Raw genomic sequence first — 196,713 nt, 5'->3', positions numbered from 1 at the left:
GCCCACTGGTCAGCGCGATACGCACCGCATCCTGGCGGAATTCGTCCGTCCGTTTCAATCCCATAGTCAGTCTCCTTTGTTGCAGTAAATGCTATCAAAGGAGCGGCATCAAACCGCGACAGGTCCAATCAGTTCATTTCCCGATTGGATTTTTGCGCCGTCCTGCTTTGGCCAAGTCGTAACGCCCCGTAATCTCGATGGCGCGCTTGCGGGCTTCTTTGAATGCGTGGTCGGACAAACGCGGGAACCGATTCTTGGCATCATGCTTCAATGCTTCAAACGGAGGTATCGCTCTTTGTGGGGCCGAGAAGATCTCAACCAGCCAATCAAGGCACTGGTTCTTCGCTAACTGTGTTGGGGACGTCGGCTGAATTTCCTTGCCGCGAACCCATCGCCGCAATTGTTCGATGTGAATGCTACAACGGACAGGTTCGTTCATTCCGTGGTGAAAAATGAGGTCATCACGCAGGATAAACCGGAAAAACTCTTGGTCTGCATCCTGTGGTCGTAGGTCGCCGCTGTGCTTGAAATCGAGAGTGTGCCAATGGGCGCTAACGTCGCCGGACCGCAGAGCGTTTCGCAGGATTAGAAGAACCTCGCGATGCTCGGCACCCTTCGGGTCTTCGATGTATTCAGCACGCCACGCCTCATGAAAAACTTCGCGTCCAACGACTTCGAACGCATGTCTTGGGCCTTCAAATGGATTGGCGTTTGCGAGGTGCGATTTCGTCATCCTGTTTTCGGGCCAATTTCATCACGTGTTGCGACCATGCGCCGAGGGCTTCGCGCTTCTCGTCCGCGTATGAATAGACATTATAGATAGCGGCAACACCTGAGACCACACCCGTCTTGTGGTTGAGCAACGCTTCGGTGACGGGCTGCGGCACACCCAGCATCGCCATGTTGGTGGACATCGTGCGGCGCAGGTCGTGAATGATCCACGCCTCCGTGCCCTCGGGCAGCGCCTTATCAAGCCTGCCTTTTAGTCTACCGAACCCTGACACGGGCGTCTTACCCGTGGTGGTGAACACGTAGTCGGAATTGAAGAACCTCGCCGTCTTGCCAAGCACCTCAAGCATCGCTTCCGTTATCGGCACTGTGTGCTGCTTGCCGTTTTTTGCCCGCGATGAAGGCAGCGTCCAAAGGCGTTTTTCGAGGTCGAGTTCCGACCAGCGCATTTCAGCGACCTCGGCGCGTCTCTGGCCGCTTAGGATCAACAGCTTCATGCAATCCCCGAAAGGATAGCCTTCGGCGTCACAGGCTGCCCACAGCACGCCTAGTTCAACGTCGGTCAGGACACGCTCGCGCGACCGTTCCTTGGACAGCGGTTTCATCCCGGCGATGGGGGAGGCATCGATCATGCCGCGCTCGACGCACCAACCCATCAGGTGCTTGAGGTGGGCCAATGCGCGGTTCGCGCTGACCGGCGCGGATTTGTGGATCACGTCGCAGGCTTTCACGACATCGGCGCGCGTGATCTCGTCGATCCGTTTTCCGTAGAGGCCAGAGAACTTTCCAAGCAGGCGCGCCTTGTTTTTCCAATCGCGGTTGTGAACCTTGGCGTGTTTTTCAATGTAATCGGGGATCACCTCACCCAGCGTCGGTTTTGCTTCGGTCTCAATGCCGGTGTTGGCCTCGAACCGGCCCGTTTCTACCTCATAGAGAATTTGTCGTGCCCGCTCCCGTGCTTGCGTCAACGTGAACGTTCCGAACCGCCCAATGGTGAGGCGCTTCATCTTTCCGCCAATACGCTTGTGAAAGCTGAACGTTTTGGTGCCTGATGTACTAACACGCAGCACGAGACCCGGCACAATCGTATCGCGAAAATCGATCCGCTTTTCGGGATCGGGCTTGCGGGTTTCGATGAACTTGGTTGTGAGTTTTTGTTTCATAAGCCCATGTTAAGATGGGCAGATGAGCCGCGTCAGGGACAACCCTAGAAGGTTTGCAGGGATTGGGATCGCGCTGTGCTGAACTGAGATACCCGTGTGGTCATCGGTGCCCTCGGGTTTCACTCGGGTAGCAATAGCAGCTTGCTTAAATGAAGCGGCGTGAGATGGGCCGAAGCGACCTGCCAAGCAAAAAAATATAACTATTTCAGTTGCTAATGTGCCGAAATGAGCGGCCCTGAAATCAGATGTATGGATTGTAAGGCAAAATCATAATCCGCGTGTCGGGGGTTCAAGTCCCTCCTCCGCTACCAAATCCCCCTCTTTGTGTGTCTTGATGTGGACGCCGGGTCCTGAACCCGACGTTATTTCAGGCGTGCACCCGAGCCCTCGTAGACCCAAGGGCAGGCCCGCGCGCGAGTCGTTTCGATCCCCAGTCACGCGGCGCAGCGGGAAATGGTTCTCTGCTTCATCTTCAGTTCAAGGTGCATGCGCGTTCTGCGAATGTGTTGCCTAGGGTGAAAGCAAAGCGCCGTGCCGGGTGTGAGTTGGATGCCCCTGATGTAGCATTGCCGCACAAAATGCGCCTATTTTTACTTGTTTCCTTTGAATTTAACCGAAAATTAGGGAACTTTAACCATGGTCAGTCTTCAGTGTAGTGCAATGGGGTATGGTGTCTCTTGATCATGTTGGATCGGGTATTTCGATGGCTTGGAGCCATCTCGGACCGGCAGTCACTGCGCGGTGGCGGCTCGCAAACGCATCGCAGTCCCGATTTTCTACCTCTGCTACGCCATCATCAACTCAAGACGATTTTTTGGCTGACCCCGGTGATGATGGTCGCGAATATGATCAATGTCACGGCGTTTACTGTTCTTGAGGTGCACTTGGGCCGAATGTCGATTTCCGACTGGGTTTGGGTGTCGATCATGGCGGTACTTGCGACCACAGAATTCGTGCGCACCAAGCGCACCAAGGCTCGAAACAAACACAATCGCGCCAGTGCGCGAGGCGTTGGCAAAGTGGTGGTGACCTCGATCACATTGGGGCTGTTGTGGTGTTATCCACTGAATGTCATTGCCTTTGGCGGCACCACGGAAGAGATCGCTTTTGTCAGCGCTCTGACCGCAGGGATGCTGGCGGGCGGGGCGATTGCGCTCTATCCGGTGCCCTTGGCAGCATTGTCCTATGTCGGGGTGTTGACGATCGCGATGCCGCCGGCGCTTTTTCTGGGCATGCCGTCGATGGCTTTGCCGTTTTCTGCTGTGACGATCATGTTCTTTGCCGTCATCATCGTGTCGGTGCACCGTCATCATAGATCCTTTGTGCGAGAGTTTTCACGGCGTTTGAAAGCCGAATTCCAAAAAGAATTGCTGGATTTGTTGATTGGCAATGATCAGGCGCGGTTTGATAATTGCATCTGGCAATCGGACGAGGTTTTGACCTTGATCACTTCGGCTGAACCCATTCATCGTATCCTCGGGTTGCCCGGGTCCGATGGCAATGATTTGCCTGCGCTGATTGCCGCCTCTGGTCACAGGGCAACCTCGCGGCACGACCGCGAAATGCTTGACCGGCTTTTGGGGTTGAACGGGCCGTATCCCGACGAGTTTTGCGTCCGCGTGAGCCGTACCGAGCCGGGCGAAGGTCCGCGCACATTGGAAATCGCCGGGCGGCGCGCTGATTTGGATCAAAGCGGTGGCGCCTATTATAACGGCTACGTCAAAGATGTTTCAGAAGAGGTGATGGCGCTGGCCGAGGCGCACCGTCTGGCGACCCACGACAATATGACCAGCCTGCCCAATCACCGCGAATTTTTGCGCCAAGCCGAGGCGATAACCGCCGAACGGCTTGAATGGCAATCTTCGTTTCACGTGGGGGTTTGTTTTGTCGATGCGGACAATCTCAAACGCACCAACGACAGCTTTGGTCACCGTGCCGGGGATGCGCTTTTGGTTGCCATTTCTGAACGCTTGCTGCAACTGGAACTGGCCTGCAAAGTCTTATGTCGCAAGGGTGGCGATGAATATCTGATCTTTTATACCTGCGATACAGCGGACGAATTTGCGGCCGCGACACAGCGTTTGCACGCGAGGCTGAATGGCAGTTTCGAGTTCGAAGGCCGTGTCATGCCGTTACAATGCACGATCGGCGCGTCCTCTTGCACGGTGGGCGAAAAGAATATCCAGCAGTTGGAATTCGAAGCCGATGTCGCTTTGAAAAACCAAAAGAAAATACGCAAATCGTCGATCGGGTTCTATGAGGAAACCGTTGGTGCGGCGCATCGGCGGGATGCGATTGTGGCGCGTGATTTGCGCGGGGCGATCCGGTCGGATGCACTGCGTCTCGACTATCAACCGATCGTCAACGCCGACGGAACCCGGATTTGGGCGGTGGAGGCATTGCTGCGCTGGGATCATCCCGAACTTGGCCAGATCAATCCGCAAAAAATTGTTGAAATGGCGGCCTACGCCGGGTGCAGTGGAGATCTCACTGAATGGGTTTTGCAGCGGGCGCTGCGTGAGGGGCAGGCATGGCCGCGTGACATTGAAATTTCGATCAATGTCTCGGCCAGCGAATTTGACCGTCCCGATTTGACCGCTTTGGTGGCGCGGGTCTTGAACGCGGAAAACACCGCGCCAGAGCGGTTGTGGCTTGAGATCACCGAGGATCAGTTCCTGCCACGGAGCACCCGCGTAGCGGAGAACATCAAAGGGTTGCGATCCTTGGGCGTGAAGTTGGCCATCGACGATTTTGGCAGCGGCTATTCCTGTCTCAGCAGCCTGGATGATATTGAGTGTGACGTGATCAAGATCGACCGGTCGCTGGTGCAAAACTGTCACCTGCGCCCCACCAGCTTGACTTTGATCGTGTCACTTTGCGCGATTGCACGGGCAAACGAACGTGTGGTTGTTGTCGAAGGCGTAGAGGTCGCAGAAGAGGCCGATGCCTTGGGGCTGGCGCGTGTTGATCACTTCCAGGGCTTCTTGTTCCACCGGCCGATGCCTGCGGATAAGTTGACCGACTTGGTTGCTACGAAAAGCAAAAAGAACTCGGACGCGGCCTAATAAGCTTCACTTGTGTGTTCGGCGCAGGGCCATGACGGCCGCGCGCGCGGGGTATTGATGCGCTATGTGCGGTGTCGAAAATTGCTTATACGTGCGGCCCATGAGCGCCTTCTCGCATCACCGGGAATGCCTAAGCCTTCATCAGGAGGCCGTCCCGTCGGGGGGCATTTTTTGCGGCGTCCCCCGCCACCAACGCGCCGGCTCGCTTGGACCTTTGGTGTATTGGGGCGGTTGCCTTTGTGAGCGCGTTGTCACGGATATAATTTTAAGCGCCGCCTTTTGGGGCCAAAAGCCAAAATAGCGGGCTGGACTACACTCCGAGCCAGCGTGGCAGGCGTTCAAAACCGGACCGGACAAAAGGCGCGCAGAGTAGGGCGCAGTCCTGCGGCAGGGCGAAAACCCGCGAGAAAATGAGAAAACCCCCGATCTGCCCTTTCGTCTTCTCGCCCGACAGGTCAAACATGCGTGGAGCAACGTGGATGCGAGATCAGGAGTGACGGATATGGCGACAGTATTGGACCAACTCAGAGAGATGACCGTAGTGGTCGCGGACACTGGTGATGTGGCTGCGGTCAAGACGTATGAACCCGTCGACTGCACCACCAATCCCTCGTTGGTTTTAGGCACGTTGCAAGATGCGGCCTCGGAGGCGCTGGTGGCGCGCGAGATCGAGGCAGGCCGTAAGGCCGGGCTGACGGCGCGGCAGGTGTGTGATGCATTGACCGTGGCGGTGGGCGCTGAGCTGGCCGCATTGGTTCCCGGGCGGGTATCGACCGAGGTCGATGCTTGCCTGTCCTTCGACACTGAGGCGTCGGTTGATCGTGCCCGTGCGATTATCGCGGATTATGCGGCGCGCGGCATCGACAAAAGTCGCATCCTGATCAAGATCGCCGCAACATGGGAAGGCATCCGCGCGGCGGAAGTTCTTCAGGGCGAAGGGATCGATTGCAATTTGACGCTGCTGTTTTCGCTGGCGCAAGCGGTGGCCAGCGCCGATGCCAAGGCGTTTTTGATTTCGCCTTTCGTCGGGCGGATCACCGATTGGTATAAAAAATCCGAAGGGCGCGAGAGCTATGCGCCGGACGAAGATCCCGGTGTGCTGTCGGTCAAGGGCATTTATGAATATTACAAATCCAATGGTATCGACACGGTAGTGATGGGGGCATCGTTCCGTAGCACGGCGCAAATCAAGGCTTTGGCGGGATGTGACCGCTTGACCATCGCGCCGAAATTGCTGGATGAAATGGGCCGTGAAGAGGCGGTGCTGCCGCGTGCGCTCAGCCCTGATCAAGCCGGTGACATCGCCCCGATCCCGATGGACGAACGGGCTTTCCGTTGGGCGATGAATGCGGATGCGATGGCGACGGAAAAGTTGGCCGAGGGTATTCGGAATTTTGACGCCGACCATCAGAAATTAATCAAAATGGTTGGTGAACGGATGGGCTAACCGCCCGGTTCAGGGTTCAAGTTGAAGGTGCGCAATAGCACGTGCAACGCGCCTTTCGCCCCCTCCGCTCAAGGGGCGGGCGATGGCTTTTTGTAGAACTGCGAACCCTACCGGAAGCCAAGGATGCCCGCCCCGACAGCGTTCGCGCCTGCGCCGCGTTTTCAGCGCTGGGCCGTTGCAAACGCCCCAATATGTCGGGATCGTTGCTATTTTTCGCGTACGGAACTGTTCGAAGTGACCGATCGACGCAGGCGCCGCATGTGCGGCATTGCTTCGGTGCTGCTTTAGCAGCCGTCGGGCGCCCGGTCTTCGGAGCCGGACGCGGGCCTTCGCAGTTGCGCCATTGCGGTGCATACCAAAGGATCAAGCCCCGCACCGCCCTGTGCCAGATAATCATGCAGGGCACGGCGCATGCGCGGATCCCAGAAATCTGACAGGTGGTTGGCAATTTGCACGGCTTTGTCCTCCTCGCTGATCGGCTGCGTCGCGAAGAAACCGGCGATTTGATTGGCCATGTGAATGAGCTTTTCAATCTTCATCGGGGGCCTTTGTGATGATGCGGCGGGCGCAGGAGAAGACGTCGAGACGGTTTTTTTCCGGCCCGGCAAGGCAGGCCAAGGTGATCCCGGCGCGTGCGGCTTGCTCAACGGCAAGCGCCGTGGGTGCGGAGACCGCGCAAAGAACCGGCGTGCCCGCCATGGCGGTTTTTTGTATCATATCAACCGAAAGGCGGCTGGTCATCATGATCGCGCCGTTGGCCGGATCTGTGCCGGCGTCCAGCAAAGCCCCGATGAGTTTGTCGAGCGCGTTGTGGCGGCCTACGTCTTCGCGCAGGCACAGGATTTGACCCTCCGGCGCGATGAAAGCCGCAGCATGAACCGCGCGGGTGGCGTCTTGCAATGGTTGCATGCCGCGCAGTGCAAGAGCGGCCCGCAACAGAGCGCGGTCGCTCACCATGAAGGCGGTGGCACTGCGGTTGGGCAAGGGGCGCAAGGCGGCGTCCAGGCTGTCGATTCCGCACAACCCGCATCCCACCGGTCCGATCATCTTACGGCGGCGCGCTGCCATTGCCGCAGCGCGCGGCGCGGTAAGCCAGAGGCGGGCCTCGATGCCATGCGGATGCGGTAGGATTTCGAGGCTTTCGATGTCGGTGGTCTTTGTGATGAACCCTTCGCTTAGGCTGAAGCCGATTGCAAACTCCTCTAAATCGGTCGGGCTGGCCATCATCACGGCGTGGGTGCTGCCTTGATAGGTCAGCGCTACAGCTATTTCTTCGGCCAGGGTGCGCCTGCCGTTTGATGTGGCCACATCGCGAGCCGGAGAGGGAGGCGTGACATCGCGCATCTTCATATTCTTGCTCATTCCGCCGCCGGTGTGATGCGGCGCGATCGGGCGGCTTGCGCGGCATAGTTTTCTTGCCATTCCGTCGGCCCGTTTGACAGGCTGACCTGCACCGCCGTGACCTTGTATTCGGGGCAATTTGTGGCCCAGTCGGAATAGTCGGTGGTGATGACATTGGCCTGGGTGTCGGGGTGGTGAAAGGTGGTGTAAACGATGCCGGTCGATACCCGATCGGTCAGCGTTGCCCGCAGCGCCGTTTCACCAGAGCGCGAGGCAAGGCGCACGAAATCCCCCTCTTTGATCCCGCGCACTTCGGCGTCATGGGGATGGATTTCCAATACATCCTCATCATGCCAAACGGTATTCGCCGTGCGCCGCGTTTGTGCGCCGACGTTGTATTGCGACAATATCCGCCCGGTGGTCAGCAAGAGCGGAAAGCGCGGGCCGGTTTTCTCATCCGTGGCGATATATTCTGTATGGATGAAACGCCCCTTGCCGCGCACGAACCCATCGACATGCATCAATGGGGTGCCATCCGGATGGTCCGCGTTACACGGCCATTGCACCGATCCTTTTTCCTCCAGAACCGCGTATGTGACGCCGGCAAAACTGGGTGTGGTGCTGGCGATTTCTTCCATGATCTGCGCGGGTTGCGTATAGCACCAATTCGCCCCCATGGCATTTGCGAGCAACTGCGTGACCTCCCAATCGGCATATCCGTTTTTGGGCGCCATCACTTTGCGCACGCGGTTGAGGCGCCGTTCGGCATTGGTGAAGGTGCCGTCCTTTTCCAAGAAGGACGAGCCGGGCAAAAACACATGGGCGTAATTGGCGGTCTCGTTGAGGAAAAGGTCATGCACGATGACACATTCCATCGCCGCCAGACCCGCCGCCACATGTTTGGTATCGGGGTCCGATTGCAAGATATCCTCACCTTGGCAGTAAAGACCCTTGAACGATCCATCCACGGCGGCATCCAACATATTGGGAATGCGCAGCCCTGGTTCGGGGTCAATCGGCACGCCCCACGCGCTCTCGAATGTCGCGCGGACATCGGCGTTTTTGACATGGCGATACCCGGGCAGTTCATGCGGAAAGCTCCCCATATCGCAGGAGCCTTGAACATTGTTCTGCCCGCGCAGCGGGTTCACGCCAACGCCGGGGCGGCCAATGTTTCCCGTCATCATGGCGAGGTTTGCAATGCCGATCACGGTGGTCGATCCTTGGCTGTGTTCGGTGACGCCAAGGCCATAGTAAATCGCGCCATTGCCCCCCGTGGCAAACAACCGCGCGGCGGCGCGTAGATCATTCGCCGGAACGCCCGTAAGCTTTTCGGTGGTTTCGGGGCTGTGGCGTGGATCGGCGGCGAACTCGGCGTATTCGGTATACTCCTCCCAATCGCAGCGGTCCTTGATAAAGGTTTCATCTGCCAAACCTTCGGTGACGATCACATGCGCCATCGCCGTGACCACGGCGACGTTCGTGCCGGGGCGCAGGGCGAGGTGATGCGCTGCCTCAATATGGGCCGAGCGCACGATATCGGTGCGGCGCGGGTCGATGACGATCAATTTCGCCCCCGCGCGCAGGCGCTTTTTGAGGCGGCTGGCAAAGACCGGATGCCCGTCCGTCGGGTTCGCCCCGATGATGATGGCAATGTCGGTATGTTCGACGCTGTCGAAATCTTGGGTACCGGCCGAGGTGCCGAATGTCTGTCCCAAGCCATAGCCCGTGGGCGAATGGCACACCCGTGCGCAGGTGTCGGTATTGTTGTTGCCGAACACTGCACGGGCGAGTTTTTGCACCAGATAGGTTTCTTCATTGGTGCAGCGGCTAGAGGTGATGACGCCGATGCTCTTTTGGCCGAAGGTCTCTTGGATGCCGCGCATCCGTTTGGCGGCAAATGTCAGCGCCTCGTCCCAGGACACTTCGCGCCACGGTTCGGAGATTTTGTCACGGATCATCGGGTTCAAAATGCGGTCGCTGTGTTCCGCATAGCCATAGGCAAACCGACCTTTGACGCAAGAATGGCCGCGATTGGCTTTGCCATTTTTGTAGGGCGTCATGCGGACCAATTGATCGCCGTTCAATTCGGCCTTGAACGAACATCCGACCCCGCAATAGGCACAGGTGGTGATGACCGAGCGTTGCGGCGTGCCCATCTCGATTACCGATTTTTCCTGCAATGTCGCGGTCGGGCAGGCGGCCACACAGGCCCCGCAGGACACGCAATCGGAGGCGAGGAAATCCTGCTCTGGCGTGCCCGCAGACACGCGGCTGTTGAACCCGCTGCCCTCAATTGTCAGAGCAAATGTTCCTTGCACCTCTTCGCAGGCCCGTACGCAGCGCGAACAGACGATGCATTTGGCCGGATCATATGTGAAATAGGGGTTGCTGTCGTCTTGCGGGATGTAGGCGGGATTTGCCTCGCCGTTCTGACGGGGCGCGAAATGGTTTTGTCCCGCCGTGTAACGCACGTCGCGCAGGCCGACGGCCCCTGCCATATCTTGCAATTCGCAAGCACCGTTGGCCGCGCAGGTCAGGCAATCGAGCGGATGATCGGAAATATAAAGTTCCATCACGCCGCGGCGCAGTTTCTGGATTTTCGGGGTTTGGGTGCGCACGTGCATCCCTTCTGCCACGGGGGTGGTGCAAGAGGCAGGCGTGCCGCGCTGCCCTTCGATTTCCACCACACACAGGCGGCATGATCCGAAAGCCTCCACACTGTCGGTAGCACAAAGTTTCGGGATGCTGAGCCCCGCCAAAGCTGCCGCGCGCATGACCGATGTGCCGCCCGGCACGGTGATCTCTTGTCCGTCGATGGTCAATGTCACAGGCATGCCATCACGGGCAGGCGTGCCCAGATCCCGGTCGTCGCTCCACGGAATGATGAGGTCTTTCATATCGGCATTCCTGCGGCGGTGGTGCGCATATATGTGGCACAGTGCAAGGTCTGCAACGGGGGCGTTGCGGCCGCCGCTGCGCGTGATCGGGTGTTGTGCGCCACGGAAATTGGATACATCTGCTTTATCATTCTATCACCTCCGTTTTGGCGTGGAAATCTTCGGGGAATTGCTCAAGTGCCGACATAACCGGATAGGGGGTGAACCCGCCCAGCGCGCAAAGCGATCCGTCGCGCATGGTTTCGCATAGGTCTGTGAGGATCTCCGTGGCTGCCGTGTCCCCTGCCGCAATCCGGTCGATGGTTTCGATTCCGCGCACCGCGCCGATCCGGCAGGGTGTGCATTTGCCGCAACTTTCCACCGCGCAAAACTCCATGGCGAAACGGGCCATTTGGCGCATATCCGCCGCCGAGTCGAACACCACGATGCCGGCGTGGCCAATCAATCCGCCCGCGCCATCGAATTCCTCATATCCAAAGGGCACATTGAATTTATCCGGTGCAAAATACGCCCCCAATGGGCCGCCGACCTGCACGGCTTTGACCTTGCCGCCGGTGGCCGTGCCGCCGGCGATGTCTTCGACGATCTGGCCAAGCGTCATGCCAAAGGCGGCTTCAAACAGCCCGCCATATTTGGCGTTCCCTGCAATTTGCAGGGGGATCGTGCCGCGCGATTTGCCGATGCCATGGGCGGCGTATTCCGCCGCGCCGCGTTCGAAAATCACCGGAATAGTGGCAAGGCTGATGACGTTATTGACCACCGTGGGCCTGCCCAGAAACCCTTCAAGCGCGGGCAGCGGTGGTTTGGCACGCACCACGCCGCGTTTGCCTTCGAGAGAGTTGAGAAGCGACGTTTCCTCGCCGCAGACATAGGCCCCGGCGCCAACGCGCAGTTCCATGTGGAACGCGGGCCCGTGGCCCATGATGGACGCGCCCAGAATGTCGGCTTGCTGCGCGGCTGCGATTGCCCTGCGCATCACGCGGATCGCATCGGGATATTCGCTGCGCAGGTAGACATACCCGCGCGTGGCCCCCACGGCGAGGCCGGCAATGATCATACCTTCGATCACTGAAAACGGATCGCCTTCGATGATCATCCGGTCGGCAAAGGTGCCGCTGTCGCCTTCATCGGCATTGCAGACGATGTATTTTTGCGCGGCTTCTGTCTGGCGAACGGTGTCCCATTTGATGCCCGTGGGAAACCCCGCGCCGCCGCGTCCGCGCAGGCCGCTGTCGGTGACTTCCTTGGTGATGTCGGCGCTGCTCATGCCAAGCGCGCGGCGCAATCCGGCCCATCCGCCGTGCGCCTCATATGCAGCCAGATCCAAGGGGTCGATCACGCCGCAGCGGGCAAAAGTCCGGCGGGTTTGCAGCGCGAAATATGGGATATCTTCGGTGGCTCCGTGGCTGGCCAATGTGCCACCCAACAGGTCGGATACATCGTCGGGGGTTACCGGCCCAAAGGCCATTCGTGTGCCTTCTACCTCCATCTCGATCAAGGGTTCGAGCCAGATCATCCCGCGCGTGCCGGTGCGGATCAATGTGATGTCCTCGCCGCGCGCCTTGGCCTGTGTTAAAATCGCATCGGCAACCGCATCGGCACCAAGGGCTCTGGCGGCGCTGTCGGCGGAAAGGTAAATCTTGCGGCTCATGATTGCACCTGTGCCTTGATCTGTTGTAAGGCGGCGGCATCTACCCGCCCGACCGGTGTGTTGTCCAGCATCGCGGCGGGCCCGCAGGCGCAAAGCCCGAGGCAATAAACAGGCTCTAGCGTCAATGCGCCATCGTCGGTGGTGCCGTGCCAGGCCACGCCGAATATCTCTTGCGCCATGGTTTCGATGGCCCGCCCGCCAACGGCCTGACAGGCCTCTGCGCGGCAGATTTTGAGGCGATGTTGCCCGGCAGGCGCGGTGTGAAAATCAGGATAAAACGAGGCCACCCCATGCACTTCGGCCGCAGAGATATTCAACGCCTCGGCCACGATTGGGAACACCGCGTTCGGGAGGCAACCCAGCCGGGCTTGAACCTCGTGCAAGATCGGCAAGAGCGGGCCTTCGGCATCGGCATGTGCGGCGAGCGCGGCGCTGCAGGCGTCGGTTATGCTTTGCGGCGATGGCAGGCGCTGGTGCGCGGGGGCGGTGATGGTCATGGGGCTCCTCCGTTCCAATCAGCTAGACGGGTTTTGCGGATGAAATCAATAACAGTGATCCGTGAGTGACAGGATTTGCCTATTCTTGCTATGGGCATCGGGATGGACATGGCGGCCAGAGGGCCAAAGCGGCTTGGCATTGCCTCCGGCGTGGTAAGAGCAGATAGTGCGGGGCATCCAACGGAGGTTTTGCCATCATGTTGTCCGCTCTTGCCCGTGCGGCCCGCCGGTCTGTCGCCGCGCTGGCCTTGGTTCTGGTCTCACCTGTCGCGGCGCAGCAAGCTGCGGATGCGGTGGCGCCGGAGGCGCGCTCAACAGTGCCGGATACGGGTATGGGGGGGCTGGCGGATCGGCTCGCACCCGCGACCTTGGCCGCCATGGCGGCGAAAGACGCCGGTCAGCCGGTTGCGGCACAGGACTGGATGATCGCCGTGGCGCATCCTTTGGCCGCCGAAGCGGGGGCGGAGATTTTACGCGCGGGTGGCACGGCGGTGGATGCGATGGTGGCCGCGCAGGCGGTTTTAGGCTTGGTTGAACCGCAATCCTCGGGTCTTGGCGGTGGGGCGTTTCTGGTGTGGTATGATGCGAAAAGCGGTGCCTTGACGACACTCGACGGGCGCGAAACCGCACCTTTGTCCGCCACGCCTGACTTGTTCTTGGATGATGCCGGGGCACCGTTGAAATTCTTCGATGCGGTGGTGGGCGGTTTGTCTGTCGGCACGCCGGGCACGCCGGCCTTGATGCAGGCCGCGCATGAGCGGTGGGGCAAGACCGCGTGGACCACCCTGTTTGATCAGGCGATTGCATTGGCGGATAACGGGTTCGCGGTGTCGCCGCGTTTGGCTGATTTGATTGCCCGTGACGCGGAACGTTTGGCGCGCGATCCGCGCGCGGCGGCGTATTTTTTACCCAAAGGTGCGCCTTTGGCGGTGGGGGATATACGCGACAATTCGGAATATGGCGAGACGCTGCGGGCGTTGGCCACGCGCGGCGCCGCAGCATTTTATAGCGGCAAGGTGGCACAAGATATCATTGAGACGGTTCAAAATGCGCCGCGCGCGGGACGGCTCGCGTCGCTTGATCTGGCAATTTACCGCGTCAAGGAACGCCCGCCGGTTTGCGCGCCTTACCGCGTCTATGAGGTCTGTGGCATGGGACCGCCGTCATCGGGGGGCCTCACCGTGGGGCAGATTTTGGGTATGCTGAACGCCTATGATCTGGCGGCGTTGGGGCCAGAAAATGCGCATAGCTGGCGATTGATCGGTGATGCTTCGCGTCTCGCTTTTGCCGATCGCGGGCGCTATATGGCCGACAGTGATTTCGTGCCGATGCCGACCAAAGGGCTGACTGAGGCAGGGTATCTGGCGACGCGCAGCGCTTTGATGGCGGAGGGGCGACGGATCGAGACGGCCCCAGCGGGCCATCCCAAATGGGATCACGCGCAGATATGGGCCGATGACGAGGCGATCGAATTGCCTTCGACCACGCATATGTCGATCGTAGATCGTTATGGCAACGCGTTGTCGATGACCAGCACGGTGGAGAACGCCTTTGGCAGCCGCTTGATGACGGCGGGGGGATTTTTGCTCAATAACGAGATGACGGATTTTTCCTTTCGCAGTCACAACGATGGTGTGCCCATCGCCAACCGCGTCGAGCCGGGTAAGCGTCCGCGCTCCTCGATGGCGCCGACGATTGTGATGAAGGATGGCGTGCCGGTTCTTGTGATCGGTAGCCCCGGCGGCAGCCGCATCATCGGCTATGTGGCGCAGGCAATTATTGCTTGGGCCGATTGGGGGATGGATGTGCAATCCGCACTGGCGATGCCGCATTTAGTGAACCGTTTTGGCATCTATGATGTCGAGGAAGGCACTGCCGCCGAAGCGCAACGCGCCGCGCTGCAAGAGATGGGATATGAGGTCACGACGCGCGATCTGAACTCAGGGCTACATGCGATTGAGATGCGTGGCGGGCGGTTGTCCGGTGGGGCCGATCCACGCCGCGAAGGCGTGGCTTTGGGCGAATAGGTCAGACCATTTCCTCGGGCACGGCCGGCACCGGCGCGCCGAAATTTTCGGCGGCGCGGCGATCATAGGGAACGATGAACCCCTCGCGGCGTTCCGGAGGACGGGTGACATTTTCCTGCGCGGTGTCGGCCCAAGCGGCTTGCGCTGTTGCGGGATCGAAATGGGCTGCTGTTCCGTCGTCGGTCAGCCAATGGGAAAAAACCCGTTGGCGCAGGTGGGTGATTTGCTCGGGATCGGTGATCCGCAAACCGGCCTCGGTGTCCCACCGCAATGACCGACCGTTGAGATTGGCTGAGGACACGATGGCGCTTTGATCGTCGAAAATCGACACCTTGGCATGCACATAGATCAGCGGAGCGCGGTGCAGTGCGGCGCGATTTTGGTCTGCGTCTTCGTCGGCATCTGTGTCGGGGGCGGTGACGGGGCGCACCGGTGCGCCCACAAAGAGGCGGGCACCAAAGGCGCGGCGCATATGGCGCAGATTGCGGGCCTGTAGATATTCGCCGAAACGTGCATCAGGCCCGGTGTTGTTTTCAAATGCGACATCTTCGGGTGCGGCGGGCAGGATTATAATCGCGCGCAGTTCTGGGCGCGCCTTGGCTGCGGCGCAGAGGGCTTTGGATATCCTTCGATCACGCAGGAACTGTGTCTCGATATAAATAAGCCTGCGCGCCGCCTTGATCCCCTGCAAATGTGCCTCGAGCAAGGAGGCAGAGATGTTATGCGGGGCAATTGCGGTGGGGCCGAAACCGCGAGCTTGTGAGAGCGTGGTTAGAAAATCCGGCGAGGCCGGGGGCTTTGGCGCCGCCGCGCCGGCCTGGGTCGCGGCGTGAAAACCGCGCAAATGTGTTTCGGCATCGGCAACCACGGGGCCGGTGACAATCAATTGCACATCATGCCATGTCGCCCCTGCGGCGCGCTTGTGATCTTTGGTATCGAATCGTCGCTCGTCCAAATCCAGCCCGCCGATATAGAGTGTCTCGCTGTCGAAACAGGCAAGCTTTTGGTGGTGCGTGACCGGGTAGAGATGCGGCGGCGGCGTAAATCGAGCGCGCGGTTGATCGTGCGCCTCTGTGAAGGGTTTTAAGTTGGCGCGCAGGTTCGGCATGTCGCGCAACCGTGTGTGGCGGACGGCTGGCGACAGCTGGGCGAGATCGCGGCAATGGTGGCGCAGTTTTTGTGCCGCCATCGGCCAAAAGATCATCTGCGGCATCACCCCGACGCGGGCGGGATGGCGCGCCGCCTTGACCGACAATCGGGCGGTATCGCCCGCGATGGCTCCGGCGGCGGTGAATTGCCGGACGCTGCGCCATGTGCTTCGGTGCAGATCGGCGGCAGCAATCGGATCGAAATCCGCGATCACGATGTTGATCTCGACACCGCGTGACAAGGTGTGCGCGACAAGATCCAACCAGGTATCGCCAATGGTGCGCGCCTCTGTGCTGCGCAGCTTGGTGGCAAGGTCGAACACGCGAAAGCTGGCACGAATATGGTGGCGCGCGGTCAAAAAAAGCCGCTCCAGTTCAGGGAAGGCTTCTTCGGCGGTGATCAGCACTTTGAGCGTTTGGATCGGGGCATCCGCCGTATCGGGACGCGGCGCAGCGGCCGCGATAGACGGATCCGGCGCGGCAGAGATTGCATAGGCCATTGGTCTAGGTCTCCGGTTGGGTGGAAAATCCGTCTTGTGCGTCGTCTTCCTCCGGTGTGTCTTCGGCCAAGGTCAGCAGCAGATGAAGCCGGTAGACCCCCGCTGTATCCGATATATCGAGCGTTGCACCGATTTGCATAGCAAAGGCTTTGATCAATTGACCGCCAAGGCCGGTGCTGGTGCCGATATGGGGCATTTCATCCACATGGGTGCCTGTGGTGTTGCTGATCACCACGTCGATCTGACCATCGGGTAGCTGCTTGAACTGAACCGAAATGGCGGGCGGGCGGTCTTTGGAGGGGCGGCCAAGGTATTTCACTGCGTTGGTCAGCGCTTCGGTGGTCAAAAGCGACAGCGGCACGGCCTGATCCGGGAGCAGAGAGAAATCATCGATATCCACATCGACCGACACGCCGGAGGGCGGTAGCGACGATTTGAGCGTTTGGTTGATCACCTCGGTCAGCAGAGTGCGGGCATGCACAGACGCCAGACGCGAGGTTTTGTACAGGTTGCCATGCACGGTGGCGAGACCCAAAACGCGGTCTTGCACACGGCGAAGAGCGGCGCGGGTTTCGTCGCTCTGGGTTTTGCGGGTCTCCATGCTGATGATCGAGGCAATGAGTTGCAGGTTGTTTTTGACGCGGTGGTGGACCTCTTTAAGCAGGACATTTTTTTCACGCAGACCGTCTTCCAGCTCGGCTTCGTCCAGTGAAATGGTGTGGGCCATTTGGTTGAACGTCTCTTCCATTTGGCGCAATTCGGTGGGTGCAGGGCGCACATCGTCCGGCGAAAAGCTGCGGCTGCCGGCGGCGAACCGGCGCATTTTAAAGCGTAGGGCGCGCACATGACGGATCACCAAGCGGTGCACTGCGACATAAGCCACCAGCAGGCTGAGCAGCCACATGATCAGCGGGAACAGGAAGGCCGCGCGGTCAATCAGATTGCGATCGCCAAGGAAATCCGCAGTTTTCCAGACGCTAAAGCTATAGGCTACGCCGGGGATGACCGGTACGACAGAGTAAATTCGTGCCGCCCCTTCTTGGTTAAACGCCGAAAAAGTTTGCGCCCGCTGCAGCGCAATTGAGGTTAGAGCATATCCCTTCGGCAATTCGGTATCTGCGGCCTCGCGGTCGCTGAGAGTGAGTAAAAGATCGCCGTCCTGATTGAAGCTGATCAGTTGCACCGGCTTGCTGCCGGTTGGCAGATCTTGCAAACCCGGACGGTGATCGTCGTGGCGCAGCGCGTTTTGACCCGGCACATCGTGTGGTACGTCCTCATAGGGGAGGGACAGTGACAAAAACCCGATGTAGGCGCCTTCGACAGTGATCGGCTGGACAATCACGATCACAGGGCGTTGCGAAACGCGGCCCATTTGGAGGTTCATCACCCGCGGGCGCGGGTTTTCGATCATTCGGCGCGTGACTTCGCTTTGACGAACATCAGCGGGGCGGGCGTTGGAATTGCAGGTTGAAACGCCATCCAGCGGCACAAACATCGCCAGCACATATTCGGGATGCGAGCGCAGGAAATTTTGCGTGGTACGGGTGCAGGTTGCGCGGTCGTCCAGCGTTTCCTTGATTTCCTCGCCCAGAACCCGTGCCGCAGCAAAGCCGCGATAAAGCAAGGTGCGCTGCGGCTCGACGGCGATCAAAGTCCGGCCAAGCACGGCGGCACGGCTCAGCTCTTCGGCCTGCCGTGCGACGTTTTGGGTTTGAAAAAAGGCGATCAACCCCACCGGAAGCAAAGCCACCGACAACATCATGATTAGCCTAAAGGCAAGCCTATCAGTAGTTTTAACGCGCATCTATTCGCCGTCAGCCGGTCGGATTGGCATTGGCGGAGATCACGGCCATGGTCGATTCGTCAGTGAGTTCGAGTTTGTCCTCATCGTCCAGCTTCAACAATTCAACCAGACGCGCGCGCCCGCGATTGGCGCGGCTTTTGACCGTGCCTACGGCACAGCCGCATGTCTCGGCGGCCTCCTCGTAGGTAAAACCCGAGGCTCCGACGAGGATCAATGCTTCACGTTGCTCATCCGGCAATTGGACAAAGGCGCGCTGAAAATCTTGCAGAGCCAGCCGTCCGTCATGTTCGGGTTTCGAGGCCAGATTGTTGGAATAGGCGCCATCGACATCGGCCACCTCGCGTTTGGATTTGCGGCGACCCGAATAAAACGTGTTGCGCAAGATTGTGAAAAGCCATGCGCGCAGATTGGTGCCGGGCTTAAAGCTGGCAAATTTGCTCCACGCCTTGACGATGGTATCTTGCACAAGATCATCGGCGGCCGATCCGTTACGGGTCAGGCTGAGCGCGAAGGCGCGCAGGGCGGGCAGATGCTCGATGATGGCATCGCGCGGATCGACTTTGGCGATGGGTTGGGCAGCGCTGGATTTGTCTACCACGGGGGAGGGGGCGCTCATTTTACGCGCTCGCTCTGGTTCTCTTGTTCTCGAAGCTGAGCCAAAAGTTGCGTAAACTGGTCCGGCAAAGCCTCTTCCTCGGTGGCCTGAAACACCCGCCGCAGGTTTTCATCAATTTGCCTTTGCACATTGCTGTCTGGTTTTTTGTTCGACATGCTGACCTTCTACGATATTTTCTGGTTCTGAAGAGATTTCTTGGAACTTAACGCAGATTGCGGCGTTTGGTTCCTGAAAAACGAAAAAAAGGGTGTTTTCTACAATGACGATTTCCGCTGCGAATGAGAACGAAGCCACTGCGGGACAAACCGGTGGTGATTTCGTAACCCAGATCGGCCAAAACCTGCCCTACTTGCGTCGTTACGCGCGGGCGCTGACCGGATCGCAAACATCGGGCGATACCTATGCTGCGGCCACGCTTGAGGCGATGCTTGAAACGCCTGATATCATCGATAAAGAACTGGATGCCAAAGTTGCGCTGTTTCGTGCCTTCCATGCGATTTGGGCCAGCTCCGGCGCGCCGGTTGAAACCGGTAAAGACGGAGCCTTTGCCAAAGCGCAGGCGCATTTGTCGAAACTGACCCGCAACACCCGCGAGGCGCTTTTGCTTCATACGGTGGAGGAGTTCCGTTTTGGTCAGGTCGCGCAGATCATGGATGTCTCCGACGCCGAAGCAGAAGAATTGATCGCCATCGCACAGCGCGAGATCGCCGATAGCATTTTGGGCAAGGTCATGATCATCGAGGACGAAGCGATTATCGCGATGGATTTGCAAAGCATCGTCTCCCACATGGGCCATGCGATCACCGGCGTTGCGCGCACCCGCACCGAGGCCGTGGCATTGGGCAAGGCCGAGCGGCCTGATTTGATCCTCGCCGATATCCAATTGGCAGATAATTCGTCAGGGATTGACGCGGTCAATGATCTTCTCAAGGCGCTGGGCGATATTCCGGTGATTTTCATCACGGCTTTCCCTGAACGTTTGCTCACGGGTGAAAAACCCGAACCGGCGTTTTTAATCACCAAACCCTATAGCGAGGAACAGGTGCGGCTTGCTGCCAGCCAGGCGATGTTCTTTTCGTCGACGGAAACCTTGTTGGTCTGAGTGGCGGCGCCCGGGTGTCGCGAGGCGTTGCGGCGCGGATGATCGGGCAAAACCGGCGATAGATAAAAGAGCAATAGAAAGGGCCGCGCGGTATAAACCGTGCGGCCTTTTTCCTGTCTTCTGCTCTGCCTTGCGAGGCAGACACGGCACGGGCCTGTGGTGCCCGCGCCGCAAGTCACATTCAGGGCGTGCGGCCTTTGAGCGCCCGCACCACCATTGCAATAATGAACAGCACAAAGAAGATCACAAAGAGAAGTTGAGCGATGCCAGCGGAGGCGCTGGCGATGCCACCGAAGCCGAACACGCCGGCGATAATAGCGACAACGAAGAAAATTACAGCCCAATATAGCATGGCCTTGATCCTTTCCGGTTGAGAAGGCGCAGGATGCGCGTTGTGGATAAATAACGCGCCGCCGCACCGTTCGGTTCCCGTATTTTATGGATCATTTTCTTGCACGCGGATGGAACCATATGCCCTGAAGGTGCGTTATACCTGCAATAACGGCCCGCAGTATCGCGCACCGCGCGCTGCCGGTTTCATATATACTCAGGAGAGACATCATGGCGACTGCAACCAAATTGAAATCCGCTGAAACCACCACCGAAGATCTGGCTGCGCAGGTTGATGCGCTCAAAGCTGATCTGGCCGCCTTGACCGGCACATTGGCAGAGTACGGCAAGACCCAAGGCGAGCATCTGAAAGAGGGTGCCAAGGCGCGCGCCGCATCGGCCCGTGCCACCGGCGAGGCACAGGTGGCGCAGTTGCGCGAGCAGTCTGCCGAATTGAGCAAACAGGCCGAAGAGTTTGTGCAGGAAAAACCCGCGCTTTCGGTGGGTGTTGCCGCAGGTATCGGTTTCATTGCCGGTTTGTTTCTGGCGCGTAAATAAGAGTGCGCCAATGCTCACCTCTTTGAAATTCAAAGCCGGAAGGATGGCGCGCCAAGCCGCGCTATCCTTTGTGGCACTTATCGCGCTGCTGGTCGGGGCGGGTTTTTTGACCGTCGCGGCATGGCTGTTTTTACAGGTGCATTACGCGCCTCAAGGTGCGGCATTGATCATCGCCTTGGTGTATTTCGGGTTGGCGGCGGTGTTGTTTGCTATCGCGGCGTCAAAGCCCGAGCGGATCAGTACCCCCGCCGCGCCCCCGCGCGCAGAGGCCCCCAAGCAAGGCTCTAATCTGGCGCAGGCCTTTGCCTTCGGGCTTGAAGCGGGGTCTGCGATGCAACGCGCGCGCAGATAAGTCGTCCGCGATCCAGCACCGCGAAGCCAAGATAATCCAGCGTTCGCCCCATGATTTTTAGGGGTGGACGCTGGATTTTTGCTTGCCAGCTTACCTGTTTGCGCCTAATGAGGCGCTTCCATCGCGCGACCGGCCCGAAGTGGCATGCCGAGTCGCGTTTGACACCGACCCAAAATCAGGAGACGGAAATGCCCAAGATGAAGACCAAATCGAGCTGCAAAAAGCGGTTCAAAGTGACGGCCAGCGGCCGTGTGAAAGCCGCGCAAGCGGGCAAGCAGCACGGCATGATCAAACGCACCAATAAATTCCTCCGCAATGCACGCGGAACAACCACGCTGTCGGCGCCTGACGAGAAAATCGTCAAGTCGATGATGCCGTATTCGCGTTAAGGAGGGTTTGATATGTCTCGTACCAAAGGCGGAACCGTCGCGCACGCGCGTCACAAGAAAATCATCAAAGCCGCGAAAGGTTATTACGGTCGCCGTAAGAATACTTTCCGCGTCGCCACGCAGGCCGTGGACAAGGCCAACCAATATGCCACACGCGACCGTAAGGCGCGCAAGCGCAGCTTCCGCGCGCTGTGGATCCAACGGATCAACGCCGCCGTGCGTAGCCACGACGAAGCGCTGACATACTCGCGCTTCATCAACGGCCTGTCCTTGGCCGGTATTGAAGTGGACCGTAAGGTTCTGGCCGATCTGGCCGTGCATGAGCCCGAAGCATTTGGCGCGATCGTTGATCAAGCCAAGGCGGCGCTCGCGTAACCCATCCCGTTCAGGGATTAGACATTTGAGAAGCCGCGGGCCTTTATGGGCCGCGGCTTCTTGCGTTTGCGCGCCCCGCTGGGTAGCAACGGCCCAAACCCCGCCCGCATCCGCGTGTCGATGGGACCAAGGACGAACAGGAGGATCGGATGGACGATCTGAGAGACAAGTATATCGCTGCAATTGCAGCGGCCTCTGACGAGGCGGCGCTGGAAGAGATCCGCATCGCTGCTGTGGGTAAAAAAGGCGAGGTCGCGCTCAAGATGCGCGAGCTTGGCAAAATGACCCCCGAAGAGCGCCAAAGTGTCGGGCCGAAATTGAACGCCCTCAAGGACGAGATCAACACGGCGCTGACGGCGAAGAAGTCGGCCTTGTCCGATGCGGCTTTGGATGCGCGTTTGGCGACGGAATGGCTCGACGTGACCCTGCCGTCGCGCGGACGCCCCCAAGGCACCGTGCATCCGGTCAGCCAAGTCACCGAAGAGATCAGCGCGATTTTTGCCAACCTCGGGTTCGCCGTTGCCGAAGGGCCGCAGATCGAGAATGATTTCTACAACTTCGATGCGCTCAACATCCCGCCGCATCACCCCGCGCGGCAAGAATTCGACACCTTCTATATGCACCGTGCGGAAGGCGACGACCGCCCGCCGCATGTCTTGCGCACCCATACCTCGCCGGTGCAAATCCGCGCGATGGAGAAAAGCGGCGCGCCGATCCGCGTGATTGCGCCGGGGCGGGTGTATCGGTCGGATTATGACCAAACCCACACCCCGATGTTCCATCAGGTCGAGGGGCTCGCCATCGGCAAGGATATCTCTATGGCGAACCTCAAATGGGTTCTGGAAGAGTTCTTTGCCGCCTTTTTCGAAATCGACGGCATCAAAACCCGTTTCCGCGCCTCGCATTTCCCCTTTACCGAACCTTCGGCGGAAGTGGATATTCAATGTTCTTGGGTGGATGGCCAATTGCGCATCGGCGAAGGCGACGGATGGATGGAAGTCCTTGGCTCCGGCATGGTGCACCCCAAGGTTTTGCAAGCGGCGGGCGTTGATCCCGACACGTGGCAAGGTTTTGCCTTTGGCATGGGCATCGACCGTTTGGCGATGCTGAAATACGGCATCCCCGACCTGCGCGCGTTTTTCGACAGCGACCTGCGCTGGCTGCGCCATTACGGGTTCTCGTGTTTGAACCAACCGACATTGCACGGAGGGCTCAGCCGTTGATTAGGCAGCTTAAAGCTTCGGTTTCTGAAAAGCTTTTCAAATTGGCGGGATACACACGTGATACCAAGACAGGCCAATGGAGTGCGGGGGTAGCCTCCGGTGTTGGCGCTCTGGCTCTTGGCGCGAAATCACTACTCGCAGTATTGGGGATTTCTGCCGTGACTCACAGTTCGGGCGCGGCGATTATTACCGCAGGAAGCGGATATGTTGCCGGAACAATGGGTATTGGCGCGTCGATCATTGCGATCTTTAGTTGGTTTTTCGTCGTGCCCCTATTTCTGATTTGCTCAGGGATAGGGCTATTCGTGCTGCTGACTAAGTCTAAGGAAACGGACACATGAAATTCACACTCTCTTGGCTCAAAGAGCATCTGGATACGACCGCGACGCTGGACGAGATCCTTTATGCACTGACCGACCTCGGGCTTGAGGTCGAAGAGGTCAGTGATCCGGCGGCCAAGCTGTCAGGCTTTACCCTTGCCAAAGTCACCCATGCGGAAAAGCATCCCGATGCGGATAAATTGCGCGTCTGCACCGTGCAAACCGACGAGGGCGAGAAGCAAATCGTTTGCGGCGCACCCAATGCGCGCGAAGGCATCACTGTGGTTCTGTGTAAACCGGGCGATTATGTGCCCGGCATCGATGTGACGCTTTCGGTGGGCAATATTCGCGGCGTGGAAAGCCACGGCATGATGGCCTCTGAACGCGAATTGGAACTCTCCGAAGAGCATGACGGCATCATCGAATTGCCTTCGGGTGAGGTCGGGCAGGAATTCACCGATTGGCTGACTGAGCATGATCCGGCCAAGGTCGATCCGGTGATCGACATTGCCATCACGCCGAACCGCCCCGATGCGCTTGGCGTGCGCGGCATTGCGTTGGATTTGTCGGCGCGCGGGCTTGGCACGATGAAGCCCGCCAAAACGGCCAAGGTTGCGGGCGCATTTGCTTCGTCCATCGGCGTGCGCATCGACACGGACGCCCGCGATGGCGGCTGCGCGGTTTTCGCCGGACGGCTGATCCGCGGCGTGAAAAACGGACCGTCGCCGGAATGGCTGCAAACCCGTTTGCGCGCCATCGGCTTGCGCCCGATTTCGGCTTTGGTCGATATCACCAATTTCTTCACCTATGACCGCAACCGGCCGCTGCATGTCTTTGATGCCGACAAGGTTAAGGGCGATCTTCGCATTCATCGCGCCAAAGGCGGCGAAGTGATGACCGCGCTTGACGACAAGGACTATACGCTGGCCGAGGGCATGGTGGTGATTTCCGATGACACGGGCGTCGAGAGCATCGCAGGTATCATGGGCGGCGCGGCGACGGGCTGCACCGAAGAGACGGTAAACGTCTTTCTCGAAGCGGCGCTTTGGGACACGATCCAGATCGCTAAAACCGGCCGCGCGCTCAAGATCAATTCGGACGCGCGCTATCGCAACGAGCGTGGCATCGATCCGGCATATAACATGCAGGCCATCGAGGATGCCGCGCAGATGATCCTTGATCTTTGCGGCGGTGAGGCCTCCGAAGTCGTTGTCGCGGGCGAGGTGCCCGATGTGGCGCGGGCCTACAAGCTTGATACCGACCGCGTGCAAAGCCTCGTCGGCATGGACATTCCCGCCGACGAGCAACGCCGCACGTTGACGGCGTTGGGTTTTGTGATCGAAGGCGATATGGCGCATGTGCCGTCATGGCGCGGCGATGTGCAAGGCTCTGCCGATCTGGTCGAAGAGGTGGCGCGTGTGGCGTCCTTGACCAAGCTCGAAGGGCGGCCCTTGGCGCGCGGAACGGACGGCATTCCCGCCCCGATCCTCAGCCGGGCGCAGGTGCGCGAAAGCGCGGCGCGGCGGATGGCGGCGAGCTTGGGCTACAATGAATGTGTGACCTATAGCTTCATCGATCAGGCCTCTGCGGCGCTGTTCGGCGGCGGCACCGATGCAACGATGCTTGAAAACCCGATTTCCAGCGAAATGAGCCATATGCGCCCGTCGGTGTTGGCCGGTTTGCTGCAAGCGGCGGCGCGCAACCAATCGCGCGGCTTTCATGATCTGGCGCTGTTCGAGGTTGGCCCCGCATTTAGCGGCGGTGAGCCGGACGATCAACAGGTGCAGATCAGCGGCATTCTTGTGGGCCGCACCGGTCCGCGCGATGTGCATGGTGAGATGCGCAGCGTTGATCTTTACGATGCCAAGGCCGATGCCGAAGCGGTTTTGTCCGCCATTGGTGCCCCCGCCAAGGTGCAAATCCTGCGCGGTGCCGACGCGTGGTGGCATCCGGGGCGTCACGGTAAACTCTGCCTTGGGCCGAAAAAGGTTTTGGGTGTCTTTGGGGAATTGCACCCCAAGGTTCTGGCCGAAATGGGCGTCAAAGGGCCGGTGGTTGGCTTCACGATCTATCCCGCCGAGGTGCCATTGCCGAAGAAGAAATCCGCGACGCGGCCTGCTTTGGCGATCCGCGATCTGCAAGCGGTTGAACGCGATTTTGCCTTTGTGGTCGACACGGATGTTGAAGCGCTGACATTGGTCAATGCGGCGGCAGGTGTGGATAAGGTTTTGATCGAGAACGTGCATGTGTTCGATGAATTCACCGGCGAGACGGCCGAAGCACAGATGGGCGCGGGGAAGAAATCCATCGCCGTGACGGTGCGGTTGCAACCGGTCGATAAGACGCTGAAAGAAGCGGATATCGAGGCGGTCAGCGCCAAGATTGTCGAAAAGGTTGCCAAGGCGACAGGCGGCACGCTGCGCGGTTGAAGCCGCTGCAGATCGCAAACATGAAGCCGCCCCGGAAATGGGGCGGCTTTTTTGTTAGCATCCGGCGCGGGCGGTTTGATTCTTTGTTACATCTGAGGGGTGCCATGGGGCGCTTTTGTGCGATTTTTGATCTATGATGGCGTATTTTAATTGTTCTACTTCAAGTAATTAGGTGTATTTTTCGGGGTTTCATAAATCTGTTACAAAACCATTACATAAGCGACATGCCGAGGTTTTAGGTCACCCTAAGGCCGAAGATGAAGTCGGCCGCGAGATATAACCCTGTAGGAGCTATCATGTCCCTTATCAAACTGTCCGCCTCCGCTCTGGCGATCGCTGCCGTTTCCGCCACTGCGGCTTCGGCGCGTGACCAAGTTCAAGTTGCCGGTTCTTCGACCGTCCTGCCCTATGCGGCCATCGTTGCCGAAGCGTTTGGCGAAAACTTTGACTTCCCGACACCGGTTGTGGAATCGGGCGGCTCGTCCGCCGGTCTCAAGAGATTCTGCGAAGGTGTCGGCGAAAGCACCATCGATGTGGCAAATGCTTCGCGCAAAATCAAAGACTCCGAAATCAAGGCCTGCGCCGAGAATGGTGTGACCGATATCATGGAAGTCCGCATCGGTTATGACGGCATCGTCTTTGCCTCGGACATCAACGGCAACGGTTTCGAATACACGCCGTCCGATTGGTTTTTGGCGCTGTCCGACAAGATCGTCGTAGATGGTCAGATCGTCGCCAACCCGAACAAAACATGGGCCGATGTGAACCCGGACCTTCCGGCGCAAAATATCCAAGCCTTTGTCCCCGGCACCAAGCACGGCACGCGCGAAGTGTTTGAAGACAAAGTGATCCTTAAAGGATGTGAAGATACCGGCGCCTTTGAAGCGTTCCTCGCAGTGGCGCAAGGCGACAGCGACAAGGCCAAAAAGAAAGCTGCCGAGAAGGCTTGTATCTCGCTGCGCACCGATGGCACTTCGGTCGATATTGACGGCGATTACACCGAAACACTTGCCCGTATCGAAAGCAACAAAGACGGCATCGGTGTCTTCGGTCTGGCCTTCTACGAAAACAACACCGACAAGTTGCAGGTCGCAACCATGTCCGGCGTTGCGCCTTCGACCGAAAGCATTGCTTCCGGTGAATATCCCGTGTCGCGTCCGCTCTATTTCTACGTCAAGAGTGCGCATTTGGGCGAGGTCCCCGGCTTGCAAGAATATGCCGAGTTCTTCGTTTCTGACGACATGGCTGGCCCCGATGGCCCGCTCGCCGAATATGGCCTCGTGTCTGATCCCGAGCTTGAGCAAACCCAGGCGGCTGTCGAAGGTGGCAACGCCATGTAAGCCCAGGGCTTATGCACTCTCGGTGGTGGCCTGATTGCAGGCCGCCACTCTTCTACCCAAAGCAAAAGCGAATTCTGCATGTCCTTGGCTCTTTCCTTTATCTGCGTCCTCGTGATTTCCGTCGTGGGGTATTTTTTTGGGCGCCTGCGGATCGCTGCGACGGATGGGTCGGTGCGCCGCCATTCGCGCGCAGTTTACCACGGGCTCAACACGGCGCTGACGGCTTTTGTGCCTGCGACGGCTCTGTTCCTGGCCTATATGATGGTGCGGCAGGTCGCGTTGAAATCCGACGGATTCACCCTGCCAGAGGGCATGGACGTCGGGGTGCCATGGGTGGTTCTGGCGCTGTCTCTCGCGGGGGCGATTTTGGCGTTGGCCAGAATTTCGCCGGAGTATCGCGCGCGCAATGCAGCCGAGAGATGGATCTTGGTGCTGTTGATTTTTTCTGCCTCCATCGCGATTTTCACCACCGTCGGCATTGTGATGTCAATGTTGTTGGAAACCGGGAATTTCTTTTCGCAATATTCGTGGAAAGAGTTCTTTTTCGGGGTGACCTGGGCACCGGATTTTCGCGGCGATAGCGAGCTCGGGATTTTGCCACTGCTTTGGGGCACGCTTTACATCAGCCTGATCGCGCTTGTGGTTGCGGTGCCGATCGGGTTGTTTGCGGCGATCTATTTGTCGGAATACGCCGGGCCGAAAATCCGCGCAGTGGCCAAGCCGTTGATCGAGGTTCTCGCAGGTATTCCGACCATCGTTTACGGTCTCTTCGCGTTGATCACCGTCGGACCAATGTTGCGCGACTACTTTGCACAGCCGATGGGGTTGGGCGAAAGCGGATCATCGGTGATGACGGCGGGGTTGGTGATGGGCGTCATGTTGATCCCCTTCGTGTCTTCCTTGTCCGACGATATTATCAATGCGGTGCCACAGGCGATGCGCGATGGCTCTTTGGGGCTTGGCGCGACAAAATCTGAGACCATCAAACAGGTGGTCGTGCCTGCGGCGCTTCCGGGTATTGTCGGCGCGATCCTTTTGGCGGCGAGCCGCGCGATTGGCGAAACGATGATTGTGGTGTTGGGTGCGGGCGCCGCAGCGGCACAGTTCAAATCAGGCGTTGGCGCGGTGGTAAATCCCTTTGAGGCGATGACCACCATCACAGTTAAAATTGTCAGCCAGTTGACCGGCGATACGGATTTTGCCGCGCCGGAAACTTTGGTGGCCTTTGCCTTGGGGTTGACGCTGTTTGTGTTCACACTCGGCCTCAATGTGCTGGCGCTCTACGTCGTGCGCAAATATCGGGAGCAATACGAATGACCGACGCGAATATGTCAAAGAGCGGCGCCGTGCCGGTCCCGCGTAAATCGCTATTGCAACCGGACGCACGGACCAAGCGCCGCAATTCCGCCGAGGCCCGCTTTCGCGCCTATGGCCTTGCAGCGGTCGGGATCGGGGTTCTGGCTCTGGTGATGTTGTTGGTGTCGATCGTCGGAACCGGATCGGGCGCCTTTAAACAGACCTATTTGACCATCCCCGTGCATCTCAACGAGGCCAAGCTTGATAAAAAAGGCGACCGGGAGCTGGCGAACCTGAAGAAGGTGACAACCATCGGCTATGCCGGAGTATTGAAGACCTCTTTGAACGATTTTCTCGCCCAGGAAGGGATCGAGATTGACGGGCTGAGCGACAAGGATGCGGGGAAGATCATCTCGAAAGAGGCGGCCGCAACCGTGCGCAATGCGGTTTTGGCCGATCCTGATTTGATCGGAACAACGCAGGACTTCACCTTACTGGCCAACGGACGGATCGACGGGTATTACAAGGGCCGCGTCACGATGGACAGCGCCGAGTTGGACGGCAATGTGACGCCCGAGCAATTGATGTTGGCTGATGCGCTCAAAGAGCGCGGCTTGCTCAAGACCAAATTCAACTGGGCGTTCTTGATTGCACCGGATGCCTCGGATCAACGTCCCGAAGCGGCAGGGTTGGGAGTGGCGATCCTCGGATCGATCTACATGATGCTGACGGTTCTGATACTGGCACCGGTGATCGGCGTTGCGGCGTCGATCTATCTCGAAGAATTTGCGCCCAAGAACCGTTGGACCGACATTATTGAGGTGAATATTTCGAACCTTGCGGCGGTTCCGTCGATTGTGTTCGGTATTCTTGGTCTGGCAATTTTCATCAACTTCGCCGGTATGCGAGCGTCTGCGCCGATTGTTGGCGGGCTGGTTCTGACCTTGATGACATTGCCGACGATCATCATCGCCACACGCGCCGCGCTTAAGGCGGTCCCGCCGTCGATCCGCGACGCGGGGCTGGGGTTGGGCGCCTCGAAAATGCAATCGGTGATGCACCATGTCCTGCCGTTGGCGGCACCGGGCATTTTGACCGGCACAATCATCGGATTGGCGCAGGCCTTGGGCGAAACCGCGCCTTTGCTCTTGATCGGGATGGTGGCTTTTGTGCGCGAATATCCCGCTGCGTGGAGCCCCGAGAGCGGCCTTTTTGGCGAACCGTCCACGGCGCTTCCGGTGCAGGTCTTTAACTGGACCCAACGCGCTGATCCGGCCTTTGTTGAGCGTGCTTCGGGTGCGATCATCGTATTGTTGATTTTCCTTGTGGCGATGAATGCCGTAGCGGTGATGCTGCGCCGCCGTTTTGAACGCCGCTGGTAGGGGCAAGTGACATGAATGATATGCGAATAATGGAGAGAGACGTGGACGTGAATGAAATCAAGATCGCGGCCCGGGGTTGTCAGGTTTACTACGCCGACACCCATGCGATCAAAGACGTCGATGTCGATATCGAAGACAAGACCGTGACGGCATTTATCGGGCCGTCGGGTTGCGGCAAATCCACCTTTTTGCGTTGCCTTAACCGGATGAATGACACGATTGATATTTGCCGCGTCGAAGGCGAGATTCGCCTTGATGGCGAAGACATCTACGACCCCAAAGTCGATCCGGTGCAATTGCGCGCCAAGGTCGGGATGGTGTTTCAAAAACCCAATCCGTTCCCGAAATCGATTTATGACAATATCGCTTACGGCCCGCGCATTCACGGCATGGCCAAGACCAAAGCCGATCTCGATATCATCGTCGAAAAGAGCCTGCGTCGTGGTGCCATTTGGGACGAGGTCAAAGACCGCCTCGACGCGCCCGGCACCGGATTGTCCGGCGGGCAGCAGCAGCGGTTGTGCATCGCGCGGGCAGTGGCGACCGAACCCGAAGTGCTGTTGATGGACGAGCCATGTTCGGCGCTTGACCCGATTGCGACGGCGCAGGTCGAAGAATTGATCGATGAATTGCGCTCGCAATATAGCGTCGTCATCGTGACGCATTCGATGCAACAAGCCGCGCGCGTCAGTCAGAAAACCGCGTTCTTCCACCTTGGCAATCTGGTAGAGTTTGGCGAAACGGGGCAGATTTTCACCAACCCCGTCGACCCGCGCACCGAGAGCTATATCACCGGACGGATTGGATAATCAGATGGTAAACGATCAACATATCGCCAGCGTTTTCGACCGCGACCTTGAGGCCATTCAGGCGCTGATCATGAAAATGGGTGGCCTTGTCGAAGCCAATATCGCCGATGCCGCGCGCTCGCTTGAAGAACGCGACGATGAACTGGCGGAAAAGGTGCGCGCGCTCGACAAGGTGATTGATGGCCTTGAGGAGCAGGTCAACGACGAGGCCGCGCGGGTGATTGCCTTGCGGGCGCCGCAGGCCACCGATTTGCGGACGGTTCTGACGGTGATGAAGATCGCATCATCCTTGGAGCGTTGCGGAGATTATGCCAAAAACCTTGCCAAGCGCACGGGCGTTCTGGTGCAAATGCAACCCGTTGGCGGCGCGTCCAAATCTATCCGCCGGATGGCGCGCGAAGTCGAGCAGATGCTGAAAATGTCGCTGGATGCCTATATCCAACGCGATGTGGATATGGCCGAGGCGGTGCGCGAGCGCGATCGCGAAGTCGACCAGATGTATAATGCGCTGTTCCGTGAATTTTTGACTTATATGATGGAAGACCCGCGCAACATCACCGCCTGTATGCACTTGCACTTCATCGCCAAGAACATCGAGCGGATGGGCGATCACGCGACGTCGATCGCCGAGCAGGTGATCTATCTGGTCACGGGCGAGATGCCGGAAGAGGCGCGCACCAAAGCGGATGTGACATCAACCGTGGCCATCGAGGTGGAGGGCTAACTCATGGCGGCAGATCACTTGCGGGTTTTGTTGGTAGAAGATGAACCGGCGCAGCGCGAGATCTTGGCCTATAACCTCGAAGCGGAAGGCTTTGAGGTCAGCCGTGCGGTCAATGGCGACGAAGCCCTGATGTTGGTGGACGAGGTGGTGCCGGATTTGATTGTGCTCGACTGGATGTTGCCCGGCGTGTCGGGGATCGAGATCTGCCGACGCCTCAAGACCCGTCCGGCAACGCGGAATGTGCCGATTATCATGTTGTCGGCGCGCTCTGAAGAGGCCGACCGCGTGCGCGGGCTTGAGACAGGCGCGGACGATTATGTGGTGAAACCCTATTCCGTGGTCGAATTGATGGCGCGTGTGCGCACACAATTGCGCCGCACCCGTCCGGCGGCGGTGGGGCAGAAGTTGAATTTTGACGGGATCGTATTGGATGCGGAAACCCATAAGGTCACACGCGACGAGCAACCGTTGAAATTGGGACCGACCGAGTTCCGGTTGCTGTCGACCTTTATGGAAAAGCCGGGACGGGTGTGGAGCCGCGAGCAATTGCTTGATCGGGTCTGGGGCCGCGATATCTATGTGGATACGCGGACCGTGGATGTGCACATCGGCCGGCTGCGCAAGGCGCTTTGCGTATATGGCGGCGATGATCCCCTGCGCACGGTGCGCGGCGCGGGATATGCGTTGGGGTAACTGGCCGGCTGAGATTTCTCAGATGCACTAGAACCAAAGGCCGTTCCAAGCTGGTGGATCCGGTGTGGTTTGCAACAGGTGTCGCAGGCGCGGGGCGTTAGCGGCCTAGCTCCCTCGATAGGTCGAATAGCTGAACGGTGAGAGCAACAGCGGCACGTGGTAATGCGCCTCTGCGTCGGAAATCCCAAACCGGATCGGGATGATGTTCAAAAATCGCGGTGCCTCCGGCGGTGTATCGCAAGCGTCCAAATAGGCTCCGGCTGCAAAAACCAATTCGTATTCCCCGACGGCGAACGCCTCTTTTGGCAGGATTGGCGCATCGGTGCGTCCGTCATCATTTGTCGCCATCGTGGCCAAATGGCTGCGGCTTTCGCCTTCGATCCGGTAGAGATCAATACGCAATCCGGCGGCGGGGCAGCCTTGGGCGGTGTCGAGAACATGGGTGGTCAGATAGCCGTCGGCCATGCGATGCTCCTTTGATGTGCAGCTTTGTATATGCTTGCCTGATTGATACGCGTATCTTGTCTGGCAAAGCACCCCTGAAAGTGTTTCTTGAAAAAATTGATAATGCCTTTGGGTGGGATCGCATAGAAATTTGGCAAAGGGGATCCGTTTGATGCAGCGCTATGATCGCAATATGCTTGGCTATGGCAAAGAGGCACCGGATGCGGCGTGGCCGGACGGCGCGCGCGTCGCGGTGCAATTTGTACTGAACTATGAAGAGGGCGGCGAGAATTGCATCTTGCATGGGGATGCGGCCTCCGAAGCGTTTTTGTCCGATGTCGCCGGGGCCGCCCCATGGCAAGGGCAACGCCATTGGAACATGGAATCGATCTATGAATACGGTGCGCGCGCGGGGTTTTGGCGGCTGCACCGTCTGTTCACCGGCGCGAAGATCCCTGTGACGATTTACGGCGTGGCCACGGCCTTGGCGCGTAGTCCGGCGCAGGTGGAAGCCATGCAAGAGGCCGGATGGGAGATTGCCAGCCACGGCCACAAATGGGTTGAACACAAAGACATGCCCGAGGCCGAAGAACGCGCCGCGATTGCCGAAGCCGTGCGGTTGCACACCGAAGTCACCGGCACGCGCCCGCGCGGTTGGTATACCGGACGGTGCAGCGCAAACACCGTGCGTCTGGTCACCGAAGAGGGTGGGTTTGATTATATCTCCGACACCTATGACGATGACCTGCCCTATTGGATCGACGCAGACGGGCGCGATCAATTGATCATCCCCTATACGCTTGAAGCCAACGACATGCGCTTTGCCACCGCGCCGGGATATATCACCGGAGAGCAGTTTTTCACCTATCTCAAGGATGCCTTTGACGTGCTTTACGCCGAAGGCGAGGCTGGCGCGGCGAAGATGATGTCTGTGGGGTTGCATTGCCGTCTTATCGGCCGGCCGGGGAAATTGGCGGGGCTGAAACGCTTCATCGACTATATCCAAGGGTTCGAAGACGTATGGTGCCCGCGCCGGATTGATGTGGCCGAGCATTGGGCCAAGGCGCATCCGCCCAAGCGGATCGAGCGCCCCAGCCGGATGAGTGTCGCGCGATTTGTCGAAGCCTATGGCGGCGTGTTTGAGCACAGCCCGTGGATTGCCGAGCGCGCCCATGGGTTGGAGCTTGGCCCCGCCCATGATTGCGCGGCGGGGGTGCATAACGCCTTGGCGCGGGTATTCCGCAGTGCGCCGGAGGAGGAGCGTTTGGGCGTGCTCAACGCGCATCCCGATTTGGCCGGAAAACTGGCGGCGGCAAAACGTTTAACCGCCGAAAGCACCGCCGAGCAGGCCGGCGCGGGGTTGGATGCGTTGACCGATGCCGAGCGCGCCCAGTTCACCCAATTGAACGACGCCTATGTGCGCAAACACGGGTTTCCCTTTATCATTGCCGTGCGCGACCATGACAAAGCCAGCATTCTCGCCGCTTTCGAGCGCCGGATTGGCCATGACCGCGACATTGAATTTTCTGAGGCCTGCCGTCAGGTCGAGCGCATTGCGCGGCTGCGGTTGGAGGATATGTTTTGAGCTATGCCTTCCCCATGGGCGGTTTGCCCGCGCAAGACGTGAACCCCGAAGGCGCGGCGGTGTTCAAAACTGCCTATGCCTTTATCCCCGCGATCACGATGCGCGATATCGTGACCTCGAACTTGCCGCATTGGAGCGGCACGCGGGCGTGGATATTGGCGCGGCCCCTCAGCGGTTTTGCCGAGACTTTCGCGCAATATGCGGTCGAGGTCACCAAAGGCGGCGGCAGCGATAGACCCGAACCCGATAAGGGCGCGGAGGGCGTCGTGTTCGTGGCCTCGGGCGAGATGCAATTGACCATCGACGGCGATGCGCATGTTTTGGGGGCGGGCGGCTATGCCTATTTGCCTGCGGGCTGCGGGTGGAGGGTGAAGAACACCGGCGATGCGCCGTTGCAATTTCATTGGGTTCGCAAGCGGTACGAGCCGGTGCCGGGGATTGATAGGCCAACGGCCTTTGTCACCCATGAACGCGACGTGGCCTTTAACACCATGCCCAACACCGACAATTGGACGACGCAACGCTTTGTTGATCCCTCCGACATGCGCCATGACATGCACGTCAATATCGTCACCTTTCAACCCGGCGGCGTGATTCCCTTTGCCGAAACCCATGTGATGGAACACGGGCTTTATGTGTTGCAGGGCACGGCGCGTTACTTGCTCAATGACGATTGGGTTGATGTCGGGCCCGGAGATTTCATGTGGCTGCGCGCGTTTTGCCCGCAGGCCTGTATTGCGACCGGGAACACGCCCTTCCGCTATCTGCTTTATAAGGACGTGAACCGGCATGTCGGGTTGACGCTTTGACTGCGCGGATCGTCACCGAACCCCTGACGGCAGAGGCTTTTGCGCCTTTTGGCGATGTGCTTGAGGCCGCAGGCGATCCCGACAAAATCATCAACCAAGGCTTTTGCGGGCGCTATCACGACCGCGCGCGATTGGATTTTTCGGACGGACGCGCAGGCGTCAGCATCTTTAAGGCCGATCCGCGCGCCTTGCCCTATACGCTCGACCTTATGGAGCGTCACCCCGATGGCAGTCAGGCCTTTGTGCCGATGAGCATGGATGAATGGTTGGTGATCGTCGCCCCCGACGCGGACGGCAAACCGGCCATGCCGCGCGCCTTTATCGCCGCACCCGGCCAAGCGATCAATTTTCTACGCGGCACATGGCACGGGGTTTTGACCCCGCTTGCCGCGCCGGGCCTGTTTGCCGTGATCGACCGGATCGGCGCGGGCGCGAACCTTGAAGAATATCCCCTTGATCCGCCGATTTTGATCGAGAGGGGCAGATTAACCGCCAAAAAGAGCGGGCATTCCAACCGGAAGGACTGATGGGAGAACATCAATGAGTAACGCATCACTCGGGACGCCAGATCAGCTGCGCGACCCCAATTACACGCCGCCAATGGCACAGGCTGTGCCTTTGGGCATTCAACACGTCTTGGCCATGTTCGCCAGCAACGTCACCCCTGCGATTATCGTTGCGGGCGCGGCGGGATTTGGGTTCGGGTCAAATTCGCCGGAGTTTCCAAACCTGATTTACATGATCCAGATGTCGATGCTCTTTGCCGGGATCGCGACCTTGTTCCAAACCCTTGGCATGGGGCCTGTGGGCGCACGTTTGCCGATTGTTCAGGGGACAAGTTTTGCCTTTTTGCCGGTGATGATACCGGCGGTGGCGGGCCAAGGCACTGCCGGGCTCTCGGGTTTGATGACCGGAATTGTGATTGGCGGAATATTCCACTTCCTGCTCGGCACGGTGATTGGCCGCATCCGTTTTGCATTGCCGCCCTTGGTGACCGGGTTGATCGTTTTGATGATCGGTTTGGCGCTGCTCAAGGTCGGCATTCAATACGCGGCGGGCGGTGTGCCTTTGATTGGCAAACCCGAATTCGGGTCGCTGGCGATGTGGATTCCGGCCTTAGTTGTGATCGCCGTTTCTTTGTTACTTAGCTTTTTCACCAAAGGGCTTTGGTCCGTGGCCTCGGTCCTTTTGGGGCTGATTGCGGGGTATATCGTGGCCTATTTGATGGGGCAGGTGAATTTCGCCAACGTGGGACGCGCGGCGATGTTTGCGCCTCCCGTTCCCTTCAAATGGGGGATCGAATTCAACGTGGCGACCATCGTTGGCATGTGCTTCATGGCGGTAATTTCGGCGATTGAAACGGTCGGTGATGTGTCGGGTATCACCAAGGGCGGCGCAGGCCGCGAAGCCACGGACAAAGAGATTGCCGGCGCCACTTTTGCCGATGGTTTGGGCACCGCGATTGCCGGTGTCTTTGGCGGATTGCCAAACACTTCGTTCAGCCAGAACGTCGGTTTGATTTCGATGACCGGCGTGATGAGCCGAAATGTGGTCACCATTGGCGCGGTGTTCTTGATCCTATGCGGTTTGATCCCGAAATTCGGTGCAATCGTTTCGACTGTGCCGATCAACGTGTTGGGCGGCGGGGTGATTGTGATGTTCGGCATGGTGGCCGCAGCCGGCATTAACATGTTGTCAGATGTGGTCTGGAGCCGCCGCAATATGGTGATCTTCGCGATTTCATTGTCGGTCGGATTCGGTTTGCAATTGGTGCCCGAAGCCTTGCAGCACACCTCTAAGCCGATACAAATTCTGCTGACATCGGGTTTGCTGCCAGCGGCGACGTTGTCGATCATCCTCAATCTTGTTTTGCCGCAAGATCTGGACTGACCTACCGTTGATAAAGAGCAGCGCCCCGCAAGCAGGGGCGCTGCGTCTGCATGTGTGCTGCTCGCCTTGGCTTTCGCCATGCGCCACCCTACATAAGCCGGACAGGATAGACAGCGCCGCATCGGGCAGATAGATACCACCTCCATGGCCAAACCAAAGACAGACCCCAATTACAAAGTCATCGCCGAAAACCGGCGTGCGCGGTACGACTATGCGATCGAGGACGATCTCGAATGCGGGATCATCCTGGAAGGGTCCGAGGTTAAATCCCTGCGGATGGGAGGATCGAACATCGCCGAAAGCTATGCGACCGTGGACGATGGCGAATTGTGGTTGGTGAACGGATACATCGCACCCTACAAACAGGCGAAGTCGTTCAAACACGAAGAACGCCGCCGCCGCAAGCTGTTGGTGTCGCGTAAGGAACTGGCACGGCTATGGAATGCCACGAACCGCAAGGGCATGACGTTGGTGCCGTTGGTGATGTATTTCAATCATCGTGGCATGGTGAAGATCAAAATCGGCATCGCCAAAGGCAAAAAGAACCATGACAAGCGCGCCACAGAAGCCAAGCGCGATTGGGGCCGGCAAAAAGCGCGGTTGTTGCGGCACGGCGAATAGTCCGGAGTTTTGCTCTGCGCCCCTTGTTTTTGCCGCCGCCGTCCTTGTGTGGTGCTTGCACGATCCGGCCAAGCCGCGTAGCAAGGGCAAGACCATTTTTGAACTGAATTTCTGATCTTGGGGGCCGACGATGGCAAGCGATGATCCACGAATGGCAAGCGATGACCCTCGCGTGCTGGTGTCCACTGACTGGCTGGCACAGCATTTGAAAGATCCTGACATCAGGGTGCTTGATGCGAGTTACTTTCTTCCCGGTGTCGACCGTGACGCGCGGGCGGAATATGAGGCCGCTCACATCCCCGGTGCGCGGTTTTTTGATATCGACGAAATTTCCGATCTGCGTTCGGACTTGCCGCATATGGTGCCGCCGGTCGAAAAATTCATGTCGCGGATGCGCGCGATGGGCGTCGGCGACGGGCATCAGGTTGTGGTCTATGACAGTCAGGGCCTGTTCTCGGCCGCGCGGGTGTGGTGGCTGTTCAAACTGATGGGGCAGAACGATGTTGCGGTGCTCGACGGTGGGTTGCCGAAATGGCAATCCGAAGGCAGGCCGCTCGAAGATATGCCGCCAGTGATACGCGATCGCCACATGACGGTGCGGCGGCAAAATCACTTGGTCAAAGACGTCACACAGGTCTCTGCGGCTGCCAAATTGGGCGATTATCATATCGTCGATGCGCGCAGCCCCGAGCGGTTTCGCGGCGAGGTGGACGAACCGCGTCCGGGTTTGCGCCGTGGTCGAATTCCGGGATCGAAGAATGTGCCGTTCACCGAGTTGCTGCTCGCGGATGGCACGTTAAAAGGGCCGGCAGGATTAAAGTTGGCGTTTGATGCTGCGGGGGTGGATTTGAAAAAGCCGGTGATCACCACCTGTGGATCGGGCGCGACAGCCGCTATTTTGTGCCTCGCGATGGAGCGGTTGGGCAAATCGGATTATTCCCTTTATGACGGGTCTTGGGCGGAATGGGGCATGTTCCCGACGCTTCCCGTCGCCACAGGAGAGGCATGATGTTTTCAAACCTGAAAGAGCAACCGGCGGATAAAATCCTGGCCTTGATGCAGATGTATAAGGATGATCCGCGCGAGACGAAAATCGATCTCGGCGTCGGGGTCTACAAGGATGCCTCGGGCAATACGCCGGTGATGCGCGCCGTCAAAGCCGCCGAGCGGCGTTTGGTGGAAGAGCAAGAGAGCAAGGCCTATGTCGGGCTGCTTGGCGATCCGGCGTTTTCGGATGGGATGATTGATCTGATTTTGGGCGATGCGGTGGGGCGCGCCAATATCGCCGCCGCCGCCACACCCGGCGGCACCGGTGCCGTGCGTCAGGCCTTTGAGATGATCCGCCTGGCCAACCCCGATGCGCGGGTGTTCGTGTCCGATCCGACATGGCCGAACCATTTGAGCATTCTCAAATATCTCGGCATGGAAGCGGTGCCATATCGTTACTTTGATGGTGAAACGCGTGGCGTGAATTTCGGCGGTATGATCGAAGACCTCGGCGGGCTGCGCGCCGGTGATGTGGTGTTGTTGCACGGTTGCTGCCACAATCCGACAGGCGCGAATTTGAACCTGACGCAGTGGCAAGAGGTCATTGATGTGCTCAATGCCAAGGGCGCCATCCCGATGATCGACATCGCCTATCAAGGCTTTGGCGACGGGTTGCAAGCCGATGCGGCGGCGACACGTCTGGTTGCGGGGTCGGTGCCCGAATGCTTGATCGCTGCGAGCTGTTCGAAGAATTTCGGGGTTTACCGCGAACGCACCGGTTTGCTTATGGCCATCGGCCAGGACAGTGGATTGCGCGCGGTCACACAAGGAACGCTGGCGTTTTTGAACCGGCAAAATTACTCCTTCCCGCCGGACCATGGCGCGCGGGTGGTGACGATGATTTTGCAAGATGAGGCCTTGCGCGCCGATTGGGCCGCCGAATTGGAAGATGTGCGCAATTCGATGCTTGGTCTGCGGTCCGATTTGGCAGGCGAATTGCAACGGTTGTCTGGCTCGGACCGGTTCGGGTTCCTCGCGCAGCACCGCGGCATGTTCTCGCGTTTGGGCGCGGCGCCGGAATTGGTCGAAAAATTGCGGGTCGAGCATGGGATTTACATGGTTGGCGACAGCCGTTTGAACATCGCCGGATTGAACGCAAAGACGATCCCTATTCTGGCCAAAGCTATCATCGACGTCGGCATCTAGGCCGATCGTGACAGACAAAGAAAAAGCCCCGCTGGATCACTCTGGCGGGGCTTTTCTATGTCTGGGGGGCTGGCGCTTAGAGCAGGCCGGCGTGTTGCAATGCGTCTTTGATCATCGCTTTGGTGCTGTCCAAAAGGCCGGTTAGCGGCAGGCGCACTTCGTCTCCGCACAGACCCATCAGGGACATTGCGTATTTTACCCCGACGACGCCCGGCTCGGTAAAGATCGCTTTGTGCAGCGGCATCAATTTGTCCTGGATTTCCAAGGCCTTTGCGTAATCTCCCGCAAGGCAGGCATTTTGTAGATCGGCGCTCAGGCGCGGTGCGACATTGGCCGTCACCGAAATGCATCCGGTGCCGCCTTGGGCGTTGAACCCGTGGGCGGTGGGGTCTTCACCTGACAGTTGGATGAAATCCGTGCCGCAGGTTATGCGCTGCATGCAGACACGCGCCAGATCGCCGGTGGCGTCCTTGACGCCGATGATGCGCGGCAGTTTGGCCAATTCGCCCATGGTGTCCGGCATCATGTCGACCACCGAGCGGCCGGGAATGTTGTAAATCACGATTGGCAGGGTGCAGCAGTCGTGCACCGCCGTGAAATGCGCGATCAACCCGCGTTGCGTCGGTTTGTTGTAATAGGGCGTGACGACCAAAGCCGCATCCGCGCCGACCTTTTCCGCATGTTGGATCAAGCGGATCGATTCGAGCGTATTGTTGCTGCCGGCACCTGCGATCACGGGCACGCGGCCTGCGGCGGCGCGCACGACTTCCTCGACCACGGTTTCATGTTCGCGGTGGGTGAGCGTCGGGCTTTCGCCGGTTGTGCCGACGGGGACAAGGCCATGTGTGCCTTCGCCGATGTGCCATTCGACCAGCTTTTTAAGCGTCTCCAGATCCAGCTCGCCGTTTTTGAACGGCGTGACCAGTGCGGGCATTGACCCTTTCAACATGTGACGCTCCTTTTCCAAAATGACGGGCGATGGGCCCGCAGGGGTGATGTGGCGCGGACTTTAGCCGTCCCATGGCGCACTGCCAAGTTTGTGAATGGACGGATGCGGGGCGCACCTTTAGATTGACGCTGTCTATCCTTTGCCTTGGCAGGAATTGCAAGAGATGTTGCGTAACCTATGGATCATAGCGCTTGGCCTGTGTCTGCCCGATGGGGTGGCGGCGCAAGCCGTGTCGTCATCTCTGCGCCCGATGGTGCGTCCGATGGTGCAGGCGGGTTTACAGGGGGCTGCGGTGCCCGCGCCTGCAGAAGCAGAGACCCCCGTTGCGGCCGCCGAAGCGCCGCCGCAGGGGGCCGTATTGCCGAATACAGGGGCCACTGCGGCGTCCGAAGTCACGCCCTTGCCGCCTTCGCGCCTTGCGCCGCGTCCTTTGGCGAGCGCGCTGCGGTTGGCCGAGGCGGGGCGTTGGAATGAGGCGATGGAACTGGCGGTGCGGGTCGATCCTCTTGGGGCGGATCTGATCGAATGGGTGCGATTGCGGGCGGGACAGGGCACGCCGGAGCAGGTGCAGAACTTCTTGGCCACGCATGGGGATTGGCCGGGGCTCGAATATCTGCGTAGGCAATCCGAAGCAGGTTTCGACACCGCCACAGATGCACAGGTTCTGGCATTTTATGACGGGCACGCGCCGCAAACCGGTGGCGGTGTGTTGCGCTATGCCGCCGCATTGGAGGCGGCGGGAAAACCATCCTTGGCCGAGGCTTTGGTGGTGCAGGCATGGCGCAACTTCGAGCTGGGCACAGAGCTGTCCGAGGCGTTTCTCGACCGCTACGCAAAGTTGCTGAAGGCGCATCACCGGGCGCGGCTTGATATGGCGCTTTGGCGTGGGCGCGATGCAGATGTGGCGCTGATGCAGCCTTTGGTTGGTGAACAGGATTGGGCTTTGGCACAGGCGCGCCAAGCGGTGCAAAACGGGCATCGCGGCGCGGCGTCGATGATTGCATCCCTGCCCACCGCACAACGCGACGATGCGGGGCTTGCCTACGACCGGTTCCGACGGATCATGAAAAGCGGCACCGCCGAGGAGGCTGCGGCGTTAATGTTGGCGCGCTCCGAAATCGTCGGGGGCCTTGGTATGCCCGAGCGCTGGGCCAGCGAGCGGCGCGCGTTGGCGCGGCAGTTGATGCGGGCGGGCGAGGCGCAATTGGCCTATCAACTGGCGTCGCTGCATCAATTGGAATCGGGGTCGAATTTTGCCGATCTGGAATGGCTGTCGGGGTATCTGGCGCTGCGCTATCTGGATGACCCGATGTTGGCATTGCAGCATTTCGAGCGGTTTCGAGACGCGGTGGAAACGCCAATTTCGATTGGGCGTGCGGGCTATTGGATTGGACGTGCTGCCGAGGCGATTGGCGACGCGGATGCTGCGGCGCGGGGATATGTTTTGGGCGCGCAGTATCAAACCAGCTTTTATGGGCTTTTGGCCGCCGAACGGGCGGGCTTGCCGGTGGATGATGATCTTGCCGGGGATGAGGTGTTTGATGATTGGCGCACGGCGGCGTTTTTGCAACGTCCGGTAGCACGGGTGGCGCGTGCGCTTTTGCAGGCGGGGGAGGTCGGCTTGGCCGAGCGGTTTTATACCCATCTGGCGGAAAGTCTGGAGCGCACCGAGATTGGGCAAATGGGCGCGATGCTGGAGGCGATGAATCGTCCGCATTTGCAGGTTATGGTCGGCAAGCGGTCGGCGCGGGCGGGGCATACCTTGCCGGGGCCGTATTATGCGTTGCATGAGATGCGCTTTATGGATCTGCCGATTGCCAGAGAGATGGCCTTGGCGATTGCGCGCCGCGAGAGCGAATTTGACCCGCGCGTGCGCAGCGGCGTGGGCGCGCAGGGGCTTATGCAATTGATGCCAGCCACCGCCAAAGAGGTCGCCGCCGGTTTGGGTTTGCCATATGACGCGCGGCGTTTGGGTGAGGATTGGCGGTATAATGCCACCTTGGGCAGCGCCTATCTGGCCCATGTGGCCGAACAGTTCGAGGGCAATGTGATTATGGTCGCGGCGGCCTATAATGCTGGTCCGTCGCGGCCTTTGCGGTGGATGGAGGAATTTGGAAATCCATTGGCGGGGGAGGTCGATATGGTGGATTGGATCGAACATATCCCGTTCCGCGAGACCCGCAATTATGTGATGCGGGTGGCCGAAAGCTTGCCGGTTTATCGGGCGCGTTTGGGCGGTGATCCCTTGCCCATCCCGTTCAGCGCCGAATTGTCGGGCCATACGTTGCAGGTGCCGGTTCGTTAGCGCCAAATGGTCGGTTGACCGGGGCCGATGCGGCGGTTGTGGCGAGAAGGCCACTTTGCAGCGGCGCGGCGCTCATGATTGCACAGGCTGTCAATTGCGCCGTTCCCGCCAGAGGGTGAAAAGTCCGGCACACACAATGATCCCCGCGCCGATGGCAACATGATGGGGCACCACCTCGGCAAAGAACATCACGCCGATGCCCGAGGCAAAGACCAATTGTAGATAGGCAAAGGGTTGAACAGCGCTGGCTTCGGCCACTTCATAGCAGCGGATCAACAGATAATGCCCGAGCGCGCCGGTGAGACATAGCATCCCCATCCATCGCCAATCGGGACCACTCATCGGCTCCCAACTGCCGATACCTGCGATGCTCAGAACCACGGCGCCGGTGACGCCGGTCCAGAAGAAGCTGGTGGCGGAACTGTCGCGGCGGGCCGCATAGCGGGTCAGCAATCCATAAATCGCAAACATCAGCGCGGCGATCAGCGGGATGATCGCTGCGGGGCGAAAGACCTCGACCCCGGGTTGTAAGACGATGATGACGCCGGTGAATCCGATGCCAATAGCCGCCCATCTGCGCCATCCGACCTGTTCGCCCAAAATGCGCCCCGACAAAGCGGCAACAAGCAGCGGATAGCAGGTGAACACCGCATGGCTTTCCACAAGGCCGAGCAGTTTGAAGCTGAAGACCATGACGCAAATTTCCGCCGCCAGAAGCGTCCCGCGCAGGATTTGGACCAACGGTTGCGGCGTGAGCGCGGCAGCGCGCAAACCGCCGGCTTGGGCCGTGGCCACGGTGATGACGAAGAGCGCGAAAAACCAGTAGCGGATCATCACCACCATGCGCACATTATATTCACGCACGAGATATTGCGAAACGCCGTCCTGAACCGCAAAGACAAAGGTTGTGGCGATCATCAACATGATGCCAAGGCGGGTGTTTTGGCCGGTGCTCATCCGGTCGGGTCGTGTGGGCCGCAGGGACTGGCGGGTAACCGGGCCACGGTCATGTGGCGTTTGCGGCCGAATCCGCTGATGCGGCGCACGTCAAATCCCGCCTCCGCCAGATTGCGGCGGACAAATCCGGCGGCGGTATAGGTCGCGGCGGTGCCATCCGGGGCGGTGTGGCGGGCGACATCCTTCATCAAATCCGCATCCCATAATTCGGGATTTTTGGCGGGAGAAAACCCGTCAAGGAACCATGCATCGGCACGGCGGTCCCATCCGGCGACCGTCGTGCGCGCGTCTCCGATGATGAGGGTGAATTCCAGATCCGGCAGGCTGAGACGTCGCGGCGTGGCCTCCAGTAGCGGCATGATTTCGGCGCTGATTGCGGCAATCTCGGGGAACGCTTCATGGGCGCGGCGCATCTCGTCTGCGCGCATGGGAAAGGCTTCGAACGATGTAAAGTGAAGCGCGCCGCTTTGGCCGGTTTGTCGCCAGAGCCGCAGAGCCGCCAAGAGGTTCAGCCCGGTGCCAAATCCCAATTCGGCAATATGGAAGCCATCGGTAAATCGCTGCGGCAAATCATTGCCTTGCAAAAACACATAGGCGGTTTCTGCCAGTCCATTGTCGAGGCTGAAATACGGATCATCGAAATGCGTCGAAACCGGCACGCCGCTGTCGCGCCATTCGAGTTCTGCATGCTGGCTTTGCATTGCGTGGTCCCCTAAAAGTGATTGAAAACGCGCGGGTCGTAGCGGGCCGCGCCCGCCCAAGATGCGCAGGCTGCGGGCAAATGGCAATGGGGAGCGGCTATGGCTGTTGAGGCTACGATATATGGCGCGGGGATTTTTGGCCTGTCGGTGGCGTGGTCGATGGCGCGGCGCGGGGCGCGGGTGCGGGTGATTGATCCTTATGGCGTTGGCTCAGGGGCCAGCGGCGGCGTGGTTGGCGCCTTGGCGCCGCATGTGCCGGAAAACTGGAATCCGAAAAAGGCCTTTCAACTGGATAGCTTGCTGATGGCCGAAGCGTATTGGGCCGATGTCGAATCCGCGTCCGGATTGCCCACGGGTTATGGCCGTTTAGGGCGGGTTCAACCGATCTTGGATGCGCGCGGGTTGGATTTGGCCCGGGCTCGTGTTTCGGGCGCAGCTGCGTTATGGCAGGGCCGTGCGCAATGGCGGGTGGTGGACGCGCAAGAGGCGTCCGAATGGGGCGTATGGCGACCCGAAAGCCCGACCGGATACTACATCTTTGATACGCTGTCGGCGCGGATGCACCCGCGTCTGGCGGTGCAGTCTTTGGCCGAAGCCCTACGAGCCAAGGGCGGAGAGATCTCTGCTACGGGGGATGCGGAAGGGCATGTGATTTATTGCACGGGCGTAGCGGATTTGATGGCGATGTCGGCCTCTCGTCCACGGGTCATGGGCGCCGGCGTCAAGGGGCAGGGGGCGTTGCTGCGGTATGAGGCTGGCGGCCTGCCACAGCTCTTTGCACAGGGCGTGCATGTGGTGCCCCATGCGGACGGCACGGTGGCGATCGGATCCACTTCGGAGCGCGACTATGATGATCCGCGCAGCACGGATGCGCAGTTGGATGCGGTGCTTGCGGCGGCGCGTGCGGCGGTGCCGGTATTGGCCGATGCGCCGGTGATGGAACGTTGGGCCGGGGTGCGCCCCCGATCACGGTCGCGGGCGCCGATGCTGGGCGCGCATCCGGTGCACAGGGGCGCGTATATCGCCAACGGCGGGTTTAAGATCGGCTTTGGCATGGCACCGAAAGTGGGCGAGGTCATGGCCGATCTGGTGCTCGACGGTGCCGCGCAGATCCCCGACGGGTTCGAGCCGGAAGCAAGTTTTTAGCGCTTGCGCGGTCTGTCGCGCCTCGGTGCCTGTGCCGTGCCGGTTCTAGCGCCTTCTCACTCGTATCGGGCGTGGCGCTTTGGCCTCATTCAAAGGCGCGGTGATGGGATGCGAAATGCGCGGCGGGTGGGCGATCGAAGGGGTTTGACCTAATGCGGGTTTGACATCAATTCGCGCTGAAGCTGGCGCCTATGCGGCGCAGGAAGGGATGTATATGCAACAGGGCAATGCGCCACAGATCGATGCGCTGGATCATCTGGTTTTGACCGTGCGCGATTTAGAGGAAACCGTTGAATTTTATGCTGCGCTGGGAATGAGAGCAGAGTGTTTTTCCCCTCAAGGCGGGCAACCCCGCCACGCCTTGAGGTTCGGGGCGCAGAAAATCAACCTGCATATTCTTGGCGCGGAGTTTGAACCCAAAGCCCGTCATGTGGCGGCGGGATCGGCGGATCTGTGCTTTTTGTCGCAAACGCCGCTAGAGACATGGATTGCGCATCTGGCGACGGCGGGCATCACCATAGAGCAAGGGCCGGTGTCGCGCACGGGCGCACAGGGCCCGATCATGTCAATTTATCTGCGTGATCCCGACGGCAATCTGCTTGAGGTGTCGAACCGGGTTTAATCCGCTTCCCGGTGCAGCGCGGCCATCAGATCCGCGAGCAAGGCTTCGGTGCCCTCGCGGATCAACCGCCCATCGGCATCGAAGGCTGTGCGGCAATCGCCCAACATGACATCCGGCCCCGCCACGATCCGCGCCCGAAATGGGGTCAGACAAGCGCGCAGCATCACCTGCGCCCGCGCGCCGCCGGTGATGCCTGCGGCTGCTGACATCACGGCAACGGGTTTACCGGCAAAGGGGCGCAGTTTGGTGCGGCTGACCCAATCGAGCGCATTTTTCAACACGCCGGAAAGGCCGCTGTTGTATTCCGGTGTGGCGATAATCACGGCCGGGGCATCTGCGATGGATTGCGCCAGATGCAGAACGGCGTCGGGCATGGCGGCCTGTTCGATTTCGGCGCGGTAAAGTGGCAGATCGAGATTGCCGGCGCGGTAAGCCCCGCCATATAGCCGTGCGGCTTCGGCCAGAAGCAAGCTGTTTGAAGATCCGGCGCGCAGCGATCCCGACAGACCGAGGAGCGGGCCCGTGGCAGGGGCGGCGATGCTGTCGGAGTGAGGTGTTTGGGACATGGTGCTGAACCTGGAGCGGATATCGGTGGGGGTATTTATTGCCGTGCTGCGGTCCGAAACGCGCAAATGCAAACGCCCCGACCTGTGTTGGGTCGGGGCGGGTGTTTCGTGGGTGGGCCTCGTGTTTTAGGCGTTGGGTAGAATCACAATCTCGACGCGGCGGTTTTGCGCGCGGCCTTCTGCGGTGAGGTTCGAGGCGACCGGTTGATCCTCGCCGCGACCGGTTGTGACGATGCGCGAGGGGGCGACGCCTGCGGAGATCAACACATTGGCCACGGTGCTCGCGCGGCGGGCAGACAGGTCAAGGTTATAGGACGCGCCGCCGGTGTTGTCGGTATGGCCCAACACTTGCACAGTGGTGTTCGGGTAATCATTCAGATTCGCAGCAACAACGCGCAAATCGCCTTGCAGGTCGGGGCGCAGGGATGCGCTGTCGGTGGCGAACAAGATGTCTTGCGGCAGGGTGACGATCAACCGGTCACCGGTGTTGCGGATGGTGACATTGTCATTGCCCAGATCATTGCGCAACGCGGCTTCTTGTTTGTCGAGGTTGTTACCAATTGCAGCGCCGGCGCCGGCGCCCACAAGGCCGCCAATTACGGCGCCTTTGCCTTTGTCGTCCGAAACCAGAGCACCGGTCGCGGCGCCGACGAGGCTGCCGATCAATGTGCCTTGTTTGGTGTTGCGGCGTGAATCATCAGGATCCATCATCGCCGGGTCGGTGCAGGCCGACAGAGCAATCAGCGACGCCACGCCAAGGGTCAATGTGGTTTTGGAAAAGCTGCGCGCGCGCGGCGTGATCGATGGGGTCTGGGTCATATATGTGCCTCGGTCAATTTGGCCCGCTTCGGGCAGGGTTTCGTTGTATATAGGCCGAGTTTTTGGCCCGCCCAACAGGGGTGGCGCGGTATTGCCGGCGAAATAGGCGGAAAACAGCGCATGGAGGCGCGTAGGTCTGGCCGTCTCACCCGTCCGCGCGGGCGCCTTCAAAGGCCAAGAGCGCCCGTTTGACGGGCAAACCCCAATGATAGCCGCCCAATGCGCCGGATTTGCGTAAGGCGCGATGGCAGGGGATGAGCCAGCTGACCGGATTGCGCCCTACGGCGGTACCCACGGCGCGCACGGCGCGGGGGTTGCCGATCGCACCGGCGATCTCGCTATAGGTGGTGACATGGCCCGAGGGGATGCGCAGCAAAGCCTCCCAGACCTTGATCTGAAAAGGCGCGCCAATCAGGTGCAGGCGGGTTTCCCCTTGCTGTGCGAGGGCCGCGTTGGCCATGGGGGCAAGGGCGTCGGGGTTTTCGGTGAATCGGGCTTTTGGCCAACGGGCGCGCAGGTCGTTCATCGCGGCGTCGCGGCCGGTTTCGGCGGCAAAAGCCAGCCCGCAAATCCCCCGGCCTGTGCCCATGACAAGCGCGGGGCCAAAGGGGCTGTCGAACCATCCCCAGTTGATTTTGAGCCCTGCGCCTTTACGGGCAAATTCACCGGGGCTCATGGCCTCCCAACGGATGAAAAGATCGTGCAACCGGCTGCTGCCCGATAGGCCAATGGCGTGGCTGGTGCTCAATGTGGTCATGTTTTCGCAGAGCATGCGTTTGGCTTGGTCGAGCTGCAGGTATTGTTGGTAGCGTTTGGGCGATACCCCGACCCAAGCCGAAAACAGCCGTTGAAAATGCGCAGGGCTGAGGCCGATCTCGCCGGCCAGCGTTTCAAGCGCCAACGGGCCATCGGCAGCGTCAATCGCCGCAATGGCGCGGCGCATCACCTCATAGTGATAGCTGCCCTGTGCGGAATTATCGTCAGGGGATTGAGGGCCGGTGGGTTGGGTCATGGTTTGTCTCAATACTGGGATGACACGACCCTAGCCGTAGCGTTAATGCCACGCGACCCGAATATTGCGCAATGGCCGAGATCGCAGGCGGAGGTTATGCGGCAAGAGATAGGGTTTTATCCGCAGCGATTATCAAAATCGTGTCGGGTACAAACCCGGAAATGAGGCGCGGCATTGGCGTCATCGCCTCAGATGTATTCCGATGCCCCGCTCACTTTGTGGGCAAAAGCCTAATCAGGGCCAGAAACGTCGGATCAGCCCCCCGAAAGCTATAACACTAATCGCACCGAACTGTCCCTAAGCTTGGTTTGCCGCGTCATGCAACTTGTCATGCGCGGGCAGGGCGGGCATAGAGCGATCATGGCCAAGCAACTTGATTATCATACCATCTACGAGATTTTCTCGCGCTTTGCAGAAGCGGAGCCAGAGCCGAAAGGCGAGCTGGACCACACCAATGCCTATACCTTGGTGGTGGCGGTGGCCCTGTCGGCGCAGGCAACGGATGTGGGGGTCAATAAAGCCACGGCAAAGTTATTCAAGATCGTGGATACGCCGCAAAAAATGCTTGATCTGGGCCTGGATGGGTTGACGGAGCATATAAAAACCATTGGTTTGTTCCGGCAAAAAGCCAAGAATGTCATGAAGTTGAGCGAGATTTTGGTCCGCGACTATGACGGCGAGGTCCCGTCAAGCCGTGCGGCATTGCAATCGCTGCCCGGTGTCGGGCGCAAGACCGCCAATGTGGTGCTCAATATGTGGTGGGGCATGCCAGCGCAGGCCGTCGATACCCATATCTTTCGTTTCGGCAACCGCTCCGGCGTCTGCCCCGGCAAAGATGTCGTCGTGGTCGAACGGGCCATCGAAGATCAAATCCCTGCCGAATTCCAACGCCACGCGCATCACTGGATGATCTTGCACGGACGATACACTTGCAAGGCGCGTAAACCACTTTGTGGGACGTGTCTGATACGCGACCTGTGTGAATTTGAGGAAAAGAACCTATGAATAAATACCAAGTCGTCGGAATCGGGAATGCGGTTGTCGATGTGATCAGCCCCGCAGACGATAGCTTTCTCGATCTGATGGGGATTGAAAAGGGCATCATGACGCTGATCGAAAAGGCGCGTGGCGAGATGCTCTATGACGCCATGAAAGAACGGGTGCAGGCGCCCGGCGGTTCGGTCGCCAATACGCTGGCAGGGTTGGGTAATCTGGGTCTGACCACGGGGTTCATCGGGCGCGTCCACGATGATGCGCTGGGCCGGTTTTACGCCGATGAAATGGCCAAAGGCGGCACGGATTTCGTCAACCCGCCGGTGCAGGGCGGCGATTTGCCAACCTCGCGCTCGATGATCTTTGTCTCGCCCGATGGCGAGAGATCTATGAACACCTATCTCGGCATTTCCGCAGACCTTGGCCCCGACGACGTTTCCGATGAAGTTGCCGGAGCGGCGGCGCTGCTGTTCCTTGAGGGATATCTTTACGATAAAGACAAGGGCAAGACCGCGTTTGAGGCGGCTGCCAAGGCGTGCAAAACCGGCGGCGGCATGGCGGGGATTTCTCTCTCTGATCCGTTTTGCGTCGATCGTCACCGCGATGATTTCCGGCGTTTGGTCAAAGATCTCGATTATGTCATCGGCAATGAGCACGAATGGGAATCGCTTTATCAAACCGATCTCTCCTCGGCGCTTGAACAGGCGGCGCGCGAGGCGGGTCTTGTTGTGTGCACGCGTGGCGGGTCCGATGTGGTGTTGGTGCGCGGCGACGAGGAAGCCACGGTGCCGGTCACCCCGGTCAAAGTGGTTGATGCCACCGGCGCGGGCGATCAATTCGCCGCCGGTTTTCTTTATGGTCTGGCCACAGATCAATCGCTAGAGGTGTCGGGCCGGATGGGATGCGTCGCGGCGCAGGAAGTCATCGGCCATTATGGCGCGCGGCCTGAGGCCGATCTCAAGGCGTTGTTCCGCACCGCCGGGTTGTCTTAATTGCACATGCGACCCAGCTGATATCGCACAAAAAACGCGGGGAAAGGCTTTCCGCCTCGCCCCGCGCCATTTGATTTGTAAAGATACGGGTTTCCCGTATCATTTTGCCATAGGCATTTTGCGCAATGGCACCACGCGGCATTCTGCGCACGTGCAGTCTTCTGGAGGGCCAAGGCAGTCCCGTGAAGGATCTGCCTTGCAGGGTCATCGGCGCTTCCGCCTGTTCCCTATGTCGTATGTAGCGGAGCCAGCATTAACAGCGCGTTACCGGAATGCAGAAAAATCACCTAAACTTGCGGGGGCGCTTTGCCGAAGGTGACGGCCATAGGAGCCGTGCCGCTCAGTCTCCGAGCTTGGCATGCACCTCATCGAGGTCGATCTCGCCCACCGGCATTTTGTTTGACGGATCTTCTGCATCATATTGAAACAGCAAGAAGTCTTTCTTGTAGATTTCATAGACCAAATGCATCGACAGATCGTCAAAATAGTCCTCGACCGGATGGGCGCGTTTTGGCCCGTGGCCTTCGCTTTCGTTGAACCGCGGAATGTTTTCTAGGTCGACGGCATGGGGTGTTTCGATCGCATCGAGAACGTCTTGCATCCCGTCGTTAAAGCGCTCGGTCCAGAATATTTTATCGTAGTGACCGCCATTGATAATAAAGGTCGAGATATGCCCCGCCATGGCCGACCAATGAATGTCGGGCTCCATCGGGCGGCGCCACCGGATGCTATCGCGGGCGAACAGCAAAAACCGGCGAAAGCTTTGGATCTGGTCAAACTCGTCCTGACCGTCCGGCCCACCCACGTCGATCCCGTATTTTTGGATCAAGAGCGGCACCAGATTCCCACGGTAGCGTTTGCCGTTGCGTTGAATCCCGCAAATCTTGTCGAAAAAGGACGACAAGATGCGCGTGTACGGATTGCGCACACAGGTGAAGGCATAGGATTTATGTGCGGTTACATTCGCTTCGATCTTTGGCTGGCTTTGCTCCAGCGCCCATTTATGCAACCCTTCTTGGGCGTCATGAATATCGCCGTCGAAAAACCGGCCGTGATCGGAGTAATGCATGATTTGCCCAATGGTCGAGCAAGCGCATTTCGGCACCACGCGATAGACAACGCTTTCGCTCTCCGTCATCCATGTTCCGGGAAAACCCATAAAGTGCTGTCTCCAATCGCTCTGCGGCTTTTTTCCGCGACCGCAGTTACTATCTCACTAAAAAAGCAGAGAATTACGGTTTATTCAACGCTTGTTCACCTCTATCAAGGTAAACAATCTGCGTAAATAGAGGCTATTGGTTTCCGGTATGGCAAAAATCGCCTTCATTCTTTTGTGTCACAAGGATCCCGACGCCATTATCAAGCAGGCGGAGCGGTTGACTGCGGTGGGCGATGTGATGTCGATCCATTTTGACGCTCGCGCCAAACCCGAAGATTTCCAAAAAATTCGCGATGCTTTGGGCGACAACCCCAATGTGACCTTTGCGCGTACACGGATCAAATGCGGATGGGGGGAATGGAGCCTTGTACAGGCGACCCTTTATGCCGTTGAGGCCGCGGTCGACGCCTTTCCGCGCGCCACGAATTTTTATATGCTGTCGGGCGATTGTATGGCAATTAAGTCGGCGGAATACGTGCATGAATTCCTCGACAGGCGTGACTGCGATTACATCGAGAGCGTTGATTATTTCGACAGTGATTGGATCAAAACCGGCATCAAAGAAGAGCGGCTGACCTACCGTCATTTTTTCAATGAACGCATGCATAAACGATTGTTCTATACCTCTATGAATGTGCAGCGGCGGCTTGGCCTCAAACGCGATGTGCCGCATGATTTGCAAATGATGATCGGCAGCCAATGGTGGTGCCTACGCCGGCGGACGATCGAGTGGATCCTCGAATTCACCAAACAGCGCCGCGATGTCATGCGGTTCTTTCGCACCACCTGGATTCCCGACGAAACGTTTTTCCAAACCTTGGTGCGCCATCTGGTACCGGAAAACGAGATTGAAAATCGCACGCTGACGTTCTTGATGTTTACCGATTATGGCATGCCGGTGACGTTTTATAATGATCACTATGACCTGTTACTCGGTCAGGATTTCCTCTTTGCCCGCAAGATCAGCGCCGAAGCTGATGAATTGAAGCGGCGCCTCGGGCGGCTTTACGCAACCGAAGGCGTTGAGTTCAAAGTCTCCAACGAAGGGCGCAGCCTGTTTAAATTTCTCACCGGGCGCGGCCGTATCGGGCGGCGCTTTGCCACACGGTTTTGGGAGACCGAAAGCACCTTTGGCCGCGAACGCGAGTTGATGATCGTGGTGTGCAAGAAATGGCATGTGGCCAAACGGTTGTTGAGTGGAATCCGGCAGGTGACCAATGTGCCGGCGATTGAATATCTCTTTAATGAAGAAAGCACCGAGCTACCGGATTTGGGCGGTATACAATCCACCTTGGGCAAGCGCACCCGGCATCGCCGGGCCCTGATGCGGATGTTGTTTGATTACTATGATACGGATCAACTTATCATCTGCCTCGATCCGTCCAACGTCGAGTTGATGCAGGATTTCAATGCCGACCGTTCGGCCACGCGGATTTTGGATGTCGAATGCGTGTTTGATGACGATTATCTGGTTGGCCATGCCAAACGGGTTGGATTGGCAGGCGAGCAAACCTCGCCCGAGACGCTGGATCGGCTGTTGCCGACCATCCGCAATGATATGATCTATGAACGCGATCATATCCGCGCGGCAGGGTTCGAATATTTGTACCGTATCCGGCAAACGGCCAGCCCGGAAGAAAATACCAAACCGCTGGCTGATTTCCTTGCCATCGCGCCGGACAAAGCCCATGCTATCGCTCAAACGCCACATTTGTTTACTGACTAAAGGAACGGACACGCATGGCTTATGTCTATGATGATCAAAACATTTTCGCTAAAATCCTGCGCGGAGAAATCCCCAATAAGACAATTCTGGAAACCGAGCATAGCTTGGCATTCCATGACATTTCCGAACAGGCGCCCGTGCATGTTTTGGTGATCCCCAAAGGGCCATATGTGACCTATGATCATTTCGCCGACAGCGCCACGGATGCCGAGATTGTCGATTTCACCCGTGCGATCGGTGAAGTGTGCCGGATCATGGAAGTGGCACCAGGCGCAGGTTTTGGCGGCTTCCGCGCGATTTCAAATGCTGGCGAGGCAGGGATCCAAGAGGTGCCGCATTTGCATATGCATATCATGGGCGGGCGCCGCTTGGGCCGGATGTTGGAAAAAGCCGAGTAAAAACGCCCGACCTCCGGCGGAGATCATCAGAGAAAGCAGAAGAGCTGCGCGCTTTCTGCTTTCCTGAAATATCCTCGCCGAAGGCCTGAAAGTTTTTGTTTCTTTAATGCGCCTCGGCCCAGTTGGCGCCTCGGCCGGCATCTACGATGAGCGGCACGTCGAGTTTTACCACAGGATCGGCGGCATTTTGCATTACCGTGCGCGCCACATCGATCAATTGATCCGCTGCGCTGTGATCGACTTCGAAAATCAATTCATCGTGGACCTGTAGCAGCATTTTGCACGGCAGATCGTTGATGGCGTCCGGCATGCGGATCATCGCGCGGCGGATGATGTCGGCGGCGGTGCCTTGGATGGGCGCGTTGATTGCGGCGCGTTTGGCAAACCCGGCGCGGGGGCCTTTGGCGGCAATCTCCGGCGTGTGGATGGTGCGCCCAAAAAGGGTGCGCACAAATCCGTGCTCTTTGGCAAATTCGGTGGTGTCGCTCATATATTGTTTGATGCCGGGGAAACGTTCAAAATAGCGGTCAATAAAGCCCTGCGCCTCGCTGCGCGGAATGCGTAGGTTGCGCGCAAGGCCAAAGCCGGAGATGCCATAGATCACGCCGAAATTGATGGCTTTGGCCTGGCGGCGAATCTCCGGTGTCATCTCGTCCAGCGGCACGTCGAACATTTCCGATGCGGTCATCGCGTGGATGTCCTGACCGTCGCGGAAGGCCTGCTTTAGCGCGTCTATATTCGCGATATGAGCAAGGATACGCAATTCAATCTGGCTGTAATCGAGCGAAATCAGGGTTTTCCCCTCATCTGCGATAAAGGCTTCGCGGATGCGGCGGCCGTCTTCGGAGCGTACGGGAATATTTTGCAGGTTCGGGTCCGACGACGCGAGGCGTCCGGTGTTGGCCCCGGCGATGAGATATGAAGTATGGACGCGCCCCGTCTCGGGATTGATATGTTCTTGCAGCGCGTCGGTATAGGTGGATTTGAGCTTGCTGAGGCCGCGCCAATCCAGCACGCGCGCGGGCAACTCATGGCCCATTGCGGCAAGGTCTTCGAGCACATCGGCGCCGGTGGCATAGGCGCCTGTTTTGCCTTTTTTACCGCCCTCAAGGCTCATCTCGTCAAAAAGAATCTCGCCCAGCTGCTTGGGCGATCCGACGTTGAAGCTGCGACCAGCCAAGGCGTGAATCTCTGCCTCAAGCCCCGCCATTTTTTGGGCAAAGGCGTTGGACATGCGCGAAAGCGTATCACGGTCCACTTTGACGCCATGCATTTCCATTTCGGCCAATACGGGCACCAATGGGCGTTCCAACCTCTCGTAAACACGGGTGACTTTGGCCGCATGCAAGCGCGGTTTCAATGTTTGCCAAAGGCGCAGGGTGATATCGGCATCTTCGGCAGCGTAGGGAACCGCTTCGTCGATGGGCACCAAATCAAACGTGCGTGCCGATTTGCCCGACCCAAGCAGTGGTTTGATCGGGATCGGCGTATGGTCGAGGTACCGTTCGGACAGCGTGTCCATGCCATGCCCGTGCAACCCGGCATGCAGGGCATAAGAGATCAACATCGTGTCGTCGATGGGGGCGATGTCTATTCCGTTGCGCGCAAAAATCTTGGCGTCATATTTCATGTTCTGCCCGATCTTGAGGATCGCCGGATCCTCCAGAACCGGTTTCAGGGCCGCCAGAACATCGGCAATTGGCAATTGCCCATCGGCCAATTTGTCCTCGGCAAAGAGGTCATCCGAGGCGCCTTCGCGGTGGATCAGCGGGATATAGCAGGCATGGCCTGCCTCAACACAGAGCGAGATGCCGACGAGATCAACACGCATCTCGTTCAGGCCCGTGGTCTCGGTGTCGACGGCGACATAGCCGCGTTTGCGGATCTGCCCGATCCATGTTTCGAGCGCCGCCATATCGCGGACGCATTCATAGTGCGCATCGGCGAAATCGGGCTGCTCGGGGGTGCTGGGCGCATCGGTGGCGTTGGGGGTCGCGGGGCCGGATTGGATTTCGGGGGCCTCTCGGCCAAACCGGTCGGCCACGCGTTTCGATAGGGTGCGAAACTCCATTTCTGTCAGGAAGGGCAGCAAAACGTCGGGCTCGGGGTCGCGCACTTCGAGATCATCGAGCGTGAATTCCAGCGGCGTATTGCAGTCGAGCTGCACCAGTTTTTTCGACAATTCGATCTGCGCGCGGTGCTCGATCAGGGTCTGGCGACGCTTGGGTTGTTTGATTTCTTCGGCGCGGTCGAGCAGCGATTCCAGATCGCCATATTCGTTGATCAGCAATGCGGCGGTCTTGATCCCGATACCGGGCGCACCGGGGACGTTATCGACGCTGTCACCGGCCAAGGCTTGCACATCGACAACGCGGTCGGGGCCGACGCCGAATTTCTCTTCGACGCCTTCGACGTCGATGCGGCGGTTTTTCATTGCATCAAGCATTTCAATCCCGCCGCCAACCAATTGCATCAGGTCCTTATCCGACGAGATGATGGTGACGCGCCCGCCCGCTTCGCGGGCCTGAACGGCCAGCGTGGCGATGATGTCATCGGCCTCGTAGCCTTCAAGCTCTTCGCAGGCGATGTTAAACGCTTCGGTGGCGCGGCGCGTGAGTGGCATTTGCGGGCGCAAATCTTCGGGCATCGCATCGCGGTTGGCTTTGTAGAGGTCATACATATCATTGCGAAACGTATGGCTGCCCTTGTCGAAGATCACCGCCGCATGGGTGGGCGCATCGGGACCGTTGTCTTCCTCGATGTATTTTTGCAGCATATTGCAAAACCCCGCCACGGCGCCGATGGGCAGCCCGTCGGATTTGCGCGTCAGCGGCGGCAGAGCGTGATAGGCACGAAAGATAAAGGCCGATCCGTCGATCAGATGCAGGTGGCATCCCTTCCCGAAATTCAAGCTCATATCCTATCCTCACATCCGCGCAGCTTCACGGGTCTCAGTGCCACGTTTTCCGCCATTCTTCCAGCGGGCAATATGCAAAATGAGGGCGGGTGCGCTTGTGACGGGCCGTTGGTCGCAGCGCGCCAAAGGCGTTAAGCTTTGCCTTCGAAATCCTTATGGACGTATTTCGCATCACAATAGCCGCATTCGACAAATCCGGTGTCAGCCGGAATTTGCAGCCACACGCGCGGATGCCCACCGGCGATGTCACCGCCGTCGCAGGCGACTTTGTAGGTGTCAACAATTATGGTTTCGGGGGCCTCGATGGTCATCGCGGTTTCCTTCTTTCGGTTGCCGAATGGCAGGCTATGAATTACCTCGCGAATATGAGCGAAGCAGCGAGCAGGAGCAAGAGCGCCATGACATCCAATGCAATCGAGATCAGCGGCTTGCGCAAAATCTATCGCGGCAGCAAGGGCGAGCCGGAGAAAGAGGCGCTCAAGGGGATCGATTTGAATATCCCGCAGGGGTCGGTTTTTGGTTTGCTCGGGCCCAATGGCGCGGGCAAATCTACCTTGATCAATATCTTGGCCGGGCTGGTGCTCAAGAGTGAGGGCAAGGTGAAAATCTGGGGCTTTGATCAGGATGAAAATCCGCGCATGTCGCGGGCCTCGATCGGGGTGATGCCGCAAGAGTTGAACCTTGATCCGTTTTTCACCCCGCGCGGCGCGCTTGAGGTGCAGGCGGGACTTTATGGCGTGGCCGCAAAGGACCGCGACAGCGACGGCATTTTGAAGATGATCGGCCTCGAAGATAAGGCCGAAGCCTATGCGCGCACTCTGTCGGGCGGGATGCGGCGGCGGCTGTTGCTTGGCAAGGCTCTGGTGCATCACCCGCATATTCTGGTCCTTGATGAACCCACGGCAGGTGTGGATATCGAGCTGCGCCAGATGCTTTGGGAAAACGTGCGCAAATTGAACCGCCAAGGCATGACCATCATTCTGACCACGCATTACCTCGAAGAGGCCGAAGAAATGTGCGACGAGATTGCCATCATCAACCACGGCGAAGTGGTGGCGCGCGACACCACGGCGAATCTTCTGGGGTCGCTGGATGCAAAAACCATGGTGATCCAACCCTCGGTGCCGCCCGAAACCTTGCCTGATGCGGCGGGAATCACGGTTGAGCAACGCGCAGGCGGGGCCATTGCCTTGAACTATAATTCCAAAACCACAACAGCGGATCAAGTGTTGCAAGCGGTGCATGCGGCGGGCATTTCGATTTCGGATGTGAAGACCGAACAGGCGGATCTGGAGGATGTGTTCCTTGATCTGACGCGCAGCCGCTAGGCTCTTGGGTTTTGTCCGGCGGAGGCGTAGGCTTGGCTCGGAACCATAAGGGCCCTTTCAATGCCGCACGATCATCGCCCAGACCACGACCGTTCAGATCAGGGCCGCCCGGATCAGGACCGTTTAGACCATGATCACGGTGGCCAGAGCCGTTCCCATCACGGCCACCATCATCCGCAGATCAAAGAAGGGGATCGCCGTATGCAGGCGGCGGTGGCGGTAAACCTTCTGTTGACTGCGGTGCAGATCATCGCAGGGGTGATTTCCGGCTCTTTGGCCTTGGTCGCGGACGCCATTCACAATTTGTCTGACGCGCTGTCGTTGATCATCGCCTTTTTTGCACGCAAGATCGGGCGGCGGCCTGCGGATGCAAAAATGACGTTCGGGTATGGCCGCGCCGAGGTGGTGGCGGCCTTGATCAACTACACCACTTTGATCATCGTCGCGCTGTATTTGGCGGCGCAGGGTGTCGAGCGATTGTTCAATCCTGCGCAGGTCGAGGGATGGATCGTCGTGGTGGTTGCCGGTGTGGCCTTGATCATCGACACGATTACGGCGCTGTTGGTGATGCGCATGGCCCGCGATAGCGTCAATATCCGCGCGGCGTTTTTGCATAATGTGGCGGATGCGCTCGGCTCGGTGGCTGTGATCATCGGGGGCACGTTGATTTTGCTCTATGACTGGCGGTTGGTGGATCCCTTGATCACGCTGCTGATCGCCGGATATATCCTGTGGCATGCGGGGCGAGAGGTCGGGCCGGTGGTGCGGATCTTGATGCTTGGCGCGCCCGAAGATACGGCCTTGGACGAGGTGATCACAGCCCTGCGCGCCACTGAGGGGGTTTCGGATTTGCACCACCTGCATCTGTGGCGGATGCAAGAGCATGAGACTGCATTAGAGGCCCATGTGGTGATCACCGAGGGGACCGACCCGCAAGAGATAAAAGACCGGATCAAAGCGCAGTTGTTCGAGCGCTTTGCGATCCTGCACAGCACGCTTGAAGTCGAGCGCGACGGCGCGGGCTGCAAAGAAGCGCCTTTGATCGGGCATTAGGTTGGGCGCGCTGGCCTTATGGCCCTTGCCCCCTAGGCTGCGGTTTTGGCGGCCTTGAGCCATTTCAATCCCGCATCGGTGGATGTGCGCGGGGTGTATTCTGCGCTGACATATCCGGCATAGCCTTCGGCATCGAGCTGCGCAAAAAACGCGGGATAGTCGATTGCACCGGCCACGGGTTCGCGGCGTCCGTCAGGATCGGCGATTTGGATATGCACGGCGCGCGCACCGTGTTTGGCCCATGTGGCGGGCATATCACCGGTGATTTTATGGGCGTGATAGGCATCGAATTGCAGGCCCAGATTGGGCGCGCCCACCTGATCCAAAATCTCGGCGGCCTGATCAAAATCATTGAGAAAATAGCCGGGCATATCCGTGGTGTTGATCGGCTCGATCGTCAGGCTGCGCTGCGGTGATTTCTTGGCGGCGAACTCTGCGGCCCATGTCAGGTTGGCCACAAATGTGTCATGCGCGGCGCCGCCGTCGGCCTCTCCCGCCATGATATGCACATGTCGCGCACCAAGCGCATCGGCAAAGCGCAAGGCGCGGCGAAAATCATGTTGGAAGCGTTCTTCGCCGCCCACCGTGGCCGCAAAACCGCGCGCGCCGCCGGTGTAATTGGGCGGCGGTGTATTGATCAAAATCAAGGGCAACCCGGTGATGCGCAGCACTTCGATGATGTCCTTGGCAGGGGTGTCATAAGGGAACAACACCTCGACCGCGTCAAAACCCGCCGCCATGGCCGCCGAGAACCGCTCGATAAACGGGCCTTCCTTGAACAGAAAGGACAGGTTGGCGGCGAATTTAGGCATCGGTTCAGTCCTCGGGCAACTCGTCGCTCGGGATTATGGGGAAAAATTCGCCGCCCGACCAGAGCCCGAACCACAAGGTGTCGCCAATGTTCTCGCGAGAACCGATCTCGACAAGGCGGTAAAAACTTTTGCGGTCGATCAGCGCTTCGAGGTTCGAGCGGATCAGAACATAGGGCGAAGGTTCGCCATCTTCGTCGCGCTCTACGCGGATCGGGTGTTCGGGGCCGGCCACGGCGGTTTCGCCCAAATTGGTTTCAAAGGTCAAAACCTGATCGCGTCCAGTGCCGGTCGCGGTGAAATCCACCGCCACGAAAGGCGCGTCATCGACGGTGATTCCAACCTTTTCCACCGGGGTGATCAAAAAATAATCGTCGCCATCGCGGCGCAAAATGGTGGAAAACAGTTTTACCAACTCGGGCCGGCCGATCGGCGTGCCCAAATAAAACCATGTGCCGTCCCGCGCGATGCGCATGTCCAGATCGCCGCAAAACGGCGGATTCCACAGATGCACAGGCGGAAGCCCGCGTTTTTTGGTTCCCGATGTGCCGGAGGCGGCGCGCGCGGCGGCGGCGATACCCTCGGCGGATGGGGCTGCTTTGGTCTCGGTCACGGTATTTTGTCCCCTCATTGCTTTTGTCATTTGCAGTTTGCACGATACAGTTACAACAAAGCATATAGGCCACTGAGGAGTTTTGCCATGTCTGCTACGACGACTGCCCCGATTGATCCGTCTGATTTGGTGTCGCAGATCGAAGCGTTGGAGGCAAAGCTTGCCGAGGCCAAGGCGTCGATCACGGCGCGGTTCATCGGTCAGGAGCAAGTTGTGGACCTGACGCTTTCGGCGCTTTTATGCGGCGGTCATGCCTTGTTGATCGGTTTGCCGGGTCTGGGCAAAACACGGCTTGTTGAAACGCTCAGCACGGTTATGGGGCTTGACGGGTCGCGCATTCAATTCACGCCCGATTTGATGCCCGCCGATATCCTCGGGTCGGAGGTGTTGGAAACGGCCAAAGACGGCACGCGCAATTTCCGGTTCGTGCCCGGACCGGTGTTTTGCCAATTGCTGATGGCCGACGAGATCAACCGCGCCAGCCCGCGCACGCAATCGGCCTTGCTGCAGGCGATGCAGGAAAAGCGTGTGACCGTGGCGGGCGAGGATCGCGCGTTGGGCAAGCCGTTTCATGTGCTTGCGACACAAAACCCGATTGAGCAAGAGGGCACTTATCCTTTGCCGGAGGCGCAGCTCGACCGGTTTTTGGTGCAAATCAACGTCGCCTATCCCGACCGCGATACAGAGCGGGATATCTTGCTGTCGACCACGGGCGTGACCGAAACCGACGCCCATGCTGTGTTTACGGGGGCAGAATTGCTCGCAGCGCAGGATTTATTGCGGCAAATGCCGGTGGGTGAAAGCGTGGTCGAAATGATCCTTGATCTGGTGCGGGCCTTCCGTCCTGATGATCCCTCGGCATCGGACAGGGTGCGCGACACCGTGGCATGGGGGCCGGGGCCGCGCGCGGCGCAGGCGTTGATGATGACGGTGCGGGCGCGGGCGATGCTTGGCGGACGTTTGGCACCTTCGGCGGAGGATGTGATCGCCATGGCCGAACCGGTTTTGATTCACCGTATGGCGCTGAATTTTGCCGCGCGGGCGCGCGGTGACAGCTTGCCGGATCTGATTGCAGAAACGGCCGCACGGCTCAGCCGGAGCGAGGCCGCCGCGTGAGCGATGCCGTCCCTCAAATGTTGCGCGCGCGCGCCGAAACAGAGGCCGCGCGTTTCCCGCCTTTGCTGGCGCGGGCCGAGCAATTGGCGGGGACGGTTCTATTGGGCGATCATGGCCGCAGACGCGCGGGTATGGGGGATGATTTTTGGCAATACCGCCCCGAACAGCAGGGCGATTCTACGCGGATGATTGATTGGCGCCGCTCGGCGCGCGGCGATGAACGATTTGTGCGCGAACGCGAATGGCAAATTGCGCAAAGCTTGATGCTCTGGATTGATCAGGCGGCGTCGATGCAATTCACATCTGCGGATGATCATCCCGAGAAAATCGACCGTGCGCGGGTGTTGGCTTTGGCGATTGCGGTGCTGTTGGTGCGCGGCGGCGAACGTGTGGGGTTGACCGGCACGTTGTTGCCGCCACGGCGCGGCAAGAACCAGATTTGGCGATTGGCCGAATTTTTCTCGCAAGTCGATGCAGAGGATTTCGGCGTGCCGGAAAGCCGCGCGATGATCCCCAATGCGCGGGCCGTTTTTATTTCGGATTTCATGGGCGATGTGTCCGGGGTCAAAACTGCACTGACCAAAGCCGCAGATCGCGGTGTGCGCGGGGTGCTTTTGCAGGTGCTTGATCCCGCCGAAGAGGCATTTCCCTACCGTGGCCGCACGATTTTCGAAAGCATCGGCGGCACGGTGGCGCATGAGACCCTCAAAGCGGGGGATCTGCGGGGGCGGTATCTTGAACGATTGGCGGCGCGCAAATCCGAATTGGCCGATCTTTGTGCCTTGACCGGATGGCAATTTCGCACCCATCACACATCCGATAGCGCGCAAGCGGCGCTGCTTTGGCTCTATCGCGCGCTGGATCGGGGGGCGGTATGATCGGCGCATTGGGGTTTTCTGCGCCGTGGCTATTGGCCGCGTTGGTGGCTTTGCCGGTCCTGTGGATCATCTTGCGCGCGGTGCCGCCCGCGCCGGTGCGCCGCAGGTTTCCGGGCGTGGCGCTTTTGCTGGGCTTGACCGATAGCGATAGCGTCGCGGATCGCACGCCGTGGTGGTTGATGCTCTTACGAATGTTGGCGGTTGCGGCGATGATCATCGGGCTGGCGGGGCCGGTATTGAACCCACGCAGTCCGGACGCCGCCCCAAGTCGCGCGCCTTTGTTGGTGGTGTTGGACGCCACTTGGGCGAGCGCGGCAGACTGGACCGCGCAATCGGCCTTGCTTGAAGACATTCTAGACGAGGCGGCGCGCGACGGGCGCCGCGCGGCCTACCTGCGGTTGACGGATGTGGCGCAGGGCGTTCGGTTTGCACCTGCGGCGGACCTCAAGCGCCGGATTGGCAGCATGGTGCCCCTGCCCTGGACGCCGCAAACCGGCGATGCCGAGGCGGCGATTGCCGCCTTGCCGGATGAGGATTTCGACAGCATCTGGATGTCGGACGGATTGGATCGTGCGGGCCGCGCGGTGCTCCTTGCTGCGTTGGAGGCGCGTGGCGAAGTGACCGTTTATCAAAGCGCAGGCGAGGTGCTTGGCCTCACGCCTGCTGTGCCTAATGGGGCGGGGGTGTCTTTACGGGCGCTGCGCAGTGGGGATGAGGGTATGCGTGAGGTTTCCGTGGCGGTGCACGGGTTTGATCCTGCCGGCAACCCACAAATTTTGGCCCGTGTTCCCATGGTTTTCGAGAGTGGCGCGATGGAGGCGGAAGCGGAGTTGAGCCTGCCGTCCGAACTGCGCGCCCGGGTGACTCGGTTCGAGATCGAGGGGCAGCGCAGCGCGGGGGCCGTGGGCTTGTCGGATGACAGCCTGCACCGCCGCGAGATCGCGATTATCGGCGGCGGGCGCGCCCGCGAAGGCATGGAATTATTGTCACCCCGCCACTATCTTGACCGCGCGTTAGAGCCATCTGCCGATATGATCGAAGGCGATTTGGTTGATGTTCTGCCCGCTAATCCTGATGTGATCATTCTGGCTGATGTGGCGACACTGGCGGCGGCGGAGGCGGCGGAATTGACCGCATGGGTCGAGCGCGGGGGGCTTTTGCTGCGCTTTGCCGGGCCGCGTTTGGCCAGCAGCGATGTCAGCCGCGACACCGAAGATCCCTTGATGCCGGTGCGGTTGCGCGCAGGTGGACGGGCGGTTGGCGGCGCGATGAGTTGGGGCGAGCCGAAAACTCTGGCACCCTTTTCGGACGATAGCCCCTTTGCGGGGTTGGATATCCCCGAGGACGTGACCGTGTCGGCGCAGGTGCTGGCGCAGCCCGATCCCGAATTGGCGGCGCGCGTGATTGCGGCGTTGGGCGATGGCACGCCTTTGGTGACGCGTAAATCTTTGGGCGCGGGGCAGGTGATCTTGTTCCACGTTACGGCAAATGCCGATTGGTCGACCCTGCCGCTCACGGGGCTTTTTGTCGAAATGCTGGAACGGCTCGCGGTGCTCTCTGCGATGGCCGCGCCCGAAGCCGAAATTTTGGCCGGAACCACATGGCAGCCGGTGCAGGTTCTGGATGCCTTTGGCCGGATCAGCAATGCCGCGACCTTGGCCGGAGTGGACGGAGCGGATTTGATGGCGGCGCCCTTGGGGCGTGATTTACATCCGGGAATTTACGAAGGCGCGGATCGCCGTATCGCCCGCAGTGTATTGCCGCGCGACGCGGCGCTTGAGGCTGCGACATGGCCCGCGACGGCGACCGTGATCGGATTGGCGCGGCGACCTGCGGTACCTTTGGGCGGGTGGCTTCTGGCGCTGGCGCTATTGGCTTTGGCGGCGGATGTGGTGGCCTCTTTGGCTGTGTCTGGGCGGCTCATATCGGCGCGGCCCCGGATGGGCAAAGCCGCCGTGATCCTTGGTGCACTGGCTGTGTCAGCGGTGATGGGTGGCCCACACGCGGCGCGCGCGCAAGATGACATCGCAGCGATTGATGCCTCTGCTGAAATTGTTCTCGCGCATGTGATCACCGGCGATAGAGGCATTGATGCCACCGCGCGGGCGGGGCTTTTGGGCCTGTCGGAAACCTTGTATTTTCGGACCTCGGTCGAGCCGGCACCGCCCAGAGGGGTGGATTTGGAGGCCGATGAGCTGGCCTTCTACCCTCTCCTTTATTGGCCCGTGACGTCGGTGCAATCGCAGCCGTCTGATGCAGCTTATGCGCGGCTCAACCGGTATTTGCGCGCGGGGGGGATGATCGTGTTTGATACGCGTGACGCCGATATCGCACGCTATGGCAGCGCCAGCCCCACAGGTCGCAAATTGCAACAACTGGCCGCGCCTTTGGACATTCCGCCGCTGGAGCCTTTGCCCGGCGATCATGTTCTCACCCGGGCGTTTTACTTGCTGCAAGATTTCCCGGGGCGTTGGGCCAGCCGCGAAGTATGGGTCGAAGCGGCGCCTGCGGATGCCGAAAAAATCGAAGGCATGCCGTTCCGCAATCTCAATGACGGGGTGTCTCCGGTGGTGATCGGGGGCAATGATTGGGCCGCTGCATGGGCGATCGATGAAAATGGCGCGCCACTTTATCCGGTCGGGCGCGGGTTTGCCGGCGAGCGGCAGCGGGAATTGGCGCATCGTTTTGGAGTGAATTTGGTGATGTATGTGCTGACCGGAAACTACAAATCCGATCAGGTCCATGTGCCAGCCTTGTTGGACCGGTTGGGGCAATGAGGGGCGGCATGACCACAACTATTCTGTTTGATCCTCTGGTGCCTTGGGCCTTGATCGTGTTTTTGGCGCTCCTGAGCGGGGGCATTGTTGTTTTGGCGCTTTGGCGCGGCTTGGCCGGATGGGCGTTGCGCGGGACGGGCGCTGCGGTGATCTTGGCGGCGCTCACCGGGCCGGTGATGCAAAGCGAGGATCGCGCGGCGCTCACCGATATTGTGCTGTTGCTCGAAGATGACAGCGCCAGTCAAAATCTAGCAGATCGGGCCGCGCAGACCTCTGCGGCGGCGGATGAACTGGCGGCGCGGCTTGCGGCGCGTGGCAATACCGAGGTGCGGCGGATCACCGTGCCGGACGGGCAAGGCGACGAGGGCACCCGGTTGATGAGCGCATTGGCGGAGGCCTTGGCCGAAGAGCCGCGCGGACGTATTGCCGGGATTGTGGCGCTGTCGGACGGGAGGGTGCATGATTTGGACCGTGCGCCGGAATTGCCCGCCCCGATGCATGTGTTGTTGTCAGGCAGGCCTGACGATTGGGATCGCCGGCTGATTGTCGAGGCCGCGCCAGCATTTGCGATTTTGGGCGAGCCGGTGACGTTGAAACTGCGGATCGAAGACAGCGGCGCGGCGCCCGAAGGCGCGCGCTCGGCACCGTTGGATATTGCTGTCGATGGGGCCGCCCCGCAACGGTTTTCCCTGCCGATTGGACAGGCAATCGAATTGCCGATCACATTGGAACACGGCGGACGCAATGTGATCCGTTTTTCGGTCCCCGAAGTGGCGGGCGAATTGACGGCGCGCAACAATGCCGCGCTTGTGCAGATCAACGGCATGCGGGATCGTTTGCGGGTGCTGCTGGTCAGCGGAGAGCCGCATCCGGGCGGACGCACATGGCGCAATCTGTTAAAATCAGACAGCTCTGTCGATCTCGTGCATTTCACCATTCTGCGTCCGATGGAAAAACAAGATGGGGTGCCGGTGGCGGAATTGTCTCTCATTGCCTTTCCAACGCGCGAGCTGTTTTTGGAAAAGGTCGATGATTTTGATTTGATTATTTTCGACCGCTACAAACGGCGCGGATTGTTGCCATCACTGTATCTTGAGAACGTTGCCAATTATGTGCGACGCGGCGGCGCAGTATTGATTGCGGCGGGGCCGGATTTTGCCAGTGCTGACAGCATTTATCGATCCCCCTTGGCGCCGATCGTGCCGGCACGACCTTCGGCGCGCGTGATCGAGCAGGGGTATCTGCCCACCGTGACCGAGATTGGCGCGCGTCATCCGGTGACTGCGGGGTTGATCAAGGATGCCGCAGAGCACCAGCGGGCCGAGGGCCGTGAGGTAAGCGAGGAAACCGCGCCTTGGGGGCGCTGGCTTCGGCAGGTCGAGGTCGAGGCTTTGTCCGGCACCACGGTGATGAGCGGCGTCGAAGATCGGCCGTTGCTGGTTCTTGACCGTGTGGGCGAAGGCCGTGTGGCGCTTTTGGCGTCGGATCAGGCATGGCTTTGGGATCGGGGATTCGAAGGCGGCGGGCCACAGGCCGGATTGCTGAAACGGTTGGCGCATTGGATGATGAAAGAGCCCGAGCTTGAGGAAGAAGCGCTTGTCGCGGATGCCGAAGGGCAAAGCTTGCGGATTGTCCGGCGGACCTTGGGCGAGCGCGTTGGCCCGGCGGTGGTGGTCACCCCGTCCGGGGACGAGGTCGAGGTGCCCTTGACGCAAAGCGCCGAGGGGCGGTTTGAGGCGGTCTATGAGGGGCCGGAGATCGGGCTTTACCGGATCAGTGAGGGGGATTTGAGCATCGTTGCCGGGCTTGGCCCGGCCGCACCAAAGGAATTCGAGGAAACCATTGCTACGGGCGAGGCGCTTGCGCCGGTGATTGCCGCGCAGCGCGGCGGCATTTTGCGTCTGTCCGATGGGCTTCCGATGGTGCGCGAAGTGCGGACAGGGCGGCCTGCGGCGGGGCGTGGATGGATCGGACTGACGCCACGCGGGGCCTATGAGACCCTGTCGCTTAAGCAAATTCCGCTGCTGCCGGTTTGGCTTGTGCTGCTCATGGCTTCGGGGTTGATCCTTGCCGGATGGCTGCGCGAAGGACGGCGATAGGGCGGTTTAGGGAGCAACTTCTACCGCGACCGCTACACTATGGTCGTCTTTTGAACAATGTGCGCGAATGAACACCTGCCGCGTGCCATCAGGCAGCATGACGCTTGAAAGGCTGCGAGTGAAGGGCTGTTCATCCACGTGCGGGTGGTGCAGTTCGCGTGCGCCAAGCACGGTGCCATCCGCCAATTCGACCTGCCACCCATTGGCGTAATGGTCCCATCCGGTATCGGGATGCGATAGGGTAACGTCGAACCGCCACCCCATCGCGGCGCTGCGCTGGGCGGTGACCGAGGTGATGTCGGGCGGATCGGCCCACGCCGCGCCAGCCCATGTCGACAGAGCGATTACAAAAGACGGTAAGGCGCATAGGCCAAGGCGGGGGGTGTCATTCTTCATAGGGGGCAGCCTAGTAGATTTGTGCCGCGCGGGAGATCACGATGTAGTGTGGTTTTTTGAATGTGCAGCATGGCCCATGCCGTCACTGTCGCCCATGACGGCCGCGCGGGAATGCGAAGCGAACTCACGCCGCCACAGCACCAAAACTGTGAAGATCGTCGCCGCCAGAAGGGCGTAGGCACCCAACAGCCAAGCAGTCGTGCCAAGGGCAAAATAGATCGACCGCAGTCCGCGATTGAACCCGCGCGCGGCGGTGATATTGATCTCGGCGGCTTTGGCGGCGCGGGGCAAGGCATTGGCGTCTGCCGTATCATTGGGCACGGCGGCCATGAGCACGAGACAATAGCCGAACAGGCGATGCGACCAGACGAATTTAAAAAATGCATTGGCAAGAAACACCAGCGTTACCATCAGCTTGATTTCCCAAACAATGGCCGGATCACTTTCTAGCGTGAGATCATTTGCGACCCCGACGAGGCGCTCGGAATTGCCAATTATCGCCAGACCGCCGCCAATGGCAATCATCACCGCCGAGGCGAAAAACGACGTGCCTTCGCGCAGGGTGGCAAGCGTTTGTGCATCGAAAATACGCGGCTGGCGCGTCACCAATTGGCGCATCCACTCGCGGCGGTATTGCGCCATGAGAACGGACACAGAAGGGCGCGTTCTGGATGGGTGTTCAATGCGCCAACCGATCAACATCCACACCAGAAAGAGCACGCAGACGGCGAAATAATCGATCGGGGCAAAAAGCGAGAGGCGGTCTGTCCAGTTCATACTGTGTCATAGCCTGTGGTGCGGGCTCTTGTCATGCGGCAATATTGGTAATATAAACTTACCAATAGTCCCATATGTGCCGGTGGCTGCGGGCCTACGCCCCCTTGCGGCTGTAAATGTCTTTCTGGCAAGGTTGTGATGCGGATCTCAGGAGGAGCCTGCCGATGCAAATGCCCGATGTCGATCCTGCGGTTTTGGCTTCGAAACGTGATTTGGTGGTGCGGTTGCGCGCGGTTCTGCCCGAGGGCGCGGTGATTGATGACCCGATGGAGACGCGCGCCTATGAATGTGACGCGCTCACGGCCTATAAATGCGCGCCTCTGGTGGCGATTTTGCCCGGCACAACTGCCGAGGTTTCGGCGGCGTTGAAGATCTGTCACGAGATGGGCGTACCGGTGGTGCCGCGCGGGGCGGGCACGTCTTTGGCGGGGGGGGCTTTGCCCACGGCGGACAGTGTGATTTTGGGCGTGGCGCGGATGAATGATGTGCTTGAAACCGATTACGCCAATCGCTTGATCCGCGTCCAAACCGGACGCACGAATTTGAGCGTCACCGGCGCGGTGGAACAAGACGGTTTTTTCTACGCCCCCGACCCGTCGAGCCAACTTGCCTGTGCCATCGCGGGCAATATTGCGATGAACTCCGGCGGGGCGCATTGCCTCAAATACGGTGTGACGACGAACAACCTGATGGGCGTGACCATGGTGATGATGGATGGCGAGATCATTGAGATCGGCGGCGGATATCTTGATGCGGGCGGATTGGATTTGCTGGGGGTGATTTGCGGCTCCGAAGGGCAACTCGGGGTGGTGACTGAAGCAACCTTGCGCATCTTGCCCAAACCCGAAGGCGCACGGCCGGTTCTGATCGGGTATGACAGCAACGAGGTCGCGGGAGCCTGCGTGTCGGACATCATCAAGGCCGGTGTTCTACCCGTGGCGATTGAATTCATGGACCGCCCCTGCATTCGCGCGACTGAAGCTTTCGCCAAGGCCGGATACCCCGATTGCGAGGCGCTTTTGATTATCGAGGTCGAAGGATCGGAAGCCGAAATTGACGCACAACTGGCGCGGATCATCGAAATCGCCAAGCGGCACAATCCGGTGGAGTTGCGCGAAAGCAAATCAGCCGAGGAAAGCGCGCGCATATGGCTCGGCCGCAAATCGGCCTTTGGCGCCATGGGGCAGATCAACGATTACATGTGTCTGGACGGGACGATCCCCGTGTCGGAATTGCCCTATGTTTTGCGCCGGATTGGCGAATTGTCGGATCAATACGGGCTTGGCGTCGGCAATGTGTTTCATGCAGGCGACGGCAATATGCATCCGCTGATTTTGTTTGATGCCAACAAGGACGGTGATTTGGAGAAATGCGAGGCCATGGGCGCCGATATCCTCAAGCTTTGCGTTGAGGTCGGCGGTTGCCTGACCGGTGAACATGGCGTCGGTGTCGAAAAACGCGACCTTATGGGCCATCAATACAGCGATGCGGATTTGGAGGCGCAGATGCGGATCAAGGATGTGTTCGACCCCAAGTGGTTGCTCAACTCGGCCAAGGTGTTTCCGTTGTCCGCCTCGGATGCAAGGCGCGGCCGATGATGCGGCCCGACAGCGACGCGCAGCTTGCCGAAGCCATCCGCGATGCGAGCGGGGGATTGGCGGTGCAAGGCGGCGGTACGCGCGGAATGCAGGTCGCAGGCGAGGTTTTGTCAACGCGGGGGCTTTGCGGGATCAGCCTCTACGATCCGGGGGCTTTGACCATGGTTGCGGGTGCGGGCACGCCCCTGACCGAGATCGAAGCGGCGCTTGAGGCCGAAGGGCAAATGTTGGCGTTTGAGCCCTATGATCTGTCTGTTGTGACGGGGGCTTCGGGTGCCTCGACCATCGGCGGGGTCTTTGCCAGCAATGCCAGCGGTCCGCGCCGCGTGCAGGTCGGCGCGGCGCGTGATTTTCTGCTCGGGGTGCGGTTTGTCGACGGGGCGGGGCGGATCGTCAAAAACGGCGGCCGCGTGATGAAAAATGTCACCGGCTATGATTTGGTGAAACTCATGGCGGGGGCCTATGGCACATTGGGCGTGCTCAGCGAGGTCAGCCTTAAAACCTTGCCGCAGCCCGAAGCCACTGCAACGCTGGAGATCAAGGGGCTTGATGCAACGCGGGCGGTTGCGGCGATGTCGGCGGCGATGGGCACGCCTTATGATGTGTCTGCTGCGGCGCATCTGGATGCACAGGGCGGGCGGACATTCGTGCGCGTCGAGGGGTTTGAAGATTCGGTTGCCTATCGCGCAAAGGCGTTGCGCGCGGCACTGCACGACTATGGCGCGGTGGTTGCCTGCGACGGCGATATCTGGGCGGGTCTGCGTGATCTGTCGGTGATGGAGGATGCGCAAACGCTGTGGCGTGTCGCGCTGAGACCCAGCGACGCGCCGAAGTTTCTGACCCAGATCCGCCAACTGCCGGATGGCGCAAATGCCTCTGCGCATATGGATTGGAGCGGCGGGCGTATCTGGATCGGCGCGCCGATGGCCAGCGCTGCAGGTTTGCACTCTGCGTTGCAAACCCTTGCGGCCCAAATGCGAGGGCATGTGACCTTGATCCACAGTGCTGCACCGATGGATTTGCCCCGCTTTCAACCCGAATCGGTGGGTGTTGCACGGCTGAGCGCAGCCTTGCGGCGCAAGTTTGACCCGCGCGGCATATTGAACGCGGGGCTGATGGGATAATGCTGCTGTCTTTTCTCATCGCGTTTGTTGCCGGACCGGCGGTGTTTTTTGTGCTGGCGCGGCGATCGCGCGGACGCGTGGCGCTTTGGTCATTGGGGACGATGGCGGCGGGGCTGACCCTTGCGGCGTCGATCCTGATGGGGCGCGCTGCGGGGCAAACGGCTCAAATCGCCACATTGGTGATGTTGTGGCTGGCGTGGATCGCGGCGGTGACCTTGTTGGTGCAGGCCCTGCGCACACGCCTGCCGTCATCGGCGCGGGTGATCTATGCGCTTGGCGCGATGGCGACCACATTGCCGTGGTTCGGATTTTATCTTGCAAGAATGGTGGCCCTATAACGATGCGCACTGAATTCACCCCCAAACAGCTTGAAAATCCCGCCACCGCGCGCGCCAATGAAATTCTGCGCGCCTGCGTGCATTGCGGGTTTTGCACTGCGACTTGCCCGACCTATCAAGTGCTGGGCGACGAATTGGACAGCCCGCGCGGGCGGATTTACCTGATCAAAGATATGCTCGAAAACGAGCGGCAGCCGGATGCCAAAACCGTCGGGCATATTGATCGTTGTTTGAGCTGTCTGGCTTGCATGACGACCTGCCCATCGGGGGTGCATTATATGCATTTGGTTGATCATGCCCGCGCCTATATCGAAGAGCGCTACAAACGCCCGTTTTCGGATCGGGCGCTCAGGTGGATTTTGGCGCGCATCCTGCCCTATCCCACACGGTTTCGTCTGGCGTTGTTGGGGGCAAAAATCGCGCGGCCTTTTGCATGGGCGATGCCGGATGCGCGATTGCGCGCGATGATTGCCATGGCGCCCAAACATATCCCGCCGGTTAGCCGCAATGACGATCCGCAACGCTTTGCGCCGCAGGCCCCGCGTAAAATGCGGGTGGCCCTGATGACGGGCTGCGCGCAAAAGGCGCTCAACACCGATATCAATGATGCGACGATCCGGCTTTTGACCCGTCTGGGATGCGAGGTGGTTGTTGCCAAGGGCGCGGGATGCTGCGGGGCGTTGACGCACCACATGGGCAAAGAGAAGGAAAGCCACGCCGCCGCCCGCGCCAATATCGAAGCATGGGATGCCGAAATCGCGGCGGGGGGGCTGGATGCGATTGTGATCAACACATCGGGGTGCGGCACCACGGTCAAGGATTACGGGCATATGTTCCGCAATTCCGACATTGCCGAAAAAGCCAAGAGGATCAGCGCATTGGCCAAGGACGTCAGCGAAGTTCTGATCGATCTCGACCTGCCTGAAGGCGGGGCCGCGCCGATGCAAGTGGCCTATCACGCGGCCTGTTCCTTGCAGCATGGGCAACAGATCAAGAGCCATCCTAAGACCCTTTTGGCGCGGGCCGGATTCACGGTGTTGGAGCCCGCCGACAGTCATCTGTGTTGTGGCTCTGCGGGGACATATAATTTGATGCAGCCAGAGATCTCCGCCAAGCTCAAAGCGCGCAAACTGGCCACTTTGGGGGCGCTCAAACCGGATGTGATCGCGGCGGGCAACATCGGATGTATGATGCAATTGGGCGCGGATGCGGGCGTGCCGGTGGTGCATACGGTCGAGTTGCTTGATTGGGCCACGGGCGGGCCGAAACCGCCGGCAATGAGCGCCGATCCCGTTTCATCGCAGCCCGTGCCGATTTTGCGCTAATCTGCCCTATTTTCGCCGCAAGCGGGCGTTACTCAAGGCTAACAAATTCTTGAGGAATTGGAATGCTGCGGTTTATCCGATTGATTATATACGCGATTTTTTCTTTTGCGCCACTGGCATCCGCCGCGCAAGATGCTCAATTGCGCCGTCTGGATACCATCGATGACAACCGTGGATGGGAGGCCGTTGGCCGCTTGGATGTGGATGGGCGCGGGTTTTGCACCGGGGCGTTGATCGCACCCAATCTGGTGCTGACGGCCGCGCATTGTTTGTTTGACACAGACAGCAAGGCGCGGATCGATCACGAGAAGATTGAGTTTTTGGCGGGGTGGCGCAATGGCCGCGCAACGGCCTATCGCTGGATCAAGCGCGCGGTGGTCCATCCCGAATACGTTTATGATGGCGAGGTCGGTGCAGAGCGGGTGCGCAATGATGTGGCGCTTTTGGAGCTGCACCACCCCATTCGCAACACCACGGTGCGGCCGTTTGACACCAATACACGCCCGCGCGAAGGTGCGGCCGTCGGTGTGGTGTCCTACGCACGGGGGCGTTCGGACGCGCCGTCTTTGCAGGAAATTTGTCATGTGATGGCGCGCCAGCAAGGTGCTTTGGTCATGTCATGTGACGTGGACTTCGGCAGTTCCGGCGCGCCGATTTTTTCTTTCGTAGGCGGGGAGCCGCAAATCGTATCGGTGGTTTCGGCCAAGGCCACGGTCAATGGCCAGCAGGTCGCGCTGGGCACGCAGTTGGAGGTGCCTTTGGAGATTTTGCGCGCTGAACTGGCGGCGGGAAATGGATATGGCTCAACGGCGGCAGGGCGTGTTGTGGCCGGGTCAGCGCGGCGCGCCGATGGCGCGAAGTTTATCAAACCATGAGAGCGGCGCGCGGCATACTATTTGGTCTTGTTGTGGCTTTTGGTGCGGTTTTGCCTGCGTTTGCAGAGAATACCGGCCTTAAGCGGCTTGGCCATCCCAGCGATATTCTGGGATGGGAGGCGGTCGGGCGGCTTGATTTTTCCGGTGGGTATTGCACCGGCGTTTTGGTCGCGCCGGATTTGGTTTTGACGGCGGCGCATTGCATTTATGACACGCGCAGCGGGGCCGAGAGATCGACCGATAAGATGCGCTTTCGCGCCGGATATCATGACGGCCGCGCCGTCGCTGAAATGAAGGTGATCCGCGCGGTGGCGGATCCGGACTATCGCCCGCGTGGCGGCACCGGGGCGGAAAATACCCGCCATGACGTGGCTTTGCTGCAATTGGAATATGCGATTCCCGGCACGATGGCACAGCCGTTCAATTTGCATTCCGGTCTGGCGGTCGGGCAACGGGTCAGCGTGGTGTCCTACGGACGCGGCCGGTCCGAGGCGTTGTCGCGGCAAAAAGAATGTGGCTTGCTGCGGCGTGAGGCCGGATTAATGGCCTTTGATTGCGACGTGACGCACGGGTCGTCCGGCGCACCGGTCTTTGTCCGCGAAAGTGGGCGGGCGCGCATCCTGTCGTTGATTTCAGCGGGGCGCAGCGCGGATGGCAAGACAATTTCCTTCGGTATGGAATTGCCCGAGATTGTCGCCTCGCTCAAATACGGGTTGCGCGGCGCGCGCAGCAGCGGCTTGACCGCTTCTGCGGGGGCCAAGCGCATCACGGTCGGAACCGGCGCGGGGGGCAAGCCAACCGTGCGCCGGTTGGGCAACTCTGGCGGCGCGAAGTTTGTGCGCGCCAAGGGCAACTGAGGCGGCGCGCGCGCCTCTTGAAACCCAAAAACAACATCCCCAAATAGGATGCGTAGCGACGCCTCGTGAGGGTCGCTGCTGTTGAAACTGCGTCTGTCCCGACTGGAAGGCGCGCTTACTTTTGGTATCGCTCAATGGAGGATTCCCATGCGAAATTTTGACCTTGCTCCGCTTTATCGTAAATCGGTCGGCTTTGACCAGATTGCCGATATGATGGACCGGATGTTGCAATCCGATGCCGCCGCGCCAAGCTACCCGCCCTATAACATTGAAAAAACCGCCGAAGACGGATGGCGGATTTCAATTGCTGTTGCCGGGTTTGGTGAGGCCGACCTTGGTGTCGAACTGCGCGAAAATGCGTTGATCGTCACCGCGCGTAAATCCGAAGAGACCGAAGAGAAGACCTATTTGCATCGCGGCATCGCCACACGGGCGTTCGAGCGGCGGTTCCAATTGGCCGATCATGTGCGGGTGACCGGCGCAGAATATGCCGACGGAATGCTGCATATCGATCTGGTGCGTGAAGTGCCCGAGGCCTTGAAGCCGCGGCAGATTGCGATCTCACGCGCCGCCGGCGATCAGGCGATTGAAGGCCAAACGGTCAACTAACCTTCTTCTCGCGGTTTGCGTCCCTGAACCGCGAGAAAGCCCGTCCCGACAGGCGTGTCGGGGCGGGCTTTTGTGTGCCAAGCGTGCGCGGGCCGCGCAAAGACTTAGCCGTGAACCGCTGCATAGGTTGGCATCATATCGCCCGCAGCGGGGCTGGCATGAAACACCGCGCGGGCGATGGCGCGGGCCATGACGGTTGCGGCGGCATGGCCCAGATAGAGCGTATCTGCGGCGGGATTTTGCAGTGGTCGCGCGCCGGTGGCCGCAGCGAAGATCAGGTCGCCATCCATCGGGGTATGGGACGGGAAGAGCGCGCGGGCAAAACCGTCATGGGCGGCGGTGGCCAGACGGGTGCATTGCGATTGCGACAGATCCGCATCGGTGGCGATGATGCCGATGGTGGTATTGCTGCCTGCGTTCATTTTGGTGGGCGGGGTGTGGGTTTCGCCATAGGAATGCGCCACGCCCTTGCCGCCAAATTCGCGGTTTTGCTCAAAGGGGGCCGCCCAGAAATGCGGGCCGCCGTCCACTGTGGCGGCGCCAAGCGCGTTGACCGCGACCAATGCGCCAATCGTGTGCCCGGACGGTAGCCGGATGGAGGCCGAGCCAAGCCCGCCTTTGAGGTTGGCGGTCAGCGCGCCGGTCCCCGCCCCATGAGAGCCCAGATCGAAGATCTCGGCCGCAGCATTCAGCGCGGCCTTGCCGAGGGATTTATAGGGGTTCTCGGGCCAGTTTTTATCGCCGCCGTTGATCAGGTCAAAGAGAATGGCCGAGGGCACGATCGGCACGTTTTGATCGCCCACGGCGAAACCGCGCCCCTGCGCGCGCAGGGCATCGGCCACGCCGGAGGCGGCATCAAGCCCAAAAGCCGAGCCGCCCGACAGCACCAGCGCATCGACCTGTTCAACGGTTTTATCGGGGGCCAAAAGATCGGTTTCGCGGGTGCCGGGGGCACCGCCCATGACATGCACGCCCGCAGTAAAAGGCGCATCCCCGATCAGCACGGTGCAGCCGGTTTTGATCGCCTCGTCAGAGGCATTGCCGACGCGCAGTCCGGCGACATCGGTGATGAGATTGCGCGGGGGAGGCGTCGTGGGGGATGTCATGGCAGGGGCCTTTGCTGTGTGGTCGTGGGGCTGCGGGTTCGGTGCGGTGGATCTCGCCCCGGGACATGCAGCGCAGATATACAATCGGGGACAGACGGGATTACCGGATACTATTGGCAGCGCGGGCGGCGGGTGCAAGGTTGCAAAACCTTGCAAGTCGCGGGTGTGGTTTTCGCGTGTCTTGGCGGCGGCGCCATGATAGCATCCGGCATGGCTGCGGAGGATGGCGTCTTCTGAATGTGAGGCCTAACAGTCCTGAACGCCGGGACCTTTCTTTTTGTTTGGGGAGGTCGTGATGACTGAACGCACTGCATTTGAATTTATGCCCAATGGGGACCGCGCGGCGCTGCCGTTTGGTGCGCAGGAATATGCCGCGCGGCTGGCCGGTTTGCGCGCCGCGATGGAGGATATGGGGGTCAGCTCCGCCGTGCTCACCTCGATGCAGAACATCGCCTATTACTCGGGCTTTTTGTATTGCAGCTTTGGGCGGCCTTACGGGTTGGTGGTCACCGAGGACCGCGCTGTTGTGATTTCGGCGGGGATTGACGGCGGGCAACCCTGGCGGCGCAGCCATTGCGAAAGTTTGACCTATACCGATTGGGCGCGCGGCAATTTTTGGCGCGCGATGGCCAGTATCGTCGATGGCGATGAGGTGGTCGGCTATGAGGGCGATCATTTGACGCTTCAGATGCGCGATGCGTTGGAGCACCATTTGGACCCGATGGTGATTTTGGACCTGTCCGAGGCGATGATGTATCAACGGATGGTGAAATCCCCCGCCGAACGCGCATTGATCCGCGAAGGCGCACGAATTGCCGATTTGGGGGGTGCGGCGATCCGTGATGCGATCAAGATCGGCGCGCGCGAGATCGACGTTGCGATGGCAGGGCGCGATGCGATGGAATTGGAGATTGCCCGCGCCTTTCCGGATGCCGAATACCGCGATACATGGGTGTGGTTCCAGTCGGGGATCAACACCGATGGCGCGCATAATCCGGTGACATCGCGGGCGATCATGCAGGGCGATATTTTGAGCCTCAACACCTTTCCGATGATCTCGGGCTATTACACCGCGCTTGAACGCACCTTGTTCGCGGGCGCGGTGGATGCGGCCAGTTTGAAGATTTGGGAGGCCAATGTGGCGGCGCATGAATTGGGGCTGTCGTTGATCAAACCCGGTGCGCGATGTGACGAGATCACCGCCGAGATCAACGCATTTTATGCCGAGCGCGATCTGCTAAAATACCGCAGTTTCGGATACGGTCACAGCTTTGGCATCCTGTCGCATTATTATGGCCGCGAGGCAGGTTTGGAGTTGCGCGAGGATATCGACACAGTGCTCGAAGAGGGCATGGTGGTGTCGATGGAGCCGATGTTGACGATCCCCGAAGGCACGGCAGGCGCGGGCGGATACCGCGAGCATGATATCTTGATCATCGAAAACGAGACCGCCGAAAATATCACCGGGTTCCCATATGGGCCGGAGCATAATGTGATCGGTTAGGGGCTGCGTAGGTCAAACGATTTCGCGGGGTTCGAGAAGCTCTGGCATGGCGTTGGGCCGGCCTAAGGGGATGCGGGCGGGTTGGCGGGTTCGCCTTTTTTCTTCCCTTATCTCGGCGGTTTTGCAACAGTTCTGACAAAGCGGGGGCGGGGCTATGTAAATCCGTGTTACATACCCCCATATCCTATTCGTAACGACAATTTTATGAGGGATATGTATGGCCAATTTTGAAACCCAGATGCGCGAAAGCCAAGAGCAGGTCGCGGCGGCACAGGCGAAAATCTCCGAGCTGACCAGCCGGATCGAAAGCGCCCGCGGCAAAATCGACAGCGGCGAGGCGAATATCGACATCGAGAATGCCACGCTTGAGGATGTGCACGCGCATACCGAGGTAATGAATGCCAATATCGCCGAATTGATCATGGGTCTGGATGATGTCACATCGGCTTTTTCTAAAGACTTCAACGAGATGCGGTCGAAAACCGGATGGGAAAGTTTTGTCGGCATTTTCTCCAAAGGCAAATCGGAATCGATGCGCCAAGAGCGGATGAAAACCGCAAGCATTGACGACAAGTTGCAAGACCTCATCGCCAAATCCGACGTGATTACGCAGCTTTTGCAAGGTCAGTTGGCGGTTTTGGAAGAGCAAAAAACGCGGGTCGAAGACAACCTCACCGGCACGCTGGACGAACGCGAATTTACGGTGGGCGAGTTGGAGACCCTGCGCGCCGAGATCCTTGCCATGGATCCAAAGATCATCGCGTTGGAGAATGAAATCTCGGTCGAGCAGGACGCTGCGGCGCGCACACGGCTGGAAACTGAATTGGCCGATCTGAACAAAGCCTATAACGCGATGGTGCAGGGCGAGCAGGTCAAATTGGCCAAAAGCCAGACGCTTGAACGCTATATCGAGAAGGGCAAAACATGGGTCGACAGTTTGCAAAATCAGGCGGCGACGCAAATGGTTTTGATCAACAAACTGCAAACAGACACCAAGCAACGCGTTGTTTTATATGATGCTTTGACCAAATCTCTCAAAACCGCGCAACAACAGGACGTGGCGCATCGGATCAACGAGATCGGGGTCGAGACCGATAAGGAAGCGCAGGCCTCTATGGCGGCGATCGGCACTGCGACCAATCAACGGATGGCCGATATGCTCGAGAGCCATGAGGACAATATGGTCTTCGCGCGGCAGGTTCTGGAGGCCAAGGCCAAGGCCGACGAGCGGTTCGCACGTCGGTTCGAAAAGATCGTCGAGAAGCACGACAAGAACCTTTACGGCAGTTGATCCGGAATGGGCGGCGACAGTGATATAAAGCTTTGGTTGATTGCGGGTCTGGTCGGCGGGGCGGTTTTTATCGCCGGTGCGGCGGTTGGATCGATGGCTTTGGCGGGTATAGGATTTGCCGTTTTTGCCGTGGTTTTGATGGACAAATGGCGCATCCTTTGGCGGCTTCTGGAGGGGCAGCCAAACCGGCGCGAGGCGGAATGGGACGACGATGACATCAAGCGGTAGCACTTTGACGCAGGACCATGTGGCGCTTACCGACGGGTTCGCAGCGCGGCGGTATTTTGCCAAATTCGAAGCGATCACCGCCCATATGGGGCGCGTTGCGGCGCAGATGCGCGCCGAGGGCCGGTTGAACGACATAGATGTCGATATTCTGGGGCGCTATCAGGTGGCGCTCGGGTTTACGTTCAAGGCCTTGGCGCTCAAATATCTGTTGACCGGCAAGGCGAGCGAGCGGTTCTTGACCGCCATGAGCTTTGACGCCGTCGAAAGCGGATTTCCGGTGGCGGCGGAATTGTTGGTCATGGCCAATGATGCGATGCAAGCCGAGCGGCATTTGGCACAAGCCCCGAGCGCCGAGCGGCTCAAGCAAGACATGGTGCAGAAAATCACCACGGATTTTGAAACGCCGGTGAAATTGCAATATGCGCTCAGCCAGCGGCTCTATTACGAAGAATTGGCCAAGGGCGGCCTGTTTTGGGCCCGCAACGATCCCGAAGCGATTTGGGTGGAAAATACCGGCGAGGGGCGCGATTTACGCCGCCGTTATGTGCTGCACTGGGCGGTGTATGACAGCCAGTATAACTTGCCCACCGTTTATATCATGGAGGTCGAAGACACCGGAAAATATGCGCTGGCGCGCGATCAACGGCGTTGGCCCGAAGTGCAGGCGCATCTCATGGGGCAAGCTTTGGGCGGGCTGAAGTTGGTGACGATTGCGGCGGGGTTCGACCAAAGTTTTGACGATCTGCACCCCAAGCGCCTGCGCCGGTTTCATTTGGGGCCGATGTATAGCCATGCTTTCACCCGCCAATCCGGCCCGATTGCCGATGTGCTCGCGACGGCCAAATCTCCGGTGGGGCAAGATTGGGCGATGGCCTGGACGCTGGAAGAGCTGCTCTCCGAAAAGGTGCGCGAGGAGCGCGCCGGATGGTTGAGCACGGTGGAGCGCGAGGTTTATGCGCTTGATCCGTTTTCGGGGCGGGGGGCGGACACGGGGGCCACGTCGACCGAGCGGATGATCATCCTGCCCGAACGCCCTTATCAAGTGTTGGAAGAAATGCGGCCTGCAGGGTTCAACAGCATTCGGAAATTTGTGGTCAGCCCGCAGGGGCGGGTTCTGAGCTATACATGATGCGGCGGATATATCGGCCACGAGATGAACAAAAAGGCGTAAGAGATGAGTTTGACCAGTGATCTGATGGAGTTGCGTGAAAGCGATATCACCAAGCATTACGCGGCGGCGACCGCGATGCTGGAAGGCGTCGATCACACGCCGCGCATCGGCAAGGGCATTGGTCGGGGCAAGGACGCGGCCGCCGCTCCTGAACGCTCTGCTGGCATCGGCACACGCCGGCGGTTCCGCTCTACCACGCCCGGGTTGGTGACGCGTTCGACCGCGCGGCCCGAAGGTGTGCAATTGGCCGCCACCATAGAGGGGGTGGGGGCCGATGATCCGCTGGTCTCTCCCGCGCAGGCCAGCGCCCTGCACGCGCTGCGCCGGTCTTTGGCGATCGGTCTCGCCGTGGGTGAGAATTTTGCCGAAGCAACGGGTTTGAGGGCGCTCAAACGTGCCAACCTTGAGGGCGGATTGCCCGAGAATCGCAAGGGTGAGTTTGGCGAGCTTTTGAGCGCCGAGGCCTTGGCCGTGTCTTATGTCTTTGCCAATGCGGCGGCGTTTTTGACCGGGCCTATGCAGGGCGAAGTCACTGTCGAGGTCGGCGAGGTCGAAGAAATCCTGACCGACAATGCGCAATTGGCGCTGCACGGGATGATTTGGGAATTGGACCAAGACATCGCTGCGCTGGGCACGGATGACGGGCGGCTGATTGCAGTGATCGCCGCCTATGCCGAGCAAGCGATGGAAAAAATCGCCCTGCGCGCCCAAACCGCGCCGCGCCTTGCGGCCTTTACCGGCGCGAGTTGGAAGGTTGAGGCCGATGACCTGACCCTGCGCGGCTTTACCCCCGCCTCAAAGGGCAAGGGCAGCACGCTCACCATGACCTTCAAAAAACCGCATGAGGTGGTCGGCAACCATATCGCCAAATACCAAGCGATGCGGTTGGCAAAAATGCTCATGGCCTATGATTTTGACCGGAAATTGAACCCGTTTGCGGAACTTGGCGGGTTTATTTTCACCTTTATGGGCGATGGAAAGCCGGGGACCGGCAAGACGACCTTGATCCAAATGATGGCCGGATTGTTGAATGATTACTGTGCTGTGGCGGGGTATCCGTTTCGCTATCAAAACCTGTCGACCGACAATATCGACAGCTATCAAGGCAAGTCGGGCCAAAACGCCAAGGCCTTTATCAATACGGTGCTCGACCCTTCGGTGATCGGGTTTGGCACGATTGACGATATCGACCAATTGGCGGGCAAACGCGGGGACCGGCAATCTTCGGCGGGGCAACTCGAGATCACAGCGGTTTTGATGGAAAGCTTCGCGGGCGCCAATACGGTGGTGCGCGGCAATTGCACCTTTGGCATGTTTTCCAACTATCCCGAGAATGTCGACGATGCCCTGCGCCAACGGGCGGGCGCGCGGTTCTTGGTGGACGGGCCGCAGTCCCGCGAGGATTACATCGACATTCTGGCGCTCTTGATGGGCAAACATCACGATATTCCGCTTGGCGATCACGAGGTTTTCGCCGCGCAGGAAATCAAACGCGCCGTCGCGGCGAGTTTCGAGAACCACAATCGCCCGCAAGAGGCCGGGTTGATCGACGTGTTCGGCCGCGTCGAGGAAAACATCGGCGGGCTGGATACGATTGCCAAACTCGGCGGGTATCTCAAAGCGATCCAGGAGGCCGATGACCGCTTCACGGGCCGCGCGATCAAGAACATCACCGATGCGGTCAAAGTCCGCGCGATGGATTTCGAATTGCCCGATGAATGGATGGAGAACCCCGAGCTGTTCCTCTTCAAGGATTACGACACCAAAAAGGCGATGATCGAGGATCTGCGTGTCGCGGTAACGCCGCAAATGGTCTTGCAAGAGATCAACCGTTATGCCGACAGCGAATTCCGCTACGCCGATAAAAGCGACGAGGTCGCCATCGACAATATGGTGCGGGATTTCGGACGGCAGGAAGAGGCCAAGCGGCGGTATTTGGAGGGGAAGAATGGGTGATCGCTTGAGTAGCTTTGACGGATTGTCCGGCATGAGCGGGCGATGCCAATCCGCCCCTTTGCGGGCGGGCGCAGCGGTTGATGCAGCCGGTGATGCGGTGCGCAGGCTATGAAGCGCCTTATCCAAAAGGGCCTGATGTTTGGCAATCTTTACCACGTGGACAGCCCCGCTTTGGTCGCGCGCTATAACCGTGCGCTCAAAAAACTGACGGGGCATGAGACGGCGCTGACGGATTTTTATGTTGATATTTCGGGGTTCTCGCCAGAGGTGGGCGAAGAATTGGCCGATCCGCTCTACCTCAATCAGGGAGGATGTAACCGGCAGTTTATCCTGCTTTCGCCGGATCAGAAACGCGCGCCGCTTTTGGGGGCGAAGTTTTCCACCTCGCGGGGGATTCTACGCGCCTTTATCGATGCCAATGAGGCGCAGATTTTCGCGCTGACGGCGCGCGATGCTTTGGGCGGGGAATTGATGAATTCGGTCTACCGGATCGATAGTCCCGCGCGTCTGTTCGACCTGCGCAAGATCACGGTTGAGGCCGATACCACCGAGGGTAGCCTCGCCAATGTCGCTGCTTTGGCCGCGCGTGTGGACCGTTTTTTGAGCGCGGAAAACGCATGGTATGACGAGACGTTGATCGGCGAGATGATCGACCTGTCGCGGCAAAGCGGGGGGTTGGCGCACACGCCGGTGAAGCTGCGGCAGACGCAGTTCGAACAGGGCGATTTTTGGACCGCGCACTATGGCGGGCTCTACGTGATCCGCGATGTGATACAACCTTCGGTGATCGCGCCGGATGCGGATGATCTTGGCCCGGTGCCGGTGGACCGCGTGATTGATATGACCGACCGTAATGCCATCGCGCGCTATCTGGCGGACAACGGATTGGTGGAACCGATTGTAAAGGCGCGCGGCATCAATGCGGCGGCGATCCTGCGCCAAAAGATGGAGTTTATCGCCGTGGATGCGGTGGCGGGGATCGAGGGCGTGCACATCGGCAATGAAGACAATGTCTTGCACCGCCTTGCGCGCCGCCATGCCGAAATTCTGCCCGAGGCGTTTTTCGGGTTGGAGCAAATGTTGCGCTGGGCGACAGGGGCGGGCAAATGGCCGTCTATCACCTCCGAGCATCCGGCTTATTTTTACACGTTGCGCGCCGCCGATGTGCCGCAACGCGATCTGGTGAACATGCTTTTGGCGGAGCTTGCGCCAAAGGACATCCGGCAATTGTTCATTTGCCATAAGGATCTGTTTTACCGGCTTTATGCGGGCTGGCCCGAGGCGAAGAAGACCTATGTCGCGGACTATCTGGAGCGCGCCTATCAGGCCGATAAAGCCGGCGCGCGCGCGGCGTTGTTTGCCCATGATGCGCCGATGGATGACAGCGGCCCCGCCCCGCGCGAAGACCTTGTAACGCGGGTCGGCCCGTGGGGCGCCTTCGCTGCCGCGCAGGCCAAACGCGGGGCGCAAGATAAAACAGGGCCGTGGGATAAGCCCAAAAAACGCGGTAAGAAGAAGGCCAAATCTAAATCGAAGGAGAAGCGGCGATGATTGGATTTGTGCGATTGGCCATTGTGGGCATAATTGGATTGACGGCGATCTATTTCATCGTCTCGCTATATTCGCGTTCGGTGCGGCGCGAGAAGCTTGAAAAACGTTGGGACGCGGCGCATGAAAACGCGCCCTTGGGGGCTGACGATCCGGCGCGCAATGCCTATATCGAAGATGGAATGGCGTCCTATGAGGGTTCGCTGCGCAAGAAACTGATCTTGTTGATCTTTGTGCTGCCGGTTGTCGCAGTGATCGCCTTGGTCTACCTGAATAATTTTTCCTGAGGCTGGATATGTATTACATCAAATGGACCTTCTACGGGCTTCTCGCGTTGATCACTTTCGCGTTCTTTCACTATGTTTTGCCGCAACATGACATCGTGCGGGTGACCGCGACCGAAGTGATCCGCACTGATTTCACCGGATGGAACCGCCGGTTTTACGCCCAAGCCGACAGCGGTAATATCGACGGCACCACGCGCGATGTGCGCTTGATTAATACGGTGCGCCCGAACGGCAAGGTGATGGTGTATCGCAATGAGGACACCGGTTGGATCTGGCCGCCCTATTTCAAGTTCGACAGTTCGAACCTACAGGCAGAGGCGGCAGACGAGATATCGACCAAGAGCAATCCGACATGGGTCAAAATAACCCATTATGGTTGGCGCAACGAGTTCTTTTCGATCTATCCCAATGCGGTGTCGATCAAGCCTGTTGCGGGACCGGATGTCGGGACGGGTTGGCCATGGTTCAACACGATCTTCCTTGGGGTGCTTTTGATTCTTTTGTTGATGGTGCGCCGGATCTGGTTGCAATTTCGCGAACGTTCGATTGATCCGCTGCTTGAGGATGCCGGCGATAGCTGGGAAGCGGCGGGCGATAATATCGCCGAAAAACGCGGGCGGCTTTCGCGGTGGATCGGCAGTTGGCGCAGCAAATAGACGCGCGCTTGTAAAATAGAAAAACGGCGTTGCGGGGCCTGTCCTCGCAACGCCGTTTTCGTGTCAGTTCTTAGCCAAAGACGCGGGTTAATGCGGTATCCACTGCGCCGGTGATGGCGTCGATATCTTGTGCGGTGGCAATCAAGGCGGGCGAGAAACACAGCGTGTTATTATAACCCGGCACCGAACGGTTGGTCGCGCCGATGATGACGCCCTGCGCCCCGCATTCCGCGACAACCTTGGCGGCGAGTGCTTCGTCCACGGGTGTTTTCGCCGCGCGGTCGCTCACAAGCTCCGCGCCGCAGAACAGACCCGCCCCGCGCACATCGCCGATGACCTCGTGTTTGCCCGCCAGAGCGGTCAGGTTGGCGACCAACCGCTCGCCCATGGCCACAGTATTCGCCAAAAGGCCTTCTTCCTCGATGATGTCCATATTGACCAAGGCGGCCGTCGGGCCCGCCGTACAGCCACCAAAGGTCGAGATGTCGCGGAAATAATCGAGCGGATCGTCGAGATTGGATTTGAACATGTCGAACACCTCTTCGGTGGTGACAAGGCAGGCAATCGCCGCATAGCCCGAGGCCACGCCTTTGGCCATGGTGACGAAATCGGGTTTGATCCCGTAGTGTTGATATCCGAACCATGTGCCGGTGCGCCCGACGCCGCAAACCACTTCGTCGATATGCAGCAAGATATCGTATTTTTGGCAAATTTCCTGCACGCGGGGCCAATAGCCTTCGGGCGGTACAATGACGCCGCCGCCTGCGGTGACCGGCTCCAGGCAGAGCGCGCCAATGGTTTCGGGCCCTTCGCGCAGGATGACGGCCTCGATCGCATCGGCGGCAGCGCGGCCATAATCGGCGCCCGACAGATGGCCAAGATCTTGATCCTCTTTGCGGTATTCAAGGCAATGGGGCACCTCGACAAACCCCGGCGCAAAGGGGCCGTATTGGGCGTTGCGCTCTTGCTGCCCGCCTGCCGACAGGCATCCGATGGTCGTGCCGTGATAATCGCGCGCGCGATAGAGGATTTTGTGTTTCACCCCGCCGTATTTCTTATGGGCGATCTGGCGCACCATTTTGAACGCTTTCTCATTCGCTTCGGAGCCGGAGTTGCAATAATACATCCGGCTCAGGCCCGGCATTTTCTCAAGCAGTTTTTCGGCAAAGAGCGCGCCGGGGATCGATCCGGCGGACCCGGCGAAATAGTTCAATTGCACCAATTGGTCGCGCACCGCATCGGCAATCCGTTCGCGGCCATAGCCGACATTGACGGTCCAAACGCCGCCAGACACCGCGTCGAGGTATTCCTTGCCATTATGATCCCATACCTTCATGCCGCGCCCTTCGGTGATGATCCGCGGCGCGCCGGTTTCAAACGGTTTATGTTGGGTCAGGTGATGCCAGACGTGGGCACGGTCGGCCGAGACGATTTTCTCGATGTCATTGCCGTGTAGGGTGCTGTCCATGTGAGGGCTCCGTTCGGTCAAGGTTAAAAGTCGCAATGGGCGGATGCGGCGCAGGCGTGTCGCAGCGCCGCGCGCAAGCGGTTGAAGCAAATCCTGCGCGCAAATGTGGCCACTTTGCAAGGGTGGGAAATACGGTGCTGGCCTTTGCTGCTGTTGGCCGCTGCGCGGCAATTGCGCCGCACCCCCCGCAGTTTTTTCTCAGTTGGTATGGGGGTGGTGGCGAGAATCGCTTTGGCGGACTAGTGTTAGGCAACAATACCCCTCCCAACGTTCGGACCTTTGCATGCCTCGAATATCCCCGCTTTTTGGCGCTGCCGCGCTTGCTGTATCTTTGAATGTCGCACCGCTTTGGGCCCAAGAGGCCGATTTCGCCCCCGTGGATGCGCCCGATGGCGCAGCCGGGGAACGGACCGCTGCACCGACCGAAGGCCCCGTAGCGCCGGCGCGCGGCGGGTATTCGAAAATCGGTTACGGGCGATTGATCAACAACGATTTGCTCGGCGACGGGCAGGACCGTTGGCGCACCGGTTCGGTGGCCTCGAGCCGTGTTTTTGGTCGCGCGCCGTGGTCCGGTGCCTTGCCCTCCCGCGTGGGGGATGTGGTGGAATTTCGGTTCCTGGGCGAGGTCATGGCCCCCGATCACCTTGGCACACCGGCGGCGGGCGACCGGCCCTTTGCGGGAGCGTTGTCTTGGGGCGCCCACACGCATTTTGTGCGGGGCGAAACGGAAATGTCGCTTGGGGCGGATCTGGTTGTGACCGGCAAACAGACTGGCCTTGATGGATTTCAAACCGGCTTACACGATTTGCTGGGCCGGGATGCGGCATCATCCGCCGTGCGCGATGCACAGATTGGCAATGGCGTGCACCCGACATTGGTGTTCGAAGCAGGGCGCGATGTTAATTTTGGCACCATGCGGTTGCGCCCCTTTGTCGAAGCGCGGGCGGGGGCGGAAACCTTGTTGCGGGCGGGGGCGGATTTGACCATCGGTTCGGTGGGTCTTGGTGAATTGCTGGTGCGGGATCCGGTCAGCGGGCAACGCTACCGCACCACCGAAAATGGCGAGACGGGGTATAGCTTTATCCTCGGGGCGGATGTGGCCTCTGTCGACAGCAGCATCTTCTTGCCCGAAAATCGCGGCTATCAATTGACCGATGCGCGGCGTCGTGCGCGTTTGGGGATGCATTGGCAGGGCGAAACCAGCTCGGTGTTCTACGGGCTGACCTATCTGGGCGAGGAATTCGTCGGTCAGGGCGAGGGGCAGGTGCTCGGCTCGCTGCGGCTTAACCTCGACTTTTGATTTTCTGCCACAGTTTCCAGAACTTGCATTTATGACCGTCAACGTCTCTAGGCAGGGGGCTTTGGCTCTGTTAACCTTTCGGTAATAAAGATGTAAAATCGAGGCAGCAGACAGGCATGAAAACGGGCTTTCGAGGCACGTTCGTCATTTCCTGGTCGCAAACAGTAGTTGATGGTCTAGAGGCCGCACCCGTTCAGGCATTGAATGTGGGCGCGGCATGGTCTTGGCGCGGGGATGCCGTGCGGGTGGATGGGCCGAGTGACATATTGCGGTTGGAGCAGGCGGACGGAGAAGCAGAACTTCGCAAACGTGCGGCGCGCATGGTGCGCCGTCTTGTGGGTGCGGCGGTGGCCCAGACCCCGCAGGCGGGGCAAGTCGATCTGAATGAGACCCTTCGAGACAGCAGTTTCGTCGTCACCGATGGTGCCAAAACCTATACCGTAACCTTGATCAATGTCGGACGGCGCGCACAGCCCCTGTTGATGTTCCTTGATGAGGTGCCGCCGCGCGATGCGGATTTGTGGATCGTGCACCATACATTGGACACTGCGGTGCAGACCCAATCGGGTGCCGGCGAAGGCGGGATCATTTGTTTCACCCCCGGTACGCTGATCCGCTGCGAAGACGGGCCGCGCGCGGTCGAGGATTTGCGCGAAGGCGACCGCGTGTTGACCAAAGACAGCGGCGCGCAGGAAATTCAATGGACCGGATCGCGCCGGATGAGCGGCGCGCGCCTGTTTGCGATGCCGAAGTTGCGCCCGATCCGTATTCGCACCGGTGCTTTGGGGATCGAACGCCCCGATGCGGAATTGCTGGTGTCGCCCGAGCACCGGATGCTCATTCAGGGGGATGAGGCGCGGGCGTTGTTCAACACCTCCGAGGTGTTGGTCGCAGCCAAGGATTTGGTGAACGGCTCGGACATCGTTGTCGATCTCAAGGTGCGGCAGGTGACTTATGTGCATCTTTTGTTGCCGTCACATCAAATCGTTTGGGCCAACGGTGTCGAAACCGAAAGCTTCCATCCGGCCAATGCCGCGCTTGGCACGCTTAGCCCCGAAGACCGCCGGCGCCTGTTGGAGCATCTGCCACAGTTGGAGCAAGATCCGCTTGGTTATGGGGATTTTGCGCGGCGCAATCTGAGCGCTTCCGAGGCGGCGATTTTGGGGCATGAGGCGGCGTAAGCCATCACGCGGATCACATGATTTGCTACCGGTCTTTGGTAACTGTTGACTCCGCCTCGCGCGGCTGTATAAGCGCGCTTTCATTGGTGTTGGTGGCCCTCGCAAGAGGATGCCTGTCGGGCTTCGGCCAGAGGACAACGCCCTTTCCATCGCTGCATGTCGTGGCGACCTTACTCGAAAGGAGATCAGCCGTGACCAAACGCACGTCTGCCAAGTATAAAATTGACCGCCGTATGGGCGAAAACATCTGGGGCCGTCCGAAATCCCCGGTGAACCGCCGCGAATATGGCCCCGGCCAACATGGTCAACGCCGTAAGGGCAAACTGTCGGACTTCGGTTTGCAGTTGCGCGCCAAGCAGAAGCTGAAAGGCTACTACGGCGATTTGACCGAGAAGCAATTCCGCCGCATCTTTGGTGAAGCAGAGCGTGTCAAAGGCGACACCGGTGAGAACCTGATTGGTTTGCTCGAACGCCGCCTCGATGCCGTTGTGTATCGCGCGAAATTTGTTGCGACCGTTTTTGCGGCCCGCCAATTCGTGAACCACGGCCACGTGACCGTGAATGGCAAACGCGTCAACATTCCCTCCTACCGTGTGAAAGAGGGTGACGTGATCGAAGTGCGTGATCGTTCCAAACAGATCGCAGTTGTGATCGAAGCCACCCAATTGGCCGAGCGCGACGTGCCCGATTACATCGAAGCGGACCACTCGAAAATGAAAGCGACCTTCGTGCGCACACCGGGCTTGGGCGACGTGCCTTATCCTGTGATGATGGAGCCGAACCTCGTGATCGAATTCTACGCGCAGAACTAATCCTGCGTCGATCCAATCGAGGAAGGGCCGCACCGAAAGGAGCGGCCCTTTTTCGTTTTGGGGCAGCGGTTTTTCTTTGCCTCAACCGCGCGCGGCCCGCTATGACGCGCATGTCTTTTCGTGGGCCATAGGGCCCGCAACCCGAAGGAGCTCCCGATGACCTATCCCGTTTATGGCCATATTGATGGCCCCATTGTGATGATCGGCTTTGGATCGATCGGACGCGGTACCTTGCCTTTGATCGAGCGGCATTTCGACTATGACGCCAAACAGTTTTGCGTGATTGACCCCTCGGATGCGGGCGCGACCTTTCTCAAGCAACGTGGCATTCGCCACGAACAGGTGGCTTTGACGGCGGAAAACTACCGCGCGGTTTTGGGCGGGCTGTTCGCAGGCGGCAAAGGCTTTTGCGTGAACCTCAGCGTCGATACCTCGTCTTTGGATATCATGAAGTTTTGCCGCGAACTTGGTGTGCTTTATATCGACACGGTGGTCGAACCTTGGGCGGGTTTCTATTTTGACACCACCGAAAATGCCGAGCGGACCAATTATGCCCTGCGCCAAACCGTGCGCGACGAAAAGGCCGCCAATCCGGGCGGGACAACGGCGGTGTCCTGTTGCGGGGCCAATCCGGGCATGGTGAGTTGGTTCGTGAAAGAGGCGCTCTTGGAGTTGGCCAAGGACACCGGTACCGATCCCACCGCGCCGCAGGACCGCGCCGGATGGGCGGGGTTGATGCAAAATCTGGGCGTCAAGGGCGTGCATATTGCCGAGCGCGACACCCAAGCCCGCCGCACCCCGCGCCCGCGCGATGTGTTCGTGAACACGTGGTCGGTCGAGGGGTTCATTGCCGAAGGGTTCCAGCCCGCCGAATTGGGATGGGGCACCCACGAGACATGGATGCCCGAAACGGCGCATCGTCACGATGTCGGATGTCAGGCGGGGATATGGTTCGAACGTCCCGGTGCGATCACGCGGGTGCATACATGGTGTCCGACGCCGGGGCCGCAGTTCGGCTATTTGGTGACGCATAACGAGGCGATTTCAATCTCGGACTATTACACCGTCGGCGCGCCCGATGCGCCGGCCTATCGCCCGACTTGCCATTACGCCTATCACCCTTGCGATGATGCGGTTCTGTCCCTGCACGAGATGTTCGGATCGGGGCGTCAGCAGCAGGTGCACCACATCCTGACCGAAGACGAGATCGTCGAGGGCATCGATGAATTGGGCGTTCTGCTGTATGGGCATGCGAAAAATGCCCTGTGGTATGGATCGCGCCTGAGCAATGCCGAGGCGCGCGACCTTGCGCCCTACCAAAACGCCACCGGATTGCAGGTCACGTCGGCGGTTCTGGCCGGTATGGTTTGGGCGATTGAGAACCCGACTGCGGGGATTGTGGAGACTGATGAGATGGATCATGCGCGATGCCTTGAGGTGCAGCGCCCGTATCTTGGTCCGGTGGAGGCGCATTACACCGATTGGACGCCCTTGCAGGATCGTTGGGAGCATTTCCCCGAAGATATCGACGAGAATGATCCTTGGCAGTTTCGCAATGTTCTGGCGACCTGAGGCGGCGTTGCGGCGGGCGGTATCGCGCGCGGCGATGGTCGGAGCCTCCGGCGGGGATATTTAAGAGAAAGCAGAAAGGGCGCGCGGGCAATGAACCCTTTGAACGGGCGGGGGCGAAATGCCGCAGTGCGCCTGATCGCGGGTTCATTCTTCCCTTGGGGGCTGCGCGCGGTTAAGAGGTTTGCAGGAGAATTTAACGATGACGCAGATTACGCCGCAATCCGGCATTATGGAGATCAGCCTGTATCAATCGGGGGCCTCGAAGATCGAGGGCGTCGAACAGGTGGTTAAGCTCAGCTCGAATGAGAACCCTTTTGGCCCCTCGGAGGCGGCATTAGAGGCGTTTCGCCGTGCGTCTTATACGTTGCACCGCTACCCGTCGACGGATCACGCGGACCTGCGCGCGGCCATTGGCGAGGTGCACGGGCTTGATCCGGCGCGGATCATTTGCGGGGTTGGCTCGGACGAGGTCATTCACTTTTTGTGCCAATGCTATGCGGGGCCGGGTGATGAGGTGATCCACACCGAACACGGGTTTTCGATGTACCGGATTTCGGCCTTGGCGGCGGGGGCGACACCGGTTGAGGTGTCCGAATGCGACCGCGTCGTTGACGTGGATGCGATTTTGGCGGCTTGCAATGACCGCACGCGATTGGTGTTCATTGCCAATCCAGCCAACCCGACCGGCACGATGCTCTCCAAATCCGCATTGACGCGGCTTGCTGATGGGGTGCCGGATCATACGATTTTGGTGATCGACAGCGCCTATGCCGAATATGCCAAAGGGTATGATGGCGGTGCGGCTTTGGCCACGGTCCGGCCGAATGTGGTGATGACGCGGACTTTTTCCAAGCTGTACGGATTGGGCGGTTTGCGGGTTGGATGGGGATATGGTCCGCAGGACATCATTGACGTTCTGAACCGTATTCGCGGGCCGTTCAATTTGAGCCAACCGGCCTTGGTCACCGCAGAGGCGGCCGTGCGCGACCGTGCCTATGCCGAGAAATGCCGCACCGAGAATGCACGATTGCGCGATTGGTTGGCGGCGGCGTTGGCCGACGTGGGCGTGCCATCCGACCGGTCATCGGCGAATTTCATTTTGGCACGGTTTGAGAGCGCGGCGCAGGCAGAGGCCTGCAATGCCCATTTGAATGCGCAGGGTCTGATTGTGCGGGCAACGACGGGATATAAATTGCCGCAGTGTTTGCGCATCACCATCGGCGACGAGGCATCTTGCCGCCGTGTGGCCCATGCGATCGGGCAGTTTCTGGGGGCGGAGACATGAGCATGCCGAAGCAAAATCCGGTCTATGGCCGCGTCGCGCTGATCGGGCTTGGCTTGATCGCATCGTCGATGTTTTGGGCGATCAAACGCGCCGGATTGGCGGGCGAGGTAACCGGTTATGCGCGGTCGGAGGCAACACGGGCCACGGCGCGTGAAATCGGGCTGTGTGACCGTGTGTGTGACAGCGCGGCAGAGGCCGCAGAGGGTGCGGATTTGGTCGTGCTTTGTGTCCCCGTTGGTGCGATGAGCGCGGTTGCCGCCGAGATCGCGCCGGTGTTGAAATCTGGTGCGACGGTTTCGGATGTGGGATCGGTCAAGGCCGCCGTGATCGCGGCCATTGCCCCGCATATTCCCGCTGGTGTGCATTTCATTCCAGCGCACCCATTGGCGGGCACCGAGCACAGCGGCCCGCGGTCGGGATTTGCCGAATTGTTCGACAATCGGTGGAGTTTGATCGTCCCCACTGCGGGTAGCGACGCCGCCGCCGTGGCGAAATTGCGCGGGTTCTGGGAGGGGCTGGGCGCAAATGTCGAGGAAATGGACGCCGAGCATCATGATCTTGTGCTTGCCGTGACCAGCCATACGCCGCACTTGATTGCGTACACGATGGTGGGCGTGGCGGATGATTTGCGCCGCGTGACCGACAGCGAAGTGATCAAATATTCTGCCGCCGGTTTTCGCGATTTCACGCGGATCGCCGCATCGGACCCGACCATGTGGCGCGATGTGTTTTTGAACAACAAAGAGGCGACGTTGGAGATTTTGGGGCGCTTTACCGAAGAGCTTTTTGCGCTGCAACGGGCAATTCGCACCGGCGATGGCGATATGCTGCATGACTATTTTACGCGCACGCGGGCGATCCGGCGCGGCATCATCGAAGCGGGCCAAGACACCGATGCGCCCGATTTCGGTCGCTCCAAGGCGGGCAGTTGAGCCTGCGCATAGGTGGTATTTTGGCGCTCATCTTGGGCGCTGGCATGGCGGCGGCGGCCGCGCCGGAGGTTTCTCTACGCCCTGTCGCGCGCGCCGGTTCGGATCGGGCGCCCGCTGCGCAGACCGCGCCGCAAAATCCCGCGCAAGAGACGCAGAAAAAACAACTTGGTTTGTTGCGCTCCTTGCGTCCGAACGCGCGCGGCAAGACGGTCGAGGCCACGGGCCGCAAGGCACGCAAATTGGCCAAGAAGGGGGCTGTCTGCAAGGATATTGCCATTCAAGGCGATGCCATGGGCCGTGTGCCCGGTCGCCTCAATGGCTGCGGCGTGGCCGATGCCGTGCGGGTGCGGTCGGTGTCCGGTGTGGCGCTGAGCACGGCGTCGGTGATGGACTGCGGCACCGCGAAGGCGCTTAAATCATGGGTGGATCGGGGGATGAAGCCGGCGGTGGGTGACCTCGGCGGCGGCGTGAAAACCATCCGCGTGGCGGCGCATTACGCGTGCCGCACCCGCAACAATCAACGCGGCGCGAAAATCTCCGAACATGGCAAGGGCCGCGCGATTGATATTTCGGGATTTACCTTGGTTAATGGCACGCACATCAGCGTGTTGCGCGATTGGGCGCGCGGCCGTGAAGGTCGCGCCTTGAAGAAAATGCATGGGGCGGCCTGCGGGCCATTCGGCACGGTCCTGGGCCCGAACGCCAATAAATTCCACCGCGATCATTTCCATTTCGACACGGCGCGCTACCGCAGCGGCAGCTATTGCCGATAGGGTTCAGCGTAGACGGATCAGCGGCGCGTGGCCAATGGGCAGAGGACCCAGCCGGATCAAGCCGCCTTTGAAATCTAGTGGAATATCAAGAGTTTTCGGGTTGCCCGCCATTTGCGCCAAGGTGCCCAACGCCCGTTCGGTCAGATTGACCATCGCCTCGGGTAGAATGCCTGATTGACGGGCCAGTTGGATGATCTCGGGCCAATTTCGGGCCTTGACGGTGATGCGCCCCGTGGGGATGCCGCGCGCGTCGATGGTCAGGCTCCCTGCCGCCGCCAATTGCAGATCGCCCCATGTGGCTTCGGCTAATTTCAGGTCGATCAACACCGGTTGCGGTCGTGCGCGCTCAATAGAGAACCGGTCCCAGGGCGCATCAAATTCGATGATCGTATCTGCTTTGAGCGTGCCCAACGCCTCCGGAAGTCGGCCCTGCGGATCAATGAGTTTACGCATTGGCGTCGATGGCGAAACCCCTGTGCCGTCGACTCCGAACCGATAGCGACGCTCGAACCCTGCGGCGCGTTCCATTGCGAAATTCAACTGCTCCAAGGTTAATTCTCCGCCGTCTTCGCGGGTGCGGATGGCGACAGATTCGCTTTCGAACACCGCGCGTTCGACGGCAAGAGAGCCGCGCGGCGCAACACGCAGTGAGGCGCGCATGCGGGTGCTGTCGATGTCGAATTTGGCGAGGGGTGTGGCAATTAACTGGCTGTTGGGCCAGACGGCGATGATATGTGTGGGCCGGTAGCTGAGTGCGAAAAGTTGAAAAAATGGCGCTTGCCATGCGAGGCCAGTGGCCGGGTCGGCCAAAGACAGATCGCTGAACGTGTTGTCAAAGCGGTTTGGAAAGCCACGCAACGCATGATCGGAATACTCGGCAACCCAACCTTCGGATTGGCGCGCCTCGAACCATGTCTCTATACCGCCGCGCAGGGCGCGGGCGCCGACGACCCAATAGCCCGACCATAAAAGCGCCGCCGCAATCACCAAGACTATCAATCGCCGCATCGCATTTGCCCTCTTTTGCCGTCCGTGTTGCCGTGTTTATAAGGGCGGGCGCAAAAGGACCAGCATCATGACACTTTGGGTATTCGGTTACGGCTCTTTGGTATGGAACCCCGGTTTTGAGGTCGAGGAACGGGTGATTGCACGCCTGCCGGATTATGCGCGCAGCTTTTGCATGCGCTCGATCCATCATCGTGGCACCGATGAAAATCCCGGGTTGGTTCTGGCCTTGGACGCGATGCAGGGCGCGGCCTGCGAGGGGGTGGCCTTTCGGGTTGAGGATGCCCGTTCTGATGCGGTTATGGCCTATCTGCGCGACCGCGAATTGGTGTCTTCTGCCTATGTGGAACGCGAGCTAGAGGTCGAGTTGCGTGGCGGCGGGCGCGAGGTCGCGGTGACCTATGTGGTTGATCCGAACCATGTGCAATATTGCGGTGGCCTGGCGTTGGAAGAACAGGCGCAGATCATCGCCCGCGCGCATGGTGGGCGCGGTCCAAACAGCGAATATCTCTTCAATACCTCGCAGCATCTGGATGACTTGGGGCTTGGCGATGCCGATTTGAATTGGCTGAGCACGCGGGTGCGCGCGTTGTTGTGATCACTGTCGTGGCCTGCGGCGGCTAAATCTCTTGGCGTGGGCGGGGTTTTGCGATTAAGCTTTGGCAAAGAAAACCAGAGTTCAGGAGCCCTGCGCATGGCGCATCCGGACCGCGAGGCCGATCCGCAATTCACTCAACCGGTGCGACAGATCATGTCGATGCTCATTGCACTGGCCTTGGCGGGCGCGGGGGTCTTCCTTGCACTGCCACGGGTGATGCCGGTATTCGAAGCCAATCCTTATCTCAATAGTTTTATCGTCTTCGTGTTCGCGGTTGGCGTGGTGTCCTGTTTCTTGCAGGTGGCGCAATTGGTGTCTTCGGTGCGCTGGATCGAAGCCTTCGCCCGTGACAGCACCGAGCGCGAGGGCGTCACGGCGCCGCGTCTCTTGGCGCCGCTGGCGGCGTTGCTGCGGTCGCGATCGAAGCGGATGCAAATTGCGGCAAGTTCATCCGCATCGATTCTTGATAGCGTGGCGACGCGCATCGATGAAGCCAGGGATGTCACGCGGTATATTGTCAACCTATTGGTTTTCCTCGGTCTTTTGGGGACTTTTTACGGGTTGGCGACGACGGTTCCGGCGCTTGTCGATACGATTCGCGGCCTTGCCCCCAAAGATGGCGAAACCGGAGTCGCGGTGTTCAACCGGTTGATGACCGGGCTTGAGGCGCAATTGGGCGGCATGGGCGTGGCCTTTGCGTCGTCATTATTGGGCTTGTCGGGGTCCTTGGTTGTCGGGCTTTTGGAATTGTTTGCCGGACATGGGCAGAACCGGTTTTATCGGGAGTTGGAAGAATGGCTGTCGACCATCACCCGCGTGGGCTTCGCATCCGAAGGCGGCGATAGCAGCGTTGAAAATAACGTGGTCGCGGGCGTGTTGGACCATATGGCTGAGCAAATGGAAACGCTTCAGGATCTCTTTGAGCAATCGGATGTCCGCCGCGCGCAGGTCGATGAAAAACTGGGAGTGTTGGCGGATGCTGTCGAACGGTTGACCCTGCGATTGGGGGATCAATCGGCCGCGCATGAAAGCCATCTTGCATTGGAACGGATTGCCGAGGGCCAAGAGCGGATGATCTCTGCAATGGAGCAAGCCGCAGCACTGTCGGCGGGGGCTGCGGGCGCCGCCGGTGATAGTGACGGATTTGATGCCGAAAGCCGCATGCGGCTGCGGTCGATCGATGTGCAGATGTTGCGCATTCTCGAAGAGATCAGCGCCGGACGCCAAGAGACCATGACCGAATTGCGCAGCGATATAGCGGCCTTGGGCCGTGCTTTGGGCCAAAACCGCAGCACCGGACCACGCAAGATGCGGTTGGCCCAAAGCGATGATGGTGCGGATGCGGGCGGGGAGGGCTGACCTATGGCTCTGTCGCGCCGCGCGGTTCGCGAGCCTGCGCCGATCTGGCCCGGATTTGTCGATGCGATGACCGGGCTGTTATTGGTTCTGGTCTTCGTGTTGACGATTTTTATGGGGGTGCAATCGGTCCTGCGCGAGACGATCAGCGGGCAGGAAAGCCAGCTTGATGCTTTTTCAGACGAGGTCGCGGCCCTGTCGCGGGCGCTCGGGTTGGAGCAACGACGCGCGGGGGCCCTTGAAGATCGTCTGGGCGAATTGTCGGCGACCTTGGCGCGTGCACAGGGGCAAGCGGCAGAGCAAGCCACGTTGATCGCGACATTGCGCGGGGAAGGGGCAGCACAGGCGGCGGCATTGGATTCGGCCACGGCGCAAATCACCAATTTCGAGGCGCAGGTGGCGGCCTTGATCGCAGAGCGCGCAGTGTTGCAGGGAGATGTTGCCGCTGCGAGCGAATTGGCCGGTGATTTGCGGGCGCGGATCGCCGAGGTGGAAGACAGCCGCGATGCCGCGCAATTGGAGGCGGATGCTCGTGCCGAAGCCTTGCGGTTGGCCGAGGCCAAGCGCGCGGCGCTTGAGGCCATGGCGGCGGAGCTGAGGGCGGATCTGGCAGCGGGCGAGGCGGAACTTGCGGCGCAGCAGACAGAATTGACCGCAGCAACATCAAAACTTGAAGCTGAAGAAGGGGCGCGTTTGGCAGAAGCCGCTGCAGCCCAAAGGTTGCGCGAACGACTTGAAAACGCTGACGCGGAACTCACCGCGATGACTTTGGCGCTTGAAAATCAACGGGCCAAGGCCGAAGAAACCCTGACGCTTTTGGCCGCAGCGGAAGCGGCGCGGGATGCCTTGGAGGAGGCACAGACCTCGGAGTTGACCGATGCCGAGCGCCGCGCGGGGCTTTTGGCGGCGGCGAATGCGGCCTTGTCCGACGAACGGGAAAAGTCGGCGGAAGCGCAACGCCAGCAAGCTTTGCTCAATCAGCAGGTCGCAGCGCTGCGTGGACAATTGTCGAGCCTTCAGGCGCTTTTGGACGATGCGAAATCCCGCGACGCTGCGGCACAGGTGCAGTTGCAATCTCTGGGTTCGGATTTGAATGCGGCCTTGGCCCGTGTGGCCGCCGAGGAACGCAAGCGCGCCGAATTGGAAGCCGCAGAGCGCAAGAGACTGGAGGCGGAAACCCGGGATCTGGCGAAATACCGTTCCGAGTTTTTTGGCCGGATGCGCGAGGTATTGGGAGCGCAAGAGGGTGTGAAAATCGTTGGGGATAGATTCGTGTTTTCCTCCGAAGTTCTGTTCCCGCCCGGTGCGGCGGAGCTATCGGCACAGGGTCAACGTGAAATCGCCAAGGTTGCGCGCATTTTGCGCAATGTCGCCGGTGACATTCCAAGCGGAATCGATTGGGTGATCCGTGTGGACGGCCATACCGATAACGTGCCCCTCTCTGGCACGGGCGAATTTGCCGACAATTGGGAGCTAAGCCAAGCACGGGCCTTGTCCGTGGTGCGCTATATGTCCGGCGATTTGGGTATCGCGCCGGACCGGCTTTCGGCCAACGGGTTTGGTGAATTCCAACCGGTGAACCGCGCCAATACCCCCGCCGCACGGGCGCAGAACCGCCGGATCGAATTGAAACTTACCGAGAAGTAGGGGCGTATCCGCCGGTTTTTAGGGCAGGGTGAATGTCGCGGCGCTTTGCCCGATCATCGCGTCCTTGCGGAGCAAAACTGCCGTGCCGTCATACTGTCCTGATGGCCACTGCCGCGCGCGCAGTTTTTTGCCGGTGGCCCTGAAAAACTGGGCCTGGTCTTTTTCCAACACGGCGTCGTGGCGGATGATTTCGCCCGCCGGTCCGGTGATGATCATCCGCAATATATCCCCCCGTTGACCGCCAAAGGCATAGGTCCAGAACACAATGGCAGCGGCGTCGGGGGCAAGGGGTTGATCGGCGGTTCCGGCTTTGATGGTATCAAAACTGGGCACGGTAGGGGAGAACCCCGCCGCAAGCACGCCGCCGGCAGAATAGGGAATGTCGATGTCCCACAGGCTCTCCTGTGAGGGCGTGCCACAGGTGATTTGACCGTCGGGATCAAAGGGATCGACCTGCGCGCCGTTTTTGCGCACCGAGATATGCAAATGCGGGAATTGGGTGCGTCCGCTGAGACCGATTTCGCCCAAGGGGGTGCCGGCGGTGACCCGCGCGCCCTTGGTCACAGAAATCGTGCCACGCTTCATGTGGCAATATTGCGTGTCCCATCCGCCGGCATGGCGGATCACGACCCCGTTGCCGCATTCCTTGTCTTTGATATCGGCTTCATTGGCGTGGTTGAGGGCCACGTCGTCCATTCCGTCGCGCAGGCCCAGCACCACCCCATCGGCAGCGGCCAGAACCTTCACGCCCGCCTCCATGTCTTTTCGGCTGCGCAGGCGGATGTCAGTGCCTTTGTGGGCGTTGTAGGTGGATTTTCCGCAGGTGTAATCCGAGGCCGCGCCGGAGGGGTCATCATCAACATAATGCTGGATGAAACAGGTGTCGCCCAAAGTGCATTCGACAGGCCAGGAAAGTGAAAAATCCTCCGCAACGGCGGGCGCTGCGGAGGATAGTAGCAAAGCAATATATCGTGCGAACCGCATCAATCGGCGGTGAGTAGGGGCGGTTTTTTGCTCGACGAGATGCGGCCCTTTTTCGGCCCTTCGATCTTGAGGTCGATTTTGCCATCCTTGACGCCGACTTTGACCACACCGCCCTTGGCGAGCTTCCCGAACAGCAATTCTTCGGCCAGCGGCTTTTTGATGTGCTCTTGGATCACTCGGCCCAAGGGGCGCGCGCCCATCTTGCTGTCGTACCCTTTGTCGGCCAACCATTCGGCGGCAGGGCGGGTCAGCTCGATGGTGACATTGCGGTCCATCAATTGCGCTTCGAGTTGCAGCACAAATTTCTCGACCACTTGCAAGATCGTGTCTTTGGGCAGCGGCGCAAAGGAGACGACCGCGTCCAGACGGTTGCGGAATTCCGGCGTGAACGTGCGTTCAATGGCTGCGGTATCCTCGCCCTCGCGGCGGTCACGGTTAAACCCGATGGCCTCTTTGGCTTGCTCTGTGGCACCGGCATTGGAGGTCATGATCAAGATCACATTGCGGAAATCCACCGTGCGGCCATTGTGGTCGGTTAGCTTGCCGTTGTCCATCACCTGCAGCAGGATATTGTAGACATCGGGGTGGGCTTTTTCCATCTCGTCGAGGAGCAGCACGCAATGCGGATGCTCGTCCACACGGTCCGTCAACATGCCACCTTGGTCAAACCCGACATAGCCGGGAGGCGCACCGATCAGGCGCGAGACAGCGTGCTTCTCCATGTATTCCGACATGTCAAAGCGCAGCAGTTCAACCCCGAGGACATCAGCCAATTGTTTGGCCACTTCGGTTTTACCCACGCCAGTTGGGCCGGCAAAGAGATAATTGCCAATGGGTTTTTCCGGCTCGCGCAGACCGGCACGGGCCAGTTTGATCGCGGAAGACAGCGAATCGATGGCTGCGTCCTGTCCAAAGACCACGCGTTTGAGCGATTTTTCCAGATCCTTGAGCACTTCGGCATCGTCTTTCGAGACGTTCTTTGGCGGGATGCGGGCAATTTTCGCAACCACGGCTTCGATCTCTTTGACGCCAAGGGTTTTGCGGCGTTTGCTTTCGGGCACCAGCCGTTGTGCGGCACCGGCCTCGTCGATCACGTCGATGGCTTTGTCAGGCAATTTGCGGTCGTGAATGTAACGCGCGGCCAATTCCACCGCCGTTTTGATCGCATCATTGGTGAATTTCACCGCGTGATGCTCCTCGAAATAGGGTTGAATGCCGCGCAGAATTTTGACTGCATCCTCGACGCTTGGTTCACTGACGTCGATTTTCTGGAACCGGCGGCTAAGTGCGCGGTCCTTTTCGAAATGCTGGCGGAATTCTTTATAGGTGGTCGAACCCATGCAGCGCAGTTTGCCGCCCTGCAAAGCGGGCTTCAAAAGGTTCGAGGCATCCATCGCGCCGCCAGACGTGGCGCCGGCACCAATCACGGTATGAATTTCGTCGATGAACAGCACCGCATCGGGGTGGTCTTCGAGTTCAGTGACCACGGCTTTGAGGCGTTCTTCGAAATCGCCGCGATAACGGGTGCCGGCCAAAAGCGCGCCCATATCGAGCGAGAAAATGGTGGTTTCCGACAGAACATCAGGAGTTTCGCCTGCGACGATTTTGCGGGCAAGACCTTCGGCAATGGCGGTTTTCCCAACGCCGGGATCACCGACCAAGAGCGGGTTGTTCTTGCGGCGGCGGCACAGCACTTGAATGCAGCGTTCTACCTCGCCGGAGCGGCCGATCAACGGATCGACATCGCCTTGGCGGGCTTTTTCATTGAGATCGACACAGTATTTCCCAAGCGCGCTTTCCTTGGCTTCTGTGGCCTCGGTTGCGGTGCTGTCGTGGTCGGCCTCGTCGCTGGCACCCGAAATCGGGCGCGGTTCGCCGTAAGCGGGATCTTTGGCAACGCCATGGGCAATGTAATTGACCGCGTCGTAACGGGTCATGTCTTGTTCTTGCAAGAAATAGGCCGCGTTGCTTTCGCGCTCTGCAAAGATTGCAACCAGAACATTCGCGCCGGTGACCTCTGTGCGGCCGGAACTTTGCACATGGATGGCGGCGCGTTGAATGACCCGTTGGAAGGCGGCGGTCGGCACGGATTCCGATCCGTCGATATCGGTGACGAGATTGGCCAGATCCTCGTCGATAAACTCCACCAAAGTCCGTCGCAAATCATCCACATCGACGCTACAGGCCTTCATGACCTTGGCCGCTTCGGGCTCGTCGAGCAGGGCGAGCAAAAGATGCTCGAGGGTGGCAAATTCATGGCTACGGGCATTCGCAAGCGCCAGCGCGGCGTGGATTGCCTGTTCCAGTGTGTTCGAGAATGAAGGCACTGTGTGCTCCTTCTGATCTGGGTTGGGGCGATGTTGGCACCAACCATGGCCTGATAGTCTTAAAGTTTGGTCGATTGCGGCGCTGCTTCAAGTGCTTTTTCGAATTTTCTGATCACAATTCGTGATTAGGGTCGTATTTGCCGTGATTATGCACCCTAGGCGGTTGCGTTGCCGCAGGGGCAAGAGCGCGTTCGTTGCATAGAGCGGGAGTGAACGGGTGGTGCTTGGCAGGTTTTGGCAGGTGATAGGGCGTGGCCCGAAGGCTTTGACATGGGCGCGCGGTGCGGCTTTGCCTAGGGGAGTTAGAATTTATCCTTGCGGGCACGCAATTCGGTGAAGATGTCGGCGGGTGCCGCGCCTTCCATCCCGATGGCCCGTGCAAGCGCCGGATCATCACAGCGCAAGAACGGATTGGTCGCAAGCTCGAGGGCCAAGCTCGACGGAACGGTGAAGGCGCCTTTGGCGCGGGCGGCGTCGATATCTTTGCGACGCTGTTGCAGAGCAATGTTGTCGGGATCAACTGTGCGGGCGAATCCGGCGTTGCTTTGGGTATATTCATGTCCGGAATAGACCATGGTTTCGGGCGGTAGCGCGGCCATTTTGCCGAGGCTTTCATACATCTGTACCGGTGTGCCTTCGAAGAGGCGCCCGCATCCCAAGGCCATCAGGCTGTCGGCACTGAATAATGCGGCACTGGCCGGCAGGTAAAAGGCTATATGGCCAAGCGTATGGCCGGAGACGTCGATAATCCGGACCTCTTCGCCGCCAAAACGCAACCGGTCGCCTTCGGATACGGCGGTATCAAGCGCGGGCAAACGATGGACGTCTGCGGCGGCACCTATAACTTGCGCGGGGTCGGTTTCGAGCAATGGCGCAACGCCGTCGATATGATCCCAATGGTGATGGGTGAGAAAAATGTGGGTTAAACGCCAGCCCCGGGCACGCAATTCTTCGCGGATCGGCGCGGCATCGGGCACATCCACCACGGCGGTCTGGCCGCTATTGGCGTCATGCAGAAGATAGGCATAATTGTCCTTAAGACAGGGGATGGTGACGATCTCAAGAGGCATGGCATTTTATCTCCCTGTTGCTATGCTTTGCACAAATCTATGCTCAACGTGACCGATCCGGAGCCTGCCTGCAATGCATCTTGATGTTCAAGACCTGCGCAACTTTTACTACCGCAGCCATCTGGGCCGCGCAGCCCAAAAGACTGTGCGCGATCATATGTTGCGTCTCTGGCCCGAGGCCAAGGGGCAAACCGTGGTGGGGTTCGGGTTCTCCGTACCACTCTTGCGCCCTTACCTCGCACAGGCGCGCCGTGTTGTGGCCTTGATGCCTGCGCCGCAGGGGGTGATGCCGTGGCCTGCGGGGCAACCCAATGTATCGGTGCTGAGCGAGGAAACCCTTTGGCCATTGGAAACCGGACGGGTGGACAAATTGGTGTTACTGCACGGGTTGGAAACGTCGGACCGCCCTTCGGACCTGCTTGAAGAATGCTGGCGGGTGCTTGGACCGGGGGGGCGGGCGTTGTTTATCGTGCCGCATCGCGCCGGACTTTGGTCGCGGTCGGATCGGACGCCGTTCGGGTTTGGGCGCCCCTACAGTCAGGGGCAATTGGAAACCCAGCTTAAGCGGCACAATTTTTTGCCGGAACGGCATTTGAGCACATTGTATCAACCGCCGTCGCACCGGCGGTTCTGGCGCAAGACCGCGCCGATGTGGGAGAGCGTCGGCGGGACCTTGTCGATGGTGCTGTCGGGCGGTGTGTTGATGGTCGAGGCGACAAAACGGGTGCATTCGCCGGTCGGGCCGGGGTTGCGCGAGGCGGTTCGCAAGCCGCTGGGTGCCTTGGCGCCCAAACCAGAAGCGAAGCCGATCTAGCGGTGGTCTGGCAGAGCGGCGCGCAGGATTGGCGCGCATATGGCGCAGTGCGTTTTAGGTCTCCGACCAACCATTGCGCGCCTACCCTCGGGGCAAACACACCAATGGTCGAGCTTGGCCGTTATGAGGCCATCTTAGTGAACGCAGGGCGTGTTGCGGGAAATCTATATGGCGCCCGGCGCGGCCGCACCCCGGTCGCCGCAATCTGGGCGCACGATGACCGGGCACACGGGGCCGGGATGGCACATAAAGCGCGTGCCCGTGTATGAGCGCGTGCTTTCGGTTTCTTCCTGATAACGGTTTAGGTCGAGGGGCTCGACGTCATGGTGTTGAGCGGGATCGTCAGCGTGTCGGCCAACGTGCCATTGACGGTCAAATTCAGGCTGTCGTTCAACGCGTCCGAGACGATAAAGCCGCCCGCGCCATCGGCAACCCCGGTCGTTAGCCCCAGATCAACCGTTGCCATAATCGTGCCGCCGCCAAAGTCGGCAAGGAATCCTTCTTGGGTCAATCCGGTGCCGGCAGGTTTGTGCAGGAAGTAAACCGTGCCGGTTTGATTGAAGCTGAGCGGATCACCGGAGCCTGCGTCCGTCACGGTTTCGGATGAAACCACCGTCACTTGATAGTAATCCACCGCAGCATCCGCCGCCAGATTGACGGTCAGGGTGTCTGCCTCTTCGCTAAAGGCCAATGTGACCGGCGCGGTGGAGGCGGTCAGGTTCAAGGTGACCGCATCGGTGCCGGTGCCCGGATCGATCACCGCGCCGCCTGCGGTGGTGATCGCGTCATCGCCTGCGCCTGTGTCGATCACGACGTTGGCTTCGCCGGCGGTGATGGTATCATTGCCATCGCCCAGATCGACGATGCCGCCAACACCTTCGGTCCATGTGATATTGTCATTCCCCGCACCCGCATCGAGCAGCGTGGATGCCGTGATCGTGGCGGTGTCATCGCCTTCGGTCAGGGTTTGTGGGGTGATCGGCACGGTGAAGGTATCGGGCGCATCGGCGGCCAAAGCATCCTCGGTGCTGGTGACAAACCCGATAGCGGTTTCGACGTCAAAATCTGCGGCGACGATATTGGTAAAGCGCACCGTCAGCGACCCAACCTCATCACCAGTGGCATTGGTGGCGGTCAACAGCACATCAACACGGGTGTTGGCCTCGTTGCTGGTGGTGGTCAATTCGCTGATGACAGCAATGTCACCGTCTGCCGAGGCAAAGGCATCGATAAGCACCGTATCTTCTGCGGCGTTGAAATCGGTGATCTCGAAGATTGCACCATCCACGGCCGGTAGACCGTCTGCACCGGTCCAATCGCTCAGCATGTCTTCGGCTCCGGTCAAACCGACAACAAATGTATCCGCGCCCTCGCCGCCGGTGGCATAGGCATGTGCCGCCGCGATGGTGCTGCCCTGATAGGCAAGGGTGTCGTCGCCGTCGCCGCCTTCCAGTTCGGTGTTCTGCACCCCGAGGATCAGGTCGGCACCACCGTTGCCAAGCGCAGTTGCGTTGCCGCTCGCCGCGAGGGAGTCATCGTCCAGACCGCCTTTCCCAACCGATTGGTCCGACAAGATCAGCGTATCGCTACCGGCGTCACCTTTGGCCAATGCGGTGCCGCTGGCGGTGAGGGTGTCGCTGCCCTCTTCTCCCTCGCCAAAAGCGTTGCCGGTCAAGGTCATGATATCGCTGCCAAATCCGCCGGACAGGGTGGAATCCCCGGCGCCTATCAGCGTATCCGATCCGGTGCTGCCAATTGCTTCGCCATTGGCCGATGCGGTGAGCATATCATTGCCGGCGCCGCCGACGACTGTGCCGGTGCCTTCTGCAATCATGGTATCGTCGCCATCGCCGCCAAAGGCGACCTCATCATCCGATGCGGTGAGGGTATCCGCACCGGGGGTGCCGGTGATGGTGTCAATCTCCGGCGGTTCGGACGGCGGAAGCTCTGGCGTTTCATCCACCTCTTCGGCCTCGTTCTCTTCGGCTTCGTTGTCGCCGGAATCATCGGCAATATCATACAGAATTCCGAGGGCCATTGATCCGACCAAGGCATAGAAAACCGTCAATATCATCCCCGAAACTCCCGCTAAACATGGTTAACTCTAGATAGCGTTGGGGGATGGGGTGGTCAATTTATGCGGGTATTGGTGGGGTTGGGGTGCAACAATCATTGACTTAGAGCGAGATTGTTTCGCGAATCGCATGCCAACGGGCAGAGTTTACGGCGGCGGGATGACTGATTCTGTCCGAGATAAGGACTGCGCACGGGCGCAAGGGCGCGCCGGACTTGAGGTGGTGTCAGGCGGCGGCGTTGGGGCGGCGGTGTCGGCTCGAATGCGCTGGGCGCAGTGACCGGCGAGGAGCGAAAGGGCGACGCCCACATGTATTGCCTACAGGAAAATCGTTGTTCTATTGGGCCTGTGGAAACCCGCTCTATTATCGAAACACTGGCCTATGGGGCCATCGGCCCCGGCATGGCGGCTGGCGCAGCCGTGGTATTGCGCCGGATTTCACCCTGTCTCGGCCCTGCATCCTGATTGGCTTGATCGACCGGACCCTAAAAGGGACCAGAATTAGGCCGCGAGACGGGCCGTGATGCTGAAGGCGAGGTCGACGCGTTTGAGATCATGTTGACCGGTGACGCGGATCACACGGCGGGCGGGAATGACGCCGTCTTGCAGCAATACGACATCGGTATAGAGACCTTCGGGGTGTGGGCGAAAGCTGATGCGCGGGACGGAGCGACCCTCGGTCAGCTCAATCAACAGAATTTCGTGCTCGGGAGCGAAGCCGTTGATCACGTCATCGGGCGCACCGATGCCCGCGCCGTGGTGCAGGGACAGTGCGGCAGGCGTCGGGGTTTCGGGGATAACCTGCGGCTCTGTCGGTAGCGCTGCGCGGATCGGGGCAGCGTCACTGTCGTGCGTGGCTTCGGGGAGGGCGGCAGCATGGATTTGCGTGGCGCGAGTGGCCAGCGCGGCGCAGCGGCCCAAGAGGACGGCATCTTCTTCACTCTCGAGCATATCGTCTTCGTTGTCGGTGTTTTGCGCCCCGTGTTGCTCTGCGGTGTCCGGCGTGGCTGTGTCGGTTGCGGGTGCCGGATCGGGAGCGGGAGTGGCCGGATGCAGCGGCGTGCGGCGACGGTCTTCGGGGGCGTTAAAGACCATCGTGTCGGCATCCGTGATCATCAAAGCTGCGACAGCGGATTCGGTTGCGGTATTGGATTGCACCGCAGAAATATCATCAGTGGGCACCGCGTGAGTGGCAAATTCCGCCAAGTCTAACGCAGCTTCTGCGGGGCGACGTGTCGAGGGCGCCGGTTGGGTGGCCGCGTCTGTGGCGCGCCGCGCGCGGCGCGGGGTTACAGGTGCAGACGGCGCGAAGGTATTGTCGGTTTCTGAGGGCGTTGCCTCAACGGGCGTGGCGGGTTGATCGACGCTGTGGCTGGCGCTGCGGCCCGTGCGAATCAATGGGCGACCTTCATCGATTTTTGAACGCAGCGCAGAAAGCAGCGCGGCATCGGCCTCTATGGCCGCATCCCGCGGAGCGTGGGCATAAGATTGAGTGCCATCCGCATTCTCAAGGACGAGATCACCGGCATCGTCGCGGGACGTTTCCGGCATGTGTGTATCTTCGGGCGAGGTGCGGCGGCCAAGGCGGCCGGTGAGTGCGCCGGTCAGGGCGCTCAGGGATGGAAAAGAGGACTGTCGCATCAGCATGTTCGTGTCTCCGCTGTCGCTTCTTCATAAAGCGTTAACCATTTCAATTCCGTTCTTGAAAGCAAAGCGTGACAACTAGAGGGCGCAAAAGGGGCGATATCTTGCCGAAAGGTTAATTTGTGTCCCCGACGGCGCAGAGCGCGCGAGATGGGCGGTGCCTGCCAACAATTAACACCCAAGTCCGACGATGCGCGGCAGCCGTTTGGAGGGCCGAAAAAGCGGGTTTGAGGTCCGACCGGCCCCATGGTGGCGCTAACATGGATTGCGGCGTAAACCTCCGGTTTTGCGCTTCAAAGGTGCAAGGGAATCGCAAAAAGTCCCGATTTTGTGACTTTTTATTTCCCGATCAGGCGTCGCAAAGCGCCGCACTTGGGGTAATCAATTGAAAATAAAAGGTATTCATTTGCATACAATCAATTCTGAGCGGGTTGCTAGGAAGGAATTGCTCTGCTACACCCACGCCGATTTCTAAGCTTTGAAAACGCTCAAGGCATCCAAAACGCCCTCGGATGGCCCCAGACGGGTCCTGTCAAACCGAGGCCAGATATTCGGAAGGGTGGACGTGTCCGAACCAGCTGCGATCTCCTCCGGCATTGCCGCACGCTATGCCACGGCCGTTTTTGACCTGGCCAAAGAAACAAATAAGGTGAAAGCCGTCGAGAGCGATGTAAGTGCTCTTGAAGAGGCTCTTGCCACCAGCGCCGATCTTGCTGACCTGATCTCGTCGCCCGTTTACACGCGCGACGAGCAGGAAGGTGCGATTGCCGCGATTGCCAAACAGATGAAGCTGTCGCCAATGATGGGCAACACGCTGCGACTGATGGCGACGAAACGCCGCTTGTTTGTTCTGCCTGCTTTGCTTGTCGCCCTGCGCGAAGCCATTGCAGCGGACAAAGGCGAAGTCACTGCAGAGGTCATTTCGGCCAAGGCGTTGACCAAAACGCAGTCGGACAAATTGTCCAAAGTGTTGGCCAGCAATGTCGGCAAAGACGTTTCCATCAAAGCGACCGTGGATGAGAGCCTCATCGGCGGTCTTGTTGTTAAAGTGGGTTCGAAGATGGTCGATACGTCGATCCGCTCGCGCCTCAACTCCCTCCAGAATGCAATGAAAGAGGTCGGATAAATGGGTATCCAAGCTGCAGAGATTTCTGCGATCCTGAAGGACCAGATCAAAAACTTTGGCAAAGACGCCGAAGTTGCCGAGGTCGGCCGCGTGCTGTCCGTTGGCGATGGTATCGCACGTGTGCACGGTCTTGATAACGTGCAGGCCGGTGAAATGGTCGAATTCCCCGGTGGTATCCGCGGGATGGCGCTTAACCTTGAATCTGACAACGTTGGTGTTGTTATCTTCGGGTCCGATAGCGCCATTAAAGAAGGTGACGTTGTCAAACGCACCAACTCGATCGTGGATGCGCCCGCAGGCGATGCCCTGTTGGGTCGCGTCGTGGACGGTCTTGGGAACCCGCTGGACGGCAAAGGTCCGATCGAGGCGGCCGAGCGCCGGATCGCGGATTGCAAGGCACCGGGCATTATCCCGCGTAAATCGGTACACGAGCCGATGGCAACGGGCCTCAAATCTGTGGATGCGATGATCCCCGTTGGCCGTGGCCAGCGTGAGCTTATCATTGGTGACCGTCAGACCGGCAAAACCGCTGTGGCTCTGGATGCGATCCTGAACCAGAAATCCTACAACGAAGCGGCTGGCGATGATGAGAGCAAAAAGCTCTACTGCATCTATGTTGCGATCGGCCAAAAGCGTTCGACCGTTGCCCAGTTGGTGAAGAAGCTCGAAGAAAGCGGCGCGATCGAATACACGACCGTTGTGGCCGCGACGGCATCGGACCCCGCACCGATGCAGTTCATGGCGCCCTATGCCGCGACTGCGATGGCGGAATATTTCCGTGACAACGGCCGCCACGCTTTGATCATCTATGATGACCTTTCCAAGCAAGCTGTGTCCTATCGCCAGATGTCGCTTTTGCTGCGTCGTCCGCCCGGACGTGAAGCCTATCCTGGTGACGTTTTCTATCTTCACTCGCGTTTGCTCGAACGTTCGGCAAAGTTGAACGAAGACTTCGGTGCGGGCTCCTTGACGGCGCTGCCGATCATCGAAACCCAAGGCGGTGACGTTTCGGCGTTTATTCCGACCAACGTGATTTCGATCACCGATGGCCAGATCTTCCTCGAAACCGAACTCTTCTACCAAGGTATCCGCCCTGCTGTGAACACCGGTCTGTCGGTGTCGCGCGTTGGCTCCTCTGCCCAGACCAAGGCGATGTCCTCGGTTGCCGGTCCGGTGAAGCTGTCGCTTGCGCAATATCGCGAGATGGCAGCCTTTGCTCAGTTCGGTTCCGATCTGGACGCCTCGACCCAAGCATTGCTCAACCGTGGTGCGCGTCTGACCGAGCTGATGAAACAGCCGCAGTATTCGCCGCTGACCAACGCAGAAATCGTTTGCGTCATCTTCGCAGGCACCAACGGTTACCTCGACAAAGTCGCGGTTTCGGATGTTGGCCGCTTTGAAGCTGGCATGCTGGCGCATCTGCGCGGGAAGCACGCCGATTTGCTCAAGTGGATCACCGATGAGGATCCCAAGATCAAAGGCGAAGCCGCAGATAAAGTGAAAGCCGCGCTCGACGAATTCGCCGCTGACTTCGCTTAAGGGGAGGTGAGGCAATGCCAAATCTCAAGGACCTTAAAAACCGGATCGCGAGTGTGAAAAACACCCGTAAGATCACCAAAGCCATGCAAATGGTTGCCGCGGCGAAACTTCGCCGCGCGCAGGAGGCTGCTGAACAGTCCCGTCCTTACACCGCGCGTTTCAACGCGGTTCTGGGCGGTCTGGCGGCCTCGGTTGGTGGATCGGATTCGGCGCCAAAATTGTTGTCGGGCACCGGCAGCGATCAGGTGCATCTGCTTGTCGTGATGACCGCCGAACGCGGTCTTTGCGGTGGTTTCAACGGGAACATCAGCAAATTGGCGCGTGCCAAAGCGCAGGAACTGGTGGCTCAAGGCAAGACTGTCAAAATCTTGACCGTGGGCAAAAAGGGCCGCGACGCAATTCGCCGCGACCTGGGTGATCTGTTTGTTGGCCATGTCGATTTGTCGGACGTGAAGCGTCTCGGCTACGACAATGCCCAAGGTATCGCTCAAGACATCCTGTCGCGCTTTGACGCGGGTGAGTTTGACGTCGCCACGATTTTCTATGCGAAATTCGTGAACGTCGTCACACAGATCCCGACCGCACAGCAAGTTATCCCCGCCGCTTATGAAGCGGATGAGGAGGCCGGTGCGGCCACGCTCTATGACTACGAGCCCAGCGAAGAGGCCATTTTGGCCGATCTGCTGCCGCGCGGTGTCGCCACGCAAATTTTCAGCGCTTTGCTGGAAAACGCGGCGTCCGAGCAAGGGGCGCGTATGTCTGCAATGGATAACGCCACACGCAACGCGGGCGAGATGATCGACAAACTGACGATCCAGTATAACCGCTCGCGTCAGGCGGTCATCACCAACGAGCTTATCGAAATTATCTCGGGCGCTGAGGCGCTCTAAGAGGACGGAGACAAACAATGGCTAATATTGGCAAAATCACGCAGGTGATCGGCGCCGTGGTCGACGTGCAGTTCAGCGATTCGCTGCCGGCGATCCTGAACGCTCTGACCACCGACAACAACGGCAAGGAGCTTGTGCTTGAAGTGGCACAGCACCTTGGTGAAAACACGGTTCGTGCAATCGCTATGGATGCAACCGAAGGCCTCGTGCGCGGTCAAGACGTGACCGACACCGACGCGCAGATTTCTGTGCCCGTCGGCAAAGCGACCCTTGGCCGCATCATGAACGTGACCGGTGATCCGGTGGACGAAAAAGGCCCCGTGAATTCGGAAAGCCGCCGCCCGATCCACGGCGAGGCGCCTGCCTTCGACCAACAGTCGACCGCAACCGAAATCCTCGTGACAGGCATCAAGGTCATCGACCTTCTCGCGCCTTACACCAAGGGTGGTAAAATTGGCCTCTTCGGCGGTGCCGGCGTTGGTAAAACCGTTTTGATCATGGAATTGATCAACAACATCGCCAAAGTGCACTCGGGCGTGTCCGTGTTCGCCGGTGTTGGCGAGCGGACCCGTGAAGGCAACGACCTTTACCACGAGATGATCGAATCCGGCGTTATCGTTCCTGATAACCTCGAAGAGTCGAAAATTGCTCTGGTCTACGGCCAGATGAACGAGCCTCCCGGAGCGCGGATGCGGATTGCTTTGACCGGCCTGTCGCTGGCGGAACAGTTCCGTGACGACACCGGATCGGACGTTTTGTTCTTCGTCGACAACATCTTCCGCTTTACCCAAGCGGGTTCGGAAGTTTCGGCTTTGCTTGGCCGTATTCCTTCCGCTGTGGGTTACCAGCCGACATTGGCAACCGATATGGGCGCGATGCAGGAACGTATCTCCTCCACCAAATCCGGTTCGATTACATCGGTTCAGGCCGTGTATGTTCCTGCGGATGACTTGACCGACCCTGCGCCGGCCACATCGTTTGCTCACCTTGATGCGACAACGGTTCTTGACCGCTCGATCTCGGAAAAAGGCATCTATCCTGCGGTTGATCCGCTTGGCTCGACGTCGCGTTTGCTTGACCCGCTGATCATCGGCGACGAGCACTACAAAGTTGCGACAGACGTTCAACAGGTTCTGCAGCGTTACAAATCGTTGCAAGATATCATCGCCATTCTCGGCATGGACGAATTGTCGGAAGATGACAAACTCGCCGTGGCGCGTGCGCGTAAGATCGAACGCTTCTTGTCGCAGCCGTTTGACGTTGCAAAGGTCTTCACCGGTTCTGACGGTGTGCAGGTTCCGCTCGAGGATACCATCGCGTCGTTCAAAGCCGTTGTGGCTGGCGAATACGATCACCTGCCCGAAGGCGCCTTCTACATGGTTGGCGGCATCGACGAAGTGATCGCCAAAGCCGAGAAAATGGCGGCTGACGCTGCTTAAAGGGGGGCCTTATGGCTGATACCGTGCAATTCGATCTGGTGAGCCCTGAGCGGAGCGTTGCGTCGCTTGAGGTCACACAGGTTCAAATTCCCGGCGCTGACGGGGACATGACGGCCATGGCCAATCATGCCCCGACCATCACCACCTTGCGTCCTGGCCTGCTGTCGATCGACGGTCCGGCTGGTGCGGCATCCTTTGTTGTCACGGGCGGTTTTGCCCAAATCGGCGCGGACGGTATTACCGTTCTGGCCGAACGTGCGATCCCCCGTGAGGAGGTCACACAGGCGCATATGGACGAGATGGTGACCGCAGCGCGCCAAGCCCATGCGCAGGCGAAGGAAGTCTTTGTCAACGAGCCCGGCCCCGTCGATGACGCGGCCAAGCTTCTGGCGGATATGGTGGCCATGGGCGACCACATCGGTCTGTCGGCGAATTGATCCACGCCGCTTGGCGGGATATGTGAAATGATGAGAGAGCCCCGCCAACTGCGGGGCTTTTTCGTATCTGCAGGCGTCAAATTCTTGCCTGAGTTTTATTTTATCACCCTGTTAATTCGCAATACGTTAGACCTGTTTTCAGCGACAGGCAGACATAGATTTGGAAGCGCGGCAGAATGAAGCGTTTGGACAGCCACCGGATCGGCATGGATCAAGGTGACAATATACTGTTCTCGGAATTTGAGGACGGCGGCGACATGTGGACCGGAACAGGCCCGCGTGAACGCCGCAAAAAAGTGCAGTTTTCAGAGGCTTTTCTGGAGCCGCCCATGGTGCATTGCGCCTTGTCAATGTGGGACATGGACAGCGCCACCAATGCCCGCGCGGATACGACGGCGGAGAACATCACCCAAACCGGATTTGAGATCGTGTTTCGTACATGGGGCGATACCCGTGTGGCGCGGGCGCGGGTGCGGTGGATGGCGATGGGCGCTTTGGGCCATGAGGACGACTGGAAGCTGTATTGAACGGTCTATGCGGTGCAGGAGAGGGGCTATGGCGGGCGACGGAACTGCGGCGCAGCGCGTACGACCGTGCTTGTGCAGACATATCTAGAGAAGGCTAAGACACGCCGCTGATTTTTCCGCTACGCGTCAGGGACGCGGGGGTGCAGCCTTTGGTTCGTGCGGTCCGGCCGCGATCTGTAGCATGATGCCCGCGCCGCCGTTTACCGCGTTGGTACCGGGGTTTCGCCGCGATAGTCATAAAAGCCGCGGCCCGATTTTCGGCCCAGCCACCCGGCTTCGACATATTTGGTGAGTAGCGGGCAGGGGCGGTATTTGGTGTCCGCCAACCCGTCGTGCAGCACATTCATGATCGCAAGGCAGGTGTCGAGGCCGATAAAATCCGCCAATTCGAGTGGTCCCATCGGATGATTGGCACCCAGCTTCATTGAACTGTCGATGGATTTCACCGAACCGACGCCCTCGTAAAGCGTATAGACGGCCTCGTTGATCATCGGCATCAAGATACGGTTGACGATGAAGGCGGGAAAATCTTCGGCAGCGGCGGAGGTTTTGCCGAGCCGCTCAACCACCCTACGGCAGGCGTCATAGGTTTCCTCGTCCGTGGCGATGCCGCGGATCAATTCGACCAGTTGCATCACCGGCACCGGGTTCATGAAGTGGAAGCCCATGAATTTCTCCGGCCTATCGGTGCGACTGGCCAGCCGTGTGATCGAGATTGACGAGGTATTGGATGTCAGAATCGTGGTGGGGGTCAGATGTGGCAGCAATTCGTCAAAAATCGCCTGTTTGACAGTTTCGCGCTCGGTCGCGGCCTCGATAATCAGATCGCAAGCCCCCAAATCAATCAGTGTCGTCGTCGTTTTGATCCGGTCCATCGCGGCATTCCGGTCCTGATCCGAGACTTTCCCGCGCCCGACCTGCCGGTCCAAATTGGACGAAATCGTTTCAATTGCACCTTTTAATGCATCTTCCGAGATATCCGTCATCAAGACATCATAGCCCGCGAGCGCCATGACATGGGCGATTCCGTTGCCCATTTGACCCGCGCCGATGACGCCAACTGATTGGATTTCCATGAAAATGCCGCCTCTATTGTCGATGCTATTTCGAAAGATAGGCGGCGCGGCGCGGGGGCGCAAGTGCGTGTGATGACGGGTCATTCCGGTGGGCCATGCGGTTTTATATCAAAATCGGACTTTAGGGCCTTGGTAACATGGCAACGGCAAGGTCGGGCTGGGGTGAAAACATGAGGTGGGTGTAAATGACCTTTGAAACATTGGGCGAAGGGGCCTTGGACTACTTTCCGTGTCGTTACGGGAAATCGAAACTGCTTTTTCGCGGACCGAAGCGTCGGCTTGAAGGCGACTATGTGGCTTTTTTGGGCGGCTCTGAGACCTACGGCAAGTTTATTGAAACGCCGTTCCCAGCATTGGTGGAGCGGCAGCTGAACCTGCCCTGCGTCAATTTTGGCTGGTTGAACGCCGGTGTGGATGTGTTCTCGTCTGATGCAATGGTGCTGGAAGCGGCGGACAACGCGCGGGCAACCGTGGTGCAGGTCGTGGGCGCCCACAACATGTCGAACCGATTCTACGCCGTCCATCCGCGCCGCAATGACCGGTTTTTACAAGCCAGTGCTTTGATGCGTACGGTGTTCCGTGAGGTGGATTTTACCGAGTTTCATTTCACGCGGCACATGCTGCGCGCGTTGCGTAAGCTATCGCCGGAGCGGTACGTTATGGTGCGCGAGGAATTGCAAAACGCTTGGGTCGCGCGGATGAAAATGCTTTTGAGCAAGATCGGCGGAAAGACGGTTTTGTTGTGGTTTGCGGATCATCAACCGGATGCGCCCGTCGATGATGATCTGGCGAGCGATCCGCTCTATGTGACGCGTGAGATGATCGAGACCTTGCGCCCCTTGGTCACTGAAATCGTCGAGGTTACAGCCAGCGACGCAGCTATGGCGGTTGGGACAGAAGGAATGAAATATAGCCAGATGGAAGCCCCCGCCGCAGCGCAAATGATTGGACCCAAAGGCCATGCAGAGGCGGCGGCGGCGCTCGCGCCGGTATTGGGCGCGATGATTGGCGGCTAGGGTGCTTCGCCTAAGTGGTGGCGCGACACATGGACACATAAAAAGGCCCGCCTTGGGGTAAGGCGGGCCTTTTCTATTGCAACGCTGCGTATGGTTTACAGCTTTTCGGTCAACTCGGGGATGGCGTCGAACAGATCGGCAACGAGGCCGTAGTCTGCAACCTGGAAGATCGGCGCTTCTTCGTCTTTGTTGATTGCGACGATGATCTTGCTGTCTTTCATACCGGCCAAGTGCTGGATCGCGCCAGAGATGCCGACGGCGATGTAGAGATCCGGCGCGACGACTTTGCCGGTCTGACCGACTTGCAGATCGTTTGGCGCATAGCCCGAATCAACCGCTGCACGCGAGGCACCAACCGCCGCGTTCAGCTTGTCCGCGAGACCTTCGATCAAGGCGAAGTTTTCTTCGGAACCGAGGCCGCGACCACCGGAAACAATGATACCGGCCGAGGTCAGCTCGGGACGATCCGAGGCGGCAACTTTGTCTTCGACATGCGACGACAGGGCGGGATCGGCTGCGGCTGCGACGGTGTCCACGGCGGCCGAGCCACCTTCCCCTGCGGCATCGAATGTCGATGTGCGCACGGTGAGAACTTTTTTCGCATCCGAAGATTTCACGGTTTGGATCGCGTTACCGGCGTAGATCGGGCGCTCGAAGGTGGCGCCGTCGACGATGGCGGTCACATCCGACAAAACCATCACATCCAGCAATGCGGCAACGCGCGGCAGGATGTTTTTGGCCGAGGCTGTCGAGGGCGCGATGATGTGCTCATAATCGCCCGCGAGCGAGACGATCAAATCCGAAACGGGTTCGGCCAGACCGTTGGCATATAGCGCATCATCCGCGACCAAAACCTTGGAGACGCCGTCGATTTTTGCGGCCTCATCGCCAGCAGCAGACGGACCCGCGACCAAAACGGTCACATCCCCAAGCGCCTTGCCTGCGGTGACGGCTTTTGCGGTGGCATCGAGTGCCAATGCGCCGCCGGAGACTTCTGCGAGAAGAAGAACAGCCATTAGATAGCTCCTTTTTCTTTGAGTTTCGCGATCAACGCGTCAACCGATTCAACCATTTCGCCGGCCGTGCGCGACGCAGGCTCGGTGGTTTTGACGACTTCGAGGCGCGGCGTGGTGTCGACGCCGTAATCGGCAGCGGTCTTTTCTTCGAGCGGTTTTTTCTTTGCTTTCATGATGTTCGGCAAAGAGGCATAGCGCGGCTCGTTGAGGCGCAAATCGGCGGTGATGATGGCGGGCAGCTTGACCGAAATGGTTTGCAGGCCGCCGTCGACTTCGCGGGTGACTTTTGCCGCATCGCCGTCAATCTCGACTTCGGATGCGAATGTCGCCTGACCCCAACCGGTGAGCGCCGCGAGCATTTGGCCCGTAGCATTCATGTCGTTGTCGATGGCTTGCTTGCCCGCGATGACAAGGCCAGCGTCCTCGGCGTCGATCACACCTTTGAGGATCTTGGCCACGGCCAAAGGTTCGATGTCCTGATGGACGTCATCGGCGGCAACCACGAGGATCGCCCGATCCGCGCCCATTGCCAAAGCCGTGCGCAGGGTTTCTTGCGCTTGCTTGACGCCAACCGAAACCACAACGATTTCGTCGGCCTTACCGGCCTCTTTCAGGCGGATGGCTTCTTCGACAGCAATCTCGTCGAAGGGGTTCATCGACATTTTGACGTTGGCGAGATCGACGCCGCTTCCGTCCGCTTTGACGCGCACTTTCACGTTATAGTCGATCACACGTTTGACAGGCACTAACACCTTCATGAGCGTGGTCTCCCTTTGGGGTTTTAAAAGGGCGCGCCAGATTCGGGCACGCCAGTATGGTCGCGTTGATATATTCTTGCGCAGTGGGGAAACAGGGAAAAATACGGCTTTTCGGCTGTTGATGTCGCGTTTTTCACCCTTAAACGCCGGCGTTTATTCCGCGATACGGAATTATGCGACGGGAATCGATTTGCCGAGCGATATCAGTGCAAAGGGCGCAGGGGCAGGGCGTTACCGGTTGGCGCCGGGCACCCAAAGCACATCATCCTTGCCACCATTGTTGGCAACCCGGCCAGCGGCAAAAAACCAATCGGACAGGCGATTGAGATATTTCACAGCGGCGGGGTTGATTGATGCCTCGGTGGCCAATTCGGTGGCCAGGCGTTCGGCGCGGCGGCTCACTGTCCGGCATAGATGCAGATGTGCGGCCAAGGGCGTGCCGCCGGGCAAGATAAAGCTGCGCAGCGGTTCGAGCATCTTGCTCATGGCATCGATTTCCTGCTCCAACCGGTCGACTTGCGATTGAGCGATGCGCAGCGGCGGGTAGTCGGCATTGGCATCTTCATCCATGTCAGGGCGGCAGAGGTCCGCGCCAAGATCGAAGAGGTCGTTCTGGATGCGCGCGAGAGCCTCATCCATATCGCCCTCCGCATGCAGGCGCGCAAGGCCGAGGGTCGCGTTGGTTTCGTCAACGGTGCCATAGGCGGCGACGCGGGCCGCGTGTTTTTCAACACGGCTACCATTGCCAAGAGCGGTGGTGCCGGCGTCTCCGGTACGGGTGTAGATTTTGTTGATAACGACCATGGATCAGCCTCCGGTGCGGCGGAAATAGACAAAGATAAGGATCAATATGATGGCGATAAACTGCGCTACAATGCGCAATCGCATGACTTTATTGGCGTGTTTGCGGTTGAATTCGCCACCCTTGGCGAAGCCGCCGATGCCGACCATCAGGATGCCGACCACGGTAAGGCAGGCGACTGCCACAAGAATAAAGAGGGGGTCGTCTTTCATGGGGCATCTCCGTGTGTCGCGCAATGTGGGACAGATGTAGCGTGGATCGAGCGAAAAGCGAATTGGATATTTGGACGCGGGGCGAATTTGCCGGTTCCATGGTTCGTGTGGCGCGTCGCAGGTGCCTCCGGCGGGGATATTTGGAGAAAGCAGAAAGGGCGCGGCGCCTAGCCTTTCGCCAGCAGCCAGTCGAGAGCACGGGTGGGGGTGAGGCGTTTGAGCGTGGCCATCAGGTAGGTCGGCGTGGTGACGTAATACCGCGCACGCGGGCGTTTGGCATCCAGAGCGCGGGCGAGTTTGGCGGTGACTGCGTTTGCGGGCAGTTCGAATGTATCGGGGCCGGTGTCACGATAGAGGCGATTGATCAGCGCGCCCTCATATTGCGCGGCGCGGGCGGAGGATTTCCAATCGACCCAGCGCTCGAATTGCTTGGCGGCGTTTTTGCGGAACTCCGAGGTGATCGGGCCGGGTTCGATCAGGATCACCTCGATCGACGTATCGCGCATTTCGAGGCGGAGTGTATCGGTTAGCCCTTCGAGGGCAAATTTGGTGGAATTATACGCGCCGCGCCACGGGGCGGCGACGAGGCCGAGCACCGAAGAACAGTTGATGATCCGGCCGTGGCCTTGGGCGCGCATGATGGGGAGGACGTCGCAGGTCAGTTCGTGCCAGCCAAAGAGATTGGTCTCGAATATATGGCGTAGGGCATCGCGGCTGAGGTCTTCGGCGGCCCCCGGTATGGCGAAAGCGCCGTTATTGAAAAGAGCATCAAGCTTGCCGCCGGTTGCGCGGGTAACGGTTTCGACGGCGGCGCGGATGCTGTGGCTGTCGGCATAGTCGAGCTGCAGCGCCTCAAAGCCTTCGGCGGCGAGCCGCGTCACGTCTTCAGGATTGCGGGCCGCCGCAAAGACTCGCCAGCCACGGGCGCGTAGGCCTTGGGCGGCATCATATCCGATGCCGGTCGAGCAGCCGGTGATCAGGATGGAGCGGGGGGCAGCAGCAGGTGTTGTCATCGTTTTGATGATATGGCGCGGAATGCCCCAGGGCGCAAGACGGGGGGCTTTGGGCAGCGCAGCAAGAATGCCTGTCCGACTCCATACCTGATGCGGGTGGGCTCAGTTGGAGGCGGTGACCAGATAGTCGGCCATCCATCCGATGCGCCGGGTGTCGATGACTTGCAGCTTGACCCAGCCGTTGCCCGGATCTTGCAAGACCTTGACCGGGGTGCCGCGTGACAATTGTCCGATCTTGTTGAATTCGGTGCCAGGACCTTGGCGCAGGTTGACACGGTTGCCGGCGATCTGCCGCAGATCAAGCGGCGCAGTTGCAGCAGGTTCGGTAAAGCTGACGGTGGTGACAAGGGCGGCGTCGGGCGCCGCAGTGGATACGGCAGGTGTGGCGTGAGGCGCGCGGAGCGACGCCATGCTCGTGGTGCCGGAGGCGGGAGCCGTTTCTATCGTGGCGGCGGCGAGGGTGATTTTGGCATCCGGCAGGGCGGTCAGATCACTGGCGGCGCGGGTGATGGCAGTATCGCGCTGCGCCTGCGTGCTCACACCGGCGCGCGCATCGGCAACGGCGCGGTGACGCGGTTCATAATCGGCCCCACCACTCAATTCGTAAAAGGCCCAGCCCAGAAAGGCGAAGGTCATAATAATAAAGCGCAACATACACGCATCCCCCAGTTTACTTGTTACTTGAGCGCCAATCTTTGCCCCGGCGCCAATGTTTTGTGCCACTGGCAGGTGGCGTGCAAAACGTGATTGTTTTTCTATCAGATTCGTCACGCCCGCGGCACCCTAAAACAGAAAGTGCCCAACGTATTTCTCAACCTAATAGATGAATTTCCTGACGCGCAAAGGGGAATATTGTGTTGAAATCGTCAGTCGGGCCTGGACGTGGGGCAGGGCGCGTCTCAGGCGGGCAGTGTTGCACAAGCGGCATGGGGAGGGATGCGGCGCAAAACCCCTCTGGACCCGCAACACCGGCGCGATTACACAACATGTATGAGTGATATGATTGATGATCCCAAGATGAATCCAGCCACCGGTGTGGAAAGCCTGCGCCGCGCGATTGGCGACCGGTATCTGACCTATGCGCTGAGCACGATTATGCACCGCGCTCTGCCCGATGCCCGCGATGGACTTAAACCGGTGCACCGTCGCATCCTGTTTGCGATGCGTGAATTGCGGTTGGCGTCGAATGGCGGGTTCCGCAAATCGGCGAAGATCTCCGGTGATGTGATGGGCAATTATCACCCGCATGGCGACGCGGCGATTTATGATGCGATGGCGCGTTTGGCGCAGGATTTCAATGTGCGGTATCCGCTTGTCGACGGGCAGGGGAATTTCGGCAATATTGACGGCGATAACCCCGCTGCGAGCCGCTATACCGAAGCACGGATGACGGCGGTTGCCGAGGCGTTGCTTGAAGGGCTCAACGAAAACGCCGTCGATTTTCGCGAGAATTATGACGGCACCCTGCGCGAACCTGTTGTGCTGCCCGCGAGTTTCCCGAACCTTTTGGCCAACGGATCAAGCGGCATTGCCGTGGGTATGGCGACGAATATCCCACCGCATAATATTGCCGAGCTTTGCGATGCGTGTCTGCATTTGGTCAAAGTGCCAGAGGCCCGCGACGAGACGCTTTTGAATTTCGTCCCCGGGCCCGATTTCCCGACCGGCGGCGTCATTGTCGAGCCGCGCGAGAATATCGCCAACGCCTATGCCACCGGGCGCGGCAGCTTCCGTTTGCGGTGCAAGTGGGAGGTCGAAGATCTTGGCCGCGGGCAATGGCAAATTGTCGTCACCGAGATCCCCTATCAGGTGCAGAAGTCCAAGTTGATCGAGAAGATCGCCGAGGTGATCCAAACCAAAAAAGTGCCGATCCTTGCCGATGTGCGCGACGAGAGCGCCGATGACATCCGTTTGATCCTTGAACCGAAAAGCAAGAATGTCGAGCCCGAGGTTTTGATGAATATGATGTATCGCAACTCCGATCTGGAGGTGCGGTTCTCGATGAATATGAACGTGCTGATCGACGGGCTAACGCCCAAGGTGTGTTCGATGAAAGAGGTGCTTCGGGCGTTTTTGGATCACCGCCGCGAAGTGTTGCAACGTCGCTCCGAGCATCGGCTTGAGAAAATTGATCACCGTTTGGAAGTGCTTGAAGGTTTCATCATTGCCTTTTTGAACCTCGACCGGGTGATTGATATTATCCGGTATGATGACGACCCCAAGGCCGCCTTGATGGCCGAAGAATGGGGCAAGGATCATGCGCGGGCGATGACCGAAAAAGATTATGTCTCGCCGTTGCCCGCGACCGGTGATGGCGAATTAACCGAAGTGCAGGTCGAAGCGATTCTCAATATGCGCCTGCGCAGTTTGCGCCGCCTTGAAGAGATCGAATTGGTGGCTGAGCGTGATGCCCTGATGGCCGAGCGGGCCGAGCTTGAAGACTTGATGGAGCATCCCGAGTTGCAATGGGATGCGATTGCCGCACAGTTGAAAGATACCAAGAAGAAGTTCGGCAAGGATTATGCCGGCGGCGCACGCCGTACGCAATTTGCCGAAGCGGGGGTGGTTGAAGAGGTGCCCTTGGAGGCGATGATCGACCGCGAGCCTGTGACGGTTGTTTGCTCGAAAATGGGTTGGATTCGCGCCATGTCGGGACATATTGATCTGACCCGCGAATTGAAATTCAAGGATGGCGACGAGGGCCGGTTCATTTTCCATGCCGAGACCACCGACCGGATTTTGATTTTCGCCAGCAACGGGCGGTTTTATACGGTTGGCGCTTCTTTGCTCCCTGGCGGGCGCGGGATGGGCGAACCGGTGCGGTTGATCGTTGATTTGCCGAATGAGGCCGAGATTGTCGATCTGTTCATCTACCGCGAGGGGGTGAAAATGTTGGTAGCCTCCTCGGCAGGCGATGGATTCGTTGTGCCGTCTTCCGAGCTTTTGGCACAGACGCGGACTGGCAAGCAGGTTCTCAATGTGCGCGGGGACGTGCGGGCGCAGGTGTGCCATGAGGTAAAAGGGGATCATGTCGCCGTGGTTGGTGAGAACCGCAAGGTTCTGGTCTTCCCGATTTCCGAGCTGCCTGAAATGGGTCGCGGCAAGGGCGTGCGTTTGCAAAAATATAAAGACGGCGGCATGTCGGATGCGACAACCTTTATGATGGATGCGGGGCTGAGCTGGCTCGACCCGGCGGGACGCACCCGCACTGAAACCGAATTGACCGAATGGACCGGAAAACGGGCCACGGCGGGCCGGATGGCCCCGCGCGGCTTCCCGCGGGACAATAAATTCACCTCGTGATGTGTGCCGCGTGATGCGGGGCATGTGGATGCAACAATCGGGCGGCTTTGGGGCCGCCCGTTTTGTTGCGCGGTCAAGTGGACCTGCCACGTGTAGATCACGCCCTGCGCGGCGTCCTGGACGCGAAAAAGCCTAACGCCGGGGCAGAGCCACAGAGTGTCTCCGATGAGAACCTGTGGGCATGGGCGGGCATAGGATAGGGAATATCCGCAGTCGCGGCGCGGGCCCGTTGTGTTGCCCGAGGCCATTAATTGCTATGGCGCGGATGCCCCCTTCTGGACACAGCGCGCACCATTGCGGGCATCAAGATGGCCGAAAGCTCCGGGCGCTGCCGATCTGCATATTGCGGTGTCGGTCGGGACCGGCACATGCGGGGGCGCCTTTTTGAGCCGGGCCGCCCCGCCTCTTGGACGTCGGGAAACACAATAGACATCTGTTCCATTGCGTAGAGGGGCGGGCTGCGATAGCTATGGGAAGGCCCAAAAAAGAGAAGCTCATGTCCCGATTATTTTATGCCGTTTGCGCGGCTTTGCTGTTTGCCCTTGGGGCATGTACCGACGCTAGTGACCTTCATACCAGCCGTGAGCAACTGGGCAATTTTGCTCTTGGCCACAATGTTGTTGTGGCGCCGCATCTGGTCAAAGGACCGCTGTCGCGCGAGGTGGATGATGCCACATGGATCAAATCCGTCGAGGCCGAAATCAACGCGCGGCTCGGGCGCTATTCAGGGTCCAAGCTTTATCATATCGGCGTGAGTTTGGACGGCTATGTATTGGCGGCTCCCGGCGTGCCTTTGGTGTTTTCGCCGAAATCGGTCCTGATCATTAACGTCACTGCGTGGGATGATGCGGCCGGCAAAAAGCTCAACGATGAACCCAAACAATTGACGGTTTTTGAAAACGGCGGCACGCCGTTCCTGGGTTCTGGCCTGACGCAATCCAAAGAGCAACAATTGGCCAATTTGAGCCGCAATGCGGCCAAGATGATCGAGATCTGGTTGGAGCGGCAACACCGCGAGCAGGGCTGGTTTGCCGAAACCCCCGCGCAAAAGGCCGAACGCCTCGCGGCTGAAAAGGCCGATCCGGTGATCGCGCGCGGGAGTGCAGCACAGGCAGCATCGGATCAGGCAGCAGCGGATGAAAACGATCCGGTCGCAAACACGCCGCCGCCGCAGGAAGACACTGCCTCCCGGGGCGGGGCGGAAGCGGTGTCCGCTGCGGCACCAACAACAGAGGCGCAGGCGACGGATGTTGTGCCAATGGCCGCTGTGATTGAAAAAGAGCCGGTGGCACCGCTCACGTGGGCCGAACGCCGCGCCGCGCGCAAAGCGGCCCGTGAGGCTAAAGCCGCCGCGTCTACGGCTGCTCCGGAGTGATCAGTCGGCGCGCCACAGCGACGCGTTCAGTATAAATCCAATATATTTTGCCGCACCTCGCGAAGCCGATGGCCGATGGCCCGGTGCCCCAGGTGGCGGCGCGCGGGCGTGCCTGCGGCTTTGGCGGTGCGCGTGCGCACCGTAATTGCGGTGAAAGGCAACTGCCGCTTGATTTTCCTTACCAAAGCCAATAAATGGCCCGCGTAACCCGCAGGGCACTGGCCCGAAATATCATCTATGGGCCTTTGCCCCCCAACTTACGAGGCGCCTCGATATGGCTAAGGAAAAGTTTGAGCGTAATAAACCGCACGTTAACATCGGCACAATCGGCCACGTTGACCACGGTAAAACCACGCTGACCGCAGCGATCACCAAATATTTTGGTGACTTCAAAGCGTATGACCAGATTGACGGCGCGCCCGAAGAAAAAGCGCGCGGCATCACCATTTCGACCGCCCACGTCGAATATGAAACCGAAGCGCGTCACTATGCGCACGTCGATTGCCCCGGCCACGCGGACTATGTGAAAAACATGATCACCGGTGCGGCGCAGATGGATGGCGCAATCCTGGTTGTGAACGCGGCTGATGGCCCGATGCCCCAGACCCGTGAGCACATCCTTTTGGGTCGCCAGGTTGGCATCCCGAAAATGGTCGTCTTCATGAACAAAGTTGACCAAGTGGATGACGACGAGCTGCTCGAGCTGGTTGAAATGGAAATCCGCGAATTGCTGTCGTCCTACGACTACCCTGGCGATGACATTCCGATCATTGCAGGTTCGGCTTTGGCGGCGATGGAAGGCAACAACCCTGAAATCGGCGAAAACAAGATCCGCGAATTGATGGCGGCTGTTGACGAATACATCCCGACGCCTGCACGTGCGGTGGATCAACCCTTCCTGATGCCGGTTGAGGACGTGTTCTCGATCTCCGGTCGTGGTACGGTTGTGACCGGCCGTGTGGAACGCGGTGTGATCAACGTCGGTGACGAGATCGAAATCGTTGGTATCCGCGACACCAAGAAAACCACTTGCACGGGCGTTGAAATGTTCCGCAAGCTTTTGGACCGTGGTGAAGCGGGCGACAACATCGGTGCGTTGCTGCGCGGTATCGACCGTGAAGGCGTTGAGCGTGGTCAGGTTCTGTGTAAGCCGGGCTCTGTGAACCCGCACACGAAGTTCGAAGCCGAGGCGTATATCCTCACCAAAGACGAGGGTGGCCGTCACACGCCGTTCTTCGCGAACTACCGTCCGCAGTTCTACTTCCGGACCACTGACGTGACCGGTACGGTGATCTTGCCCGAGGGCACCGAGATGGTGATGCCTGGTGACAACTTGAAGTTCGAAGTCGAACTGATCGCACCGATCGCCATGGAAGACGGTCTGCGCTTCGCGATCCGCGAAGGCGGCCGTACCGTTGGTGCCGGCGTCGTGTCGAAGATCCTCGCGTAAGCACGGATCTGACGCGCCAACCACGTGTGTCGCAGATCCTCGCGTGAGCGAGTATCTGACGCGCCACCGAACGACGGTTGAAAACTATATCAAGGGCTGCCTTCGGGCGGCCCTTTTGCGTTGTTCTGCGCTGTGGTCGGGGCGCGAGATCCGCCTGACTTGCAACGGCCGACTATGGGCTGCGCTGCCGTCCCGCTGTCTATGGGGGCTGCGCGGTGAGAGCGGGCAGGGGGAGCCGCCATGGGGGCCTCCGCTACATTTGCGTGACCCTTGCAGTTTGAGCACGGCGGCGACTTCCCCCATGGTTTATGGGCGGGGGTGTGAGGGACATGAGCCAAGAGGCGCGGCACCAACGTGATTTTCGCCACGATGGTTCTTTCCCTTGCCGAGATCGGCGGCGCACCCTACCGTTTTGCGGATGAGCGATTTAATCAAATATGCCTATGCGCTGCAGGCCGCCGGCCCCCGCGATGCATTGTCCGAAGCGGCGGCCATTACATTGCTGCGCGACGACGCTTTGGCTTGGGTGCATCTGGACGGCACCCATGCGCAGGCGCGCAGCTGGATCGAGGCCAACCTGTTCTATCTCGATCCGCATGCAATTTCCGCGCTTTTGGCCGAAGAAACCCGTCCGCGGGCGACGCGGATCGGAGACGGCGTTTTGGTGATCCTGCGCGGGGTCAATCTCAACGACGGTGCGGAGGCCGAAGATATGGTCTCGGTCCGGATTTGGGTCGATGCTCAACGTGTTGTCAGCGTCGCGCGGCGGCGCGTGCGGGCGGTCGAGGACATCGCCGCGCGGATCAAGGCCGGCGAGAGTTTTGACGCCGGCGCATTTTTGGCGCTCTTGGCCGAAAGGCTGGCGGTGCGGATTGACGGATTCGGGCGCGAACTGGACGATATGTCCGACGATCTTGAGGAGGAGGTCGCCGGCACACCGGAGGCGGCGCTGCGGCGGCGATTGGTGGATCATCGGCTGCGCACCATTACCTTTCGCCGCTATGTGGCGCCGCAGCGCGATGCGTTGGAGGCGTTGGTGTTGACGGACGGGCCGTTGTTTTTACCGGAAGACAGGCGGCGGCTACAAGAAACCCATGACCGTTTGACGCGTCTGGTCGAGGATCTCGACGCGATGCGCGAGAGGTTGACGGTGTTGCGCGAGGAATTGGCCGGGCAACTGTCAGAGCGGCTTAATCGCAATATGTATCTGATCTCGGTGATTTCGGCGGTGTTTTTGCCGCTGGGGTTTTTGACCGGGCTTTTTGGCGTCAATGTCGGCGGCATGCCGGGGGTCGAAAGCCCCCGCGCTTTTTGGTGGCTTTGCGGTGGTATGGGCACGATTGTCGCGTTGCAATTGCTGCTGTTGCTACGGTGGCGCTGGGTGTGACTTGATTTTTCCGGCGGATGTGGCATCGTGAAGACATTGCCGATGGAGGGCGCGATGAACAGCTGACTGAACCCCGAATGATTTTTCTCAATCACAGGAGTTTAGCATGGCTGACCTTTCTATGGATGCGCGGGCACGCCATCCGATCACGCTGCCCGACGGGCAGGTGCATTCCAACACCGTCTGGCTTAAATCTGTTATCGATCACCCGAATATTGAAGTGGGTGATTTCAGCTATTACAATGATTTTGAGGCGGTGACGGATTACGCTGCCCGCATTGCGCCGTATTTATTTGCGGGCGCGCCGGAGCGCCTTCGCATTGGCAAGTTTTGCCAGATCGCCAATGGCGCACGGTTTGTCACATCCTCGGCGGATCATCCCAAACGTTGGTTCACGACCTTTCCCTTTGCGGTCTTTGACAACAGTCAGATGCCGTATTTTTCCGAAGCATTCTCGGTGGGTCGGGACACGTCTATCGGTCATGATGTTTGGATCGGGGATGGGGCTGTGATTCTGCCCAGAGTGGCCGTTGGCAACGGTGCGATCGTCGGCGCGAGGGCCGTGGTGGCGCGCGATGTGCCGTCCTATGCGGTGGTTGCGGGCAATCCGGCGGGCACGGTGCGCATGCGATTTGACGCCGAAGTGACTGCCTTGCTCGAACGATTGGCATGGTGGGATTTGCGCCTTGACCAGATCGGCGCCTTGATGCCGGTTTTGGCCTCGGCCGATGCGTCCGCCTTGCGCGCTGCGGTGGTGCGATATCGCGGCGACGGGGAGGGATAGTGGGCAAATCTGGGGGCGCGGCGCGCCGTGGTTTCGCTCCGTCACGTGAATGCGTGAAATCCGCGCAAAAACGCTTGATCTTGTGACGCGCATGGCGTAATCCCGCCCTCGGTCTTAGGGGTATAGCTCAGCTGGTAGAGCGACGGTCTCCAAAACCGTAGGTCCCGGGTTCGAACCCTGGTGCCCCTGCCAAGACCACATGCGCGGCATATGCATTACCGCAGCGCCCTAATCCAGCCTTGAAATTGTTGCCCCGCCCCCGTATGTCGGGCCAAGCAACGAAAAAGAGATCGCTCACATGGCACGCACGAACCCGCTTCAGTTTATCAATCAGGTCCGCGCCGAGACCGCGAAAGTGGTATGGCCGACGCGCCGCGAAGTTTTGCTTACCACCGGTATGGTGTTTGTGATGGCAGCTTTGACTGCGGTGTTTTTTGCCGTCGTCGATATCCTGATCCGTTCGGGGTTGAGCGGATTGCTGTCGTTCTTCGGATAAGTATCGCAGGTCGCTTAAGGCCGACGGGCGCGTTCCTTTCGGGGCGCGCTTTGTGTTTGTGAACCCGCGTGCGCACCGGTGACGGATTTTTAACCGAACTTGTGACGGCAGCGGCCCGCGCGCGAAATTTCGACGGGGAAATCACCCTGAAGGCCTTGAATTCTTGGGGCGCGGGATGTAAATCGCAAGTCTGATCAGAAAATGGCGTGTGGCGATTCGGGCCTCGCGCCGATTTTTTTGTTTCAGGTGCAAACGATGAAGTGTTTGCAAAATATAGAGAATTCCCCCGATCCGTTGGCCGCATTGGCCACGGCCGGGCGCAAAGATGGGACTTGGGTCAAGATGGCGAAACGTTGGTATTCTGTGAGCGTTCTCTCGAACTTCGAGAAAAAGATCGCAGAGCAGATCAAAACTTCCGCGCTTGAGAACGGTCTCGAAGACGAGATCGACGAAGTTCTGGTGCCCACCGAAGAGGTGATCGAAGTGCGCCGTGGCAAAAAGGTGACCTCCGAGCGCCGCTTCATGCCCGGGTATGTTCTGGTTCACATGGAGATGTCGGACCGTGGCTATCACTTGATCAACTCGATCAATCGCGTCACCGGGTTTTTGGGCCCGCAAGGCCGCCCGATGCCGATGCGCGATGCCGAGGTCAATGCGATCCTGAACCGTGTTCAGGAAGGCGAGGACAGCCCGCGCACGTTGATCAATTTCGAGATCGGTGAAAAAGTTAAGGTCAATGATGGCCCGTTCGAAGATTTCGACGGCATGGTTGAAGAAGTTGATGAAGACAACAATCGCCTCAAGGTGATGGTGTCGATCTTTGGCCGCGAAACGCCGGTCGAATTGGAATTCACACAGGTCACCAAACAGATCTGATGTGTCGCCGTGGGAGGTTGCCGCATCGCGATGCGGCAGTCGAACCACACAACTGAGAGCGGAGGGGGCGCGCCCCTGATGCGTTGGAATGAAGGAGAGGCCACATGGCCAAGAAACTCGTCGGCACGATGAAGCTGCAAGTGCCCGCAGGTCAAGCGAACCCGTCCCCCCCCGTGGGTCCGGCGCTCGGTCAGCGCGGCATCAATATCATGGAATTCTGCAAGGCGTTCAACGCCAAGACGCAGGAGATGGAGCCGGGCGCACCGTGCCCGACCGTGATTTCCTACTACCAAGACAAGTCGTTCACGATGGACATCAAGACGCCGCCTGCGTCCTATTTCCTGAAAAAAGCGGCCAAGGTCAAATCCGGCGCGAAATTGCCCGGTAAAGAAACCGTCGCAACCGTCACATCGGCTCAGGTGAAAGAAATCGCCGAAGCCAAGATGAAAGATCTGAACGCCAATGACGTTGAAGCGGCGATGCTGATCATCATGGGCTCGGCCCGTTCTATGGGCATTGAGGTGAAGTAATGGCTAAGGTTGGAAAACGTTTTAGCGCGGCGCGCGAAGCTTTCACTGGCAAAGAAGCCCTGTCTGTTCAGGACGCGGTTGCTTTGGTCAAAGGTTCGGCATCTGCCAAATTCGACGAAACCGTCGAAATCGCGATGAACCTCGGTGTTGACCCGCGTCACGCGGACCAAATGGTTCGCGGTGTTGTCGGTTTGCCCAATGGCACCGGTAAAACCGTGCGCGTGGCTGTATTTGCCCGTGGCGCGAAAGCCGACGAAGCCCAAGCGGCTGGCGCGGATATCGTCGGTGCCGAGGATCTGATGGAAGTCGTCCAAGGCGGCAAGATCGAGTTTGATCGTTGCATTGCGACCCCTGACATGATGCCGATTGTCGGCCGTCTGGGTAAAGTGCTCGGTCCGCGCAACTTGATGCCGAACCCCAAGGTTGGCACCGTGACCATGGACGTCGCAGACGCCGTGAAAGCGGCCAAAGGCGGCGAAGTTCAATTCAAGGCCGAAAAGGCCGGGGTTGTGCACGCGGGTGTTGGCAAAGTCTCGTTTGACGAAGCCAAATTGGTTGAGAACGTGCAAGCGTTCATCGATGCCGTGGCCAAGGCTAAGCCAACAGGCGCCAAAGGCGCGTACATGAAGTCGATCTCGTTGAGCTCGACCATGGGTCCCGGCGTGACCATCGACGTGGCGAAAGTCACCGACTAAAGAATTCTCCACGGCGTCTGTTATGGGCGCCGTGGGAATGGCGGAGCCGCAAGGCTTCGTCCTGTCCGAGACGGAGGGTGCGGCGGATCTGCGGCGCATAATTCCTTCCTGAGATGGGGAACGAGACAATTTCCGAAGGGCTTAGACCTTCGGGCGATATTGGCCTCGGGACCCTGAAATTGGACCCGACTGTCGGGGAAACCTGACGTAACTGAGCCGGGGGGAGACCCCCAAATTTGGAGTAAAACTGTGGATAGAGCCCAGAAAGAGAAAGTGGTCGAGGAACTCGGCCAGATCTTTGAAAGCTCTGGCGTTGTAGTGGTTGCCCACTACGCGGGTCTCACGGTTGCTGATATGCAGGATCTTCGGGCGCGCGCAAGCGATGCCGGTGGGTCCGTACGCGTTGCCAAGAACAAGCTCGCCAAAATCGCCCTAGAGGGTAAGCCCTGCGCTTCGGTTGCAGAGTTCCTTTCGGGCATGACCGTTCTGACCTATTCCGAGGATCCCGTGGCAGCCGCCAAGGTCGCCGAGGACTTCGCCAAGGAAAACGATAAATTCGTGATCCTCGGTGGTGCAATGGGTGAGAACGCTCTGGACCGTGCCGGTGTTAAAGCCGTGTCGTCCATGCCGTCGCGCGAGGAGCTTATTGCTTCGATCGCTGGCTGCATCGGCGCACCTGCTTCGAACATCGCGGGGGCCATTGGCGCGCCTGCTTCGAACATCGCGGGCATTTTGTCCACTATCGAGGACAAGGCTGCGGCCTAAGCAACCTGAAATTCGCGTGGTGGCATAAGCCTCACGTTGGAACACACTTTAGAAAAACGGAAAGAGTCTAAAATGGCTGATCTGAAAAAACTTGCTGAAGAGATCGTTGGTCTGACGCTTCTCGAAGCACAAGAACTGAAAACCATCCTCAAAGACGAGTATGGCATCGAGCCCGCAGCTGGCGGCGCCGTGATGATGGCTGGCCCTGCTGATGGTGCCGGTGCGGCTGCTGAAGAGCAGACCGAATTCAACGTGATCCTGGTTGCAGCCGGCGCGTCGAAAATCAACGTCATCAAAGAAGTCCGTGCCATCACCGGTCTGGGCCTCAAAGAAGCAAAAGAGCTTGTCGAAGCTGGTGGCAAAGCCGTCAAAGAAGGCGTCGACAAAGCCGAAGCAGACGACATCAAAGCCAAGCTCGAAGCAGCTGGCGCCGAAGTCGAGCTCAAGTAATCGCGTCCGGGGCAACCCGGGCCACCATATACAGGCTGGGCCCGATCGATTTCGGGCCCAGCCAAACCTGTCTTAGCAAGGGCTTTACCGGCAATGCCGCGAAGCGTTTTCTTAGGTGAGGTTCACCGATCGGGAGGCCATCCTTGGGACGATGGCCATGAATTGATCAGAATCCTACCGTCTCGAAAGGGCGAGATACCGGTGCCCAACGGTATTTTCGTCTGATGAGAAACTGAAAGGTGACATCGACCATGGCTCAATCCTTCCTTGGCCAGAAACGTTTGCGTAAATACTATGGCAAAATCCGCGAAGTGCTGGAAATGCCCAACCTGATCGAGGTGCAGAAAAGCTCCTATGATCTCTTTTTGAAATCCGGCGACGCGCCCCAACCCACCGATGGTGAAGGTATCATGGGCGTGTTCCAATCGGTGTTTCCGATCAAGGATTTCAACGAGACCTCGATCCTCGAATTCGTGAAATACGAGCTCGAAAAACCGAAATATGACGTCGAAGAGTGCATGCAGCGCGACATGACCTATGCCGCCCCGCTGAAGGTCACGCTTCGCCTCATCGTGTTTGATGTGGATGAAGACACCGGTAACAAATCGGTCAAAGACATCAAAGAACAAGATGTATTCATGGGCGATATGCCTTTGATGACGCCGAACGGCACATTTGTCGTGAACGGCACCGAACGCGTGATCGTGTCGCAAATGCACCGCTCGCCCGGCGTGTTCTTCGATCACGACAAAGGCAAGACCCACAGCTCGGGTAAGCTGCTCTTCGCCTGCCGCATCATTCCCTATCGCGGTTCGTGGCTCGATTTCGAATTCGACGCCAAAGACATCGTCTTCTGCCGTATTGACCGTCGTCGCAAATTGCCGGTGACCACGCTGCTTTATGCGCTGGGTCTCGATCAAGAAGCGATCATGGACGCCTATTATGACACCGTCGATTTCACGCTCGAAAAAGGCAAGGGTTGGGTCACCAAATTCTTCCCTGATCGCGTGCGCGGCACCCGTCCGACCTATGATCTTGTAGATGCGGCCACCGGTGAAGTCATCGCCGAAGCCAGCAAGAAAATCACCCCGCGCGCGGTCAAGAAATTGATCGACGAAGGCAATGTGACAGACCTGTTGGTTCCGTTTGAACATATCGTTGGGAAATTTGTCGCCAAGGACATCATCAACGAAGAAAACGGCGCGATCTATGTCGAAGCGGGCGACGAGCTGACGCTGGAATATGACAAGGACGGCGAATTGATCGGCGGCACCGTGAAGGAGCTGGTTGATGCGGGTGTGACCGAAATTCCGGTTCTGGATATCGATAACATCAATGTCGGCGCCTATATGCGTAACACCATGGCGATGGATAAAAACATGGGCCGCGACACCGCGCTTATGGATATCTACCGCGTGATGCGCCCGGGCGAGCCGCCCACCGTTGAAGCGGCCTCGAACCTGTTCGACACGTTGTTCTTCGATAGCGAACGCTACGATCTCTCGGCGGTTGGCCGGGTGAAAATGAACATGCGCCTTGCTCTCGATGCCGAAGACACACAGCGCACATTGCGCCGCGAAGACATTGTCGCCTGCATCAAGGCTCTGGTTGAATTGCGCGACGGCAAAGGCGATATCGACGATATCGACCACCTTGGCAACCGCCGTGTTCGTTCGGTTGGCGAACTGATGGAAAACCAGTACCGCGTTGGCCTTTTGCGGATGGAGCGCGCGATCAAAGAACGCATGTCGTCGGTCGAGATCGACACCGTCATGCCGCAAGACCTGATCAATGCGAAACCTGCCGCCGCTGCCGTGCGGGAATTCTTCGGCTCTTCGCAGCTGTCGCAATTCATGGACCAAACCAACCCCTTGTCGGAAGTGACGCACAAACGCCGCCTCTCGGCGCTTGGGCCGGGTGGTTTGACGCGCGAACGTGCCGGTTTTGAGGTGCGTGACGTTCACGCCACTCACTATGGTCGGATGTGCCCGATTGAAACGCCTGAAGGGCCGAATATTGGTCTGATCAACTCGCTTGCGACCTTTGCGCGGGTGAACAAATACGGCTTTATCGAAACACCCTATCGCACCGTCAAAGATGGTCAGGTGACGGATGAAGTTCACTATATGTCCGCCACCGAAGAGCAGCGTCATACCGTTGCGCAGGCGAACGCCAACCTCGACGAGAGCGGCAAGTTCATCAACGATCTGGTGTCCACCCGTCAATCGGGCGAATATATGCTCGCGCCGAACGAAAGCGTGGATCTCATTGACGTTAGCCCGAAACAGTTGGTTTCGGTCGCGGCCTCGCTGATCCCGTTCCTTGAAAACGATGACGCCAACCGTGCCTTGATGGGCTCGAACATGATGCGTCAGGCGGTTCCGCTTTTGCGCGCCGAGGCGCCATTGGTCGGCACCGGTATCGAAGAGATTGTCGCGCGGGATTCCGGCGCTGCGATCATGGCGAAACGCGCGGGTATCATTGACCAAGTCGATGCGCAGCGTATCGTTATTCGTGCCACGCATGATCTCGAATTGGGCGACGCGGGTGTGGACATCTACCGTATGCGCAAGTTCCAGCGTTCGAACCAGAACACATGTATCAACCAACGTCCGTTGGTCAAAGTTGGCGACACGGTCACCAAAGGCGAAGTGATTGCCGATGGTCCGTCGACCGATATCGGTGAATTGGCTTTGGGTAAAAACGTGGTCGTCGCGTTTATGCCCTGGAACGGCTACAACTACGAAGACTCCATTCTGATCTCCGAGCGGATTGCCCGCGACGACGTGTTCACTTCGATCCATATCGAGGAATTCGAAGTCGCCGCGCGTGATACCAAACTCGGGCCGGAAGAGATCACCCGCGACATTCCCAACGTCGGCGAGGAAGCTCTGCGCAACCTCGACGAAGCGGGTATCGTGTATATCGGTGCGGACGTTGAGCCGGGCGATATTCTGGTTGGTAAAATCACACCGAAGGGCGAAAGCCCGATGACACCGGAAGAAAAGCTTCTGCGTGCCATCTTCGGCGAGAAAGCTTCGGACGTGCGCGATACATCGCTGCGTGTGAAACCGGGTGATTTCGGCACGGTTGTGGAAGTGCGCGTCTTTAACCGCCACGGTGTGGAAAAAGACGAACGTGCCCTGCAAATCGAGCGTGAAGAAGTCGAGCGTCTGGCGCGTGACCGCGACGATGAGTTGGCCATTCTGGACCGCAACATCTATGCGCGCTTGAAAGACCTGATGATGGGCAAAATCGCCGTCAAAGGTCCGAAAGGCGTCAAGCCGAATTCGGAAATCACCGAAGACCTGCTCGGTATGCTGAGCCGTGGTCAATGGTGGCAGCTGGCGCTTGAAGACGAGAAAGACGCACAGATCGTCGAGGCTCTGAACGAGCAATACGAGATCCAGAAACGGGCTCTTGATGCGCGCTTTGAGGATAAGGTCGAGAAGGTACGCCGCGGCGATGATCTGCCCCCGGGTGTGATGAAAATGGTCAAAGTGTTCATCGCGGTGAAGCGTAAGCTGCAACCGGGTGACAAAATGGCCGGTCGTCACGGCAACAAAGGTGTGATTTCCCGCGTTGTTCCGATGGAAGACATGCCGTTCCTTGCCGATGGCACACCGGTTGACTTCTGCTTGAACCCGCTCGGTGTTCCGTCGCGTATGAACGTCGGTCAGATCCTTGAGACGCACACCGGTTGGGCCGCGCGCGGCCTTGGTTTGAAGATCGACGAGGCCTTGCAAGGCTACCGCCGGTCTGGCGACCTGACGCCGGTGAAAGAGGCAATGCGCATCGCTTATGGCGATGACGTCTATGCCGAAGGCATCGAAGGCATGGAAGACGATCAATTGATCGAAGCGGCGGGCAATGTAACCCGCGGTGTTCCGGTCGCAACACCGGTCTTCGATGGTGCCAAAGAGGCAGACGTGAACGATGCGCTGACGCGTGCCGGTTTCGACACCTCGGGTCAATCGGTTCTGTTTGACGGCCGCACAGGCGAGCAATTTGCCCGTAAGGTCACCGTGGGTATGAAATACCTGCTCAAACTGCACCACTTGGTGGACGACAAAATCCACGCGCGTTCGACCGGTCCATACAGCCTCGTCACACAGCAGCCGCTGGGTGGTAAAGCGCAGTTCGGTGGTCAGCGTTTCGGGGAAATGGAAGTCTGGGCGCTCGAAGCTTATGGCGCGGCCTATACGCTTCAGGAGATGCTCACCGTCAAGTCGGATGACGTGGCGGGCCGGACCAAGGTCTATGAAAGCATCGTTAAAGGCGAAGACAACTTTGAAGCGGGCGTGCCCGAGAGCTTTAACGTGCTCGTCAAAGAAGTCCGCGGCCTTGGCCTGAACATGGAACTCCTGGATGCGGAGGAGGACGAATAAGGGCTTCGGCTTTTATTCCCTTCCCCCCTTCCGCAACCAATTTGAGGACATCAAAATGAACCAGGAACTGACAAACAACCCGTTCAACCCCGTTGCACCGGTTAAAACATTCGATGAGATCAAAGTCTCTTTGGCCTCGCCAGAGCGGATCCTTTCGTGGTCCTATGGCGAGATCAAAAAGCCCGAGACCATCAACTACCGGACATTCAAGCCCGAGCGGGACGGTCTGTTCTGCGCGCGTATCTTTGGCCCGATCAAGGATTACGAATGCCTGTGCGGCAAATATAAACGCATGAAATATCGCGGCGTCGTCTGCGAGAAATGCGGTGTCGAAGTCACACTCCAGAAGGTGCGCCGCGAGCGTATGGGCCATATCGAATTGGCCTCGCCCGTTGCACATATCTGGTTCCTGAAATCGCTGCCGTCGCGGATCGGCCTCATGCTCGACATGACGCTGCGCGATCTGGAACGCGTGCTCTACTTCGAAAACTACGTTGTGATCGAACCGGGTCTGACGGACCTGCAATACGGTCAGATGATGACCGAAGAAGAATATATGGACGCCCAAGATGCCTTTGGCATGGATGCTTTCACCGCCAACATCGGCGCCGAAGCGATCCGCGAAATGCTGGCGGCGATTGATCTTGAGCAAGAAGCAGAAACCCTGCGCGCCGATCTTAAAGAGGCGACAGGCGAGTTGAAGCCGAAGAAGATCATCAAGCGTTTGAAGGTTGTCGAAAGCTTCCTTGAATCCGGCAACCGCCCCGAGTGGATGGTTCTGACCGTGATCCCGGTGATCCCGCCGGAATTGCGTCCTCTGGTGCCGCTCGATGGTGGCCGTTTTGCGACCTCGGATCTCAATGATCTGTATCGCCGCGTGATCAACCGGAACAACCGTTTGAAGCGTCTGATCGAATTGCGTGCGCCCGATATCATCGTGCGTAACGAAAAGCGGATGTTGCAAGAATCTGTCGATGCCTTGTTCGACAATGGTCGCCGTGGCCGCGTCATCACCGGCGCCAACAAACGCCCGCTTAAATCGCTGTCGGATATGCTCAAGGGTAAGCAGGGCCGCTTCCGCCAAAACCTTTTGGGTAAACGCGTCGATTTCTCCGGTCGTTCGGTCATTGTGACGGGTCCGGAATTGAAGCTGCATCAATGTGGTTTGCCCAAGAAGATGGCGCTCGAACTGTTCAAGCCGTTCATCTATTCACGTCTGGAGGCCAAGGGCCTCAGCAGCACCGTGAAGCAAGCCAAGAAGTTGGTGGAAAAAGAGCGTCCCGAAGTGTGGGATATCCTTGATGAGGTGATCCGCGAACACCCGGTCATGCTCAACCGTGCGCCGACGCTTCACCGTCTGGGGATCCAAGCGTTCGAACCCGTGTTGATCGAAGGGAAAGCGATCCAGCTTCACCCGCTGGTTTGCTCGGCCTTTAACGCTGACTTTGATGGTGACCAAATGGCGGTTCACGTGCCGCTGTCGCTCGAAGCACAGCTTGAAGCGCGCGTCTTGATGATGTCCACGAACAACGTTCTGTCGCCTGCAAACGGCGCGCCGATCATTGTTCCGTCGCAGGATATGATCTTGGGTCTCTATTACACCACGATCATGCGCGAAGGCATGAAGGGCGAAGGCATGGTCTTCTCCTCGATTGACGAAGTGCAATATGCGCTCGATACCGGCGCGGTTCACCTGCATTCGAAGATCATCTCGCGGATTCCGCAGATCGACGAAGAAGGCAACGAGGTCATGGTGCGGTATGAAACCACGCCGGGCCGTGTGCGTCTTGGCGCGCTTTTGCCGCTCAACGCCAAAGCGCCCTTCGAATTGGTCAACCGTCTGCTGCGTAAGAAAGAAGTGCAGCAGATCATTGATACGGTCTACCGGTATTGCGGACAAAAAGAGTCTGTCATCTTCTGTGACCACATCATGACCATGGGGTTCCGCGAAGCCTTCAAGGCCGGTATTTCATTCGGCAAGGACGATATGGTTGTGCCTGATAACAAATGGCCAATCGTTGACGAGACCCGCGACCAAGTGAAAGATTTCGAACAACAATATATGGACGGCCTGATCACTCAGGGTGAGAAGTATAACAAAGTTGTCGATGCGTGGTCGAAGTGTAACGACAAAGTCACCGAAGCGATGATGAGCACGATTTCGTCGGTCAAACATGACGAGGATGGCGCCGAAATGGAGCCGAACTCGGTTTACATGATGGCCCACTCCGGTGCGCGTGGCTCGGTCACCCAGATGAAACAGCTGGGCGGGATGCGTGGTCTGATGGCCAAGCCGAACGGCGACATCATCGAAACGCCGATCATTTCGAACTTTAAAGAAGGCCTGACGGTTCTCGAGTATTTCAACTCGACCCACGGTGCCCGTAAAGGTTTGTCGGATACGGCTTTGAAAACGGCGAACTCCGGTTATCTGACGCGTCGTCTTGTGGACGTGGCGCAGGATTGCATCGTGCGCGAGCGTGATTGCGGAACCGAACGCTGCGTGACTGCGGAACCTGCTGTCAATGACGGCGAGGTTGTGGCGACCATTGGCGAACGTATTCTGGGCCGCGTTGCGGCAGAGGATATCTGCAAGCCGGGCACCGATGAGGTGCTGTGCACACGTGGCACATTGATCGACGAACGCATGGCCGACACCATCGAAGAGGCTGCTGTTCTGACCTGCAAAATCCGTAGCCCTCTGACGTGCGAAGCGGACGACGGTGTGTGTGCGACCTGCTATGGTCGTGACCTTGCACGCGGCACAATGGTGAACACCGGCGAAGCCGTGGGCATCATCGCGGCGCAATCGATTGGTGAGCCGGGCACACAGCTGACGATGCGGACATTCCACATTGGCGGCGTTGCACAAGGTGGCCAACAGTCGTTCCAAGAAGCCGGTCAAGAAGGCAAGATCGAGTTCGAAAACCCGCAGGTTCTGGAAAATGCCAATGGCGAGATCCTCGTTATGGGCCGGAACATGAAATTGCGGATCATGGGCGATGCGGGCGAAGAGCGCGCGAGCCACAAGCTCGGCTATGGCACCAAACTGTTTGTCAAAGAGGGCGACACCATCGCGCGTGGCGACAAGCTGTATGAATGGGATCCCTACACTTTGCCGATCATCGCAGAGAAAGCCGGTACGGCGAAGTTTGTCGATCTGACCGTGGGTATTGCCCTGCGCGACGAGACCGATGACGCGACCGGTATGAGCCAGAAGATCGTTATCGATTGGCGCGCGGCCCCCAAAGGCAACGAGCTCAAGCCCGAGATCATCATCATGGATGCGGATGGCGAACCTGTGCGCAATGACGCGGGCAACCCTGTCACATATCCGATGTCTGTCGATGCCATTCTCTCGATTGAAGAAGGTCAAGAGATCAAAATGGGTGACGTTGTTGCGCGTATTCCGCGTGAGGGCGCCAAGACCAAGGACATTACCGGTGGTCTGCCACGTGTGGCCGAACTCTTTGAAGCGCGGCGTCCGAAAGACCACGCGATCATCGCCGAAATCGATGGTTACGTGCGCTTTGGCCGCGACTATAAGAACAAGCGCCGGATCTCGATCGAGCCAGCGGATGAGGCCTTGGAAACCGTGGAATACATGGTGCCCAAGGGCAAACACATCCCCGTGCAAGAAGGCGATTTCGTCCAGAAGGGTGACTACATCATGGACGGCAACCCTGCGCCGCATGACATCCTTTCCATCATGGGCGTCGAGGCCTTGGCCGAGTATATGATCGACGAAGTTCAGGACGTTTACCGTCTGCAAGGTGTGAAGATCAACGATAAGCATATCGAAGTGATCGTGCGCCAGATGTTGCAGAAATGGGAAATCCAGGACAGCGGCGAGACGACTTTGCTCAAGGGTGAAAACGTCGATAAGGCGGAGTTCGACGAAGCCAACGCCAAGGCCATTTCCAAAGGCGGGCGTCCGGCAACGGGCGAGCCGATCCTTTTGGGGATTACCAAAGCATCGCTTCAGACCCGTTCGTTCATCTCGGCGGCGTCCTTCCAAGAGACCACACGTGTTCTCACCGAGGCCTCTGTCCAAGGGAAACGCGACAAATTGGTTGGCCTCAAAGAGAACGTCATCGTGGGCCGCTTGATCCCTGCGGGCACCGGCGGCGCGACACAGCGCGTGCGTAACATCGCAGCAAATCGCGATAATGTTGTGTTGGAGGCCCGCCGCGAGGAGGCCGAAGCGGCTGCAGCTTTGGCCGCACCAACGATGGCTGATGATGTGGTTGGCGGGGATGATTTCGACACATTGGTCGACACCCCCGAGAGCCGCGATTGATCCCGCGCCTCACGGCATGACAAGATTGAAAAGGCTCCGCTTTGGCGGGGCCTTTTGCTTTTGGCAGGCCCTTCACTCCCCAAGAACATCAGGCGATGTTCGAAGACGCTTGGCGCGGGCCCGTTCCGCAAGGTGGCGGCGCGGATCAAGAGGATTGGGTGACGCGCGCGGCGATCCGGTGCCGACCTGCGGCGGCACTTGCGGAGAGGTGCCAAGGGCAAGGGTGCGGTTGGCGGCGCGTTGGGAGCGGCACTGGATCTTGTGGGGCTTTGATGACGTAGGGCCGCAGGGGCGCGTGCGCGGTATACTGCGTCGCAGTGGATATTTATGGACAGCAGAAAATGACAGAGCCTCTGGTCAATGGTCCGTGCGTGTTAGTATAGCGGGTGGGGTATAGAAGCCCGAGCGGCGCACCGGTCGCCGGGCGTATCTGATATGGAACGGGGTTGGTCATGAGCGACAATATGCGCGGCGCGCTGTTCATGATGCTGTCGATGGCGGGATTCACCATATCGGACAGTTTGATGAAACAATTGACGGTGGATTTGCCGTTGTCTCAGGTGATTTTGCTACGTGGGATCGTCACCACGGCTCTGACCCTTGGGCTGGCGTGGCGCATGGGAGCATTGCGTATGGCCCTGCCGCGCCGCGAATGGGGATTGGTGTTCTGGCGGTTGGTGGGTGAGATCGGCGCGGCGTATTTTTTCCTGACGGCGCTTAAATACATGCCATTGGCCAATATGACGGCGGTGATGCAAAGCTTGCCGCTCACCGTGACATTGGCGGCGGCGGTGCTGTTTCGCGAACCGGTGGGGTGGCGGCGGATGGGGGCAATTCTGGCCGGGTTGTTCGGCGTGGTGTTGATCCTTCAACCGGGGCCGGAGGGGTTCAATCATTATTCCATTTACGCATTGGTGGCGGTGGGCTTCGTGACACTGCGCGATTTGTGTACGCGGCGATTGTCCCGTGAGACGCCGTCGTTGTTGGTGACGGTCATCACGGCGGTGGCGGTGACGGGGGTCTTCGGCGTGGTGTCGATTGGCGTTGAGTGGCAACCCGTGGGCGGTGTTCAGAGCGCACAACTGGTGGCATCGGGCAGCTTTGTCTTTGTCGGCTACCTTTGCGCCATCACGGCGATGCGGTCCGGAGACATCGCAGTCGTATCGCCATTCCGCTATACGGCTTTGATATGGGCGTTGATGCTCGGGTGGCTGGTTTTTGGCGACTGGCCAAGTGGTGTAACGATGCTTGGCGTGATGATTGTCGCAGGCAGCGGGCTTTATACGCTCTATCGTGAGCGCCAATTGCGGATCAGGACAGAACAATTGGCGGCGCGGTCCGGATCCACGCGAGGGATCTAATCGCCTATTTCCAATGGCGGCACGTTATGGAACAGACGGCGGATGTCATTTGTATCAATGGCGAATGTGTCTTTGAAATGTGCCTCTAGCTCGGGAGTTAGCGGGTGCATTTCCATCGGGTGCTTGCCCATCCGGCTGTCGTTGAAGGTGTTGTGGCTGCGCACATACATATCGACGCCGCCCATGATCACGCAGGACATGAAACGTTGCAGGCGGCTGTGTGAAAAATTCATCACGGTGAGTTTGACGTTGGGCGCGATCAGCAAAGCAAGTGCGGCCGTCATGAAGCGGGTGCTTGAAGGCGCGGCTTCGATCCCGTTCATGGAGGGACGCGCCAGGAAGCCTTGATTGAAGTCGATGGCGATATGGCGTTCGCTGCGCAGGAGTTTATGATGTTCGTCGGCGGCAAGACGCAGGGCCTCGATGTAGGAGCAGGCAACCGCATCGTCATCATCAAGGCGGAATTGCAGGCAGGGCGCATCAGGATCGGTGCGCACGGAATTGATCGCGTCTTGCATCACATCTCGGTGCCGGCCCGGCGGGCGCGATTGGATTACCACCTGTGGCATGCCGGCGGTCAGGGCGTCGAGGCGGGCGCGGTATTGTGCGGGTAAATCATCACCGACAACGGTCAAAAAGGTGAAATCCGGATCTGTCTGGGCACGAAGGGCGGGCAGGGTGAAGCCTTCGAAGAGGGCAAAGCGCTCTTCCATGCGTGCCTCGGCATAGAGGAAAGCGCGGCGGGCCTCGATGCTGTCATGTTCGATCTGAAATCCACCAAGAGCAGGGTAGGAAAAGCGGCACAGGCCGATCACTTGCATAGCGGTCCTCGCGGGGGGCTGGTTTTGGGGGACTATGGCACTTTGGCGCGGGGATCGGCAAGACGTGCAGAGCGATGAATGTAACGTGACTGGACTGGGGTCTGGGCGCGTTCAATGACCGTAGAATGCGGGTGGGTGTAGGCCTGTGGAGTAGGCAGCGACGCATGCGGTAGGATGTGTTGACACGCGCTGCGACTCCTCTTATACGCGCCTTCATCCGGCACTGGGGAGACTCCGAGCCGATATCAAAACTTAAGTGGTCAAGATCCAAGCACCTGTCGCTTCGATCCTCTGTTAACCCACCGCGTCGTTCACCTCGGAATGGGAACGATAGCGGTTTTTGCGCTATGTGGAGACATATTGCGCGATTGAGATTCATCCGCCTTTGGCTCCGGTCATCGGCAGCAAAGTGTAGGAAACGGGGAAAACGCCCAATGCCAACGATCCAACAGCTGATCCGCAAGCCGCGCCAGCCTAAAGTGAAACGTTCGAAGTCTATGCACCTTGAGCAATGCCCGCAAAAGCGCGGCGTGTGCACACGTGTGTATACCACCACACCGAAAAAGCCGAACTCGGCGATGCGTAAGGTTGCCAAAGTGCGCCTGACCAACGGTTTCGAGGTTATCTCGTATATTCCGGGTGAAAGCCACAACCTTCAGGAGCACTCTGTGGTTCTGATCCGCGGCGGTCGTGTCAAAGACCTTCCGGGTGTCCGTTACCACATCTTGCGTGGTGTTTTGGATACCCAAGGCGTCAAAGACCGTAAACAACGTCGTTCGAAATACGGCGCCAAGCGTCCGAAGTAAGGAGAGACTGGTATGTCCCGTCGTCACGCCGCTGAGAAGCGCGAAGTATTGCCCGACGCCAAATTTGGCGATCGCATCCTGACCAAATTCATGAACAACCTCATGATCGATGGCAAGAAATCCGCCGCCGAGAAGATTGTTTATAACGCCCTTGATCGCGTCGAAGACAAGATCAAACGCGCCCCAATCGAAGTGTTCCACGAAGCGCTTGAGAACATCAAACCATCCGTCGAAGTGCGTTCGCGCCGCGTCGGTGGTGCGACTTATCAGGTACCTGTTGAGGTTCGCCCCGAGCGCCGCGAAGCGCTTGCGATCCGTTGGTTGATCAAAGCCAGCCGCGCCCGCAACGAAAACACCATGGAAGAGCGCCTTGCCGGTGAACTTCTCGATGCGGTGAACAGCCGTGGCAGCGCCGTTAAAAAGCGCGAAGACACCCACAAAATGGCCGACGCCAACAAAGCGTTCAGCCATTACCGCTGGTAATTCAAATCTCTTAGAGGCTGCACACCAATGGCACGCGACTATCCCCTCGAACGCTACCGGAACTTTGGTATTATTGCGCACATCGATGCCGGTAAAACCACTTGTTCCGAGCGCATCCTGTTTTACACAGGCAAATCCCACAACCTCGGCGAAGTCCATGACGGCGCCGCGACGATGGACTGGATGGAGCAAGAGCAGGAACGGGGTATTACAATTACCTCCGCTGCGACGACGACATTCTGGGAACGCACCGAGAACGGCACCGAGCCTGACTCTCCCAAGCACCGGATGAACATCATCGATACCCCGGGCCACGTTGACTTCACCATCGAAGTCGAACGCTCCTTGGCGGTACTCGATGGCGCGGTTACCGTTCTTGACGGGAATGCCGGTGTTGAGCCGCAAACCGAAACCGTTTGGCGTCAAGCCGACCGGTATAAGGTTCCGCGGATCGTTTTTGTGAACAAAATGGACAAGATCGGCGCAGACTTCTTTAACTGCGTTCACATGATCGAAGACCGTACAGGCGCGACAGCGATCCCCGTCGGCATTCCGATCGGTGCCGAGACCGAGCTTGAAGGTCTGATCGATCTCGTGACCATGGAAGAGTGGCTGTGGCAGGGTGAAGACCTTGGAGCATCCTGGATCAAAGCGCCCGTTCGTGATGAATTGAAGGCGCAAGCCGACGAATGGCGTGGCAAAATGATCGAAGCGGCCGTCGAAATGGACGACGATGCGATGGAAGCCTACCTCATGGAAGGCACAGAGCCTGACGTGAAAACTTTGCGCGCGCTTTTGCGTAAAGGCTGCTTGGCATTGAAATTCGTTCCGGTTCTGGGTGGCTCTGCGTTCAAGAACAAAGGCGTTCAACCGCTTCTTAACGCGGTGATCGACTATCTGCCGTCGCCTTTGGATGTTGTCGACTACATGGGCTTTTCGCCTGATGACGAGACCGAAGAACGCAATATCCCGCGCCGTGCGGACGACGATATGGCCTTCGCGGGTCTGGCGTTCAAAATCATGAACGACCCCTTCGTCGGATCGCTCACGTTTACCCGCATCTACTCGGGTAAATTGAACAAGGGTGACACGCTTTTGAACTCGACCAAAGGGCGCAAAGAGCGCGTTGGCCGGATGATGATGATGCACTCGAACGAGCGTGAAGAGATCACCGAAGCATTCGCGGGCGACATCATTGCGCTTGCGGGTTTGAAAGACACCACCACGGGTGACACGCTTTGCGCCGTCAGCGATCCGGTGGTTCTGGAAACCATGAGCTTCCCTGATCCGGTGATCGAGATCGCGGTCGAGCCTAAAACCAAGGCTGACCAAGAGAAGATGTCGACCGGTTTGGCCCGTTTGGCGGCCGAAGATCCTTCCTTCCGCGTGGAAACCGATATCGAATCGGGACAAACCATCATGAAGGGGATGGGCGAACTTCACCTCGACATTCTTGTCGACCGTCTGAAGCGCGAATTCAAAGTCGAAGCGAACATTGGTGCGCCGCAAGTGGCCTACCGTGAGACCATCGGCCACGAAGTCGAGCACACCTACACCCACAAGAAACAATCGGGTGGTTCGGGTCAGTTCGGTGAGGTCAAACTCATCATCACCCCGACAGAGCCGGGCGAAGGTTATTCGTTCGAAAGCAAAATCGTTGGTGGTTCGGTTCCCAAGGAATACATCCCGGGCGTCGAAAAAGGCATCAAATCGGTTATGGACAGCGGCCCGCTTGCCGGCTTCCCTGTGATCGATTTCAAAGTGACGCTGATCGACGGTAAGTTCCACGATGTTGACTCCAGCGTTCTGGCGTTCGAAATCGCGGCACGTATGTGTATGCGTGAAGGTATGCGCAAAGCCGGCGCGAAACTGCTCGAACCGATCATGAAAGTCGAAGTGATTACACCGGAAGAATATACCGGTGGCATCATTGGCGATTTGACCTCCCGTCGCGGGCAGGTTCAAGGCCAAGACACCCGCGGCAACGCGATTGCAATCGACGCATTCGTGCCGTTGGCGAACATGTTTGGCTATATCAACACGCTGCGCTCGATGTCGTCGGGCCGTGCGAACTTCTCGATGCAGTTCGGCCATTACGAAGCCGTGCCGCAGAACATCTCTGACGAAATCCAAGCGAAATTCGCGTAATTTCAGGCAGGGCGCGCAGCTTAGGCTGCGTGCCTGAGGCCGGTAAAAGACAAGGAGGCCATCATGGCTAAGGAAAAGTTTGAACGTAATAAACCGCACGTTAACATTGGTACAATCGGCCACGTTGACCACGGTAAAACCACGCTGACCGCAGCGATCACCAAATATTTTGGTGACTTCAAAGCGTATGACCAGATTGACGGCGCGCCCGAAGAAAAAGCGCGCGGCATCACCATTTCGACCGCCCACGTCGAATATGAAACCGAAGCGCGTCACTATGCGCACGTCGATTGCCCCGGCCACGCGGACTATGTGAAAAACATGATCACCGGTGCGGCGCAGATGGATGGCGCAATCCTGGTTGTGAACGCGGCTGATGGCCCGATGCCCCAGACCCGTGAGCACATCCTTTTGGGTCGCCAGGTTGGCATCCCGAAAATGGTCGTCTTCATGAACAAAGTTGACCAAGTGGATGACGACGAGCTGCTCGAGCTGGTTGAAATGGAAATCCGCGAATTGCTGTCGTCCTACGACTACCCTGGCGATGACATTCCGATCATTGCAGGTTCGGCTTTGGCGGCGATGGAAGGCAACAACCCTGAAATCGGCGAAAACAAGATCCGCGAATTGATGGCGGCTGTTGACGAATACATCCCGACGCCTGCACGTGCGGTGGATCAACCCTTCCTGATGCCGGTTGAGGACGTGTTCTCGATCTCCGGTCGTGGTACGGTTGTGACCGGCCGTGTGGAACGCGGTGTGATCAACGTCGGTGACGAGATCGAAATCGTTGGTATCCGCGACACCAAGAAAACCACTTGCACGGGCGTTGAAATGTTCCGCAAGCTTTTGGACCGTGGTGAAGCGGGCGACAACATCGGTGCGTTGCTGCGCGGTATCGACCGTGAAGGCGTTGAGCGTGGTCAGGTTCTGTGTAAGCCGGGCTCTGTGAACCCGCACACGAAGTTCGAAGCCGAGGCGTATATCCTCACCAAAGACGAGGGTGGCCGTCACACGCCGTTCTTCGCGAACTATCGTCCGCAGTTCTACTTCCGGACCACTGACGTGACCGGCACGGTGATCTTGCCCGAAGGCACCGAAATGGTGATGCCTGGCGATAACTTGAAGTTCGAAGTTGAACTGATCGCACCGATCGCCATGGAAGACGGCCTGCGCTTCGCGATCCGCGAAGGCGGCCGTACCGTTGGTGCCGGCGTCGTATCCAAAATCCTCGCGTAAGCCATTTTTTGGTTGCGAGAATGCAGGCTGCGCTGTAGTGCAGCCTGCAACCTATTTCAGGGTTCGACGTGGGGCGCGCAATGGTGTGCGTTCGACCTCTCAACTCTTAGCCGCGAAAGGCAATGACTATGCAGTCACAAAACATTCGCATTCGGCTTAAGGCGTTTGATTATCGTGTGTTGGATGCGTCCACACAGGAAATCGTAAACACCGCCAAGCGCACCGGCGCCACAGTCCGTGGTCCGATTCCGCTGCCGAACAAGATCGAGAAATTCACTGTTCTACGTAGCCCTCACGTGAACAAGAAATCGCGGGACCAGTGGGAAATCCGTACCCACAAGCGTCTTCTCGACATCGTTGATCCGACTCCCCAAACCGTGGACGCGCTGATGAAGCTCGACCTCGCGGCTGGTGTGGACGTCGAGATCAAGTTGCAATCGTAATTGGGGGGTATGAATATGCGCTCTGGTATTATTGCGAAAAAAGTGGGCATGACCCGCTTGTTCATGGAAGACGGCAAGCAGATCCCTGTAACCGTTCTTCAGATGGAAAACCTTCAGGTTGTCGATCAGCGCACGGCTGACCGCGACGGCTACACAGCGGTTCAGCTGGGTGCCGGTGCGGCCAAAGCGAAGCGCACGTCGAAAGCCATGCGTGGCCATTTCGCCAAAGCAGGTGTCGAGCCCAAACGGAAAGTCGCGGAATTCCGCGTTTCCGCAGAGAACCTCATCGCCATTGGCGAAGAGATTTCGGCCGAACACTATGTCGTTGGTCAAAAGGTTGACGTTGCCGGTACTTCGATCGGTAAAGGCTTCCAAGGTGCGATGAAGCGTCACAACTTTGGCGGTTTGCGTGCCTCGCACGGTGTTTCGATTTCGCACCGTTCGCACGGCTCGACAGGGCAGTGTCAGGATCCTGGCAAGGTTTTCAAAGGCAAGAAGATGGCCGGTCACATGGGCGCAGTGCGCGTGACCACCCAGAACCTTGAAGTTGTTAAAACCGATGCAGATCGTGGTCTGGTCATGGTCAAAGGCGCCGTTCCCGGCTCCAAAGGCGGCTGGGTGACGGTCAAGGATGCTGTGAAGAAGAAACTGCCCGAGAACGTTCCGTTCCCGGCAGCTTTGAAATCGGCAGCAGCAGCGGCAGAGGCTCCGGCTGAAGCACCTGCGGAAGGCGGTGAAGCATGAAACTTGATGTGATCAACCTCGACGGCAGCAAAGCCGGTACTCTGGATCTGGACGAAGCGTTGTTCGGTCTTGAGCCGCGCGTTGACATCCTGCACCGTGTGGTCCGTTGGCAGCGTAACAATGCGCAAGCCGGCACGCACAAGGTCAAGACCCGTTCGGAAACCTCCTATTCGACCAAGAAGATCTATCGCCAAAAAGGCACCGGCGGCGCACGCCACGGTGACCGTAACGCGCCGATCTTCCGTAAAGGTGGTATCTACAAAGGTCCGACCCCGCGTTCGCACGGTCATGAACTGCCCAAAAAGGTCCGCAAGCTTGGCCTGATGCACGCTCTGTCGGCGAAAGCCAAAGCAGGCGAGTTGGTGGTGATTGAATCGGCATCCTCGGATGGGAAAACCGCAGCTTTGGCCAAACAGGTGAAAAACCTCGGCTGGAAACGCGCTTTGATCATCGATGGCGCCGACGTGAACCAAGACTTCTTGCAAGCGGCCCGTAACATCGAAGGTTTGGACATCCTGCCGACGATGGGCGCAAACGTATATGATATCCTCAAGCGTGATACACTCGTGATCACCAAAGCGGGTATCGAAGCACTGGAGGCTCGATTGAAATGAGTGCCAAGGCAGAACATTACGACGTGATCCGCAAGCCGATCATCACCGAAAAAGCGACCATGGTTTCCGAAAACGGTGCCGTTGTTTTTGAAGTGGCGATTGACAGCAACAAACCCCAGATCAAAGAGGCTGTTGAAGCTTTGTTTGGTGTGAAGGTCAAAGCTGTGAACACCGCGATCACCAAAGGTAAAGCCAAGCGGTTCAAAGGCCAAATCGGTCGCCGTAAGGACGTGAAAAAAGCCTATGTGACGCTCGAAGAGGGCAACACAATCGACGTGTCCACCGGACTCTGAGATTTAGGTTTTTGAGAAGATTGAAAGCCCCTCGTCAGTAATGGCGGGGGGCTTTTTCGTTGCCATTAGGCGAACGGATGGCGGGAGCATCGGCTCTTAAGGGCCAATTGCCCAACAAATACGGCCCTTCCTATAGACAGCCCATCATCGCCCTGCTACTAGCAGCCATCGCAACTGGCCTCAGATTCGTTCTGGGGCCGGTTGCTATTTTGTCAGGGACCTACGGGGCCCTATAAGACGGCCACCTTCGGGGGGCTAAACCGGCGGAACCGGCACCCTATCGGGGCAAGGCCGCACAGCAAAACGGAAGACAGAAAGCATGGCACTCAAGTCGTACAAACCGACGACGCCGGGCCAGCGTGGGCTGGTGCTGATCGACCGTTCGGAGCTTTGGAAAGGGCGCCCGGTTAAATCTCTCACAGAGGGTTTGACCAAGTCGGGCGGCCGGAACAACACCGGACGGATTACCTCGCGTCGTCGCGGGGGCGGGGCGAAACGCCTCTACCGGATCGTTGATTTTAAACGTAACAAAATGGATGTCGCGGCAACCGTCGAACGGATCGAATATGACCCGAACCGGACCGCATTCATCGCACTGATCAAATATGATGACGGCGAGCAAGCCTACATCCTCGCGCCGCAGCGTTTGGCTGTTGGTGACAAGGTGATTGCTGCGTCCAAAGCCGACATCAAGCCGGGCAACGCGATGCCGTTCTCGGGCATGCCGATCGGTACCATCATCCACAACATCGAGATGAAGCCAGGCAAAGGCGGTCAGATCGCGCGTGCCGCCGGCACCTACGCCCAATTCGTTGGTCGTGATGGTGGCTACGCTCAGATCCGCCTCAGCTCCGGTGAACTGCGTCTCGTGCGTCAGGAATGCATGGCCACCGTCGGTGCCGTGTCGAACCCCGACAACTCGAACCAGAACTACGGTAAAGCTGGCCGTATGCGCCACAAGGGCATCCGTCCTTCGGTTCGTGGTGTGGTTATGAACCCCGTCGACCACCCCCATGGTGGTGGTGAAGGTCGTACATCGGGTGGTCGCCACCCTGTGACACCTTGGGGTAAGCCGACCAAGGGTGCTCGCACTCGCAACAAAAACAAAGCGTCGCAAAAGCTTATCGTTCGCTCGCGCCACGCCAAGAAGAAGGGACGTTAATAGATGTCTCGTTCCGTTTGGAAAGGCCCCTTTGTGGATGCTTACGTGCTTAAGAAAGCCGAAGCAGCTCGCGAGTCGGGTCGTAATGAAGTTATCAAAATCTGGTCGCGCCGCTCGACGATCCTGCCCCAATTCGTGGGTCTGACGTTTGGCGTTTACAACGGCCAGAAACATATTCCTGTCAACGTCAGCGAAGACATGATCGGTCAGAAGTTTGGTGAGTATTCGCCGACCCGGACCTATTATGGCCATGCCGCCGACAAAAAAGCGAAGCGGAAATAAGCCATGAGCAAGGATAAGAATCCCCGCCGCGTGGCCGATAACGAAGCAATGGCAAAACTGCGCATGCTCCGTACAAGCCCGCAAAAGCTGAACCTTGTTGCTGCGATGATCCGCGGCAAGAAAGTCGGCAAAGCGCTCGACGATCTGACCTTCTCCAAGAAGCGTATCGCGATCGACGTGAAAAAATGCCTGCAGTCGGCCATCGCCAATGCCGAGAACAACCACAATCTCGATGTGGATGAACTCGTCGTGGCAGAAGCCTTTGTTGGCAAGAACCTGGTGATGAAACGCGGTCGCCCGCGGGCTCGTGGCCGTTTTGGCAAAATCGTCAAGCCGTTCTCGGAACTGACGATCAAAGTGCGCCAAGTAGAGGAGCAAGCGAATGGGTAATAAAGTCAATCCGATTGGCATGCGCCTTCAGGTGAACCGCACATGGGACAGCCGTTGGTATGCAGAAAGCAAGGATTTCGGTGACCTTCTTCTCGAAGACATCGCCATCCGTGATTTCATCAACAAAGAGTGCAAGCAAGCCGGCATCAGCCGTGTGATCATCGAGCGTCCGCACAAAAAGTGCCGCGTCACGATCCACACAGCACGTCCGGGTGTGATCATCGGCAAGAAAGGCGCAGACATCGAAACCCTGCGCAAGAAAATCTCCGCGATCACCGATTCGGAATTGCACCTCAACATTGTTGAAGTGCGTAAGCCCGAGCTTGATGCGCAGTTGGTTGGTGATAGCATCGCCCAGCAGCTCGAACGCCGTGTGTCCTTCCGCCGTGCTATGAAGCGCGCCGTGCAGAATGCAATGCGTATGGGTGCCCTCGGCATCCGCGTCAACGTGGCAGGCCGTCTTGGCGGTGCCGAAATCGCGCGTACCGAATGGTACCGTGAGGGCCGTGTGCCGTTGCACACGCTGCGCGCCGACATCGATTACGCTCATGTCGAGGCCACCACGGCCTATGGCATCATAGGCATCAAGACATGGATCTTCAAAGGTGAAATCCTTGAGCATGATCCGTCTGCCCGTGAGCGTAAAGCACAGGAACTCCAAGATGGTCCTACGCCTCGCGGCGCTGGCGGCCGTCGTTAAGGGAGAAGAGAGATGCTTCAACCAAAGCGCACTAAATTCCGCAAGATGCACAAAGGCCGGATCAAAGGTCTTGCAAAAGGCGGCAGCGATCTGAACTTCGGCACATATGGTCTCAAAGCCACCGAGCCAGAGCGCGTCACCGCACGTCAAATCGAGGCGGCACGCCGGGCGATGACACGTCACATGAAACGCCAAGGCCGTGTCTGGATCCGCATTTTCCCGGATCTGCCCGTGACCTCCAAGCCTACCGAAGTCCGGATGGGTAAAGGTAAAGGTTCGGTCGACTTTTGGGCTGCCAAAGTCAAACCTGGCCGCGTGATGTTCGAAATCGACGGTGTGAACGAAGACATCGCCCGTGAGGCCCTGCGCCTTGCTGCGATGAAACTTCCGATCAAAACCCGCGTCGTGGTTCGCGAAGACTGGTAACCGGCGCTCCGTGTAAGCGGCGCGTCAGGCACGCGGTATTGCGATTTTCCGAGAGGAAAACACGAGCTGCACAGTCTGTGAAGAAAAAGACCCCCGTCGAGAAATCGGCGGGGGTTTTGCTTGGAATAAGTTGGGTATCGGCATCCCGGTTTTTGATGGCGCGGCGATTGCGTTTAGATCTTCAAGGAAAAGTTCAATCTCGCGCTCCGGTATGCTCGGGCTTTGTTGTCCTATTTAAATGCAGCAGTGTCACAGCCCCGCCCTCGCGCCCCTGTATCTTGATGCGACTTCGTGCAAAGGCCACTGGTGCGAACCTGCCCGTAGCGTCGTCGGTGGCGGCTTGCGGCGGCAATCGAGGGATACGAAAACCTGCGGCCCTCACCGGCCTCTAAGACCACTTATAATTAAAGCTCACTGAAATCCTGTCATCTTCGGACATGTTCATCGGGACTTCGTGGCGCAGCCAGCTTTCCCACAAAAGCACATCGCCGACATCGGGTTTGACGTAGACGAAATTTTGCATCTCTTTGCGCGCATCTTTGATGCGGGGCGGGGCGGACATCATCATGGCGTGGCGCGGGTCTTCGAGTTTGAGCGCACTGGCGCCCTCGGGCATGGCGACATAGGTGGTGCCGGAGATCACCGAATGGGGGTGGATATGCGCCGAATGGCTGCCGCCTTCGGGCAGGATGTTGATCCACAGATCCTCAAGTTCGAGTTCGCGCTCGTCGAGGTCAAAGCACAGGTCGCCGGCAAAGGCCGCGACATGTTGGTCCAATGCGGTGACGATCTGTGCAAAGATCGGAAAGCGCCACGGTAGGTCGGTCAGCGAAGCATAGCTGGTATAGCCGGGGAACTCATGTGCCTCACACCATTCTTGGCCTGCTTCGTCATCGCCGGCGATCGACAGACAAGAGGTTTCGAGTTCAGCCGCATCAACGGGGTCGCCGAATTCAGAAAGACGGGCGCGATAGAGGCGGGTGGCGAAGAGTGATTCAATCTGTGACATGGGGCTGTTTTACCGCCAATCGCGGGCGCGAGCGAGAGGGATTTCGCGGCAGGGCGGGTGCGCCCGTTATTATAGCGCGATTTGATCTGTCTGTGCGTGGTTGGTGGTGCTCGGGGAGATCCTGCCGGATGGCCGGCCTGTAGATTTTCATCCTGTGCGGTCCGGATTTATCGGCGCCGCGGGCGCGGGGATGCGGTAAACCCCGCCTGTATTGGCAAAACCTTGAGGTTTCCCTTGCCTCGCTGATGCGACTCCCCTATAGAACGCCAACTCACGGATTCCCGCCTGCGGGATTCGTGTGTTTTTGTATTCGCCCACCAGGCGCAAGGTCACCCTAAACGGGGCCTTCTGGTGCTTAGGAAAAAGGACTTGGCTATGAACGCTCAAGAACTCCGCGACAAGACGCCGGACCAACTCCGCGAGGAATTGGCCAACCTGAAAAAAGAGAGCTTCAATCTCCGTTTTCAGCAAGCCACCGGTCAAATGGAAAACACATCGGGCATGAAAGCGGCACGCCGCAACGCCGCCCGCGTGAAAACCATTCTCAACGAAAAGGCCGCGCAAGCGGCTGCAGAATAAGGGAGCCCGAAAGATGCCCAAACGTATCCTGACTGGCACCGTGACAAGCGCCGCAAACGAGCAAACCGTAACGGTTTCGGTTGAACGTCGTTTCACACACCCTGTTCTGAAAAAGACCATCCGTAAGTCCAAAAAATATCGGGCTCACGATGAGAAGAACACCTACAAAGCAGGTGACAGCGTGCGCATTATCGAATGTGCGCCACGTTCGAAGACTAAGCGTTGGGAGGTTCTGGAAGCGTAAGCTTTCAGGCCTTTCGGCATTACGAAACCCTGGGGATTAAGCCCCTGCCAAGTGCAGGAAGCCCCATAGGTCGGGAGAAACCACATGATCCAGATGCAGACCAATCTGGATGTTGCTGACAACTCCGGCGCTCGCCGAGTTCAGTGCATCAAGGTCCTGGGTGGTTCCAAGCGTAAGTACGCCTCCGTTGGCGACATTATTGTCGTTTCGGTGAAGGAAGCCATTCCACGTGGCCGTGTGAAGAAAGGGGACGTCCGCAAGGCCGTCGTCGTTCGCACAGCTAAAGAAGTCCGCCGTGAAGATGGCACCGCGATCCGTTTTGATCGCAACGCCGCCGTGATCCTCAACAACAGCAACGAGCCAGTCGGCACCCGTATCTTCGGGCCAGTTGTTCGTGAGCTTCGCGCGAAAAACTTCATGAAAATCATCTCGCTTGCTCCGGAGGTGCTGTAATGGCTGCTAAACTCCGCAAAGGTGACAAGGTGATCGTTCTCGCCGGTAAAGACAAAGGTCAAACCGGAACAATCACGACTGTCGATCCACAGGCCGGTAAAGCCGTGGTCGAAGGCGTGAACATGGCGATCCGTCACACCCGTCAAAGCCAGACCAGCCAAGGTGGCCGCTTGCCTAAGGCGATGCCGATCCAGCTGAGCAACCTTGCTTTGGTTGACAAAAACGGCAAAGCAACACGCGTTGGCTTCCGCATGGAAGGCGACAAGAAAGTGCGCTTCGCCAAAACCACGGGGGATGCAATCGATGCTTGATACCGAAACCTACACCCCGCGTCTGAAAACGCTGTACGCGGACACGATCCGCGCTGCGATGAAGGAAGAGTTCGGTTATAAGAACGACATGCAGATCCCGCGTCTGGATAAAATCGTTCTGAACATCGGCTGCGGTGCCGAAGCCGTGCGTGACAGCAAGAAAGCCAAATCTGCTCAAGAAGACCTGAGCACGATTGCAGGCCAGAAAGCCGTGACAACGCTTGCGAAGAAATCCATCGCGACGTTCCGCGTGCGTGAAGAAATGCCGCTGGGTGCGAAAGTGACCCTGCGCGGTGCGCGCATGTATGAATTCCTTGATCGTCTGACCACGATTGCTTTGCCCCGTGTCCGCGATTTTCGCGGCGTGAACGGCAAGAGCTTTGACGGCCGCGGCAACTATGCCATGGGTCTCAAAGAGCACATCGTTTTCCCCGAAATCGATTTCGACAAAGTCGATGAGAACTGGGGTATGGACATCGTTATTGCCACCACGGCGAAAACCGACGCTGAAGCTAAGGCGCTGTTGAAAGCTTTCAACATGCCCTTCAACAGCTGAAGCAGCGGGAAGGAACATAGACATGGCTAAAAAAGCAATGCTCGAACGTCAGAAAAAGCGCGAGAAGCTGGTGGCAAAATATGCAACCAAACGCGCCGTTCTGAAGGAAATCGTGAACGACGAAAGCAAGCCTATGGAAGAGCGTTTTCGCGCGTCTTTGAAGCTTGCCAAGCTGCCGCGCAACAGCTCTGCTGTGCGCTTGCACAACCGTTGCCAGCTGACCGGTCGTCCCCACGCTTATTACCGTAAGCTCAAAGTATCGCGGATCATGCTGCGCGAACTGGCCTCCTTTGGTCAGATCCCCGGCATGGTCAAGTCGAGCTGGTAAGGGAGAGATATTATGAACGATCCTATCGGCGATATGCTCACCCGTATCCGTAACGCTCAATTGCGTGGCAAATCCACTGTCATGACACCGGCCTCCAAGCTGCGTGCATGGGTGTTGGATGTGCTCGCAGACGAGGGCTACATTCGCGGTTATGAGAAAGCGACTGGCAAAGACGGCCACCCGGCCATCGAGATCAGCCTCAAATACTACGAAGGCACCCCTGTTATTCGTGAAGTGAAGCGGGTTTCCAAACCTGGCCGTCGCGTTTACATGGGCGTCAATGACATCCCCGTTGTCCGTCAGGGCCTTGGTGTGTCGATTGTCTCCACGCCCAAGGGCGTCATGTCCGATGCAGCTGCACGCTCCGCCAATGTTGGTGGCGAAGTGCTCTGCACCGTGTTCTAAGGAGGTCTGGAATGTCTCGTATTGGTAAGAAACCGGTCGAGCTGCCCGCAGGTGTAACCGCCTCGGTGTCCGGCCAGACCATCGAAGTCAAAGGTCCGAAAGCGACCCAAAACTTCACCGCCACGGATGACGTGACCATTGCTTTGGAAGATAACGTTGTGCGGATCACTCCGCGCGGCAAATCCAAGCGCGCGCGCCAACAGTGGGGCATGAGCCGCACCGTTGTTGCGAATATGGTCAAAGGCGTTACCGAAGGCTTCAAAAAAGAGCTTGAGATCAACGGTGTTGGTTATCGTGCGCAGATGCAGGGCAACACCCTGAAACTGTCGCTCGGATATAGCCACGACGTCGACTTCGAAGTGCCGGCCGGTGTAACCGTGACCTGCCCGAAGAACACCGAGATCGTGATCGAAGGCGATAGTGCACAACTCGTTGGTCAAGTCGCGGCAAACATCCGTGAATGGCGCAAGCCCGAGCCCTACAAAGGCAAAGGCATCAAATACAAAGACGAGTATATCTTCCGCAAGGAAGGCAAGAAGAAGTAAGGACCCAGGACATGGCAAACAGCAAAAGAACCCTGTTTCTGAAGCGCCGCCTGCGCGTTCGGAACAAACTGCGCAAAGTGAACGCGGGACGTGCGCGTCTTTCGGTTCACCGCAGCAACAAGAACATCAGCGTCCAGCTGATCGACGATGTGAATGGTGTGACCCTCGCCTCGGCTTCTTCTCTCGAGAAGGATCTGGGTATGGTCGGCAAAAACAATGTCGAAGCGGCAACGAAAGTTGGCGCGGCGATTGCCGAGCGGGCCAAAAAGGCCGGCGTCACCGAAGCATATTTCGATCGTGGTGGTTTCCTCTTTCACGGGAAGGTGAAGGCTTTGGCCGACGCTGCTCGTGAAGGCGGCCTGAAGATCTAAGGAGAGACGATATGGCAAGAGAAGGTCAAAACCGGGGCAACCGTCGCGATCGCGACGAAACCCCTGAATTCGCCGATCGTCTGGTCGCGATCAACCGCGTGTCGAAAACCGTGAAGGGTGGTAAGCGTTTCGGCTTTGCCGCGCTCGTGGTTGTCGGCGATCAAAAGGGCCGTGTTGGCTTCGGTAAAGGCAAAGCGAAAGAGGTCCCTGAGGCCATCCGCAAAGCCACCGAGCAAGCCAAGCGTCAGATGATGCGCGTGCAGCTTAAAGAAGGCCGCACATTGCACCACGACATGGAAGGCCGTCATGGCGCAGGTAAAGTTGTGATGCGCACCGCACCACAAGGTACCGGCATCATTGCTGGTGGTCCGATGCGTGCCGTTTTTGAAATGCTCGGTGTTCAGGATGTTGTTGCGAAGTCAATCGGCTCGCAGAACCCCTACAACATGATCCGCGCAACGTTGGATGGTCTTCGTAAAGAAACCAGCCCGCGTTCTGTGGCACAGCGCCGCGGTAAGAAGGTTGCAGACATCTTGAAAAAAGATGATGCGCCGGCTGCCGAAGCTGTTGAAGCGTAAGGAACCGATAAAATGGCAAAAACCATCGTCGTTAAGCAGGTCGGCTCGCCGATCCGCCGTCCCGCCAAACAGCGTGCTACGCTGGTTGGTCTGGGCTTGAACAAAATGAACCGTACCCGTGAATTGGAAGATACACCTTCCGTGCGCGGCATGGTGAACTCGATCTCTCACATGGTCGAGATCATCGAAGAAAAAGGCTAAGCCCTTTTCAACGGTTAGAATTTGGAGCGCTCCGCAGGCAACTGCGGGGCGTTTCTTTCGTCCGGTTGCGGCGGACAGCCTGTGCGCTGACCTAGGAGGTGCGTAAACCTTGCCTCCGTTGATGCGAAGGGCGGCGAAGCTCTCACCGAGTGCGGATGATTCCGGCGATGTTTGGCGTGCTTCGGGCGCTGGATGCTATGGAGGGCGGCCGGTTTCTGCCTGCGGTGACGATCGGGGCAGGGGTGTTTGGGCTGCGGCGTGGAGGAGGCTCTGTGGGCTGGCGCGATTCGGGAGTAACCGTCGCCGCGCGCGATGACACTCAGGCCGCATTATTGCCTGTGTTAGCAGGTGGTAACCGCCGAAGCTTTGTTCTGTGGCACGCGGGGCATCACGGGCCTTGATCCGCGCGGGCAAGGCGTCTATACGCCCCAAGTGGCCTCAACAGGGGCCATAGAATCATTTATACGCCGTGTTTGCCCACTCCGTCGCTGGAGGGTAGTTCCGGCAAAGGAGAAGCGACATGAAACTGCACGAACTTCACGACAATCCCGGTGCAACCAAGCCGCGCAAACGCGTCGCACGTGGTCCCGGTTCCGGCACCGGTAAAATGGGTGGCCGTGGTATCAAAGGTCAAAAATCCCGTTCGGGTGTGGCCATTGGCGGCTACGAGGGTGGCCAAATGCCGCTCTACCAACGTTTGCCCAAGCGTGGCTTCAGCAAACCGAACCGTAAAGCATATGCCGTTGTGAACCTTGGTTTGATCCAGAAGTTCATCGACGACAAAAAATTGGATGCCAAAGCGGCAATCACCGAAGATGCATTGATTGCTTCGGGTCTGGTGCGCCGTAAACTGGACGGCATTCGCGTTCTGGCCAAAGGTGCGTTCACCGCCAAAGCCAATATCGAAGTGACGGGCGCGTCGAAATCGGCTGTGGAAGCGGTTGAAAAAGCCGGCGGTTCGTTGAAAGTGGCGGCGCCTGCTGCGGCAGAATAAAGATTGAGGTTGTGAGCGACGCCTGCGCCGCTTACATACCCTTGAGTTTTCCCAAAACGCCGCCCGAGCTGGAAAACGCTCATGGGCGGCGTTTCTACATGAAAGAGACCCGCGAATGGCATCTGCAGCAGAGCAAATGGCGGCCAACACAAGCTGGGCCGCGCTAGGCAAGGCATCGGACCTGCGTCAGCGTATTTTCTTCACCCTCGGCCTATTGATTGTTTACCGGCTTGGCACCTTTATTCCAGTTCCCGGCATCGATGGTGCGGGCCTGCGTGAATTTATGGAAGGGGCGTCCCAAGGCATTGGCGGCATCCTGTCGATGTTCACCGGCGGTGCGCTTGGCCGGATGGGTATTTTTGCTCTGGGGATCATGCCGTATATCTCGGCCTCGATCATTGTTCAGCTTCTTGCCTCGATGGTGCCTGCACTTGAGCAACTCAAGAAAGAAGGCGCGCAGGGGCAAAAGAAGATCAACCAATACACCCGTTACGGCACGGTCGCTTTGGCAACCTTGCAAAGCTACGGCTTGGCGGCGAGCCTTGAGGCGGGGGATCTGGTTACCGATCCGGGCCTCTTTTTCCGCATCTCCTGCATGGTTACGCTGGTCGGCGGGACGATGTTCCTGATGTGGCTGGGTGAGCAAATCACCAACCGCGGCATCGGCAACGGCATTTCCTTGATCATCTTCGTCGGCATCGTCGCCGAAGTTCCGGCCGCTTTGGCGCAGTTCTTCAGCCAGGGCCGCAGTGGCGCGATCAGCCCCGCAACCATCCTTTTGGTGATTGTGATGGTGATCCTGACGATTGCCTTTGTGGTATTCATGGAGCGCGCTTTGCGCAAGATCCACATCCAATACCCGCGCCGTCAGCAGGGCATGAAGGTCTATGAAGGTGGCTCGTCGCACTTGCCGGTCAAGGTCAACCCCGCCGGTGTGATCCCCGCAATTTTCGCCTCGGCGCTGCTCTTGTTGCCGACCACGATCAGCACGTTTTCCGGGAGCCAAACCGGCCCGGTCATGAGCACGATCCTTGCCTATTTTGGACCAGGCCAGCCGCTTTACCTGCTGTTCTTCGTGGCGATGATTGTGTTCTTTGCATATTTCTACACCTTCAACGTGGCGTTTAAGCCCGATGATGTGGCGGATAATCTGAAAAACCAAAACGGCAACGTACCGGGTATTCGCCCGGGCAAGAAGACGGCTGAATATCTCGAGTATGTGGTGAACCGCATTCTGGTGATCGGTGCGGCCTACCTTGCGGCAGTTTGTCTCCTTCCGGAGATTCTGCGTAGCCAATTCTCGATCCCTTTCTATTTTGGCGGCACCTCGGTTCTGATCGTGGTTTCTGTGACCATGGACACAATCCAACAGGTTCAGAGCCATTTGCTGGCTCACCAGTATGAAGGGCTGATTGAAAAATCGCAGCTGCGCGGCAAAGGCAAGAAGCGCAGCAAAAGAAAAGGGACGCAACGCAGATGAATATAATCCTTCTTGGGCCACCCGGTGCCGGTAAAGGGACGCAGGCACGCCATCTGGTCGAGACCCGCAATATGATCCAGCTTTCGACCGGCGACATGCTGCGCGAAGCCAAAGACAGCGGCACCGAGATGGGCAAAGTTGTTGCGGATGTCATGGCGCGCGGAGATCTGGTGACCGATGATATCGTGATTGGCCTGATCCGTGAAAAGCTCGAAGGCGACAAGGCCGGCGGCTTTATCTTTGATGGCTTCCCGCGCACATTGGCGCAAGCCGATGCATTGGCCGAATTGCTTGAGGCCACCGGCGAGACATTGGACGCGGTTGTCGAATTGCGGGTGCGTGACGACGCTTTGGTGGCCCGTATTGTTGGCCGCTCGACCTGCGCCAACTGCGGTGAGGTTTATCACGACGAAACCAAGCCGATCCCGGCGGATGGCAAATGCACCAATTGCGGCGGCACCGAGTTCAAACGCCGCGCCGACGATAATGAGGAAAGCCTCAAGAATCGTTTGATGGAATACTATAAAAAGACCTCGCCGCTTTTGGGGTATTACTACGCCAAAGGGTTGTTGAAGCGGGTTGATGGTTTGGCTGCAATGGACGTCGTTCAGGCCGCAATCAAGGCGGAGTTGGACGGCTAAGCGTCCGGTCTTCGAATTTGAAACGGCCCCGCCGCAATGTGGGGCCGTTTTTGCATTCTTGGGGCTTTGATGGCCGTCTATGGCTCTGAGGGCTTGACGCCTTCGCGAATTCCCAATACGCACCCCTATCTCGTAAGAGTAAATGATTCTTCCATGGGTCGCCCCCATGTGCGAATCTATCACCTGAACAGCACTGGCCCGATGGTTTATCGCCTCGGGCCTGCGTTGTGAAAAAAGGTTCTGGAGCTACGGAACCGCAACGAAAAGGAAGAGACACTTGGCTCGTATTGCCGGCGTTAACATCCCGACCCACAAACGGGTCCCGATCGCCCTCACTTATATCACTGGTATTGGCCCCGCATCGGCCAAGGCTATCTGCGAATCTGTTGGTATCGACGCGGCCCGCCGCGTGAACGAATTGTCCGACGCCGAAGTTCTGTCGGTGCGCGAACATATCGACGCCAACTACACTGTCGAAGGCGACCTGCGCCGCGAAGTGCAGATGAACATCAAACGTCTGATGGATCTTGGTTGCTATCGTGGCCTTCGTCACCGCCGCAACCTGCCGGTTCGCGGTCAGCGTACCCACACCAATGCTCGCACTCGCAAAGGCCCCGCAAAGGCCATTGCTGGTAAGAAGAAATAAGGGGGGCTGATTAGATGGCACGCGAAAAAACACGCGCTAAGAAAAAAGAGCGCAAGAATATCGCTGCGGGCGTGGCTCACGTCAACAGCTCGTTCAACAACACCAAGATCCTTATCTCGGATGTGCAAGGCAACGCGATCGCATGGTCGTCTGCGGGCACCATGGGCTTTAAAGGGTCGCGTAAATCCACACCCTACGCCGCCCAGATGGCTGCGGAAGATGCGGGTAAAAAAGCACAAGATCACGGCGTGAAAACGCTCGAAGTCGAAGTGCAAGGCCCCGGTTCGGGCCGTGAAAGCGCATTGCGCGCTTTGGCCGCGATTGGTTTCAACATCACGTCGATCCGTGATGTGACCCCGATGGCGCATAACGGTTGCCGCCCGCCGAAACGCCGCCGCGTTTAAGTATTCGTTTATTGGTTGGGGCTGCGCAAATTCGCGCGGCCCCAATCCGTCATTTTTAACCTCGGGCGTCTGCTGCCTTTGGACATGAGGCACAGACTGGAATGGAGGGACGCATGATCCACAAGAATTGGGCTGAACTGATCAAGCCGACACAACTTGACGTGAAGCCGGGCAATGAACCTGCACGTCAGGCAACCGTTGTTGCCGAACCGCTGGAACGCGGTTTTGGTCTGACCCTTGGTAACGCGCTGCGCCGCGTTTTGATGTCGAGCCTGCAAGGCGCGGCGATCACAAGCGTTCAGATTGACAACGTTCTGCACGAGTTTTCCTCGGTTGCAGGCGTTCGCGAAGATGTCACCGACATCGTTTTGAACCTTAAAGGCGTTGCCTTGCGCATGGAAGTCGAAGGACCGAAGCGTCTTTCGATCAATGCAAAGGGTCCGGGTGTTGTCACCGCAGGCGATATTTCGGAAAGCAACGGCATTGAAGTTCTCAACAAAGAGCACGTGATTTGCCACCTTGACGATGGCGCGGATCTGTTTGTCGAACTGACGGTGAACACCGGCAAAGGCTATGTCGCTGCCGAGAAAAACAAGCCCGAAGATGCGCCGATTGGTTTGATCCCGATCGATGCGATTTATTCGCCGGTCAAGAAAGTCTCCTATGACGTGCAGCCGACCCGCGAAGGTCAGGTTCTCGATTATGACAAACTGACCATGAAGATCGAAACCGATGGGTCGATCACGCCCGATGACGCCGTGGCCTTTGCCGCGCGCATCTTGCAAGATCAGCTGTCGATCTTCGTGAACTTCGAAGAGCCTGAATCCGCCACCCGCGCGGACGAGGATGATGGCCTCGAATTCAACCCGCTTCTGCTCAAGAAAGTGGACGAGTTGGAATTGTCGGTGCGTTCGGCAAACTGCCTCAAGAACGACAATATCGTTTATATCGGCGATCTCATTCAGAAGACCGAAGCAGAAATGCTGCGCACGCCGAACTTTGGCCGCAAGTCGCTCAACGAGATCAAGGAAGTGCTTTCGGGCATGGGCTTGCACCTCGGTATGGACGTCGAAGATTGGCCACCAGAGAACATCGAGGATCTGGCGAAGAAATTCGAAGACCAGTTCTAAAGATTTCGGGGGCGGTCCGCCGCCCCCAAATGCCCGCAATGGCGGGGAAAACATGGGCATGTTGCCCCAAGGAGATCGACCCCCACGCAGGGTCGGCCAGACAAAGCAAATAGCCCAAACGGGCAGATACGAAGGAAAAGACACATGCGTCACGCAAAAGGTTACCGCCGCCTGAACCGTACCCACGAGCACCGCAAGGCGCTTTGGGCAAACATGGCCGGCTCGCTCATCGAGCATGAGCAAATCAAAACCACCCTGCCGAAAGCCAAAGAGCTTCGCCGCATCATTGAAAAGCTGGTTACGCTCGGCAAACGCGGCGATCTGCACGCCCGCCGTCAAGCCCGCGCGCAGCTCAAGCAAGACCAATATGTTGCGAAACTTTTTGACATCCTCGGCCCGCGCTACAAAGACCGCCAAGGTGGGTATGTCCGCGTTCTCAAAGCCGGTTTCCGTTATGGTGACATGGCGCCGATGGCGATCATCGAATTTGTTGACCGCGACGTCGCTGCCAAAGGCGCAGGCGACAAAGCCCGCGTTGCCGCCGAAGAAGAAGCGCTCGCAGACGATTAAGCCTCACGCGTAAGCGTTTGAGTGATCTGGCCCCTGCCGTTTCATCGGCGGGGGCTTTTTGCATTCCGGAGCCTGCGGCGCGCGCCTTGCAATCGCTGCGTCGCAATCGCATATCTGAAGCCGACACTTTCGGAGGCTTGAGACATGCGCCAATCATTCATCGCCCTGACCCTTGCGGTTGCTATGATCGCTGCCCCTGCTTGGGCAGAGACGCGCGTGCCGCGCGCGCAGTCGGAAATATCATTGGGCTTTGCGCCCTTGGTCAAAGAGGCCGCGCCGGCCGTGGTCAATATCTACGCCAAACGTGTGGTCGAAGGGCGCGCCAACCCATTCCGCTCTGATCCGTTTTTTGGCAATATGTTCCGCGATTTTGGCAGCACGCGCCCGCGGGTGCAAAACTCGCTTGGCTCCGGTGTGATCTTGTCGGCGGATGGCATCGTGGTGTCGAATTACCATGTGGTTGGCGGCGCAACGGATATTCGTGTGGTGCTCAATGATCGCCGCGAATTTGCGGCCACGGTGCTTTTGGCAGATGAGGACAGCGATCTGGCGATTCTGCAGCTAGCGGGTGGATCGGATATGCCGCACCTCGATTTGCGCGATAGCGAAAGCGTCGAGGTCGGGGAGTTGGTGTTGGCCATCGGCAACCCTTTCGGTGTTGGTCAGACTGTCAGCAGCGGGATCGTTTCCGGGCTGGCGCGCTCGGGCGCGGCCACAGGTCAGGGGCGAGGGTATTTCATTCAAACGGACGCGCCAATCAATCCGGGCAATTCTGGCGGGGCGCTCATTGATGTGAACGGGCAGTTGATCGGGATCAACACGTCGATTTTGACCCGTTCCGGCGGATCGAACGGGATTGGATTTGCCATTCCTTCGGCGCTTGTCGCGCAGTTCGTAGAGCAAGCCCGTGCGGGCAACTCCGAGTTTGAGCGGCCTTGGGCGGGGATATTCGGGCAACCGGTGGATGCAGATATGGCCAGCGGGCTTGGCCTTGACGTGCCGGGCGGCGTGGCGGTCGCCGACGTGCATGCAAAAAGCCCCTTTGCGGCGGTCGGTGTCGAGGTCGGCGATGTGATTACCGAAGTTGATGGCGCGCCGGTGAATACGCCGGCGGAAATGCTTTATCGCATGTCGGTTGCGGGATTGGGCGGCACGGCGGCGATGACGGTGTTTCATGACGGCGCGGCGCGGGTGGTGGATGTGGCATTGACCGAGGCTCCCGACCGCCCGGCGCGCGATCCGCGCCGGATGGGGCGCGGGGCGGTGTTTGAAGGGCTCGAAGTGGTCACGATCAATCCTGCGGTCATCGCCGAATTTGGCCTGCCGATGCGGGCCAGTGGCGTTTTGGTGACACAGGTTGGCCCTGCAGGCGGACGCGCCGGTTTGCGGCGTGGCGATGTCCTGCTCGCGGTGAACGGCGCCGAGATAGCAACCTCGGCGGAGGCCGAAAGGGCGCTGCGCGCTGCGGGCCGTAAGTTGCGGTTGGACGTGCAGCGCGGTGCGCAGCGGATTTCGATGCGGTTGCGGTTCTGATGGCGGATCTGTTTTCCACCGGGAGCAATCCGGATAAGGCCGAGCCGCAGGGCAAGGGCCCGCGCCCCTTGGCCGACCGATTGCGACCGAAAACCTTGGCCGAGGTGATCGGACAATCACAGGTTCTAGGGCCAGAGGCGCCATTGGGGGTGATGCTGGGTTCGGGAAGTTTGAGTTCGCTGATCTTTTGGGGGCCCCCGGGGGTCGGGAAAACCACGATCGCGCGGCTTTTGGCGGATGAAACCGACCTGCATTTCGTGCAAATTTCCGCCATTTTCACCGGCATGCCGGACCTGCGCAAAGTTTTCGAAAGCGCCAAGATGCGCCGTGCGAACGGGCAGGGGACGCTTTTGTTCGTCGATGAAATCCACCGTTTTAATAAGGCACAGCAGGACGGTTTTTTACCGCATATGGAGGACGGCACGATCCTTTTGGTCGGCGCGACCACCGAGAACCCGAGTTTCGAGTTGAATGCGGCTGTGCTCAGCCGGGCGCAGGTTTTGGTATTGGAGCGGTTGTCCGAGGACGAGTTGGCGCAAATGGTGGCGCGGGCAGAGGCGGAAATTGACCGCGATCTGCCGCTTGATCCGGATGCGCGTGCGGCCCTGTTGGAAATGGCGGATGGCGACGGGCGGGCCTTGCTCAATCTGGTCGAACAGGTGGCCGCGTGGAAAGTCGATGCGCCCCTTGGCCGCGACGCTTTGTCTGACCGGCTCATGCGGCGGGCGGCGAAATACGATAAATCCGGCGAGGAGCACTATAATCTTATCTCCGCGCTGCATAAATCGGTGCGCGGATCTGATCCTGACGCGGCGCTTTATTGGTATGCGCGGATGCTTGAGGGTGGCGAAGATCCACGGTTCTTGGCCCGCCGTTTGACCCGCATGGCGGTGGAAGACATCGCCTTGGCCGACCCGCAGGCGCAGGGGATCTGCTTGCAGGCCTGGGAAGCTTATGAGCGGCTCGGCTCGCCCGAAGGGGAGTTGGCCTTGGCGCAGGCGGTGATTTACCTTGCGCTCGCGCCGAAGACCAATGCGGGATACATGGCCTATAACGCGGCGCGGCGGTTGGCCCGAGACAGTGGATCAGAGCCGCCGCCCAAACATATCCGAAACGCGCCGACGAAATTGATGAAAGATCAAGGATACGGCGCGAATTATGCCTATGATCACGATGCCGAAGACGGGTTTTCGGGGCAAAATTACTTTCCTGACGGGATGGAGCGGCCCGAATTATATGCGCCCGTGGAACGCGGGTTTGAACGCGATCTCAAAAAACGCATGGAGTATTTCGCGCGGTTGCGGGCCGAGCGCAGCAAATAGCGTCATGGGGCAATGAACAGGCCCTGCAAAACTTGACATTCTGCGGCGGCACGGCCAGAGGATGGCCTATGTTACCGGTTTTGCTACAGGTCGCCGTGGGCGGCGCGATTGGCGCATCTTTGCGCTATCTGACCAATGTCGGCGCGATGCGCGTGATGGGGGCGGGGTTTCCGTGGGGCACGATGACGGTGAACGTCGTTGGCTCGTTTTTGATGGGGGTTTTGGTGCTTTACCTTGCGCAAAAGGGCGGCACCCGGTTCGCGCCGTTTTTGATGACGGGCCTTTTGGGCGGCTTTACGACGTTTTCGGCGTTCTCTCTGGATGCGTTAACGATTTTTGAACGCGGACAAGCCGGCCTTGCCGCGCTTTACGTTGGGGCCTCTGTGGTCCTGTCTTTGGCTGCGATTGCGGCTGCCTTTTTCCTGATGCGGGGGATTTTCCAATGAGCGGTGTTCAAACACAGGTGGTCGCTCCCGATGATACGGACCAGCGGTTGGACCGGTGGTTGCGACGGATGTATCCGCACGTCAGCCAAGGCCGCATCGAAAAGATGTGCCGCAAGGGTGAATTGCGCGTCAACGGCGGGCGGGTGAAGGCCAGCACGCGATTGGAAGCCGGTCAAACGGTGCGTATTCCGCCGCTGCCCTCCGTGGCAGAGGCCAAATCCGCAAGCGCCGGCAAGATCACCGAAGCCGATGCCAAGATGATCCGCAATTGTGTGATTTACCGCGACGATGATGTGATTGTTTTGAACAAGCCGCCCGGATTGGCGGTGCAGGGCGGGTCGGGTATGACGCGGCACGTCGACGGGTTGGCCGAGGCGCTGCGGTTCGGAATGGAAGACAAGCCGCGGCTTGTCCACCGGATCGACAAAGACACCTCCGGCGTGTTGGTTTTGGCGCGCACACGGCTGGCCGCGAAAGCTTTGACCGCCGCTTTCCGGCACCGCGAGACGCGCAAGCTGTATTGGGCTGCGGTGGCGGGCGTGCCGACGCCGCGCATGGGGACGATCAAATATGGTCTGATCAAAGCGCCGGGCCACGGGGCCAAGGGCGAGGGGGAGAAAATGCATTGCATTCATCCCCGAGAGGTCGACAAAACCGAAGGCGCCAAACGCGCTCATAGCGATTATGCGGTGATGGATGTGGCGGGCAAACGCACCGCATGGGTCGCGCTTGTCCCGATCACGGGCCGCACCCACCAATTGCGGGCCCATATGGCCGAAATTGGCCATCCGATTATCGGAGACGGTAAATATGGTGGTTCGGGGCAGGAAAACCTTGGCGATGGTTGGGGCGCACAATTGGGCGGCGAAGTCAGCCGCAAGCTGCACTTGCATGCGCGGTCGCTGAAGATCGAGCATCCGACAACCAAGAATATTTTGCATATCACCGCGCCGCTTCCCGATCACATGAAGCGCACGTGGGATATCTTGCAATGGGATGAAAAGGCACAGCCCGAGGACCCGTTCGAGGAATTTGAATGAACGGTGATCTGCGGCTGATCATCTTTGATGTCGATGGCACATTGGTGGACAGTCAGGGCGATATCATTGCGGCGATGACCCGCGCGTTTGATCGCGCCGGGGCGCCCGTGCCGCCGCGCAGGGCGATCCTGTCGATTGTGGGTCTGTCCTTGCCGGAGGCTTTTGCGCGCCTCGCGCCGCAGATCGACGCGGCGCTGCGTGTGCAGATGGTCGAGTGGTATAAAGATGCCTATGTCGATTTGCGATCTGAGAGCGGCGCGGCACAGAGCAGCCCGTTTTATCCGCATGTGCGGGAGATTCTGGATGATCTGGCCCGCGTGCCAGAGAACCTGTTGGCGGTCGCGACGGGGAAATCGCGGCGCGGGCTTGATAAACTGCTGGAGGGGCACGGTTTGACCGGGTTTTTCATCAATGAACAGGTGAGCGATTTCCATCCGTCCAAACCGCACCCGTCCATGTTGCGCGCGGCCCTGTCCGAAACCGGCGTCGATGCGGGCAATGCGGTGATGATTGGCGACACTTTGTATGACATGGAAATGGCCGCTGCGGCGGGGATCAAAGGCATTGGCGTAAGCTGGGGATACCATCCGCGCGAATCACTTGGGGCGGCGCAGGCGATCGTGGATGATTTTCGCGCCCTGCCTGAGACAATTCTGACTGTTTTGGAGGCATAAATGAGCGAGTGGAAAGCAAAACGGTTTTGGAAGGATGCGGCGGTTGAAGCCGCGGAAAACGGCTATGAGGTGCGCCTTGATGCGCGGCCGGTAAAGACCCCTGCGAAGACCGCTTTGGTGGTGCCAACCCGCACCATGGCAGAGGCGATTGCCGCCGAATGGCAGGCGGTTGACGAGGTGATCAACCCCGAAGTGATGCCCGTGACACGGGCCGCCAATGCGGCGATTGATAAGGTCGCTGTGCAGCACGCCGAGGTGGCGCAAATGCTGGCTGATTATGGCGATGCTGATTTATTGTGCTATCGTGCTGACCATCCCGAAGAGTTGGTCGCACAGCAAGCCGAGCGGTGGGATCCGGTGTTGGAGTGGGCTGAAACATCACTCGGAGTGCGGCTTGCGCCGCGCATCGGGATCATCCACAAGCCGCAAGATCCGCGAGATCTGTCGCGTCTTGCCACCCGGGTGCAGGGGTTTACCGCCTTTGAACTGGCCGGTTTTCACGATCTGGTCAGCCTGTCCGGATCGTTGATTTTGGGGTTTGCAGCGGCGGAAGGACCATATGAAGTGGATGATCTCTGGGCGCGGTCGCGGGTCGATGAGTTGTGGCAAGAGGCCCAATGGGGCCGCGACGACGAGGCGCATAAATTGTCCGAAATGAAGCGCGCGGCCTTTGTCGATGCCAAGCGGTTTTTTGACATGGCGCGCGATTCTTCGTGACGAAGTTTTGACGTTTGCATCCGGGTGTTAACGCTAAGGAAACATAGCCCGAACAAGATCATTTTTTGTGCTGTCGCCCTTGACGCCTTGTGATGTTTGCGCCCACACTCCTGAGCACTGACGGGGACAATCCCCGTTTCAGATAACGCCCTGGCCCTCGTAGGCCGGAAGAACCGCTCCGGAGGGGGCGGAGAATCAGGAAGAGGTAAACATGAAAAAATCCGTATTTTTTGGCGCATTGACTGTTGCTGGCGTGGCCGCCGGTGCAGCGGCCGCTGGAACCTTGGATGACGTTAAAGCACGCGGTACATTGAACTGCGGCGTCACCACTGGTTTGGTTGGCTTTGCGGCGCCCGATGCGAATGGCGAATGGGAAGGTTTCGACGTTGCCTTTTGCCGTGCGGTTGCGGCCGCTGTTCTTGGCGACCCTAAGGCTGTTGAATTTGTCCCCACCACTGGCAAAACGCGCTTCACGGCGCTGGCGTCGGGTGAGGTTGACTTGCTCGCGCGTAACACCACGTGGACCTTCTCGCGCGATGTCGATTTGAAATTCGATTTCATCGGCGTGAACTACTATGACGGTCAGGGTTTCATGATCCCGAAATCCTTGGGTGTGAGCTCGGCCAAAGAGCTTGATGGGGCAACCGTGTGTATCCAGACGGGTACCACCACCGAGCTGAACCTTGCTGACTTTTTCCGCAAGAACAACATCAGCTATGAGCCGGTTCCGATCGAAACCAATGCTGAAGGTCAGGCGCAATACCTCGCCGGGGCATGCGATGCCTACACCACGGATGCGTCGGGGCTTGCGGCGACACGTGCCAGCTTTGAGAACCCTGCCGATCACGTTGTTTTGCCAGAAATCGTATCGAAAGAGCCGCTCGGCCCGCTCGTGCGGCACGGCGATAACGAATGGGGCGATGTGGTCCGTTGGACACTTAACGCTTTGATCGCAGCAGAAGAAATGGGCGTCACCTCTGCCAATATCGGCGATCTGTCGGCCTCTGCTGGTGACAATCCTGAAGTGAACCGTCTTTTGGGCACCGAAGGCAGCTTGGGCGAAATGCTCGGCCTGTCGGCGGATTGGGCCAAATCCGCCATCATGGCGGGCGGCAACTACGGCGAAGTGTTCGAGAAAAACATCGGTGAAAACACTCCGATCGGCCTGTCGCGTGGGTTGAACGCACAGTGGACCGATGGTGGGCTGCTCTACTCGCCGCCCTTCCGTTAATATCCTGTCGAGGGGCGCGCTTGGTCGCGCCCTTCGATTTTTGCCCGTCGAGAGGCATGAATTTATACGATTGACGAACCACATCGGCCGGCGGACGCACAAGCGATCCGGATAAAAAACAACAGGCCGAGGTACGGGGAATATTTCAGATGACAACATCCACCGACCCTTCCGAGGGGACGTTCAAGCTATCAATGCTGATCTACGATACGCGGTATCGCTCGATCACCATCCAGATTGTCGCTTTGATCGGGTTTTTGAGCTTTTTTGGTTGGCTCGCGGCCAATACGATCAGCAACCTGTCCGATCTGGGCAAAGAGCCGAGTTTTAGATTTTTGGGCGAACAAGCCGGTTATGACGTTAATCAGCGGCTAATTGACTATAGTTCGCAATCAACGCATCTGCGCGCTGCCTTCGTCGGTTTGCTCAATACACTTCTGGTCGCCGTACTTGGTTGCGTTACGGCAACCGTCATCGGGGTTTTCGTCGGCGTGATGCGCCTGTCGAAAAACTGGATGATTGCGAAATTGATGGCCGTTTATGTCGAAACCTTCCGCAATGTTCCGGTGTTGATGTGGATCGTTTTGTTCATGGCGGCGTTGATTGAAAGCCTGCCCGCGCCGAACAAGTTTCGCGGCGCCGATCCCGAAGCCACAATGAAGGTTTTCGATAGCGTGGCGATCACCAATCGCGGTGTTTATATTCCCGAACCGCTGTTCAGCCGCAGTTTGGGCGACATCTCCGTTGGTAGTGCCTTTGATATCAGCCTCGATTTAATCGCGATATTGGCGGTTCTATTTGCCGGGCTTTGGGGCGCGCGTAAGCTGCGCCAGCGGGCCGATGCGATACAGGAATCCACGGGTGTGCGTCCGGTGACATGGTGGGCGCGGCTGGCTGTGGTCTTCGTGCCGATCATCTTGTTGTTGGTCGCGCTCGGGTTCCATCTGGGTTATCCGGCACTCAAAGGGTTCAACTTCCAAGGCGGCACTTATATGCGCAACTCGTTGATTGCGCTTTGGCTTGCCTTGTCACTTTATACTGCGGCTTTCATCGCGGAAATCGTCCGCGCCGGTATTCTTGCGGTGTCTCAAGGCCAATCCGAAGCCGCTGCAGCGCTTGGGCTGCGCGGCAACCGGATCATGAGCCTTGTGATCCTGCCGCAAGCGATGCGGGTAATCATTCCGCCGCTGATTTCGCAATATCTCAACCTGACCAAAAACTCGTCTCTGGCGATTGCGGTGGGGTATATGGATTTGACCGGCACACTGATGGGCATCACGCTCAACCAGACGGGCCGCGAGTTGGAAACCGTGCTTTTGGGCATGTTGATTTATCTGGCAATCTCGCTGAGCATCTCTGCGGTGATGAACTGGTATAACAATCGTATGAAATTGGTGGAGAGATAAGATGAGCAATACACATGCTGATACGGTTCTCTTCGTCAGAGATACCATGTTGCCACAAAAAAACCCGCCTTCGACATCTGTCGGTGCAGTTGGATGGGCCCGCGAAAACCTGTTTGCCGGATGGGGCAACACCATTCTGACCCTGTTGGCCTTTGCGGTGGTCTATTATCTGCTCGCCGGTATCTTGCCGTGGCTTATTTCCCCGACCTTTGGGGCCGAGTCGTTGACCGAATGTCGTGAGATCCTCGCGGCAAAAGGCGTGGGGAGCCATGGCGGCGCGTGCTGGGGGGTGATTTCCGAACGTTGGAAGCAGCTGCTCTTTGGCTTCTATCCGGCGGAAGCCTATTGGCGCCCAATTCTGACCTTTGTTTTGCTCTTCGTCGCTATATCCCCCGTGCTTTTTGCGGATTATGTAACGCCGAAGCTTTTGTGGTTCACGGCGCTCTTTCCGTTTCTTGCGGTGTGGCTGCTTTGGGGCGGATCGCTTTGGACGCCTGTTACAGTGCTGGCGGGATTTGTGGTCGGCGCGGTTTTCCTGAGCATGGGCAGCAAAATCGGAGGTGCGATTGTCGGCGTGATTGCTGCGATTCTGGGCGCGGTTTTATGGTGGGCTGTCGCTGCCGCACCTTTGGCGTCGGGGTTGTCCTCTGTCGTTGAGATCGGATTGTTGCCGGTTGAATCGCGTGATTTTGGTGGCTTCTTGCTCGCCATTACTTTGGGGGTGACAGCGATCTTTGGATCCTTGCCCTTGGGCATTATTCTTGCGTTGGGGCGCCGGTCGGATCTGTTGCTGGTGAAATCTCTCTGCGTCGGTTTCATCGAATTTATCCGCGGTGTGCCTTTGATCACCTTGCTCTTCGTGGCCTCGACGCTGTTGAATATCTTCCTGCCTCCGGGCACGAATTTTGACATCATCTTGCGGGTGATGATCATGATGACGCTGTTTGCTGCGGCCTATATGGCCGAAGTGATCCGCGGGGGTCTCGCTGCTTTGCCCACGGGGCAATACGAGGCAGCGGATGCTTTGGGGCTCGACTACTGGAAGGCACAGCGGTTGATTATCATGCCGCAAGCGCTCAAAATCTCGATCCCGGGCATCGTGTCGACCTTCATCGGCGTGTTCAAAGACACCACGCTTGTGTCGATCATTTCGCTGTTTGATCCGCTTGGCCTCGCCAATGCCATCCGCGCCGACGGCGCATGGACCGGCATCTATTGGGAGCTGTTCATCTTCATCGGAGTTGTGTTCTTTATCTTCTGCTTCTCCATGTCTCGCTATTCCATGTATCTGGAGCGCAAGCTTCAGACTGGCCATCATTAACAGAGGAGATCGCTATGTCTGATCTTGCTACACAGCGCGAAATCGACCGCACAAAGATGCAGGTGTCCGATGAAATCGCTATTGAAATCGTCAATATGAACAAGTGGTACGGCACATTTCACGTGCTGCGTGACATCAATTTGACGGTCAATCGCGGCGAGAGGATCGTGATTGCAGGTCCGTCCGGCTCCGGTAAATCAACGCTTATTCGTTGTATCAACCGCCTGGAAGAGCATCAGCAGGGCAAGATCGTTGTCGACGGGACCGAGTTGACATCGGACCTTAAAAACATTGACAAAATCCGCTCCGAAGTGGGGATGTGCTTCCAGCATTTCAACCTTTTCCCGCATCTGACGATCTTGGAAAACTGTACGCTGGCGCCAATTTGGGTGCGTAAAACGCCCAAGAAAGAAGCGGTTGAAACGGCGATGCACTTTCTCGAAAAGGTGAAAATTCCCGATCAAGCCAACAAATACCCCGGTCAACTTTCGGGTGGGCAGCAGCAGCGTGTGGCGATTGCGCGGTCCTTGTGCATGAAGCCGCGGATCATGCTGTTTGACGAGCCGACGTCGGCGCTTGACCCCGAGATGATCAAAGAGGTGCTCGACACGATGATCGAGCTGGCCGAAGAGGGGATGACCATGCTGTGCGTGACCCACGAGATGGGATTTGCGCGGCAGGTTGCGAACCGCGTGATCTTTATGGATCAGGGGCAGATCGTTGAGCAGAACGAGCCGGAAGAGTTCTTCAACAATCCGCAGAGCGAGCGGACCAAATTGTTCCTTAGCCAGATTCTCGGTCACTGATCGGCGCCGGATTTCAAATCAAAGGCTCGCTGTGCACGGCGGGCTTTAGGGGATTTCTTTAGAGATCGGCGGGTATGCGAAATGCGATCGCAGACCCGCATCCGAACTCAAGATCGCGCCAATCGGTGATGTCGCACTCCGCGATCAGTGTCGCGCAGGTTGGGTAGTTAGCAAAGCGTGGATGATCGGGGCGGTCGGCCACAAGCCGGCCGGCAAAATCTCCGATGCCGGGGTTGTGGGCGATCACAGCAAGGCATTCGGCGCTGCCGCCCTTTTCTTGTAGAATGTGCAGGATCCGGTCGCTGCTGGCGTGATAGAGTGCTGGCAGCGCAATATGTTCGCAGCCCAGCTTAAGCCGTTCAAAGGTCTCTTGAGTGCGCGCCGCATCGGATACCAGGGCCAAATCGGGGCGGTGTTCTTGTTTCCGCAGCCATGCTCCCATGGCCGTCGCTGCGGCTCGGCCGCGCCCGTTCAATATTCGTGCGTGATCGTCGCTCAACGGGTCATCCCAACTGGATTTCGCGTGACGTATGATCAAAAGGCGTTTCATTTTCGGAAGGGCAAAAACAGCGACCAACCAATCCGGTTCGGGCGGTCGTCTTGCCATTGTAACCCAATCGTCATTTCGTCGTGCCCCTTGGCAGGTTGAGCGATGTAAGTGCCGAACATCCGGTCCCAGATAGATAGGGAAAATCCGTAATTGCTGTCATGTTCGCTGCGCTTGTCGGAATGGTGGACACGGTGCATGTCGGGCGTCACCAGCACGCGGCGCATCACGGCATCAAGCGGTAGGGGCAGGCGGATATTGGCGTGGTTGAACATTGCAGTGCCGTTCAGGATGACCTCGAACAAGATGATCGCAAGGGCAGAAGGCCCGATCAGATAAACCAAGCCGATTTTGAGGGCCATAGACAGGGCTATTTCGATGGGGTGGAACCGGATGGCGGTGCTGACATCAAGATCGCGGTCGGCGTGATGGACCCGGTGAAACCGCCACAGGACCGGTATTTTATGGGTGATGAGGTGCTGTGCCCATATTGCGAAATCAAAAAACAACACGGCAAATACCACTTTCGCCCAAGCCGGGGCGGCGATCTGGTTGAGCAAGCCATAGCCGTTGTTTTGCGCATCTATCGCGGCCCCAACCGCCACAAACGGAACGGCAATAGCCACCAGTTTGAGGGTCACCGTGTCAGCGATTGAGATGGCCCAGTTGGTGATCCAACGGCGGGCCTGCGGGGCGCGTCGCTTGCGCCGCGGCAATAGGGCCTCGAGCGTGCCAAAAAGCGCAAAAAGTCCCAAAAAAACCGCAAGGCGTATGGTGGTTTCAAATTCCATTGCCTTACCCTAACCTGCATTTGGACCGGTGCAAGTCACACATGCGCGATGTGCAATGTATCACATCCGGATCATCGAGCCGGCCCCGTGCTCGGTATAAAGTTCCAGCAGGGTGGCGTTTGGCGCACGCCCGTCCAGAATGACTACGGCGCGGACGCCGCCTTCGATCGCCGCCAATGCGGTTTCGGTTTTTGGGATCATCCCGCCCGCAATAGTGCCGTCGGCGGTCATCTCGCGGATTTGCTTGGCGCTGAGCTCGGTTAAGACTTCGCCATCCCGGTTCTTCACGCCGGCCACATCGGTGAGCAACAGCAGCCGGTCGGCCTTTAATGCGGCGGCAATGGCGCCCGCTGCGGTATCGCCATTGATGTTGAAGGTCTCGCCGTTTTTCCCGAACCCCAACGGCGCAATCACCGGGATGATTTCGTCGCGGAACAAGGAATGGATGATCGTCGGCTCGATTTTTACCGGATGGCCGACCAGACCAAGTGCCGGATTCGCGGCTTCGCATTCGATCAGGCTGGCATCCTTGCCAGACAGCCCCACGGCGCGGCCCCCCTGTTCATTGATGGCTTGCACGATGCGTTTGTTGACGCGGCCGGAAAGGACCATTTCCACCACTTCCATCGTGGCTTTGTCGGTGACGCGTTTGCCATTCACGAATTCGGATTTCACGCCCAGCTTGTCGAGCATTTCGTTGATCATCGGGCCACCGCCATGGACGATCACGGGATTGACGCCGACTTGCCGCATCAAGACGACATCGCGCGCGAAGGTCTCCATCGCCTCGTCGTCGCCCATCGCATGTCCGCCGAATTTGATCACGACAATCGCGTCATCATAGCGCTGCAAATAGGGCAGGGCCTGGCTGAGCGTGCGGGCAGTGGCGATCCAGTCGCGGTTCATCTCTTGCTTCTTCATGATGGTCCCTCTTCTCATCCGTTATCCGAAATGGGCGGCAGCAGCGCAAGCGGATTGCTGGCCCTGCGCGCGTTGCAGTGTGGGCGGCGCGGCGGAAAAGCAACGGTTGTCAAATAGTGTTGCGGGGCAGGGAACCGGCATAATGCCGCCGTGCAGCATCGGTTTTGAGCCAGTATTGGCCGATGCGTGCAGGCCGCCGGTTTTGTGGGGTTAAACTGTGAAACCAAATACCTATCTACTGCGTTAAGAGATCGAGGGCCGCATATAGCGGTTGATCTCGAATGAGGGCTAAGCGCCCGTGAGAAAAGGAGAAACACATGTTTCGCAAGATTGTTCTGACCACCGCTGCCTCTGCAGTTTCTATCGTCGCACTGGCGGCACCTTCCTTTGCTGGCAATATTGATGAGGCTCCGGTTGAGCCGGTATTGGCCCCTGTTGTGCCCGTTGTTGTTTCGACCGACTGGACCGGTGGATATGCCGGTGTACAACTTGGTTATGGCGAAGCGGAAAGCGCCGGCCTTGACGGTGACGGCGCGATTGGCGGCGTGTTTGTCGGGTATAACCATGATTTCGGCAACTACGTTCTGGGTGGTGAATTCGACGCCAGCGCTTCGGATATTTCCGTGGGCGGCACCGACGTCGACAGCATCTACCGTTTGAAACTGCGCGCCGGTTATGACGCAGGTCCGGCATTGATCTATGCGGTTGCAGGTGGTGCCAGTGTGGAAACTTCCGCAGGCGATGACAGCGGCTATGTCGCCGGTCTGGGCGTGGATTACAAAGTGACCGACCGGGTGACTTTGGGTGGTGAATATCTTTACCACAACTTCGACAGCTTCGCAGGCACGGCCTCGGAAGGGGAATTCAATACCTTCTCGGCGCGTGTGTCTTATAACTTCTAAATCACGCGACATATATGATCGAAAAGGGCCGCATGACGCGGCCCTTTTTGCGATTCATCGCTGTGTTTAGGTCAATGTGGCAATCGTCGCGCGCAGGGTCTCGATCCCATCGCCTTTTTCCGAAGAGGTCAGGATCAATTCGGGATAGGCGGCGGGGTGTTTGGCCAACTTGCCGCGCACTTGGTCCAATATCGAAGCGCGGTCCTTTTCCTTGACCTTATCGGCTTTGGTTAAAACGCATTGGAAGGTCACGGCAGAGCTGTCGAGCAGGCTCATGATCTCTTCGTCGACGGGCTTTACCCCGTGACGCGCGTCGATCAACACAAACGCACGGCGTAGGTTCGGACGCCCCGACAGATATTGTTTGAGCAGACGTTGCCATTTCTCCACCACCGGGATTGGCGCATTGGCATAGCCATATCCAGGCAGATCGACGAGGTAGCGTTCGGTGCTATTCTCCGGCAGGCCCAGTTCGAAAAAGTTGATCTCTTGTGTGCGCCCCGGTGTGTTCGATGCCCGAGCCAAGGATTTGCGGCCGGTCAGGGCATTGATCAGGCTGGATTTGCCGACATTAGAGCGTCCGGCGAAGCATACTTCGAGCCGGTCGGCAGGCGGCATGCCGTCCATCGCCACCACGCCTTTGAGGAAATCACAGGGGCCCGCGAACAACAGGCGGCCGCGTTCACGGGTGATGTCATCGGGGGTTTCGGCCAAAGGAAAGGGCAATTGGGTCATGTCTGTCTCCGCGCCCTTGGCTGCGGGTGCTGCTCCGCTGCAAAGGGATGAGGGCCCGCCGTGTGTATGCGTCCCTCTGGGTTAAACGGCACAGCGCGCCCCCCTAGTGTTCGGGGACGCGCCGCCTGATTTTATCGCGTCCGGTTCTGCGCCGGAGGCTCGGATAGGTGCCTTTGCGGTTACTTCGCTTCGGGCTTTTTGCGGCTGAAGCTGCGCTTGATATTGCCGAACACGTCCGGTTTGTATCCATGGCTGCGCATGATCAGATATTGCTGTGTAAAGGTGATCGTGTTGTTGGCAATCCAGTAGATCACCAGACCCGACGCAAACCGTCCCAGCATGAACATGAAGACCCATGGCATCCAAGCGAAAATCTGCGCTTGCACCGGGTCGGTGGGAGCGGGATTGAGCTTTTGCTGCACCCACATCGAGACGCCCAGGAGGATCGGCAGAACGCCCAGCGATACAATGGCGAGGATCGATTCCGGACCGGGGGCCGCAAAAGGCAGCAGGCCAAAGAGGTTCAGGAACGAGCTGGGATCAGGTGCGGAAAGGTCGCGGATCCACCCGAAGAACGGCGCGTGGCGCAATTCAAGTGTGACGAAAATCACCTTGTAGAGCGAAAAGAAGATCGGGATCTGCATCAGGATGGGCAAACAACCTGCCGCCGGATTGACCTTTTCCTTTTTATACAGCGCCATCATCTCTTTTTGCAGCGCGGCCTTATCGTCGCCCGCGTCTTTCTTCAGCTTCTCGAGTTGGGGCTGCAGCTCTTTCATTTTGGCCATCGAGGCGTAGGATTTATAGGCCAGCGGGAAGAGCAGCGCCTTGATCAATAGCGTCAGAGCGATAATCGCGACACCCATGTTGCCCAATACGCCGTTGAGCCAATGCAGCACCGCGAAAATCGGTTTGGTCAGGAAGAAAAACCAACCCCAATCAATGCTATCGAGGAATTTGCTGACGCCGCCCTCGTTTTGGTATTCGCGGATGGTTTCCCATTCCTTCGCGCCGGCAAACAGCTTGATTTCGCTGCTGGAGGAGGCGCCTGCGGCCACCTCGCTACGCGGCAAAATGGCTTGGGTTTGGTAAATGTCCGAAGCTTCGCTGTAGATCGCGGTGGATTTGAACGGTCCACTGGTGGTCGGGATCAGCGATGTCATCCAATAGTGATCGGTAAAGCCGGTCCAGCCGCTTTCGCCGACCTGTGTGACCTTGTTGAACACGCCGGTGTAATTGCTATCGACGGGGAAATCGGTGAAGTCATCGTAGGAGGCTTCGGTCAAAGTGCCATCAGCCATGGAAACAAGACCTTCATGCAGAATGAAGAATTTCTTCAAATCCGCCGGAACGCCGTGGCGCACCAACATGCCGTAGGGTGCGACCGCGATGCTTTCTCCGCTGGCATTGGTGATGCTTTGCGTCGCCGTGAACATGTAGTCTTCGTCAATCGACAGGGTGATGCGGAATGTCATCGCTTTGGCGTTTTGCCATGCAATTGTGATTGGCGTGGTTTCGGTCAGCGTCTCACCGGTTTCCAGCGTCCACAGGGATTTTCCATTTGGGACGTCCTCGGGGGCAAGGTTTTGTGCCGCGACCCAACCGAAGAAGGCGTAATAGGCCTCCTCTTCGCCGCGGGGGGCGAGCAGAGAGACAATTTCGCTCTCTGGGGCCAGGGTTTCACGATAATCTTTCAGCGCCAGTTCGTCGATATAGCCGCCGAGCAACGAGAGCGAGCCTTTGACGCGAGCGGTTTCAATGGCAATGCGGGGGGCGTTGGCGATGTCTTCCGACGCGGCTGCGGCGGAGGCTGCCGGGGCAGAGTCGGCCGCTGTGGCTACTGCGCCGGAGATCGGGGCTGTGCCGCCATCTGTTTGCGCCGTGATCGTCGCAGGGGCGGTTTCGGGGGCCACTGGTGCCTCGGGGGGCGGAAACAGCACGAACCAAATCAGGATGACGGCAAAACTGAGCGCGGTCGCAAGGATTAGGTTCTTGTTCTGATCGTCCATCTCGGAAGGCTTCCCCGTGCATTTATAAGTCAGGCCGGTTCAACAGAGTGCTGGTGCAAAGGTCAAGAGGATATTGCCCTTTGGGGGGGCAATTCACCCTATTTTGCGAAGAGAATCGGGGATGTCAGGAGGCAGGGGGGTGCAGCAGAGGTTTGCGCCGGATGCGCACGCCGCACCTGCGCATCTTGCGTGTCGGTCGTGGCGATGCCTTGGGCCGCTTGGCACGATGGTTTAGCGCAAGCGGTTCCACACCTTCGGCGTGTCGTCGAGTTTGGCGTTATGCTGGATGATCCATTCGATCGTCTTGTCAAAAGGCATAGGGCGGGCGATGCCAAATCCTTGTACGTGTCCGCATCCGAGTTGCGATAGCATCGCGTGTTCTCCCACGGTTTCGACGCCTTCGGCCAATGTATCAAGGCCGAGGCGTTCGGCCATCGTCAGGATCGCGGCAACCATACGTTGTTGGTCGGGGTCGCGGTCTACCTTCATCACAAAACTGCGGTCGATTTTGATCCGTTCGACGGCAAAGCGGCGGATCGAGGAAATAGAGGCGTGACCGGTCCCGAAATCATCGAGATCAATGCGGCACCCCATCTTGGCCAATCCATTGATATTGCGGGAAATCATATCCTCGGGCGAGGACGCAACCACGGTTTCCAACACTTCGACCGATAGCCGCTCAGGGGGGAGATTAAACCGGTCCAGATCCCAACGGATTTTATCCACCAATTTCGGGTTGCGCAGTTCGTCCCCGGCAAAGTTCACTCCGACATGCGGGACGGCCAATCCGGCGGCATCCCATGCGCGCACTGCGGTCAAGGCGTGGAACAACATCACTTCGCCAAGGCGCTCCAATTGTCCCGATTGTTCGAGCGCGGGCAGGAATTCGGCGGGGGAAATCATACCGCGTTTCGGGTGTTGCCAGCGCGCCAGCGCCTCAAAGCCGGTGACCAGCCCGGTGTCGGTGCTGATCTGGGGTTGGAACCATGGTTGGATTTGCCCGTTTTCCAAGGCCATGGCGACTTCATCCATGAACACGTGACGGGTGGTTTCGGAACGCTTCATTTCGTCGGTATAGGAGCGGATCGCCGAGGGGCTGTGGCGGCTGGCTTCGGCCAAGGCGACAGAGGCGGCGGAAAACAATGCCGCACCGGTGGCGTGCGGGGCGCGCGAAGCAAGGCAAAAGCCAATCGAACACGACACATAAATCGTGGTCGCATCCAGAGAGATCGGTTCTTCAATCGCGGTATGGAGGCGCGCGGCCATCTGAATGGAGACCTCCAGATCAAGATGCGGCACGGGGGCCAATGCGACGCCGAAGCGACTGTCGCCCAATCTGCACACCAGATCGCCGTCACGCAGCACATCCCGCAGCCGGTCCGATGTGCGGTGCAGTATCTCATCGGCTGCGGCTTGTCCGTGACGGTCGAGAATTACAGAGAAATCATCGAGTTCGAGCATGAAGCAAGCGGTTGAACGTGCGGTGCCAATTGAGGCGGTCATCGAGTTTTCCAGCGCCAATTCAAGGCTGTCGCGCAGCGCAAGCCCGGTGACGCTGTCGTGGGAGCGGCCCAAGGAAACCGAACGATCGGGGTCAAACCCACCGACCAATGCGAACAGCATGGGCAAGCCGAGTGACATTATCAACAAGGACATTTCCCCGCCGATCCAAAACGCACCCAGCGCCATTGCCGGCAAAAACGCCAGCAATTGCGGCCCCGATAGCGTGTAGCGGAGTTTCTGCCTGAGTTGTGCGATCCGTTGGCCGGCGCGCTGCGACATGTGCGGTTTCCTTCTGACTTAAGATTCAGACTAAGCGCGGTGTCTCAACTAAGGTTTAACGGATCTTAGGAATTTGACTAAAATCGGCATTTTCTTCGGGGTGACCTCGCGTCAGATTGGCGAAGTCGAACAGGTTCGGGTCCAGAAGGTGCGAAGGGCGTGCATTCATCAGGGCACGAAACATCACTTGGCGGCGGCCGGGCGCATTTTTTTCCCACCCGTCGAGAATTGCTTTAACCTGTTGACGTTGCAGGCCATCCTGGCTGCCGCAAAGGTCGCAAGGGATGATTGGATAGTTCATCGCAGCGGCAAATTTCTCACAATCTGATTCGGCGACATGGGCGAGCGGGCGATACACAAATAGATCGCCCTCTTCATTCAGCAATTTTGGTGGCATTGTCGCAAGACGCCCGCCGTGGAACAGGTTCATGAAAAACGTTTCGAGGATGTCGTCGCGGTGGTGGCCTAATACCACCGCCGAGCAGCCCTCTTCGCGGGCGATGCGGTAAAGATTACCGCGCCGCAGTCGCGAACAGAGTGCACAAAACGTGCGGCCTGCTGGGACTTTATCCATCACGATGCTATAGGTGTCTTGATATTCAATGCGGTGTTCGACGCCCATTTTCTCAAGAAACTCGGGAAGAACCGTCGCGGGAAATCCCGGCTGGCCCTGATCGAGATTGCAGGCGAGGATATCGACCGGTAGCAACCCGCGCCACTTCAGCTCATGTAGAACCGCCAAAAGCGTATAACTGTCCTTACCCCCTGACAGGCACACGAGCCAGCGCGCGCCGCGTTCGATCATGCCGTATTGTTCAATCGCCTCACGGGTATAGCGCACGATGCGTTTGCGCAATTTGCGAAACTCGGTGGTTTTCGGGGCGCTGGCAAACAGCGCATGGATGTCATCGGGTTCATCAAGCATGGTTCGGATTTAGGCCTTTGTGGGACACAGGGCAAGCGGGCTAATGGTGGCGGTGATTGCAGGGGGCGTCGGGTTTATCCGGCACCGGATCGTAACCGCAACAGCCCCAAGGGTTACACCGCACGATGCGTTTGGCCGCCATCCATCCGCCGCGGATCGCCCCATGTTTGGCCAGCGCTTCAAGGGCATAGGCAGAGCAGGTTGGTTGATAGCGGCAATTATACCCGACCCAAGGCGAAAAGATCAGCCGATACGCGCGAACCGGCAGCGACAGCAGATAGGCAAGCGGGCTCATGTCGGCGCTGCGGTTTTGGGTTTCGCCTTGCCGCGCGGGCCACGCGGGCGGTTCGACGCTGGCATGGCGCTACCGTCATGCAGTTTGCGCAGGGCATAGGCCAGATCGCTTTTCAGCGCCTCAAAGGGGCGGGCGGCGGTGGCTTCGGCACGGCCGATCAGCACATAATCCCATCCCGGAAGACCCAAATCAGGCAGCACCAACCGCGCAGCTTCGCGCAAGCGGCGTTTGGCACGATTGCGGGCCACAGCATTGCCAACCTTTTTGGAGCAGGTGAATCCGACACGGATCGCGTCGCCGCCCGGTTCGTTTGGGGCACGTTTGCGCCCCTGCACCATCATTGCGCCGGTGCCTTGTCTGCGTGCGCGGGCCGCCGTCAGAAAATCGGCACGTTTGCGAAGGGTCAGGATTTTATCCATCGAAGGCACCCTAGGCTGCATGCGCAGGCAAACGGAAACCGCCGGAGGCGATTCCCGCCGGCTGGCAATGCTGCCATCCTTTGGGGCCTCCGGCGGTATCATTTCGTAAATCGCCTCGTAAAATGCGAGGGGCGCTTATGCGCTCAACGATTTGCGGCCACGGGCGCGGCGTGCATTCAAAATCTTGCGGCCGGCTTTGGTGGCCATGCGCGAACGGAAACCGTGGCGGCGTTTGCGAACCAGGTTCGAGGGTTGATAGGTGCGTTTCATCGCTCCGTCTCCATCTGTCTAGGCGGGGAACGCACGAGATTCGCACGCTCTTGGTCATTCGAAGCCCGTGCTATAGGGGGGGTTCACAGATAAGTCAAACCCCAGCGTTGGGAATGGGCCGAATTTTGCAGGTTTTTTGCATAGGCCGCGCGATTTGCCAAGGCCTGTAGGGTTTGCCGTGCCGAGGCATAGCTGTGTGGTGATGCATACCGCAGCGCCGGGGCAGGCGGCCCAAATGTTACAGGGTCGGTCGCCGCGTCTTACCTGTTTGAACGGGGATGTCACGGGCGATCAAGCGCGCGTGAGATGCGGTGAAATACTTTGGCAATCGGCGGGGGGGAGGGCATTTTGCAACGATGGCCGCAAAAGGAATGCCCAATGAGCGTTGAAACAAAAAAACCGTCCGCCCCGAAATCTGCGGGGCGCCGGGCGTTGCCGCTGATCGGGATCGCGGTGATCGCCGGTGTCGGAGCCGTGGTTTTGCGCGATGCGCTCAGCTTCGATGCGCTGGCGCAAAATCGCGAGACATTGGAGGCGTTCCGCGATTCGCATTATCCGGCGACGGTGCTGGCCTTTCTCGCCGCTTATATTGTTATCGTGGCGTTTTCCTTGCCGGGGGCGACGATCGCGACGCTGACCGGCGGCTTCTTGTTCGGTATCTTTCCCGGCACGCTTTATAATGTTGCGGCGGCGACCATGGGGGCGGTGGTGATATTTCTCGCGGCGCGTTGGGGGCTCGGTGCGCAATTGTCGGCTAAGATGGAGGCTGGCGATGGATTGGTCCGCCGGATCAAAACCGGCATCGATGAAAACCAATGGTCGATGTTGTTTCTCATCCGCCTGATCCCGGCCGTGCCGTTTTTTGTCGCCAATCTGGTTCCCGCCTTGGTTGGCGTGCCGCTGCGGCGGTTCGTGATCTCCACTTTTATCGGCATTATTCCAGGGGGGCTGGTGTACACGTCTGTCGGCGCGGGATTGGGCGAGATTTTCGCACGGGGTGAAAAACCCGACCTGGGCATTATCTTTGAGCCACAGATACTATTGCCGATCCTCGGGCTTTGCGCCTTGGCGGCGCTTCCAATCGTTATAAAGGCCCTGCGCGGCCGGAAAGGGATCTGAGATGAAGCGGATCAAATGTGACCTTCTGGTGATTGGTGCGGGATCGGGTGGATTGTCCGTGGCCGCCGGCGCGGTGCAAATGGGGGCTAAAGTCGTGCTTTTGGAAGGCCATAAGATGGGGGGCGACTGCCTGAACTATGGGTGTGTGCCGTCCAAAGCTTTGCTGGCGGCGGGTAAGGCCGCCTATGCGATGGCGTCCGGCGGCCCGTTTGGCGTCTCGCCGGTTGTTCCTGATGTGAGCTATAGCGCCGCCAAAGATCATGTGGCGGGGGTAATCGAGACCATCGCGCCGGTGGATAGCCAAGAACGGTTCGAAGGTCTTGGCGTGCAGGTGATCCGCGAATTTGGCCGCTTTGTCTCCGCGCGTGAGGTCGAGGCGGGCGGACAGCGGATCAAAGCGCGGCGCATCGTGGTGGCCACCGGATCTTCGCCTTTGGTGCCGCCGATCGACGGGCTGGTTGATGTGCCCTATCTGACCAATGAGACGCTGTTCGATCTGCGCGAGCAACCCGAGCATTTGCTGATTATCGGTGGCGGGCCGATTGGCATGGAGATGGCGCAAGCGCACCGGCGTTTGGGCTCCAAAGTCACGGTGATCGAAGGGGGTAAGGCCCTGCCCAAGGATGATCCCGAAATGGCGGGCATCGTTTTGGAGAGGCTGCGTGAAGAAGGCATCGAGATTGCCGAGGGCGCAATGGCGGCCAATATTACCGGAACAGCGGGACATATCACCGTTACCGCCAAGGACGGGCGCGCCTTTACCGGCTCGCATCTTTTGTTGGCGGTTGGGCGCAAGGCCAATGTTGAAAAGTTGGACCTTGAAAAAGCCGGAATCGAGCGCAGCAAAACTGGCATCAAGGTTGATGACCGTTTGCGCACCTCGAATCGCCGCGTCTATGCGATTGGCGATGTGGCGGGCGGGCTGCAGTTCACCCATGTCGCGGGCTATCACGCGGGGATTATCATCCGGTCGGCTTTGTTTGGTTTGCCGGCCAAAGCCCCGACCGCGCATATTCCTTGGGCCACCTATACCGAACCCGAGCTGGCGCAGGTTGGCATGACCGAGGCCGAGGCCAAAGAGGCGCATGGCGACGCCTTGGAAGTGGTGCGCTTTGATTATGCCCACAACGACCGCGCGATTGCCGAACGCAAAACCACGGGCCGGATCAAGTTGATGGTGGTCAAAGGCCGCCCCGTCGGCGTGTCTATCGCAGGACACCAAGCGGGGGAATTGATCGCGCTCTGGTCCATGGCCATCGCCAATAAAATGAAGCTGTCGGCAGTGGCGGGCATGGTCGCGCCCTATCCGACGATAGCCGAGGTGAATAAACGCGCCGCCGGGGCCTATTTCTCGCCGCGCCTCTTTGATAGCACTTTGGTGAAACGCGCCGTATGGTTGGTGCAACGCTTGGTGCCCTGAGGCGCGCGGGCGATGACGGAGTGCGCATGCTGAACACCTTATCGGGCCGTTTCCTGATCTTGACCACCATCTTTGTGATGCTGGCCGAGGTGTTGATTTTTGTGCCTTCGATTGCGCGGTTTCGTGAAGATTATCTATTGCTCCGGTTGGAGCGGGCGCAGATCGCCTCTCTGGCTTTGTTGGCCGATGATATGATTTCCGAAGACCTTGAAGAGGAACTCTTGCGCAACGCAGAGGTGTTCAACGTGGTGCTGCGGCGTGATGAGGCGCGGCAATTGGCGCTGTCTTCGCCTTTGCCGCAACCGATTGATGCGACCTTTGATTTGCGCGGCGCGGGGCCGTTTGTGTTGATCCGCGATGCGATGGCCCGATTGTTTGACCCGGAACCGCGCGTGATCCGGCTGATCGGGTATCCGACCAATGCGGCGGGGGTTTTGATCGAGGTCACGATGGAGACCGCGCCGCTGCGCACGGCGATGATTGATTATGGGTTGCGGATTTTGGCCTTGTCGGCCGTGATCTCGGTTTTCACAGCCGTCTTGTTGTTTTTGGCGGTGCGGGCATTCTTGGTCAAACCGATCAAACGCTTGGTGGGGGATATGCAAGCCTATGCCGCCGCGCCCGAGGATGCGCGTAATATCCATGCGCCGCGCGCCGGTGTGGTGGAATTGCGCGAGGCCGAAGAAGCCCTGTCGATGATGCAAACCGAGCTGACCGGCGCGCTTAAGCAAAAAGAGCGTTTGGCTTTGCTCGGCTCCGCTGTTGCCAAGATCAGCCATGATTTGCGCAATATTCTGACGTCGGCGCAATTGTTTACTGACCGGATCGAGATGAGCGAAGATCCCGCCGTCAAACGGATGGCGCCGAAATTGGTTGGCTCGATCACCCGCGCGGTGAACCTGTGCGAAAGCACGTTGACCTTTGGCCGTGCCGAGGAACCCGCGCCGAACATTGTCAGTGTCAAACTTTGGGATCTTGTCGATGATGTTTTCGAGGCCGAGCGTCTGGCCGTGGGTGATGCCGAGGTCAGTTTTGCCGAGGATGTGCCCGCGTCATTGACGTTGCGAGCCGATGCCGAACAGCTGCATCGTGTGATCTCAAACCTGGTGCGCAACGCACGCCAAGCCATCGTCGCAACCGGTCAGGCAGGTGAGATTGCAGTGCGCGCATCCGAGCGGGACGGGCAATGGATCATTGATGTCTCCGATACCGGTCCCGGTCTGCCCCCCAAGGCCCGCGAGCACCTGTTCACGGCGTTTCAGGGCGGTGCCCGCAAGGGCGGCGCGGGCTTGGGCTTGGTGATTTCTGCCGAACTTATTCGCGGCCATGGCGGACGGCTTGATCTGCTGGACACCGGCGCAGAGGGGACCACCTTTCGCATTTGCCTTCCGATGGAGGGTGTGGCGGACGCGTCTGCATTAGATTGATCGGGCGCTTTTAGGTGGCGTGACGGGCGGAATGCGGGCTTTGGTGTGTCCTGCGATTTTGCAAGAACAGCCGTCAAAAGATCCCTGCGCGGGGCAGCGCAGGCAGAGCGCCGCCTTCAAATTCTCTCCCTTTCATGGCCCCAATGCAGCCATGTTGTTCGGCGATCGTGCTGCCAGCAGCCGTGGGGTTGTCATGGGGCAGCTATGGTCCGGCGTGGCTGGTGTTGCCGAGTCTTCCACGTTTGTGATCGGATTGTGAATGGATGCGAGGTAGATATGTCTTTTGTTATTAAGCTGTTAGGGGCGGTTATGTTCCGTATCCTGACACGATTGATGATGGGGCTATTGATGCTTGGCGCATTGTCATTCGGATTGCGCTATGTGCCAGGAATGCAAGAGAAGATCCCCGATATAGGCGCGGTTCTGGCGCAATATCGCGTGATGCTGAGCGATCCGGGCGCATTGGATTATGGCTACGCCCCCGCAGGGCCGCCGGCCACCAGCCAGGCCGGCGATGCGATGGCGCAGGCACAGGCGTTGTTGTTGGGCTCAGGGGCGGACCGGTCAGAGCGGATGTCCGGGCCTTCGGATATGATACCGACGGTCGGCGGACAGGGTGACGCAATGGCAGGGATCATGAAGATGATTGCTGGGTTTGCCACCGCAATTCCCGCGCAAGGCACAGGCGCACAGCAGCATCCCGCCAAGCCCCTCCCGGCGGTGGATTCCGGAGGGGTGTCCCAATTGTTAACTTCGGAGGGCCGCCAGACAATGACACCTGCAAAACCGCAGGTCGCGTTGACCGAATTGCAAAAGCTGCGGATGCGGAATTTTGCCGCGCAGGGTTTGGGCGATACCGTTCCCGCCAAGCCCGCGCATAGGATGAAGACCGTTACGCCGGCCCGCTGAGGCGCAACGCCGCTGCCCGATAGCACGCGCCGGATGCCTGTGAAATCAGGAGGCGGATTGTAATCCGGTATATTCTGGGCCGTTTTGTAAAAATAGCCCTTGCAAAGCACCGGAGCGCCGACTACATCACGCCGCAACGGATTGGTAGCTCAGTTGGATAGAGCACTTGACTACGAATCAAGGGGTCGGGGGTTCGAATCCTCCCCAGTCCGCCACTTCTGCCTTTAAGGCGTTGTTTCCCCTGTGAAATTCTCTCATTTTGACGAACCTTTCTTGTTGGGTTCGGCATTTTTTGAACCCGTTTCGTTCTTGCGAAGCTTGGCAAATCCTTGATCTGCCATGAGCCCTCGCCTCGCTTTTCCGGCATAAATTTGGACCATTTGCGGCGAAGCGTGACCAGTCCAAGCCATAATCTCGCGCTCTGATGCGCCTGCCTCCGCCAACCGGGTCGCGCACGCTTTTCTCAGACCGTGAGAGGTGCAGTCTGGCAGGCCTGCATCGTTGCACCACTGGCGCATTGCATTTCCCAATCCGTTAGGGGATCGGGAGCGACCTCCTGCAGTCTCAAGAAACGTTAGTTGCGATGATGATAGTATATTAAGAACTGCTTGGAGGTCGGGGTGAATAGGGATATCGACCACAACTTCGGAAAACCTTTCGGTCTTCTTGCGGCGATACCGAATGCGCCCGTCAGAGACATTTTGCCACCCCAAACGGACAACATCTACTCGAGAGCATGCCGTGTAGAGCATTAGCGTTACTGCGGTGCGCGCGGTTGATCCTATTTCATGGTAGGCAAAAAATGCGGCGAGCTCTCTCTCGGTCCATGTATGAAATCCCTGCGACCCGGTTCGCATTTTCCTAATTGAATTCGTTGGGTTATCCGACCTCCAACCGATTTCGACGCTATGATTGAGCAGCATCCGCAGCATACGAAGGCGATTGTTGCGCGCCGACGGTCGGTCTGTGAGCGGTTCTAACAGTTTAACAACATGTTGGCGTTTCATTTGTGTCACGAGCCTATGCCCATGTTCGTTGCGCAAGCGCTCGATTTCGCGCCGGTATGTCGCCTTAGTGCTATCACTCAACGACACATACTCGGGGCTTTGGTAGTAAGATACCACCAGAGCATTGATCGTGCCTCGCTGAGTGTCTTGGATGCAGATATTTTGGCTTTTATGCCCCCTGATTACCGCTTCATAATTGGCGCGAAACTCCTTCGAGCCGTATTCTCCGTGAATTTCAGCGGAGAAGCCCCGCTTTCGAAACCTGAAACGCCGCTTCTTGTGTCTATCCAAGTATGCGGTAACGCCGGGAAACTCTCGTTTGGCCTTTTGAGACATCAAAGGTCACCCCAACTGTCTTCTTCATCTTGAGACGGGAGTGCGGCAGCGAATGCGTAAAGCTCGGTCACGAGCCAGAGGCGGCGTGTACCTACACAGCGTGGCTGAGGCATTGCACCATGTTGAATGAGTTCAGAAAATTTTCCGGGCGAAAGATTGAGCATTGCAGCGGCGCTCGCTTTGTTTACGCATATTGCTTGGGTGGCGGGTGAGAGCGATGGATTGGACATAGGAAATTCCAAATATTGTTTTCTTGAGGCGAGAAAAATACCTGAGTAGGAGGTTCTGAGGTGCTCGGTTCAATGCCAAAAACCAAGCACCCCATGGCGTATGACATTGCGGAAAGGAAACCAGTCATACGATCTCGGCAGAGCGAAAGGTTGCTCTGAATACTAGGCGGAAGGGCTCATGAACCAGCCTCGGTGATCGGTGAAGCCGGCACCAAAATCCATTCGGATTTTATACTCGATGCCATCCACTTCAAAACCCTCGCGTGTGAACAACTGAGGGCCTGATACCCCGTCTAGATAAGCGTGCTGAAGGCCATCAGGCGCACCCGGCGCAGCACTCAGATACCAAGAAGTTTGGCTCGTAAGGCGGGGCTCGACCAGAAGTTTAAGCTTCCCGGCGAAGGGATTGGCGTGCGCGACTTCACTTGCCGCGATTTCAGTCAATACCTGTTCCGCAAGTGTTTCGAGTTCCGGTGGAACAACGAGGAAAGTTGGGACAACATTGATGGCTTCACCGGCGATCCCTGTTTGGCGGCGCATCGCAACTCGCGCTACACCCAAACTGGCCACCGACAGTGAAGTTGCGCCTTGGCCGATGTTACCGTGATCAACGTGGAACAGTGTTTTGCCGTCGAACATTTTTGGCCCAGCTCCGCCGTTTTCTTCAAGCAAGCCCGCAAACAGTTTGGCCTCCGTATTTGCAGCGCCTTGACCGAGAATTGGGAACATATTTGAGAAAACATCTAAATCGTCATTGACGATAGCCTGCCGGGTGATGCCAAAAATCTTACCATAAGTTTTCACGGCAAAGGTCGCCGCGCCCTCTTCCACCGTGCCTGATTTGAACTCTCCGTGCTCATCCACCTCTTCAAGGTCAGGCCCCGCTGATACCTTAACCGAGTGCAGAGTCCGGAAGTTTGAAGCCGCTATTTCGCGGCTGGTCTGTTTGATCGCGGACTGGGCAGCTTCATAGGCATTGGAAAGCGACATATTCCCCACATCACGAAGGATGTTCGGGAAATCGCTTGTTGTGTGCAGGGCCATTTCAACGCGAGACGCAACAGAGGCCATCGAAGTGGATTTGCCGTTCTTTCGGAGGCAAATATCGGCGATCTCGGAGAGAGAAGCACCGGCAAACTCGCGCCCCATAGTCGGTTTATGCTCTCGGTTGACGCGCGAATAGATACCGTCAGCGATCTTGCTGCTCAGGCCTTCGCCGCCATCCCAAGACATCCCAACAGAATGTTTTCCATAGTAAACTTCATCGGTCAATCGGCCACAATTTTGGCCGTGCAGACCGGCAAGCTCCTCCATGATGAAGCTACTCGCGGCTTCTGGAGTGACCCCTTCAGTGATCCATCCGTCGAGGCGCGATAGAGCATCTACGCTCTGCGCGAGCGGTTGGGCCGCCAAGTTCGTCAATGCTCGGATTCTCTTCAACTCTTTATGCGGATCAGTGCGATCCGCAGTGCTCATGATCGGCATGAGGCTGGGTGGGAGCGGGTCTTTGATTGCAGGTGCTTCAGTTTCAACGATCAATTGTTTCGCCATGATTGCTTTCTTACAAAAATTATTGACCCAACGGTTTCGAACGGACATTTGGATCAGGTTTAAAGGAGAATGAGCGTATGCTCTGTAGTCAAATTCTGCCGGAGGTAACTGAGCGCCTTCAGTAATGACCGCATCTGCAAAACCCGCAGATACAGCCTCGTCAGGGGTGAACCAGCTTTCAGTCGCCATTATTTGCAGCACCTCAGAAAGTGGCCTGCCCGACCTTTTCGAGTAGATTTGGGCGATTGCCTTGGACATAGTGTCCAAGTTTTCAGCGACCCTCCGGTGCTCTTGACTTGTGCCGCGATAGTTCGTGATATCCTGCGAAGGATCGTGGATCATGAGAACCGACCCAGCTGACATTTCGATCCGGTCGCCTGCCATCATGATAACGGAGGCGGCGCTTGCCGCGATGCCCTGAACGACGACTGTTTTGTGGCCTTCGTAAGAGGACAAAAGCGCATGTATAGCAGAGCCTTCGGAAGCGATCCCGCCGCCAGAGTTTAACCAAAGACGCAAAGGGCCGACGGAAAATTGCAAAGCGTCTGACACCGAGGCAGCATCAAAGTCGATACCCACCACACCTGAAAGTCGAAGCTCAAGGTAGTCGTGATCCAAATGCATTGGAGGCCGCTCGGTGCGCCCGAGTGCTAAACTGGTCATTCGGGTTCCTTCGACCCATCAGGCTGGGGGGTTGGCTCAATATCTAAGAAGTTCAGATCAAACCCGTTCTCCCTTGCCTGAGCTTTGGCCGCTTTATAGGCTAAATCATATGTTACCAGGTTTACTCGGAGCGCCCCAAGGGGCTCGTCCCACATGTTTTCCGCGGTTATTCCATTGATGTCTCTGGGTTTGCGAACTGCGCGAAATGCGTCTTCAAAGGCCTGGCGAATTTCAGGGGGTGTGCCAATGACGGATTTTGTATTCCAGAAAAGCCCTTTCCCGCGCTTGAACTCATATGCGGAAATGATCGCTAAGCATTGATTGCTAGTGCTAGCCAGCCGATCTTGGCGAGCAGTGAGCCAGTCTCGAAGGTTTTTGAAGCCTTCCCGTAATGGAGCAGAAGCCACTTCGGCAGTGATGCCTTGAGAGGCAAGCATTTGGCAAAGCTTGAATGCCATTACGTGCGAGCCATCAAACTTTCTTTGCTTGCCTTCTTCAAAAAAAAGTTCATCCCAAGGCGCAACGCCTCTTGCGATATCATTTCTGATCGCTTCCCGGCTGTGACCACAGGCTTTTGCGAATTCACTTAGCCGAAGCGTCGTTACTGTTTTCATCGTTCTCTCTCCACTAGTGTGTAACTGGATATACACTAATTCCCCCAGACATCAATACTAGTGCGCAATTAATTATACACTTTGTGAATCGCTGACGAGGAGAACAATGTTTCGAGCTGCCAACTGCATTGCTGCTTTTCCGCCGGTGGTGACCTCGCCATCAGGGGCGTGCAGAGCGAGTTCCAAAAGGTTCGCAAGTGTCCTCAAGTTTGTGATGGGTTGTTCTGTGGCGGGCGAGTGTGGTGCATTCATAATCGATGATCCTAATTTGTTGTTCTACACCCTTTAAGGTGATACTGTACAAATTAGCATCAGTTATAGGTGCCTTGTCAACGTAAATTTGGACAAATACACCATGAATGCAGATCAACTTCGAATGGCACGAGCTGCACTCCGATGGTCGGTACGCGATCTCGCGGACAAATCTGGGATTACGGCAAACACGATTTCTCGAATAGAAAATGGCTCTGATACCCGCACCTCAACAATCGAGAGCATAAGGAAGGCTCTTGAAGCTGGCGGTGTTATTTTTGTTCCAGAGAACGGTGCTGGTGTCGGAGTGCGTTTAGCCAAGCCAACTTCAAGTTAGGACTGAGGTACTAGGGATGATGGTTAGTCTTCGAATGAATAGAAGTTGTCTTCTTGCGCCGGGCATTCCTCGCGGAGCATGACCGCGCCTCTTCGGATTGAAGATTCTCCCGTTCCGAAAACCTCGACGGAGTGATCGCAGTGCGTGCAGGTCACGCGCACTCCCGGAACATCATTCCCATGGTCGCCACCGAAATAGCTCTCTTCAACCTCTACTCTTACTTTCATCACCCTAACCTCAATATTGATATGCGCTTCGGATATTGGTTGCTCAAGGGACAACAACAACAACCCAAATCTCAACTTGAAGATTTTTTCTTTTAAGTCAATTGCATGGGGTGCGAATTACTCCCGTGAGGGCCTGCCCTTTGGGAGGACCCATAAACTCAATCTTTGCCGGATGGCTCAACTGCGAAGAGCGCGCGGGGCTGAAATATTGTTCCATGATTGTTTTGAGCAATACAATCACCCTCTCTTGCGAGCTCTCGGCGCGCAACGTTTCAATTGAAACCTACGCTACGCAAAAACTGAGAAACTAAGGCGATAGACCTTGCAGCGGTTGCCTGAATGTAAGTTTTGGAAGGGTTTGGGACAACCGTGTCTTGTCCCGCCTAGTCCCGACCTGTCCCGGTGAGAGTGGAGTGGGACACGGGGGGAGGGACACCCCCCGTAGGGGGGTGCCCCCCTTGTCCCGTTCTACACCCCGCCAATTTTACCAAGTCTCAGTCACTTGAAGCTGATCGGATTTGTCGGCTGAATTGTTTCTGAGTTTGGGCAACCGGTCGATGTTAGGGCAACCCGTGGAATACGGTCCGGAAATCAAAATTGTGGGTAAGTGAGGTGCCTGCGATCTGGGGTCGCGCCACACAGCGAATTTGGGAGGGGGTAGAGGGGCGGTGAGCTTAGCTCCGCACACCACGGCATCAGCGTGGACTCTCAAGGCTGAGCGCGCCAAATTAGCAACCCACTTCATAGCGGCATCGTTGCGTGGAGAAAACGAACCAAAGATGCGAGAGGTAGACCTTTCGCCTATCGCGATGGCAATTTTTCACCTTTGCAGCGGGCGAAACCGCTGCAATCCTATCCATTGCAAACTGGTAATGCCGATTGTTACAGTAGTATCTCGACTTGGATCAATTAGGCCCTGAGAATATGAGACAAAAACAAGTGTCTCATTCTGTTGGCGGCGTTCAGACCAAAATTTAGTTAGTGAGAGTAAATGGACCTAGAAAACAGTTGCGACGATGTTTGGGTCAAGGACCAATTAGGGTTCGCCGAGTATGGTCAAACCTTCACCAATATTGTGAAATCAATAGACACTTCAAAAGTGATATCTATCGAGGCGGGTTTTGGTAAAGGCAAAACCTTCTTCCGTAAGGCGTGGGCACAGCAACTTCGGCAGAGCGGCGAACTTGTAATTGAGATTGATGCTCAGCAATCAGACTACTCTGGCGATCCCATGATAACCTTCATGGCCGCGCTCATAGCTGCCACCCCTGTGTCAGGCAAACCGCTGTCTCAGGCGATCAAGAATAAAACCTTGAAAATTGCAGGGGTCGCATCGAAGGCAATAGTGCGCGCAGTGCTACGTTCGGGGGCCGAGGAAGTCATTGAGCTGGTTTCGGAGCGGATCAAAGATCAATCACCTGATATAGAAGCGCTAGACAATACAATAGATGAGCTCGAAGCTGGTATGTCAAAAGCGGCGGGCCAGATACTGGCCACTCATCTTGCGGCGGAAAAAGCTAGGCAAGAGGAGTTTCCGGCACAAATTGACCGGCTCAGGGATGCGCTTACCGAAGGAGCCGAATCCAAACGGATTATCATCATCATTGATGAGCTCGACAGATGCCACCCAGAGTATGCGATTTCCTTGCTGGAGGCTATGAAATTGGTCTTCGGGAGGGAGGGGTTTGTCTTCTTCTTGATGGTTAACCCAAACTATTTGGAAAGTGTGGCCCATCATTGAAGTGGTCCTGCTTTTTAGGACAGCTTTGCGGCTCAGCTAAGATGTAATCGGGTTGGTGTCATGCCGCCTTTTGGGTTCGTTCCGTGTCGAAGAATGCGTCGTCTGGGGATCGCTTGTCGAGGGCTGTGTGAGGCCGTTCAGAGTTGTAGAACCCAATCCAGTCTTTAATCACGCGTTTGGCTTGGAACCCATCCTGTAATTCGTGCAAATATACGGCCTCCTGTTTGAGTGACCGCCACAGCCGTTCGATGAAGATGTTATCGAGATAACGACCTCGACCATCCATTGAGATTTTGACATCTCCCTCGGTCAAGGTGGTGATCCAGGCTGCACCCGTGAACTGCGATCCTTGGTCCGTATTCATGACCTCGGGCTTGCCGTATTTAGCGATTGCCTCGTTCAAGGCTTCGACACAAAAACGGGCATCCAGCGTGTTCGAGAGCCGCCACGCCAAGACCTTGCGGGTCGCCCAATCCATGATGGCGACCAGATACAAGAACCCACGCCTCACAGGGATGTAGGTGATGTCACTGCACCAAACGTGGTTCGGCCGCGTGATTGGTAGCTTCCGGAGCAGGTATGGGTAAATCCGGTGCTGTGGGTGCT

At 58.4% G+C, this 196,713-nt stretch carries 188 protein-coding genes and 2 tRNA genes; 133 read left to right on the top strand and 57 right to left on the bottom strand.

What is annotated here, in order from left to right; all coding sequences use genetic code 11:
- Positions 1-133: 133 nt before the first annotated feature.
- Together DI396_RS12025 and DI396_RS12020 are read right to left on the bottom strand one after the other, a co-directional pair.
- On the bottom strand, positions 134-733 hold the full coding sequence (locus DI396_RS12025) for a hypothetical protein (RefSeq protein WP_110796457.1): 600 nt from the start codon (positions 731-733) through the stop codon (positions 134-136).
- The gene (locus tag DI396_RS12020; protein ID WP_110796456.1) at positions 696-1,892 is read right to left on the bottom strand and encodes a tyrosine-type recombinase/integrase; all 1,197 of its coding nucleotides are present in this window, start codon (positions 1,890-1,892) and stop codon (positions 696-698) included. The genes DI396_RS12025 and DI396_RS12020 overlap by 38 nt, the downstream gene beginning before the upstream one ends.
- Positions 1,893-2,575: 683 nt before the next feature.
- Between DI396_RS12020 and DI396_RS12015 the strand changes: the two genes are divergently transcribed.
- A complete protein-coding gene (locus DI396_RS12015; RefSeq protein ID WP_110796455.1) occupies positions 2,576-4,957 on the top strand; it encodes a putative bifunctional diguanylate cyclase/phosphodiesterase in 2,382 nt (793 codons plus the stop codon).
- Positions 4,958-5,459: 502 nt separating this feature from the next.
- Positions 5,460-6,404 (top strand): transaldolase, encoded by a 945-nt coding sequence (gene tal / locus DI396_RS12010; RefSeq protein ID WP_110796454.1) that lies wholly within the window; start codon positions 5,460-5,462, stop codon positions 6,402-6,404.
- 284 nt (positions 6,405-6,688) lie between these two features.
- Here the strand turns inward: tal and DI396_RS12005 are convergent, their stop codons facing one another.
- The 5 genes from DI396_RS12005 to DI396_RS11985 form a co-directional block, all read right to left on the bottom strand.
- Positions 6,689-6,943, bottom strand: a complete 255-nt coding sequence (locus DI396_RS12005) for a formate dehydrogenase subunit delta (RefSeq protein ID WP_110796453.1) — start codon at positions 6,941-6,943, stop codon at positions 6,689-6,691.
- Positions 6,933-7,766 (bottom strand): formate dehydrogenase accessory sulfurtransferase FdhD, encoded by an 834-nt coding sequence (fdhD, locus tag DI396_RS12000; RefSeq protein ID WP_235851853.1) that lies wholly within the window; start codon positions 7,764-7,766, stop codon positions 6,933-6,935. The genes DI396_RS12005 and fdhD overlap by 11 nt, the downstream gene beginning before the upstream one ends.
- Complete coding sequence (fdhF, locus tag DI396_RS11995; protein WP_110796452.1) at positions 7,763-10,645, bottom strand: formate dehydrogenase subunit alpha; 2,883 nt, start codon at positions 10,643-10,645, stop codon at positions 7,763-7,765. The genes fdhD and fdhF overlap by 4 nt, the downstream gene beginning before the upstream one ends.
- A 127-nt stretch (positions 10,646-10,772) precedes the next feature.
- Complete coding sequence (locus DI396_RS11990; protein WP_110796451.1) at positions 10,773-12,296, bottom strand: formate dehydrogenase beta subunit; 1,524 nt, start codon at positions 12,294-12,296, stop codon at positions 10,773-10,775.
- On the bottom strand, positions 12,293-12,793 hold the full coding sequence (locus tag DI396_RS11985) for a formate dehydrogenase subunit gamma (RefSeq protein WP_110796450.1): 501 nt from the start codon (positions 12,791-12,793) through the stop codon (positions 12,293-12,295). The genes DI396_RS11990 and DI396_RS11985 overlap by 4 nt, the downstream gene beginning before the upstream one ends.
- Before the next feature lie 197 nt (positions 12,794-12,990).
- Between DI396_RS11985 and ggt the strand changes: the two genes are divergently transcribed.
- The gene (ggt, locus tag DI396_RS11980; protein WP_110796449.1) at positions 12,991-14,820 is read left to right on the top strand and encodes a gamma-glutamyltransferase; all 1,830 of its coding nucleotides are present in this window, start codon (positions 12,991-12,993) and stop codon (positions 14,818-14,820) included.
- A 1-nt stretch (position 14,821) separates the two neighbouring features.
- On the opposite strand, the gene DI396_RS11975 is transcribed toward ggt, so the two are convergent.
- From DI396_RS11975 to DI396_RS16440, 4 genes are read right to left on the bottom strand one after another with little or no spacing between them, the layout of a single operon-like run.
- On the bottom strand, positions 14,822-16,468 hold the full coding sequence (locus DI396_RS11975) for a phospholipase D family protein (protein ID WP_110796448.1): 1,647 nt from the start codon (positions 16,466-16,468) through the stop codon (positions 14,822-14,824).
- A 4-nt stretch (positions 16,469-16,472) separates the two neighbouring features.
- Positions 16,473-18,230, bottom strand: a complete 1,758-nt coding sequence (locus tag DI396_RS11970) for a histidine kinase dimerization/phosphoacceptor domain -containing protein (protein ID WP_162617217.1) — start codon at positions 18,228-18,230, stop codon at positions 16,473-16,475.
- A gap of 52 nt (positions 18,231-18,282) precedes the next feature.
- The gene (locus tag DI396_RS11965; protein WP_110796446.1) at positions 18,283-18,888 is read right to left on the bottom strand and encodes an RNA polymerase sigma factor; all 606 of its coding nucleotides are present in this window, start codon (positions 18,886-18,888) and stop codon (positions 18,283-18,285) included.
- The gene (locus DI396_RS16440; RefSeq protein WP_162617216.1) at positions 18,885-19,043 is read right to left on the bottom strand and encodes a NepR family anti-sigma factor; all 159 of its coding nucleotides are present in this window, start codon (positions 19,041-19,043) and stop codon (positions 18,885-18,887) included. Before DI396_RS16440 ends, DI396_RS11965 begins: the two co-directional genes overlap by 4 nt.
- A gap of 104 nt (positions 19,044-19,147) precedes the next feature.
- Between DI396_RS16440 and DI396_RS11960 the strand changes: the two genes are divergently transcribed.
- A complete protein-coding gene (locus tag DI396_RS11960; RefSeq protein ID WP_110796445.1) occupies positions 19,148-19,990 on the top strand; it encodes a response regulator in 843 nt (280 codons plus the stop codon).
- 181 nt (positions 19,991-20,171) lie between these two features.
- On the opposite strand, the gene DI396_RS11955 is transcribed toward DI396_RS11960, so the two are convergent.
- The gene (locus tag DI396_RS11955; protein ID WP_110796444.1) at positions 20,172-20,342 is read right to left on the bottom strand and encodes a DUF1328 domain-containing protein; all 171 of its coding nucleotides are present in this window, start codon (positions 20,340-20,342) and stop codon (positions 20,172-20,174) included.
- Positions 20,343-20,551: 209 nt separating this feature from the next.
- Here DI396_RS11955 and DI396_RS11950 point away from each other — a divergent pair, with 209 nt between their 5' ends.
- From DI396_RS11950 to phoB, 12 genes are all read left to right on the top strand, one after another.
- On the top strand, positions 20,552-20,878 hold the full coding sequence (locus DI396_RS11950; RefSeq protein WP_110796443.1) for an ElaB/YgaM/YqjD family protein: 327 nt from the start codon (positions 20,552-20,554) through the stop codon (positions 20,876-20,878).
- 10 nt (positions 20,879-20,888) lie between these two features.
- Positions 20,889-21,230 (top strand): phage holin family protein, encoded by a 342-nt coding sequence (locus DI396_RS11945; protein WP_110796442.1) that lies wholly within the window; start codon positions 20,889-20,891, stop codon positions 21,228-21,230.
- Positions 21,231-21,418: 188 nt separating this feature from the next.
- Positions 21,419-21,619: a 50S ribosomal protein L35 gene (rpmI, locus tag DI396_RS11940; RefSeq protein ID WP_110796474.1), complete on the top strand. Its 201-nt coding sequence runs from the start codon at positions 21,419-21,421 to the stop codon at positions 21,617-21,619.
- Between the two features lie 12 nt (positions 21,620-21,631).
- On the top strand, positions 21,632-21,994 hold the full coding sequence (rplT, locus tag DI396_RS11935) for a 50S ribosomal protein L20 (RefSeq protein ID WP_110796441.1): 363 nt from the start codon (positions 21,632-21,634) through the stop codon (positions 21,992-21,994).
- 149 nt (positions 21,995-22,143) lie between these two features.
- Positions 22,144-23,217, top strand: coding sequence for a phenylalanine--tRNA ligase subunit alpha (gene pheS, locus DI396_RS11930; RefSeq protein WP_110796440.1), 1,074 nt, complete (start codon positions 22,144-22,146; stop codon positions 23,215-23,217).
- Positions 23,218-23,554: 337 nt separating this feature from the next.
- Positions 23,555-25,966: a phenylalanine--tRNA ligase subunit beta gene (gene pheT / locus DI396_RS11920; protein WP_110796438.1), complete on the top strand. Its 2,412-nt coding sequence runs from the start codon at positions 23,555-23,557 to the stop codon at positions 25,964-25,966.
- A gap of 296 nt (positions 25,967-26,262) precedes the next feature.
- Positions 26,263-27,306, top strand: a complete 1,044-nt coding sequence (locus DI396_RS11915) for a substrate-binding domain-containing protein (protein ID WP_110796437.1) — start codon at positions 26,263-26,265, stop codon at positions 27,304-27,306.
- A gap of 78 nt (positions 27,307-27,384) precedes the next feature.
- On the top strand, positions 27,385-28,623 hold the full coding sequence (gene pstC / locus DI396_RS11910; protein ID WP_110796436.1) for a phosphate ABC transporter permease subunit PstC: 1,239 nt from the start codon (positions 27,385-27,387) through the stop codon (positions 28,621-28,623).
- Complete coding sequence (gene pstA, locus DI396_RS11905; RefSeq protein WP_110796435.1) at positions 28,620-29,984, top strand: phosphate ABC transporter permease PstA; 1,365 nt, start codon at positions 28,620-28,622, stop codon at positions 29,982-29,984. The genes pstC and pstA overlap by 4 nt, the downstream gene beginning before the upstream one ends.
- A gap of 11 nt (positions 29,985-29,995) precedes the next feature.
- Positions 29,996-30,793 (top strand): phosphate ABC transporter ATP-binding protein PstB, encoded by a 798-nt coding sequence (gene pstB, locus DI396_RS11900; protein ID WP_110796434.1) that lies wholly within the window; start codon positions 29,996-29,998, stop codon positions 30,791-30,793.
- Between the two features lie 4 nt (positions 30,794-30,797).
- On the top strand, positions 30,798-31,517 hold the full coding sequence (phoU, locus tag DI396_RS11895; RefSeq protein WP_110796433.1) for a phosphate signaling complex protein PhoU: 720 nt from the start codon (positions 30,798-30,800) through the stop codon (positions 31,515-31,517).
- A gap of 3 nt (positions 31,518-31,520) precedes the next feature.
- On the top strand, positions 31,521-32,210 hold the full coding sequence (phoB, locus tag DI396_RS11890; RefSeq protein ID WP_110796432.1) for a phosphate regulon transcriptional regulator PhoB: 690 nt from the start codon (positions 31,521-31,523) through the stop codon (positions 32,208-32,210).
- A 105-nt stretch (positions 32,211-32,315) separates the two neighbouring features.
- On the opposite strand, the gene uraH is transcribed toward phoB, so the two are convergent.
- Positions 32,316-32,675 carry a hydroxyisourate hydrolase gene (uraH, locus tag DI396_RS11885; RefSeq protein ID WP_110796431.1) on the bottom strand — a complete coding sequence of 120 codons (360 nt, stop codon included), beginning with the start codon at positions 32,673-32,675 and terminating at the stop codon, positions 32,316-32,318.
- 151 nt (positions 32,676-32,826) lie between these two features.
- Between uraH and puuE the strand changes: the two genes are divergently transcribed.
- From puuE to DI396_RS11850, 7 genes are all read left to right on the top strand, one after another.
- Positions 32,827-34,239 (top strand): allantoinase PuuE, encoded by a 1,413-nt coding sequence (gene puuE / locus DI396_RS11880; protein WP_110796430.1) that lies wholly within the window; start codon positions 32,827-32,829, stop codon positions 34,237-34,239.
- Positions 34,236-35,048 carry a bifunctional allantoicase/(S)-ureidoglycine aminohydrolase gene (locus DI396_RS11875; protein WP_110796429.1) on the top strand — a complete coding sequence of 271 codons (813 nt, stop codon included), beginning with the start codon at positions 34,236-34,238 and terminating at the stop codon, positions 35,046-35,048. The genes puuE and DI396_RS11875 overlap by 4 nt, the downstream gene beginning before the upstream one ends.
- A complete protein-coding gene (locus tag DI396_RS11870; protein WP_110796428.1) occupies positions 35,045-35,575 on the top strand; it encodes an ureidoglycolate lyase in 531 nt (176 codons plus the stop codon). The genes DI396_RS11875 and DI396_RS11870 overlap by 4 nt, the downstream gene beginning before the upstream one ends.
- 13 nt (positions 35,576-35,588) lie before the next feature.
- Positions 35,589-36,938, top strand: coding sequence for a uracil-xanthine permease family protein (locus tag DI396_RS11865; RefSeq protein ID WP_110796427.1), 1,350 nt, complete (start codon positions 35,589-35,591; stop codon positions 36,936-36,938).
- 144 nt (positions 36,939-37,082) lie between these two features.
- Positions 37,083-37,559 (top strand): SsrA-binding protein SmpB, encoded by a 477-nt coding sequence (smpB, locus tag DI396_RS11860; protein WP_110796426.1) that lies wholly within the window; start codon positions 37,083-37,085, stop codon positions 37,557-37,559.
- Between the two features lie 151 nt (positions 37,560-37,710).
- On the top strand, positions 37,711-38,568 hold the full coding sequence (sseA, locus tag DI396_RS11855; protein ID WP_110796473.1) for a 3-mercaptopyruvate sulfurtransferase: 858 nt from the start codon (positions 37,711-37,713) through the stop codon (positions 38,566-38,568).
- Positions 38,568-39,752, top strand: coding sequence for an amino acid aminotransferase (locus DI396_RS11850; RefSeq protein WP_110796472.1), 1,185 nt, complete (start codon positions 38,568-38,570; stop codon positions 39,750-39,752). Before sseA ends, DI396_RS11850 begins: the two co-directional genes overlap by 1 nt.
- Positions 39,753-39,828: 76 nt before the next feature.
- On the opposite strand, the gene dapA is transcribed toward DI396_RS11850, so the two are convergent.
- Complete coding sequence (gene dapA, locus DI396_RS11845; RefSeq protein ID WP_110796425.1) at positions 39,829-40,701, bottom strand: 4-hydroxy-tetrahydrodipicolinate synthase; 873 nt, start codon at positions 40,699-40,701, stop codon at positions 39,829-39,831.
- A 163-nt stretch (positions 40,702-40,864) separates the two neighbouring features.
- On the opposite strand from dapA, the gene DI396_RS11840 reads away from it, so the two are divergent.
- On the top strand, positions 40,865-43,006 hold the full coding sequence (locus tag DI396_RS11840; RefSeq protein WP_235851851.1) for a lytic transglycosylase domain-containing protein: 2,142 nt from the start codon (positions 40,865-40,867) through the stop codon (positions 43,004-43,006).
- 90 nt (positions 43,007-43,096) lie between these two features.
- Here DI396_RS11840 and DI396_RS11835 read toward each other — a convergent pair whose 3' ends face one another.
- Both DI396_RS11835 and mnmD read right to left on the bottom strand, forming a co-directional pair.
- Positions 43,097-43,963 carry a DMT family transporter gene (locus tag DI396_RS11835; protein ID WP_110796424.1) on the bottom strand — a complete coding sequence of 289 codons (867 nt, stop codon included), beginning with the start codon at positions 43,961-43,963 and terminating at the stop codon, positions 43,097-43,099.
- The gene (gene mnmD / locus DI396_RS11830) at positions 43,960-44,664 is read right to left on the bottom strand and encodes a tRNA (5-methylaminomethyl-2-thiouridine)(34)-methyltransferase MnmC2 (RefSeq protein WP_110796423.1); all 705 of its coding nucleotides are present in this window, start codon (positions 44,662-44,664) and stop codon (positions 43,960-43,962) included. Before mnmD ends, DI396_RS11835 begins: the two co-directional genes overlap by 4 nt.
- 99 nt (positions 44,665-44,763) lie before the next feature.
- On the opposite strand from mnmD, the gene DI396_RS11825 reads away from it, so the two are divergent.
- Together DI396_RS11825 and DI396_RS11820 are read left to right on the top strand one after the other, a co-directional pair.
- Positions 44,764-45,810: an NAD(P)/FAD-dependent oxidoreductase gene (locus DI396_RS11825; protein WP_110796422.1), complete on the top strand. Its 1,047-nt coding sequence runs from the start codon at positions 44,764-44,766 to the stop codon at positions 45,808-45,810.
- 214 nt (positions 45,811-46,024) lie between these two features.
- The gene (locus DI396_RS11820) at positions 46,025-46,432 is read left to right on the top strand and encodes a VOC family protein (protein ID WP_110796470.1); all 408 of its coding nucleotides are present in this window, start codon (positions 46,025-46,027) and stop codon (positions 46,430-46,432) included.
- Here DI396_RS11820 and DI396_RS11815 read toward each other — a convergent pair.
- The 3 genes from DI396_RS11815 to DI396_RS11805 form a co-directional block, all read right to left on the bottom strand.
- Complete coding sequence (locus DI396_RS11815) at positions 46,429-46,998, bottom strand: NADPH-dependent FMN reductase (RefSeq protein ID WP_110796421.1); 570 nt, start codon at positions 46,996-46,998, stop codon at positions 46,429-46,431. The two genes, DI396_RS11820 and DI396_RS11815, sit on opposite strands and share 4 nt — an antisense overlap.
- Positions 46,999-47,124: 126 nt before the next feature.
- Entirely contained in the window at positions 47,125-47,817 is a 693-nt protein-coding gene (locus DI396_RS11810; protein ID WP_110796469.1) for a YiaD family glycine zipper/OmpA-like lipoprotein, read from the bottom strand.
- A 145-nt stretch (positions 47,818-47,962) separates the two neighbouring features.
- The gene (locus DI396_RS11805) at positions 47,963-48,829 is read right to left on the bottom strand and encodes a methylated-DNA--[protein]-cysteine S-methyltransferase (RefSeq protein WP_110796420.1); all 867 of its coding nucleotides are present in this window, start codon (positions 48,827-48,829) and stop codon (positions 47,963-47,965) included.
- A 360-nt stretch (positions 48,830-49,189) separates the two neighbouring features.
- Between DI396_RS11805 and nth the strand changes: the two genes are divergently transcribed.
- Together nth and DI396_RS11795 are read left to right on the top strand one after the other, a co-directional pair.
- On the top strand, positions 49,190-49,834 hold the full coding sequence (nth, locus tag DI396_RS11800) for an endonuclease III (protein WP_110796468.1): 645 nt from the start codon (positions 49,190-49,192) through the stop codon (positions 49,832-49,834).
- Entirely contained in the window at positions 49,831-50,814 is a 984-nt protein-coding gene (locus DI396_RS11795) for an adenosine kinase (RefSeq protein WP_110796419.1), read from the top strand. The genes nth and DI396_RS11795 overlap by 4 nt, the downstream gene beginning before the upstream one ends.
- Before the next feature lie 340 nt (positions 50,815-51,154).
- Here the strand turns inward: DI396_RS11795 and DI396_RS11790 are convergent, their stop codons facing one another.
- Positions 51,155-51,973 (bottom strand): sulfotransferase family protein, encoded by an 819-nt coding sequence (locus DI396_RS11790; protein ID WP_110796418.1) that lies wholly within the window; start codon positions 51,971-51,973, stop codon positions 51,155-51,157.
- Positions 51,974-52,121: 148 nt separating this feature from the next.
- Here DI396_RS11790 and DI396_RS11785 point away from each other — a divergent pair, with 148 nt between their 5' ends.
- Positions 52,122-53,699 (top strand): DUF5928 domain-containing protein, encoded by a 1,578-nt coding sequence (locus DI396_RS11785; RefSeq protein WP_110796417.1) that lies wholly within the window; start codon positions 52,122-52,124, stop codon positions 53,697-53,699.
- Positions 53,700-53,713: 14 nt separating this feature from the next.
- Entirely contained in the window at positions 53,714-54,097 is a 384-nt protein-coding gene (locus DI396_RS11780; protein ID WP_110796416.1) for an HIT domain-containing protein, read from the top strand.
- A gap of 103 nt (positions 54,098-54,200) precedes the next feature.
- On the opposite strand, the gene polA is transcribed toward DI396_RS11780, so the two are convergent.
- On the bottom strand, positions 54,201-57,014 hold the full coding sequence (gene polA, locus DI396_RS11775) for a DNA polymerase I (protein ID WP_110796415.1): 2,814 nt from the start codon (positions 57,012-57,014) through the stop codon (positions 54,201-54,203).
- A 131-nt stretch (positions 57,015-57,145) separates the two neighbouring features.
- Positions 57,146-57,325, bottom strand: a complete 180-nt coding sequence (locus DI396_RS11770; protein WP_110796414.1) for a zinc-finger domain-containing protein — start codon at positions 57,323-57,325, stop codon at positions 57,146-57,148.
- Positions 57,326-57,412: 87 nt separating this feature from the next.
- Here DI396_RS11770 and DI396_RS11765 point away from each other — a divergent pair, with 87 nt between their 5' ends.
- Complete coding sequence (locus tag DI396_RS11765; RefSeq protein ID WP_110796413.1) at positions 57,413-58,342, top strand: ABC transporter ATP-binding protein; 930 nt, start codon at positions 57,413-57,415, stop codon at positions 58,340-58,342.
- Between the two features lie 60 nt (positions 58,343-58,402).
- The gene (locus DI396_RS11760) at positions 58,403-59,395 is read left to right on the top strand and encodes a cation diffusion facilitator family transporter (RefSeq protein ID WP_110796412.1); all 993 of its coding nucleotides are present in this window, start codon (positions 58,403-58,405) and stop codon (positions 59,393-59,395) included.
- A 32-nt stretch (positions 59,396-59,427) separates the two neighbouring features.
- On the opposite strand, the gene DI396_RS11755 is transcribed toward DI396_RS11760, so the two are convergent.
- Both DI396_RS11755 and DI396_RS11750 read right to left on the bottom strand, forming a co-directional pair.
- Positions 59,428-60,207, bottom strand: coding sequence for a hydroxypyruvate isomerase family protein (locus DI396_RS11755; RefSeq protein WP_110796411.1), 780 nt, complete (start codon positions 60,205-60,207; stop codon positions 59,428-59,430).
- Between the two features lie 4 nt (positions 60,208-60,211).
- Entirely contained in the window at positions 60,212-60,835 is a 624-nt protein-coding gene (locus tag DI396_RS11750; RefSeq protein WP_110796467.1) for a DUF1285 domain-containing protein, read from the bottom strand.
- A 69-nt stretch (positions 60,836-60,904) separates the two neighbouring features.
- Between DI396_RS11750 and DI396_RS11745 the strand changes: the two genes are divergently transcribed.
- Genes DI396_RS11745 through DI396_RS11730 form a run of 4 tightly spaced genes read left to right on the top strand, consistent with a single transcriptional unit; the run spans position 60,905 to position 67,687 of the window.
- Positions 60,905-61,933 (top strand): AAA family ATPase, encoded by a 1,029-nt coding sequence (locus DI396_RS11745; RefSeq protein ID WP_110796410.1) that lies wholly within the window; start codon positions 60,905-60,907, stop codon positions 61,931-61,933.
- Positions 61,934-61,950: 17 nt separating this feature from the next.
- The gene (locus DI396_RS11740; RefSeq protein ID WP_110796409.1) at positions 61,951-62,811 is read left to right on the top strand and encodes a DUF58 domain-containing protein; all 861 of its coding nucleotides are present in this window, start codon (positions 61,951-61,953) and stop codon (positions 62,809-62,811) included.
- Positions 62,808-65,588: a DUF4159 domain-containing protein gene (locus DI396_RS11735; protein ID WP_110796408.1), complete on the top strand. Its 2,781-nt coding sequence runs from the start codon at positions 62,808-62,810 to the stop codon at positions 65,586-65,588. The genes DI396_RS11740 and DI396_RS11735 overlap by 4 nt, the downstream gene beginning before the upstream one ends.
- 8 nt (positions 65,589-65,596) lie before the next feature.
- Positions 65,597-67,687 (top strand): hypothetical protein, encoded by a 2,091-nt coding sequence (locus tag DI396_RS11730; RefSeq protein ID WP_110796407.1) that lies wholly within the window; start codon positions 65,597-65,599, stop codon positions 67,685-67,687.
- Between the two features lie 6 nt (positions 67,688-67,693).
- Here the strand turns inward: DI396_RS11730 and DI396_RS11725 are convergent, their stop codons facing one another.
- Positions 67,694-68,083, bottom strand: a complete 390-nt coding sequence (locus DI396_RS11725; protein WP_235851850.1) for a hypothetical protein — start codon at positions 68,081-68,083, stop codon at positions 67,694-67,696.
- 36 nt (positions 68,084-68,119) lie between these two features.
- Positions 68,120-68,860 carry a DUF599 domain-containing protein gene (locus DI396_RS11720; RefSeq protein WP_110796406.1) on the bottom strand — a complete coding sequence of 247 codons (741 nt, stop codon included), beginning with the start codon at positions 68,858-68,860 and terminating at the stop codon, positions 68,120-68,122.
- 164 nt (positions 68,861-69,024) lie between these two features.
- Here DI396_RS11720 and DI396_RS11715 point away from each other — a divergent pair, with 164 nt between their 5' ends.
- The 7 genes from DI396_RS11715 to DI396_RS11685 all read left to right on the top strand — a co-directional run bounded on the left by DI396_RS11715 (position 69,025) and on the right by DI396_RS11685 (position 75,586).
- Positions 69,025-70,458, top strand: a complete 1,434-nt coding sequence (locus DI396_RS11715; protein ID WP_110796405.1) for an FAD-linked oxidase C-terminal domain-containing protein — start codon at positions 69,025-69,027, stop codon at positions 70,456-70,458.
- Positions 70,455-71,582 (top strand): FAD-binding protein, encoded by a 1,128-nt coding sequence (locus DI396_RS11710; RefSeq protein ID WP_407936312.1) that lies wholly within the window; start codon positions 70,455-70,457, stop codon positions 71,580-71,582. Before DI396_RS11715 ends, DI396_RS11710 begins: the two co-directional genes overlap by 4 nt.
- Positions 71,582-71,920: a hypothetical protein gene (locus DI396_RS11705; protein ID WP_110796404.1), complete on the top strand. Its 339-nt coding sequence runs from the start codon at positions 71,582-71,584 to the stop codon at positions 71,918-71,920. The genes DI396_RS11710 and DI396_RS11705 overlap by 1 nt, the downstream gene beginning before the upstream one ends.
- A gap of 2 nt (positions 71,921-71,922) precedes the next feature.
- Positions 71,923-73,245, top strand: a complete 1,323-nt coding sequence (gene glcF, locus DI396_RS11700) for a glycolate oxidase subunit GlcF (RefSeq protein WP_110796403.1) — start codon at positions 71,923-71,925, stop codon at positions 73,243-73,245.
- 62 nt (positions 73,246-73,307) lie between these two features.
- Positions 73,308-74,120 (top strand): trypsin-like serine peptidase, encoded by an 813-nt coding sequence (locus tag DI396_RS11695; protein ID WP_110796402.1) that lies wholly within the window; start codon positions 73,308-73,310, stop codon positions 74,118-74,120.
- Positions 74,117-74,977: a trypsin-like serine peptidase gene (locus tag DI396_RS11690; protein WP_110796401.1), complete on the top strand. Its 861-nt coding sequence runs from the start codon at positions 74,117-74,119 to the stop codon at positions 74,975-74,977. Before DI396_RS11695 ends, DI396_RS11690 begins: the two co-directional genes overlap by 4 nt.
- Before the next feature lie 147 nt (positions 74,978-75,124).
- Positions 75,125-75,586 (top strand): Hsp20 family protein, encoded by a 462-nt coding sequence (locus tag DI396_RS11685; RefSeq protein WP_110796400.1) that lies wholly within the window; start codon positions 75,125-75,127, stop codon positions 75,584-75,586.
- A 104-nt stretch (positions 75,587-75,690) separates the two neighbouring features.
- On the opposite strand, the gene DI396_RS11680 is transcribed toward DI396_RS11685, so the two are convergent.
- Positions 75,691-76,692: a P1 family peptidase gene (locus DI396_RS11680; RefSeq protein WP_110796399.1), complete on the bottom strand. Its 1,002-nt coding sequence runs from the start codon at positions 76,690-76,692 to the stop codon at positions 75,691-75,693.
- Between the two features lie 295 nt (positions 76,693-76,987).
- Between DI396_RS11680 and DI396_RS11675 the strand changes: the two genes are divergently transcribed.
- The 8 genes from DI396_RS11675 to DI396_RS11640 all read left to right on the top strand — a co-directional run bounded on the left by DI396_RS11675 (position 76,988) and on the right by DI396_RS11640 (position 85,333).
- Positions 76,988-78,196, top strand: coding sequence for a M24 family metallopeptidase (locus tag DI396_RS11675; protein WP_110796398.1), 1,209 nt, complete (start codon positions 76,988-76,990; stop codon positions 78,194-78,196).
- 217 nt (positions 78,197-78,413) lie between these two features.
- A complete protein-coding gene (locus tag DI396_RS11670; RefSeq protein WP_110796397.1) occupies positions 78,414-79,487 on the top strand; it encodes a hypothetical protein in 1,074 nt (357 codons plus the stop codon).
- A 6-nt stretch (positions 79,488-79,493) separates the two neighbouring features.
- On the top strand, positions 79,494-79,715 hold the full coding sequence (locus tag DI396_RS11665) for a hypothetical protein (RefSeq protein WP_110796396.1): 222 nt from the start codon (positions 79,494-79,496) through the stop codon (positions 79,713-79,715).
- Positions 79,699-80,844: a hypothetical protein gene (locus tag DI396_RS11660; protein WP_204362845.1), complete on the top strand. Its 1,146-nt coding sequence runs from the start codon at positions 79,699-79,701 to the stop codon at positions 80,842-80,844. Before DI396_RS11665 ends, DI396_RS11660 begins: the two co-directional genes overlap by 17 nt.
- 45 nt (positions 80,845-80,889) lie before the next feature.
- The gene (locus tag DI396_RS11655) at positions 80,890-82,842 is read left to right on the top strand and encodes an AAA family ATPase (protein ID WP_110796394.1); all 1,953 of its coding nucleotides are present in this window, start codon (positions 80,890-80,892) and stop codon (positions 82,840-82,842) included.
- A 108-nt stretch (positions 82,843-82,950) separates the two neighbouring features.
- Entirely contained in the window at positions 82,951-84,393 is a 1,443-nt protein-coding gene (locus DI396_RS11650; protein ID WP_235851849.1) for a DUF6638 family protein, read from the top strand.
- Positions 84,390-84,677: a hypothetical protein gene (locus DI396_RS11645; protein WP_110796393.1), complete on the top strand. Its 288-nt coding sequence runs from the start codon at positions 84,390-84,392 to the stop codon at positions 84,675-84,677. Before DI396_RS11650 ends, DI396_RS11645 begins: the two co-directional genes overlap by 4 nt.
- 8 nt (positions 84,678-84,685) lie before the next feature.
- The gene (locus tag DI396_RS11640; protein WP_110796392.1) at positions 84,686-85,333 is read left to right on the top strand and encodes a DUF1523 family protein; all 648 of its coding nucleotides are present in this window, start codon (positions 84,686-84,688) and stop codon (positions 85,331-85,333) included.
- A 70-nt stretch (positions 85,334-85,403) separates the two neighbouring features.
- Here the strand turns inward: DI396_RS11640 and DI396_RS11635 are convergent, their stop codons facing one another.
- Positions 85,404-86,801 carry an aminotransferase family protein gene (locus tag DI396_RS11635; protein ID WP_110796464.1) on the bottom strand — a complete coding sequence of 466 codons (1,398 nt, stop codon included), beginning with the start codon at positions 86,799-86,801 and terminating at the stop codon, positions 85,404-85,406.
- 283 nt (positions 86,802-87,084) lie between these two features.
- Between DI396_RS11635 and DI396_RS11630 the strand changes: the two genes are divergently transcribed.
- The 7 genes from DI396_RS11630 to DI396_RS11600 all read left to right on the top strand — a co-directional run bounded on the left by DI396_RS11630 (position 87,085) and on the right by DI396_RS11600 (position 94,656).
- Positions 87,085-88,101 carry a lipid A-modifier LpxR family protein gene (locus DI396_RS11630; RefSeq protein ID WP_110796391.1) on the top strand — a complete coding sequence of 339 codons (1,017 nt, stop codon included), beginning with the start codon at positions 87,085-87,087 and terminating at the stop codon, positions 88,099-88,101.
- Between the two features lie 116 nt (positions 88,102-88,217).
- Positions 88,218-89,282, top strand: coding sequence for a Hint domain-containing protein (locus DI396_RS11625; protein ID WP_110796390.1), 1,065 nt, complete (start codon positions 88,218-88,220; stop codon positions 89,280-89,282).
- 191 nt (positions 89,283-89,473) lie between these two features.
- Positions 89,474-90,094, top strand: coding sequence for a 30S ribosomal protein S4 (rpsD, locus tag DI396_RS11620; RefSeq protein ID WP_110796389.1), 621 nt, complete (start codon positions 89,474-89,476; stop codon positions 90,092-90,094).
- Between the two features lie 156 nt (positions 90,095-90,250).
- Positions 90,251-91,666: a homospermidine synthase gene (locus tag DI396_RS11615; protein ID WP_110796388.1), complete on the top strand. Its 1,416-nt coding sequence runs from the start codon at positions 90,251-90,253 to the stop codon at positions 91,664-91,666.
- A 199-nt stretch (positions 91,667-91,865) separates the two neighbouring features.
- Entirely contained in the window at positions 91,866-92,951 is a 1,086-nt protein-coding gene (hisC, locus tag DI396_RS11610) for a histidinol-phosphate transaminase (protein ID WP_110796387.1), read from the top strand.
- Positions 92,948-93,883 (top strand): prephenate/arogenate dehydrogenase family protein, encoded by a 936-nt coding sequence (locus DI396_RS11605; RefSeq protein ID WP_235851848.1) that lies wholly within the window; start codon positions 92,948-92,950, stop codon positions 93,881-93,883. The genes hisC and DI396_RS11605 overlap by 4 nt, the downstream gene beginning before the upstream one ends.
- A gap of 2 nt (positions 93,884-93,885) precedes the next feature.
- Entirely contained in the window at positions 93,886-94,656 is a 771-nt protein-coding gene (locus tag DI396_RS11600; RefSeq protein WP_407936313.1) for an extensin-like domain-containing protein, read from the top strand.
- A 3-nt stretch (positions 94,657-94,659) separates the two neighbouring features.
- Here DI396_RS11600 and DI396_RS11595 read toward each other — a convergent pair whose 3' ends face one another.
- Complete coding sequence (locus DI396_RS11595; RefSeq protein ID WP_110796385.1) at positions 94,660-95,664, bottom strand: DUF2125 domain-containing protein; 1,005 nt, start codon at positions 95,662-95,664, stop codon at positions 94,660-94,662.
- 67 nt (positions 95,665-95,731) lie between these two features.
- On the opposite strand from DI396_RS11595, the gene DI396_RS11590 reads away from it, so the two are divergent.
- The 3 genes from DI396_RS11590 to DI396_RS11580 all read left to right on the top strand — a co-directional run bounded on the left by DI396_RS11590 (position 95,732) and on the right by DI396_RS11580 (position 99,262).
- Positions 95,732-96,259 carry a gamma-glutamylcyclotransferase gene (locus DI396_RS11590; protein ID WP_110796384.1) on the top strand — a complete coding sequence of 176 codons (528 nt, stop codon included), beginning with the start codon at positions 95,732-95,734 and terminating at the stop codon, positions 96,257-96,259.
- A gap of 96 nt (positions 96,260-96,355) precedes the next feature.
- Positions 96,356-97,618 (top strand): biopolymer transporter ExbB, encoded by a 1,263-nt coding sequence (locus DI396_RS11585; RefSeq protein WP_110796383.1) that lies wholly within the window; start codon positions 96,356-96,358, stop codon positions 97,616-97,618.
- A 3-nt stretch (positions 97,619-97,621) separates the two neighbouring features.
- Complete coding sequence (locus DI396_RS11580) at positions 97,622-99,262, top strand: peptidoglycan -binding protein (protein WP_110796382.1); 1,641 nt, start codon at positions 97,622-97,624, stop codon at positions 99,260-99,262.
- 18 nt (positions 99,263-99,280) lie between these two features.
- On the opposite strand, the gene DI396_RS11575 is transcribed toward DI396_RS11580, so the two are convergent.
- The 3 genes from DI396_RS11575 to gloB form a co-directional block, all read right to left on the bottom strand.
- The gene (locus DI396_RS11575) at positions 99,281-100,153 is read right to left on the bottom strand and encodes a M23 family metallopeptidase (RefSeq protein ID WP_235851847.1); all 873 of its coding nucleotides are present in this window, start codon (positions 100,151-100,153) and stop codon (positions 99,281-99,283) included.
- Positions 100,154-100,245: 92 nt separating this feature from the next.
- Positions 100,246-102,573 (bottom strand): ATP-dependent Clp protease ATP-binding subunit ClpA, encoded by a 2,328-nt coding sequence (gene clpA, locus DI396_RS11570; protein ID WP_110796380.1) that lies wholly within the window; start codon positions 102,571-102,573, stop codon positions 100,246-100,248.
- 302 nt (positions 102,574-102,875) lie between these two features.
- A complete protein-coding gene (gene gloB / locus DI396_RS11565) occupies positions 102,876-103,643 on the bottom strand; it encodes a hydroxyacylglutathione hydrolase (protein ID WP_110796379.1) in 768 nt (255 codons plus the stop codon).
- Positions 103,644-103,716: 73 nt separating this feature from the next.
- On the opposite strand from gloB, the gene DI396_RS11560 reads away from it, so the two are divergent.
- Complete coding sequence (locus tag DI396_RS11560; RefSeq protein WP_110796378.1) at positions 103,717-104,457, top strand: class I SAM-dependent methyltransferase; 741 nt, start codon at positions 103,717-103,719, stop codon at positions 104,455-104,457.
- A 301-nt stretch (positions 104,458-104,758) separates the two neighbouring features.
- Here DI396_RS11560 and DI396_RS11555 read toward each other — a convergent pair whose 3' ends face one another.
- Together DI396_RS11555 and DI396_RS11550 are read right to left on the bottom strand one after the other, a co-directional pair.
- A complete protein-coding gene (locus tag DI396_RS11555) occupies positions 104,759-106,531 on the bottom strand; it encodes a hypothetical protein (RefSeq protein ID WP_110796377.1) in 1,773 nt (590 codons plus the stop codon).
- 501 nt (positions 106,532-107,032) lie between these two features.
- Positions 107,033-108,178 carry a hypothetical protein gene (locus tag DI396_RS11550; protein ID WP_110796376.1) on the bottom strand — a complete coding sequence of 382 codons (1,146 nt, stop codon included), beginning with the start codon at positions 108,176-108,178 and terminating at the stop codon, positions 107,033-107,035.
- Between the two features lie 562 nt (positions 108,179-108,740).
- Between DI396_RS11550 and DI396_RS11545 the strand changes: the two genes are divergently transcribed.
- The 6 genes from DI396_RS11545 to DI396_RS11520 all read left to right on the top strand — a co-directional run bounded on the left by DI396_RS11545 (position 108,741) and on the right by DI396_RS11520 (position 114,133).
- On the top strand, positions 108,741-109,301 hold the full coding sequence (locus DI396_RS11545) for a F0F1 ATP synthase subunit delta (RefSeq protein WP_110796462.1): 561 nt from the start codon (positions 108,741-108,743) through the stop codon (positions 109,299-109,301).
- The gene (gene atpA, locus DI396_RS11540) at positions 109,302-110,840 is read left to right on the top strand and encodes a F0F1 ATP synthase subunit alpha (RefSeq protein WP_110796375.1); all 1,539 of its coding nucleotides are present in this window, start codon (positions 109,302-109,304) and stop codon (positions 110,838-110,840) included. It begins immediately after the preceding gene.
- A 14-nt stretch (positions 110,841-110,854) separates the two neighbouring features.
- Positions 110,855-111,730: a F0F1 ATP synthase subunit gamma gene (locus DI396_RS11535; protein ID WP_110796374.1), complete on the top strand. Its 876-nt coding sequence runs from the start codon at positions 110,855-110,857 to the stop codon at positions 111,728-111,730.
- A gap of 17 nt (positions 111,731-111,747) precedes the next feature.
- Positions 111,748-113,169 (top strand): F0F1 ATP synthase subunit beta, encoded by a 1,422-nt coding sequence (gene atpD / locus DI396_RS11530; RefSeq protein ID WP_110796373.1) that lies wholly within the window; start codon positions 111,748-111,750, stop codon positions 113,167-113,169.
- 11 nt (positions 113,170-113,180) lie between these two features.
- A complete protein-coding gene (locus DI396_RS11525) occupies positions 113,181-113,606 on the top strand; it encodes a F0F1 ATP synthase subunit epsilon (RefSeq protein WP_110796372.1) in 426 nt (141 codons plus the stop codon).
- A gap of 176 nt (positions 113,607-113,782) precedes the next feature.
- Complete coding sequence (locus DI396_RS11520) at positions 113,783-114,133, top strand: H-type lectin domain-containing protein (protein ID WP_110796371.1); 351 nt, start codon at positions 113,783-113,785, stop codon at positions 114,131-114,133.
- A 200-nt stretch (positions 114,134-114,333) separates the two neighbouring features.
- On the opposite strand, the gene DI396_RS11515 is transcribed toward DI396_RS11520, so the two are convergent.
- Positions 114,334-115,209: a 3-hydroxybutyryl-CoA dehydrogenase gene (locus tag DI396_RS11515; protein WP_110796370.1), complete on the bottom strand. Its 876-nt coding sequence runs from the start codon at positions 115,207-115,209 to the stop codon at positions 114,334-114,336.
- A 185-nt stretch (positions 115,210-115,394) separates the two neighbouring features.
- Between DI396_RS11515 and DI396_RS11510 the strand changes: the two genes are divergently transcribed.
- A complete protein-coding gene (locus tag DI396_RS11510) occupies positions 115,395-116,225 on the top strand; it encodes a DUF6473 family protein (protein ID WP_110796369.1) in 831 nt (276 codons plus the stop codon).
- A gap of 95 nt (positions 116,226-116,320) precedes the next feature.
- On the opposite strand, the gene DI396_RS11505 is transcribed toward DI396_RS11510, so the two are convergent.
- The 6 genes from DI396_RS11505 to DI396_RS11480 form a co-directional block, all read right to left on the bottom strand.
- Positions 116,321-117,241 carry an electron transfer flavoprotein subunit alpha/FixB family protein gene (locus DI396_RS11505; protein WP_110796368.1) on the bottom strand — a complete coding sequence of 307 codons (921 nt, stop codon included), beginning with the start codon at positions 117,239-117,241 and terminating at the stop codon, positions 116,321-116,323.
- Positions 117,241-117,999: an electron transfer flavoprotein subunit beta/FixA family protein gene (locus tag DI396_RS11500; protein ID WP_110796367.1), complete on the bottom strand. Its 759-nt coding sequence runs from the start codon at positions 117,997-117,999 to the stop codon at positions 117,241-117,243. The genes DI396_RS11505 and DI396_RS11500 overlap by 1 nt, the downstream gene beginning before the upstream one ends.
- A gap of 231 nt (positions 118,000-118,230) precedes the next feature.
- Positions 118,231-118,803 (bottom strand): cob(I)yrinic acid a,c-diamide adenosyltransferase, encoded by a 573-nt coding sequence (locus DI396_RS11495; RefSeq protein ID WP_110796366.1) that lies wholly within the window; start codon positions 118,801-118,803, stop codon positions 118,231-118,233.
- A 3-nt stretch (positions 118,804-118,806) separates the two neighbouring features.
- On the bottom strand, positions 118,807-119,013 hold the full coding sequence (locus DI396_RS11490) for a twin transmembrane helix small protein (RefSeq protein ID WP_110796365.1): 207 nt from the start codon (positions 119,011-119,013) through the stop codon (positions 118,807-118,809).
- 167 nt (positions 119,014-119,180) lie between these two features.
- Positions 119,181-120,026 (bottom strand): SDR family NAD(P)-dependent oxidoreductase, encoded by an 846-nt coding sequence (locus DI396_RS11485; protein WP_110796364.1) that lies wholly within the window; start codon positions 120,024-120,026, stop codon positions 119,181-119,183.
- 102 nt (positions 120,027-120,128) lie between these two features.
- On the bottom strand, positions 120,129-120,680 hold the full coding sequence (locus DI396_RS11480; protein ID WP_110796363.1) for an SH3 domain-containing protein: 552 nt from the start codon (positions 120,678-120,680) through the stop codon (positions 120,129-120,131).
- Between the two features lie 336 nt (positions 120,681-121,016).
- Here DI396_RS11480 and DI396_RS11475 point away from each other — a divergent pair, with 336 nt between their 5' ends.
- The 15 genes from DI396_RS11475 to DI396_RS11405 all read left to right on the top strand — a co-directional run bounded on the left by DI396_RS11475 (position 121,017) and on the right by DI396_RS11405 (position 142,186).
- Positions 121,017-123,329 (top strand): DNA topoisomerase IV subunit A, encoded by a 2,313-nt coding sequence (locus DI396_RS11475; protein WP_110796362.1) that lies wholly within the window; start codon positions 121,017-121,019, stop codon positions 123,327-123,329.
- 496 nt (positions 123,330-123,825) lie between these two features.
- A complete protein-coding gene (locus DI396_RS16625) occupies positions 123,826-124,704 on the top strand; it encodes a hypothetical protein (protein ID WP_204362844.1) in 879 nt (292 codons plus the stop codon).
- Between the two features lie 274 nt (positions 124,705-124,978).
- Complete coding sequence (tuf, locus tag DI396_RS11465; protein ID WP_110796348.1) at positions 124,979-126,154, top strand: elongation factor Tu; 1,176 nt, start codon at positions 124,979-124,981, stop codon at positions 126,152-126,154.
- Between the two features lie 418 nt (positions 126,155-126,572).
- Positions 126,573-127,541, top strand: a complete 969-nt coding sequence (locus tag DI396_RS11460) for a zinc transporter ZntB (protein ID WP_110796361.1) — start codon at positions 126,573-126,575, stop codon at positions 127,539-127,541.
- Positions 127,542-127,647: 106 nt separating this feature from the next.
- The gene (locus tag DI396_RS11455; RefSeq protein ID WP_110796360.1) at positions 127,648-128,325 is read left to right on the top strand and encodes a CatB-related O-acetyltransferase; all 678 of its coding nucleotides are present in this window, start codon (positions 127,648-127,650) and stop codon (positions 128,323-128,325) included.
- A gap of 116 nt (positions 128,326-128,441) precedes the next feature.
- Positions 128,442-128,517, top strand: a tRNA-Trp gene (locus DI396_RS11450).
- 106 nt (positions 128,518-128,623) lie between these two features.
- Complete coding sequence (gene secE / locus DI396_RS11445; protein ID WP_110796359.1) at positions 128,624-128,821, top strand: preprotein translocase subunit SecE; 198 nt, start codon at positions 128,624-128,626, stop codon at positions 128,819-128,821.
- 342 nt (positions 128,822-129,163) lie between these two features.
- The gene (gene nusG, locus DI396_RS11440; RefSeq protein ID WP_110796461.1) at positions 129,164-129,697 is read left to right on the top strand and encodes a transcription termination/antitermination protein NusG; all 534 of its coding nucleotides are present in this window, start codon (positions 129,164-129,166) and stop codon (positions 129,695-129,697) included.
- A 104-nt stretch (positions 129,698-129,801) separates the two neighbouring features.
- Positions 129,802-130,227: a 50S ribosomal protein L11 gene (rplK, locus tag DI396_RS11435; RefSeq protein WP_110796358.1), complete on the top strand. Its 426-nt coding sequence runs from the start codon at positions 129,802-129,804 to the stop codon at positions 130,225-130,227.
- Positions 130,227-130,922 carry a 50S ribosomal protein L1 gene (rplA, locus tag DI396_RS11430; protein WP_110796357.1) on the top strand — a complete coding sequence of 232 codons (696 nt, stop codon included), beginning with the start codon at positions 130,227-130,229 and terminating at the stop codon, positions 130,920-130,922. The genes rplK and rplA overlap by 1 nt, the downstream gene beginning before the upstream one ends.
- Before the next feature lie 249 nt (positions 130,923-131,171).
- The gene (gene rplJ / locus DI396_RS11425) at positions 131,172-131,687 is read left to right on the top strand and encodes a 50S ribosomal protein L10 (protein ID WP_110796356.1); all 516 of its coding nucleotides are present in this window, start codon (positions 131,172-131,174) and stop codon (positions 131,685-131,687) included.
- A 72-nt stretch (positions 131,688-131,759) separates the two neighbouring features.
- Positions 131,760-132,137 (top strand): 50S ribosomal protein L7/L12, encoded by a 378-nt coding sequence (gene rplL / locus DI396_RS11420; protein WP_110796355.1) that lies wholly within the window; start codon positions 131,760-131,762, stop codon positions 132,135-132,137.
- 251 nt (positions 132,138-132,388) lie between these two features.
- A complete protein-coding gene (rpoB, locus tag DI396_RS11415) occupies positions 132,389-136,525 on the top strand; it encodes a DNA-directed RNA polymerase subunit beta (protein WP_110796354.1) in 4,137 nt (1,378 codons plus the stop codon).
- A gap of 55 nt (positions 136,526-136,580) precedes the next feature.
- Positions 136,581-140,825, top strand: coding sequence for a DNA-directed RNA polymerase subunit beta' (gene rpoC / locus DI396_RS11410; RefSeq protein WP_110796353.1), 4,245 nt, complete (start codon positions 136,581-136,583; stop codon positions 140,823-140,825).
- A gap of 452 nt (positions 140,826-141,277) precedes the next feature.
- Positions 141,278-142,186, top strand: a complete 909-nt coding sequence (locus tag DI396_RS11405) for a DMT family transporter (RefSeq protein ID WP_204362843.1) — start codon at positions 141,278-141,280, stop codon at positions 142,184-142,186.
- On the opposite strand, the gene DI396_RS11400 is transcribed toward DI396_RS11405, so the two are convergent.
- On the bottom strand, positions 142,183-143,007 hold the full coding sequence (locus DI396_RS11400) for a putative rhamnosyl transferase (protein WP_110796351.1): 825 nt from the start codon (positions 143,005-143,007) through the stop codon (positions 142,183-142,185). The genes DI396_RS11405 and DI396_RS11400 overlap by 4 nt on opposite strands.
- 434 nt (positions 143,008-143,441) lie before the next feature.
- On the opposite strand from DI396_RS11400, the gene rpsL reads away from it, so the two are divergent.
- From rpsL to rplP, 13 genes are all read left to right on the top strand, one after another.
- Complete coding sequence (gene rpsL / locus DI396_RS11395) at positions 143,442-143,813, top strand: 30S ribosomal protein S12 (RefSeq protein WP_005621086.1); 372 nt, start codon at positions 143,442-143,444, stop codon at positions 143,811-143,813.
- Between the two features lie 12 nt (positions 143,814-143,825).
- Complete coding sequence (rpsG, locus tag DI396_RS11390) at positions 143,826-144,296, top strand: 30S ribosomal protein S7 (protein WP_110796350.1); 471 nt, start codon at positions 143,826-143,828, stop codon at positions 144,294-144,296.
- Between the two features lie 27 nt (positions 144,297-144,323).
- Positions 144,324-146,444, top strand: a complete 2,121-nt coding sequence (gene fusA, locus DI396_RS11385) for an elongation factor G (protein ID WP_110796349.1) — start codon at positions 144,324-144,326, stop codon at positions 146,442-146,444.
- Between the two features lie 63 nt (positions 146,445-146,507).
- Positions 146,508-147,683, top strand: coding sequence for an elongation factor Tu (tuf, locus tag DI396_RS11380; RefSeq protein WP_110796348.1), 1,176 nt, complete (start codon positions 146,508-146,510; stop codon positions 147,681-147,683).
- Between the two features lie 128 nt (positions 147,684-147,811).
- On the top strand, positions 147,812-148,126 hold the full coding sequence (gene rpsJ / locus DI396_RS11375; protein ID WP_110796347.1) for a 30S ribosomal protein S10: 315 nt from the start codon (positions 147,812-147,814) through the stop codon (positions 148,124-148,126).
- A 15-nt stretch (positions 148,127-148,141) separates the two neighbouring features.
- Positions 148,142-148,870, top strand: coding sequence for a 50S ribosomal protein L3 (rplC, locus tag DI396_RS11370; RefSeq protein ID WP_110796460.1), 729 nt, complete (start codon positions 148,142-148,144; stop codon positions 148,868-148,870).
- Complete coding sequence (gene rplD, locus DI396_RS11365; protein ID WP_110796346.1) at positions 148,867-149,484, top strand: 50S ribosomal protein L4; 618 nt, start codon at positions 148,867-148,869, stop codon at positions 149,482-149,484. The genes rplC and rplD overlap by 4 nt, the downstream gene beginning before the upstream one ends.
- Positions 149,481-149,777: a 50S ribosomal protein L23 gene (locus DI396_RS11360; RefSeq protein ID WP_110796345.1), complete on the top strand. Its 297-nt coding sequence runs from the start codon at positions 149,481-149,483 to the stop codon at positions 149,775-149,777. Before rplD ends, DI396_RS11360 begins: the two co-directional genes overlap by 4 nt.
- 319 nt (positions 149,778-150,096) lie before the next feature.
- Positions 150,097-150,939, top strand: a complete 843-nt coding sequence (rplB, locus tag DI396_RS11355) for a 50S ribosomal protein L2 (RefSeq protein ID WP_110796344.1) — start codon at positions 150,097-150,099, stop codon at positions 150,937-150,939.
- Between the two features lie 3 nt (positions 150,940-150,942).
- Entirely contained in the window at positions 150,943-151,221 is a 279-nt protein-coding gene (gene rpsS, locus DI396_RS11350) for a 30S ribosomal protein S19 (RefSeq protein ID WP_005980699.1), read from the top strand.
- Positions 151,222-151,224: 3 nt separating this feature from the next.
- The gene (gene rplV / locus DI396_RS11345) at positions 151,225-151,611 is read left to right on the top strand and encodes a 50S ribosomal protein L22 (RefSeq protein ID WP_110796343.1); all 387 of its coding nucleotides are present in this window, start codon (positions 151,225-151,227) and stop codon (positions 151,609-151,611) included.
- Positions 151,604-152,311 (top strand): 30S ribosomal protein S3, encoded by a 708-nt coding sequence (rpsC, locus tag DI396_RS11340; protein WP_110796342.1) that lies wholly within the window; start codon positions 151,604-151,606, stop codon positions 152,309-152,311. The genes rplV and rpsC overlap by 8 nt, the downstream gene beginning before the upstream one ends.
- A 12-nt stretch (positions 152,312-152,323) precedes the next feature.
- Positions 152,324-152,737: a 50S ribosomal protein L16 gene (gene rplP / locus DI396_RS11335; protein WP_110796341.1), complete on the top strand. Its 414-nt coding sequence runs from the start codon at positions 152,324-152,326 to the stop codon at positions 152,735-152,737.
- Positions 152,738-153,125: 388 nt separating this feature from the next.
- Here rplP and DI396_RS11330 read toward each other — a convergent pair whose 3' ends face one another.
- Entirely contained in the window at positions 153,126-153,746 is a 621-nt protein-coding gene (locus DI396_RS11330; RefSeq protein WP_110796340.1) for a TIGR02466 family protein, read from the bottom strand.
- 375 nt (positions 153,747-154,121) lie between these two features.
- Here DI396_RS11330 and rpmC point away from each other — a divergent pair, with 375 nt between their 5' ends.
- From rpmC to DI396_RS11190, 28 genes are all read left to right on the top strand, one after another.
- A complete protein-coding gene (rpmC, locus tag DI396_RS11325; RefSeq protein WP_110796339.1) occupies positions 154,122-154,325 on the top strand; it encodes a 50S ribosomal protein L29 in 204 nt (67 codons plus the stop codon).
- Positions 154,326-154,338: 13 nt separating this feature from the next.
- On the top strand, positions 154,339-154,569 hold the full coding sequence (gene rpsQ / locus DI396_RS11320) for a 30S ribosomal protein S17 (RefSeq protein ID WP_110796338.1): 231 nt from the start codon (positions 154,339-154,341) through the stop codon (positions 154,567-154,569).
- An 84-nt stretch (positions 154,570-154,653) separates the two neighbouring features.
- A complete protein-coding gene (rplN, locus tag DI396_RS11315; RefSeq protein WP_005849814.1) occupies positions 154,654-155,022 on the top strand; it encodes a 50S ribosomal protein L14 in 369 nt (122 codons plus the stop codon).
- Complete coding sequence (gene rplX / locus DI396_RS11310) at positions 155,022-155,333, top strand: 50S ribosomal protein L24 (protein WP_110796337.1); 312 nt, start codon at positions 155,022-155,024, stop codon at positions 155,331-155,333. The genes rplN and rplX overlap by 1 nt, the downstream gene beginning before the upstream one ends.
- On the top strand, positions 155,326-155,889 hold the full coding sequence (rplE, locus tag DI396_RS11305; RefSeq protein ID WP_110796336.1) for a 50S ribosomal protein L5: 564 nt from the start codon (positions 155,326-155,328) through the stop codon (positions 155,887-155,889). Before rplX ends, rplE begins: the two co-directional genes overlap by 8 nt.
- Positions 155,890-155,911: 22 nt before the next feature.
- Positions 155,912-156,217, top strand: a complete 306-nt coding sequence (rpsN, locus tag DI396_RS11300) for a 30S ribosomal protein S14 (RefSeq protein ID WP_110796335.1) — start codon at positions 155,912-155,914, stop codon at positions 156,215-156,217.
- Between the two features lie 12 nt (positions 156,218-156,229).
- Positions 156,230-156,622, top strand: a complete 393-nt coding sequence (gene rpsH, locus DI396_RS11295) for a 30S ribosomal protein S8 (protein ID WP_110796334.1) — start codon at positions 156,230-156,232, stop codon at positions 156,620-156,622.
- A gap of 11 nt (positions 156,623-156,633) precedes the next feature.
- Positions 156,634-157,167 carry a 50S ribosomal protein L6 gene (gene rplF / locus DI396_RS11290; RefSeq protein WP_110796333.1) on the top strand — a complete coding sequence of 178 codons (534 nt, stop codon included), beginning with the start codon at positions 156,634-156,636 and terminating at the stop codon, positions 157,165-157,167.
- A gap of 11 nt (positions 157,168-157,178) precedes the next feature.
- Positions 157,179-157,538, top strand: a complete 360-nt coding sequence (gene rplR / locus DI396_RS11285; protein WP_110796332.1) for a 50S ribosomal protein L18 — start codon at positions 157,179-157,181, stop codon at positions 157,536-157,538.
- Between the two features lie 11 nt (positions 157,539-157,549).
- The gene (rpsE, locus tag DI396_RS11280; protein WP_110796331.1) at positions 157,550-158,116 is read left to right on the top strand and encodes a 30S ribosomal protein S5; all 567 of its coding nucleotides are present in this window, start codon (positions 157,550-157,552) and stop codon (positions 158,114-158,116) included.
- A 12-nt stretch (positions 158,117-158,128) separates the two neighbouring features.
- Positions 158,129-158,317, top strand: coding sequence for a 50S ribosomal protein L30 (gene rpmD / locus DI396_RS11275; RefSeq protein WP_110796330.1), 189 nt, complete (start codon positions 158,129-158,131; stop codon positions 158,315-158,317).
- A gap of 520 nt (positions 158,318-158,837) precedes the next feature.
- The gene (gene rplO / locus DI396_RS11270; RefSeq protein ID WP_110796329.1) at positions 158,838-159,311 is read left to right on the top strand and encodes a 50S ribosomal protein L15; all 474 of its coding nucleotides are present in this window, start codon (positions 158,838-158,840) and stop codon (positions 159,309-159,311) included.
- 115 nt (positions 159,312-159,426) lie between these two features.
- Complete coding sequence (gene secY / locus DI396_RS11265) at positions 159,427-160,791, top strand: preprotein translocase subunit SecY (protein ID WP_110796328.1); 1,365 nt, start codon at positions 159,427-159,429, stop codon at positions 160,789-160,791.
- The gene (locus DI396_RS11260) at positions 160,788-161,432 is read left to right on the top strand and encodes an adenylate kinase (RefSeq protein ID WP_110796327.1); all 645 of its coding nucleotides are present in this window, start codon (positions 160,788-160,790) and stop codon (positions 161,430-161,432) included. Before secY ends, DI396_RS11260 begins: the two co-directional genes overlap by 4 nt.
- A gap of 277 nt (positions 161,433-161,709) precedes the next feature.
- The gene (gene rpsM, locus DI396_RS11255) at positions 161,710-162,078 is read left to right on the top strand and encodes a 30S ribosomal protein S13 (protein WP_110796326.1); all 369 of its coding nucleotides are present in this window, start codon (positions 161,710-161,712) and stop codon (positions 162,076-162,078) included.
- A 14-nt stretch (positions 162,079-162,092) separates the two neighbouring features.
- Positions 162,093-162,482: a 30S ribosomal protein S11 gene (gene rpsK / locus DI396_RS11250; RefSeq protein ID WP_110796325.1), complete on the top strand. Its 390-nt coding sequence runs from the start codon at positions 162,093-162,095 to the stop codon at positions 162,480-162,482.
- Between the two features lie 113 nt (positions 162,483-162,595).
- On the top strand, positions 162,596-163,612 hold the full coding sequence (locus DI396_RS11245; protein ID WP_110796459.1) for a DNA-directed RNA polymerase subunit alpha: 1,017 nt from the start codon (positions 162,596-162,598) through the stop codon (positions 163,610-163,612).
- A 144-nt stretch (positions 163,613-163,756) separates the two neighbouring features.
- Positions 163,757-164,182, top strand: coding sequence for a 50S ribosomal protein L17 (gene rplQ / locus DI396_RS11240; protein WP_110796324.1), 426 nt, complete (start codon positions 163,757-163,759; stop codon positions 164,180-164,182).
- A 144-nt stretch (positions 164,183-164,326) separates the two neighbouring features.
- The gene (locus tag DI396_RS11235; protein ID WP_110796323.1) at positions 164,327-165,715 is read left to right on the top strand and encodes a trypsin-like peptidase domain-containing protein; all 1,389 of its coding nucleotides are present in this window, start codon (positions 164,327-164,329) and stop codon (positions 165,713-165,715) included.
- On the top strand, positions 165,715-167,037 hold the full coding sequence (locus tag DI396_RS11230; RefSeq protein ID WP_110796322.1) for a replication-associated recombination protein A: 1,323 nt from the start codon (positions 165,715-165,717) through the stop codon (positions 167,035-167,037). The genes DI396_RS11235 and DI396_RS11230 overlap by 1 nt, the downstream gene beginning before the upstream one ends.
- A gap of 68 nt (positions 167,038-167,105) precedes the next feature.
- Positions 167,106-167,483, top strand: coding sequence for a fluoride efflux transporter CrcB (gene crcB, locus DI396_RS11225; RefSeq protein ID WP_110796321.1), 378 nt, complete (start codon positions 167,106-167,108; stop codon positions 167,481-167,483).
- Positions 167,480-168,523, top strand: coding sequence for an RluA family pseudouridine synthase (locus DI396_RS11220; RefSeq protein ID WP_110796320.1), 1,044 nt, complete (start codon positions 167,480-167,482; stop codon positions 168,521-168,523). The genes crcB and DI396_RS11220 overlap by 4 nt, the downstream gene beginning before the upstream one ends.
- Positions 168,520-169,197 carry an HAD-IA family hydrolase gene (locus DI396_RS11215; RefSeq protein ID WP_110796319.1) on the top strand — a complete coding sequence of 226 codons (678 nt, stop codon included), beginning with the start codon at positions 168,520-168,522 and terminating at the stop codon, positions 169,195-169,197. The genes DI396_RS11220 and DI396_RS11215 overlap by 4 nt, the downstream gene beginning before the upstream one ends.
- Positions 169,198-169,914, top strand: coding sequence for an ATP12 family chaperone protein (locus DI396_RS11210; protein WP_110796318.1), 717 nt, complete (start codon positions 169,198-169,200; stop codon positions 169,912-169,914).
- A gap of 211 nt (positions 169,915-170,125) precedes the next feature.
- Positions 170,126-171,145 carry an amino acid ABC transporter substrate-binding protein gene (locus DI396_RS11205; protein ID WP_110796317.1) on the top strand — a complete coding sequence of 340 codons (1,020 nt, stop codon included), beginning with the start codon at positions 170,126-170,128 and terminating at the stop codon, positions 171,143-171,145.
- 149 nt (positions 171,146-171,294) lie between these two features.
- Positions 171,295-172,551, top strand: coding sequence for an amino acid ABC transporter permease (locus tag DI396_RS11200; RefSeq protein ID WP_110796316.1), 1,257 nt, complete (start codon positions 171,295-171,297; stop codon positions 172,549-172,551).
- Between the two features lies 1 nt (position 172,552).
- Positions 172,553-173,872, top strand: a complete 1,320-nt coding sequence (locus DI396_RS11195; protein ID WP_110796315.1) for an amino acid ABC transporter permease — start codon at positions 172,553-172,555, stop codon at positions 173,870-173,872.
- A 14-nt stretch (positions 173,873-173,886) separates the two neighbouring features.
- Positions 173,887-174,678: an amino acid ABC transporter ATP-binding protein gene (locus DI396_RS11190; RefSeq protein ID WP_110796314.1), complete on the top strand. Its 792-nt coding sequence runs from the start codon at positions 173,887-173,889 to the stop codon at positions 174,676-174,678.
- 58 nt (positions 174,679-174,736) lie between these two features.
- Here DI396_RS11190 and DI396_RS11185 read toward each other — a convergent pair whose 3' ends face one another.
- Genes DI396_RS11185 through argB form a run of 3 tightly spaced genes read right to left on the bottom strand, consistent with a single transcriptional unit; the run spans position 174,737 to position 176,937 of the window.
- The gene (locus DI396_RS11185; protein ID WP_235851846.1) at positions 174,737-175,216 is read right to left on the bottom strand and encodes a SixA phosphatase family protein; all 480 of its coding nucleotides are present in this window, start codon (positions 175,214-175,216) and stop codon (positions 174,737-174,739) included.
- Positions 175,217-175,224: 8 nt separating this feature from the next.
- Positions 175,225-176,016, bottom strand: a complete 792-nt coding sequence (locus tag DI396_RS11180) for a sterol desaturase family protein (RefSeq protein ID WP_110796312.1) — start codon at positions 176,014-176,016, stop codon at positions 175,225-175,227.
- A gap of 60 nt (positions 176,017-176,076) precedes the next feature.
- Positions 176,077-176,937: an acetylglutamate kinase gene (argB, locus tag DI396_RS11175; protein WP_110796311.1), complete on the bottom strand. Its 861-nt coding sequence runs from the start codon at positions 176,935-176,937 to the stop codon at positions 176,077-176,079.
- A gap of 317 nt (positions 176,938-177,254) precedes the next feature.
- On the opposite strand from argB, the gene DI396_RS11170 reads away from it, so the two are divergent.
- Positions 177,255-177,839, top strand: a complete 585-nt coding sequence (locus tag DI396_RS11170; protein WP_110796310.1) for an outer membrane protein — start codon at positions 177,255-177,257, stop codon at positions 177,837-177,839.
- A gap of 66 nt (positions 177,840-177,905) precedes the next feature.
- On the opposite strand, the gene yihA is transcribed toward DI396_RS11170, so the two are convergent.
- The 7 genes from yihA to rpmH all read right to left on the bottom strand — a co-directional run bounded on the left by yihA (position 177,906) and on the right by rpmH (position 184,274).
- Positions 177,906-178,574 (bottom strand): ribosome biogenesis GTP-binding protein YihA/YsxC, encoded by a 669-nt coding sequence (gene yihA, locus DI396_RS11165; RefSeq protein WP_110796309.1) that lies wholly within the window; start codon positions 178,572-178,574, stop codon positions 177,906-177,908.
- A gap of 179 nt (positions 178,575-178,753) precedes the next feature.
- Positions 178,754-180,583: a membrane protein insertase YidC gene (gene yidC / locus DI396_RS11160; protein ID WP_110796308.1), complete on the bottom strand. Its 1,830-nt coding sequence runs from the start codon at positions 180,581-180,583 to the stop codon at positions 178,754-178,756.
- A 231-nt stretch (positions 180,584-180,814) separates the two neighbouring features.
- A complete protein-coding gene (locus DI396_RS11155; RefSeq protein ID WP_110796307.1) occupies positions 180,815-182,365 on the bottom strand; it encodes a putative bifunctional diguanylate cyclase/phosphodiesterase in 1,551 nt (516 codons plus the stop codon).
- A gap of 55 nt (positions 182,366-182,420) precedes the next feature.
- A complete protein-coding gene (ttcA, locus tag DI396_RS11150; protein ID WP_110796306.1) occupies positions 182,421-183,290 on the bottom strand; it encodes a tRNA 2-thiocytidine(32) synthetase TtcA in 870 nt (289 codons plus the stop codon).
- 40 nt (positions 183,291-183,330) lie between these two features.
- Positions 183,331-183,585 (bottom strand): membrane protein insertion efficiency factor YidD, encoded by a 255-nt coding sequence (gene yidD / locus DI396_RS11145; RefSeq protein ID WP_110796305.1) that lies wholly within the window; start codon positions 183,583-183,585, stop codon positions 183,331-183,333.
- Entirely contained in the window at positions 183,582-184,106 is a 525-nt protein-coding gene (rnpA, locus tag DI396_RS11140) for a ribonuclease P protein component (protein WP_110796304.1), read from the bottom strand. The genes yidD and rnpA overlap by 4 nt, the downstream gene beginning before the upstream one ends.
- Positions 184,107-184,139: 33 nt before the next feature.
- Positions 184,140-184,274, bottom strand: a complete 135-nt coding sequence (gene rpmH, locus DI396_RS11135; RefSeq protein WP_048599009.1) for a 50S ribosomal protein L34 — start codon at positions 184,272-184,274, stop codon at positions 184,140-184,142.
- Positions 184,275-184,652: 378 nt separating this feature from the next.
- On the opposite strand from rpmH, the gene DI396_RS11130 reads away from it, so the two are divergent.
- The 5 genes from DI396_RS11130 (at position 184,653) to DI396_RS11105 (ending at position 189,364) form a co-directional block, all read left to right on the top strand.
- Positions 184,653-185,393, top strand: coding sequence for a TVP38/TMEM64 family protein (locus DI396_RS11130; protein ID WP_110796303.1), 741 nt, complete (start codon positions 184,653-184,655; stop codon positions 185,391-185,393).
- Between the two features lies 1 nt (position 185,394).
- Positions 185,395-186,813 (top strand): dihydrolipoyl dehydrogenase family protein, encoded by a 1,419-nt coding sequence (locus DI396_RS11125; protein ID WP_110796302.1) that lies wholly within the window; start codon positions 185,395-185,397, stop codon positions 186,811-186,813.
- 26 nt (positions 186,814-186,839) lie between these two features.
- Complete coding sequence (locus DI396_RS11120) at positions 186,840-188,240, top strand: sensor histidine kinase (RefSeq protein ID WP_110796458.1); 1,401 nt, start codon at positions 186,840-186,842, stop codon at positions 188,238-188,240.
- A 276-nt stretch (positions 188,241-188,516) separates the two neighbouring features.
- Positions 188,517-189,149 (top strand): hypothetical protein, encoded by a 633-nt coding sequence (locus DI396_RS11110; RefSeq protein WP_162617215.1) that lies wholly within the window; start codon positions 188,517-188,519, stop codon positions 189,147-189,149.
- Positions 189,150-189,287: 138 nt separating this feature from the next.
- Positions 189,288-189,364, top strand: a tRNA-Arg gene (locus DI396_RS11105).
- 39 nt (positions 189,365-189,403) lie between these two features.
- Here DI396_RS11105 and DI396_RS11100 read toward each other — a convergent pair.
- The 3 genes from DI396_RS11100 to DI396_RS11090 form a co-directional block, all read right to left on the bottom strand.
- Positions 189,404-190,492 carry a tyrosine-type recombinase/integrase gene (locus DI396_RS11100; protein ID WP_110796299.1) on the bottom strand — a complete coding sequence of 363 codons (1,089 nt, stop codon included), beginning with the start codon at positions 190,490-190,492 and terminating at the stop codon, positions 189,404-189,406.
- A gap of 392 nt (positions 190,493-190,884) precedes the next feature.
- On the bottom strand, positions 190,885-192,936 hold the full coding sequence (locus tag DI396_RS11095) for a head maturation protease, ClpP-related (RefSeq protein WP_110796298.1): 2,052 nt from the start codon (positions 192,934-192,936) through the stop codon (positions 190,885-190,887).
- A complete protein-coding gene (locus DI396_RS11090) occupies positions 192,933-193,550 on the bottom strand; it encodes a hypothetical protein (protein ID WP_162617214.1) in 618 nt (205 codons plus the stop codon). Before DI396_RS11090 ends, DI396_RS11095 begins: the two co-directional genes overlap by 4 nt.
- Positions 193,551-193,905: 355 nt before the next feature.
- Between DI396_RS11090 and DI396_RS11085 the strand changes: the two genes are divergently transcribed.
- Together DI396_RS11085 and DI396_RS11080 are read left to right on the top strand one after the other, a co-directional pair.
- Positions 193,906-194,139, top strand: coding sequence for a helix-turn-helix domain-containing protein (locus tag DI396_RS11085; protein WP_204362842.1), 234 nt, complete (start codon positions 193,906-193,908; stop codon positions 194,137-194,139).
- A 1,218-nt stretch (positions 194,140-195,357) separates the two neighbouring features.
- Positions 195,358-196,107 (top strand): KAP family P-loop NTPase fold protein, encoded by a 750-nt coding sequence (locus DI396_RS11080; RefSeq protein ID WP_110796295.1) that lies wholly within the window; start codon positions 195,358-195,360, stop codon positions 196,105-196,107.
- 58 nt (positions 196,108-196,165) lie between these two features.
- On the opposite strand, the gene DI396_RS11075 is transcribed toward DI396_RS11080, so the two are convergent.
- The coding region (locus DI396_RS11075) for an IS3 family transposase (RefSeq protein ID WP_110796294.1) at positions 196,166-196,713 on the bottom strand (548 nt) is incomplete at its 5' end.

It is taken from the genome of Litorivita pollutaquae (genome assembly GCF_003205515.1).
Classification (GTDB): Bacteria; Pseudomonadota; Alphaproteobacteria; order Rhodobacterales; family Rhodobacteraceae; genus Litorivita; species Litorivita pollutaquae.
The sequence above is the reverse complement of the archived record's forward strand: the minus strand, read 5'-3'. Positions and strand labels throughout refer to the sequence as shown.

What these genes read in the sequence shown, in the direction of transcription:
- DI396_RS12025 (WP_110796457.1), bottom strand. Translation starts at nt 733, where the DNA reads ATGACGAAATCGCACCTCGCAAACGCCAATCCATTTGAAGGCCCAAGA.
- DI396_RS12020 (WP_110796456.1), bottom strand. Translation starts at nt 1,892, where the DNA reads ATGAAACAAAAACTCACAACCAAGTTCATCGAAACCCGCAAGCCCGAT.
- DI396_RS12015 (WP_110796455.1), top strand. Translation starts at nt 2,576, where the DNA reads ATGTTGGATCGGGTATTTCGATGGCTTGGAGCCATCTCGGACCGGCAG.
- tal (WP_110796454.1), top strand. Translation starts at nt 5,460, where the DNA reads ATGGCGACAGTATTGGACCAACTCAGAGAGATGACCGTAGTGGTCGCG.
- DI396_RS12005 (WP_110796453.1), bottom strand. Translation starts at nt 6,943, where the DNA reads ATGAAGATTGAAAAGCTCATTCACATGGCCAATCAAATCGCCGGTTTC.
- fdhD (WP_235851853.1), bottom strand. Translation starts at nt 7,766, where the DNA reads ATGAGCAAGAATATGAAGATGCGCGATGTCACGCCTCCCTCTCCGGCT.
- fdhF (WP_110796452.1), bottom strand. Translation starts at nt 10,645, where the DNA reads ATGAAAGACCTCATCATTCCGTGGAGCGACGACCGGGATCTGGGCACG.
- DI396_RS11990 (WP_110796451.1), bottom strand. Translation starts at nt 12,296, where the DNA reads ATGAGCCGCAAGATTTACCTTTCCGCCGACAGCGCCGCCAGAGCCCTT.
- DI396_RS11985 (WP_110796450.1), bottom strand. Translation starts at nt 12,793, where the DNA reads ATGACCATCACCGCCCCCGCGCACCAGCGCCTGCCATCGCCGCAAAGC.
- ggt (WP_110796449.1), top strand. Translation starts at nt 12,991, where the DNA reads ATGTTGTCCGCTCTTGCCCGTGCGGCCCGCCGGTCTGTCGCCGCGCTG.
- DI396_RS11975 (WP_110796448.1), bottom strand. Translation starts at nt 16,468, where the DNA reads ATGGCCTATGCAATCTCTGCCGCGCCGGATCCGTCTATCGCGGCCGCT.
- DI396_RS11970 (WP_162617217.1), bottom strand. Translation starts at nt 18,230, where the DNA reads ATGATGTTGTCGGTGGCTTTGCTTCCGGTGGGGTTGATCGCCTTTTTT.
- DI396_RS11965 (WP_110796446.1), bottom strand. Translation starts at nt 18,888, where the DNA reads ATGAGCGCCCCCTCCCCCGTGGTAGACAAATCCAGCGCTGCCCAACCC.
- DI396_RS16440 (WP_162617216.1), bottom strand. Translation starts at nt 19,043, where the DNA reads ATGTCGAACAAAAAACCAGACAGCAATGTGCAAAGGCAAATTGATGAA.
- DI396_RS11960 (WP_110796445.1), top strand. Translation starts at nt 19,148, where the DNA reads ATGACGATTTCCGCTGCGAATGAGAACGAAGCCACTGCGGGACAAACC.
- DI396_RS11955 (WP_110796444.1), bottom strand. Translation starts at nt 20,342, where the DNA reads ATGCTATATTGGGCTGTAATTTTCTTCGTTGTCGCTATTATCGCCGGC.
- DI396_RS11950 (WP_110796443.1), top strand. Translation starts at nt 20,552, where the DNA reads ATGGCGACTGCAACCAAATTGAAATCCGCTGAAACCACCACCGAAGAT.
- DI396_RS11945 (WP_110796442.1), top strand. Translation starts at nt 20,889, where the DNA reads ATGCTCACCTCTTTGAAATTCAAAGCCGGAAGGATGGCGCGCCAAGCC.
- rpmI (WP_110796474.1), top strand. Translation starts at nt 21,419, where the DNA reads ATGCCCAAGATGAAGACCAAATCGAGCTGCAAAAAGCGGTTCAAAGTG.
- rplT (WP_110796441.1), top strand. Translation starts at nt 21,632, where the DNA reads ATGTCTCGTACCAAAGGCGGAACCGTCGCGCACGCGCGTCACAAGAAA.
- pheS (WP_110796440.1), top strand. Translation starts at nt 22,144, where the DNA reads ATGGACGATCTGAGAGACAAGTATATCGCTGCAATTGCAGCGGCCTCT.
- pheT (WP_110796438.1), top strand. Translation starts at nt 23,555, where the DNA reads ATGAAATTCACACTCTCTTGGCTCAAAGAGCATCTGGATACGACCGCG.
- DI396_RS11915 (WP_110796437.1), top strand. Translation starts at nt 26,263, where the DNA reads ATGTCCCTTATCAAACTGTCCGCCTCCGCTCTGGCGATCGCTGCCGTT.
- pstC (WP_110796436.1), top strand. Translation starts at nt 27,385, where the DNA reads ATGTCCTTGGCTCTTTCCTTTATCTGCGTCCTCGTGATTTCCGTCGTG.
- pstA (WP_110796435.1), top strand. Translation starts at nt 28,620, where the DNA reads ATGACCGACGCGAATATGTCAAAGAGCGGCGCCGTGCCGGTCCCGCGT.
- pstB (WP_110796434.1), top strand. Translation starts at nt 29,996, where the DNA reads ATGAATGATATGCGAATAATGGAGAGAGACGTGGACGTGAATGAAATC.
- phoU (WP_110796433.1), top strand. Translation starts at nt 30,798, where the DNA reads ATGGTAAACGATCAACATATCGCCAGCGTTTTCGACCGCGACCTTGAG.
- phoB (WP_110796432.1), top strand. Translation starts at nt 31,521, where the DNA reads ATGGCGGCAGATCACTTGCGGGTTTTGTTGGTAGAAGATGAACCGGCG.
- uraH (WP_110796431.1), bottom strand. Translation starts at nt 32,675, where the DNA reads ATGGCCGACGGCTATCTGACCACCCATGTTCTCGACACCGCCCAAGGC.
- puuE (WP_110796430.1), top strand. Translation starts at nt 32,827, where the DNA reads ATGCAGCGCTATGATCGCAATATGCTTGGCTATGGCAAAGAGGCACCG.
- DI396_RS11865 (WP_110796427.1), top strand. Translation starts at nt 35,589, where the DNA reads ATGAGTAACGCATCACTCGGGACGCCAGATCAGCTGCGCGACCCCAAT.
- smpB (WP_110796426.1), top strand. Translation starts at nt 37,083, where the DNA reads ATGGCCAAACCAAAGACAGACCCCAATTACAAAGTCATCGCCGAAAAC.
- sseA (WP_110796473.1), top strand. Translation starts at nt 37,711, where the DNA reads ATGGCAAGCGATGACCCTCGCGTGCTGGTGTCCACTGACTGGCTGGCA.
- DI396_RS11850 (WP_110796472.1), top strand. Translation starts at nt 38,568, where the DNA reads ATGTTTTCAAACCTGAAAGAGCAACCGGCGGATAAAATCCTGGCCTTG.
- dapA (WP_110796425.1), bottom strand. Translation starts at nt 40,701, where the DNA reads ATGTTGAAAGGGTCAATGCCCGCACTGGTCACGCCGTTCAAAAACGGC.
- DI396_RS11840 (WP_235851851.1), top strand. Translation starts at nt 40,865, where the DNA reads ATGTTGCGTAACCTATGGATCATAGCGCTTGGCCTGTGTCTGCCCGAT.
- DI396_RS11835 (WP_110796424.1), bottom strand. Translation starts at nt 43,963, where the DNA reads ATGAGCACCGGCCAAAACACCCGCCTTGGCATCATGTTGATGATCGCC.
- mnmD (WP_110796423.1), bottom strand. Translation starts at nt 44,664, where the DNA reads ATGCAAAGCCAGCATGCAGAACTCGAATGGCGCGACAGCGGCGTGCCG.
- DI396_RS11825 (WP_110796422.1), top strand. Translation starts at nt 44,764, where the DNA reads ATGGCTGTTGAGGCTACGATATATGGCGCGGGGATTTTTGGCCTGTCG.
- DI396_RS11820 (WP_110796470.1), top strand. Translation starts at nt 46,025, where the DNA reads ATGCAACAGGGCAATGCGCCACAGATCGATGCGCTGGATCATCTGGTT.
- DI396_RS11815 (WP_110796421.1), bottom strand. Translation starts at nt 46,998, where the DNA reads ATGTCCCAAACACCTCACTCCGACAGCATCGCCGCCCCTGCCACGGGC.
- DI396_RS11810 (WP_110796469.1), bottom strand. Translation starts at nt 47,817, where the DNA reads ATGACCCAGACCCCATCGATCACGCCGCGCGCGCGCAGCTTTTCCAAA.
- DI396_RS11805 (WP_110796420.1), bottom strand. Translation starts at nt 48,829, where the DNA reads ATGACCCAACCCACCGGCCCTCAATCCCCTGACGATAATTCCGCACAG.
- nth (WP_110796468.1), top strand. Translation starts at nt 49,190, where the DNA reads ATGGCCAAGCAACTTGATTATCATACCATCTACGAGATTTTCTCGCGC.
- DI396_RS11795 (WP_110796419.1), top strand. Translation starts at nt 49,831, where the DNA reads ATGAATAAATACCAAGTCGTCGGAATCGGGAATGCGGTTGTCGATGTG.
- DI396_RS11790 (WP_110796418.1), bottom strand. Translation starts at nt 51,973, where the DNA reads ATGGGTTTTCCCGGAACATGGATGACGGAGAGCGAAAGCGTTGTCTAT.
- DI396_RS11785 (WP_110796417.1), top strand. Translation starts at nt 52,122, where the DNA reads ATGGCAAAAATCGCCTTCATTCTTTTGTGTCACAAGGATCCCGACGCC.
- DI396_RS11780 (WP_110796416.1), top strand. Translation starts at nt 53,714, where the DNA reads ATGGCTTATGTCTATGATGATCAAAACATTTTCGCTAAAATCCTGCGC.
- polA (WP_110796415.1), bottom strand. Translation starts at nt 57,014, where the DNA reads ATGAGCTTGAATTTCGGGAAGGGATGCCACCTGCATCTGATCGACGGA.
- DI396_RS11770 (WP_110796414.1), bottom strand. Translation starts at nt 57,325, where the DNA reads ATGACCATCGAGGCCCCCGAAACCATAATTGTTGACACCTACAAAGTC.
- DI396_RS11765 (WP_110796413.1), top strand. Translation starts at nt 57,413, where the DNA reads ATGACATCCAATGCAATCGAGATCAGCGGCTTGCGCAAAATCTATCGC.
- DI396_RS11760 (WP_110796412.1), top strand. Translation starts at nt 58,403, where the DNA reads ATGCCGCACGATCATCGCCCAGACCACGACCGTTCAGATCAGGGCCGC.
- DI396_RS11755 (WP_110796411.1), bottom strand. Translation starts at nt 60,207, where the DNA reads ATGCCTAAATTCGCCGCCAACCTGTCCTTTCTGTTCAAGGAAGGCCCG.
- DI396_RS11750 (WP_110796467.1), bottom strand. Translation starts at nt 60,835, where the DNA reads ATGAGGGGACAAAATACCGTGACCGAGACCAAAGCAGCCCCATCCGCC.
- DI396_RS11745 (WP_110796410.1), top strand. Translation starts at nt 60,905, where the DNA reads ATGTCTGCTACGACGACTGCCCCGATTGATCCGTCTGATTTGGTGTCG.
- DI396_RS11740 (WP_110796409.1), top strand. Translation starts at nt 61,951, where the DNA reads ATGTTGCGCGCGCGCGCCGAAACAGAGGCCGCGCGTTTCCCGCCTTTG.
- DI396_RS11735 (WP_110796408.1), top strand. Translation starts at nt 62,808, where the DNA reads ATGATCGGCGCATTGGGGTTTTCTGCGCCGTGGCTATTGGCCGCGTTG.
- DI396_RS11730 (WP_110796407.1), top strand. Translation starts at nt 65,597, where the DNA reads ATGACCACAACTATTCTGTTTGATCCTCTGGTGCCTTGGGCCTTGATC.
- DI396_RS11725 (WP_235851850.1), bottom strand. Translation starts at nt 68,083, where the DNA reads ATGAAGAATGACACCCCCCGCCTTGGCCTATGCGCCTTACCGTCTTTT.
- DI396_RS11720 (WP_110796406.1), bottom strand. Translation starts at nt 68,860, where the DNA reads ATGAACTGGACAGACCGCCTCTCGCTTTTTGCCCCGATCGATTATTTC.
- DI396_RS11715 (WP_110796405.1), top strand. Translation starts at nt 69,025, where the DNA reads ATGCAAATGCCCGATGTCGATCCTGCGGTTTTGGCTTCGAAACGTGAT.
- DI396_RS11710 (WP_407936312.1), top strand. Translation starts at nt 70,455, where the DNA reads ATGATGCGGCCCGACAGCGACGCGCAGCTTGCCGAAGCCATCCGCGAT.
- DI396_RS11705 (WP_110796404.1), top strand. Translation starts at nt 71,582, where the DNA reads ATGCTGCTGTCTTTTCTCATCGCGTTTGTTGCCGGACCGGCGGTGTTT.
- glcF (WP_110796403.1), top strand. Translation starts at nt 71,923, where the DNA reads ATGCGCACTGAATTCACCCCCAAACAGCTTGAAAATCCCGCCACCGCG.
- DI396_RS11695 (WP_110796402.1), top strand. Translation starts at nt 73,308, where the DNA reads ATGCTGCGGTTTATCCGATTGATTATATACGCGATTTTTTCTTTTGCG.
- DI396_RS11690 (WP_110796401.1), top strand. Translation starts at nt 74,117, where the DNA reads ATGAGAGCGGCGCGCGGCATACTATTTGGTCTTGTTGTGGCTTTTGGT.
- DI396_RS11685 (WP_110796400.1), top strand. Translation starts at nt 75,125, where the DNA reads ATGCGAAATTTTGACCTTGCTCCGCTTTATCGTAAATCGGTCGGCTTT.
- DI396_RS11680 (WP_110796399.1), bottom strand. Translation starts at nt 76,692, where the DNA reads ATGACATCCCCCACGACGCCTCCCCCGCGCAATCTCATCACCGATGTC.
- DI396_RS11675 (WP_110796398.1), top strand. Translation starts at nt 76,988, where the DNA reads ATGACTGAACGCACTGCATTTGAATTTATGCCCAATGGGGACCGCGCG.
- DI396_RS11670 (WP_110796397.1), top strand. Translation starts at nt 78,414, where the DNA reads ATGGCCAATTTTGAAACCCAGATGCGCGAAAGCCAAGAGCAGGTCGCG.
- DI396_RS11665 (WP_110796396.1), top strand. Translation starts at nt 79,494, where the DNA reads ATGGGCGGCGACAGTGATATAAAGCTTTGGTTGATTGCGGGTCTGGTC.
- DI396_RS11660 (WP_204362845.1), top strand. Translation starts at nt 79,699, where the DNA reads ATGACATCAAGCGGTAGCACTTTGACGCAGGACCATGTGGCGCTTACC.
- DI396_RS11655 (WP_110796394.1), top strand. Translation starts at nt 80,890, where the DNA reads ATGAGTTTGACCAGTGATCTGATGGAGTTGCGTGAAAGCGATATCACC.
- DI396_RS11650 (WP_235851849.1), top strand. Translation starts at nt 82,951, where the DNA reads ATGAAGCGCCTTATCCAAAAGGGCCTGATGTTTGGCAATCTTTACCAC.
- DI396_RS11645 (WP_110796393.1), top strand. Translation starts at nt 84,390, where the DNA reads ATGATTGGATTTGTGCGATTGGCCATTGTGGGCATAATTGGATTGACG.
- DI396_RS11640 (WP_110796392.1), top strand. Translation starts at nt 84,686, where the DNA reads ATGTATTACATCAAATGGACCTTCTACGGGCTTCTCGCGTTGATCACT.
- DI396_RS11635 (WP_110796464.1), bottom strand. Translation starts at nt 86,801, where the DNA reads ATGGACAGCACCCTACACGGCAATGACATCGAGAAAATCGTCTCGGCC.
- DI396_RS11630 (WP_110796391.1), top strand. Translation starts at nt 87,085, where the DNA reads ATGCCTCGAATATCCCCGCTTTTTGGCGCTGCCGCGCTTGCTGTATCT.
- DI396_RS11625 (WP_110796390.1), top strand. Translation starts at nt 88,218, where the DNA reads ATGAAAACGGGCTTTCGAGGCACGTTCGTCATTTCCTGGTCGCAAACA.
- DI396_RS11615 (WP_110796388.1), top strand. Translation starts at nt 90,251, where the DNA reads ATGACCTATCCCGTTTATGGCCATATTGATGGCCCCATTGTGATGATC.
- hisC (WP_110796387.1), top strand. Translation starts at nt 91,866, where the DNA reads ATGACGCAGATTACGCCGCAATCCGGCATTATGGAGATCAGCCTGTAT.
- DI396_RS11605 (WP_235851848.1), top strand. Translation starts at nt 92,948, where the DNA reads ATGAGCATGCCGAAGCAAAATCCGGTCTATGGCCGCGTCGCGCTGATC.
- DI396_RS11595 (WP_110796385.1), bottom strand. Translation starts at nt 95,664, where the DNA reads ATGCGGCGATTGATAGTCTTGGTGATTGCGGCGGCGCTTTTATGGTCG.
- DI396_RS11590 (WP_110796384.1), top strand. Translation starts at nt 95,732, where the DNA reads ATGACACTTTGGGTATTCGGTTACGGCTCTTTGGTATGGAACCCCGGT.
- DI396_RS11585 (WP_110796383.1), top strand. Translation starts at nt 96,356, where the DNA reads ATGGCGCATCCGGACCGCGAGGCCGATCCGCAATTCACTCAACCGGTG.
- DI396_RS11580 (WP_110796382.1), top strand. Translation starts at nt 97,622, where the DNA reads ATGGCTCTGTCGCGCCGCGCGGTTCGCGAGCCTGCGCCGATCTGGCCC.
- gloB (WP_110796379.1), bottom strand. Translation starts at nt 103,643, where the DNA reads ATGCCTCTTGAGATCGTCACCATCCCCTGTCTTAAGGACAATTATGCC.
- DI396_RS11560 (WP_110796378.1), top strand. Translation starts at nt 103,717, where the DNA reads ATGCATCTTGATGTTCAAGACCTGCGCAACTTTTACTACCGCAGCCAT.
- DI396_RS11555 (WP_110796377.1), bottom strand. Translation starts at nt 106,531, where the DNA reads ATGATATTGACGGTTTTCTATGCCTTGGTCGGATCAATGGCCCTCGGA.
- DI396_RS11550 (WP_110796376.1), bottom strand. Translation starts at nt 108,178, where the DNA reads ATGCTGATGCGACAGTCCTCTTTTCCATCCCTGAGCGCCCTGACCGGC.
- atpA (WP_110796375.1), top strand. Translation starts at nt 109,302, where the DNA reads ATGGGTATCCAAGCTGCAGAGATTTCTGCGATCCTGAAGGACCAGATC.
- DI396_RS11535 (WP_110796374.1), top strand. Translation starts at nt 110,855, where the DNA reads ATGCCAAATCTCAAGGACCTTAAAAACCGGATCGCGAGTGTGAAAAAC.
- atpD (WP_110796373.1), top strand. Translation starts at nt 111,748, where the DNA reads ATGGCTAATATTGGCAAAATCACGCAGGTGATCGGCGCCGTGGTCGAC.
- DI396_RS11525 (WP_110796372.1), top strand. Translation starts at nt 113,181, where the DNA reads ATGGCTGATACCGTGCAATTCGATCTGGTGAGCCCTGAGCGGAGCGTT.
- DI396_RS11520 (WP_110796371.1), top strand. Translation starts at nt 113,783, where the DNA reads ATGAAGCGTTTGGACAGCCACCGGATCGGCATGGATCAAGGTGACAAT.
- DI396_RS11515 (WP_110796370.1), bottom strand. Translation starts at nt 115,209, where the DNA reads ATGGAAATCCAATCAGTTGGCGTCATCGGCGCGGGTCAAATGGGCAAC.
- DI396_RS11510 (WP_110796369.1), top strand. Translation starts at nt 115,395, where the DNA reads ATGACCTTTGAAACATTGGGCGAAGGGGCCTTGGACTACTTTCCGTGT.
- DI396_RS11505 (WP_110796368.1), bottom strand. Translation starts at nt 117,241, where the DNA reads ATGGCTGTTCTTCTTCTCGCAGAAGTCTCCGGCGGCGCATTGGCACTC.
- DI396_RS11500 (WP_110796367.1), bottom strand. Translation starts at nt 117,999, where the DNA reads ATGAAGGTGTTAGTGCCTGTCAAACGTGTGATCGACTATAACGTGAAA.
- DI396_RS11495 (WP_110796366.1), bottom strand. Translation starts at nt 118,803, where the DNA reads ATGGTCGTTATCAACAAAATCTACACCCGTACCGGAGACGCCGGCACC.
- DI396_RS11490 (WP_110796365.1), bottom strand. Translation starts at nt 119,013, where the DNA reads ATGAAAGACGACCCCCTCTTTATTCTTGTGGCAGTCGCCTGCCTTACC.
- DI396_RS11485 (WP_110796364.1), bottom strand. Translation starts at nt 120,026, where the DNA reads ATGACAACACCTGCTGCTGCCCCCCGCTCCATCCTGATCACCGGCTGC.
- DI396_RS11480 (WP_110796363.1), bottom strand. Translation starts at nt 120,680, where the DNA reads ATGTTGCGCTTTATTATTATGACCTTCGCCTTTCTGGGCTGGGCCTTT.
- DI396_RS11475 (WP_110796362.1), top strand. Translation starts at nt 121,017, where the DNA reads ATGAGTGATATGATTGATGATCCCAAGATGAATCCAGCCACCGGTGTG.
- DI396_RS16625 (WP_204362844.1), top strand. Translation starts at nt 123,826, where the DNA reads ATGTCCCGATTATTTTATGCCGTTTGCGCGGCTTTGCTGTTTGCCCTT.
- tuf (WP_110796348.1), top strand. Translation starts at nt 124,979, where the DNA reads ATGGCTAAGGAAAAGTTTGAGCGTAATAAACCGCACGTTAACATCGGC.
- DI396_RS11460 (WP_110796361.1), top strand. Translation starts at nt 126,573, where the DNA reads ATGAGCGATTTAATCAAATATGCCTATGCGCTGCAGGCCGCCGGCCCC.
- DI396_RS11455 (WP_110796360.1), top strand. Translation starts at nt 127,648, where the DNA reads ATGGCTGACCTTTCTATGGATGCGCGGGCACGCCATCCGATCACGCTG.
- secE (WP_110796359.1), top strand. Translation starts at nt 128,624, where the DNA reads ATGGCACGCACGAACCCGCTTCAGTTTATCAATCAGGTCCGCGCCGAG.
- nusG (WP_110796461.1), top strand. Translation starts at nt 129,164, where the DNA reads ATGGCGAAACGTTGGTATTCTGTGAGCGTTCTCTCGAACTTCGAGAAA.
- rplK (WP_110796358.1), top strand. Translation starts at nt 129,802, where the DNA reads ATGGCCAAGAAACTCGTCGGCACGATGAAGCTGCAAGTGCCCGCAGGT.
- rplA (WP_110796357.1), top strand. Translation starts at nt 130,227, where the DNA reads ATGGCTAAGGTTGGAAAACGTTTTAGCGCGGCGCGCGAAGCTTTCACT.
- rplL (WP_110796355.1), top strand. Translation starts at nt 131,760, where the DNA reads ATGGCTGATCTGAAAAAACTTGCTGAAGAGATCGTTGGTCTGACGCTT.
- rpoB (WP_110796354.1), top strand. Translation starts at nt 132,389, where the DNA reads ATGGCTCAATCCTTCCTTGGCCAGAAACGTTTGCGTAAATACTATGGC.
- rpoC (WP_110796353.1), top strand. Translation starts at nt 136,581, where the DNA reads ATGAACCAGGAACTGACAAACAACCCGTTCAACCCCGTTGCACCGGTT.
- DI396_RS11405 (WP_204362843.1), top strand. Translation starts at nt 141,278, where the DNA reads ATGAGCGACAATATGCGCGGCGCGCTGTTCATGATGCTGTCGATGGCG.
- DI396_RS11400 (WP_110796351.1), bottom strand. Translation starts at nt 143,007, where the DNA reads ATGCAAGTGATCGGCCTGTGCCGCTTTTCCTACCCTGCTCTTGGTGGA.
- rpsL (WP_005621086.1), top strand. Translation starts at nt 143,442, where the DNA reads ATGCCAACGATCCAACAGCTGATCCGCAAGCCGCGCCAGCCTAAAGTG.
- rpsG (WP_110796350.1), top strand. Translation starts at nt 143,826, where the DNA reads ATGTCCCGTCGTCACGCCGCTGAGAAGCGCGAAGTATTGCCCGACGCC.
- fusA (WP_110796349.1), top strand. Translation starts at nt 144,324, where the DNA reads ATGGCACGCGACTATCCCCTCGAACGCTACCGGAACTTTGGTATTATT.
- tuf (WP_110796348.1), top strand. Translation starts at nt 146,508, where the DNA reads ATGGCTAAGGAAAAGTTTGAACGTAATAAACCGCACGTTAACATTGGT.
- rpsJ (WP_110796347.1), top strand. Translation starts at nt 147,812, where the DNA reads ATGCAGTCACAAAACATTCGCATTCGGCTTAAGGCGTTTGATTATCGT.
- rplC (WP_110796460.1), top strand. Translation starts at nt 148,142, where the DNA reads ATGCGCTCTGGTATTATTGCGAAAAAAGTGGGCATGACCCGCTTGTTC.
- rplD (WP_110796346.1), top strand. Translation starts at nt 148,867, where the DNA reads ATGAAACTTGATGTGATCAACCTCGACGGCAGCAAAGCCGGTACTCTG.
- DI396_RS11360 (WP_110796345.1), top strand. Translation starts at nt 149,481, where the DNA reads ATGAGTGCCAAGGCAGAACATTACGACGTGATCCGCAAGCCGATCATC.
- rplB (WP_110796344.1), top strand. Translation starts at nt 150,097, where the DNA reads ATGGCACTCAAGTCGTACAAACCGACGACGCCGGGCCAGCGTGGGCTG.
- rpsS (WP_005980699.1), top strand. Translation starts at nt 150,943, where the DNA reads ATGTCTCGTTCCGTTTGGAAAGGCCCCTTTGTGGATGCTTACGTGCTT.
- rplV (WP_110796343.1), top strand. Translation starts at nt 151,225, where the DNA reads ATGAGCAAGGATAAGAATCCCCGCCGCGTGGCCGATAACGAAGCAATG.
- rpsC (WP_110796342.1), top strand. Translation starts at nt 151,604, where the DNA reads ATGGGTAATAAAGTCAATCCGATTGGCATGCGCCTTCAGGTGAACCGC.
- rplP (WP_110796341.1), top strand. Translation starts at nt 152,324, where the DNA reads ATGCTTCAACCAAAGCGCACTAAATTCCGCAAGATGCACAAAGGCCGG.
- DI396_RS11330 (WP_110796340.1), bottom strand. Translation starts at nt 153,746, where the DNA reads ATGTCACAGATTGAATCACTCTTCGCCACCCGCCTCTATCGCGCCCGT.
- rpmC (WP_110796339.1), top strand. Translation starts at nt 154,122, where the DNA reads ATGAACGCTCAAGAACTCCGCGACAAGACGCCGGACCAACTCCGCGAG.
- rpsQ (WP_110796338.1), top strand. Translation starts at nt 154,339, where the DNA reads ATGCCCAAACGTATCCTGACTGGCACCGTGACAAGCGCCGCAAACGAG.
- rplN (WP_005849814.1), top strand. Translation starts at nt 154,654, where the DNA reads ATGATCCAGATGCAGACCAATCTGGATGTTGCTGACAACTCCGGCGCT.
- rplX (WP_110796337.1), top strand. Translation starts at nt 155,022, where the DNA reads ATGGCTGCTAAACTCCGCAAAGGTGACAAGGTGATCGTTCTCGCCGGT.
- rplE (WP_110796336.1), top strand. Translation starts at nt 155,326, where the DNA reads ATGCTTGATACCGAAACCTACACCCCGCGTCTGAAAACGCTGTACGCG.
- rpsN (WP_110796335.1), top strand. Translation starts at nt 155,912, where the DNA reads ATGGCTAAAAAAGCAATGCTCGAACGTCAGAAAAAGCGCGAGAAGCTG.
- rpsH (WP_110796334.1), top strand. Translation starts at nt 156,230, where the DNA reads ATGAACGATCCTATCGGCGATATGCTCACCCGTATCCGTAACGCTCAA.
- rplF (WP_110796333.1), top strand. Translation starts at nt 156,634, where the DNA reads ATGTCTCGTATTGGTAAGAAACCGGTCGAGCTGCCCGCAGGTGTAACC.
- rplR (WP_110796332.1), top strand. Translation starts at nt 157,179, where the DNA reads ATGGCAAACAGCAAAAGAACCCTGTTTCTGAAGCGCCGCCTGCGCGTT.
- rpsE (WP_110796331.1), top strand. Translation starts at nt 157,550, where the DNA reads ATGGCAAGAGAAGGTCAAAACCGGGGCAACCGTCGCGATCGCGACGAA.
- rpmD (WP_110796330.1), top strand. Translation starts at nt 158,129, where the DNA reads ATGGCAAAAACCATCGTCGTTAAGCAGGTCGGCTCGCCGATCCGCCGT.
- rplO (WP_110796329.1), top strand. Translation starts at nt 158,838, where the DNA reads ATGAAACTGCACGAACTTCACGACAATCCCGGTGCAACCAAGCCGCGC.
- secY (WP_110796328.1), top strand. Translation starts at nt 159,427, where the DNA reads ATGGCATCTGCAGCAGAGCAAATGGCGGCCAACACAAGCTGGGCCGCG.
- DI396_RS11260 (WP_110796327.1), top strand. Translation starts at nt 160,788, where the DNA reads ATGAATATAATCCTTCTTGGGCCACCCGGTGCCGGTAAAGGGACGCAG.
- rpsK (WP_110796325.1), top strand. Translation starts at nt 162,093, where the DNA reads ATGGCACGCGAAAAAACACGCGCTAAGAAAAAAGAGCGCAAGAATATC.
- DI396_RS11245 (WP_110796459.1), top strand. Translation starts at nt 162,596, where the DNA reads ATGATCCACAAGAATTGGGCTGAACTGATCAAGCCGACACAACTTGAC.
- rplQ (WP_110796324.1), top strand. Translation starts at nt 163,757, where the DNA reads ATGCGTCACGCAAAAGGTTACCGCCGCCTGAACCGTACCCACGAGCAC.
- DI396_RS11235 (WP_110796323.1), top strand. Translation starts at nt 164,327, where the DNA reads ATGCGCCAATCATTCATCGCCCTGACCCTTGCGGTTGCTATGATCGCT.
- DI396_RS11230 (WP_110796322.1), top strand. Translation starts at nt 165,715, where the DNA reads ATGGCGGATCTGTTTTCCACCGGGAGCAATCCGGATAAGGCCGAGCCG.
- crcB (WP_110796321.1), top strand. Translation starts at nt 167,106, where the DNA reads ATGTTACCGGTTTTGCTACAGGTCGCCGTGGGCGGCGCGATTGGCGCA.
- DI396_RS11220 (WP_110796320.1), top strand. Translation starts at nt 167,480, where the DNA reads ATGAGCGGTGTTCAAACACAGGTGGTCGCTCCCGATGATACGGACCAG.
- DI396_RS11215 (WP_110796319.1), top strand. Translation starts at nt 168,520, where the DNA reads ATGAACGGTGATCTGCGGCTGATCATCTTTGATGTCGATGGCACATTG.
- DI396_RS11210 (WP_110796318.1), top strand. Translation starts at nt 169,198, where the DNA reads ATGAGCGAGTGGAAAGCAAAACGGTTTTGGAAGGATGCGGCGGTTGAA.
- DI396_RS11205 (WP_110796317.1), top strand. Translation starts at nt 170,126, where the DNA reads ATGAAAAAATCCGTATTTTTTGGCGCATTGACTGTTGCTGGCGTGGCC.
- DI396_RS11200 (WP_110796316.1), top strand. Translation starts at nt 171,295, where the DNA reads ATGACAACATCCACCGACCCTTCCGAGGGGACGTTCAAGCTATCAATG.
- DI396_RS11195 (WP_110796315.1), top strand. Translation starts at nt 172,553, where the DNA reads ATGAGCAATACACATGCTGATACGGTTCTCTTCGTCAGAGATACCATG.
- DI396_RS11190 (WP_110796314.1), top strand. Translation starts at nt 173,887, where the DNA reads ATGTCTGATCTTGCTACACAGCGCGAAATCGACCGCACAAAGATGCAG.
- DI396_RS11180 (WP_110796312.1), bottom strand. Translation starts at nt 176,016, where the DNA reads ATGGAATTTGAAACCACCATACGCCTTGCGGTTTTTTTGGGACTTTTT.
- argB (WP_110796311.1), bottom strand. Translation starts at nt 176,937, where the DNA reads ATGAAGAAGCAAGAGATGAACCGCGACTGGATCGCCACTGCCCGCACG.
- DI396_RS11170 (WP_110796310.1), top strand. Translation starts at nt 177,255, where the DNA reads ATGTTTCGCAAGATTGTTCTGACCACCGCTGCCTCTGCAGTTTCTATC.
- yihA (WP_110796309.1), bottom strand. Translation starts at nt 178,574, where the DNA reads ATGACCCAATTGCCCTTTCCTTTGGCCGAAACCCCCGATGACATCACC.
- yidC (WP_110796308.1), bottom strand. Translation starts at nt 180,583, where the DNA reads ATGGACGATCAGAACAAGAACCTAATCCTTGCGACCGCGCTCAGTTTT.
- DI396_RS11155 (WP_110796307.1), bottom strand. Translation starts at nt 182,365, where the DNA reads ATGTCGCAGCGCGCCGGCCAACGGATCGCACAACTCAGGCAGAAACTC.
- ttcA (WP_110796306.1), bottom strand. Translation starts at nt 183,290, where the DNA reads ATGCTTGATGAACCCGATGACATCCATGCGCTGTTTGCCAGCGCCCCG.
- yidD (WP_110796305.1), bottom strand. Translation starts at nt 183,585, where the DNA reads ATGAGCCCGCTTGCCTATCTGCTGTCGCTGCCGGTTCGCGCGTATCGG.
- rnpA (WP_110796304.1), bottom strand. Translation starts at nt 184,106, where the DNA reads ATGATACCGCCGGAGGCCCCAAAGGATGGCAGCATTGCCAGCCGGCGG.
- rpmH (WP_048599009.1), bottom strand. Translation starts at nt 184,274, where the DNA reads ATGAAACGCACCTATCAACCCTCGAACCTGGTTCGCAAACGCCGCCAC.
- DI396_RS11130 (WP_110796303.1), top strand. Translation starts at nt 184,653, where the DNA reads ATGAGCGTTGAAACAAAAAAACCGTCCGCCCCGAAATCTGCGGGGCGC.
- DI396_RS11125 (WP_110796302.1), top strand. Translation starts at nt 185,395, where the DNA reads ATGAAGCGGATCAAATGTGACCTTCTGGTGATTGGTGCGGGATCGGGT.
- DI396_RS11120 (WP_110796458.1), top strand. Translation starts at nt 186,840, where the DNA reads ATGCTGAACACCTTATCGGGCCGTTTCCTGATCTTGACCACCATCTTT.
- DI396_RS11110 (WP_162617215.1), top strand. Translation starts at nt 188,517, where the DNA reads ATGTCTTTTGTTATTAAGCTGTTAGGGGCGGTTATGTTCCGTATCCTG.
- DI396_RS11100 (WP_110796299.1), bottom strand. Translation starts at nt 190,492, where the DNA reads ATGTCTCAAAAGGCCAAACGAGAGTTTCCCGGCGTTACCGCATACTTG.
- DI396_RS11095 (WP_110796298.1), bottom strand. Translation starts at nt 192,936, where the DNA reads ATGACCAGTTTAGCACTCGGGCGCACCGAGCGGCCTCCAATGCATTTG.
- DI396_RS11090 (WP_162617214.1), bottom strand. Translation starts at nt 193,550, where the DNA reads ATGAAAACAGTAACGACGCTTCGGCTAAGTGAATTCGCAAAAGCCTGT.
- DI396_RS11085 (WP_204362842.1), top strand. Translation starts at nt 193,906, where the DNA reads ATGAATGCAGATCAACTTCGAATGGCACGAGCTGCACTCCGATGGTCG.
- DI396_RS11080 (WP_110796295.1), top strand. Translation starts at nt 195,358, where the DNA reads ATGGACCTAGAAAACAGTTGCGACGATGTTTGGGTCAAGGACCAATTA.